The sequence below is a fragment of the Candidatus Cloacimonas sp. genome (assembly GCA_035403355.1).
Lineage (GTDB): Bacteria > Cloacimonadota > Cloacimonadia > Cloacimonadales > Cloacimonadaceae > Cloacimonas.
In genome coordinates, this window is the sequence record DAONFA010000002.1 from 1 (window position 1) to 171,932 (window position 171,932).

General features: G+C 38.9%; 142 protein-coding genes, 1 tRNA gene, 1 rRNA gene and 1 pseudogene. 100 read left to right on the forward strand and 45 right to left on the reverse strand.

The window, feature by feature from the left end; all coding sequences use genetic code 11:
• Window positions 1-23: 23 nt before the first annotated feature.
• The gene (locus tag PLE33_00595; protein HPS59745.1) at window positions 24-2,168 is read right to left on the reverse strand and encodes a C25 family cysteine peptidase; all 2,145 of its coding nucleotides are present in this window, start codon (window positions 2,166-2,168) and stop codon (window positions 24-26) included.
• A gap of 610 nt (window positions 2,169-2,778) precedes the next feature.
• Here PLE33_00595 and PLE33_00600 point away from each other — a divergent pair.
• The 4 genes from PLE33_00600 (at window position 2,779) to PLE33_00615 (ending at window position 5,978) form a co-directional block, all read left to right on the forward strand.
• A complete protein-coding gene (locus PLE33_00600; protein ID HPS59746.1) occupies window positions 2,779-3,783 on the forward strand; it encodes a radical SAM/SPASM domain-containing protein in 1,005 nt (334 codons plus the stop codon).
• 76 nt (window positions 3,784-3,859) lie between these two features.
• Window positions 3,860-4,927, forward strand: coding sequence for a flavodoxin-dependent (E)-4-hydroxy-3-methylbut-2-enyl-diphosphate synthase (gene ispG / locus PLE33_00605; GenBank protein HPS59747.1), 1,068 nt, complete (start codon window positions 3,860-3,862; stop codon window positions 4,925-4,927).
• Window positions 4,924-5,463 carry a chromate transporter gene (locus PLE33_00610; protein HPS59748.1) on the forward strand — a complete coding sequence of 180 codons (540 nt, stop codon included), beginning with the start codon at window positions 4,924-4,926 and terminating at the stop codon, window positions 5,461-5,463. Before ispG ends, PLE33_00610 begins: the two co-directional genes overlap by 4 nt.
• Window positions 5,460-5,978, forward strand: a complete 519-nt coding sequence (locus PLE33_00615) for a chromate transporter (protein ID HPS59749.1) — start codon at window positions 5,460-5,462, stop codon at window positions 5,976-5,978. Before PLE33_00610 ends, PLE33_00615 begins: the two co-directional genes overlap by 4 nt.
• Window positions 5,979-6,089: 111 nt before the next feature.
• Here PLE33_00615 and PLE33_00620 read toward each other — a convergent pair whose 3' ends face one another.
• Window positions 6,090-8,543 (reverse strand): glycogen/starch/alpha-glucan phosphorylase, encoded by a 2,454-nt coding sequence (locus PLE33_00620; GenBank protein HPS59750.1) that lies wholly within the window; start codon window positions 8,541-8,543, stop codon window positions 6,090-6,092.
• A gap of 534 nt (window positions 8,544-9,077) precedes the next feature.
• On the opposite strand from PLE33_00620, the gene PLE33_00625 reads away from it, so the two are divergent.
• The 18 genes from PLE33_00625 (at window position 9,078) to PLE33_00710 (ending at window position 24,170) form a co-directional block, all read left to right on the forward strand.
• Window positions 9,078-9,446 carry a four helix bundle protein gene (locus PLE33_00625; protein HPS59751.1) on the forward strand — a complete coding sequence of 123 codons (369 nt, stop codon included), beginning with the start codon at window positions 9,078-9,080 and terminating at the stop codon, window positions 9,444-9,446.
• Window positions 9,447-9,536: 90 nt separating this feature from the next.
• Window positions 9,537-10,886, forward strand: coding sequence for a ribosome biogenesis GTPase Der (gene der / locus PLE33_00630; protein ID HPS59752.1), 1,350 nt, complete (start codon window positions 9,537-9,539; stop codon window positions 10,884-10,886).
• Window positions 10,873-11,505 (forward strand): glycerol-3-phosphate 1-O-acyltransferase PlsY, encoded by a 633-nt coding sequence (plsY, locus tag PLE33_00635; protein HPS59753.1) that lies wholly within the window; start codon window positions 10,873-10,875, stop codon window positions 11,503-11,505. The genes der and plsY overlap by 14 nt, the downstream gene beginning before the upstream one ends.
• A 9-nt stretch (window positions 11,506-11,514) precedes the next feature.
• Window positions 11,515-12,897: an amidophosphoribosyltransferase gene (gene purF / locus PLE33_00640; protein HPS59754.1), complete on the forward strand. Its 1,383-nt coding sequence runs from the start codon at window positions 11,515-11,517 to the stop codon at window positions 12,895-12,897.
• Between the two features lie 158 nt (window positions 12,898-13,055).
• Entirely contained in the window at window positions 13,056-14,048 is a 993-nt protein-coding gene (rfaE1, locus tag PLE33_00645; protein ID HPS59755.1) for a D-glycero-beta-D-manno-heptose-7-phosphate kinase, read from the forward strand.
• Window positions 14,035-14,514 (forward strand): D-glycero-beta-D-manno-heptose 1-phosphate adenylyltransferase, encoded by a 480-nt coding sequence (rfaE2, locus tag PLE33_00650; protein HPS59756.1) that lies wholly within the window; start codon window positions 14,035-14,037, stop codon window positions 14,512-14,514. Before rfaE1 ends, rfaE2 begins: the two co-directional genes overlap by 14 nt.
• On the forward strand, window positions 14,515-14,925 hold the full coding sequence (locus tag PLE33_00655) for a SoxR reducing system RseC family protein (protein HPS59757.1): 411 nt from the start codon (window positions 14,515-14,517) through the stop codon (window positions 14,923-14,925).
• Window positions 14,922-15,305, forward strand: a complete 384-nt coding sequence (gene folB / locus PLE33_00660) for a dihydroneopterin aldolase (protein HPS59758.1) — start codon at window positions 14,922-14,924, stop codon at window positions 15,303-15,305. The genes PLE33_00655 and folB overlap by 4 nt, the downstream gene beginning before the upstream one ends.
• Window positions 15,302-15,805, forward strand: coding sequence for a 2-amino-4-hydroxy-6-hydroxymethyldihydropteridine diphosphokinase (gene folK, locus PLE33_00665; protein ID HPS59759.1), 504 nt, complete (start codon window positions 15,302-15,304; stop codon window positions 15,803-15,805). Before folB ends, folK begins: the two co-directional genes overlap by 4 nt.
• Window positions 15,798-16,826, forward strand: a complete 1,029-nt coding sequence (locus PLE33_00670) for an NTP transferase domain-containing protein (protein HPS59760.1) — start codon at window positions 15,798-15,800, stop codon at window positions 16,824-16,826. The genes folK and PLE33_00670 overlap by 8 nt, the downstream gene beginning before the upstream one ends.
• Window positions 16,819-17,355, forward strand: a complete 537-nt coding sequence (locus tag PLE33_00675) for an HIT domain-containing protein (GenBank protein HPS59761.1) — start codon at window positions 16,819-16,821, stop codon at window positions 17,353-17,355. The genes PLE33_00670 and PLE33_00675 overlap by 8 nt, the downstream gene beginning before the upstream one ends.
• Complete coding sequence (locus tag PLE33_00680; protein HPS59762.1) at window positions 17,352-17,801, forward strand: LytR C-terminal domain-containing protein; 450 nt, start codon at window positions 17,352-17,354, stop codon at window positions 17,799-17,801. The genes PLE33_00675 and PLE33_00680 overlap by 4 nt, the downstream gene beginning before the upstream one ends.
• A 12-nt stretch (window positions 17,802-17,813) precedes the next feature.
• The gene (gene rsfS / locus PLE33_00685; GenBank protein ID HPS59763.1) at window positions 17,814-18,167 is read left to right on the forward strand and encodes a ribosome silencing factor; all 354 of its coding nucleotides are present in this window, start codon (window positions 17,814-17,816) and stop codon (window positions 18,165-18,167) included.
• A complete protein-coding gene (gene argS / locus PLE33_00690) occupies window positions 18,164-19,813 on the forward strand; it encodes an arginine--tRNA ligase (protein ID HPS59764.1) in 1,650 nt (549 codons plus the stop codon). Before rsfS ends, argS begins: the two co-directional genes overlap by 4 nt.
• Before the next feature lie 18 nt (window positions 19,814-19,831).
• On the forward strand, window positions 19,832-20,272 hold the full coding sequence (gene rimI, locus PLE33_00695) for a ribosomal protein S18-alanine N-acetyltransferase (protein HPS59765.1): 441 nt from the start codon (window positions 19,832-19,834) through the stop codon (window positions 20,270-20,272).
• The gene (nadB, locus tag PLE33_00700; GenBank protein ID HPS59766.1) at window positions 20,269-21,870 is read left to right on the forward strand and encodes an L-aspartate oxidase; all 1,602 of its coding nucleotides are present in this window, start codon (window positions 20,269-20,271) and stop codon (window positions 21,868-21,870) included. The genes rimI and nadB overlap by 4 nt, the downstream gene beginning before the upstream one ends.
• Window positions 21,839-22,567: a dTMP kinase gene (gene tmk / locus PLE33_00705; GenBank protein HPS59767.1), complete on the forward strand. Its 729-nt coding sequence runs from the start codon at window positions 21,839-21,841 to the stop codon at window positions 22,565-22,567. The genes nadB and tmk overlap by 32 nt, the downstream gene beginning before the upstream one ends.
• Window position 22,568: 1 nt before the next feature.
• A complete protein-coding gene (locus PLE33_00710) occupies window positions 22,569-24,170 on the forward strand; it encodes a S41 family peptidase (protein HPS59768.1) in 1,602 nt (533 codons plus the stop codon).
• A gap of 938 nt (window positions 24,171-25,108) precedes the next feature.
• Here the strand turns inward: PLE33_00710 and PLE33_00715 are convergent.
• Window positions 25,109-25,414 carry an HU family DNA-binding protein gene (locus tag PLE33_00715; GenBank protein HPS59769.1) on the reverse strand — a complete coding sequence of 102 codons (306 nt, stop codon included), beginning with the start codon at window positions 25,412-25,414 and terminating at the stop codon, window positions 25,109-25,111.
• A 568-nt stretch (window positions 25,415-25,982) separates the two neighbouring features.
• Here PLE33_00715 and PLE33_00720 point away from each other — a divergent pair.
• From PLE33_00720 to PLE33_00745, 6 genes are all read left to right on the forward strand, one after another.
• Entirely contained in the window at window positions 25,983-26,618 is a 636-nt protein-coding gene (locus tag PLE33_00720) for a hypothetical protein (protein ID HPS59770.1), read from the forward strand.
• Window positions 26,619-26,886: 268 nt separating this feature from the next.
• Window positions 26,887-28,029 (forward strand): iron-containing alcohol dehydrogenase, encoded by a 1,143-nt coding sequence (locus tag PLE33_00725; protein HPS59771.1) that lies wholly within the window; start codon window positions 26,887-26,889, stop codon window positions 28,027-28,029.
• A 347-nt stretch (window positions 28,030-28,376) separates the two neighbouring features.
• Window positions 28,377-31,538: a preprotein translocase subunit SecA gene (gene secA / locus PLE33_00730; GenBank protein HPS59772.1), complete on the forward strand. Its 3,162-nt coding sequence runs from the start codon at window positions 28,377-28,379 to the stop codon at window positions 31,536-31,538.
• A 240-nt stretch (window positions 31,539-31,778) separates the two neighbouring features.
• On the forward strand, window positions 31,779-33,998 hold the full coding sequence (gene topA, locus PLE33_00735; GenBank protein ID HPS59773.1) for a type I DNA topoisomerase: 2,220 nt from the start codon (window positions 31,779-31,781) through the stop codon (window positions 33,996-33,998).
• A gap of 3 nt (window positions 33,999-34,001) precedes the next feature.
• Window positions 34,002-35,273 (forward strand): ABC transporter permease, encoded by a 1,272-nt coding sequence (locus PLE33_00740; protein ID HPS59774.1) that lies wholly within the window; start codon window positions 34,002-34,004, stop codon window positions 35,271-35,273.
• Between the two features lie 427 nt (window positions 35,274-35,700).
• Window positions 35,701-36,282, forward strand: coding sequence for an isoprenylcysteine carboxylmethyltransferase family protein (locus PLE33_00745; protein HPS59775.1), 582 nt, complete (start codon window positions 35,701-35,703; stop codon window positions 36,280-36,282).
• A 274-nt stretch (window positions 36,283-36,556) separates the two neighbouring features.
• Here PLE33_00745 and PLE33_00750 read toward each other — a convergent pair whose 3' ends face one another.
• On the reverse strand, window positions 36,557-36,811 hold the full coding sequence (locus PLE33_00750) for a hypothetical protein (protein ID HPS59776.1): 255 nt from the start codon (window positions 36,809-36,811) through the stop codon (window positions 36,557-36,559).
• A 188-nt stretch (window positions 36,812-36,999) separates the two neighbouring features.
• On the opposite strand from PLE33_00750, the gene PLE33_00755 reads away from it, so the two are divergent.
• The 8 genes from PLE33_00755 (at window position 37,000) to PLE33_00790 (ending at window position 47,456) form a co-directional block, all read left to right on the forward strand.
• Complete coding sequence (locus PLE33_00755) at window positions 37,000-37,554, forward strand: SiaB family protein kinase (GenBank protein ID HPS59777.1); 555 nt, start codon at window positions 37,000-37,002, stop codon at window positions 37,552-37,554.
• Window positions 37,555-37,558: 4 nt separating this feature from the next.
• Window positions 37,559-37,942 (forward strand): DUF1987 domain-containing protein, encoded by a 384-nt coding sequence (locus tag PLE33_00760; GenBank protein ID HPS59778.1) that lies wholly within the window; start codon window positions 37,559-37,561, stop codon window positions 37,940-37,942.
• A gap of 5 nt (window positions 37,943-37,947) precedes the next feature.
• Window positions 37,948-38,916 carry an adenylate/guanylate cyclase domain-containing protein gene (locus tag PLE33_00765; protein ID HPS59779.1) on the forward strand — a complete coding sequence of 323 codons (969 nt, stop codon included), beginning with the start codon at window positions 37,948-37,950 and terminating at the stop codon, window positions 38,914-38,916.
• Between the two features lie 176 nt (window positions 38,917-39,092).
• Complete coding sequence (locus PLE33_00770; GenBank protein HPS59780.1) at window positions 39,093-42,986, forward strand: SpoIIE family protein phosphatase; 3,894 nt, start codon at window positions 39,093-39,095, stop codon at window positions 42,984-42,986.
• 39 nt (window positions 42,987-43,025) lie between these two features.
• Complete coding sequence (locus tag PLE33_00775; protein HPS59781.1) at window positions 43,026-46,187, forward strand: ATP-binding cassette domain-containing protein; 3,162 nt, start codon at window positions 43,026-43,028, stop codon at window positions 46,185-46,187.
• Window positions 46,188-46,341: 154 nt separating this feature from the next.
• Entirely contained in the window at window positions 46,342-46,767 is a 426-nt protein-coding gene (locus PLE33_00780; GenBank protein HPS59782.1) for a cyclic nucleotide-binding domain-containing protein, read from the forward strand.
• Window positions 46,760-47,182, forward strand: coding sequence for a cyclic nucleotide-binding domain-containing protein (locus tag PLE33_00785; GenBank protein ID HPS59783.1), 423 nt, complete (start codon window positions 46,760-46,762; stop codon window positions 47,180-47,182). Before PLE33_00780 ends, PLE33_00785 begins: the two co-directional genes overlap by 8 nt.
• Window positions 47,175-47,456, forward strand: a complete 282-nt coding sequence (locus PLE33_00790; protein HPS59784.1) for a hypothetical protein — start codon at window positions 47,175-47,177, stop codon at window positions 47,454-47,456. Before PLE33_00785 ends, PLE33_00790 begins: the two co-directional genes overlap by 8 nt.
• Window positions 47,457-47,747: 291 nt before the next feature.
• Here the strand turns inward: PLE33_00790 and PLE33_00795 are convergent, their stop codons facing one another.
• The 7 genes from PLE33_00795 to PLE33_00825 are packed head-to-tail and all read right to left on the reverse strand — an operon-like array spanning window position 47,748 to window position 54,895.
• Window positions 47,748-48,644 (reverse strand): SagB/ThcOx family dehydrogenase, encoded by an 897-nt coding sequence (locus tag PLE33_00795; protein HPS59785.1) that lies wholly within the window; start codon window positions 48,642-48,644, stop codon window positions 47,748-47,750.
• Window positions 48,645-48,661: 17 nt separating this feature from the next.
• Window positions 48,662-49,717, reverse strand: a complete 1,056-nt coding sequence (locus tag PLE33_00800) for a sugar phosphate nucleotidyltransferase (GenBank protein ID HPS59786.1) — start codon at window positions 49,715-49,717, stop codon at window positions 48,662-48,664.
• Window positions 49,714-50,334, reverse strand: coding sequence for an outer membrane lipoprotein carrier protein LolA (locus PLE33_00805; protein HPS59787.1), 621 nt, complete (start codon window positions 50,332-50,334; stop codon window positions 49,714-49,716). The genes PLE33_00800 and PLE33_00805 overlap by 4 nt, the downstream gene beginning before the upstream one ends.
• On the reverse strand, window positions 50,321-52,570 hold the full coding sequence (locus tag PLE33_00810) for a DNA translocase FtsK (GenBank protein ID HPS59788.1): 2,250 nt from the start codon (window positions 52,568-52,570) through the stop codon (window positions 50,321-50,323). The genes PLE33_00805 and PLE33_00810 overlap by 14 nt, the downstream gene beginning before the upstream one ends.
• Window positions 52,571-52,591: 21 nt before the next feature.
• On the reverse strand, window positions 52,592-53,668 hold the full coding sequence (locus PLE33_00815; protein HPS59789.1) for a DUF933 domain-containing protein: 1,077 nt from the start codon (window positions 53,666-53,668) through the stop codon (window positions 52,592-52,594).
• Complete coding sequence (locus PLE33_00820; protein HPS59790.1) at window positions 53,665-54,456, reverse strand: pseudouridine synthase; 792 nt, start codon at window positions 54,454-54,456, stop codon at window positions 53,665-53,667. The genes PLE33_00815 and PLE33_00820 overlap by 4 nt, the downstream gene beginning before the upstream one ends.
• Window positions 54,395-54,895, reverse strand: a complete 501-nt coding sequence (locus PLE33_00825) for an LptE family protein (GenBank protein ID HPS59791.1) — start codon at window positions 54,893-54,895, stop codon at window positions 54,395-54,397. Before PLE33_00825 ends, PLE33_00820 begins: the two co-directional genes overlap by 62 nt.
• A gap of 94 nt (window positions 54,896-54,989) precedes the next feature.
• Here PLE33_00825 and PLE33_00830 point away from each other — a divergent pair, with 94 nt between their 5' ends.
• Both PLE33_00830 and purE read left to right on the forward strand, forming a co-directional pair.
• Complete coding sequence (locus PLE33_00830; GenBank protein HPS59792.1) at window positions 54,990-55,658, forward strand: PTS sugar transporter subunit IIA; 669 nt, start codon at window positions 54,990-54,992, stop codon at window positions 55,656-55,658.
• A 9-nt stretch (window positions 55,659-55,667) separates the two neighbouring features.
• Entirely contained in the window at window positions 55,668-56,120 is a 453-nt protein-coding gene (gene purE / locus PLE33_00835; GenBank protein HPS59793.1) for a 5-(carboxyamino)imidazole ribonucleotide mutase, read from the forward strand.
• Here purE and gpmA read toward each other — a convergent pair.
• Genes gpmA through PLE33_00850 form a run of 3 tightly spaced genes read right to left on the reverse strand, consistent with a single transcriptional unit; the run spans window position 56,117 to window position 57,758 of the window.
• On the reverse strand, window positions 56,117-56,866 hold the full coding sequence (gpmA, locus tag PLE33_00840) for a 2,3-diphosphoglycerate-dependent phosphoglycerate mutase (protein ID HPS59794.1): 750 nt from the start codon (window positions 56,864-56,866) through the stop codon (window positions 56,117-56,119). The two genes, purE and gpmA, sit on opposite strands and share 4 nt — an antisense overlap.
• 13 nt (window positions 56,867-56,879) lie before the next feature.
• Entirely contained in the window at window positions 56,880-57,383 is a 504-nt protein-coding gene (locus PLE33_00845; protein HPS59795.1) for a cob(I)yrinic acid a,c-diamide adenosyltransferase, read from the reverse strand.
• Window positions 57,384-57,386: 3 nt separating this feature from the next.
• Window positions 57,387-57,758, reverse strand: a complete 372-nt coding sequence (locus PLE33_00850) for a Rid family detoxifying hydrolase (protein HPS59796.1) — start codon at window positions 57,756-57,758, stop codon at window positions 57,387-57,389.
• Window positions 57,759-58,649: 891 nt separating this feature from the next.
• Between PLE33_00850 and PLE33_00855 the strand changes: the two genes are divergently transcribed.
• The 3 genes from PLE33_00855 to PLE33_00865 all read left to right on the forward strand — a co-directional run bounded on the left by PLE33_00855 (window position 58,650) and on the right by PLE33_00865 (window position 62,311).
• Entirely contained in the window at window positions 58,650-60,065 is a 1,416-nt protein-coding gene (locus PLE33_00855; protein ID HPS59797.1) for a TaqI-like C-terminal specificity domain-containing protein, read from the forward strand.
• Entirely contained in the window at window positions 60,058-60,837 is a 780-nt protein-coding gene (locus tag PLE33_00860; protein ID HPS59798.1) for a TaqI family restriction endonuclease, read from the forward strand. The genes PLE33_00855 and PLE33_00860 overlap by 8 nt, the downstream gene beginning before the upstream one ends.
• 193 nt (window positions 60,838-61,030) lie before the next feature.
• Window positions 61,031-62,311: an ATP phosphoribosyltransferase regulatory subunit gene (locus tag PLE33_00865; GenBank protein ID HPS59799.1), complete on the forward strand. Its 1,281-nt coding sequence runs from the start codon at window positions 61,031-61,033 to the stop codon at window positions 62,309-62,311.
• A 131-nt stretch (window positions 62,312-62,442) separates the two neighbouring features.
• On the opposite strand, the gene clpB is transcribed toward PLE33_00865, so the two are convergent.
• The 5 genes from clpB to PLE33_00890 form a co-directional block, all read right to left on the reverse strand.
• Window positions 62,443-65,019, reverse strand: coding sequence for an ATP-dependent chaperone ClpB (gene clpB / locus PLE33_00870; protein ID HPS59800.1), 2,577 nt, complete (start codon window positions 65,017-65,019; stop codon window positions 62,443-62,445).
• Window positions 65,020-65,177: 158 nt separating this feature from the next.
• The gene (locus tag PLE33_00875) at window positions 65,178-65,774 is read right to left on the reverse strand and encodes an RloB family protein (protein HPS59801.1); all 597 of its coding nucleotides are present in this window, start codon (window positions 65,772-65,774) and stop codon (window positions 65,178-65,180) included.
• Window positions 65,771-67,078: an ATP-binding protein gene (locus tag PLE33_00880; GenBank protein ID HPS59802.1), complete on the reverse strand. Its 1,308-nt coding sequence runs from the start codon at window positions 67,076-67,078 to the stop codon at window positions 65,771-65,773. Before PLE33_00880 ends, PLE33_00875 begins: the two co-directional genes overlap by 4 nt.
• Window positions 67,079-67,317: 239 nt before the next feature.
• Entirely contained in the window at window positions 67,318-68,271 is a 954-nt protein-coding gene (locus tag PLE33_00885; GenBank protein ID HPS59803.1) for a DMT family transporter, read from the reverse strand.
• Complete coding sequence (locus PLE33_00890) at window positions 68,271-68,870, reverse strand: molybdopterin-dependent oxidoreductase (GenBank protein ID HPS59804.1); 600 nt, start codon at window positions 68,868-68,870, stop codon at window positions 68,271-68,273. Before PLE33_00890 ends, PLE33_00885 begins: the two co-directional genes overlap by 1 nt.
• Window positions 68,871-69,568: 698 nt before the next feature.
• Between PLE33_00890 and PLE33_00895 the strand changes: the two genes are divergently transcribed.
• The 10 genes from PLE33_00895 (at window position 69,569) to PLE33_00940 (ending at window position 78,677) form a co-directional block, all read left to right on the forward strand.
• Window positions 69,569-70,054, forward strand: a complete 486-nt coding sequence (locus PLE33_00895; protein ID HPS59805.1) for a ferritin family protein — start codon at window positions 69,569-69,571, stop codon at window positions 70,052-70,054.
• A 136-nt stretch (window positions 70,055-70,190) separates the two neighbouring features.
• A complete protein-coding gene (locus PLE33_00900) occupies window positions 70,191-70,721 on the forward strand; it encodes a transglycosylase SLT domain-containing protein (GenBank protein ID HPS59806.1) in 531 nt (176 codons plus the stop codon).
• Between the two features lie 56 nt (window positions 70,722-70,777).
• Window positions 70,778-71,422: a hypothetical protein gene (locus tag PLE33_00905; protein ID HPS59807.1), complete on the forward strand. Its 645-nt coding sequence runs from the start codon at window positions 70,778-70,780 to the stop codon at window positions 71,420-71,422.
• A gap of 193 nt (window positions 71,423-71,615) precedes the next feature.
• Window positions 71,616-72,896: a folylpolyglutamate synthase/dihydrofolate synthase family protein gene (locus PLE33_00910; GenBank protein HPS59808.1), complete on the forward strand. Its 1,281-nt coding sequence runs from the start codon at window positions 71,616-71,618 to the stop codon at window positions 72,894-72,896.
• Window positions 72,889-73,818 carry a ribonuclease HIII gene (locus tag PLE33_00915; protein ID HPS59809.1) on the forward strand — a complete coding sequence of 310 codons (930 nt, stop codon included), beginning with the start codon at window positions 72,889-72,891 and terminating at the stop codon, window positions 73,816-73,818. Before PLE33_00910 ends, PLE33_00915 begins: the two co-directional genes overlap by 8 nt.
• Window positions 73,819-73,905: 87 nt before the next feature.
• The gene (locus PLE33_00920) at window positions 73,906-75,129 is read left to right on the forward strand and encodes an ATP-binding protein (GenBank protein ID HPS59810.1); all 1,224 of its coding nucleotides are present in this window, start codon (window positions 73,906-73,908) and stop codon (window positions 75,127-75,129) included.
• Window positions 75,119-75,769: a hypothetical protein gene (locus PLE33_00925; GenBank protein HPS59811.1), complete on the forward strand. Its 651-nt coding sequence runs from the start codon at window positions 75,119-75,121 to the stop codon at window positions 75,767-75,769. The genes PLE33_00920 and PLE33_00925 overlap by 11 nt, the downstream gene beginning before the upstream one ends.
• A gap of 142 nt (window positions 75,770-75,911) precedes the next feature.
• Complete coding sequence (gene add, locus PLE33_00930; protein ID HPS59812.1) at window positions 75,912-76,991, forward strand: adenosine deaminase; 1,080 nt, start codon at window positions 75,912-75,914, stop codon at window positions 76,989-76,991.
• 12 nt (window positions 76,992-77,003) lie between these two features.
• Window positions 77,004-77,612 (forward strand): SIS domain-containing protein, encoded by a 609-nt coding sequence (locus tag PLE33_00935; protein HPS59813.1) that lies wholly within the window; start codon window positions 77,004-77,006, stop codon window positions 77,610-77,612.
• Between the two features lie 12 nt (window positions 77,613-77,624).
• On the forward strand, window positions 77,625-78,677 hold the full coding sequence (locus tag PLE33_00940) for an endonuclease (GenBank protein ID HPS59814.1): 1,053 nt from the start codon (window positions 77,625-77,627) through the stop codon (window positions 78,675-78,677).
• 97 nt (window positions 78,678-78,774) lie between these two features.
• Here PLE33_00940 and PLE33_00945 read toward each other — a convergent pair whose 3' ends face one another.
• Both PLE33_00945 and PLE33_00950 read right to left on the reverse strand, forming a co-directional pair.
• On the reverse strand, window positions 78,775-79,422 hold the full coding sequence (locus PLE33_00945) for a helix-hairpin-helix domain-containing protein (GenBank protein ID HPS59815.1): 648 nt from the start codon (window positions 79,420-79,422) through the stop codon (window positions 78,775-78,777).
• Window position 79,423: 1 nt separating this feature from the next.
• Complete coding sequence (locus PLE33_00950) at window positions 79,424-80,458, reverse strand: hypothetical protein (protein ID HPS59816.1); 1,035 nt, start codon at window positions 80,456-80,458, stop codon at window positions 79,424-79,426.
• A gap of 181 nt (window positions 80,459-80,639) precedes the next feature.
• On the opposite strand from PLE33_00950, the gene recG reads away from it, so the two are divergent.
• From recG to PLE33_00970, 4 genes are all read left to right on the forward strand, one after another.
• Complete coding sequence (gene recG / locus PLE33_00955) at window positions 80,640-82,751, forward strand: ATP-dependent DNA helicase RecG (protein ID HPS59817.1); 2,112 nt, start codon at window positions 80,640-80,642, stop codon at window positions 82,749-82,751.
• A 569-nt stretch (window positions 82,752-83,320) separates the two neighbouring features.
• Window positions 83,321-84,253, forward strand: coding sequence for a thioredoxin-disulfide reductase (gene trxB / locus PLE33_00960; GenBank protein ID HPS59818.1), 933 nt, complete (start codon window positions 83,321-83,323; stop codon window positions 84,251-84,253).
• A gap of 10 nt (window positions 84,254-84,263) precedes the next feature.
• On the forward strand, window positions 84,264-86,864 hold the full coding sequence (gene alaS / locus PLE33_00965; protein HPS59819.1) for an alanine--tRNA ligase: 2,601 nt from the start codon (window positions 84,264-84,266) through the stop codon (window positions 86,862-86,864).
• Window positions 86,865-87,860: a glycosyltransferase family 9 protein gene (locus PLE33_00970; protein HPS59820.1), complete on the forward strand. Its 996-nt coding sequence runs from the start codon at window positions 86,865-86,867 to the stop codon at window positions 87,858-87,860.
• A gap of 77 nt (window positions 87,861-87,937) precedes the next feature.
• Here the strand turns inward: PLE33_00970 and PLE33_00975 are convergent, their stop codons facing one another.
• From PLE33_00975 to PLE33_01035, 13 genes and pseudogenes are all read right to left on the reverse strand, one after another.
• Window positions 87,938-89,911, reverse strand: a complete 1,974-nt coding sequence (locus PLE33_00975) for a choice-of-anchor J domain-containing protein (GenBank protein HPS59821.1) — start codon at window positions 89,909-89,911, stop codon at window positions 87,938-87,940.
• A gap of 88 nt (window positions 89,912-89,999) precedes the next feature.
• Window positions 90,000-90,248 carry an iron-sulfur cluster assembly protein gene (locus tag PLE33_00980; protein ID HPS59822.1) on the reverse strand — a complete coding sequence of 83 codons (249 nt, stop codon included), beginning with the start codon at window positions 90,246-90,248 and terminating at the stop codon, window positions 90,000-90,002.
• A gap of 12 nt (window positions 90,249-90,260) precedes the next feature.
• Window positions 90,261-90,623, reverse strand: a pseudogene (locus PLE33_00985) (iron-sulfur cluster assembly scaffold protein).
• Between the two features lies 1 nt (window position 90,624).
• Window positions 90,625-91,818 carry a cysteine desulfurase family protein gene (locus PLE33_00990; GenBank protein HPS59823.1) on the reverse strand — a complete coding sequence of 398 codons (1,194 nt, stop codon included), beginning with the start codon at window positions 91,816-91,818 and terminating at the stop codon, window positions 90,625-90,627.
• Complete coding sequence (locus PLE33_00995; protein ID HPS59824.1) at window positions 91,815-92,228, reverse strand: Rrf2 family transcriptional regulator; 414 nt, start codon at window positions 92,226-92,228, stop codon at window positions 91,815-91,817. Before PLE33_00995 ends, PLE33_00990 begins: the two co-directional genes overlap by 4 nt.
• A 145-nt stretch (window positions 92,229-92,373) precedes the next feature.
• On the reverse strand, window positions 92,374-92,898 hold the full coding sequence (locus tag PLE33_01000) for a hypothetical protein (GenBank protein ID HPS59825.1): 525 nt from the start codon (window positions 92,896-92,898) through the stop codon (window positions 92,374-92,376).
• Between the two features lie 953 nt (window positions 92,899-93,851).
• Window positions 93,852-95,294, reverse strand: coding sequence for a hypothetical protein (locus tag PLE33_01005; GenBank protein ID HPS59826.1), 1,443 nt, complete (start codon window positions 95,292-95,294; stop codon window positions 93,852-93,854).
• A gap of 12 nt (window positions 95,295-95,306) precedes the next feature.
• Window positions 95,307-95,852, reverse strand: a complete 546-nt coding sequence (locus PLE33_01010) for a biopolymer transporter ExbD (protein ID HPS59827.1) — start codon at window positions 95,850-95,852, stop codon at window positions 95,307-95,309.
• Between the two features lie 11 nt (window positions 95,853-95,863).
• Window positions 95,864-96,394, reverse strand: coding sequence for a biopolymer transporter ExbD (locus tag PLE33_01015; GenBank protein HPS59828.1), 531 nt, complete (start codon window positions 96,392-96,394; stop codon window positions 95,864-95,866).
• Between the two features lie 3 nt (window positions 96,395-96,397).
• Complete coding sequence (locus PLE33_01020; GenBank protein HPS59829.1) at window positions 96,398-97,165, reverse strand: MotA/TolQ/ExbB proton channel family protein; 768 nt, start codon at window positions 97,163-97,165, stop codon at window positions 96,398-96,400.
• Window positions 97,162-97,470 (reverse strand): hypothetical protein, encoded by a 309-nt coding sequence (locus PLE33_01025; protein HPS59830.1) that lies wholly within the window; start codon window positions 97,468-97,470, stop codon window positions 97,162-97,164. Before PLE33_01025 ends, PLE33_01020 begins: the two co-directional genes overlap by 4 nt.
• Window positions 97,467-103,325: a hypothetical protein gene (locus PLE33_01030; protein HPS59831.1), complete on the reverse strand. Its 5,859-nt coding sequence runs from the start codon at window positions 103,323-103,325 to the stop codon at window positions 97,467-97,469. Before PLE33_01030 ends, PLE33_01025 begins: the two co-directional genes overlap by 4 nt.
• 147 nt (window positions 103,326-103,472) lie before the next feature.
• Complete coding sequence (locus PLE33_01035) at window positions 103,473-104,714, reverse strand: hypothetical protein (GenBank protein ID HPS59832.1); 1,242 nt, start codon at window positions 104,712-104,714, stop codon at window positions 103,473-103,475.
• A gap of 85 nt (window positions 104,715-104,799) precedes the next feature.
• Here PLE33_01035 and PLE33_01040 point away from each other — a divergent pair, with 85 nt between their 5' ends.
• On the forward strand, window positions 104,800-105,186 hold the full coding sequence (locus PLE33_01040) for a YraN family protein (GenBank protein ID HPS59833.1): 387 nt from the start codon (window positions 104,800-104,802) through the stop codon (window positions 105,184-105,186).
• Here PLE33_01040 and PLE33_01045 read toward each other — a convergent pair.
• The 3 genes from PLE33_01045 to dnaE are packed head-to-tail and all read right to left on the reverse strand — an operon-like array spanning window position 105,183 to window position 111,040.
• A complete protein-coding gene (locus tag PLE33_01045; protein ID HPS59834.1) occupies window positions 105,183-106,520 on the reverse strand; it encodes a GWxTD domain-containing protein in 1,338 nt (445 codons plus the stop codon). The genes PLE33_01040 and PLE33_01045 overlap by 4 nt on opposite strands.
• A complete protein-coding gene (locus tag PLE33_01050) occupies window positions 106,507-107,613 on the reverse strand; it encodes a GWxTD domain-containing protein (protein ID HPS59835.1) in 1,107 nt (368 codons plus the stop codon). The genes PLE33_01045 and PLE33_01050 overlap by 14 nt, the downstream gene beginning before the upstream one ends.
• Complete coding sequence (gene dnaE / locus PLE33_01055; protein HPS59836.1) at window positions 107,597-111,040, reverse strand: DNA polymerase III subunit alpha; 3,444 nt, start codon at window positions 111,038-111,040, stop codon at window positions 107,597-107,599. The genes PLE33_01050 and dnaE overlap by 17 nt, the downstream gene beginning before the upstream one ends.
• A 603-nt stretch (window positions 111,041-111,643) precedes the next feature.
• On the opposite strand from dnaE, the gene PLE33_01060 reads away from it, so the two are divergent.
• Genes PLE33_01060 through PLE33_01090 form a run of 7 tightly spaced genes read left to right on the forward strand, consistent with a single transcriptional unit; the run spans window position 111,644 to window position 121,055 of the window.
• The gene (locus tag PLE33_01060; protein ID HPS59837.1) at window positions 111,644-111,892 is read left to right on the forward strand and encodes a PqqD family protein; all 249 of its coding nucleotides are present in this window, start codon (window positions 111,644-111,646) and stop codon (window positions 111,890-111,892) included.
• Window positions 111,893-111,897: 5 nt separating this feature from the next.
• Complete coding sequence (locus tag PLE33_01065) at window positions 111,898-112,983, forward strand: ATP-grasp domain-containing protein (protein ID HPS59838.1); 1,086 nt, start codon at window positions 111,898-111,900, stop codon at window positions 112,981-112,983.
• Complete coding sequence (locus PLE33_01070) at window positions 112,980-114,329, forward strand: alanine racemase (GenBank protein ID HPS59839.1); 1,350 nt, start codon at window positions 112,980-112,982, stop codon at window positions 114,327-114,329. Before PLE33_01065 ends, PLE33_01070 begins: the two co-directional genes overlap by 4 nt.
• Window positions 114,326-116,512 (forward strand): urea transporter, encoded by a 2,187-nt coding sequence (locus tag PLE33_01075; GenBank protein ID HPS59840.1) that lies wholly within the window; start codon window positions 114,326-114,328, stop codon window positions 116,510-116,512. The genes PLE33_01070 and PLE33_01075 overlap by 4 nt, the downstream gene beginning before the upstream one ends.
• A 19-nt stretch (window positions 116,513-116,531) precedes the next feature.
• On the forward strand, window positions 116,532-117,134 hold the full coding sequence (locus tag PLE33_01080) for a hypothetical protein (protein ID HPS59841.1): 603 nt from the start codon (window positions 116,532-116,534) through the stop codon (window positions 117,132-117,134).
• A gap of 4 nt (window positions 117,135-117,138) precedes the next feature.
• Entirely contained in the window at window positions 117,139-118,341 is a 1,203-nt protein-coding gene (locus PLE33_01085; protein ID HPS59842.1) for a tetratricopeptide repeat protein, read from the forward strand.
• Window positions 118,341-121,055, forward strand: coding sequence for a hypothetical protein (locus PLE33_01090; protein ID HPS59843.1), 2,715 nt, complete (start codon window positions 118,341-118,343; stop codon window positions 121,053-121,055). The genes PLE33_01085 and PLE33_01090 overlap by 1 nt, the downstream gene beginning before the upstream one ends.
• A gap of 618 nt (window positions 121,056-121,673) precedes the next feature.
• On the opposite strand, the gene PLE33_01095 is transcribed toward PLE33_01090, so the two are convergent.
• On the reverse strand, window positions 121,674-122,021 hold the full coding sequence (locus PLE33_01095) for a DUF1292 domain-containing protein (protein ID HPS59844.1): 348 nt from the start codon (window positions 122,019-122,021) through the stop codon (window positions 121,674-121,676).
• Between the two features lie 799 nt (window positions 122,022-122,820).
• Here PLE33_01095 and buk point away from each other — a divergent pair.
• The 3 genes from buk (at window position 122,821) to PLE33_01110 (ending at window position 126,486) form a co-directional block, all read left to right on the forward strand.
• Window positions 122,821-123,900: a butyrate kinase gene (buk, locus tag PLE33_01100; GenBank protein ID HPS59845.1), complete on the forward strand. Its 1,080-nt coding sequence runs from the start codon at window positions 122,821-122,823 to the stop codon at window positions 123,898-123,900.
• Entirely contained in the window at window positions 123,897-125,573 is a 1,677-nt protein-coding gene (locus tag PLE33_01105) for a clostripain-related cysteine peptidase (GenBank protein ID HPS59846.1), read from the forward strand. Before buk ends, PLE33_01105 begins: the two co-directional genes overlap by 4 nt.
• A gap of 175 nt (window positions 125,574-125,748) precedes the next feature.
• Window positions 125,749-126,486, forward strand: a complete 738-nt coding sequence (locus tag PLE33_01110) for an RNA methyltransferase (GenBank protein HPS59847.1) — start codon at window positions 125,749-125,751, stop codon at window positions 126,484-126,486.
• Window positions 126,487-126,517: 31 nt separating this feature from the next.
• Here PLE33_01110 and PLE33_01115 read toward each other — a convergent pair whose 3' ends face one another.
• The gene (locus PLE33_01115; protein HPS59848.1) at window positions 126,518-127,021 is read right to left on the reverse strand and encodes a hypothetical protein; all 504 of its coding nucleotides are present in this window, start codon (window positions 127,019-127,021) and stop codon (window positions 126,518-126,520) included.
• Complete coding sequence (locus tag PLE33_01120; protein ID HPS59849.1) at window positions 127,014-128,426, reverse strand: DNA methyltransferase; 1,413 nt, start codon at window positions 128,424-128,426, stop codon at window positions 127,014-127,016. The genes PLE33_01115 and PLE33_01120 overlap by 8 nt, the downstream gene beginning before the upstream one ends.
• Window positions 128,427-128,908: 482 nt before the next feature.
• On the opposite strand from PLE33_01120, the gene PLE33_01125 reads away from it, so the two are divergent.
• The 20 genes from PLE33_01125 to PLE33_01220 all read left to right on the forward strand — a co-directional run bounded on the left by PLE33_01125 (window position 128,909) and on the right by PLE33_01220 (window position 145,568).
• Complete coding sequence (locus PLE33_01125; protein HPS59850.1) at window positions 128,909-129,190, forward strand: TRL domain-containing protein; 282 nt, start codon at window positions 128,909-128,911, stop codon at window positions 129,188-129,190.
• Window positions 129,191-129,750: 560 nt separating this feature from the next.
• Window positions 129,751-130,314 carry a thymidine kinase gene (locus PLE33_01130; GenBank protein ID HPS59851.1) on the forward strand — a complete coding sequence of 188 codons (564 nt, stop codon included), beginning with the start codon at window positions 129,751-129,753 and terminating at the stop codon, window positions 130,312-130,314.
• Window positions 130,311-130,583, forward strand: coding sequence for a YggT family protein (locus PLE33_01135; GenBank protein HPS59852.1), 273 nt, complete (start codon window positions 130,311-130,313; stop codon window positions 130,581-130,583). Before PLE33_01130 ends, PLE33_01135 begins: the two co-directional genes overlap by 4 nt.
• Window positions 130,584-130,596: 13 nt before the next feature.
• Window positions 130,597-131,178, forward strand: a complete 582-nt coding sequence (locus PLE33_01140; GenBank protein ID HPS59853.1) for a DivIVA domain-containing protein — start codon at window positions 130,597-130,599, stop codon at window positions 131,176-131,178.
• Between the two features lie 3 nt (window positions 131,179-131,181).
• Entirely contained in the window at window positions 131,182-132,012 is an 831-nt protein-coding gene (locus PLE33_01145) for a purine-nucleoside phosphorylase (protein HPS59854.1), read from the forward strand.
• 61 nt (window positions 132,013-132,073) lie between these two features.
• Window positions 132,074-132,475, forward strand: a complete 402-nt coding sequence (locus tag PLE33_01150; protein HPS59855.1) for a TraR/DksA C4-type zinc finger protein — start codon at window positions 132,074-132,076, stop codon at window positions 132,473-132,475.
• Window positions 132,472-133,038 (forward strand): signal peptidase II, encoded by a 567-nt coding sequence (lspA, locus tag PLE33_01155; protein HPS59856.1) that lies wholly within the window; start codon window positions 132,472-132,474, stop codon window positions 133,036-133,038. Before PLE33_01150 ends, lspA begins: the two co-directional genes overlap by 4 nt.
• Window positions 133,039-134,472, forward strand: coding sequence for a FlgD immunoglobulin-like domain containing protein (locus PLE33_01160; GenBank protein HPS59857.1), 1,434 nt, complete (start codon window positions 133,039-133,041; stop codon window positions 134,470-134,472). It begins immediately after the preceding gene.
• A gap of 8 nt (window positions 134,473-134,480) precedes the next feature.
• On the forward strand, window positions 134,481-135,326 hold the full coding sequence (locus tag PLE33_01165; protein ID HPS59858.1) for a hypothetical protein: 846 nt from the start codon (window positions 134,481-134,483) through the stop codon (window positions 135,324-135,326).
• 8 nt (window positions 135,327-135,334) lie between these two features.
• Window positions 135,335-135,607 (forward strand): hypothetical protein, encoded by a 273-nt coding sequence (locus PLE33_01170; GenBank protein ID HPS59859.1) that lies wholly within the window; start codon window positions 135,335-135,337, stop codon window positions 135,605-135,607.
• Between the two features lie 665 nt (window positions 135,608-136,272).
• Window positions 136,273-136,349 (forward strand) — tRNA-Arg (locus PLE33_01175).
• Between the two features lie 45 nt (window positions 136,350-136,394).
• Window positions 136,395-138,311, forward strand: coding sequence for an ABC transporter ATP-binding protein (locus PLE33_01180; protein HPS59860.1), 1,917 nt, complete (start codon window positions 136,395-136,397; stop codon window positions 138,309-138,311).
• A gap of 31 nt (window positions 138,312-138,342) precedes the next feature.
• Window positions 138,343-139,287 (forward strand): hypothetical protein, encoded by a 945-nt coding sequence (locus PLE33_01185; GenBank protein ID HPS59861.1) that lies wholly within the window; start codon window positions 138,343-138,345, stop codon window positions 139,285-139,287.
• A complete protein-coding gene (locus PLE33_01190) occupies window positions 139,284-140,120 on the forward strand; it encodes a glycosyltransferase (GenBank protein ID HPS59862.1) in 837 nt (278 codons plus the stop codon). The genes PLE33_01185 and PLE33_01190 overlap by 4 nt, the downstream gene beginning before the upstream one ends.
• Window positions 140,117-141,268 (forward strand): glycosyltransferase family 4 protein, encoded by a 1,152-nt coding sequence (locus tag PLE33_01195; GenBank protein HPS59863.1) that lies wholly within the window; start codon window positions 140,117-140,119, stop codon window positions 141,266-141,268. The genes PLE33_01190 and PLE33_01195 overlap by 4 nt, the downstream gene beginning before the upstream one ends.
• Window positions 141,268-142,014 carry a glycosyltransferase family 2 protein gene (locus PLE33_01200; GenBank protein HPS59864.1) on the forward strand — a complete coding sequence of 249 codons (747 nt, stop codon included), beginning with the start codon at window positions 141,268-141,270 and terminating at the stop codon, window positions 142,012-142,014. Before PLE33_01195 ends, PLE33_01200 begins: the two co-directional genes overlap by 1 nt.
• Entirely contained in the window at window positions 142,011-143,093 is a 1,083-nt protein-coding gene (locus PLE33_01205) for a glycosyltransferase (protein ID HPS59865.1), read from the forward strand. The genes PLE33_01200 and PLE33_01205 overlap by 4 nt, the downstream gene beginning before the upstream one ends.
• Entirely contained in the window at window positions 143,090-144,109 is a 1,020-nt protein-coding gene (gene waaF, locus PLE33_01210) for a lipopolysaccharide heptosyltransferase II (GenBank protein HPS59866.1), read from the forward strand. Before PLE33_01205 ends, waaF begins: the two co-directional genes overlap by 4 nt.
• 9 nt (window positions 144,110-144,118) lie before the next feature.
• Window positions 144,119-144,862, forward strand: coding sequence for a TatD family hydrolase (locus PLE33_01215; GenBank protein ID HPS59867.1), 744 nt, complete (start codon window positions 144,119-144,121; stop codon window positions 144,860-144,862).
• Window positions 144,834-145,568, forward strand: a complete 735-nt coding sequence (locus PLE33_01220; GenBank protein ID HPS59868.1) for a tRNA threonylcarbamoyladenosine dehydratase — start codon at window positions 144,834-144,836, stop codon at window positions 145,566-145,568. Before PLE33_01215 ends, PLE33_01220 begins: the two co-directional genes overlap by 29 nt.
• A gap of 129 nt (window positions 145,569-145,697) precedes the next feature.
• On the opposite strand, the gene PLE33_01225 is transcribed toward PLE33_01220, so the two are convergent.
• The 3 genes from PLE33_01225 to PLE33_01235 form a co-directional block, all read right to left on the reverse strand.
• A complete protein-coding gene (locus PLE33_01225) occupies window positions 145,698-146,399 on the reverse strand; it encodes a sugar phosphate nucleotidyltransferase (GenBank protein HPS59869.1) in 702 nt (233 codons plus the stop codon).
• A gap of 3 nt (window positions 146,400-146,402) precedes the next feature.
• Window positions 146,403-147,509, reverse strand: coding sequence for a CDP-glycerol glycerophosphotransferase family protein (locus PLE33_01230; GenBank protein ID HPS59870.1), 1,107 nt, complete (start codon window positions 147,507-147,509; stop codon window positions 146,403-146,405).
• Window positions 147,510-147,570: 61 nt separating this feature from the next.
• A complete protein-coding gene (locus tag PLE33_01235; protein ID HPS59871.1) occupies window positions 147,571-148,890 on the reverse strand; it encodes an inositol-3-phosphate synthase in 1,320 nt (439 codons plus the stop codon).
• A 482-nt stretch (window positions 148,891-149,372) separates the two neighbouring features.
• Here PLE33_01235 and hutI point away from each other — a divergent pair, with 482 nt between their 5' ends.
• The 8 genes from hutI (at window position 149,373) to PLE33_01275 (ending at window position 159,962) form a co-directional block, all read left to right on the forward strand.
• Window positions 149,373-150,626 carry an imidazolonepropionase gene (gene hutI, locus PLE33_01240; protein HPS59872.1) on the forward strand — a complete coding sequence of 418 codons (1,254 nt, stop codon included), beginning with the start codon at window positions 149,373-149,375 and terminating at the stop codon, window positions 150,624-150,626.
• Window positions 150,627-152,675, forward strand: a complete 2,049-nt coding sequence (locus PLE33_01245; GenBank protein HPS59873.1) for a bifunctional serine/threonine-protein kinase/formylglycine-generating enzyme family protein — start codon at window positions 150,627-150,629, stop codon at window positions 152,673-152,675.
• 305 nt (window positions 152,676-152,980) lie between these two features.
• Complete coding sequence (gene prfB, locus PLE33_01250; GenBank protein HPS59874.1) at window positions 152,981-154,045, forward strand: peptide chain release factor 2; 1,065 nt, start codon at window positions 152,981-152,983, stop codon at window positions 154,043-154,045.
• Entirely contained in the window at window positions 154,038-154,778 is a 741-nt protein-coding gene (locus tag PLE33_01255) for an isoprenyl transferase (protein HPS59875.1), read from the forward strand. The genes prfB and PLE33_01255 overlap by 8 nt, the downstream gene beginning before the upstream one ends.
• A complete protein-coding gene (locus PLE33_01260; protein ID HPS59876.1) occupies window positions 154,738-155,571 on the forward strand; it encodes a phosphatidate cytidylyltransferase in 834 nt (277 codons plus the stop codon). The genes PLE33_01255 and PLE33_01260 overlap by 41 nt, the downstream gene beginning before the upstream one ends.
• 5 nt (window positions 155,572-155,576) lie before the next feature.
• The gene (locus tag PLE33_01265; protein HPS59877.1) at window positions 155,577-157,316 is read left to right on the forward strand and encodes a chitobiase/beta-hexosaminidase C-terminal domain-containing protein; all 1,740 of its coding nucleotides are present in this window, start codon (window positions 155,577-155,579) and stop codon (window positions 157,314-157,316) included.
• A 197-nt stretch (window positions 157,317-157,513) separates the two neighbouring features.
• A complete protein-coding gene (locus PLE33_01270) occupies window positions 157,514-158,686 on the forward strand; it encodes a glycosyltransferase family 4 protein (GenBank protein HPS59878.1) in 1,173 nt (390 codons plus the stop codon).
• Complete coding sequence (locus PLE33_01275) at window positions 158,673-159,962, forward strand: hypothetical protein (GenBank protein HPS59879.1); 1,290 nt, start codon at window positions 158,673-158,675, stop codon at window positions 159,960-159,962. Before PLE33_01270 ends, PLE33_01275 begins: the two co-directional genes overlap by 14 nt.
• Here the strand turns inward: PLE33_01275 and PLE33_01280 are convergent.
• Both PLE33_01280 and PLE33_01285 read right to left on the reverse strand, forming a co-directional pair.
• Window positions 159,944-160,990, reverse strand: coding sequence for a glycosyltransferase family 9 protein (locus PLE33_01280; GenBank protein ID HPS59880.1), 1,047 nt, complete (start codon window positions 160,988-160,990; stop codon window positions 159,944-159,946). The two genes, PLE33_01275 and PLE33_01280, sit on opposite strands and share 19 nt — an antisense overlap.
• 9 nt (window positions 160,991-160,999) lie before the next feature.
• Window positions 161,000-162,343 carry a polysaccharide biosynthesis C-terminal domain-containing protein gene (locus tag PLE33_01285; protein HPS59881.1) on the reverse strand — a complete coding sequence of 448 codons (1,344 nt, stop codon included), beginning with the start codon at window positions 162,341-162,343 and terminating at the stop codon, window positions 161,000-161,002.
• Between the two features lie 379 nt (window positions 162,344-162,722).
• Here PLE33_01285 and PLE33_01290 point away from each other — a divergent pair, with 379 nt between their 5' ends.
• From PLE33_01290 to PLE33_01315, 6 genes are all read left to right on the forward strand, one after another.
• Window positions 162,723-163,871, forward strand: coding sequence for a glycosyltransferase family 2 protein (locus tag PLE33_01290; GenBank protein HPS59882.1), 1,149 nt, complete (start codon window positions 162,723-162,725; stop codon window positions 163,869-163,871).
• Between the two features lie 10 nt (window positions 163,872-163,881).
• The gene (locus PLE33_01295; GenBank protein ID HPS59883.1) at window positions 163,882-164,874 is read left to right on the forward strand and encodes an NAD(P)-dependent oxidoreductase; all 993 of its coding nucleotides are present in this window, start codon (window positions 163,882-163,884) and stop codon (window positions 164,872-164,874) included.
• Window positions 164,875-164,896: 22 nt separating this feature from the next.
• Window positions 164,897-165,925 carry a Gfo/Idh/MocA family oxidoreductase gene (locus PLE33_01300; protein HPS59884.1) on the forward strand — a complete coding sequence of 343 codons (1,029 nt, stop codon included), beginning with the start codon at window positions 164,897-164,899 and terminating at the stop codon, window positions 165,923-165,925.
• 680 nt (window positions 165,926-166,605) lie between these two features.
• Entirely contained in the window at window positions 166,606-167,328 is a 723-nt protein-coding gene (locus PLE33_01305) for a peroxiredoxin (protein HPS59885.1), read from the forward strand.
• A gap of 208 nt (window positions 167,329-167,536) precedes the next feature.
• Entirely contained in the window at window positions 167,537-170,617 is a 3,081-nt protein-coding gene (locus tag PLE33_01310; protein ID HPS59886.1) for a FlgD immunoglobulin-like domain containing protein, read from the forward strand.
• Between the two features lie 311 nt (window positions 170,618-170,928).
• Window positions 170,929-171,932: ribosomal RNA gene (locus PLE33_01315) — 16S ribosomal RNA — on the forward strand; the annotation flags it as partial.

The window sequence follows — 171,932 nt, forward strand, 5'->3', positions numbered from 1 at the left end:
ACTATGCGACAAGATGTTATGACTTATCCACATCGTTTTTTTGTGGGAATGCCTTTGATATAGGGTGTGTCACCGGCAGTTACAGTAATATTTTCTATTCTGGTAATCTTGTTTTGAGCAGTTATCACCAATGTAGCTGTTCCTGCAGTTGTAATAGGATTTATAGTTAAAGTTAAAGTTCCACTGGCAGGAACTAAATCTGAGCCATACAGAACTCCATCTTTGGAAAGAGCAACTCTGGAATAGGGTGTGGCAGTTACATTTATAGAGGTAGTACCAATTAAAATTGAAGCAGGAAAAGTAGCTGTATTGGTTGTGGGCACGCCAAAATAAGGCATTAAAGAAGGATCACCCATTATGGAATAAATTTCCCAATAATAATTGATGAGAGAACTACTTGCCTGAACTACAGCACTATTACCCATCATCACTGCTTCGCCAACTGTTGTAGCCCAATTAGTAAATGCCTCACTATGAGTATGAAACATAGCATCGTAAGCACCCAAAGTGGAAGCATTATAGGCAGGAGCTGAGCCATTAGCAGTGCCTTTAGAGCCAACTGCCCACCAGTAGTCCTCATCCCAATAAGTAGAATTTGTTCCGCCAATATAAGTAACTGCACCTTTGTTAGTTGCTCTAAGAAATGCCTCTCCAAAACAAACGCTTGTATCAAAAGCATTGGTTAAACAGCAGTTACCTACTACTACGGAATATTTATTAGTGTTGGCAAGACCGTTTATATCGCTTATATTAAATGCAGGATCTGCCCACGAGGTTTCACTTCCATGAGCTGTATAATTTATATAACCCCTTCCTTCCGAGGCATTTGCTATAACCTGAGCATCACTGGAAGCTGAGGCAGGATAAAGATAGGTATTGGAAGTAATATTATGAGCGGTATTAAAATATTGAGTGGTGCCATAATTTATAGCTCCATTCCCGTGCGTTGGTCCGTAAGTTGCATCAGCACCGGCAATTAAAACAGTTTTACCTAAATAGGTTAAGTCCGGCATATTGGTCTTTTCAAAGGTTATGGTTTTATTAATTACATTAGTTAGTTCTGTAGCATTGGCAACGGAAAAACGACCATAATAGAGCTCCGGCAGATAATCAGTTCCGTTTAAACGCACATAATTCAGGTCTGTAATATGACTACTATCTGTGCTGCCAGTATTGGCAATAATATTATCTCCGCTGGTTGAAGTATCACCCACAATTAATAAATAGGTAGGTGCAGGATCGCTTGCTGTAGCATTATTCCACAATGTCTGCATATAATTTTTAATAGCAGTTGTAGTATTAGCTACGGTTCCACCTGTTCCCACGGTAGTAACAATCACTTTATAGCCCTGTATAGTTTTCCAGTTAACAAAGGTCTGCATTTCATCAGTGTAATTGGGAGGGCAAAGAATCACCATTTTTGTGGGATAGCGATTTACATTCAGGCGTTCATTTTTATACCAGTTCAGCAAAATCTTGCTGTATAAAGAATCAAATTCATAAGCAGCAGTGCGGGCTAATAAATCCTGAGTAGCAGAAAAATCGGCATTTACGAATTTAACCTGCACATTCAATTCCGTGTTTATTTTCAGTTCTCCGCTTACAGGATTGTAACGCATTGGGGCATAATCAATGCGGAATAATCTAACCCCGCGCAGAAAACCAATTTCTTCCACGGAGAAAAGTTCTCCGCTATAAAATTCGTTTTTACTGTAAATATCCGTTTGAAATTCAAAGGGAATTAAAGCCGGGTCTTGCGATTTGGAAACAGAGGGCTGAGCAGGATAAATACGATTGGTAATATTTGTTTCAGCACTCTGCAAAGTTATTTCATTGTTGCGACCAAAGGAAAATTCTACTTTTGCCCCTATAGGAACAGCAATTAAAGAACTGTAAACCGGTAACTGAGGTTCACCAATCCTTTGAGAATATCCAAAACCTTCCATCCTAATGCAGGTAAATTTGCCGGAAGGAGTAGCAACCTCTTCCAGATAATATTCCTGATTCCGAAATTGCATTTCAAAGCCCGTTTCACTATTGTTCAACAACAGGGCTTTGTTGCCACTATCACTGAAAATTACTTTCTGATTTGCGTTGGCAAAACAGAAGGGAGTTGCTGCTAACAATACCATAAGTATTATAAGCTTAAACGCAAACTTTTCTGACATACTTTCTCCTTTTGCGAAAGGTAAGGTGAGCATTCTTCTTCAGATTTATAACTTCCTAAATACCTTCCCTGCCTGATACTATGCAATTATAGATACAGAGCAAGCGATAGAGATTTCAGAGGTTTTAACTATGTTTTTGAACATTCTCCTTACATACTATATTTTTGCGATGATTATATATATTTTGCAATATATATTCCCATAGAGAAAATATCTTCATTGGCAATGATATTAACGGATAATTGGAAAAGGAAAACTTCTCTGTTTTTTTGCCTTACTTTGGAATTTATCAATGGCTTTACTAAATAGCGTGCAATGTGCGAGACCTTTACCTGTTTTTATGCTGCTTAAAAGCTTCTTTAACGACTCCTTAACGAAGTTAAAGCATCGTTAAAGAATCGTTAAAGAGTCATTAAAGAAATGACCAGGCAACAAACAGTTATTGCTCTTTAAATACTATCCGCCATAAAAAGTTACTATGACTGTTTTAATTAGCAGCTCTAATTTTTGCTATCTACCTCTGTAAAATTGAAGTGTTCAATGTAATTAGCTTATGCTTTGTTTTCTCTTTTTTCTTGACTTTTTAGCCCTTTTAAGTAAAAGGAAAATTATGAATACAGATTACTTATCCCTGGCTAAGGCATTTTTGCCAAAACAGCGTTTATGGCAGACCTGTGGAATCGGCTGTAATTACTTTTTGTCCCTTGCGTTACGGAAACCGATGGTGCATTTTTATCCACCTGCCTTGATGCTGGAGCCGACAAATATTTGCAATTTACACTGTCCCTTATGCTTAACCGGAAATGGAAAATTGCTTCGTCCCAAGGGAATGATGTCTTTATCTCTTTTTAAGAAAATCTGCAGGGAAGTTCAAGATAAAATTGGGATGCTGATTTTATGGAATCAAGGCGAACCCTTTTTGAATCCTGATTTTTATGCAATGCTGGAATTTGCTGCCAGGAAAAAATTCTATACTATGACCTCCACTAATGCCAGTTTGGAGCTGGATAATGAACGCATTGTAAAAAGCGGTCTGCAAAAGATTATTGTTTCAATGGATGGAATTACGGCAGATACCTACAATAAATACCGGGTAAACGGCAATTTTGAACTCGTGCTGAAAAATATGCAGGACATAGTTCGCCGGAAAGAAAAATTACCTGGCAGCAAGCCCTATCTCGTTTGGCAGTTTATAGTTATGAAACATAACGAAAACGAAATTGAAGAAGTTCAAAAAATAGCAAAGGAACTTAAAGTTGATAAACTGGAATTCAAAACTGCCCAAATATATAGTTCCGAAGACCTTGCTTTTCTGCCTGCGGGACATAAATACAATCGTTATCTTCAACAGGGTGATAATTTTATTCTGAAAACAAAGTTGAAAAACCGCTGCAGACGGTTATGGACACAGCCAGTTATAAATTGGGACGGTGAAATGAATATCTGCTGTTACGATAAAAACGGCAGCATTAAAATTGGTAACATTCAAGAACACAGCTTTGCGGAACTTTGGAGAGGAGAAAAAATGCAGAAAATGCGTAAGGCAGTTTTAAATAATCGTTCTGCATTTGAAATTTGCCGCAATTGCGGAGAAGGAATTGTGCAAAAAATTTAAGCGGAGAACTGTGAAGGTGAACGGTGAAAAATAGAAATTCCATTGACGATTTATCCCCGAAAAAGATTATAGCAATATGCAGGAAATAAAGCGTAAACAAACAAGGCGTATTCAATTAGGAAATGTTCCTATCGGTGGAGGTGCACCTGTAAGCATCCAATCAATGCTTTCAGTTAAAACATCCGATTTGGAAAAAGCCATCAAACAAATTCAGGAACTGGAATCCGTCGGTTGTGATATAATTCGTTGTGCCATTATGGATTTTGACGATGCCAAGGCAATAAAGGAACTGAAAGAAATTGCTAAAGCTCCTCTGGTGGCAGATATTCATTTTGATTACCGTTTGGCTCTTGCGGCGATAGAAAATGGAGTTGACGGTCTGCGTATCAATCCCGGCAACATAGGCAAAATTGAAGGTGTAAAAGCATTAGTTGCTTCCGCGGAAGAAAGAAATATTCCTATTCGCATTGGAGTAAATAGTGGTTCCCTGCCTAAGGATTTACTACAAAAATATGGAGTTAGTGCAAAATCAATGGTAGAATCAGCTTTACGGCATATAAGGATATTGGAAGAGCTGAATTACTATGAAATTAAGATCTCGGTTAAGGCATCCTCAATTCCTTTAACCTTGGAAAGTTACCGTCTTTTAAGCAATACCTGTAATTATCCCTTACATCTTGGAGTTACTGAAGCCGGGACTGTTTTTCGGGGTTCCATAAAAAGTTCTATTGCCTTGGGAATCCTTTTGGAAGAAGGGATTGGCGATACAATTAGAGTTTCTTTAACCGATAATCCCGTTCAGGAAGTGAAAGTTGCCAAAGAAATATTAACTGCTTTGGGCTTACGCAAAGGGCTAAATCTCATTTCCTGCCCCACTTGTGGAAGAACAAGAATAGACCTGATTAAATTGGCTACGGAAGTGGAAAAAGCACTGGAGCCCTATAGTGATTATCCTTTAACAATTGCTGTTATGGGTTGTGCGGTAAACGGACCCGGAGAAGCTAAAGAAGCAGATTTTGGCATTGCTGGAGGCATCAAAGAAGGTTTGCTATTTGCAGGCGGCAATGTGTTGAAAAAAGTGCCGGAAGAATTTTTGGTTACAGAACTTGTGGCTATAGTTAAGGATTATATCACTAAGCATTGAAGACACTGCTGAAACTATTTCTAACTTTCTTCAAAATAGGCGCTTTTACTATTGGCGGTGCTTATGCAATGATACCTTTAATAAAAAGAGAGGTCTGCCAGAAAAATAACTGGCTGAGCGAAGACGAATTTTTAGATGGACTTGCTGCTTCGCAAAGCTGTCCGGGACCTATAGCTATCAACCTCAGTATTTATATCGGTTTCCATCTGGCAAAAGGTAAAGGTATGGCAACTGCTGTTTTAGCCACAATTCTGCCTTCATTTATCACCATCCTTATAATAGCTATGCTGTTTCAGCAGTTTGCCGAAGTTACTTTAGTCCAAAAGGCATTTCATTCTTTGCGTTCTGCCGTTGTAGCTTTAATTGCGGTTCCGTTAATTCAGATGAGCAAACAAAGCGGATTAGCTCTATCCAATTTTTGGTTTCCGCTTTGTGTTGCCCTTTTAGTTGGTGTTGGGAAAATAAGCCCGGTTTATCTGATTTTGCTGACTATTGCCTTTGCTGTGTATCAGGGCTTAAGAAAGCGGAAAGAATGATTTACCTGGCTCTTTTTTACACTTTTTTCAAAATTGGGCTTTTCAGTTTTGGTGGCGGATATGCCATTTTGGCAATGATCAATCAGGAAGTAGTGTTAAAAAATGCCTGGCTTACCCATTCCCAGTTTATGGATATTGTGGCTATTTCACAAATGACACCAGGTCCTATAGCAATTAACGCAGCTACTTTCATCGGTTATCAAAAAGGGGGTTTTTTAGGTTCAGTCCTTTCCACTTTAGGGGTAATATTCCCTTCCTTAATTATTATGACCCTGATTACATTAACCTATATCAAGCTTAAAAATCAACCCTGGTTCAAGAATATTTTCAGGAAGCTGCGGCTGTTATCTTTAGGGCTAATCGCTGCAGCTTTTATAATGATAGCTGGCGATGCCTTTCGTGACCTATTTTCCGTTTTAGTTTTTATTGCATCTTTTATAGCGAGCTGGAAATTTAAGCTCAATCCTTTCTATCTGCTAATTGGGGCAGCGGTTATAGGAATAGCGTTTGGCTAAAAAGAAGAAAAAGCAGCTGCTTATTTACCCTAATATTCCGCAAATCCTTTTCCCCCCTACCTATAACCAAATAGCAAGTGAGCGGAATCGGCGGGTTAATCTTTTTCTGTCTCAAACACCCCAAATGTCTTTTGCATATCCCTTTATGGTTTCGTCGGAAGAGAATTTTCCCATATTGGCAATGTTAGCTAAGGACATTCTATTCCATTTTTGTTTATCTTTATAGACCGTTACGGCTTCAGCATTAACCCTGATAAAATCAGGTAAATCAGCTATCAGGCAATATTTATCTCCTTGAAACAGCAGTAAATCAGTTAGCGGAGAGAACAATCCTGGATTTAGAGGGCTCAGTTCGTCGGAGGCAATAAAATCTATGATGCGCTTAATATCTTCATTTTGGTGCATCATTTCATAAGGATGGTAACCGCTTTCCTGCAAATTTTTCACTTCTGCAGCCGTCATTCCGAAGAGGAAGAAATTTTCCTCTCCAACGGCATCCCGAATTTCTATATTGGCACCATCCAAAGTTCCGATAGTAAGAGCTCCATTGAGGGCAAATTTCATATTTCCTGTTCCGGAAGCTTCTGTTCCGGCAAGGGATATTTGGCGGGAAATTTCTGCCGGGGGCATAATTCTTTCTGCCAAAGTTACGCGATAATTGGGTAAAAATATAACACTTAAGTAGCGGGAGAGTTCTTTATCCTTTTCAATGTAATCTCCAATAGCACAAATAAAACGGATGATTAATTTGGCAATAAAATAACCGGGAGCTGCTTTTCCGGCAAAGAAGAAACTTTGATGAAAGGGAGTGTGTCCGTCCCGGATTTGATTTATCAGATGGATAATCCCCAAGGCATTCAAGAGCTGGCGTTTATATTCATGAATGCGTTTTGCCTGAAAATCAAAGATGGAGTCCGGATTAAGCTTGCGTTTATGCAGGTCTTCATAATACTTGCAGAATTCCAGTTTATTTTGCCTTTTAATTTCTCCCAGGTCTTCCAGGAATGTGCTGTCGTTCTTATACTTATTCAGTTTTGTAAGTTCTTGCAAGTCCTTTTTCCAGGAAGAACCGATTGCCTGAGTTAGCAAATTGCTTAAACGCGGATTGCAAAGCAGCAACCATCTGCGAGGTGTTATGCCATTGGTTTGATTATTGAATTTTTCCTGCCAAAGAGCATAAAAATCCTTAAAGACCAAGTGTTTCAAAATTCCGGTATGCAATTCGGAAACACCGTTTATGCTATGTGAGCCAACTATAGCCAAATTTGCCATACGGATGCTTTTTACAGGTTCTTCTTCAATTAAGGAAACCCGCCGAATAAAATCATCATCGTATAAACCCGTAATCCTTATAGAGGAAAGAAAACGCTCATTGATTTCATAGATAATTTGTAAATGCCGGGGTAATAGCTTTTCAAAAAGAAGCACCTGCCATTTTTCCAGCGCTTCAGGCAAAATCGTATGATTTGTAAAAGCTATACATTTAGTTGTTATTTCCCAGGCAGTTTCCCAAGGCAAGTTTTTTTCATCCACTAAAATTCTCATCAATTCCGCAACGGCAATAGCGGGATGAGTATCGTTCAGCTGAACGGCAGCTTTTTCAGGAAGTTTGCGTAAATCATTTTCTTTTTTCAGAAACCGGCGAATAATATCTTGCAGAGTAGCGCTTACAAAAAAATACTCCTGGCGCAAACGCAATTCCTTTCCCTGCATTTTGTTATCATTAGGATAGAGGACTTTGGAAATCATTTCACCATGATTTTTTTCCGCTACTGCCTGCATATAATCACCTTCGTTAAAATATGCCAAGTTAAATTCCCGGCTGCTTTTAGCACTCCATAAGCGTAAAGTATTCACATAGTTGTTTTGAAACCCGGGTACCAAATAATCATAAGCCATAGCCATCACGGTTTCGTCCGGTATCCAATCCATTTTTTTGTTATTATCCGCAGTTATTTCCTCTTTTACTATGCCTCCAAAAGAAACAGGAAAAAGACGAGAGGGATGGGCAATTTCCCAAACAGAACCATATCGCAACCAGTTATCAGGTGTTTCAATTTGTTCTCCGTTAAGGATATGCTGAAAGAATATGCCATATTCATAGCGAATCCCATAACCGTAAGCCGGAATTTTCAAAGTTGCCATAGAATCCAAAAAACAGGCAGCAAGACGACCTAAGCCGCCATTTCCCAAACCGGCATCCCATTCCAATTCGCTTAGCAGAGAGAGGTCAAAACCCATATCGGTAAGGGCTTTAATACTTTGTTGCTGAATATCAAGATTGAGAATGGCATTGCCTAAAGAACGACCGATTAAATATTCCAAGGATAAATAATAGACCCTTTTCCGCTGCAAAGCATATTCCCGGGGTTGAGTTATCAACCAGCGGTCTAACAGAATATCCTTTACTGCGGAAGCAAAACTTACATAACAATCATAAGGTGAAGCCGAATATCCATCTTTACCCAAATCATATTTGAGATGTTCAATAAAACGATGGACAATTTCTTCGGCAGTTCCCTCAATGCTAAGATGAGAAAGCTTTTCGCCAAATGCCTTATTCATAATTTTTTTCCTCCTCTTGCGCCACAGCGTATAAAATAAATTAAGCAATTTAATGGTCTTGGCAAATAGAACTATGAAGTTGCAAAAAAAATATATCGTTCCCAAAGAAATCCCGTAATTTTTTTCATAACCCTCCGATATGACTCTCGTATCGTTCCCGTGTCGCGATATGGGAACGATACGGGAATCTCTTCCGGCGCAAATCGCAAAGAGTAAGGATTAGTTAATCAACTATTTTTGAAAGGAAATTGGGTAATTTTTCCAGATGTTGTTTTATCGTTTTGCGGGTTGCTATTCTAAACTATTTTAATAGAGGGTGATTGATAGTTCGGTTGTAGGCGTGCTTACTTTTTATTTAAATTCCCAATTATCGGTTTATAGACCAGCATAAATGCAATTGTAAGTGCAAAATGACTTGTGGGTAATGGTTACCTTGACGGCAGATGAAGGTTGACAAAATGAGGCAATTTAGAATTTGGTATTATTATTCAATATTATGGAAATAATAGAGTTAATAAGCAAAGGAGAAAAGAAATGAGTGCCTGTAAAGACCAGAAAATAGGTCAAGACAAAATGGAGTTAGCGGCAAATATATATAAATTATGCAATGAACTTCCTGCAGAAGAAAGATTTGGCTTAGTTCAGGAAATGACTCAAACGGCTTTAGCAATAGCCGCTAATTATGCTAATGACATAGAACTGTCCGATAGTAAAGATGATACTGATTATTCAGATATTGTTGCCGGTAAATTGGCAAGGTTAGAAACCCAGATAGAATTAGCCAAAAGATTAGGTTATCTTGATGAAGATAAAACAAATAATGTCTTTAAGCAGATAGATTTAGTTCGGTCTCAGCTTACCGAGCTCAATAAAGATGGTAAAACTGATGAAGCAACAACCTAACTTTCAGCTTTCTATCAGAAATGCTGCAAAAATTTTGCCCTCCAGAAGTTTTGCCCTAATGAACTTCAGCACTCAAAAAAATAATAAACAATGAGAAAATACATAGTTTCTATTGTGGGTCGTCCTAATGTAGGAAAATCCACTCTTTTTAATCGTTTATGTAGAAAGCGTTCTGCCATAGTTGATTTTGAAGCCGGCATTACCAGAGACCGTAAGTATGAAGATGTGGAGTGGAACGGCAAAATATTTAAGCTGGTAGATACCGGGGGCATCGTTTTTAACAGTGTTGAAACTATAGATAATATGGTTCGGCATCAAGTAATGTTAGCCATTGAGGAAAGCGATTTAATTATATTTATGGTGGATGCTCAAACCGGCACAACGGATATTGACAAAGAAATTGCCAAAATTCTCTATCCACATAAAGATAAGGTGATGCTTGTAGCCAATAAAGCTGATAACGAAAAATACGAATGGGAGGTCTATGATTTCCTGCAGCTTGGTTTTGGTGATGCTTTTCCTGTTTCTGCTTCTCAGGGTCGTAATACAGGCGATTTTTTAGATATTGTAACTGAACGCATTTCCGGAACCCAATCTACTTTACAGGCAGAAGAAAAATCCTCTGCAACCAGTATTGCGGTTGTAGGAAAACCCAATGTTGGCAAAAGTTCTATCGTAAACCTGCTTTTGGGAAATCCGAAATTGATTGTAACTGAAATTCCAGGCACAACCAGAGATGCTATAGACAGCCCTTTTCGCTATCATAATAAAGATTATATGCTAATTGACACGGCAGGGCTAAGAAAAAAGACCAGAATTAACTACGGCGTGGAATATTTTTCCACTTTAAGAACAATTGAGGCAATTGACCGTGCGGACATAGTTATTTTAGTGCTTACCGCAGAGGAAGAACTTAGCGTGCAGGATATTAAAATTGCCAGCTATGCCAAACGCAGAATGAAAGAAATTATGGTGGTTTATAATAAATGGGATTTGGTAGAAAAAGAAACCAATACCATCAATAAGTATCTGAAGGAATTGTATTTCCAGATGCCCTTTCTGCAATTTGCTCCTGTGCTTTTTATTTCTGCTAAAACAACTCAGCGCATTCATCGGATAATGGAAACAGTGGCTAAAATTGAGGAAGAAAGCGAAAAGCGGATTTCTACTTCGGAACTGAATCGTTTTATGGAAACAGTTATTATGCATAGACCTCCAACTCATCCCAGCGGCAGACACATAAAAATATTCTATATTACACAGGCAGCGGTGAAACCACCAACTTTTATTTTCTTTTGCAATACGCCTGCATTGATAACGGAAAATTATCGCCGTTATCTTCATAATCAGTTAAGAGAAATGTTCAAATTTGAAGGAGTTAGCATCAAACTAATCTTCAAGGGACGCAAAAAAGAAGAGGATAAACTTGAGCTTCAGTAATATTCTACCTTGGCTTATGCTGTTACTTGCCTATTTTTGGGGAAGCATTCCCTTCGGGTTGTTAGCTGGTAAAATATTTTACCATAAAGATATCCGTAAAGAAGGCAGTGGCAATATCGGCGCTACAAATGCTTTAAGAGCTTTTGGCACGGTTACGGGATTTTTTGTTTTGCTCTTGGATATGGTAAAGGGTTATCTTCCTGTTATATTAGCAATTTCACTTTTAGGAAAGGGTAGCCCCTTTATTGCGTTAACGGCGCTTTTTGTTATTTTAGGGCATATTTTTCCTGTATATTTAGGTTTTAAAGGTGGAAAAGGGGTAGCAACCGCTGCCGGCGCTTTTTTGGCTTTAATGCCTGTCAGTTTACTTTTTGCTTTGCTTGCTTTTATCATTGTGGCAGCAGTTTTCCGTTATGTATCTGTAGCTTCCATTTGCGCAGCTTTTGTATTGGAAGGGCATTGTTTTTATCGGTTACTGAAAATTGGAAAACCAGATTATGCCACTTTGATTTTAGTAACGATAGTGGTTCTAATGATTATCACCAAACATAAAAGCAATCTGGAGCGCTTAGTTAATAAAACCGAACCCAAGCTGAAATTTACAAAAAAAGGAAATTAGAACAAGAAAATGTGTGGAATAATTGGCGTTTTCGGAAACGATAACGCTGCCCGAATTGCTGCCCTCGGTCTTTTTGCAGAACAGCACAGAGGGCAGGAAAGTTGCGGAATGGCAGTTAGCGATGGCTTGTTAATTCGTTTGCACAAAAGGATGGGCTTAGTAAAAGAGGTTTTTCACGATGAACAGCTTAATGCCTTGCCCGGAAAAATAGCCATCGGGCATGTGCGTTATCCTACAAAAGGCAGTGCCACGGAATTTAACACCCAACCTCATTTAGTGGAAACTCTTTCCGGACCTTGTTATGCTCTTGCCTCCAATGGTGATATTGTTAATTATGAGCAGGTGCGGCAGATGCTGGAAAAGGAAAAGGTCTATTTTAAAAGTGACAACGATGGTGAACTGCTGGTTAAATATATTGCCTATCGTATCTTACACCATAAAGACAAGATTGGTGATGCAATCAGGAATTTGATGAAGGATATTAAAGGTGCTTATTCCAGTGTTCTGTGCACCCCCACGGAACTTTATATGTTTCGCGATCCCTATAGCATTAGACCTATGATTTGGGGTAAAACTCCTGAAGGAACTGTGATAGTTGCCTCCGAAAGCTGTGCTTTGGATACTTTGGGAGTGCAGGATAGACAAGAAGTGCCTCCTGCAGGAATTATCAGGATTAGCGATAGCACAATTGAGGTCTTGGATAACGACCCCAATCTCTATCGGGAAGGAAAGAGAGAAAAACACTGCATCTTTGAACAAATATATTTTTCTCGTCCCGATAGTTTTCACTTCGGGGAAAATGTTTATGCCGTGCGGGAAAAGATTGGTGCAGCTTTGGCTATGCAAGATGAAGGGCTAAATCCTGATTTGGTAGTTCCTGTTCCCGATTCATCCAATTTTATCGGTCTGGGTTATGCCAATCAAAGCGGAATTCCCCTTTCTTTGGGTTTAATTCGTAATCACTATATCGGCAGAACTTTTATCAAGCCGGAACAGACAGTCCGCGATGAAAGCGTCCGCCAGAAATTTAATGTCCTGCCCAATTTCTTTACCGGTAAAAGGATTGTTTTAATTGATGACAGCATTGTGCGGGGAACTACTATCCGCAAAATTGTGAAACTGATTAAAGATGCCGGTGCAAAGGAAATTCACTTAAGAATAGGCAGTCCGCAAATAAAACACAGTTGCTATTATGGTATTGATACCCCCAATGCGCAAGAATTAGTTGCCAACCGTAGAACTTTAAATGAAATTCGGGAAATTACCGGAGTAGATTCCTTAAAGCACTTATCGTTAAGTGATCTGCAAACCTGTGTGCACTGTGCTGAAAATTATTGTTATGCGTGTTTTGACGGAAATTATCCTGTTGGAGTTTATAATGCACCAAATTAAACCCGGAAGGTTGACCTCCCGGTCAACCACTAATAGCAGACGCCTGACTATTTCTTTGGATAGGAGTTTATAATGCACCAAATTAAACCCGGAAGGTTGACCTCCCGGTCAACCACTAATAGCAGACGCCTGACTATTTCTTTGGATAGGAGTTCATAATGCACCAAATTAAACCCGAAAAACTGAATAAAATCCTGGAAAGCTTTCCCAGCCGTCGGATAATTGTTATCGGCGATATTATGCTGGATGAATATCTCTGGGGAAAAGTGCAACGCATCTCTCCGGAAGCCCCTGTTCCCATTGTAGAAATAAACAATACTGATTACCGTTTGGGAGGTGCAGCTAATGCAGCTGTAAATCTCAATGCTCTTGGCGCAGAGGTTAATTTAGTGGGGGTTTGCGGAAAAGACAGTCAAGCCAGGATTATTTTGCAGCAATTGAAGAGAAGAAAAATGTCCACCGCAGGAATTTTCCTTGTTCCTTCCCGCCCCACTACTTTAAAAACCAGAATCGGTTCTGTGAGCCAACAGATTGTGCGTTTGGATAGAGAAGAGACCTCTATGTTAGATAGCGGTATGCAAAAAGAAATTCTTGCCTATCTGGCTGAAGTTATTCCGCTATGCGATGCCCTGATAATTGAGGACTATGATAAAGGGCTGCTTAGCCATAGTTTGATAAAAGAGGTTTTACATCTGGCAGGAAAATATAACAAAATGGTAGCGGTTGACCCTAAATATTTGAATTTTAGTGCTTATTGCAATGTGGAAATCTTTAAACCAAACTATCGTGAACTGGAAATGTATCTGGGCAGGGGGCTTGCCGATAACACAGAATTTGAAAGAGTTACAGCTGATTTGAGGCAAAAAATGAATATTCAACAATTTGTGGTGACCAAAGGGAGTGAAGGAATGTATCTTTTTTCGGGGAAAAAGCCCGTGCAGCATTTACCCAGCTTCGCGCGTGAGGTCTATGATGTTTCCGGAGCTGGAGATACAGTTATCAGTGCTTTAACTTTGGCTTATCTATATAACCGGGATATTGAAACTGCTGCCTTAATAGCCAATCATTCTGCTGCTGTGGCTGTAGCCAAGAAAGGAACTGCCAGTGTAACGATTGAAGAGATTCGGGATAGTTTTAATGCTCCAAAATAAGATTATACCTTTTGCGGAAATAGCTCAATTAAGCCAAACCCTTCATCAGCAGGGAAAAAAGATTGTGTTTACCAATGGCTGTTTTGATATTTTGCACTGCGGGCATATTCTCTATCTGGAAAAAGCGAAAGAATTGGGAGAGGTATTGATTTTAGGATTGAATAGCGATATTTCCGTAAAACGCCTGAAAGGAAATAACCGTCCTATCGTTCCGGAAAGGGATAGAGCCCTTGTTGCAGCTGCTTTGGAAAGTGTGGATTATGTTTGTATTTTTGAACAGGATACGCCTTGGGAACTTATTGAACTTATTCAACCCGATGTTTTAGTAAAAGGCGGGGATTGGCAAGTTGACAAAATTGTGGGTGCGGACATTGTACAAAAAAAAGGTGGTAAAGTTCTTTCCCTGAATTACGAACAGGGCTTTAGCACTACCAATATTATTGAACGAATTAAACAGGATTGTTAAATGAATGAAGAAATCATTGAAGATAGCGGCATAGTAAAAAAGGTAGAAGGTAAAAGCGTTACAGTAGAGATTGAACGCGGCAAAGGATGCAACAGTTGTAAAATGCAGGGGTTTTGTTTTAATAAAAGCGAGCCGTCAGAATTTGAAATAGTTACCGATATTCCTTTGAAAGTTAATGACAAAGTGCAGTTGGATATTTCCCCTGTAGGCAGAGCTTTGGTTTCCCTGCTGGTTTTTGGGATGCCCCTGTTGTTTCTCTTTGCGGGTTACTTAATTGCCTCGCAGTGGTTTACGGAACTACTCTCCAGTTTAATTGGATTTGCGGGTATGGCTCTTTCCTTCTATATAGTCCGAATTATAGATAAAAGATACGGTAAGAAGTTAAAAATCACCATTGCGAGGAAACTTTGAAAATAAAACTGAATGAAATGGTCTTTTACGGTTATCATGGTGTGCACGCTGAAGAACGGGCATTAGGGCAACGCTTTATTGTTAGCGTTACCCTTTATACCAATTCCACCGTAGATAAATTTATCCGCCGTTTGGAAGATACGATTGATTACACAAGAGTATATGCGGAAATAAAAGAAATAATGGAAAGCCGGCAATTTTACCTGCTGGAAAATTGTGCTAATACAATTGCGGATAAGTTGCTGGAAGATTTCCCGCTGCTGGAAAAATTAACCATCTGCATTCAAAAGCCCTCCGTGCCAATTCAAGGAAGTTTGAGATCGGTGGAAGTAATTTTAAATAGAGCCAGAAATAAGCAAGAGGATATTGAGAACAAATGATCTATTATCTTTGCCTCGGCTCCAATTTAGATGATCCAGACAGTCAACTGGAAGAAGCTCTCCAGCGTTTGGAAAGCGAACCCCAAATAAGAATTCTGCGTAGTTCCAAACGCCTTGCCACTGCACCTTATGGATTGCTGAATCAACCCGATTTTCTTAATCAGGTATTGGAAGTAGAAAGCAGTTATCAGCCCCAGGAAATGATGGAAAAATTGTTAGATATAGAAAAAGCGATGGGACGCATCAGAAAAGAAAAATGGGGACCGCGTAAAATAGATATTGATATTCTTATGGCAGACGATTTGGTTTTGGATAGTAGAATAACTCCTTTAGCAAAGAACGCTCCGGAGGTTATTATTCCCCATCCCGATTTACATAACCGGGAATTCGCTTTGCGCTTGCTGAATGAACTAATTCCCGATACCGAACATCCGCTAATGCATAAAACCATTTATGAGTTATATTATACTATAGTAGCTCAGGAGGAAAATAATGAATAATCTGGCAGCGATTATTCTTGCTGCAGGAAAAGGCACCAGGATGAAATCCGAGAGAGCCAAGGTAACTTTACCCCTTGCCGATAAGCCAATGATTCAAAGGGTTGTGGATACCGCTTTGGCTGCCAAGTGCCAAAAGATATATATAGTAGTTGGCTATATGAAAAATAATGTAATTGCAGCAGTTGAAGATAACGCTAAAATTGACTTTGTAGAACAAAAAGAACAGCTGGGAACAGGACATGCCGTAATGATTTCCGAACCTCTAATCACCGATCCTAATCAGGATGTTTTAATTTTATGCGGAGATGTGCCTTTGCTTTCAGCTAAAACCCTTACCCGGCTTTATGAAGAGCATAAAAGGTCGTCAGCTGCCTGCACGGTTCTAACTGCCTTTTTGGATGATGCAGGAAAGTATGGCAGAATTTTACGGGATGCCACAGGCAAAATTTGCGGCATTAAAGAATATAAAGATGCCAGCGAAGAACAAAGAAAAATCAAGGAATGGAATACCGGTATCTATTGTTTTATGGCTGGCGAATTGTTTAGCGCCTTGAAAAAGACCTCCAATCATAATCAGCAAAGCGAATATTATTTAACGGATACGATTGGCATTCTCTATCAACAGGGTAAAACTATCTCCAATGTTGTTTTGGATGACTTGATGGAGGTTTCGGGAGTAAATTCACAGGAAGAACTTGCTGCTCTGGAAGATATTTATATAGACCGCATTCGTCAAAAATGGCTTAATAGCGGTGTAATAATACACAATCCTCATAGCGTTTATATTGGAGAGGAAGTTATCATTGAACCGGATGTGGAAATTCACCAGAATACAGTTATCAAAGGCAAAAGCACTCTGGAAAAGTGTTGCGTGATTGGTCCCTGCAGCTTTCTGGAAAATAGCACTGTATCTACTGAGGCAATTTTGCAGGGACATAATATCCTGGTGAATGCAATTATCCCGGAACATCATATTCTCCATTTCGGTTCGCAAATAATTGAAGAAACGCAATATGAATAACAATAACGGTAACAAAGAGCAACCGCATTATCTTTATTCACCTTGGCGCTTAGATTATATTTTAGGGGAAAAACCCGGGGACTGTATTCTCTGCCGCTATCAAAATTCCGTTTACGATGAGGAAAATTTGATTTTGCACCGGGCAAAAAACAGTTATATTATGCTTAACCGCTATCCTTATAATAACGGTCATTTGATGATTATTCCCTATCGGCACTGTGCCGCTTTGGCAGATCTGGATACTGAAACCTGGCAGGAAATGACTGCTCTGCTTAGAGATGCGGAAGTAATCCTGAAAAAAGTGTATAACTGTGACGGTATCAATATCGGCATCAATCTTGGCTGTGCAGCCGGAGCCGGAATTGCTGAACATTTGCATATTCACATAGTTCCGCGGTGGAAGGGGGATAGCAACTTTATGAGTGTAATTGGAGGGGAAAGAGTAATTCCGGAGCCCTTTGAAGTTACCTTTCAGAAATTAGCGCCGGAATTTGCCAACCTCATAAAAAATCAAGAGGATATCGGTTGAATTTGACAAACAACCAGCCCGAAAATAATTTGACCCCCAAAAGGAAAATATGGTTACCCATTATTCTGGTTCTTATTGTTATAATTGCGGTTGTGCTGTTTTTTACGAGCAGGAAAAAGAGCCCGGTAAACAAAATTGCCTATACCGAAGAACAGCTTCCCGCTATCAAAGTAGTGGTTACTAATGGATGCGGATATGAACATCTGGCAGCTGATTTTGCCTTGGCTCTGAAGGATAAGAATATTGAAGTGGTCAGTTTAGGGGAAACCTCCAAACCGATTTATGATAAAACAATAATAGTTGTCCGGAAGGGCGATAATGAAGATTTGGAACGGTTAAAGAAAATGACTGGCATTCAAAGATGGACAAGCGCTTATAATGAATATTTTAATGCCGATTTTGAAATTATCGTCGGCAGGGACTATGAACAGTTCATTACTCACTAAAGGGAGGAAATTTTGGCTGAAAGCATCAGCTTGGAAACCGTTATCAATTGGTTGAAAGAAAAGAAAGCGGAGAATATCCGTATTTATAATGTGCAGGATAAATGTTCCTATACAGATGTAATAGTTGTTTGTGAAGGCAGCGCCGATGTGCATAATAAAGCCATTGCCAATCACATCGTAGAGATGGCAAAAGAGAATAAACTGACCCTTTTAAGCAAAGAAGGTATGGACTATGGGCAATGGGTGTTGCTTGATATTGGAGAACTGATTGTGCATATCTTTTTACCCGAAACAAGAGATTATTATAATATAGACGAGCTTTTAACCAAATTGGTAAATAAACCGTTGCAAGAGAGTGAAAAATGATAAAAGAGCTTCTGCATCAGAATATTGTTGAGGTCTTAGATATTCTGAAACTTAGCCATGCCAAGGAATTCAGTGTTGAAATTCCCAATAATACGGAATTTGGCGATTATTCTTCCAATGCTGCTTTGGTTTTAAGTAAAGAAAACAAGCTGAAACCTGAAGCAATGGCAGAAAAGATTGTTAAAGAACTAAAGAAAAATAAGGCATATAAAAAACTGGAAATTGCCGGTCCCGGCTTTATCAATTTCTATCTTGCCCCGGCTTTATATCAGCAGGTCTTTTGGGAAATTTATAAAGACGAAGAATACGGAACAAGCGATTTCGGCAATAAGGAAAAAGTGCTGTTGGAATTTGTCAGCGCCAATCCTACGGGTCCCTTAAATATTGTCAGTGCCCGAGCAGCTGCTTTTGGAGATACCATATATAGAATAATGAAATATGTAGGTTATGCTCCGGCAAGGGAATTTTATATAAACGATGCGGGTAATCAAGTAGATATTCTGGCAGAATCGTTGGAATTGCGTTTAAGGGAAATCCACGGAGAGAAGATTGGCGAATTCCCCTATGAAGCATATCACGGAGAGTATGTGAAGCATTTGGCTCACCGTTTGAACGCTTTGGAAGGAACCAGGGTTTTTATGCTGCCGGAAAAAGACCGCCTGGAGCACTTGAAAGAATTTGCCTTATCCGAGCTTTTGGAAATGCAAAGAAATTCGCTGGAGAAATTTGGTGTTGTTTTTGAAGGTTGGGTTTCCGAAAAGACCCTGCGTTCAGAAGGAGTGGTGGAAGAAGTTCTGTCCTATTTAACGGAAGCGGATTGTACTTATGAAAAAGATGATGCCATTTGGTTTTCCAGCACAAAATTTGGGGACGACAAAGATAGAGTGCTGATGAAATCGGATGGTTCCATCACCTATTTTGTTCCCGATGTTGCCTATCATTTAACTAAAATTCAGCGTGGTTTCACTAAATTGATAGATATTTTCGGACCCGATCACCATGGCTATGTACCAAGGATTAGAGCTGCCTTTAGGGCTTTGAATTATGATGAATCCATCCTGGAATTCATATTTCTGCAGCAGGTTAATATCTTTGAGAGTGGGGAAAGAGTGAAAATGAGCAAGCGTGCGGGTAAAATTGTAACTATGGACGATCTTATCAGTGTTGTTGGAAAAGATGCAGCCCGTTATTTTTTCATAGCGCGCAAGGCAAATGCACATCTGAATTTTGATTTGGAGCTTGCCTTGAAGAAAAATAACGAAAACCCTGTTTACTATTGCCAATATGCTTATGCCCGGATTTGCAGTATAATGAAAAAAGCTCGTAGCGAGAAGGTCTATCCCAAGCATTTCAAAAAAGAAATGGTAAAAAAACTCGTGAAACCGGAAGAACTGGCGCTAATTCAAAAAATGGCGGACTTGCCTGAATTGCTTATTTTAATAGCCATTCATCGGGAACCGCATCGCTTAACTACTTACATAGAAGAGCTTGCGTCTTTGCTTCATCATTATTACGAAAAGTATCAGATCGTAAATGCCCGCAATCTTTCTCTTTCGCAAGCGCGTTTGATGCTGCTTTTTACCGTTAAAAAAGTTATGGAAATCAGCTTTGAGTTAATGGGCATTAGTGCACCCGAAAAAATGTAGCGTTAATTGAGTAAATAAATGGATGATTCCTTTCGTATAGGTATAGCCGTTCCGAGTGATATTGATGCCTTTCAGGAAATAGAAAAGCAGGTTTTTTCCAATCCCTGGCCCCGGGAAGCTTTTTCCGGGATGCTTTTTTCCTGGTTTTTTACTTTGCTAAGGGAAGATGAAGTGATTGGTTATATTATTTATAGCGGTGGGGCAGATGAAATGGTAATTGTGAATTTTGCTGTCCGACCCGATTTTCAGGGAAAGGGCTTAGGGGAATATTTGCTAACGGAAACAATGCGAATGATGTATGATAGGGGAATTCGCTATTTTTATCTGGATGTGCGGATGTCCAATTTCAAAGCACATTCTTTATACAAGAAGGTAGGATTTGAGGATATCGGCATCCGTAAGAATTATTATAATAAACCCGACGAAGATGCCATAGTTATGGGAATGAAAATAAAATGACTTGCGAATATGACTATTTAGTTATCGGCAGTGGTATTGCCGGTTTAATTTATGCCCTGCAGGTTTCCAAATATGGAAAAGTGGCAGTGATAACCAAAAGTTCTCTTACCGATTGTAATACAGACCATGCTCAAGGGGGAATCGCTGCCGCTATAGACCCCAAGGATTCTTTTGCGGCTCATATTGAAGATACTTATCAGGCAGGAGCGGAATTAGGGAAAAAACAGGTAATCTCGGAAATTATCTCTTCAGCACCTCAACTGATTCAGTATTTGATAGATTTAGGAACGGATTTCACTTTGCGTGATCCTGCTTACGACATCTGCCTGGAGAATCTCTCTCTTACTATGGAGGGAGGTCACACACGCCGTAGGATTGCCTACGCTGCTGATTCTACAGGGCATCAAATTATGGAGGCATTAATTGCTCAATGCCGTAAAAATCCTAATATTGATATTTTTGAATATCATATCGCTATAGACCTGATAACTCAGCATCATGTAGTTCAAGATGAAGGTTTTGTACCCGGAATTTCCTGCTGGGGTGCCTATGTGTTAGAAACCAAAGAAAATAAAGTGGATATTTTTAAAGCCCGTAAAACGATGCTTGCAACCGGTGGAGCTGCCCAAATTTATTCTCCCAATACCAATCCCAAAGTTACCACCGGCGATGGAATGGCTATGGCTCGTTTAGCAGGAGGGCGTTTAGCTAATATGGAATTCGTGCAATTTCATCCTACCGCTTTTTGGAATCCCGATGGCGAGACCTTTTTAATAAGCGAATCTCTAAGAGGAGAAGGAGCTGTTTTGCGTCTTTCAGATGGCAGCACCTTTATGGAAAATTACCATCCGCAAGGTAATTTGGCTCCCCGGGATATCGTTTCCCGAGCCATAGACAGTGAATTGAAGAAGCGGGGAGAGAAATTTTGTTACCTGGATGCCACAAGAGTTCCTTCCGAGCAATTGCTGAAACATTTTCCCTCCATCAACAGTATGTTGAAAGCCCAGGGAATTGATTTTACGGTTGATCCTATTCCGGTAGCTCCAGCAGCGCATTATTTTTGTGGAGGGGTGCTTTCTACCATTGAGGGCATCACGGATATCCGCAATTTATTTGTGGCAGGGGAAGTTGCCTGCAGTGGATTGCATGGAGCTAACCGTTTGGCATCCAATTCGTTACTGGAAGCATTGGTGATGGCATATAAAGCAGGAAATCATCCTTCCAATTGGGAAGAAGTTAAATTTCCACGTATCCCGGAATGGAAAGTGATTGAGGAATTCAATGAAAACGAATGGGTAGTGATTAGTCACAACCGGGAAATTATGGGAACTATTATGCAAGGTTATGTAGGTATCAGAAGAAGCAGGCGTTTGCTGAATTATGCTCTTTCCCGATTGGAAAACATCTATAACGAAATTAACAACTTTTACCAGCATAATGCAGTCCGCAAGGAAGTAGTGGAAACACGCAATATGGCAATTATAGCCATTGCTGTAGTAAGAAGTGCTCTAATGCGTAAGGAAAGCAGAGGAGCGCATTTTTTGGTAGATAACCCCTATCACGATGATGAACACTATAAACATGACACCATTATTTAGTTTGAATGTTGCACAAGGTAAGAATTCTTCCGGTGAAAGCTCTCACCGTGAAAATCTCACTCCTAATGCCTCATCAGACAAGGGACTTTTTATAACCTTTGAAGGCATTGAGGGCAGCGGAAAGACCACCCAGATTATGATGCTGGTGGATTTTCTAAAAGCCAAAGGTTTGCCTTATGTAACAACGCGCGAACCCGGGGGCACTAAAATTGCGGAAGCTATTCGCGAATTACTGCTCAATCCGGAATTTAAGGAAATGAAACCGGAAACGGAATTACTGCTATATTGTGCCAGCAGAGCTCAACATACGGCAGAACTTATTCTTCCCGCCCTGGCTGAAGGGAAAATAGTGATTAGTGACCGTTATTTTGATTCCACTTATGCCTATCAGGGAGCTGCCAGAGAGCTAAACGAAGAACTGATCAATGTGCTTACCGAATTTTCAACTTATGGCAGGACTCCCGACCTTACTTTTCTTATAGACCTTCCTGTAGAAATTGGCATTGCCAGAATTAAAAATCGCAGTTTAGACCGCCTGGAACAGGAAGCCCTCGGTTTTCACGAAAAAGTGCGCAAGCAATTTTTATCTATTGCCAATAAATACCCTTCCAGATATATTGTTCTTAATGGAGAAAGCCAACCGGAAATTATTCACCGTCAGATTCTCTCCACTCTGCAACCTTTTATAGGAGAATAAAATGATTAAACCCAAGCAGAAACTTGCTCTAATCTCAATTATCAGCATTTGGGTGTTAAGTGCCTTGCTTCTTGTTGTGGCAACGGATGCTTACGCTCAAACCCGTCCGCAAAGTACCAATTTATATTCCCAGGTGCAACTTTTCAGTGAGGTCTTATATAAGCTGAAACAATATTATGTAACCGACTTGGATGACGAAGAACTTATTAAAGCTGCCATTGACGGTATGCTTGGTTCTACAGACCCTCACACAACCTATTTTACTCCCGAGAAATTTAAGGAATTTACAACTACCACTAAAGGTTCCTTCGGAGGTTTGGGAATTCAAATAGATAAAATCGGCGAATATATTACCGTCGTTTCTCCAATTGAAGGAACTCCTGCCTATAGAATGGGGATTACTGCCGGGGATAGAATTATCAAAGTTGACGGTGTCTCGGTAGTTGGTTTTTCTACGGATGAGGCAATTAAAAGAATGCGGGGGGATGTAGGAACTAAAGTTAAAATAACTATCAGCCGTCCCGGTTTACCTGAACCCATAGATTTTGAAATTACCCGCGAGACCATAAAAATAAAGAGTGTGCCCTATAGTTTCAAACTGGATAATGGCGTTGGCTACATTCGTATCACTCAATTTAATGAAAATACTGTAACCGAGTTGAGGGCTGCTTTGGATAACCTGGAAAACCAAAATGTAAAGGGTTTGATTATAGACCTGCGTTGGAATCCCGGAGGACTTTTAGACCAGGCAGTAGATACCGTTAATGAATTTATCGGAAAAGACCGTTTGGTAGTGGAAACCAAAGGTAGAACGGAAAACAAGCAACTTTATACCAGATATAATGTTAAAGAGCGAAACTATCCTATTGTCGTTCTTGTTAATGAAGCATCGGCATCCGCCTCAGAAATTTTTGCCGGCAGCTTGCAGGATTGGGATAAGGGCTTAGTGATGGGCAAAAATACTTTCGGGAAAGGAAGTGTGCAACAGCTTATTCCTCTTTCCAACGGCAACGGAATTAAAATTACTACTGCCTATTATTACATCAAAAGCGGACGCTGCATACATAAAATGAGTAATGATAACTTGCTTAAAGGCAAAGAAGTGAGCGAAGAAGACCTGAAAAAAGAAACCGAAAACAACCTCCAACAGGTCTATTATACTGCCAAAAATCGTAAGGTTTACGGAGGGGGAGGAATTCAACCCGATATTACAGTGGAGAGCGATTTCCTGACCCTTTTCGGAGTTGAATTACGCCGTAAGAATGTCTTCTTCAATTTCGCCGTGGACTATTTGGTGCAACACAATCACCAGTTTGATGCCCATACCCAAATTGACAGTAAAATTATGAACGATTTTCTGGCTTATGTATCTAAAAACGACATTAAATATACCCAGGCAGATGTGGATAGCGCCAATAGCTTTATCCGGAATTCTATCAAAAGTGAACTTGTTCGTAAAGTGCAAGGTGACGAAGAAGCATATAAAATAACCATTTCTCAGGATAAACAGTTGATGGAAGCAATTTCTCTGTTTGACCGTTTTAAAACCTTGGAACAGATGTTTGCCTATGCCGCTTCCTTGAATGAAAAAAAAGGAAAATAGGATTTAGCAGGTTAGCTCCTTAGGGCAACATCGGAAAGTTGACCTCCTGGTCAACCTCTTCGTTTGCATGAACGAACGAGGATGGCGTTAGCTCCTCGGGAAATTACCGAGGCAAACAGCTTGTTTTGACTTACAATTTTGCCAATGCCATCGCTGAAACCACAACCCGCAAATTGGCAAACACTGGCAACTGCGCTATTATTGGTTTCCTCATTGCAAAATTGTGAGTTAAAACAAGAATTCTGTACACTGGCAACTGCGCTTTACCAACCCCTCTATTTTTGTGCTCACCGAAAGAAGATATTTTTTTTCATTTGCAGGGTTGAGTTGGAATTGTTCAGCAATGGTGGCTTCGGAGTTGAATTATTGTTTTAACTCTAAACCGAGCTTTAGCTTTGACAGTATTGGCCAAAAGATAAATTTCCTGTAAACTCTGCATCTTGTTGCAACTACAGAAGAATCGGTTTAAAGTCAAAACAATATCCCTAAGCAATCCCGAAATTTTCTCCATAAACCTCCGATATGACTCCCGTATCGTTCTCGTATCGCGATATGGGAACGATACGGGAATCTCATCTGCCACATAACGCAAAAAAGCAGGAACTGATAAACAAGTATTTTGGGGATGGAAAACGAACAATGTTTTTGTTTTGACTCACAATTTTTCAGATTTCAAACCAGCTAAAAAGTGGTTGTAAGTGAAGAAAATTGTGGGTTGTGGTTTCATTGAAGGCAGGTGAAAATTGTAAGTTAAAACAAAAATTTAAGAAAAAAAATGCCGTTTCTCCCCAAAAGAAACGGCAAAATTTATGAAATAGACAGCGCTCGGCTATTCTATTTGCGTTTATGACGGTTCTTGCGAAGGCGTTTCTTCCTTTTGTGGGTTGCGATTTTATGGCGTTTTCTCTTTTTCCCGCATGGCATAATTGCAGCTCTTATTACTTTGTCTTAACGCTAATTACAGCGTTTTTAAATTCGCGGGAAAATTTGAAGGTAGGAACGGTTCTGGCAGGAACAGGAACTTTTTGGTCTGTTTTGGGGTTACGACCTACGCGTGGTTTACGGGTTTTTAGTTTAAAGGTTCCAAAACCACGAATTTCAATATGATTTCCCTTAGCCATACTATCTTTAATGGCATAAAAAAGGGCATCAACAACAACAGCGACATCTTTACGGATAATTCCGGTGTTTTCCGAAATGATTTTTACTAAATCGGCTTTTGTCATTTTTTTTCTCCTTGAAATTAGTTTTTCACTATTTTGCTGTAATTCAGCAATAAGGTATTCATAGATAAAACCTTAGGATTTATGTCAAGGGAAAAATCTTGCGGGGCTGCCCGGTGCTTTCAGAAATCCTTTTACAATAATGCATACAGGTTAATTTGCGGAAATAAATTTGCAGGCAGGCAGTCCTTTTGAAACAGCAATTTCATTTTAAGAAAAGCTTATGCCCTATAAAAACGGACTAAACTTTATTCCGAAAAAACAAGGAAAATCCTGGGGCAAAGAAAACCAATATTTCTTTTTCCTGCCTCACAGGAATGGCGCGGGACTATCATCTGAGAAAGGAAATAATTTCTCTTCCGCCAGGGTGTAAATAGAATTAATAATAGAAATGCATTTTGCGGATGATAAGGGATAAGACCTTAGAAAATATCATCTTGACATAGAATTAGTAGTGCTAATATCAGGACAAATAAAGGGGATTTATTAGTATTGCTAAATTTATGCTTGACATATTTAGTGCTGCTTATATATGTGCTTTTGGAAATTGTAATCCCAGTAATTTCTAATATCGCAAAAGAGGTGAAAAATGCAGTCCGTAGTTCCGAATCATATTCCTGAGGTCTATACCTTCCGTTGTGAACACAATAGAGTTTTTCTCAGCCATCAGGGCAGAGAACATACTCTTTTCTTCAGTAAGGGTTTGAAGTATATTTTTGCTTTGCTGGAAAATCCGGAGCTTAATTTTTCTTACAACAGCATAGAATTGGCAGGAGGGAGTTCGCAAAGTGCCTACAATCAATTTAAAACATTGGAAGAGGTGCAAATCCAGCAGTTAAAAGTGCAGGAAAATTTCCTTCCAATTCCGAAGACAGATATGCAAACTATTAAAGAAGTGAAAGAGGAATTGCTATCCCTGATTGAAGAATTGGCGGAACTGGAGGAAAATTGTGATTATGCGCGTGCTGATGAAATTAGAGACCGTAAGGACAAACTTAGTTCTTATCTGTATGAGGTTTATCATAAGGATAATCATATCCGGAATTTTAATGATGAAGCCAAGAAGACCAAAAGAAGAATAGTTCGGGCTATCAATCGTGCTTTGGAAGAAATTGCCTCTGTGGAGCCGGAACTGGCAACGGATTTAGGAAAATCAATTAAATTCGGGACTATGATTTGCTGTCATTGGGAAAAGGAAATTGAGATAAACGGTAACTGGCAGTAGAGTAATTGCCTAAGGACTTCTGAGGTTACAAAGATGATTTTGCAGTGTTGCGGAAACACTCTATTTTATTCAGATTTTAGCTGTTGCAGGAATAGCCGGGGGATTTTCCTTAAAAAAAAAGATGCTTTCTTGATGGTTCAGTATTTTTCTTTTTTACACCTCCCCTTTTGCTTCTTCACCTTTTCATTTGTTTTATCCTTCGTTTGCGTTATATTTATTTATAGCGTCTGTGATGGTAGCACAAGAATATGAAGTAAAGGAGATAGAGATGGAATCCTTCAGCTTTTATAATCCTACGCGGATTGACTTTGGTGTAGGTTCAATCAGGAAATTGGGTATGGATATGCAGAAAGCAGGAATTAAGAAATGCTTAATGATTGCCGGGGGTGGCTCTATTAAGAAAAACGGGATATATACCCAGGTTTGTGAAACCTTGGAAAAAGCGGAAATTTGTAAAGTTGAGGGTTGGGGAATTCAGGCAAATCCCACTTTGGAAAAAGTGATGGAACTGTGTGAACTTGCCCGAAAGGAACAAGTGGAAGCAGTTTTGGCTGTTGGCGGTGGAAGTGTTATAGATACAGCAAAAACAGTTGCTGCCGGAATTTATTTAAAAGATATCTGGAGTGCTTTTGAGGGCAGAGAGAAAATCCATAAAGCCCTTCCTGTATATACTGTTCTCACGCTTTCTGCTACGGGTAGTGAAATGAATGGCAATGCAGTTATTACAAATACTGAAACAATGCAGAAATGGGGTATTTATTCTCCGCTGATTTATCCTCGTTTAAGTATTATAGACCCGTCCGTGCAATCCAGTTTACCTTTCAAACAAACAGCCAATGGAGCAATGGATGCTATGGCTCATATTTTGGAGTTTTATTTTGCCGATGACCGCGCTATTGCTACTTTGGCTATTGATGATGCTTTACTGAAAACTATTGTGGAAATGACTGACCGCCTGCAAAATAATTCCGGTGATTTACTGGCAAGAGGAAATTTGGCTTGGTGCGCTACAATGGCTTTAAACGGAATTTCCGGAATTGGATTAAAAGGAGGCGACTGGGCTTGCCATGATATAGAACATAGTTTTTCTGCCTTGCATCCCGAAATAGCTCATGGTGAGGGCTTGGGGGTTATTTTTCCTGCCTGGATTGAATATATGAGCGAAAAAGACCCTACCCGCTTTCTGCGTTGGGCGAAAAATGTTTGGAATGAGGAAAATGTTTCCCGGGCTTTGCATAGATTTAGAGATAAACTGGAAAGCTGGGGTATGGCAAAATCCTTGCGGGATTTGGGTATTAAAGAAAATGAACTGCCCAAGATTGTTAATATGATTATGACTACACCCCGCATTGGAATGGTTAGCAGATTTACGGCAGTGGAAGTGGAATCTTTGCTGATGCTGGCGTTTTGACAGGTGAAAGGTGAACGGTGAACGGTGAACAGTGAAAAGTGAAGGGTGAACGGTGAACAGTGAAAAGTGATACCAAGGAATTAAATAGAGAGTTAAACTAAAATCATAAAATCTAATCTGCGAAATCTGCGTAATCTGCGAGAGATAAATCTGCGCAATCTGCGGGAAATGAATCTGCGGGAAATCTAATCTGTGAAATCTGTGTAATCTGTGAGAGGTTAATCTTAAAAATGCTTTTTTATTTGACACAATCCCCCCACTGAATTTAAAAGGTAAAAAAAGGAAAAAACGATATCAACTTACGGCTTAGAGAATAAGCTGTCGGTTTACCCCAAGAAGGTAACGAAATGTTAGAGAAAATACTGAAGAAAATATTTGGCGATAAGAATAGTCAAGACCTGAAGCGCTACGAGCCCATGGTAAGCGAAATAAATGAAATATATTCCGGTTTGGAACAGTATGAAGATGAACAACTTATTGCCCGGGTGCAGGAAATTAAACAGGAAATTGCAGATAAGCTTAAACCGCTGAATAATGAACTCTCCGAACTGCAAAAAAACTATCGGGAAACCAGAGAAGATAGCGAACGCAACCGGTTGGATAACATCATAGACAGTAAAAAGAAAGAACTGAAACAGCTCACTAAAAGCACTACGGATGATTATCTTCCAGAGGTTTTTGCCATCGTTAAAGACACCTGCAGACGCATATCAGGTAAGGAATTTGAAGTGCGCGGTCATTTAGTAGAATGGAATATGGTGCCTTTTGATGTGCAATTGATTGGCGGGATGGCTTTGCACGATGGCAAAATTGCTGAAATGGCAACTGGAGAAGGCAAAACCCTCGTTGCTACAATGCCCTTGTTTTTAAATGCTTTAGTGGGACGCGGAGCACATCTGGTTACGGTTAATGATTATCTGGCAAGTCGGGATGCCGAATGGATGAGCCCGATTTTTAATTTTCACGGATTAACCGTTGGCTGCATTACCACCGGAATGGATTTTGAGGCACGCAAAGAAGCATATAATTGTGACATAACTTACGGAATGAATAGTGAATTCGGGTTTGATTATTTACGGGATAATATGGCAACTTCTCCCCAGCAGCTTGTTCAGCGTGATTTCTATTTTGCTATTGTGGATGAAGTGGATAGCATTTTAATTGATGAAGCAAGAACACCTCTTATAATTAGTGGTCCCATAGCTCAGGATACAAATTTCTATCGGGAATTGCGTCCGGCAATAGCTCAGCTCGTTCAACTACAGAATTCTTTGGTGCAAAGATATTTAAGCGAAATCAGAGAAGACCTGGATGAAAATAATTCCCGTCCCAATAATGACCGTTTAGCTCGCAACCTGCTTTTAGTGAAAAGAGCTGCTCCCCGGAATAAGGCATTCATCAAATTGATGCAGGAAGGTGAACTGAAAAAAATAGTCAATGACATTGAAGGTATCTACCTGCGAGATAAAAAGCTGCCCGAACTGGACGAAAATCTTTTCTTTGTAGTAGAAGAACGCCATAATAGCGTTGACCTCTGTGAAAAAGGACGCGAAGTTCTCTCCAAAAAAGATAAAGACCTCTTCATCGTGCAATCTCTGGATGAAATGTTAGCGGAAATAGATAACAATCCGGAGCTCTCGGAACAGGAAAAGCAAAAAGAAAAATCGTTGCAGACCAACCGCTTTATGGATAAAAGCGAAAAGCTGCATAATATCAATCAGTTACTCCGTGCCTTTACCCTCTTTGAAAATGACCAGGAATATGTGGTAATAGATAACAAAGTGGTGATTGTGGATGAATTTACCGGACGCCAAATGCCGGGACGCCGTTTTTCAGATGGCTTGCATCAGGCACTGGAAGCAAAAGAAAATGTGGAAATTGAAGCCGGCACGCAAACTTTTGCCACGATTACTTTACAGAACTATTTCAGGATGTATGATAAACTTGCCGGGATGACCGGAACCGCAGTTACGGAAGAAGCTGAATTTATGGAAATATACAGTTTACCGGTTATGGTGATTCCTACAAATGTTTCCGTTACCCGCATTGACCACGATGATCTGATATACTTAGGTAAAAATGATAAATATCAGGCAATCATCAATGAGATTATTTACTGGCACGAAAGACAAAAACCCGTTCTGGTGGGAACAGTTAGTGTAGAAGTGTCGGAAGTTCTTTCCCGTTTACTAAAGCGGAAAGGAATAGCTCATAATGTTCTAAATGCCCGTCAACATCAACGCGAAGCAGAAATAATTACCGAAGCCGGACAACCCGGAGCTGTAACTATAGCTACCAATATGGCAGGTCGGGGAACCGATATTAAGCTTGGTAAAGGCGTTGTGGAAGGTTCTTACGAAAGCTATTTGAATTTGCCTAAAACATTAACCGAAGAATATCCTTACGGCTTACCTTTGGATGGACTTCATGTAATTGGCAGTGAAAGACATGAAAGCAGAAGAATTGATAGACAGCTGCGCGGAAGAGCAGGCCGTCAGGGTGACCCTGGAACTTCCCGTTTTTATCTTTCTCTGGAAGATGATTTAATGCGCCTTTTCGGTTCGGATAGAATAGCTCCGATGATGGTTAAAATGGGCTTAAAAGCGGGAGATGTAATTCGCCATCCCTGGATGACCAAAGCCGTGGAAAAAGCACAAAAGAGAGTGGAAGAGCATAACTTTGAAATCCGCAGAGAACTGTTGAAATATGACGAAGTGATGAATCAGCAACGCGAAGTGATTTATGCCTATCGTCGCAGTGTGCTGAAGGGCTATGACCTGAAGAACGAAATTCTGGAAATGATTGCTGAAACTATATCCAATCTTGTGGATGAAGTTATTACTCCTCACAGCTATCCTGAGGACTGGAATTTGGAACATATCTGCGAATGGTTTCAGCGGAGCTTGAATTTGGGATTACACCTTGAGGATATTGCCAGTGACCATCTGAACAGAGACCTTCTGCTGAACACTTTGCTGGAATATGCTCTTTCTGCTTATGAGAATAAAGAAAAACAGCTTGGGACGGAACAGCTGCGAGATATTGAACGGCGCGTTCTTCTGGAAGTTGTTGATGATGAATGGCGAGACCATTTACACGAGATGGACCTGCTGAAGGATGGTGTATATTTACGAGCTTATGCCAATAAAGACCCCTTAATTGAGTATAAAAAAGAGAGCTTTGAACTTTTTCAGGGTTTAATAGCCCGCATTCAAGAAAATGTTACCCGTAAGGTATTTACTACTTATGTTCTTTCCCAGGAACAAATAAACGACCTGCTGAAAAATGCCAATCTGTCTCATCAGGATATAAACGCTTTTCTACATTCACAGCAGGAACAACAGATGGTGCAAAATATGAGCGCACCTCCTAAATATAATAATCCTGGGGGAGAAGTGGAAAAAGTGAGACCCGTAAAAGTAGCTCCCAAAGTAGGAAGAAATGATCCCTGCCCTTGTGGAAGCGGGAAAAAGTATAAAAAATGCTGCGGAATAAATGAAGAAATATAGAGGGCAGAGGGCAGAGGGCAGAGGGCTGAGGGCAGAGAGCTGAGGGCTGAGGGCAGAGAGCTGAGAGCTGAGAGCTGAGGGCATCCGGAAGGTTGACATCCTTGTCAACCAATATAAAAGATAGAGCTTAAGTAAAAGTTGGAGATAAAGAAATAGCGCAGTTGAAAGTGGAACGATGAGGATATTGTTCTTCCTGTAGTTTCGCTTGCCTGCTAACCTGTTAACCGAAAAAGGAAAGATATGAGTAAAGGACTAATAATAGTAGAATCCCCTGCCAAGGCAGGAACGATAACTAAATTTCTGAAGAACCAATTCAATGTGAAGGCATCAATGGGGCACATTCGTGATTTGCCTAAACACGAAATGGGTGTGAATGTTCAGCAGGGTTTCAAACCCGTTTATGTAATAGATAAAAAGAAAAGCAAAGTGATTTCAGAACTTAAAGAGGCGGCTTTATCTGCCGATAGCATTTATCTGGCAAGTGATAATGATCGGGAAGGAGAAGCCATTGCCTGGCACCTTTCCGAAGCCCTGAAAAAGGAACTGAATAATAAACCCGTTTATCGGATTGTGTTTAACGAAATCACTTCTAAGGCTATAAACGAGGCAATGAAAAACCCCGGACAAATTGATATGGCAAAAGTGGAAGCTCAACAGGCAAGAAGAATTTTAGACCGCCTGGTGGGTTATGAAGTAAGCCCCTTGCTTTGGAAAGTGATTACTAAAGAGCTTTCCGCAGGCAGAGTGCAATCCGTTGCTTTGCGTTTGATTTGTGAACGCGAAGCAGAAATTAAAGCATTTATCCCTAAAGAATACTGGAAAATTGAAGCGGACTTCTGGAAGGGTAATTTGCCTCCCTTCAAAGCGGTATTGGAAAAAATTGAAGGTAAAAAAATAGAAATCCCGGATGAAAAAAACGCCATAGAAATTGTAGAAAATATCCAGAATGCAGAGGCAAAATTAAGTGAAATAAAACGCAGCAATCGTAATGTGGAACCCCTTCCTCCTTTTATAACCAGTACTTTGCAACAGGAAGCAAGTAAGCTGCTTGGTTTTCAGGCACACAGAACAATGAGCATTGCCCAGGTTCTTTATGAAGGAATAGATTTAGGCGGAGAAAGCACAGGTCTGATTACTTATATGCGAACCGATTCTACCCGCATGGCAGAAGAAGCAATTGCCAAAGCCCAAGACCTGATCAAAGAGCGTTTCGGAGAACCAGCTTTGAACCCCAAAGTGCGTGTTTTCAAAAATAAACAGAGTGCTCAGGATGCGCATGAGGCAATTCGTCCTACCGATCCTTTCCGAACACCGGAAAGCGTAGCTCAATATTTAACCAAAGAACAGCTAAAACTATACACTCTTATCTGGCAGCGATTTATTGCTACCCAAATGATAGGTGTTAAATTACTTTCTACGAGTGTAAAAATTAATGCCGGGAAAGCGGAATTTGTGTCTTCGGGGGCGCAAATTGTGGAAGAAGGTTTCCTGAAAGCATATCCTTACATCAATATTCCTTTGGGCGAGAAGATTCATCCCGATTATGCCAAAGAGGATGTTCTGGAACATAGTGCTCTGGAAAAATCACAGCATTTTACTACTCCACCGGCAAGATTTACTGAGGCATCTTTAATTAAAGAACTGGAAGCAAAAGGAATTGGGCGTCCATCTACTTATGCTGCTATAATTGAAACCCTGAGAAAGCGTAAATATGTTTCTATGGAGAAAAGGGCATTTTTGCCTACGCAATTGGGAAATGATGTAAATCGCTTTTTGGTGGATAAGTTTGATTGTCTTTTCAATGTTAAGTTCACAGCTGAAATGGAAACTAAACTGGACGAAGTAGAATACAACAAAATTTCCTGGAAGGAAGTAGTGCAGGAATATTACGATCAGCTTATTACCTTAATCGGTCAAGTGGATGTAAAAAAAGAGAAAAATAACTTTGTGCAGGATACCGGAATTGTTTGTGATGTTTGCCAACAGGGAACAATGTTAATCAGACATAGCAAGGGGGGAGATTTTCTTTCCTGCAGCCGTTTTCCTCAATGCAAAAATACCAAGAGTTTTACTCGTGATGAAGATGGTAACATTCAAATAGTAATTCCTGCAACCTTAGCTGAGACCTGTCCTCAATGTGGAGCTCAATTAATTCTTAGAAACGGTAAATTTGGAGAATTTATTGCCTGTTCCAATTATCCCAAATGCAAGTATTCCCGTCCCAAAACCTTAGGAGTAAAATGTCCCGAATGTGGCATAGGGGAATTGACAGAGCACAAATCCAAAAAAGGGCGTCCATTTTATTCCTGTAATCGCTATCCGGACTGTAAATTTATTATGAACGATAAGCCCCTTCCGATAACCTGTCCCCAATGCGGAAATCCTTATATTGTTGAAAAATACACAAAAGAGAAAGGGAAAATTAAAATCTGCCCCAAATGTAAAACCGAAATGGAATAGGTAATGAACATTAAAGATGGTGTCAAAAGCGCATTTCAAAGCATTTTCAGCCATAAACTGAGGTCTTTGTTAACTCTTACAGGAATTGTTATTGGTGTGCTTGCCGTGGTAACAATGTTTTCCAGTGTGTATGCTATTAAAACTCTAATCAAAAATAATATGGAAGGTATGGGCTGGGATAATTCCATAGTTATTTTCCCGAGCGTAGGCAATATTGATTTGGAAACAGGAAAAAACCGCAGCAATATTAGACGCCCGAAACAGAGTGTTCCCTTTTTGAATTACGAAGATTATCTGGCTCTGAAAGAAAACCTGAAGTATAAATGTATTTACGGAACAATCTCTAAACAGAGCTTATACCGGGTTGGCAATAAAGTAAATAGTATCATTCTGCGCGCTACGGAGGTGGAGTTCTTCCAAAATAATACTTATCCTATTGGCAAGGGACGCTATTTCAATGCTTACGAAGAGGAAAATAATATCCCGGTTGCTGTTTTGGGTTATTATTTTGCGGAAGAATACTTTAAGGATAAAGACCCGATTGGTCAAGTTCTGGCTTTGGGTTCGCATCGTTTTACTGTTGTAGGGGTTTTGGCTTCCGATATTTTGAATACCGGTAATGGAATGAATTTTAACCCCTGGGAAAGAGAAAAGGACTTAAAAGCTGTTTATGTTCCCTTAAAATATGGGGCTACTTATTTAGAACGGAATAGAATTATCCACCAGATTTACTTGCAATCATATTCCACCGATGACTATGCCAAGTTAAAAAACGATGCCAGGCAAATACTGCTTTCCAGGCATAATATGTATCCCAATTTTCAATTTATGGATATTGGCGATATGATCCTGAAAATCACTGCGGAAATTAATAAAGTTATGGATAAATGGAATGTAACCCTTATTGCCATTGCTTCCATTTCGTTAATTGTAGGTGGAATAGGACTTTTCAGCACATTGCTGATCAGCATTCAGGAAAGAATGACCGAAATTGGCATCCGTAAAAGCATTGGAGCAACGGAACAGGACATTTTTTTCTATTTTATTTTTGAAGCACTGGCTCTGGCTTTTATAGGAGCTGTTTTAGGTGTAATTCTTGCCTGGCTATTGATTGTTTTGATCGCTAAAGCTATACATTTTCCCCTGTATCTTCCTGTTCAGGGAGTTGCTGTAGGAATCGGTTTTTCGCTTTTAATTGGTTTTCTTTCCGGAATTTATCCCGCATGGAAGGCAACCGGAATTGATCCTATTCAGGCAATTTACTATCGCCAATAAGAAATCGGAAGAACGGCATCCTTGTTGTTCCTTTGCAAAAAAGGAGAAACCGGAAGAACGGCATTTTTGTTGTTCCACTTACAACCCGGCTATTTCTTTAAAGTAAATTATTCGGTAACGAATGAAAGTATATGGTGTGGTTGACCAGGAGGTCAACCTTCCGAATTGGTTGACCAGGAGGTCAACCCTCCGGAACCGGAAGAACGACATCCTTGTCGTTCCACTTACAACCCGGCTATTTCTTTAAAGTAAATTATTCGGTAACGAAATAGATAATAATGTGTGGTTGACCAGGAGGTCAACCCTCCGAATTGGTTGACCGGGAGGTCAACCTTCCGAATTGGTTGACCGGGAGGTCAACCCTCCGGAACCGGAAGAACGGCATTTTTGTCGTTCCCCCACAAAAAGAAAAAAGGAGAAAGCCCCAATGAAAAAACCCGATAAATTAACCGAGTTCCTGGCAAAAAAACGCCTGCTCATCACTCGTATCCTGTGTCTTGCTGTGGCAGTGGAATTTATCATCAATTACCAAGAGCGTATTCAGCATCTTTTATCCAATCCTGCAGGTATCATTATCAGCATTATTTTAATTGCATTAGGTTCTTTTATCAGGTCCTGGTCTGCCGGAATTATTCAAAAGAGCAATCGTCTGGTGCAGGAAGGACCCTATTCCATAAATCGTAATCCGTTATACACCGGCAGCTCGCTTATGTTAATTGGGGCTGTTTTATATCTTAATGATATTTGGGCTTGGATAGTAGCAGTCCTGTTAATTCTTGTTATTTTCCCTTTTACCATCAGCAGAGAGGAAAACTCCCTGCGGAATAAATTTCCTGAACAGTGGATTGACTACGCTAAAACGACAGGAAGATACTTCCCTAAAAAGATTTCCTGGCAAAAGCTGAAATACAAATGGTCTTTTCAGTTATGGATAAAAAACAGGGAATATCAAACCTTTTCCCTTTCTGTCCTGCTCATAGTTATTATTATCATAGTATGGGTAGTTTAAAATGTTCAGAGTCCGTAATGGGACATAGCAAAACGATAGCAGTATAAATTCCTCGTCAATTGCCAACTCCGTTTTTTCTGACTTGGGCGGTAAAAATAGCAGAAACGAGCCAAAACAGGAATAGGTAATAAAGCATTTTCTTGGTAAGCCATATTTTCCCTTAGTTCGTAAACTTATAATCATAACCATACATTATTAACATACCATAACTACTTGTTGCCTGGTCATTTCTTTAACGACTCTTTAACGACCCTTTAACACTGCCTTAACTTCGTTAAGGAATCGTTAAAGAAGTGTTAATGCAGCATAAAAGATTCAACTTGGCAGGAACTAATGCGCAACATAAAAACAGGTAAAGGTCTCGCCAATGGCAAGCCAGCTTATTACTACATAGAATAAATATCTTATATTGCCCTCTATAAATTATGAACAGCACAAGCGGGAAAAAGGTTAACGCATATTCTTTCTTCGCCATTTCCTTTTCTCTATTAGCATTATTTCCTTTTACTGGATGGCAGTGATATTGCATAGATAGCTCCGGACTTTTTTTTATGCAAAAATCCACGATAAGACAGGAAAATATTTATGCCTTATCAATGAGAAAACTATATAATGGGAAGATAGGGTTGAAGATAAAACTTGACAGATTATTACTCCTTTATTTTTGCTTAAACAAAATAAAATATACTGGATAAAGGGGTTCAAATGAGCTCAAAAATGAATGTATATACTATTTACTCACTGATGCAGGACAACCAAATTCAATTTTCTTACAAGGGTCCGATAACGCAGGAAGTTCTAATTACTTTGGGTGATACTATTAAAGAAAAACTGAATAATGAGGATTGTGACACTAAAGTAGTCCGCAGGATTTTTTCCGTTTTAGTAGAGACCGCGCATAATATTCTTAAATACTCTTCCGAAAAGGTTTATCTTGATGAAACCAACAAGGCAACGGGAATTGGGCTAATCGGGATAGGAAAAACGGAACCCAATATGTTTATTGTTTTTTCCGGCAATATTGTCGGTTCCGTTGAAGCCAAAGCAATTGAAGATCGTTTGCTCTACATCAACAATCTTTCCCGCGAGGAATTGAATAAAAGCTATCAACAACAACTGAAACAAGGAACTATTACTGCAGATGGAAGTGCCGGATTGGGACTTTATGAAGTAGCAAGGCAAAGCGGTCGCCCGATAGAATACAGTTTTTCTCCCTTAGAAGATGGCAATGTATTTTTTGAGCTAAAGATTTATGTTAAGGTAGAGGATTAGAAAAATGGAAAACTATATTATTACTCCCACCAAATATACTCCCTTGATTGAGCTTTCGTTTAAGGACAACTTTTTACGCATAACAGGTGATTCTTATCCCGAAAATGCGATGGATGTGTATCAACCTTTAATTTTACAGCTGGAAAAGTATTTTACCGCTCCGGAGCAAAAACTGCAAATTGAACTGAATTTGGATTTTATCAGCACCTCCAGCAAAAAAATGCTAACCGATATCATAACCCTTTTGCAGAATTATTCTAACGCGGGGCATAACATAAATATTACCTGGTATTACACCGACGGCGATATTGAACAAAAGGAACAATGGGAAATGTTTTTGGAGGATGTTACATTTCCTTATAACATAATTCCCCTGCCGGAAGATTAAGAAAAATGACTGTAGGCGATAAAGGTCTCTTCTGGAAAGAAGAAATATTGCTTTCCGAAGCAAAAGATATATTGGCATCTCTTGGAGAAGAGGACAAAGTAAATAAACAAAAATATGCTGAACTTGCGTCCGCTTACGAAATTCTGCTGAAACAAACCTCCAAACTTACCCGCTTAAGCGATGCCGATGAAAAACGCCTGAACAATTTGCTTTCCCGTCTTTCGCGTTATGTTTCCCCTCCGCTGTATAAAAAAATAACCAGCGGTAAAGAAAGAGTGGAACTGAATAAAACCCGTAGAGTTAAACTTACCATTTTCTTTTCCGATATTGTTGACTTTTCTTCTCATAGCGCTAATATGGAAGGTGAGGCACTTTCCGCTATTTTAAATTCCTATTTGGAAGAAATGACAAACATCATTAATGCCTATAAGGGAACTCTGGATAAATATATCGGTGACGGGATTTTAGTTTTCTTTGGCGACCCGGATTTTACCAATGATTTTGAGCATGCCTTCCGCTGCGTAAATATGGCTCTGGAAATGCGACATAAAATGAGCGAATTGCAGGATAGATGGTTCAAACTTGGCTATTCCTATCCTCTGCATATTAGAATGGGTATTGCTACCGGTTATGTTACCGTTGGCAATTTTGGCAGCAGTGAAAGAATGGATTATACTATAATTGGCAGTCCGGTGAACCTTGCTTCCCGTTTACAAACACTGGCTTTGGCAGATCAAATTCTGATTTCTCATGATACCTGGGGCATAATTAAAGACCATTTTCTCTGCTCTGAAGCCCGCAAAGTAAAACTCAAGGGCTTTTCTAAAACACAGCTTGCCTACGAGGTCTATGGTCCCCGGGAAGAGAAACAGGATAACATTGTGGTGATTGAAGATAAAGAAAAGGACTTATTGATAAAATACGATAAAACAAAAATCAGCCCGGAAGAGGTGGCGAAATTAATTAAAACTTGAGAACGGTGAACGGTGAACGGTGAAAGGTGAAAGGTGAAGGGTGAAAGGTGAACGGTGAATGGTGAAGGGTGAAAGGTGAAAAGAATGGAGAATTGAGAATGGAGAATTGAAAATTAAAAATCTGTGTTATCTGTGTAATCTGTGAGAGCTAAATTTTTCCGGAAAAAGGAGGATAGATGGCAAAACGAATTAGAATTACGGCAGTTATTTTTACTTTGCTGTTGCTGACTGTTCTGCAATCAGCACAAAATTCCTCTACCGATATTTTATCTCAATATCAAAAGATTCAATACGATACCCAAAAAAACAGATTATTCCGTTACGAAGATGGTGCTCCCAAGGATAATTATTACAATAGTATTGTTGATAACTACGGTTATTTATGGCTGGAAGTGTATCCTCCAAATATCTTTAAGTTTAACGGAATTTCCTTTCAGAATATAGCTAAAGACCTTCCTCAAGTAGAAAGAGATTCTCTGCTTGATTATTCCTTGATTAGGGATAATAATAAGAACATATTTTTTGGTGGCAGGCATTACATCTATAAATGGAATGGCTATAAGATAATTAAATACGCTTTTCCCAAGGATGATAGAATCAGAGAATGCAAAAAGATAAAAAACAAAATTCTGGCAGTGGGCGATAAGGGCTATGCTGTGCTGAAAGATAACTCCTGGAAATATATCAGAATACCAATAAAACATTATGTTCAGGAGGGACTTTATGCGTATGGTTATTTTAAAGATCGTGGGTTATTAAATTGGCAGGAGCAAGAGTTTATCTTAGATAAAAATGACTGTTTATACCAGCTTCATTATGAAAGCGTAACTAATACTGATTATGAAACGGTATTTTTAGATAATGGAGAGGATTTTGTAGTTACTCGTTATTCTGATAAAGGTCTTAAGAATATCCCTTGTATTACAAAAGAAGAATTGAATAAGCAATTCACAGCACAAAAGAAGAAATTTGTTCCTTCTTTTCAAATTACGGACAATGATGAGATTTATGTTCTCTGCGACAGGACTGAATATATATACAAACTGAACCCCGATAATTCATTATTTCAAAAAGTTAATTTGGCTAAAGGCGTATTACTTGATTCTAATAGTTGCTATGGGACTCACCGTAATTTTCTTACTTCTTGCAGAAATGATACTCTGTTTTTCAGTGAAATTGATAGCGGCATTAACTACAACAAAGAAGAATATTATTATCCTGACTATAATCCTGATCAGGATTGCTTTATACTTTATAAGAATGATTATAGTTTTATTCAAGCTGTTGATAAAAAAAGAGTAAACTACCAGGCATTAGTATTGACAGCAATTCCCGGTATTGATTGCTTAATTCCTGTTACAATGCCTGAAGCATCAACAAAGGGAGAATATGTTTATTGGAGGAAGTTTACTAATATACTTATTAAAAATAATAATGTGCTGTATAGCGTAGCTGATAAAAAAATACCTGGAGTGCACAGAATATACATTACAAATGTAGATTCCAATATTTCTCAATGTATCTCCGTAGCTGATAAAGCAACTTATCTTACGCTAATTGATTATAACCCGGTAAGTAAATGTATTATGTTTGCAGGACAGGAAGGCATCAGAGAGGTCTGTATCTCTAAGCAAAGTGATTTGTTATATGAATACCAATATCAAGATTACTGGCTTACAAGTGTCAATTACTCAAGGGGATTACTTCATAATTTAGGAAACTATGATTATAAAGTGAAGGAATACAATACCTTATTGTTATTGCATAACGACAAGGGCATCAACAAGCTATATGAATATAAAGGAAAATATTACCCAACTTTAAAACTTATGAATAGTCAGAAAGCAGTATCTTTATATATGCTGGATGAAAATAATTCCATTTTGCACATTGTTGAATTTGATTTATCCGGCGGGAAGGTGAAAAAAGAAGATAAATACAAAAACATACTTTCTTATTCCACTTTGGATGATTATCTTTTACTGATAGATGATAAACATTGCTTTACTCTAAAGAACTCCGAAGGAACAAGAAAAGGAAATTTGGAACAGATAATAAACCCCTGGGCAGATATATTGAAGGCATATAATATTAAGTATGAGCAGTTATATTCCTCCTTCTTTCCCCAAGTAATAGATGAAAATACAATATTTGTTTCTTCCAGTGTAAATCAAATTGTTAAGAATGAACAAGGTGAGAGCGAATTATCCGCAGGTATGCCTTTCTATTCCAGAAAAACATTACCAGCAGCAAAAACTGCATTGGTTGGTAGTCCACCCGAAAAATTGAATACTGTTCCGTTAATTTATGACTGTAAGCAAAATAAGATAGAGGAAAAACCTACCTGGATAACTCCCTTATTTTGTAGGACATTGGAAGGAACGAAAGTCCATATTATTCATTTCCAGAAGACACAAAAAGGGACTTATTTAAGAATAAGCAACTATGCGAATAAGGATGTTGTTATATCCAATACGGATTTTATTTATCAACTTACTAATAATGAATTACCTGGATACGATATTTTTACAGATAAAGCTAACTACTATCCTAGGATTGGTAATAAGCTATACTACCTTTACCAGGAGAAATGGAATACTGTTAATCTGGATGATTTTTCCCAATACACAGAACTGGAAGGTGTTACGGAAATAAATAATGATTTATGGCTTGTTTTCAGTAATTCATTAGTGCGTCATTCTATGGCTTCTAAAGAAGATTTCATTTTCAGGCAAAGTGATGGTCTGCCTGAAAATATATTGTCAATGTATGAATTGGGAGGTGATTATTTCATTGTAACCTGCAGTGGAATTTATAAGTTCATCACGGAAGAGGAAGGAGCTACGCTAATAGTTCCGGCGGTGAATGTAAACGGCAAGTTATATCCTTCCGGAGTAGCCAATAAATTTAATCATAAGCAGAACAATATTATCATTCCGGTGGATATTCTAAACACAATGTATCCTGAAAAGATGAAACTTACTTATCGTCTGCTGGGCTATGAAAAGAATTGGAAACAGCGTGATTATCTTCCTCAGATTGAATATCCAATGCTACCTCCGGGGCATTATGAATTCCAGATTTATGGCACTTCTCCCATTGGTAAAAAGGCAAAACCCATCAGTGTGTTTTTCAGTATTTCGCCTCCTTTTTATGCTACCTGGTGGGCGTATCTGATATATATTATTGCTCTTCTTTTCTCTATTCGGGGAATTTATAAACTGCGTACCAGGCAATTGAAACTGCGTAATTTAGCCCTGGAAAAGACAGTTGCAGAACGCACTCAGGAAGTAATTGAAAAACAAAAGCACATTCAGGAGTCAATTAACTATGCCTTCTTTATTCAAAAGTCAACTTTGCCTCAGGATTCAGATATGGCAGATGCTTTTGCTTCCCATTTTGTACTCTGGCAACCCAAAGCAACTGTGGGAGGTGATTTTTACTGGCTGCATAAAAACGAAAAAGGGGAGGTCTTTTTTGCTGTTATTGATTGCACGGGGCATGGAGTTCCGGGTGCTTTGCTGTCTATGACTGTTTCCTCTCTTCTCAATCATTTAATTAAAGATATTGGAATGGATAAGCCCTCTGCCATTTTACAAACAATGCATCAGGAATTTGGTGCTGCCTTGCATCAGGAAAATCCTGAAGCACAACAGGATGGAGTGGAAATTTCTTTGCTGAAAATAACTAAGGAGCTGATAACTTTTTGCGGTGCGGGACTCAATTTAGTATATTATGATAAACAGAGCCAAACCTTGAATCAGGTTCGGGGAGATAGATATGGCTTAGGTGGTTTGAAAAGACATCGGGAACTGGAATTGACGGAACATAATTTGCCTTATTCAGCAAACCTGCTTCTCTATCTTTATACCGATGGAATAATAGACCAACCGGTTCCCGATTCAGAAAAAATAAAGCGTTTGGGCAATGCTCTCTGGCTGAAACTGATTTCCGAGCTTGTTTCTTTGCCCTTAGCTGAACAGAAGACCCTTTTAGCAGAAAAAATAAAAGCGATGCTGGATTTTTATGAACAGCGGGATGATATTACGATTGTTGGATTACAGCTATAGACGAAGGATGCCATTCCTCCAGTTACACCATTGTGAGCAATGATGTTTAACCAAAAGAAACAACGAAAGGATGAGCTGCAGGATAAACTTCTTTCTGCAGTTGTTTCTGTTTATCTGTATATGGCACGCACGGCTAAACTGAAAGGGGCAGAGATAAATTTTGTTGACCGCATTCTGCAAAGTATGTTTGGCGGTGAAATTCCTCTTTATAAAATTGAGCAGGCAAGGCAGAAGGCACTTTCCTTAAGGGAAGCAGCCAATTTTTTGAATAGGACTTTAAATGCTGCCGATCGCACCAAAATTATTCTGAACCTGATATCCCTTGCCTATTATGAACGCAGTAAAATAAATATTTTAGGCAGTGTGGAAATTGTTGTTTTAGTAGATCTTCTTCGCTTGGAAGTGAATCTGCTGGATGCCATTTATGACCTTTTTGAAGGTAAAACCGATTTTATAAACTTATCGCTTTCTTATAAAGATATGGAAACGGGCTTGCTGAGAAATTCTATGTTATGGTCAGCGGAAGGAGGTGATTTTAAGTTCCGGGGTCTGCATAATAATGCCAAACTCCTCTTTATTATGATTGAATCCCTGGTTTTAGTAAATCCCTGTTCTCAAGGCGAGGAATCAATCTGTTCTATAGTGGAAGGAACTGTTTTGCGGACTTTGGAGCAAGGGCATTTTCATCGTTTGCAGGAAGATAGCATTATTATTTTACAGGGTGCAAAAGGGGAAATTCGGCTGCAGACAAAAGACCTGTGGACTATTTATAACCTGAGTTTTTCAGCCCGGGAGCTGCATTATCCTGAATTTCATCAATGTAAACTGAAGTATAAAAACCGCCGGTTTGGGCTGGAAAGCAAAGCTAAATTCAAGCTGCATCAAACAGAGGAACTTGCCTTGGACGATCCGGTTTTGGATAGTTCACAAACATTGTTGCAGATATTAGTTCAAGAAGAAAGCGAAAAAGAAGACCTGTTCAAAGAGCGGGATTATTATCTGTGCAGTAATCGTCAGGGCTTTTATCTTAGTTCCAATAGTTCCGCTTCAGCAATATTACACTTCTCTCAGCAAGAAGAAGAGCTTTGGGTAGAAAAAATAGATACCGGGGAGGTTTTCCTAAACGGGAATGCATTTACCGGTAAGCAACATTATACCATCAATCAGGATATTATTTCTATTGCGGAAACCAATTACCTTATCAATCGCAATCGGGAGCTGATTGAAATTCCCTTGCAGATTGAAAACTTCAATGTTGCTGAAATCTCGCACCAATTTAAGGATGGCACAACAGGGCTTGCCAGTATTTCTTTTCATTTAAAACAAGGAACAATGATGGCAGTTATGGGTTCCAGTGGCAGTGGCAAAACAACTTTACTGCAAGTTCTATTGGGAGATATAAAAGCTACGCATAGTGAAATAACAGTGGACGGATTGGATTTTAACTCCAATTATCCTTTTTTCAGAAAGTATATTGGCTATGTGCCACAGGACGATTTACTTTTCCCCAATTTAACGGTTTATGAAAATCTGCTCTTTCGTGTCCATTTGGCTTTACCCTACCTGAAAAACAAGGAGGAAATAAAGAGCCGAATACATAATTTACTGCAGACCGTTGGGCTTTATGAACAGAGAAATATGTTGGTTGGAGATACGCTTAATAAAAAGCTCAGCGGGGGGCAAAGAAGGCGGTTAAATATTGCTTTGGAGCTTGTTTTGAACCCGATGATTATTATTCTGGATGAACCCACCAGCGGACTTTCCTCCAAGGATTCAGAAAACATAGCGGAATTTCTGAACGAGCTGAAACAACAAAACAAAATTATTATCTGCACAATTCATCAGCCCAACGCTACTGTCTTTAACTATTTTGACAGCGTTTTGCTTTTGGATAAGGGTGGCAGACAGGTCTATTTCGGTTCCGGCAAAGATGTCTTCAACTATTTTGAGGAAGAACTTGCCCAAAGCAGTAAACAAAAAGAAGCGCTATCTCTAAAAAGAAAACTATTGATGCCCGATTACTGCTATGACATCATTGAGCTGACTGATTCCGCCGGCAATAGAAAATTCCCTCCGGAATACTGGCAGAGGAAATATCGTAATTACCGTTTTCAAAAAGCGATGGATACCAATTTTGAACTTTTGGGCTCTAATCCGGAAAGAGAAATAGCGGCTGCTCCCAAAGCAAAACAACCCTATCGTTTTGCCAATCTGTTTTTTTTAACAGCCCGCAATTTTCTGAATAAAAGCAGAAGCAAATTGAATGTAATGCTCACTTTACTGGCAGCTCCGCTTTTGGCTTTTATTACCGCTTTTATGTTGCGTAGTGTTCCGGTTGGCGAAGTTTACAGTTTTGGTCAAAATCAAAATTCCTGGCTTTTTGGTTTTATTTCGGTTCTTATTTTCATCTTCATCGGCTTGGCTAATAGCATTGATGACCTGCTAAGTGAAAAACGCAGTATTATGCGAGAATTGAAACTAAATGTTTCTGCGTTTCAGCAACTTTTTGCCAAGGGATTGGTGTTATTTATAATGACTTTAATCCAGGTTTTGCTTTATTACTGCATTTCTGCCTGGGTTTTGGGTTTGCGGGGTTTTTTAGTTCCCCATTGTCTTTTTTTATTACTGAGTGGAATTATCGGTTACAGCATTGGCTTGATGTTTTCCAGCATCATCAAAGACCGCAGTGCTGTAATCAATATCCTGCCGTTGGTGATAATACCTCAGATATTATTCAGCGGGGCTGTTATCCAATTTGCTGATATGAATTCTGCGTTGCGGATTAACAAAAAGAGCGAAATTCCCGAATTTTGTCATTTTATACCTTCGCGTTGGCTTTATGAGGGCTGGATGATTTCTTCCGCTACCTTAAATACTATTCAGCGGGAGAATCGTAAATTCTATTCTCTTTCTCATAATGCTGCAGTAAATTATCAGACCTATATGCAAGCAGTAGAGTCCCATAATTCTTTTCTGGAAAAACACCCGGCAAGTAAATACAGTAACGACCTTATTAAAGAGGCAATATCTATTGCCGATGGACAGTATCTGAATGAGCAACGCAATATTTTTCTCTCACCGGAAATGAAGTTTTGGGGAAAGGAGGTCTCTACTTTGTTTCCGGATATAATTATTTCGGTTTTAATGGCTTGTGTTTTTGGCTTTATCACCTGGCTGCGGTTGCGTTATTATTTCCAGTGAGGAATTATGAACATCTATATTCGTTCTCAGGATTCTAACTTTCGGAAGGTAGAAGTCCTCTTCTACCACGGATTATTACTATGAACATCTATATTCGTTCTCAGGATTCTAACTTTCGGAAGGTAGAAGTCCTCTTCTACCACGGATTATTACTATGAACATCTATATTCGTTCTCAGGATTCAGACCTTTTCAAGTATCTTTCCGATGCTCAATATGCCCAAATTTTCTCCCAAACAGAATCCATAGAACTAAAGCCCGCGGAAGTTATATTGGAAAAAGGTTCCCTGCCTGATAGCTTTATTATTTTGCAGGAAGGGGAATTGGAACTTACAGGCAAGCAATATTTGGGTTCCCTTTTCCCCGGTGAATACTATGGAGAGATTTTCTACCTGGAGTCCTTTCCCAGCCCTTTAGAAATTAAAGCAGTTAAACCCTGCAGAGTATTGAAATTGAAGTTCTCTGCCTTAAATGAATTTATTGCCGGTGACCCCGATTTGGCTGCCAGAATTCAGGCAGCTGTAAATGACTCCTTATGTCTGAAAATAATTCAGTTAACTCACGGAAGTCTAGATGGTTAAGTATAATGACCACCCGCTCTATTGTTTCTTAAGCCCGGAAGAGAAAAAACTGTTGAAAACAATAGTTAAATCCCAAAGCTTTATGGCTCACGAAACAATAATCAACCTCGGAGAACGCAATCGGGATATAATTTGCCTGGAAGAAGGCAGCGTTTCTATCCAGGTTGAAGATTTTGAAGGCAATGTGCGTGAAGTTACACGCATCCATTCAGGAAACCTTGTGGGCGAAATGAATTTTATTATTCCTACACGCAGAACTGCCAATGTTGTTACCTTAACTTATGTAGAGGCAGATATTATCCCCTTTGCCAAACTTTGCGCTCTGTTAAAAGAATACCCTCTTTTAGCGGAAAAGATATTTTCGGCTCTTTCGCTGCAGCTGAAAGACAAATATCTGGGGATGATAAATGCCTGAAATTATTTCTCTCTCTAATAATTCTGAATATAAAGGCAAGATATACATACATTTTATTGCTGACAAGTTTTCAAATAAGATACCTGATTTTATACAAAAGAGGGGAGAGCTTTGGTGGTTTCTACAATATAACTGTGTATTAGAGATAGAAAAAAATATTATATATCAATGCCAAAGAGAACCTGAAATTTTCTCAATAACCCTCCGATATGAATCCCGTATCGTTCTCGTATCGCGATATGGGAACGATACGGGATTCTCATCTGCCGCATAGCCCCAAAAAGAAGGAACTGCTATACGGCTGATTTTGGGGAGGGAAAAAAGAACAAATTTTCCGAGGGGCTTTCTTGGTACCGGCGCTCGCTGTAGCGCCGAATAAAAAAAGGCGGAATGTGTACCGGCGCTCGCTGTAGCGCCGACTCGGCGGAACGGCGTCCGCCGGTACTAAAAACGGCTACCCTTCTTTATTTCAATAGCGATAATGGCGTAAGCCAAATCGGTTAATGCAAACTCCCTGTTCTAAAAGAGGAAATAATTTCTTTCTTATCTCAGGCAGCGATGGGATTTAGGGTTTTCTCCCTACACTGGCAATATAAATTACAAATTCTTCAATGCCGTCCAAACCCAATGCTTCATTCATTACTTCATCCAAAAAAGCGCCAATCATACAGGCACCGGCATCAATGGCTTCCGCTGCAAGATGGATATTTTGTCCTATATGTCCTGCATCCAGATAGAGATAGCGATAGCCGCGTTGGCCATATCTCCACACAGTTCTATAGGGAACTGCGGAAAAAATAAAATTCACTGCTGCTTGAGGTATCATTTCCTGGAACATACAGCCCTCGTGAATTTTAGCGGCAATTTCGGGAGAATCGTTATATAAAATCAGGCAGTGTTTTACAGGATGATAATAGTATAAACCGGGTTTGATGCCTTCCACTTTACGGATGTCTAAAAAGGTCTCCAAAGGATGGCGTGAACCGGCAGAAGGAACATTGCGAAAAGTAAGTTCCATCTTTTCCGTAGAGCGAAAATCTCTTGCCCAGGAAGAAGCCCAAAGCAAAAAAGAGAGTTCTTCCTGTTTTAGAGGTGCATCGCTGTATTTACGCAAGCTTCTTCTCTGTTCAATGGCTTTGGCTAATGGCATTTCCGGCATTTTTAGGGTTCCTGTTGCCGGCAAAGCAATAATTTCTCCGCTGCGAGCTTTAATTGCATCCGGACGAGGAACTCCTAAGGTCTGGTCGCTTTCGCGTTCATAGATATAGCGGGTTAAGCGAACAAATTCCAAACCGATGTTCTCCGCTTCAGGTTTCATTGTATCAATTTCTTTCAGAACATCCTGCAGATTTTGTTCAAAAAAAGCAAAGTCCTCTTCGCTGATTTCGGCTTGTTTGATAATTTCTTCGCGGGAATAGCCCCGGGTTTTATAATACAAATAGCCAAAGGTCTTCATATCCATTTTTGTTTTTCCTTTTTTTACAGCAGGTCTTGCCGGTTTTGTTGTTGCAGAAAGTTCACGATATTTTTCACATCTTCCGCCATATCCTTATTACAAAGGAGGATAGCGTCGTCAGTTTCAATCAGGCAAAGGTCGTGCACTCCAATTAAAGCTGTGAATTTATTGGTAGCCATATAGTTATTAGTAGCGGATAAGGCCTTACCGCAGCAGGAAAAATAATTTCCTTCCTTATCTTTCTCTGTTAAATCAGCAACCGCTTTCCAGCTGCCAACATCGCTCCAATCAAAAGTTACGGGAATAACTCCCCGGTTATCTGCCTTTTCCATAATACCGATATCAATTGGAAGGTGTGGCATTTTAGCATAGAGGGAGGCAATATCTGTATCCAAACCTTCATTTTGCCATTTGTTACCAATTTCGCTAACGATATTGGACGCTTCCGGTAACCAGACCTCAAATGCTTGAGAAATAGTTTGTAGAGTCCAGCAAAACATTCCGCTGTTCCAATAGTAATTCTTTTGTGCCAGGAACAGTTCTGCGGTCTGTTGATCGGGCTTTTCCTTAAACTGCAATACTTCTCTTACGCCAGGGGCAATCTCTTTTCCAGCTTCAATATAGCCATATCCCGTAGTAGGATACAAAGGAACAATGCCAAAAGTGATAAGATACCCCTTTTGTGCCTCAATTTCTGCGGGCTTTAATATATCCAGAAACTTTTCCCCTTCACGAATTATGTGGTCGGCAGGCAAAATGAATAATGCCTCCTGAGGATGATACAAGCGTTTCAAATATTCCACGCTAAGCGCTATGCAGGGTGCAGTGTTCATCCCAAATGGTTCAATAATGATATTCTGGATGGGAAGTTCCGGTAGCTGTTGTTTAATCAGTTCTATCTGATTTGCTGCGGTTACAATATAAATATCGGCAAAAGAAAAACGGGGTAAAAGGCGTTTAACTGTCATCTGTAAAAGCGAAAGGTCACCCAAAACGCGTAAGAACTGTTTCGGGAAATTTTTGCGGCTAAGAGGCCAAAAACGGGTTCCTGCTCCCCCTGCCATAATTAGGGCGATCATTGTTCTACAACCTGCACATCTTTAGGGTATGTGTATTGCCAAATGGAGGCAGGAATTTTGGCATTGGTTTTGATATTGGAAAAATTGTAGGTGACCTTATCATTATTACGATTTGACCAGGTTAACGATTGCACGATTCCTGTTGCTGAATTTACTGAGGCACTGATAGAGACGATAATCGGGTCGTCAAAAGGTTTCAGAGAAACATTCACCAGGTCTCCTTTGCCTTGCTGAATACTGACGGTGGACTTTTTCCAATACAGTTGCAGAATTTCCACAGGGTTCATTTTGCCGAATTCAGGACGCATTTTGCTACGAAAGACAGTGTTACTTTGTGAATCATAGAGATCAACAATCCCCCCGGAAACAATTAAGCGCTGAAAATAGGGCTTATTGTAACGAATAACCATCCTGCCTTTGGTAAAATAGATATTTCCGTTGTAGGTGATGCTTTTTTCAAGGGAAGCAAAATAGTTATCCTGCTTAATTACTGCCTGAAAACTGCTTAAACTTCCGTAGGTCTTGGCTATTTTTTGATACAGCGCTTCACTGCTGATGCCCAAAAGCAGGTTACAGCACAGTAAAAGGATAAGGGTAATTATTTTAGCGTTCTTCATCTATCACTCCTATGCGGATTAAATCTTCCCGGGTTGCTAAAACATCGCGGGATTTACTACCTAAATGAGGTCCGATAATGCGGGCTCTTTCTAAAAGGTCAATTAATCGTCCCGCTCTGGCATAGCCAATTTTAAAATGCCGTTGCAACATAGAAACGGAAGCAGTTCCGGTGGTAACAATTACTTTTGCTGCTTCGGGAAATAAATCATCATCGTAATCAAAGAAACCGGGGCTTTCATTTTCTTCCATAGTTAGCGAAAAATCCTGTGTGGGCTTGGGCTGAGTAGCCAAAAAGTTACAAACCCTGGCAATTTCCACATCGGAAACAAAGGCACCGTGAATGCGTTCCGGCAATGCTTTTCCCGGAGGTAAAAACAGCATATCTCCATTGCCTAAAAGTCGTTCCGCTCCAATCATATCTAAAATAACGCGGGAATCCACTCGGGAAGAAACCTGGAAGGCAATTCGGGCAGGGAAATTTGCTTTAATAATACCGGTGATAACTTTAATGGAAGGACGCTGAGTAGCTAAAATAAGATGCATACCCACCGCTCTTGCCATTTGTGCTAAACGCGTGATCGGCAATTCAATATCTTTCCCGCTGGTCATAATTAAATCGGCAAATTCATCCACGATAATAACGATAAAAGGCAAGGGCTCCAGGCCTTCTTCTTCACTGCATTTTTCGTTGTAACCAATAATATCCCGCACTTTGGCTTCCTGCAAAATTTCGTAACGCCTTTCCATTTCGCGCACTGCCCAAATAAAGGTTTCCAAGGCAGTATCGGCATCGGTTACAACTTGTCCAATCAAATGAGGAAGTTCATTGTAACCCGCCAGCTCAACCCTCTTGGGATCAATTAAAATTAGACGCAGGTCATCAGGTTTGGTGCGCATAATCAAACTCATAATAATGGTATTGATACAAACGCTTTTTCCGCTTCCCGTGGCACCGGCAATTAAAAGATGGGGCATTTTTGCCAAATCAGCTACAATTGGTTTACCGGCAATATCTTTGCCCAAACCGAATGCTAATTTGGATGTTGTCTGCCGCATTTGTTCCGAAAGCAGGAGGTCTTTCAAATAAATCATATCTCTTGCCAGATTGGGAATTTCAATTCCGATTAACCCTCGTCCCGGAATAGGTGCCTGCACTCTGATTGATTTTGCTTTAATAGCTAGTGCCAAATCATCTGCCAGAGAAGTAAAACGGCTTACTTTGATGCCTTTGGCAGGTTCCAGTTCATATTGAGTAATAATGGGACCGATATTCACATTTTTTACTTCAGCTTCAATTCCAAATTCTGCCAGTTTGCTCTTTAAAATTTGGCTGGTAGAGATAATTTGATTTTCAATTTCTTTGCGTTCGCGTTCGGAAAGTTTAATTGGGCTTTCCAAAAATTCATCTATGACTGGAAGCTGATATTCTCTATCCGTATCCTCTTCCTTAGAAGACGGCTTGGGTTTCTTCTCTTTAGGAAGCTTTACAACCTCTTCAAATAAGGGCTCCGGAACAGGAACGGAACGATTGTGATTTTGGATTACCGGAATTGTTTCCTCTGCTTCTTGGGGAGCAGGATTTATATTATTGGCAGTGATGGTAGGTTTGGCTGCTTTGGGCTTTTTCTCTTTCTGCTGCTGCCAGTTTTCTACAGCAGACAAAATCCATCTCTTTAACCGTTCATATTCAATCAGCATAACAGCTGTTAAAACTACAGCGCCGATTAAAATAATCTTAGCGCCTGCTCCTGAAAAAACAGCTGCTAAAATCCGGTAAACAAATAAGGGCACAATACTATGAAAATATTCCTGCTGCCCCGAAACTAACAACACTTGCAGCAAGAACATAATTATCATCAGCGCATAGCCCTTTTTCCTGTATTTATCGGCTTCAGGAGCTAAAAAATAGAGTAACGACATCACCGCTATAATATTTAAACCAATCAGGGAAAACCAGAACCCGAAAAGATAGATAAAAACATAACCGCAAACAATGCCGAAAATGCCAATTGGATTATCAGTTGTGGAATTACCTTCCTTGAACCAGGAAAATATGTTGCCCCCGGCAGCTAAAGTATCCATATCATTCTTGATGGAATTATAACCCATATTAAGAGCTATAATAATTAAAATGGACAGCAAACATACTATTCCGCTGATAATCCTTTTGGTTAGCGGGCTTACCTTTTTTTGCCTTCTGGTGTTGTTTCCTTTGCGTTGCTGCTTATTTGCCAAGATGATACGCTCCCTGATTTTCTATACATTAAAGCGGATGGAAAGAATATCTCCATCCTTAACAATATAATCCTTTCCTTCCAAACGGAAAAGCCCTTTCTCTTTAAGTGCCTTTTCACTGCCGTAAGTAATAATGTCTGCATACTGAAAACACTCAGCCCGGATAAAACCCCGCGCCAGGTCACTGTGAATTTTTCCTGCTGCAGTTACAGCATTGGCACCTTTTTCAATTGTCCAGGCACGAACTTCATCAGGACCGACAGTGAAAAAACTAAGATAACCCATCAGCTGATAAGTCCAGTGTGCCAAACGGTCACAAATAGATTCGCTAATACCTATATCAGCCATAAACATTAGTGCTTCTTCGTTGTCCAGTTTGCTGAGCTCTTCTTCAAACTTCCCGGCTATTATCTGTGCCTGATAACCCTTGTTAGTAAAGGACTTCAGGGTTTCATCCCAGGTGTTTAAATTATCCTCGTTGCAGTTCAGCAAAATCAACATTGGCTTGGCAGAGAAAAATTGAAAGCCCCGCACTGCTTTTTCCTCTTCAGAATTTAAAGTAATAGCTGTTAAGGGCTGGTTATTTTGCAGGCAATCCACAATTTTGTGCAAGGCCTTTTCTTCAATTTGCACAGCCGGGGTTTTAACTCCTCTTTTATAACCCAGCTCAATTTTCTCTAATCGCTTTTCTGCCATAATCATATCGTAAAGCAACATTTCTTCCTGAAAGCGCTGAAATTGTTCTAAAGGGGTTCCCAAGGGGAAAAGACCTTCCAATTCCTCATCACTGAAACAGCGTAATACCAGGATAAACGCTTCGGCATTTTTTATATCCGCAAGCATAGCTGTTTCCGAGGTTTCGCTGTCTTTATAAAAAATACCGGGATAATCGTGAAACTCAATAGTAGCATAGATAGTTTTCTTGGGCTGATAGAGCTCGGCAAGCTTGTCAATGCGTTCATCGGCAACTTGGACAACGCCGATATTGGCTTCCCGGGCAGGGGTAGCATATTTATCAGTGCTCTGTTCGCTTCGGGTTAAGGCATTGAAGATTGTTGTCTTACCTGTTTTAGGCAGACCGATTATTGCCGCTTTCATCTATTTTTATCCTTTTTCAAGTATAATAGCGCTTTTACTTCCGCTGGTTCTAATAGACGCCATTTACCAACAGGAAGGTCTTTCAGTTTTATGGGACCGAACTGAAGGCGTTTTAAATAAGTAACCTTTGCCCCAATTGCTTCTATCATTTGGCGGATTTGTCTTTTCCTGCCTTCGGTGATTACTACTTTTAAGCTCATACTGTCAGGACTTTGCGCTTTTACATAAATTCCGGCAGGAAGTGTTTTTCCCCCTTCAATTTCTACTCCGTTACGAAGCAGATTTAGTTCCGCATTGTTTAGCCGACGGTTGATATCTACTTTATAAACCTTATCCACTTTATTTTCAGGACGCGTTAATAAATTTATCATAGCTGTGTCATTAGTAAAAAGCAAAAGCCCTTCACTATCTTTATCCAGTCGGCCAGCATAAGCCAGCTGTTTTCCTTTGGGTGGTAAAAGTGAATAAACCGTTTTTCTACCCAGTTCATCACTTTGGGAAACAATATAACCGCGGGGTTTATTAAGAATTAGGTAATATTTTTCTTTTTGCGGGTGGATCGGTTTTCCGTCCAAAGTTACTTTATCTTCCGCAGGATTTACACGCTGGCTGAGGTCTTTCACCAAAATGCCGTTAACTTTAATTCTGCCGGAAGTGATGAATTCTTCTACTTTTCTTCTGCTGCCTTGTCCGCAATCAGCAATATAACGATTCAGACGAAGGGTTTTACCATCCCTCAATACTGTTTTGGAGGATGGTTTTATAGAGTTTGGAGATGAGTTCTTCAACTGCTTCCTCTTTTGTTTTAAATTTGGCAGTGCCGCCTTCGGCAACGGCATATAATTCTGTCACCGTCAAACCGCTGTTTTGGTAAAGCACTGAATTATTTATCAAATCGGTAAAAGTAACCGAGACCACCATTTTAACCTGATAGTCCTGAACTTGGTTCGCTGCATCGTAGCTGTAAACAGTTTCCGAAAAACTGATTATTGTGCCTTCCAGGGTGCAATCGGGGTCTTCTGTTACCAGTTTTAAACGACCGTCTTCTCTAATTTCCCGGTTCAAATAGGTAAGCAGTTTATCCCCCAAACCATATTCACTGGTTCTATTTTCAAAAGCCAGAATTCTAATTTTACGCAAATGCGGGTAGGCATTTGAATAAACAGAATAATAACAGCTGCTTAAGATACATAACAGCAGCAAGGAATAAATAATTTTCTTGACCATTATTCCATCTCCCAAAAATGCTTATATAATTGTCAAGCTAAACCTTGAAAAAATAGAAAAAAACGAAAATAAAACCGTAATAAAGGAGGTTTTTATGGCTAAGAAATTTATCTCTAAAGCCGAAGCTGCCAAGAAGTTAAAGGTTTCTGAACGAGTCATTCAGGAAATGATCGCCACGAATGTTTTTGAAAGTAAACTCATAGGCAAAAATGTTAAAATAGACGAGGATTCCTTAAATGAATGGCTGGAAAATCTTAACGAAACAGAAGAAAAAATGCTTGCTCTGAAAAGAGTTATCTGCCATTTTGAAGAATATCTGCGTCCGGAGAATATTTTTCTGGATTTCAGTGCAGAAAACAAATACGATGCCATCCGTATTTTAAGTGAAAAGGCAAAAGACCTGAAACTTGTGCGTGATGCACGCTGGCTTTATGAAGTTGTAGTAGCTCGTGAAGAATTAGTTTCTACCGCTATCGGCAATGGAGTTGCCCTTTTGCATCCCCGTCATTTGCATCCTTCCAAAATTAAAACACCCAGCATCTTATTCGGCCGTTCATCTGAACCGGTAGATTTTGATGCACCGGATAATCAACCTGTGAATATTTTCTTTATGCTTCTTTTGCATAACGATAAACAGCACCTTTTTTCGCTTTCATATATTTCCCGCTTAATGATGAATAAAGATATTTTGCAACGGCTGACGGAAGCTAAAGATGCTAATGAAATTCACCAGTTGTTAACTATTATTCCCGAGCAAGCTTAAAAAAAACAGATGCCTCCAAAAATCCGTATAATTATCGGTAGCAAAAGTGATCTGGATAAAATTGCTCCTGCCAGGGAAATACTGGACCGGTTTGATGTCTCTTATGACCTGCATATTTCTTCAGCTCACCGTAATCCTGAAAATACAATTGCCCTTGCTCAAAATGCAAAAGCGGAAGGAATAGAAATTATCATTGCCGGAGCAGGTATGGCTGCTCATTTACCGGGCATCATTGCAGCTCATACAACTCTACCGGTTATAGGAATTCCTTTTATTTCCGGTGCCTTGAACGGTTTGGATTCTCTATTTTCCATCGTGCAAATGCCTTCTGGAGTGCCAGTTGCGTGTATGGCAATTAACGGAGCCAAAAATGCAGCCCTGTTTGCAATCCAGATATTAGCGTTGAAAGATAAAGAGCTGGAGAAGAAGTTTTCGGATTATAAAGCCGGGTTGAAAGCTTAGGATTTTGCCTTGCCTTGATTGGCAACTGCCTTTTGGGCAGCTTCCAATTCTGCTTTATCTGCCAGATAATAATTTTTAACCGGTTGTAAATTATCATCAAATTCATAAATAAGGGGAATGCCAGTAGGAATATTCAGACCAACAATATCCGCATCGCTGATATTACTCAAGCTTTTCACTATGGCTCGCAAACTATTGCCATGAGCAGAAATTATCATTTTTCTGCCGGCAGCTAAACGAGGTATGATGATTTCATTCCAAAAGGGCATTGTTCTTTTAACGGTATCTTTCAAGGATTCACATAGCGGAAGTTGATCTTCCCTCAAATTAGCGTATCGGCGATCGTTTCCAGGATAACGAGGATCGCTTTTTTCCAGGGGTGGGGGAGGTGTGTCGTAACTTCTACGCCAAAGTAAAACTTGTTCCTCTCCATATTTAACAGCTGTTTCGGCTTTGTTTAAACCTTGCAACGCTCCATAGTGTCTTTCATTCAGCCGCCAGTCATTATATACAGGAAGATACATCAAATCCATTTCATCCAGAACAATCCACAAAGTTCTGATTGCTCTTTTTAATACGGAAGTCCAGGTTTCATCAAAAACAAAGCCCTCTTCCTTTAGTCGTTTTCCGGCAAGATGCGCTTCTTCAATACCTTTTTCGGAAAGGTCAACATCTGTCCAGCCGGTAAACAGATTTTCTTTATTCCAAGTGCTTTCGCCATGACGAAGTAAAACTATTTTATACATAACTAACTCCTTTTTAAGATTGGTTGTCCTCTGTTCTTGCCAAAACAAATAAGAAATCGGATAAGCGGTTTACATAACTAAGCAGTTCGGGAGCAATATTTTCTTGCCTGGATAGCGAAATAATTCTGCGTTCTGCTCTTCTGGCAACGGTTCTACAGATATCAAGTTTTGCCGAAACAGTATTTCCTCCGGGAATAACAAAACCTTTGAGATGCAGGTTTTTTTCCAGAGAATAAACAAGCTCCGTAATATTATCAACATCCTTATTTGTAATTGGCTGGGGATAAGTCCCTTTTTTTGTAGCCAATTGCCCCATACAGCGAAAAAGGGTCTTTTGTATCTCCAGCAGGTTTTCTTTTTGCCTCGGGTCGGAAAGATAATTTTTGCATTCTCCAATCCAGGAATTTAATTCATCCAGGGTTCCGTATGCCTGAACGCGCGGGTCATCTTTAAATACCTTTTCTCCGGAGAATAGAGATGTTTTTCCGCTATCTCCGCTTTTTGTTACAATGCTCATTTCCTATCTCATCGCAATTACGGAAATCTCAATTTTACCGTTTTTCGGCAGACGGGAAATTTGAACCACTTCTCTGGCAGGGTAGGGAGCACTTAAATAACGGGTATAAATATCGTTCAGAAGTTCAAAGTCATCCAGGTCTTTTATGAAAACACTTACCTTCACGATATTGGACATCCCCATTCCTGCAGCATCCAAAATGGCTTTAATATTATTGAAAACCAAATTTGCCTGCTCCTCAAAACTTTCCGGGATAATAGAAGTGCCAGGATCAATTCCTAACTGGCCGCTTATGAACAGTATATTGTTCATCAGAATGGCTTGCGAATAGGGTCCTATCGCAGCCGGGGCACGATGCGTCATAACTGATTGCATTTTATGCTCCTTACATTTTTTGTCTAAGTTATAATTTCAATGCTATCTGTCAAGTCCGATAATCCCGAAACTCAGGTTTTCCTGTTTTTATAACAGGTAGTCCAAGTTGCCGGGATTTTATTCCTCTTTAAAACTCTTTAGGGCAATATATTGAGTGCGATGGTAGCGTAAACCCATCGTAAATTATACGATGCAAGCGGCGGAAGTTTTGACTTACAATTTTCACCTGCCTTTAGTGTAACCACATCCCACACTTTTCGTTCACTTTCAACCGCTCTTTAGCTGGTCTGAAAGCTGAAAAATTGGGAGTTAAAACAAAAAGTATGCACCCTTCTAAACGAATTTTTGTTTTAACTCTAAACCGAGCTTCAGCTTTGACAGTATCGGACAAAGGATAAATTTCCTGTTGCTTTTGCAGATAGTTTCAACTAAAAAAAGAATCGGTTTAGAGTCAAAACAAACAGCATACACCCTTCCAAACGAATTTTTGTTTTAACTCTAAACCGAGCTTCAGCTTTGACAGTATCGGACAAAGGATAAATTTCCTGTTGCTTCTGCAGATAGTTTCAACCACAAAAAGAATCGGTTTAGAGTCAAAACAAACAGCATGCACCTTTCCAACCGAACAATCAATTACCCTATTTCCTTTCAAAATTAGTTGATTAACTTGTCCTTCTTGTTTGCGCTATACTGCTAATGAGAATCCCGTATCTTTCCCATATCGCGATACGGGAACGATACGAGAGTCATATTGGAGTGTTATTGGTATTAAACCAGAAATCCATTGACATTATATTTACATCTGTTTTTAATGAATTTGGCAGTGATCATAAAATTGACGACTGTTTTAAGAAAATAGGCAAGGTTTAGAACTAAAAGAGAATTAAAAAGATGAAAGAAATAAGTGAAGAGCAAAGATCAGATGAATTGTTAGCTAAACAAGAAAAGACGCTAATGGACTATAATCTTCATCAATCTATAGTAAATAACGATCTTCGGGATATCAAGCGAGATTCCGGAATGTTCTTTACTCCGGAATGGATTGTGGATTTTATGGTTAACCTGATTGATGATACCAATTATGTTGAAAAGGAAGACATTAAGATTTTGGAACCTGCCTGTGGTTTAGCCCAGTTTTTATTAGGAGTAAAGAGAAATAAACCTTCACTATTCAATCAGGCAGAACTCTTTGGAGTAGAAATCAATCAGGATATCATCAATTATGTATCTAATTTGAACATTGTAAAGGCAATTGATTTGTATCGAGCTGATTATCTTTTATGGCAAACCCGGTCATATTTTGATTTAATTATTGGTAATCCGCCGTATGGTATTCCCAGTTTATCTGAACACTACACGATAAAAACACATCCTGCAACCAAGGAGAAATATAAAAAACTTTTTGCAACCTGGTTTGGGAAGTATAATGTTTATGGGGCTTTTATAGAAAAATCAATCAAATTGCTTAAAGATAACGGCCAATTGATATTTATTGTTCCCCCAACTTTTATGATTCTGGATGAATTTAAAAAACTCCGGGTGTTTTTATCGCAAAACGGGAGAACGGAAATAATCTATTTGGGGGCTGATATATTTAAACCGGAAGCTGATGTTTCCTCGGTAGTATTAAATTTTATTAAGTCCGATAAATACATCTCCCGATTGGAATTGAAAGAATTTCAGGATAATAGAATAAGGACGCTAAAAAGTAATTTTCACTGGAAAGGTGAAGTTGTTAAGTTTGATACGGATTATACTCAGAAATTGGAAAGCTTATGTCCCTATAGGTTAGGAGATATTTACAATATTAGAATTTCTCCCCGAACTCCTGAAATAAAAAGAAGTAACATAATAGTGAAAGAAACAGTGCCCGGTGAAAATGAATATCTTCCTTTATTAAACGGAAAAAATCTGAAATGTAATAGAATAAATTATAACAATCTTACTGGTTATTGGGTAAAAAAGCAAGATGTAACCAAAATCAGAATGTCTTTTGGCTACCCTCATATCGTAATGGGATTGGGCTTTAGAGAAAATGGCAAAGTTGCCGCTGCTTTAGATGAAAAATGTTATCCCTGGATGGGCGATGTTTATCATCTTATAAGAGAAGAAAACTTATTTAACTGCCATTTTGATTTGGAACCAGAAGATGTTGTTGCCTACTTAAATTCTGATTATGTAAAAAAGTATGTAAAAGACACCTACCGGGAAATTACTTATCATCTTAGTATTACTCAGCTAAAGAATTTGCCTCTTCCGAATGCAGAAGCTTGGCAACTTATTAAAAAGGAGAACCTTTGTGAGTGACAGAACAATTGAAGATTTCAGAAAATATCGGGATTTTCTGGAAACTATTCCCTTGGATAAATATCGCGAAGAATTAAAAGATATTAAATGGGTTGAACAGGATTTGCCTAAGGAGATACTACCTCTGGCATCAATATTCAAATACTACTGGGAAGACAGACAATTTCTGGATTTTGAAGAATGGTTTGATACTTTTTGGATGGAAATTAATACTAATTCTCCAAGTAAAGAAGTACTTAACCAATTTAAAAAATATTACTTTGATAAGGATAATAACGGCTGGTTCAAAAAAGGTTTTAGAGCCAGAATGTATAGAACTTGGGTATCTGTGCTTACCCAAATGGATTTCTGTTATTTATTTCAGGTTCTTTCTGCCAGAAAAGGTAAAACTTTGTTGCTGGAATGCAATGCTGCTTTAGATGCCAGAGGGGTTGACGCTAAAGTTGGAAATATTGGCTTTCAAGTTGCTAAAATTAGTAATAGAAAAGAAGCGCGTAGCGCCAGTAAAAAGAAAACACTGGTTACTATCCCTTATGCAGTATTTAATATTGAAGAATTTGAAAGAAAGATTAAAAGCCCAAGGGTAAAAGATAAAAAGGGTTACCAAAATTCACTTAAAGCATTTCAAAAATATTTTATCCGTCTCAAAAATGGCTTTGTTGTTTTCGGAGAAGCATACCTGCTACCTATAATAGATAACATAGAAGACATCACAAAAGTAAAAGAGACGGTAGATAAAATATCTTTGGAACTATCGGGTGAAGAGGCGTAAACCTTATTTTCAATATCTCCTTTGCTTGATTTAGTGCAAACTTATTAAGAACGACACAAATTCTAAAAATCCTATCATCCTTGTTTCAAAATCTATCACCGAAAACTCCAAATTTGAGGTGATTCTAAAATCTTATTGCCAAATTTGTTCTATCTTGTAATTTGGTTTATAAAGAACTGTTCAGGAGAACAAAATGGTTCAGGAACCTCAAAGTTTTCACGAGTTTATGCCCGACAAGGTTTGGAAATGGAAAAAACTGGAAGAGAAGCTGGATAATGTCTTATCTTTGCATGATTTTCAGGAGATTCGGCTTTCAGTTTTACAGGACAGCAAGGTTTTACAAGATGGCATAACTGCTTTAATTCAAGGTCAGGAAGCCGATAGTGCAATGAAAGGAGTTCTTTCTCTTTCGCTTCCCGATGATCAATTAAGTTTATTAAGTTTGCGTCCGGAAGGCACAATCAGTGTGTTACATCATACTGCGCGGATTACGAATCCGGATGAAATTCATCGTTTTTATTATTCGGGTCCTATGTTTCGCAAGGTAAACAATCAGCAGCAGATGGAATTTTATCAATTGGGGGTGGAGCTTTTAGGCAGTGATAGTATTCTCTCGGAAAACGAAGTAATTTCTTTAGGAATGAAACTTTGTAAAACCCTCGGTTTGAATGAAGTTCGCCTTGATCTAAATTCTTATGGTTGTTCCACCTGTAGGGAACCTTTTTTTACTGATTTGCATAAATATCTGCAAGAGCATCAAAGTGAATATTGCAGTTCTTGTTATCGTGAACTTTCCGCCAATCCTTTCAGTCAGGTTCATTGTTCAAAGCCCGGTTGCAAAAAAACCTTGCAGGACGGACCTCACATTTATGATTACCTCTGCAAATCCTGTAAAGCAGATTTTAACAAAGTAAAAAGCATTCAGGCAAATCTGGGTAACCAATACAAGGTTAATCCACTTCTTAATAAGAACTTTGCTTACTATAACAAAACCGTTTTTGATTTTATAGCGACTCACAATAGCAAGGAAATTATTATTGGAGGCGGAGGACGCTACGATAATCTTTCTGCTCTTATCACAGGGAAAAAAATCCCCGCTGTTGGATTTTACCTGAATCTGGATAGCATTTTTGAACTTATGGACAGCCGGAAATTATTTGAGGAAAACGATCCTGAATTCAGTGTTTATATCTGTGCGGAAAGTCCCAATCTGGAAATGATGACCCTGCAAATTGTTCAGGAGCTTCATTCCCAACAAATTAAGACCATTATTTCTCCCGAATGCAGACCTGTAAATAAGGAAATCAATATTGCCAAAAACAAGGATTGCCCCATAATGCTAATTCTGCGGGATGATAATATCCGCGAAGGAAAAATTCTTTTACGCAACCTGGTGAAAGAAGAACAAAATTATATCTCTTTAAAAGATACTTTGCCTTCCATAATGCTGGCAAAAAAGGCAATGCAAAGCTAAAACTTTAAGCTAATTATCTTTTCCGCAACCGGTTTATCATAAAGGATAGATGTTTATAAACAAGAGGGCTGGCATACATTTCTATAAGGACTGTAAGCCAGCCCTGTAAAACAAGTATTTTGAATTGCAGGTTATTGCGTTACAATTAAGCCCTGAGAGGAATTCCAGTCCAGCATAATCTTCTTTCCGGCAGTGAATTTGCCAGCCAAAATGTATCTTGCCATAGTATCCTCAATTTCTTTTTGGATCAGGCGTTTAAGCGGTCTGGCACCATAAGCGGGATCATAACCTTCTTCTGCCAAATGCTCAATCAGGTTATCCGAAAACTCCAGCTGGAGATTGCGATTTTCCAAACGCGAAGCTAAAAGAGCCAATTGCAATTTAACTATTCTTGCTATGTGCTCTTTATTCAAACGGTGGAAAAGAATGATATCATCCACCCGGTTTAGGAATTCGGGACGGAAATATTGTTGCAGGATATTCATCAGCTTGGGTTTCAGCTGTTCCAGCTGGCTGCTTGACGCTTCATAAATTTCCTGCGAACCGATATTACTGGTCATAATGATTACACAGTGTTTAAAATCCACCGTTCTACCCTTTCCATCCGTAAGGCGTCCGTCATCCAAAATTTGCAGTAACACATTGAAAACATCCGGATGTGCCTTTTCAATTTCATCCAAAAGCAGCACGGAATAAGGTCTGCGACGCACAGCTTCCGTTAAATAACCACCTTCTTCATAACCCACATAGCCGGGAGGAGCTCCAATTAAACGAGCCACACTGTGTTTTTCCATAAATTCGCTCATATCTAAACGAATCAATGCTTTCTCGGTATCAAAAAGATAACTTGCCAGCGTTTTTGCCAGTTCCGTTTTACCAACTCCCGTGGGACCCAAAAAGATGAAAGAACCAATGGGTCTGTTTTCATCGCTTAAGCCGCTACGACTGCGGCGGATAGCATTTGCCAATGCTTTGATACCTTCTTCCTGTCCTACAACTCTTTGGGCAAGAACATCTTCCAGTTCCAAAAGTTTTTGCATTTCGCTTTCCGCAAGTTTAGAAACAGGTATGCCTGTCCATTTGGAAACAACTTCCGCTACCAGTTCTTCATCCACAATTTCTTTCAGCAATCTGTCTTTTTTAGTTAGGGTTTCTTCCTGCAGCAAATTCTGCAGTTCTTTTTCCTTGGCAGCAATTGTTCCATAACGCAGCTTAGCTGTTTTTTCGTAATTTCCTTCGCGTTCTGCTTTATCGGCTTCACCTTTAAGAGTATCAATTTCGGTTTTCAAAGCCCGAATATGCTCCAGCACCTGTTTTTCTTTTTCCCAACGCAGGCGTAATGCTTTGTTCTCTTCGTTGAGTTGGGCAATTTCTTCTTTAATTTTTTCCAGGCGTTCCTGCGAAAGAGGGTCTTTTTCCTTTGCCAAAGAGAGGCGTTCAATTTCCAGCTGTCTCAGCCGTCTTTCCGATTCATCAAGTTCCACAGGCAAAGAATCAATCTCCATTCTCAGTAATGCACATGCCTCATCAATCAAGTCAATTGCCTTATCAGGCAGAAACCTATCGGCAATATACCGCTCTGAAAGCTGAGCTGCAGCCACCAAGGCATTATCGCTAATTTGCACACCATGGTGAACTTCATATTTATCCCGGATACCTCTTAAAATGGAAATTGTATCTTCCACCGAGGGTTCTGTAACTAATACAGGTTGGAAACGCCTTTCCAAAGCAGCATCTTTTTCTATGTATTTTCTATATTCGGTTAAGGTTGTAGCTCCGATGCAGTGTAAATTTCCCCTTGCCAAAGCGGGTTTTAACATATTGGATGCATCCACGGAACCCTCTGCAGCGCCGGCTCCTACAACTGTATGCAATTCATCAATGAAGAGAATGATGCGTCCTTCTGATTTTTCCACTTCCGAAAGCACGGCTTTTAAGCGTTCTTCAAATTCGCCTCGGAATTTTGCCCCGGCAATAATTGCTGCCATATCCAATTCCAGGAGTTCTTTGTCCATCAGGTTTTCGGGCACATCTCTGGCTACAATTCTGCGCGCTAAACCCTCTACGATAGCGGTTTTCCCAACTCCCGGCTCACCGATTAAAACCGGATTATTTTTCCTTCTGCGGGTTAAAATTTGGATGCAACGCCTGATTTCTTCATCGCGACCAATAACAGGGTCCAGCTTTTCCATCCTGGCTAAGCGCGTTAAGTTCCGAGCATACTTTTCCAATGCCTGATATTTGGCTTCGGGATTTTGATCGGTAACGCGTTGATTGCCACGCAGTTCTTTCAGTGCCAGAAGCAGTTTATCCGCTTGCAAACCTGCATTTTTTAAGATGTTCGCTGCTTCTTTGCCTTTAGCCAGAATTGCCAAAAGCAAATGCTCCGTGGAAATATAATCATCTTGAAACTGGTCTGCTTCCTTTTCCGCTTGATGTAAAATATCCAGAACTTCCTGAGATAGATACTGTTGCGAACTTCCACTAATCTTAGGCAGTTTGTTCAGGGCATTTTCTACTTCGCTTTTCACTTTGGGAATGGAGACCTCCAGTTTTTCCAAGGCAGGTAAGATAAGCCCTTCTTCCTGAGCTAACATTGCCTGTAATAAATGCAGGTCTTTAATTTCCTGATGACCGTAACTGGAAGCTAAATCCTGCATATCAGCAAGCAATTCTTGTGATTTTATCGTAAATCTTTGTGTATTCATATATACCTCCAACTGAAAGAAAATATAATCAGGAAAACCAATAAGGCAAGTAAAATAATTAGCAGTCCCTTCTCTTGTCTGCTAATTTTTTCTAACAGCATATAGTTGAAGGAAGTTAGCTAATTATATCAGAACTGGAATGGAAAATAAACAGGCAATCAGATATATTCCTGGAGGATGTTAATTAACAAATACACTCTGGAACCAATCTGTTGTAATAATCTCTCTTGCGGTTTAATATCTAAAATAGCAGCAGTATTTACTGCGGAATCAGTTCTGGGAAAGTAATCCTTATCATTCTTGCCGGTGATATGATAACTATGGATTTGGGTATTTATATCTGCCTTTGTTTTAAGCAAATCAGCGTTTTTTAAGATTGTTTCAGCATCCTGAAAGTGCATCAGCAACCATATTTCAAAACAAGGATTGGACAAGGCAACCAAATATCTTCTTTGATGAGCATCAGCAACTGCTTCTTTTAAGTTTTTACCCCATCTATCAGTATCTATAACCATACAATAAATATCGTTTTTAGTAGTAAAGGAGTTAATTTTACTCTTATAATAATCCATCGCCTCCATAACAGATTTTGGACTGGAAGCTGATGTTTCTCTATCTATTACTTTTACTTGTGCCTGCGATATTTTAAAGAACTGAATAAATTCCCGGAAATATTTTTGTTCAGTTACGCTACCTTCAGTAAAAATGAAAATCTTACGAGGAACTCTTTTCTTGGATTTACGGGCATAACTCATTCTTCATCCTCATCAGCGATAATAGGGATAGCTCCATATAGTCCTGCTAAATATGCTTTTTGCAATGCCTTATCATTTCTGACCTGTTCAAATTCCTGGAGTGAATACAAGGTGGATTCCATTTGATAATTCTTTCTTATGAACCAAATTAAATCCCTGCGTAATAAATTAACATCCAATAGAGTTGCATCATGGGTAGTTACTATAAACTGACCCTGATGTTGCTTATTGGCTGCAAAAAGAGCTTTGATAAATGCTCTGGATACTAAAGGATGTAAACTGCGGTCAAGTTCATCTACAAGCACAATAGCATCTTCCTGTAATAATTGTAAAACGGGAATTAAGTCAAAAATACGGTTTGTTCCATCGGATTCTTCATTAATTTTAAATTCTACTTTCGTTTCCGTTGCTGGTATTTTATGAGATATAAGGATTCTATAAGCTTCTTGAATACCATTTTTAAAGTTCATTGAATAGCGTTCACCAGTTTTCAAAGTTATGTTTCCGGGTAAATCCATTCGCAAACTTTCTCTTATGGCATTCGGCAATTTATTTAAAACTTCATCTGCTTCAATTTTCTCTATACTAATATCATCAATTCCCAAATCACATAACTTCATTAATTTCCGATACTCTTGCAAGAGGAATTCGTTATTTATCAAAACATTGAAGGATTGCAATTTTGAATGGGGGTAAATTATCACAATTTTCTTAAACCACTCAAACACATTGCGAAATTGTTCTATATTTCTATTTATTGTCTCAGTAAGAAATAATTTGTTCTCCGGTGTTCCTTTAAGCACAAAATTGAAATATTCATCTTGTTGCAGACCTTTGTAATTATTCCCATAGCTGATTTTGTTCTTTTGCAGCTTATCATAAGTTCGTTCATAGATTTTATGTTCTCCGGTAGAATTTATCTTCCACAGCCATTCGCGGGAAATAACTCCTTCCTTAATTTCAAAACCGTAGCGATATATTTTTCGCTCAATTAGCATCTCAAATTCAAAGTAAACCGGTTTTTGAGGACAATCAGGGCAAAGCTTAAAATATATGGTTCGGTTTTTAAGCGGATTTGGCTCTCCTAAAACAATGGCTTTAGCAAAATGAATTACCTTTATCAGATTGGATTTACCTGCAGCATTGGGACCAAAGATGAATGCTGCTTTCAAAATATTGGGAATATATCTGCTGCCTGAAATCCAAAGCTGTTCTTTTAAATTATGGTCTTTGGATGCTGAGAACTCTAAGGTTGTCTTGTCATTAAAAGATAGGCAATTAGCCACAGTAAATTTGATTAGCACCGTAAACTCCTTTTATCCGTTATTAGAGATAAATTCTCAAAAAGTGCATAATATCTAATGTTTATTTCTCGTCAAGATTTATTTGTTTTGCTTACGAAATTTATTTTGCCGAAACTAAAAACAATGCCATCGTGAAGGGGCTGGCTAATGCCAGGTTATTAAAAGAGTTCTCTGGCTGATAAATAGATGCGTCTGAATTATAGCTCCGGCTTAAGTATCTGTCAAAATAGCGGGACTAATTATCCTGAGTTTCCTTGTTTTTTGTCTCCGGTTTCAGCAGTCGTAAAAGAAGATACCAATCTTTTTTGGTTCAGGAATTTGTGCAAATCGGGATATTGGGAAACAAAGAGCCCCGAAACAGCTAAACCAATACCTATCCAACCTGCCAAAGTGAGAGTATCGCCCAAAATAAAATAAGCCAGAACAACCGTAAAAACGGGTATAAGATTGGTAAAAATATTGGATTTTGCCACTCCTAAATCCCGAATAACTCCGGTAAAAAGAATAAAAGCGCCCACGGAAGCAAAAACAGACATTGCGGCAATAGTTGCCAGCCCTTCTAAAGAATGCTGAACACTGAAAAAGTGTTTTCCTTCCACCGCAAGAAACAGAGGTAAAAAATAGAGCATTCCAAAAAAATTCTGCCAGGTAACGATAGTTAAAGGACTGTAACGCAGAGTAAGATTGCGCACTGTTATGCCATAAAAAACACCGGCAAAAACAGCTATCATCAATAATAGGATACCTTTGAGGGTTGCGGAGAGGTCATTATTATAAATACTCATCACAGCTACCCCGGAAGTGGATAAAATTAGCCCTAAAACAACCAAAAAAGGCAATTTTTCTTTCAGAATCAGCCATGCCCCTATAGCAGAAAAGATGGGAATGGTGGAAATTACCAAACTACCCAAAGTGGAAGAGACAATTCTCATTCCATTTGCCTCGCCGATAAAATACATAAAGGGCTCGCAAAATGCCACCAGTTGCAATTGAAAAATATCTTTCCGGCGGAGTTTCTCTCTTTTCTTCGTTAGCAGCATAACCAGAAAAAGCAAAATAGACGCCAGCAGTAAACGCAGAAAAGTAACCTCATAGGGCAAATAGGTGCGGTAGGCAATTTTAAACCAAATAAAGGTAGCAGACCAAAAGAGCATTGCCAGAAAAGCTTTCAGGTAAGTGAACCACAGTTTCATCAGTTAAACTTTAACACTTCCCCGGCAGGAATATGTTTAATTTTCCCGCCGTCGTTAAGGTCTCGGCAATTGCCTGCCTCAATTTCTCCGCTATCAGTATAACCTCTTTTTTCCCAGAAACCGGGGACATAATAATCCATAAGCTCAATTTTTACAACACTTTTTGCGGATTTATAGCCCCACAGATAAGGGATGAAAGCCCGAACAGGACCTCCATAATCCTCGGTGAGGAATTCGCCATCAAAACTGTATGCCAGCAGGGACTTTTCCTTTCTGGCAATGGCTATGGGAATAGAAGTATCGTAAATTTCGTTGATACTCCAAAAACGAACATAAGAACAGCTCTCAGAGACCTGGACAACTTGTAGAATTTCGGCAAGTGGAATTCCCTTCCAAAGCCCTTCAACAGACCATCTGGTAACGCTTGTCAAATGAGCAGTTACCTCTTTTTGGGGCAATGCCAGCAAATCCTGCCAGGAAAAAATGTGCGGATTAGCACAACTTCCGGTTACTGTAATTTGCCAATTTTCTCTTGGTAATGAGCCCGGATGACCTTCAGCCCAAAATATCGGGGTTTTCAATTCTGCGAGTTTATGCATTTCCCTTCTCCTGTAAATAAAGATATGGCTTCGTTTTTTTACTATTATGCTGCCGTTGAAAAAAAACGGGAGGGCAAATTCCCTCTGCGTTATCTAAACTAAAGTTTCTAACTGTAAGCACAACTTCGGTTTATGCAAAATCAAAAGTCGCTAACCCATAAACGAAATATGCCTGCTGTTATTTTCAACTATAATATCAGAATAAAATAACACTTAATTGCTATCAGCTGTCTGTCAATGTTTTTTTTAGCCGGATTGCGTAACATACTATACCTGAATATAATGCCAAATAGCATTAGGTAAGTTTCACAGAGAGTAATACTACTCTTATCCTTTGCAAGGTTATCAAAGAAATGCTTCAGGGTAATGCCTGTAAAAGCGGAAATATTTTGCACAACACAGTAACACCAACTTTCCTCAATATTATCTCACTCCCGTTAAAACACATAAGTTCTTCTTTCTGAGCCCTTTGTTTAATGAGGCATTAACACTTCTTTAACAATTCCTTAGCAGGGTTAAAGAGTCGTTAAAGATAAGTTTAAGAATCATCAAAGAAACAAGAAAGGAAGCTTTTCCGGAAGCAAATAGAATTACATCATAAGCTGTTATTCAGCGGGAAGAATTAGTCCTGCATTTTTTGCTTGACTTATCTTTATAAGATCATAACTTGGAAATAATAAATATTGCGGGAGGAAAAAATGGTTACATATTCTATAAACAAGGTTATTGAAATGGCTGTTCAAATTGAAAGATGCGGTTACACTTTCTATAATGAAGCAGCTAAAAGAAAAGACCTTGATGAAAAAGCGAAGGACTTTCTAAGTTATTTACGGGATGAAGAATTGAAGCATGAAAAAACCTTTATGGGTTTGAGAGATGAAGTGGATATCCAGGTTTTACAGCTTTCCGTTGATTGGGAACTTATTGCCGAATATCTGAGAACAATTGTAGAAAGCAGAATTTTTAACAGCGAGTCCTCGGCTATTGAACTTGCAGCCAATGCTAAAGATATCAAAGAAATTGTGGATAATGCGATTACTTTTGAAAAGGACACCTTGCTCTATTTTCATACCCTATCCGATACTATTGACGAACCCAAAACCCATACTGCTTTGCGCAAAATAATCAATGAAGAAGTAAGCCATATTTTAAAACTAAACGAGATGAAGCAAAAACTGGTGTAACAAACAGTTATTCAGAAGCAGTTTAATTTTGGGAAATCCCGAAACAGCGAAAAGAAACTGATAGAACTTGAGGAGCCGTAAAAAAGGATAAAAAATAAGCGCTTCCGATAAAATAACGGGATAAAAACAAGCGATAATGACCAAACATAAACATAGAAAAGGTACAAAACACCATACCGGAAGGATGATCAGCATCCTTCTGATCTTATTGATTTTGCTCATTTTGATTTATAATCCCATTTCTCTGCGGTTAGCAACTATTGGGGTGGCTGTTTATTATGGCATCAATCCGGTTGTTTTTTATCGCTTAATAAAAACGGAAAGTTCTTTTCGTAGTTTTGCTATCTCTGATGCTCAAGCGATAGGTCTTGGACAGATCAGGGAATCCACCGCCTTTTATATTCACAAAGACCATAAAAGGGGTTATTTGTTTTTACCGTTATACAATTTGAAATTGGCAGCCAAGTATTTAATTTACCTCAAAGATAAATACAAAGGCAACTGGAGTTTAACTCTGGCTGCATATAATTGGGGCGAAAGTAATGTAAATCGTCGTATTTATGGCATTCAAATTGATAAGGATAAGGATTATCGTTCTTGCTTTCAGGACATTCCGGAAACCCGTTCTTATATAAGTAAAATCCTTTATCCTAAAAATAAAGCTTGACGAGAATAGCCACTGCCAAAAACAATAATTCAAAGAATTCATTTCAGGAGTGATTTATGCCGCATAATCAACATGGAATCTCGGTATATACTGTTCTCAGTATCATCCTTTTTATTGCTCTGGTCTTCATTCTGGCAGTACCGAATTTCTTTAATCTGGATAAGGAAAAGAACCTTGAGGACTGTGTTAATAATATGAAGCAAATTTGGGTGGCAACTACCGATTATATGCGCGATACAAATACCGATTTTAACGGTGATCTTTCTTTGCTGATAAAGACACCTAAAAAAGATGACAATAAGCATACTTATTTGCCTGCCAATTTGTATTGCCCCGAAACCAGCCACCAGAAAAAAGAATATATGGTTTATGGCAAGTATGTAGCGGAACAAATCGGTACCGAAACAAAACATAACTATGGAGTGATTATCTTTTGCCCGAATTTAACTCAATTTCCGAAACATATTATTCCCAAAGCTTTCTATGAAAATATGGAACCTACTCAGCTGCAAAACTATATGATTGAGGATATTGATTATATAGATACCGAAACGGGATCAAACGGCGCTAAAAAAGTTGAGCTGCTGAATAAATATGTGGAAATTTGGAAAACCGATCCTCAGGCATTTGCCAAACGCAAAGATAATAATACTGCTCTTAAAGCTATCCTTTTCCCGGAAAAATTTGCTGTCAGCGAATAGCAGTAAGCTTCCGAATTCTGCTTCGGAATGAAATCCAACCTGTTATTCCTGCGCAAGCTGGAATCTATATTGGATATTGCACTATGCCAATTATCCGGATAACTGATGCTACTGAATTGTAAACGGTATTACTACCCCAATATGCAGCTTAACTTGTTTAAGAGCAACTAATTGCTAAAAAAAGAAGAACCCGATGCTATACAATGACTTTCTGGAACATATCTTCAAACGCTATTCTGGAAATGTGAAGCTGGAACTGAACCGGATGCAAGGTTTACTTAATGATATGGGTAATCCGGAAAAGAAGTTAAACGGTTTTCATATTGCCGGAACTAACGGAAAGGGTAGTGTTTGTGCCACTTTGGAAGCTCTCTGTAGGGATAGCGGCTTAAAAACAGCGCTGAACACTTCTCCTCATTTGATAAATTATAACGAACGCTTTCGGATTAACGGCAAAGAACCTTCCCTGCAAACGCTTCTAAATTTATATCAGCGTTATGAGACCCTCTTTGATAAATGGGAAGCATCCTTCTTTGAGATTACTACTGCTCTTGCCTTTGCAATGTTTAGTGAACAAAATATTGATGTATCTATCATAGAAGTTGGTTTAGGTGGTCGTTTGGATGCTACCAACCTTTTTTTTCCCGATGTTGCTGTAATTACTAATATCGGACTGGACCACACTAAAACATTAGGGGGAACTTTGGAATTGATTGCCGGAGAAAAAGCAGGCATTATAAAAGAAGGTATTCCTTTGGTTTTGGGAGCAATGGAAGATTCCCCCCGGGCAATAATTGAAGCTGTAGCAATGGCGAAACAAGTTCCTGTCTTTCGTTATCAGCGTGATTGGCAGACCTCTATAAATAATGATAGCATTGACGGCATCAACCTGGATTATCAATTCGGAAATTATACTTTGCCTAATCTGGAAGTAAATCTGATTGGAGAACATCAGGCAATAAATGTTGGAACGGCTCTAACCGCTTTTATTCTGTATGCCCAAAAGAAAAAACTACCTCTTGACGAGGTAGCTATTCGCCAAGCCCTGAAAAATATTTCCTGGCAAGGCAGAATGCAAGTTCTTTCTCGCAAACCAATTATCATCCTTGACGGAGCTCATAATGTGCATGGTGTGAAGGCATTGATGCAGACCCTGGAAAAACTTTTTCCTAACCGCAAGGTGAAATTTATGCTTTCCATCTTAAGAGATAAGGATTATCCTGCAATGCTCTCTCTTATCTGTTCCCGGGCAGAAATGGTCTATGTAGCTCAAAATCAATCAGAAAGAGCTGCTACGGTAGATGAACAGGTCTCAGTAATAGCAAAATATGAGATACCCTGTAAAACAGCTCCTTCCGTTGCTGAAGCTTATGCTTTGGCTGTTCAAGAATGCAGTCCGGACGATGTTTTAATTGTTTGCGGGTCTCTTTATACAGTAGGAGAAGTTCTTTCCACTCAAAAGGATAATGCATAAAGAACTGGAAAAATACCTGTCCCATCTTCTGCCGGAATTACAGAAAACGGGAATTACTATTGAAGAACAGATAGAACTGCAATATGGCATCCAGTTGAAGGTCTCCCGACATAATTATAAAAGCATTCTGAATATCTATTATTCACATAAAAAAGGGATTACCCCTGTCCCGATGGGACCAAATAACTCCTTAAAAAAACTCTTATGGGATTTGTGCAAATTTCAGGAAGAACTTGATTTGAAACTACCTCCAATGCATACCTGGAATGCCTGGATAGGAAGTGACGAATGCGGCAAAGGCGATTATTTCGGTCCTTTGGTCGTTTGCGCTTTTGCCTTTGAACGAAAACAGGAAGAGGAATTTAAACACATCGGAGTGACGGATAGCAAAAAACTTAACAATGAGGAAATAATCAGAATTGCCAAATACCTCTATAAGAATTACGCTAACTGCATTCATTGCATTGTAATTAAACCGGAAAAATATAACGAACTGATAGCCAAATTCAAAGCTCAAAAGAAAAACCTGAACGATTTGCTTGCCTGGCTGCATTCTACTGCCATCATCGCTTTGCAAAAAAAACATCCGGAAAGCGAAGGAGTGCTGGTTGACCAATTCAGTATAAACCAAAAAACAAGATTTACTTTGCTGGAAAAGCAATTTCCCCTTCCCTGCATTGAAAGAACCGGAGCTGAAATTGATCCTGCTGTTGCTGCTGCTTCCATAATTGCCCGCTATCAATTTCTGGAGGCATTTGCTGCAATGCGTGAATTCTATCAGCTGAATTTTCCCCAAGGTGCCAATAGCAGTGTTATAAATTATGCTCAGGATTTTATTAAAAAATACGGAGAAAAACGCTTGGGCGAGGTTGCCAAACTGCATTTCAAAACTACCAGCCAGATAGAAAACTTGCCTGAATGATATAGTTCACGGCTTTTACCTTGACACTATCAGAGAGTATAACATCTTTGCAAAAAGCAAAATAAATTAACTGCCTTGGAGGTAGAGATGCTTAAACAAGTAACAATAAAGGGCTTTAAAGGCATTACTGATCTCACCTTAAACCTTGATAAGATAAATGTTTTAATTGGTATCAACTCTTCCGGAAAAACTACTATTCTGCAAGCATTGGATTTACTGGCAAATTGCGTTTCCCGAGATGTAACGGAATATTTAAAGGATAAAAATTGGAAGGTCTCTGATATTAAATCCCAAATATCCAAAAGTTCATTGCTTTCCTATAGAACAATTTTTGAGTTTGAAGAAAACGGGAAACCCTTTCTTCTTATCTGGCAGATAGAATTTAAGCTCATTTCTGCTACCAGTGTTAATCTAATTAAGGAAAGCATTTTAAAGGTAAATGGCAAATGGAAGAAAGCATATTCTAACATAGATAAACAGCAAGAGCTTTATCAAAGGGCAATGCTATTATACGTTTATAGAGACGGGATTGTGCTTTATAAAGCATTTCATGATCAGAAAGCAAAAAAACAAGAATCAGAATTTTATTTGTCCTTGGGATCTTCGGGGCTAAAAATTATTGATTTCTCTGATAATGAAGAAATTCGCCTGCTGAAAGAATTCCTTGAACATACAACGAATTTTGAAACTCTGGCAGCTGAAAATATGCGTAGATCAAGTAGAGGAACTACAGAGGATATCGGTATCGGGGGAAAACAACTGGCTGCTTTTATAAAACAGATGAATCCTCAGCAAAAAGACGATTACACTAAAGCAGTGCATTCAATTTTAAATAGTATGGATTCAATTGATGCTTATACAAAAGGGACTCCAGGTTGGGTAGAGTTATTTATAAACGAAAAATTCGGCTCTAATGATATTAAAGTGCGACCCTATCATATAAGTGATGGCACTTTGCGTATCCTGGCTTTCGTTGCTCTTCTGAATACAAAATACGATTCGGGTTTGCTGATGCTGGATGAAATTGAGAACGGACTAAACCCTTATATCACTACAAAAATAGTAGAACTTCTTTATAAATTTACTTCTCAAACCAGACATCAATTATTGCTTAGCACTCATAGTTCTTTAATGCTGGATGATTTTAAGCCGGAAGATATTATCTATGTTTACCGTGACAATGATGGCAGGATTAAAACAAAGAAAGTTTTTAACACAAAAAAAATCAAGACCTTTCTGGATTATATGAGCCCGGGGGAAATCTGGATTAATCTTACTGAAAAGGAATTATTAAAACCGAATGACAATTAAAGTTATCGTCTGTGGTGAAGGTTCTACTGATGTAGGGAAAAGAGATTATGAAACTTCTCAGTGGATAGATGGTCCCGCCATTGCCTATATAAAAAATGCTTCTACAAAAAAGCTGCAGATTGATGGCATAGAAAAACATAAATTGCCCAAGATTCAGAAAGTAAAATCGTTGAAAGGTCATTCCGTAAAAGCAGAAAAACTTTGCTTATACGCTATTTTACATCATTATATGGTTGCAATATGCTATGTTGATTGTGATAAAAACCCTTTTGAGAAAATTTATAAAGATATCACTGAAGGTTTCTCCTGCTATCAGGATATAGTAATCGGTATTCCAATGATTCCCAAAGCAATGATAGAATCTTGGCTGGTGGCAGATGAAAATGCCTTTTTAAAAGTTTTTGGGAAAAAACCTCCTAAACCCTATCGTCATATAGAACCGGAATCGCTTTGGGGGAAAAAAGAAGACCCTAACAGTAACTATCCAAAGAATGTCTTAAAAAGAATAGTAAGCCAGTTTAATGACAAACCTGATGATTGGCGTTACGCTCTTGCCCGGAACTCAAGTTCTAAAACCTTATTGCTAAAATGCCCTGTTAGTTATGGCAGATTTCTTTGTGATATGAAGAAGATTAAATAGCTGTTAGAGAGTGGAAATAATATTGCTATTTTAAGCTATAAATCCCTTTGCCTAATTTGTTTTGCCTGTATAACATAAAAACTATTTGACATTTGGCTTTTATTAAATATTATGTCTGTTAAAGAAGAAAGAGGATGAAAAAATGAAAATCAAGATGACCAAAGAATTCATTAAAAAACTACCCAAGACGGATTTGCATGTGCATTTGGATGGCAGCGTCCGCATTGAGACCATAATTGATTTGGCAAAAAAGTATAATATCAAGCTGCCGACAATGGAACCTGCTGAATTACGCAAACTTTTGGTTTGCGGAGAACAAACAATAAGCTTGGATGATTATTTACGCGCTTTTCCCATCGTAAACCTCGTTTTACAAAATGAGGAAGGACTACGACGCGCTGCTTATGAACTGGCAGAAGATGCCGCAGCAGAAAATGTGCGTTATATGGAGGTGCGTTATTCTCCTATTTTGCATACCGATCAGGGACTAAAACTTACAGAAATCTCTCAGGCAGTTATTGATGGCTTACAACAGGGAGAAAGAGATTTTGGTATTAAGACAGGTGTTATTATTTGCGGTATTAGAAATATGGATCCCAATACTTCTTTGAAGCTGGCTGAATTGGCAGTTGCCTTCAAAAACAAAGGAGTTATTGGTTTTGACCTCGCTGGAGGTGAATATAAACATCCCGCCAAAGACCATAAAGAGGCATTTGATTTGGCTTTGCACAATAACCTGAATATTACTATCCATGCAGGTGAAGCTTATGGTCCGGAAAGCATCCATCAGGCATTACACTATTGCGGAACCCATAGAATTGGTCATGGAACACGGTTGGTGGAAGATGGAGACCTGTTAAATTATGTTAATGACCACAGGATTCCTTTAGAGATTTGTTTAACCAGCAATCTGCATACAAAAGCTGTTTCCGATATCCGCAGTCATCCTATTGATTTTTATATAGATTATGGCTTGCGGGTTACGCTTAATACCGATAACAGAACCATCAGCAATACTACCGTAACCGATGAATATATGCTGGCGATAAATGAACTCGGTTTAGATTACGCTACCGTGAAATATATCATTTTAAACGGTTTCAAAAGTGCCTTTCTGCCCTATAAAGAAAGAGTGCGGTTAATAAATCAGACCCTGAAAGAAATTGATGAGATTGAGGAACAGGAATTGAAAACCAAAGTTAAAATGAAGGAAAACCTGTAAGGAGCATTTATTTTGCAAAACATAATCAGGAATACCTTACAAGAGGCGGAACGCACAATTTCCCAAGTGCTTACTAACACAATTATGCTGCAACAAATTGAGGCGATGGCAAAACAAATGGCTGCTGTCTTGTTGCAAAGGGGTAAACTGATTGCCTTTGGAAATGGCGGTTCAATGTGTGATGCCATTCATTTTGCGGAAGAGCTTTCAGGGCGTTTCAATAAAGACCGTGAAGCACTTCCGGCTATTGCTTTAAGCGATCCCGGTTATTTAAGTTGCGTAGCCAATGATTATGGCTGGGATAATGTTTTTGCCAGAGGTGTGGAGGCATTTGCCTTAAAAGGGGATTTGGTTTTGGGCATTTCCACCAGCGGCAATTCCAGCAATATTATCAACGCTTTGGAAACAGCTAAAAGGAAGGAATGTTTCACAGCATCTTTATTAGGAAAAGAAGGCGGCAAACTGAAAGGAAGCTGTGATTACGAAATTATCGTGCCCTCTGATAATACAGCTCGCATTCAGGAAATTCATGGAATTATCATCCATCTGCTGATTGAATTGATAGAATATGAGCTGTTTACAAATCCTAAAGAAAATCCCCAATCCAAATTATGCTGCTAAAATAAGGAAAAAATGTTTAAGAATAAACTAAAACCCTTTCTGCTAATACTGCTATTCACTGTTGCTTTTTGCCTGAATGCAGATTATTACGACGGCGTTATCAATTTAACCGGTGATGCTCTTTTCAATGGTTTACGGACTTTAATTTCCAATAATACCAATACCAGTTATGATGCCTCTAAGGTTGTTCTCTATCAAACCCTGGATAACTTTGATGGCTATGTAACCTGTGTTTATACGGGACAGGAATATAATGTGGGATTTAACTATACGGGAAGTACCAATCCCAATACGGAACATACTTATGCCCAAAGCTGGTTCAATGGAACTAATACAGATAAAAAGAAATCAGACCTCCATCATCTGTTTATAACTAATTCCGTGGTAAACAGTTCTCGGGGTAATTATCCTTTTGATGTTGTTGCCAATCATAATACTGCCACTGTTTATTACACTTACACACCCTGGCAAAGTTACCGGGGTAATAATGCTCAAAACAGAATGGTTTTTGAGCCCGCAGATGAATTTAAGGGTAATATTGCCAGGGCGTTACTTTATTTTTATACTCGCTACAGCGGAGAAAGTTTAGTTCAGCAAAATGTGGATATGTTACCTACATTGCTTATTTGGCATAGCTTTGATCCTCCGGATGCTGCAGAAATTACTCGTAACACGGGTGTTTATAATTACCAAAATAACCGCAATCCTTATATTGACCATCCGGAATTTGTAGCTAAAATATGGGGCGGAAATGATGTAGAGGATGTTGTTTTACCTGCTGTTCCCGAGTTTACAATCAATGCTGTTTATCCCAATCCTTTTATTTCTGAACTGAACATTGGCATCACTACTTTAAAGTCAGCTCTATTAACAACTTCTATCTATAACCTCAAGGGGCAATTGGTTTATAGTGAAAGCAGCGTATTATCTGCAGGAGAAAACAAGGTCTTTTGGCAAGGACAAGATAATAAGGGACATAATATTCCTGCCGGAGTTTATTTGATAAAAGTGCAAAGTGGAGATAAACAAGCGGTTACCAAGGTCTGGAAAGTGGCAGGTGATTAAAAAGGTTGAGAGGGTTGAGAAAGTTGAGAGGGTTTAGAAGGTTGAGAAGGTTGAGAGAGTTGAAGTCCTCATCAACCACATTGTTCAGCTGTAATCATTACTGCACAGTTAAGCGGTCTTTGTTTTTCTCCAGAGTTTTGGGTCCAATTCCCTTCACTTTCACTAAATCTTCAATAGTTGCAAAACTGCCGTTTTCCTTTCGCCAATCAATAATTGCCTGAGCTTTCACTTCTCCAATTCCGGAAAGGGTGCATAGTTCTTCCAGGTTAGCTGTATTGAGATTAATTATAGCAGTGTTATTTGCTTTGGCGGGAGTTGCAGATTTAGTTTTAGAAGCGGAAGCAGGGGTTGGATTAAGCTTGAAATTTATAGTATCGCCAAAGGCAAGTAAATCGGGCAGAATATTGGCGTAGGTCTTTGCCCCGATGCCTTTAATATTCATAATTTGGTTTACTGAGGTGAAGGGATTTGCTTCTCTATAGGCAATAATATCTTTGGCTCTTTTTTCTCCAATTCCGGATAAACAAAGCAGTTCTTCCAAAGTAGCAATCCGAATATCCAGTTGCAAGGGCTTATCTTCTTGAACTACCAGCTTTAGCGAATCTAAATCAGCAGGAGTTGCCTGAAGTGGATTCCAGCCAAAAAAATCCAGACAACAGCCGCAAAGAATAGTTATACTTATGAATAGCAAGATTTTTTGTTCATCGGGAGTGAGAAAATTACGCAGCGGATTTTTCAATTTCATATCAGTATTGAGGAGAAGGAAGCTGAGATTGGGTTTCCGCTTTTTGCTTCAGTTCCTGCCAATGGGGTTGCTGGCAAAGGTTATCTTCCCATTTAGCAAGATATTGGCTTAAGTGTTCACTATCTATCACTTTCCTGTTAAAAGCGGAAAGGAGTTCATTGCTAAGCTCATACCAGTTTTCCTGACGAGCTAACAGACCCGCGTAAACATCAAAATAGGATGCAGAATTCAGCACTATGGGATTTTGGGTAAAAAATTGTTCTATGCCTTGCCAATTCTCCGTCTCCTGCAAAATTTCCACATAGCCCTCAGCAAAAGCAAAAATACTATCAGCAGAAGCCATTTGACCGCTTTTAATTAGTTCAGACAAAAGGGGAGGCATATAAGAACTATACAGGGTTGCATTTTTCTCCTGCACCAGAAAATACTTTATGCGCATCCAGTTAGCCATCAATAAGTTGCGGTCTTTTGTCAGTTTCAGTTCCTTTTCTGCCCTTGGATAATCTTGGGTTAACCGATAGCGGTGAAACTGAAAAATATGAAAATAGTCATCATCAGGAAACTGTTTATAGCCCTCATCAAAGATTTTTAGGGCAAGTTCCTGACCGCTTAAAGGACTTGGAGTTTCCAGTTCCGCATTCAGCAACCAAGCCATAAAATCCACAATATAAAGTCGGTAGCCCCAGTAAAAATCAGGATAATTTCGGCAAAGTTCTTCGGCACCTTTCATTTGGAGTGTTTCATCTTCTTCCAATCGTAAAGCAAGATATTGATAGACCGGGGAATTAGGATTATTTTTTGCAGCATCAACGAAATATTGTTTGCAGGCATCCGGCTCTACGCTTTCCCAAATACTTTGCAGTTCTCTAAGTTCTTCTACATCGTTAGTAGTTGGAATATAGGCAATAATTTTCTGCCTGGCGATATTCCAATCTCCGGTATTTAGCAATTCCTCTTTAAATTGGGCAAAGTTTTGTCCCTCAGCTATCAAAAAAATTAGCAGGAACAAAACAACCACCAATAAGCGTTTTAGCATCTTTTTCCTATTTCTTCAGGTCTTTTTTAACATTATTACTTTGTTGTCTGCATTGTAAATTCTGTCAAGCAAAAGAAGCAAAATTTAGTGATTTAGCATAGTTACAGGATAGCTACTATAAGGTTTTTGGCGTCAGTTAGGAAAAGTTTCTGCAATTGACAATTTTGCGTTCTTTGCCAAGATGGCTTTTAATATGGCGGAAAGCAAAAAAACAACGAATTTAAACAGCGAAGTTAAATACCTGCAAGGGGTTGGAGAACATCGTGCAAAGCTTTTAAATAAGCTGGGGATTAAAACCATTTTAGATTTAATGGAGCATTTTCCCAAGGATTATATCAGTCGCAAGTTAAGTGCTACTTTATCGGATTTACATCCCGGGGATATATTAGCGTTCACGGCAATGATTTCCTGGGTGGATGTTCATTTATCAACCAAGGGGAAAAGCATTTTGAGTGTAGGGGTTAGTGATGGCAAGGTAGGGATTATTTGTTCCTGGTTTTCCTATCCGGCAATTTACACCAAGCTATTTACACCGGGACGCTTAATTTGGCTGAATGGAACGGTTACAGAATTTAACAATCAGCTGGAAATGTTACATCCGGAATTTGAATTGATTGATGATCCGGAGGATACGAAGGACGATTTTTGGAAGAAGCGTGAGGTTTTACCGATATATTCATTAACGGAAGGCATCAAGCAAAAGCTTATGCGGCAGCTGATTTACAATGCTTTTTCTCTGTATTCCAGCTTGATAGAAGAGAACTTACCGGATTACCTGATTGCCAAACATCATTTTGAGAACAGGAATTCCTCGTTGCAAAAGATGCATTTCAGTCAAAAACCTGAAGAAACAGGAATCGTGAGAAGGCGTTTTGCCTACGAGGAATTTTTTTACACGCAGCTTTTATGGGCAAGGCACAAGACCTTCCACACCACCCAAACCAAAGGAATTATGTTCATCAATAAGAAGCAGTTAACTACCGGGGTCTATAAAAAACTGCCGTTTACGCTTACTAAAGCTCAGAAGAAAGTGCTGTGGGAAATTTTTGCTGATATGTGTTCCGAAAAGCAGATGAGTCGTTTGTTGCAGGGAGATGTGGGTAGCGGAAAAACGGTTGTAGCGTTGTTTGCAATGCTCTTAACGGTAGAAAACGGTTATCAGGCAGCAATGATGGCTCCTACAGAAATTTTGGCAGAGCAGCATTATGAAACAATCACTAACCTGCTAAAGGGTTTTGAGGTTCGGGTTTGTCTTTTGAAGGGAGGTGTGTATAAAGGAAAAGAAGAAATTAAAGAAGCAATTGCCAGCGGTGCGGCAAATATTGTAATCGGAACTCATGCCCTGTTACAAAAAGATATCAGCTTTAAGCGATTAGGTTTTGCCTGCGTTGACGAACAGCATCGTTTCGGAGTTGAACAACGAGCCAGGTTAGCAAAACTGGCTTTGCATCCTGATTTATTGTATCTTTCCGCAACACCTATTCCCCGCAGTTTGGCGATGACCGTTTATGGAGATTTGGAAGTGAGCATTCTGGATGAGCTTCCTCCCACGCGTAAACCTGTGCTAACGGTTATCCGTCCTTCCAGCAAAATTGATCTTGTTTATAGTGAAGTGGAGGAACAGCTTGCCTTGGGACGGCAGGTTTATATCGTTTGTCCTTTAATTGAAAAATCGGAAAAAGTAGCTCTTCTGGATGCTACCAAGCTCTATGAATATATTTCCCGAAAGGTCTTTCCGGAATATCCCGCCTGTCTTTTGCATGGAAGAATGCCGATGAAAGAAAAAGATGCCATTATGCAAAGGTTCAAAGCCGGGGAAATAAAAATTTTGGTTTCTACCACCGTTATTGAAGTAGGTGTGGATGTTCCCAATGCCAGTGTGATGATTGTAGAGCATTCAGAGCGTTTTGGTTTGGCACAATTACATCAGCTCCGGGGCAGAGTAGGTAGAGGAAGTGCCCAAGCTTACTGCTATCTAATTGAACATCATCCAATTAGCAAAGTTGCCTGGCAGCGGTTAACCACTATGACTAAAACTACGGATGGCTTTATTATTGCCGAAAAAGACCTGGAACTGCGCGGTCCCGGTGAAATTTTCGGCTATGAACAATCCGGAATGCCTGTATTTCGCTTTGCTAATTTAGTCCGAGACCAGGATATATTAAAATTAGCCAGGCAGGATGCCTTTGAAATTGTGCGTGCTGATCCGGATTTTAACCTGCCCGAAAATGCCCTGCTGAAAAAAATATACTTCTCCCAATTAACTGATAAAGAAAAGCTTATCCTCTATTAGTAAATGCCTTGGCGTGGCTGCAACTTAAAGTAAAGCTTGGCTACTGCGGAAATAATTTTTACCCTATCTACCAATTATATTAGCAGTGAGGAATCGTGCCAGCTTTAAAATGATGAATGCAGCATCCGGAACATATATTGCACTTTAAATAGAATAAAATTTTTATATTTCAGGGAAGAATTATTAATTATAAGAAAGTGATATCAGTGTAATCTGAAAGAGAAAATGTTCCAGGGTGTCACGAGTAGAATACGCTGCGAAAACTATTTTAGGGAACAAAATTGTAAAGCTGTAAATGATTCATAGTTAAAAAGCAGAGTTTCAGCGAACTCCATAGATACTAAAACCTTGTCTGCTGAAGAATAGATTCCCGTATCGTTCCCATATCGCGATACGAGAACGATACGGGAATCATATCGGAAACATACTGGCACCAAGAGTGGATGATACATAAATAAATTATTTGGGAGATACGAAAATTAGGTGCAGTAAATCAATTTTCCTTGACGAAAGAGCCCGTCTTAGTGTTTTAGCTACTATTATTCAAAACAGCTAAAGGAAAGAACATAATGTATGATGTAATAATCATTGGAGCCGGACCTGCCGGTTTAAGTGCTGCTATTTACAGTGCGCGTAGCGGCTTAAAGACCGCGGTGTTTGAAAGAGGGCTTATTGGCGGTCAGATAAATGTTACGGAAATAGTGGAAAATTATCCTGGTCTTGCCGAAGCCATAACCGGATATGAACTGACGGATAGAATGCACCGTCAGGCAGAGCATTTTGGAGCGGAATTTAAGGATGAAGAAGTAACAGCTCTGGGAATGGAAGGGCTATGCAAAATCATTGAGACCACGGAAAATAAATATCGTACCAAGGCAGTGATTTTTTGCACGGGAGCTTATCCAAGGCGACTTAATGTTCCCGGGGAAGAAAAGTTCACCGGTCACGGTGTTTCCTATTGTGCTACCTGCGATGGTGCCCTATATAGAGATAAAATTGTAGCCGTTATTGGTGGCGGTGATTCGGCTATTGAAGAAGGGATTTTTTTAACTCATTTTGCCCAAAAAGTAATCGTTATTCACCGTCGTGACGAGCTTAGAGCCCAAAAAATAATTCAGGAAAGAGCTTTTCAAAATCCTAAAATGGAATTCGTCTGGAACAGTGTAGTTCAAGAAATTCGCGGGGAAAATAGAGTTCAGGAATTGGAGGTTTACAACAGGAAAACCAATTCCCTAAGCGTAATTCCTGTTGATGGCGTTTTTATCTATGTGGGAATTTTACCTAATAATAAGTTGCTGGAATCTCGTATTGAATTGGATAGCGCCGGTTTTGTAATAACCGATGATTTTATGCATACCAATTTACCGGGAATTTATGCCGCGGGGGACATCCGGAAAAAAGTTTTACGCCAAGTGGTAACCGCTACTTCCGATGGAGCAATAGCCGGTTGGAGCGCCGAAAAATGGATTACGGAAAACTACTCTTCCCTGAAACCGGAATAAAGGATTTAATGTGTTAAGCAGTAAAGAAATACGCCAGCAGTTCATTGATTTTTTTATCAGCAAAGGGCATACTTTTGTTCCTTCTTCATCTGTGATTCCGGAAAATGATAATACCCTGCTTTTTGCCAATGCGGGAATGAATCAATTCAAAAGTATCTTCCTGGGACAGAAGGAGATAACACATAAAAGAGTGGTTAATAGCCAAAAATGTATTCGTGCCGGGGGTAAACATAATGACCTGGAAGAAGTTGGCAAAGACGGCTATCATCACACCTTTTTTGAAATGCTCGGTAACTGGAGTTTCGGTGACTACTATAAAAAAGAGGCAATTACCTGGGCTTGGGAACTGCTGACTGAGGTCTGGAAAATTCCGAAAGATAAGCTCTATGCCACTGTCTATAAAACCGATAGCGAAGCTTTTGAGCTCTGGCAAAAGGAAACGGATATTGATGCCACGCATATTAGCTACTTTGATGATAAAGATAACTTTTGGGAAATGGGAGAAACAGGACCCTGCGGTCCCTGTTCGGAAATTCATATTGATAGAGGTATCTCGCATTGCACGATGCAAAATGTGCCGGGGCATATTTGTGAAATCAATGGTATTTGCTCACGGTATATAGAATTGTGGAATTTGGTTTTTATTCAATATAACCGCCAAGCAGATAAGACACTTTCTCCGCTAAAAAACAAATTTGTAGATACCGGAGCTGGTTTTGAGCGATTAACCCAGGTTTTACAGGATAAAAACAGTAACTATGAAACCGACCTCTTTATGCCGCTTATAAATAAAATTGAGGAACTATCCGGAGTTGCCTACACTCAGGAAACGGGAATGCCGCACAGAGTTATTGCCGACCACCTTCGCTGTCTCTGTTTTGCTTTGGCAGACGGCGGTTTTCCTTCCAACGAGGGAAGGGGTTATGTTCTCCGCAGAATTTTAAGAAGAGCTGCCAGGTATGGTCGTTTGCTCGGTTTTGCAGAGCCCTTCCTGCATTTGCTGGTGCCGCTGGTAATTGAGCAAATGGGGCATCATTTCAGTGAACTGAACGGTAAAGAGGATTATCTTAAAATGGTGATTAAAGCGGAAGAAGAACGCTTTAATAAGACCTTGGATACCGGTTTGGAAAAATTTACGGAAATAACGCAAAAGCTGCAAGGAGAGGTTATTTCCGGTGCCGATGCCTTCACTTTATATGATACTTATGGCTTTCCGTTGGATCTCACCGCTATTTTAGCTGCCGAAAAGGGCTTGAAGATTGACTATGCGGGCTTTGAAAAGGAAATGCAAAACCAAAAAGAACGCGCTCGCAAAGCCAGTAAATTTACCCTCTCCGTTAATAATGAGGAGTGGATTGAACTTTCTCCTGTAACTGCTACTGCCTTTGTCGGTTACACGGAAACTGCTGTGCAGTCATATATCCAACGCTATGCCGTTCAGGAAAAGGGTTTAATTCTGATCCAACTTGCCCAAACACCTTTCTATGCAGAATCCGGTGGACAGGTATCAGACACAGGAAAAATATATAATGCTGCCTTTGAAGTGGAAATAACCGATGTGCGTAAAATGGATGATTATTATCTTCACTATGGAAACCTGACAAGAGGAATGCTGAATAATGCCCCCGTTACCGCTGAAATTGACATTGCCAGGCGCAAAAGTATAGCCCGCAATCATACAGCTACCCACCTTTTGCATAAAGCACTGAGAGAAGTTTTAGGCGAGCATACTGTGCAAAAGGGCTCTTTAGTGCACCCGGATTATCTGCGTTTTGATTTTGCCCATTTCAGGAGCTTAACTTTGGAAGAACTAAGAAAGGTGGAAGATATTGTTAATCAAATAGTTTTGGATAACAGGAAAGTTAGCACCACCGTTAAAAATATTGAGGATGCTAAAAAAGAAGGTGCGATGGCTCTCTTCGGCGAAAAATACAGTGAACGGGTGAGGGTTGTAAGCGTTCAGGATTTTTCGCAAGAACTTTGTGGCGGAACTCATATTTCTGCAACCGGGGAAATCGGTTTATTCAAAATTATTTCCGAAAGCTCTTCTGCTGCAGGAATTAGACGCATTGAAGCAATTACCGGTATTTCTGCCCTAAAATGGGTTCAGGATTTGCAGGATAAACTTAGCCGAATTGCCACGCTGCTGAATTCTCCCTTGAAAAACCTGGAAACCAAATTGGAAGCAACCCTGGAACAAATCGCCGAGCTGGAAAAAGAAATTAAAACCGCACAAGCGAAAGAAAACGAAAAAATTGTTCAGGAACTGCTGAATAATGCAACTAAACAGGAAAATTATTCACTGATTAAAACCCAAACGAATTTTACCAATCCCGCAGAACTGAAACAAATTGCGGAACAATTAAAAGCCCGAATGCAGGGCACAATTGCTGTGCTGTTTAATCTATATATGGATAAACTGAATATTCTTTGCGTTGTAAGCACTGATCTTATTCCTAAATATAACGCAGGAAAGATTGTAGCTAAACTGGCTATGGAATTAGATGGAAAAGGCGGTGGTAAACCTGATATTGCTATGGCTGGCGGAAAAGACATTACTAAACTGGCTTCCGTGCTGGAAAATGTGACTGATTTCATTAGTTCCATCTAAATGAATATTCTTATCCTGCGTCTCTCTTCATTGGGCGATATTATTCTCACTCAGCCAATCTGTGCTATTTTGCAAAAAGTATATCCCGAGTGCCATCTTGATTTTCTCTGCAAAGAGGAATTTAAAGAACTGCCGGAAATGTTTGCTCCTCCAGTTAATGTTCTGGTCTATCAAAAGACCTTAAAGTTTCATCTGTGGCTGAGCAAAAGAAAATATGATCTTGTTCTTGATTTACATAGTAAATTCTCCACTTTTCTGTTAATGCTTTTTTTACGAGCTTCCCAAAAAGTGCGTTACAATAAACAACGCCGGGAAAGAAAGCGGATTGTGAAAGGAGATAAAAAGATAAGAATTGAAAGCACGGTTGCTCTCTATGCTTCTGCGTTAACGAAACTGGGAATAAATGAACCGTGGTCTTATCCTCGTTTGCAGGTAAATGAAATATGTAGCAAGGAATTACCAAATTCCCCGGCTGCCAAACAAAAGAATACTTATACCGATGCAGTAAAAATTGCTATCTTCCCGGGTGCCAATCATTTTACCAAACGCTATCCGGCAGCTAACTGGATACAACTGATAAACTCCAATCCGCAATATAATTTCCTTCTTTTCGGCTCTCCAGCAGATGCGGAAATATGTGCCTCTATTGCCCAAAAGTGTTTACCAAACTGCAGGAATAAATGCTCTACATTGTCTCTGCGGGAACTTGTGGCGGAACTTAATTGCTGCGATATTATTATTAGTGGCGATACCGGACCTATGCATTTGGGGGCGTCTTTGCATAAACCCCAAATTGCCATTTTCGGAGGAACCCATCCCCGCTTAGGTTTTAAACCGCTGAACAAGAAAGCCATTATTCTTTGCGCTGAACTATCCTGCCAACCTTGCTCTTTGCATGGCAGAGAAAAATGCCCTTTGCAGCATTTTAATTGTATGAATGCTATTAGTCCTGCTTTGCTTGATTCTGCACTTAAAAAAGCCCTGAAGAGCTTGTAATTTCCCTAAACAGTTATATTATTACAAATTATCCGTTTTCCTGCTTGAGAGAGAACCCTTATATTCAAGAAAGGGCTTTATTTTACAATAACCTGCTTCAGGGTAACAACTTTTCCCGCCTGAACCAGCCGCAGAAAATAAATGCCGTTGGCTAACTTGCTTGGCAGCTGTGAGCTTTGCCAATTGCGGATATCCTTTTCCCGATGCAGACATTGCCCTTTCAGGTTATAGAGCTCTAAAGTAAAGAGAGTGCCAGCTTTGCTTTCTACAGTAAAAAAATCCCTGGAAGGATTGGGATAGCAATAAAAACCCGGCTGAGGGAGATGCAAATCGGTATTGGCAACATAGCCATTATGACTATATACTTCAATATTATCTAAAAACAAAGCCATCGCATCCACGGAAAGACAACGCCAGGCAAGATACACATTTTGATTATTCCAGGCAGATAAAGAGTATTGATAAACCGTCCATTCCACAGGCACGGAAAGATAAGCATCCGTCTGAACAGGAACAAAAGACCCTGGTTCGTCGTTGGTATTGGAAATAAGGACACTCAGGCGTTCCAGTCCAAAATTGGCATAAGCAGACCTGGCAGCAAATTGCAAAGTGGATTCTGTTCCCAAATAGATAACAGGTGAAATTAGCCAATCATTATTCGGGGGTGGAATAGAACAGATTGAAGCCAGCATTTTATTTCCTGCATAAGCAGGATGCTCTGTTAAAGGAGGAATCGTATTTGCGGGCTCAAAACATATCCAGGCAGAAGCATTGCCCTCATTGGGATAAGTTACATTTTGCCAATCTGAAGTGGCTGCCAAATCCAAATCCAAATTTTGCCAGCGGGCTATTGTTCCGGAAAAAGAAGGGCAATTTTCAAAGCCCTGAAACAATATCCTTTCCGCTCCTCCTGCCGGAACAGTAATAGTAATTACATTGGAAGGAGTGCTTTCCGAGCCGGAAATATTTACTGCGGTTACATAGTAATAATAACTTACTCCTGCTTGCACATTATTATCGTAATAAAAGGTCTCCAAGGTAGATGTATAGAAGCTGGCATTGCGGTAAATCTTGTAATAGCTTTGATTATTCGTTATAGGAGCGCTCCAGGATAATTGGGCAGCAGAACCATTATAAAAACCGCTTAAATTCTGAGGGGGAGAGATGTATTCCGCTATGGTAGTAAAGTTCCAAAGTAAAGAAGAATAAACACAGTCATTGATGTAACCGTTTACTTTCCAGTAATAGGTCTTATTGAATTGAAAAGGAGTTTCCGGTTGCCAATATGTTAGCGGTGTTTGGCTAACAACCTGCTGTAAAGAATCCGGATGCGTTCCCAAAAAGAGAGAAAAACTGCTGCAGATACTTGTCCAGGATAAAGTTGTATCCACAGAAATATTGCTGTCCCCATTAGCTGGATTGGGCGTAATAGGTGTGTAATATTGTGCCTCTATAGTCAATTGCAGGTTACTGCGAAAGTTTTTCAAAGTCCAGCCGCTTTCCGGAGGCAATAATGGATCGGGATTTATCTGCGAACTTTGATATTGAATAGCATAATTCAGGGGGCAGGAACTACAGCTAAAATCATCGGAACTACTGCCATAGCCGATGCTGTTTTCATCCACGGCTAACAGCAAAGCATCAATGCCATTATAAAGAAAGGGGGTTTCCAATTGAATAACCAACCATCCGTTACCCGGCAAGCCATTAAGAAAATCCGTTTCCTGCAGATTATTATTATAAACAACCTGCATATTGTTAAGCGGAAGCCAATTCGTTATAGCAGCAACCGGAGAATGCCCCATCCATATTTTCCAGGTTTTATTGGCATTAAAAAATACATTGCTGCTTACATTGTATTGAAAACTAACAGCAGTAATCATTCCTGCACAACCTATTTCTTCAGGCAGATACAATTGCTGCGAATAGCTGAAATGTGCTATCGGCTCTATAGGTAATCCTTTATTCAACTGATTTTCGTTACCGATAGTTATGACCGTTGCGTGCAAACAAACACAAAATAAAAACGCTAATATTACCAGTTTACGCATTTGCAATCCTTTCTAATAGTCCTCAGCACTTTTTATGAGTGACATCTTTATTTTACTACTGCTTTCCACATTACCCTGTAATCAGTTTCTAAGGTAAGTTTATCGTTATTTTCTTCACTTCCGGGTATTTCAATAAGTGTTCCCGAATCTCTTCCGCTATATTTTCTCTCCACTGATCAAACTTCATTATATTCAGATCAATCGTCACTTCGCCATCTTGAAAGCCAATATACTTCACCATTTTAAGAGCGATAATATCTTCTCCCACTTGCGGATAGATGATTTTTTTCAGCTCTTCTTCAATAGTTGCCTTCCCGAAATCAGGAACTTTTTTCAAACCGTGTTCAATTTCATAATTGGAAATAGCCGATTGTAATGTATCGGCAGCTAAAACGCTACAATGCACTTTCACGGGGGGAAGTCCATCCAAAGCATCCATTGCATCCTTCCAGGTAATATTCTTTGCTTCTTCCAGGGTTTTTCCTTTTGCCATATCGGTAATTATTGAAGCGGTGGCAATATTGGAAGCGCAGCCATAAGACAGGAAGCTGATATCCTCAATGGTCTTTGTTTCATCATTAACTTTCAGATACACGGTTACCTGATCTCCGCAGGCAGGACTTCCTTCCGTGGCTTCAGCATCCGGGTTATCCATTTTGCCTACATTATGCGGATGCATAAAGTGGTCTAAAACCTTTTGTGAATATTGCATTTTATTTCTCCTTAGTCATTGCTAAATAAAGGGGACTGCGATTTCGCAGCTCTTGTGTTATTTCTACCAAAGCCCGGACGGTTTCGTCCAATTCAGCTTTGGTTGTATAGCGGGAAACAGTAAATTTCATTGAACCGTGGGATTGGATATGTGTTTTTCCCATTGCCATTAAAATATAATTTGCTTTTAGTCCTTCCGAAGCACAAGCACTTCCTGTGGCAACGGTAATTCCTTTCTGATCCAGCATCATAGTAATTGCCTCGCCTTCAATGAAATCAATTGAAACATTGATATTGTGGGGAGCTCTTTTTTCACCTCGGGGTCCGTTTAATTCTACAAAAGGGATTTCCTTCTCCAGTTTTTCTAAAAGGTAATTGGATAGCTCTCTCAAATAAGCGGCATTCCCTTCAAAATCATTGAAAACAAGCTCTGCTGCCTTGGCAAAACCAGCTATTAAAGCAATGCTTAAACCTCCGGTTTGCAAATTATCAACTCTTTTAACCCCATGAATTAACTGCGCCAGTTTTGTTCCCGTTTTTTGATAGAGTGCCCCAATCCCTTGAGGTCCGTGTATTTTATGAGCACTGATAGACATCGTGTCTATGCCCAATTCCTTTACATTCAAAGGAACTTTTCCGTAGCCCTGTCCTGCATCCAAATGGAAATAAATCTTATGATCGGCACTATCTAAAATAGCTTTAATTTCGGAAAGCGGTTGAATTATGCCTACAGTATGATTCACAAATGTGGTCATAAACAGAATAGTATCTTTACGGATAGCGTTTTTCAGCTCCTCCAAAGAGATAAAACCTTCGCTATCCGAGCTTAAATAAGTTACTTCAAAACCGTTTTTTTCCAAATAGGCAGCATTAGTTAATAAATCAGGATAATCCACAACGGAAACGATTATATGTCTGCCCTGTTGTTTATAGGCATTAGCTAAACCCTTAATAGCTATATTATTAGCTAAAGTGCCTCCGGAAGTGAAGTGAATTTCATTAGGTTTGGCACCGAGGGTATCAGCAATTAGCTGTTGCGAACGGGAAATCATATCATTAGTGCTTTCCCCGGTGCTGATAAAAGTTCCCGGAAACCAGAATTTTTCCTGAAAATAAGGTTGCATTGCCGCTAAAACTTCCGGAGCAGGACAAGTAGTTACACAATTATCAAGGTATATTCTTCCCGGTTGCATCATTTTTCTCCTTTCCAGGCATTATAAATCTCTGCCAGAGTATATTGAGTTAGTATTACATCTATCTTAATTCCCAAGGCACGGAAAAAACTGCTCAAAGGACAGTGTCCCTCAGGGCAAAACCGCTTGGCATTAATATTACAGTTCGGGTTTAAAGAATCGTCATCTACTGCCTTCAGAATATCCGCTAAAGTAATCTCTGTCGGCTTTCTGCTTAAGAAATAACCACCCTTTGCGCCGGAACTGCTTACAATAAGATTCGCCGCTTTCAAATCAGCCAGCAAATGTTCTATGTATTTTTTCGGAAGGGCTTGCCGCTGGCAAATTTTTTTAGCGCTAACAGCTTCCCTGGAACTATCCGCTATTTCCAATAAAGCTCTAAGTGCATATTCCGTGCGCGTATTAACTGCCATTACGAACTCCTGGTAATTATTCTCTCTAATACATACTAATTTGCTATGGATTAAAAGCAAACACTTTTTTTGCTCTCCGGCAAAAAAGCGCAAACCCATCTGAGATAAGAAGAACTCCCGGAACTCCCGAAACAAGAAAAGAAATTTACCTGTTGAGTTTGTAATAACATTTAGGAGGCGTTTTCTGTTGAGTTCCGTTACCACTTAAATAAACCTCATTCTCAAAGACCTGTTCAATCATATAATCCTGCAGGGAATCAAAAAAATCCAATCCCAATGCCTGAATAAAACTAACTATGATACCTGATAAACCAGATTTATAAACTACCAGACGAACTTTCATCCATTTATTCCAGGGTATCTGAGTTCCGGTTTGTGCAGTATTATCACCCGAACCGATATAACTATCTGCAAAATAGATAAAACTGGAACTGTCCTTATCCCGAATATCCAATCCTACATTAGCTCCAGGACCATTAATAACCCAAATTGCCGAACCCTGAATAGTGCCAGGAATAAAGAACAATTCGGTATTTCCAAGCAAATCAGGGTTAGGACTTAAGTGAGCTACCTGATCCTGATTATCATCGTGGATGGTAACCTTGGTAGGTTCATCCGAACAGGACAGCAGTAATAGTAATAAGACCAGCAGAGGTAGAATTCGTTTCATTTTTCCTCCTTGGAGAAAAGCGATATTTTTACATTTCTTATTTTCTGAAAACTGTCAATGTTTATTTCGCAGATAGATGAACTTATCAGATAGCGAGATGGTGAGATAGCGCATTTTCCTTTTCGGATTGGAAGCACTATCAACAAAGCAATAACAGCTAAATTCCTGCTTGTGGAGAAATAACAAGGGACTTTGCTTAACTACTTATTGCCTGGTCACTTCTTTAACGATTCTTTAACGATCCTTTAACGATACTTTAACTTTGTTAAGGAGTCGTTAAAGAAGGTCTAAAGAAGCATAAAAGATTCAACTTGGCAGGAAATAAAATACATTTCAGCTTGAAAAGACATAAAAAGTGGGGATGGCAATAAAAAATGGTACAAATTGGCAAGCGAAAAGTGATACACTGGGAAAAGATGGAAAACAAACTCTTCGCCTTTTGCTCTATGCTTGAAAGCCCTTTAGGGTGACATCGCAATGTTGACCATCTGGTCAACCTCTTCTTATGCTTGAACGACGAGGACGTCGTTCTTCCGAATAAAAAAAGCCCCTTAGGGTAAGATCGGATGGTTGACCTCCTGGTCAACCCCTTCTTATGCTTGAACGACGAGGACGTCGTTCTTCCGAATAAAAAAAGCCCCTAAAGGCGACACAAAAATAGCGATGGTGGCGTAAGCCCCTCGTAAAATGCGGAAAAATATCTCTTCGCCCTCAGCCCTTTGCCCAAAAGCCCCTTAGGAGCTTTTAGGTATCTCAACCCTTAAAACTTGCTCAACCTGCTAAACCGTATTTTCCTTTTATATTTTCTCAATTTGAATGTATATAAGGTCAGACGGAACATTTATCATTATTAGGTTGACTTTACAGAATAGAAGTAATGCGGCAGGAGACAAAAATGCACAAAACCCTGCCGCAAAGCAGGGTTTTGAGATTTATTGGTTACAAAGATATGTTTATAACGAACCTAACCTATGTTTGAAAGTATAATCCAATTCTTCTGTTATAGGAAAACTAAAGGATTCACACAATTGCTCCAATTCGGTTAAAAAGCCATTAGGGAAACTACCGTTAGGGGTAATTATTGCATCTTGCACTTTTCCGGAAGAGTTAATCAATAAACGAATGGTAACGCTACCGCTGCAACGCTGAATAGCATTCCATTTACTATAAAGAGCTTGTATCTGCCCTTTCTTGGAATTAACGATATCTCTAACCGTGGTAACCATTGTTTTACTTGAAGCAGGAGCTTGTGCTATGGTTTCTTCAGTAACCTTAGTTACATTTTTTGATTTGTAACTACTAATTAACTGAGATGTTTGAGCAGTTTGTCCAAAGGCAACACCGCTGGGCTCTAATTTACTTAGATCGCCTCTCGCACTAGCAATAGCAACTCCTTGAGGTCTAATATCAGAACCGGCTTTGCCTGGAGCTTTTGTTGCAACGGAACCAAGTTCGGCAGCTGAAGTTCTGGGAGCATTGGGATTAAAGCTTGTGCCGTAACCTCCTCCGATTCCTGATCCTGCACCTCCACCTCCGGGTCCTGTTCCACCACCACCTCCTCCACCTGCACGAGATGTTGTAAAACCTTCAGCAATAGTAACCGCATAAATTGGTCTTGCAAGTGAGGTAGCGCTGGGATTAAAGGAACCTATACCACTGCCAAAAATAGCACCCGCTGACTTTGCAGTTCCTGTTCCTCCCGCTACTCCTCCGGCGACACCTTGTGTTTCTTTTCCGGTGGCTGTTTCTTGAGGGAGTTCTGCAACTTCGCCTGCTTCTTCAAAAGTGCTGGGTTTAGCTAATGCTTCTGCCTGTATTCGTTCTGCATTCTGAACGGTCTTAATTTTCTGTTCCAGAGTAGTGTCATAAGTAATTTGTTTTTTTAGAAACAGGTCAAAGATGATAACAAAGACAGCGGTCAGCAAAATAAACAGCAGAATCAAATTACGGTTGAATCTTTCAATAGCCGTAGGTTGAGGACGGCGAGCAAATTGAGCTGCCAGTTGTTGTTGTTCCGGAGTAAGAACTGCTATATATGGCTCTTTGAACTCGTAGGAAATTTCCCAGTCAGGTGCAATGGAAAGAGTTCCAGTCATATCAGGAGCAAGTAAAAGTTTATTTTCCTGCAGGATATAATTACTCTGCAGAAAGGAGTTATCTACCGGTTTTCCCCCTTTAGAACAACTGATTTTTGCTCCCGGAGGCAATTGCAGGTAAAGCTGATCCCCTTTTTTAGTTAAGAACAAGTGCTTATCCGGGAATGACTCATCCAGAATTTGCCAGAAGAGATATTTACTGGAACCGATAAAGAACTTGCTCTTAAAATCTTTGCCATACCGAACCCGATCAAGCACTTTGCCTTTATAATGTAAGGTTAAATTTAGTAATTTGGACATTATCCCTCCTTATTAATGAGTGGAACTGACATTATATTTTTTAAGCCAATCATTATCCTGAAGCGTAGCAAAATAAACATACGAGTAGCCAGCTGCCGTAGCAGCACGGACAATTTCAGTTATATAATTACAGGGGATAGAATAATCGGCTTGCACCAGAAGACAGGTCTCTGCTTTTTGGTGGGTAACAATATCATCCGCTTCCATTTTCAGATATGTAAAAAGAGCTTCGCGCTTTTTGGGGTCAGTAACCAAATCTGCCGGTGAACCGTATTGTAATGCTTCTGTTCCTACAAGAACACGATCTGGAAAGATTTTGATTGGAGTTGTACCTGCCTTTTCCAAAAGCTTATCATTGGTCATCGTTGTAGGATAAGTTAAATCCGGTTCGGCACTAATTTTTACAGCTTCCGTAGAGATATTTTTCACCAGGAAGACCAAGATAATAGTTAATTCATCCAGCAAAGAAGTAATGGATAATCCTCTTGCATCTTCAAACTTTCTGCGAACCTTACGCTGGCTCTTATCAGAAGATTTTATTTTATCTACTATTTGCATAAGTGCCTCCCTTAATAATACTGAACTTTTGGTGCAGTATAATGAACCTGAGTAAAGCCATTATTCTTGCAGATATCAATTGTTTTCATCAGGTCTCCGTAGAGAACATCAGGATAAGCAAGGACAGTGATATCACTAAGAGTTCCTCTGCGGTTTCTAATTTCCTTCAGAGAGGTGTCCAGGGATACATAATCATAATATTCATTAATAGCAGGGATATTCTTGGGTTTTTCACCCGGCTCGCGGATTTCCATACCTAATGAAGTATTATTCTTTTGAGCATATTCTACCCCGAAGATATGGACTTCAACTTTTTCGGTTGCAGGTCCGCCTTTACCTCCGCCACCTCCTTGACCAGAACTAATACCGCTATCCCCTTGCGAGAAATTCAGCGCCAAAAGTGCGATCTGTGAAATAGCCACCATCATCAATAACATCGGAATGATGGTTAAAAACAGATTCATAATCGGCACCAGGTTTGGTTCCTGGGGCACGGTTTGCGACTTTTGTTGGCGCATTGCGGATGGTCTGTATTGTCCCATAATTTAATCCTTGATGGCGTTGTTTATGGTATTGATCAATTTAACACTGAACTCGTCTATATTGCTTATAATACTGTTTGCTCTGGATAGCAGCCAGCCCTTAATTATGGTTAACGGGATAGCAGCCAGCAAACCCAGAGCGGTTGTTCCGATTGCTTTTTTAATACCATCCGTAAGAGCAACTTGCTGTGCGGCACCTGTTAAACCTGCCAATCCGGCAAACGCTTCCAACAAACCCCAAATTGTTCCTAAAAGTCCAAGATAGGTAGCTACCTGAGCTAAAGTATCAAACCAGAATAAGCCGCTATCCAGTTTATACACTGTTTGGAGAACTGCCTCTTCCAGAGAGTTTTGAACTGAAGCTCTAAGATCGGCTCCTGACTGTCCGCTTTTCCTGGCATCTTTAAAAACCATTAACGCGCTCCAGAAAATAAAGCCCATAGTAGTTCCCTTATAACTTTCAGCTATTTTTGTTGCTTCTTCCAGTTGGTCATTTTTAATGTAATTGCGTAATTTCAAATAGAAACCGCCGGCATCTATTTTCTCTTTACGATAAAGCTGATTCCAGCGAACAATTGCATATACAACACCAATAACAAAAACAAGAAGGATAGCATAAGCCCATTGCCCGCTATCAATAAAAACTTGGGTGATACTATAACCCTGCGATTTTGGTGCAGCAGGAGCTGCGGTTTCTGCTGCGGTTTGAGCAAATAGACCAACACACATAATCAGTGAGATGATCACCAGGACGATATTTTTTACTTTCATTTTGACTCCTTCAGCCATTTATTTAATAGTTTGTCACTCTGTTCACGGATATCTTGAATCGTAAAAGAGAATTTGTATTCTCCTGCTTTCTGATAAGTATCGGTTTTATCTTGAAAGACACCAGTGGGAGGAATTAAAGCTTTTATTTCAATTTCCCATTCTTCCTGTTCCACATATTTAACGGCATTTTCAAAACCTTTAACAGGTTGCTGAGGTTGAGTTTGGGTTCTTGCTGGAGCTGCCTGAGCATAAATAATACCTGTAAAAATTAGCAGCGCGATGGTAATGATAATCAATTTCTTCATCTAATATCTCCTTTTCCAGCTTTAATAATTTTTACCGTTGCAATAAAGCCACGGTAGTTGGAATTATTAGTTACTACAAAGCGAAGGGTATTTTTACCCGTAGTAACCATTGTAGGATTTATTGTAACTGCAACGGCTGTTACCTCAAAAGGTTCAGTTACAATATCAGGGCTGACATCAGTTGTTAATTCCTGACCGTTTAGATAGATAGAAGCAAAATCAGGGGCTACGAAACTGATCTGTCCCTCCCGGAATTCAGTATCCAGGTAAAAATCTGTCTCCAAGATAACACTGCTTAAAGGTGTTGTTTCGGGAGCCCAAATCGGTTTAGCATAATTTCCTTCCAGCCCTGCAATTTTATCCAAAGCCATACCAAAATTGCTGGTTATTGTTGCAGGCATAGTTGTTTCGGTTCCGGTTTCAGGATTAACGGTTACAATTCTCCAGGTAGGATCAGTGTAAAGCATCACTGTTTCCGGAGGAATGGAGGCAGCTATTTTCTGGCGGTCAGTAAAGACCTGCAAAGTCAGATATAAGTTTTGCTGTCCGGAACTGCTATTCGGAACGGTCAATTCTATTAGGTTTTGTCCTTCAGCCCATGCAGTTGAAGGCAGTAAATAAGCGTAACGGGTAGTAGTTCCAGGTTGATTAACATCCAAGGTATCAGTAGGGACTACACCTGGCTCTAAATCCGTGCCATTCAACCGTATTTTCACATCATAAGGATAAACAAGGTGCAGCAAAGCAAATTCAGGCAGGAGTTTGGCATTAATTGTGCGGTTCAAATTCAGTTCTTTACCTGCTGGAAGTTGCATACAGCCCAAACGAATACCTTTGGGCGAAGTGATGCTGCTAACCGGTAATCTACTTTCATTCTGATCTATCTTTTGCGTCCAGTCAGAAGAGAGAATGTATTCATCAATTTTATAATCCGGCACTAAATTCCATTCCTGCAGTTTGGCAAAGCTCTGTTGCGTATAATAATCGGTGTAACCAGCCATCTGATAAAAGTTATAGATGTTCAAATGAGTAGTATATTCCAAGTTAAGCAGATCATTACTTTGTTCATTACTGATCCAGGCAATAAAAGCATCTAAACCATCCGCATACTGTTGACGAACAGCTTCTGCTTCAAAAGCGGTGCGGACATAAACCCCAATTTGAGTATTTATAACAGTAACTCCCTTATCATAGATGCGGGCAATTAAATTCAAAGCATGTAAACGGCGGTAGTTTTCTAAATCTATCTTTTCTTTATCCGCATTGGCAAGAAGTTTATTCACTTTAGCTACTTCAGCTTTAACAGATGCCTTAAAATTGGGAATGCGACGATAGGAACCTCCAATCAAGTGATTATTCCAAGTAGTGCTTTGATTAACCTTTAGTAAAGTTCCAGGTGAAGCAGTGAGCAAGGTTCCATGCTCTATAGCATTAAGCTGGTTATCATAGTTTTTCAGGAAAGTAATTCGCTTCTGCAGGTTATTATATTCTTCTTCCACGGCAGCAAAATAGGCATAATTTACGGAAGATTTGAATTCCTCAGTTTCAAAATTCAAGCCATCTTTTTTATATGCTGTTTCCACGCGCTTATATTCATCGCGGTATTTAAAGGCATCAGGATAATTTTTATTTTTATAGGCATTATCAAATTTATCCATCAGTTTTTTCAGTTTAGCATTGGCAATCCACTGATAGTATGCGCTTTTGGTTCTATCTTTTTGGTGAATTTCTTTTGCTAATTGTTCATACTTCAGTGTATCTCCCTTATCCAAATAATAGTCCGCCATTAGCTGCATATAAGGTATTACATTAGTATGTTTAGGATAAGTTGCTATAACTAAGTTATAGGTTTCAATTTCTTTATCCCGGTTGCGGGCATCGCGGTAATTATCTGCCGCTTTGGTTAAAAGATAATCCGGAGTAATCTCACCGGTATTAATATTTTTATTTTTAACTTCTTCATAGAGGGCAAGATATGCTTCTGCAGCAGCATTCTTCTGCGTAACATTTTTTTCCATTTCTTCAATTCTTGCTAAACGCAGTTTAAATGCCTGATTGCTGCTTGGGTATTTAGAAATGAAGCTATCCAGAATAGTATTGGCATATTCCGGATTATTCATTGCAGTATCAGCATTGGCAATTTCATAAGCCCGATAATAATAATAGTAGATATTATCTATATCTGTGCCTGAACCGGCAAGTTCCAGCAGAATATCTATTGCTTTTTGATATTCCTTTGCCTTGAGATATGCTTCCTGGGCTCCCATTTTATAACCTGTAATGCGTTTGGTTTCTGCAGGTTTCATTTCTGTAGCCAGACGCAAACGTTCACTGGCAGCTAAAGAATAGTTACCGGCTCTTTCAGCTGCTTCGTAACTGTTTTGAATCTGGTAGAGGATATTACTGGTAATTGTTTCCCGCTCTGCAGGGGTGGAGGCATAAGTGAGTGCTGAACGGTAGTATGCTTCTGCCTGGGCATAATTTTTTTCGCTATCTGCTATTAAAGCCAGTTTTCCGTAAACGGTAAATTTAGTTCCGTTTGGAATTAAGGATTCATTCTCCAATGCAGATAAATAGAGCGCTTTTGCCTCAGGCATTTTACCGCGATCATATTGAATATCTGCCAAACTAAGCAAAATATCCACTGCCTGCTTTTCCCGTTCAGGATTTTTATAGGCATCGCTGCGCAGAACACCAATAAACCGTTGTGAATTTGATTGAAACATAGCAAAAAGCTCATCGGCATTAGCAGGTAAACCAGGTTCAGGTTGATAGCCATCTCCATATAGGTCTTTCATCAGATTATATACATTATAAGAATAAGTGTAAATAAGCCCTTCATTCAGGAAGTAGTCCTCATCCTGAGGATATTTTGCATTAAACTCCTGCAGGTTTTTAATTGCACTTAAATAGTATTTGGGCAGATTGGAACTCTCAGCCAATTTGTTGACAAGCAGTAAGTTAGTTTTATCCGTTTGAGCTTTCCAGGTAGCGTAATTCGCTCCCTGCAATTCCGGGAAATCGGCATATTGTTCTATATGCTGGTTGTAAGCAAGGAGCTTGCTCTCGTTTACAGGATTGTCCAGAAATTCGTTATACAGGAAATTAGCTCTTTTCTCAAAAGCATTATTAATCACTGCCAGCTGAGGGGCAATTTTGGTATTATTTTTGTTTGCCGCATACCAGGCAGAGTTTTTACCATAGTTAGTAATAATATTCTGGTATAGTTCTTGAGAAATCTGTTCAAAGTTTTTTCCCTCTCGCAGTTCATATTTAGCTCCGGCATACAGTTTCAAAATAGAATCTACCAAAGCAGGATTTTCAATTGCCAGAGGGTTCATATTTATTTTCAGCCAGATAAAATCAACGGCTTGCAAAGTGGATGCCAAGTCCAGTTTATTGATAGTAGCTTTATCAACGATGCGGTTTATTACTTCGGGATTTTTGTAGGTGTTTACGAGATTTTGAATTTCCTGCACACCTTTGGCATAGGAATTGAAATCCGTTCCATCCAAAGCAATTAAGCAGAAGGCAATATTATCAACGGCGTCATCACGATAATCTTTAGCTACTACGGGATCGCTAATCTGTCCGCTATCCACAGCATTCAACAAAGTGAGAAAATCGTTCATAGCCAGTTTAAGGTCTTGTTCCTGATAAGAATTTAAGCGTAACCAGCCACGCTGATAGATAGCATCATATTTATATTTGCTGTCCGGTTTGTTGATTATTGTATCAAAATAATTGGTAGCAATAGCATAATAACGCTGCGGTTGATCAGCATCGGTAGCAATAAAATAGTATAAGATACCTAAGCGGTATAGGGATTCTTCATAATAAGGAGAGGTAGTATAATTATCTACGATTTTTTGATAGGAGCTGATTGCCTCTGCAAAATCTGATTCTTTATATCTGCTGGCATCGTCAAGAGTAAGCGCTGCTTTGTGTATTTCATAAAAACGACTCTTATTTGTGTCAATTCTTTGATAACTAAGCTGACTGCTGATGAAACCTATATTATACAGTGTAGCAGCCATATTCACATTGCCGGGGTCAAGCTGAACAACTTTGCGATAACTTTCCAAAGCAATATTTGGTGTATCCATATAAACAGCATATTGAAGCTCTGCCAGATTGTAATAAAGATCAGCATTACTGATAAGATAGGTTCCGTTGGGCTGAGCAACTGCTTGGAAATTAGGATTGTTGTTTATAAAATTCTGTATCCGGGTAATTAAATCTTTCTTTTCAGTTAAAATATTCGCCTGCTGTTGCATCAATTGCTGCTCGGTTAAAGTTCCTTTTTGTGCTTCTGCTAATCGTGCTTGTTCTTTGATATGCAGATTGCGATAGTCCAGCTGCAATTTAACGAATTCTACATTGGCAACCAAGTCCTGGGCGTTTTTACGAATGGGTTCATTACGATTGCTGCGATCAGCAGTTAGGGCTATTTGATTAGCGATGTGGTTCTTAATTTTGTTGCGCTGCTCATCCGTAAAAATATTCTTCGTCTCTTCCTGCATAAATTTATCAATCTCTGCCAGTTGAATATCAATATCCTTTTTATCTTGGTTGAGAGAGTAATACTCTTCCAAAAGAGCATTAAAGATTTTTTCTTCTACTTCGTTAGTATGTTTACGCGTTTGCAGCAAGTCATTTTTGCGGATTTGCAAACTGGTGCGTTTTTCCGAATACTCAGCTCTGGTTCTTTTCAACTGGTCTTGAATTGAAGCTAATTGAGGATCGGCAATATCTTTATCCAGTTCGTCAATAAGATTATTATAGAGCATAATGTTTTTCTCAATATCATAGAGGCGTTTCAATTCCATATCACTGTAGTTGTGACCCTGAATACTGGGATCATTATTCATAAACCGTTCATATTGCTTTTCCAGAATTCCATCCATTATCTCAAGCTGTTTTTGATAACTGGTAGAGATTTGTTTCACTTGCTGTAACAGCAAATTACCCCTCACAATTGTTTCCTCAGAATGTAATTTCTGATCAACATAATCCAGAATAACTATCTTTAGTGAATCCAGCAAAACCATTTCTTCGGAATGCATATTAATAATGGAATCAAGATAAAAAATTCCTTTCAATGAGATTAGCTGGTTATAATTATGTGTTAAATCTGCTTTGATGTTATCTATTTCAGAAGCCAACTTCGTATATTCACCAAAACTGGGGTTAGCATAATAGGGCTGTAAATTCAAGTTTTGCACTCTTGCCAGGATTGCCATTTTTTCAGGTAGCAGCTGATTCATTATAATATCCCGGTTTTGAATGTAGCTGTTTAAGGTATTGAGCACACTTTCATATTCACCGTCATCGGCAGCCATATCAGCCCAAATGTATAGATAAGTAGGATAGTAAGTATCAATATTGTAATTCTCAAATATAATAGCGCTTAAAAAATCCTTAGCTGCCTGGCGATTACCTGTCTCCAAAAAATTCACTACTTGCTGATATAGTGCCAAGTTTAGCATTTTCCGCGCATCGCTGTTCAGCTGAGTATTAAGCAAAGAAGTAAAATAGCCAATTGCTTTTGTATTTTCACCCATCCGTGCATAGAAATGACCCAGTAAATATATAAAATCATTTTGATCCATCCCGGAAAAAACTGCTTTGTATTTTACTAACGCCTGTTCAGCAAGGGTTGGATCTTCATTCAATAATTCCGGCAGGGCATCAATTAAAAACATCTTAGCTAATTCTCTTATAGTTTGTTTTTCCTGGGTTATTTGTAGCTGAAGCTCTTCTTTGGTACTTTGATCGGCATCCTGAGCATAAGCTACTGCCAGGAAAGACACTGCAATAATAATTAGGAATATAATCTTAACAGTATGTTTCATAATCCCGCTCTCTTAAATTCTCTTATTTTTCCGATGATGATAAGGTTCAAGATTCTTTTACCCGTAAAAGCTATCTTGAACCTTCCTCATCTTTATTTTGGGAAACATAATTCCTCAATCCATACACGCTTTAGTGTATAGATTAAATTATTGCTTTTGTTGCTTCAGTTCTTCTATCCATTTACGCAACTCTTCCATCGCCTGCTGAGCTTTTTGCCTTTCTTCTTTCAGCATTTGAAGCTCTTTCAGCAAATCCTGAACTTCAGGAGAAAGCTGTTCATAACCTGCAGTTCCAGGTGTAACTAAGCCAGGGGTTTGTAATTGGGTACCAGGACCAACAACAACTTCTGAACCAGCAGGAGGAGTAACTGTTCCTCCAGCAGGAGGTGTAACCGTTCCTCCAGCAGGAGGTTTGGTTGCTGTCCCTGTAGGTGGAACAACTACAATTTCTCCGGAAGGACTAACAGTAGTACTTGTTGGAGGTACTACAATACCTGTCTGAATAGGAGTTTCGCCAACTTCAACCACTTCTCCGCCAACAGCTGGTTTCTTTCCATAACTGGCATAAAGACCAAGATCGGGACGGCGTTTGGCTTCTGCATATTTATCAAATAAATAAGAGACCCCTAAGGCAAGACGGATATTTTTTGTATAATTGCTTTCACTTCCTTTGAACCAATCCTCAAAAGCATTAATCCCTGCTTTAAACCCAAAGTTTCTATAGGAATATTTAACACCCACATTAAAATCTTGCCCGTCAAATTCACCTTGCAAAGCTAAATCAGGAATAGGAGAAACTTCAGCGGAAGCAAAAAAACCATTAAATATACGAGATCTGCCTACTTGGCCTACAAAACGCTGCGTTCCTATTCCAGCATTAAACATCCAGGGAATTCTCAAAAAGACAGCTTGTTTGGAGGCAACGGCATAGGGAGAATATGCTTCATAAGCAGCAGCATCAGGGTGATCGCTAAAGTGATCACCAATCTCTATATCCTGAACTCTCTTTGTTACCGGAGAAAAAATGTTATCCATACCGACTGAAACCTGCGGAATATTCCGTGTCTCTTCAATGATTTTTACTTTGGCATTCATAAAATAAACTAAATGATCTGCGGGAGTATAGTCACCCATAAATAAACCGAGTTCTACCCGATCAAGAACTCCCACACCTATCATTGTGTATGGGAAAATATGACCGACAGAGCCGCTTGGGTAGCTTAAAGAAGGTGTATTCCGATAGTAGCCAACAAGCATAAATTCTGCAGCTTTGTTTGGCAGGACATAGGCATCAGGGGTCCTTAACATTCCCAGAGTTTGAAAGGGTGCTGCTTGGGCTATTCCCAAAACAGTGACCAGTGCGATAATGGTCAGCAAAATTTTTTTCATGTTTTCCTCCACCTTTCGGTGTTCATTTCTTATCAAGGTTCATTGTTCTCATTGACATAAATTCCGTCAAGTTTTTTTTTGCCTCATGCAAAAATATTCTCGTCCTGAATTTTCTCGTATAGGTGAAGACCTCGCTGCCCGCTTTCTTATAAGTAACGGCTATACTGTTATTTGCCGTAACTTCCGCAAACGCTATGGTGAGATAGACATCATTGTGGAAAAAGGTCAACACCTCGTTTTTTGTGAAGTTAAAACCCGAACTTCTCACTCTCTAAACTGGGCTCTGGCTTCTATCAATTATACCAAACAGAAAAAAATATCCAGAGCGGCACAATTATATATTAACGAAAATCCTCAATTTGCCAAACACATTTTTCGTTTTGATGTTCTTATCGTATTTTATTACGAATCAACGGATACTTTCAAAGTGCAACACTACGAGGATGCCTTTGAACCGATTTTAGAATACTAATTATCCAACTGGGAAGAATCAAAATCCGAACCAACATAGCGCATCCAGTCCGGGTTGGAGGATTCCAGATCATCATTTTCCACATAGATTAAACGGAAATTGCCATTCATTTGGATATCAATAAACATATACACGGGTTTATTACCTGAAGAATATTTCCATATCTGGTAGTCCTTTCTTACGAAGTTTGTCTCATCGGAACTGGTGTTGCGTTGAATATCATCAGCAGGACCGTTTCTGATATAGATTCTTCCCATATCGGAAGTCCAGCCCTGTTTTAAGTGACTGAAATTACGATTAGCGTAATCTATGCGTTCCTGCACGAGGTTCATAATGCTTTGAACACTGCGGTTTGTGGAATAAGCCATATCTTTCCAGAACTGGGTGCAATACCTTCTTTTTTTATCCTGGGGTAAGTTTTTCCAGTCGGCAGGTAGTTTATTACCCCAAAATATCCGCATCAGGTTATATTCTTCATCCGGATTGGCAAACAGGAAAAACTCTTCTTCACTTTCTTCAATAACGGCAAAATCAAAATTACTTTCTGCAGTGCCTTCCGAGCATTGCAAAACAATAGCTCCGTTATACAAACCGGGTTTCAGGTCTTGGAGGGGAATTTTCAGATTGATTGCTTCACTTCCGGTTGCAGGTAAAAAATCAATATATTCATCCATCACAATTAGAGAATCCTTTTCCAGAGAAAGGTTTAGCAGGCAGCTTTCGGCTGTAGAACTAAGGATATAACTTTCCAGATAAAGATAGATAAAATCATTTATGTTTTTGTTGAAAAGAACTGATGGCTGTGAATGGTAAAGCATATTCCCGCGTTTAAATTTTATCATATATTGGGAAGTATCAGGGCGGACTTCACTATTCAGTTCCACATCGCTAAGCAAGCTATTTCGGGGCAGGGCGATAATCTTAAATTCGGAAGAGAATTGTTTTTGATTATTTATATCCAGGGCACTAAACTGTAAAGTATAGAAAGGTTTATCCATAACGAAACTTAGTCGGTTTAGATAGGATTTTTGTTTACTGCCGGTATCTGCTTTGTTTTTCACTCCAATAATATCGTTTATTTCGTGGTGAGCAAGAACACTATCTCCATCAACTATTTTTACAGCTACTTGCAATTCCGCAAAGTATCCGTTATTTTTTGCAATAAAAGCCAAATTATGATAGGGCACTTGATAATCAACAAGGAGGATAGTGTTTTTATTTTTATCCAGAAATCGGTTATAGTCAAGATACATATTCAGCTTTTCAGAGCCATATAATAGACAGAAAGAACATAGAGCCAAACCTGCGAGCAAGGAAATTTTAATATTCTTCATCTTTATTCCTCAAGGTATATTTTCCAAAGCCGGTTATATCCGCAAAAATGAATTCCCGATTTTGGCTATAGTAATACCAGATAATATAGGGGTATTTATCTAAAGCATAAACTTCCGAGTAGATATCATCCGGTTCTCCATATTTAATATAAATTCTACCCTGGTCTGTAGTCCATCCTGCAATTTTTTTATGCACGGTAAATCGTTCGTCTGCGGTTAGCACTCTTTGATAGAATTTTTCACGCAGTTCGTTGCGTATTGTTCCCGGGCTGGGGTCATTAGTTTTCCAGAATGCTTCAATTGCTTCTGCTTGTTTTTCTTTGGGTAGGCGTCTTAAGACCTGCCAATCATTCTGGTTGGCAATATAGCGAATTTGAGAAATTTGGTCTTGCAGAGAATAGCGCAAGGAATAGGCATACCAGGGTGAAAACAAAAACGGTTCCATTTGGTAGTGGATATTTTTCTCAAAGAAAGTTAGTTTCATTTGATTTTGGGAATCGGTTTTCAGGTAAGGCAGGAGGTCAAGAATAATAGGGCTTTCAGGATTAGTTACAGTCAGCAATTGGTTATCTATCTGAACTTGTAAACTATCCAGGGCTATGGAATAGCTTTGATACAGCTTTATTTCTTCAATATCCAAGGCGGTAAGGGTTTCGGGAATAAACTCAATTCCTTCTTTTTTGGCTATAATCCAGCTTAAACCAATTTCTGTGCCGGAAGGGTCAACAATAAATTGCCGCTTATAATTTCGGTTATCGCCCATTTCCTTATTCTTGATCTGTAAATTTACAGAATAAGAGCCCGCAGGAAGTTCCTGCTGAAAGCGGACAGGGATTCCACAATCATTTAACCATTCCCTTTTAAGAATTACCTGGTTTTTTCCCAGGGTAGCCACCTGCTTTTTTTTCGCGTTATTTATTTGTAAGGATACCTGATAGAGCGCTTTTTCACTGCCTTTTTTAAAATTGATTGTGCTGTAAGGAAAAACAACCCATATCTCAACCTGGTTGGCGTAGTATTCATAAAAGATTTCCTGAGCGGAAAGAAAGCTGAAGGTAAACAGCAGAATGCAACAGCTAATAAGTTTTCCCATTGATAGCAATCCTTATTTGAACTTCCATCTTTTCTTTGTCCATCCAGTTTAGCAAGGTCTCATCAGGAAAGAAGAATTTGCGGGATTCCAATTGATAGCCGCTTAGTTCGTCGTTTTGAATTCGGGTTATGAGTTTAAACTTTCCCTGATTAGGGATTAGTTTTTTGTTCAATTCGGCAAGATGATTTTTTTGTAAATGCTCGCTACGCAAATTCAGTTTAATTTCTCCGCTCAAATCAGAAGCCAAATCAGCGAAATCAATTAAAGCATTCGGCAGCACTCTTAAAATGCCGTCTTCGTTACCGTTAAAAGTAGATTTAGTGCCTATGATGAAAAAGAGCTTTCCCGTAACGATTTTCTTCATATATAGGTTGAAGTCCTTATTAAACAGAGGCACTTCAAATTTTCCTGCCAGGTCTTCAAATTCTATGAAAGCAATAGGATTTCCTTTACTGTCCTTCTTTTTGGAAATACCGGTCACAATTCCGGCAAGCAGCAATTCACCATTATTTTTACTTTTGCCGGTGCTGGAATCGGCATTAGTAAAGTGTTTTATCAAAGAGCGGTATTCATATAAGGGATGGCCGCTTAAATAGAATCCTAAAACATCTTTTTCTTTTTCCAGCTGATGAAGATAAGACCAGGGTTCAACTGTAGGTAGAGGAGGATAGTAATTTTGTTCCTCGTTGGCATCGTCCATCAAATCAAAAATAGTGCTCTGTCCTCTTTTTTTATCCTTCTGATCATTACTGCTGAATTGTAATGCCTGTTCAATTACAGCCCATTTTTGTGCCCGGTTTCCTTCCAGTTCATCCATTGCCCCGGAAGCAATTAAGCTTTCCAGAATGGTTTTATTCACGCTGCTGCTATCTAAACGACTGCAGAAGTTGAAAATGCTTTTATAATTTCCTCCTTGTTTTCTGTCTTCAATAATATCTCGCATTGCAGCATCGCCCAAATTTTTTATAGCTCGTAAACCGAAAAGAACTTCTTTTCCGTGAACACTGAATTCACTATCGCTACGGTTTATATTGGGGGGGATGATCTTTATTCCCATTTTTTTACAGACCTCAATTTTAGCAGGTATTCTTGCCGGATCATCTTCCAAAGAAAGTAAAGCAGCCATAAATTCCACCGGATAATATGCTTTTAAATATGCCGTTTGATAGGCAACTAAAGCATAGCAGGTAGCATGGGATTTATTAAAAGCGTATTCCGCAAAGCGTAGCCAATCCTGCCAAATCTTGTCTATTACTGCATCAGGAACCTTTTTAGCTTTAGCGCCCTGTTTGAATTTTTCCTGATATTGTTGCATATATTCGGAGTCCTTTTTACCCATTGCTTTTCTTAAACTATCTGCTTCGCCGCCTGTAAAATCACCCATTTCGCGAGCAATTTGCATCACCTGTTCCTGATAGATAGTTACTCCGTAGGTTTCTTTCAAGGCATTTTCCATCAGGGGATGATCATACACAACTTTTTCGCGTCCGTGTTTGCGGCTGATAAATGTTTCTATAAATTGGATAGGACCCGGTCTATAGAGAGCTACCATAGCAATCAAGTCCTCAATTTTGTTGGGCTTTAGTGCTATAAGGTATTTACGCATTCCGTCTGATTCAAACTGAAAAACGCCGTCGGTTTCACCCTTTCCTAATAAATTAAAGACCTTTTTATCTTCCAGAGAGATGTGATTTATATCCAAATCAATATTTTGCGCCTGTCTCACCAAATCTATGGTTTTTTGGATCAGAGTCAGATTTTTTAAACCCAATATGTCCATTTTCAGTAGCTTCAAATCATTCAGCCATTTTCCTTCATATTGCACCAGAATAACCTTTTCTTCACCTTTTTGGCTGCTACAGGCAAGAGGAACATAGTTTGTTAAATCTCCGGGGGCAATTACCACTCCTGCAGCATGGACTCCTGTTTGGCGAACTAATCCTTCCAGCACTTTAGAATATTTGAAAATTTTGGTGTAAACTTCGTTACTGTTAATTAACGCAGCAAATTCCGGTATTTGATTATATGCTTCCTCCAAAGTTTTATTATTTCCCGGAATGGTTTTAGTAATGGCATTTGCTTCGGTAGCTGGAACACTTAGCACTCTGGCAACATCTTTAATTACGCTTTTTGCCTGCAAAGTGGAGAAAGTTATTATTTGAGTAACATTTTCCCTTCCGTAGCGTTGAACTATATAATCTATCACTTTACTTCTGTTTTGAGCGCAGAAATCTATATCTATATCCGGCATATTAATTCTATCGGGATTTAGAAATCTTTCAAAAACCAGTCCGTATTTTAATGGATCAATTTGCGTGATATCAAGTAAATAAGCAACAATACTTCCGGCACCTGAACCACGACCGGGTCCTACGGGGACATTTTGTTTTCGGGCATTATCAACGATATCTTTCACGATGAGAAAATAGCCATTAAAGCCCATTCTGTCAATCACTTCCAGCTCATATTCAATGCGCCGGTTAATGGTATCATTCACCTCAGAGTATTTGCTTTTGGCATTTTCATAGCAGAGATACTTTAAATATTCACCCATAGATTTAAATTCGGGAGGCGTTTCAATATTAGGCAGCAGAAATTTGTCATAGTGCAGTTCCAGATCAATCATATCCGCAATTTTTAATGTATTTGTATATGCCTCGGGAACTTCAGGAAAGATTTCCCGCATTTCTTCCGGGCTTTTAAAATAAAGCTGATTAGTCCCATAACGCATCCGATCGGGATCGTTCAACAGCTTTCCGGTTTGAATACATAATAGAATATCGTGAGCTTCATAATCATTTTGATGGAGGTAATGGCAATCATTGGTAAGGACCATTGGAATTTCCAGTTCTTTTGCCAATTTAATCAAATGGGGCATAACCTTTTTTTCCGGTTCCAAGTTGTGATTTTGCAATTCAATATAAAATCTGTCCTGAAACAGTTCTTTATACCATAAGGCAACTTCTTTTGCCTGCTTTAGCCGATCATTATATATTAGAGCAGGAATTTCTCCTTTCACACAGGCGGATAGACAAATTAGCCCTTCGTTGTATTGTTGCAGCAGGTCTTTGGAAATCCGGGGTTTATAATAAAAACCCTTAATATAAGATATGGAAGAGAGTTTCATCAAGTTTTTATAGCCCTGCTCATTTTGTGCCAGCAGAATCAAGTGATAACGGCTTTCATTCTTGCTACTTTCACTTTCCAATTCGCCGTTAATAATATATGCTTCTATTCCTATGATAGGTTTGATACCTGCACTTTGTGCCGTTTTATAAAAATCAATGGCTCCAAAAAGGTTACCATGATCCGTTATGGCAACAGCAGGCATATTATATTCCTTTGCCAAATTGATCATTCTATCAACTCTGCAAGCACCATCCAACATACTATATTGCGTATGGTTATGTAAATGAACGAAGGACATCTCTTACTCCTTGTTTTTATCTAAACTATTAAAATTGGAAGGCAGTTTTCTGTCAAAGAGTTTTATAAGCTGTTTTTTTTCTCGCAGGCAAAGCAAATTCTGTATCTACTGAAATCTGATAAGCATCAATTCCGAGGGTTGTATATGAAAGAACAATTCCGACCATAGTTTTTCCTTAATATTTTTACACTAAACCACTAAAATAATGCAATGTTACAGAGTCAAGGGAAAAGGTTTTCTCAAACAGATTTAGCTTTATTGCAGATTTAATTGGTATGAGTCAAAAGGAAATACGAAGACCTTGGTGATCTTGCAAATTTAGAAGTGATCGCTGCCTGTAAATCTCTTTTTAACAATCCTAAAACATATTTGGGCTTTAAAAGTAATACTTACTATTAAAATAAAAACCGATTATTTTCTTAATCCGATAAGCTATAATCGGTTATAAAGTAATAGTTATTAAGTAGTTAGCTATTCTCAGTTTAATAGTTCCAAGATCTCTTGTTTTATTATTTTCAAGGCAAATGGCATAATAATTGCAAAGTAGTGAAGATAATTGGGATACATATTATTATATCCTGCAAACTAAATGCTGAGGGAAAAATGAATACAGAACAACTTATGACCCTTGCTGTAAATAAAAATGGCTTTGTTTTTGATCCTGAAAATGGGATAAGCTATACTGTAAACGAAACAGGTCTTTTTATCTTGCAGAAATTACAATCGGGTGTTACAAAAGAAGAGATTATCAACTGTTTAACCGAAGAATATGAAGTTACCCCGAAGAATGCTGAAAGTGATTTAGATCATTTTATGGCAATGCTTAAAGCTTTGAATTTGATTGAGGAATAAGAGCAATGTTGCAATTAGATGATCTACAGATTAGTATTGCTGTTTCTGGGTTAAAAACAGGCGATAATCCCCAACCTGGAATTCCGGTAATTCGTTCTCTTAGAGCTGCTGGTTTTAAAGGTAAAATAATTGGTTTTGTTTATGATGCTATGGAATCCGGAATTTATTTGGAAGATATAGCAGACGAGATTTATCAAATGCCTTATCCTTCCACTGGTGCGGAATCATTTTTAACTCGCTTGGGTTATATCAATTCCAGAAGTAAAATTGATGTTATTATCCCTACTTTGGATTCAGAAATTCCGCTTTATATTCGTTTACAAAAAGAGCTCCAAGAACTTGGCATACATACTTTTATCTGCACAGAGAAGCAATTTAACCTGCGCGATAAAAGCAAACTGTTTCATTATTTTACATCCGAAGATATTACTGTTCCTAAAACAGTCCTATTGAATAGTGTCGCAGAAATCAATAAAGCTATCCAAGAAATAGAGTTTCCAGTTTTTATTAAAGGTTATCTCTACGAAGCATATAAAGCCAATAATAATATAGAAGCTCAAAAGTATTTTCTGGAGCTCCAGGCAAAATGGGGCTTACCGGTTATTCTGCAAGAGCTTATTGAAGGTGATGAATTTAATGTAGTTATTTTAGGAGATGGTAAAGGAAACTGTTTGGGAATGGTTCCACAACGAAAACTGGTTATAACAGATAAGGGAAAAGGTTTTGGAGGCGTAGTAGTAAACAATCCTGCTCTGGAAAAATTTGCGCAGAAAGTAATAAAAACACTTTCTTGGCGAGGACCCTGCGAACTGGAAATTATTAAAGATAAAGAGGGAGTTTTTCATTTACTGGAAATTAATCCTCGTTTTCCGGCCTGGGTTCGTTTAGCGGAAGGATGTGGCCAAAATCAACCTGCAGCGACTGTCTTACTGGCTTTAGGTAATCAAATTGAAGAATTGCCTCCTTTTAAACCGGGAGTTCTTTTTATCCGTCATTCAGAAGATATTATCAGTAATATCAACCTTCTGGGTGAAATTTCTGTTAATGGTGAACTGATCAGAAAGCAAAAAAAGCAAGAGGAAATAAAATGAAAAAACATTATACTGCTCCATACATTGAACGCAATAGCGCTGGAAATCTTAATAAATATGCTCATACCACGGTTGTTAGACATCAGGATAATATTGATGGTATTCCCATTAAGAACTTAGTAGAAAAATTTGGAACTCCGCTATTTGTCTTTTCTGAGAAACATATTAGACATTCCTACAGGCGATTACTGGAAACAATTAGTATTCATTATCCCAAAGCAGAAATTGTTTGGAGTTATAAAACTAATTATCTTGCAGCTATTTGTAATATTTTTCATCAAGAAGGTGCAGCAGCAGAAGTAGTTAGTCGGATGGAATATGAAAAAGCAAGGAGTAATGGTATCCCTGGGAATAGAATATATTTTAATGGACCTTCCAAGCGTAAGCAGGACTTGCAATTAGCTATACAAGAAGGTGCCTATATACATATTGACCACTTAGAGGAACTGTATCTAATAGAAAATATTGCTGATGAACTTGCTATCAAGCCCAAAGTTGCTATTCGCGTAAATATGGATACAGGGATCAGTCCAATGTGGACGCGTTTTGGTTTTAATTATGAAAATGGTGAAGCTTATAGAACCGTCCAGCGTCTGGTTTCGGGAGGCAAAATAAACTTAGTGGGTTTGCATACTCATATTGGCACTTTTATTTTAGACCCAAACGCTTATTATTGGGCTGCCACCAAACTCTTGAATTTTGCTCAAACGATTAAGGATAATTTTGGTATCGTATTAGAGTATATAGATATGGGTGGTGGTTTTGCTTCTTCAAATACTTTAATTGATCAATACACTCCTGGAGAACTGGCTTCACCCTCTTTGGAACAGTATGCTGAAGCAATAGGAGCAGCTTTTAATGCATCGTATTATGTTAAAGAACACAATCCCCGTTTAATCTTAGAAACTGGAAGAGTGTTAATTGACGAATCTGGTTATCTTATTGCCAGTGTGCTGGGCAAAAAGAATCTTCCCACTGGTGAGCGTGCTGTAATTTTAGATGCAGGAGTGAATATAAACATTACTGCCTGGTGGTATAAACAACGCGTATTACCTACCAAACCTTTTCCGGGAACATATCAAAACACCGTATTTTATGGTCCTCTGTGTATGAATATTGATGTCCTTCGCAGTGCTATGCCTTTTCCTGATCTTTATTATGGCGATACAGTTATTATTTCTCCTGTTGGTGCTTATAATGTAACTCAATGGATGCAATTTATAGAATATCGTCCTAATGTCTGTTTAATAAACGAAACCGGTGAAGTAGATGTTATTCGTTTCCGTGAAGATCTTTCGGACATAACTTCCCGAGAATTTATTCCAGATCATTTACGGAAGATATGAACTGGACACGATTTTTCAGGTCTGTGGGGTCAGTGATTTTAGCTATTCCAGATAGCTATGCCACGGTTTTGTTTTCGGATTCGGTATGTTTAGGTTTAATTTTACTGACTATTACATTATTATCTCCTGTTGTTGGATTATCGGGTTTATTCTCTTTAATTGTAGCAATTTTGGCAGTACGCATTTTAGGATTTGAGCACTGGGAATCAAAGAGTGGAATAACTGCTTTCAATTCCCTTTTAACAGGTATGATGGTTGGGTATTATTATCCAATGCAGATTATCAGCAGTGCCCCTATAAATTATCTTTGTTTTTTGTTGTTAGTTTCTTTGCTCACTCTTTTACTATATCTGTTTAGCAGTTATCTTTTCCATCAATTATTCCGTTTACCTTCTATGAGTTTATCTTTTTCCATAGTAGCTATCTTGCTATGGTATTACTTTGCACGCATAGGATATTTATCCAATTATCCCTTTGATAAAATACTGCTGTTTAGTCCAGCACCTAAGTTACCTGAATTTTGGCGTTTATTCTTTATTTCTTTGGGTTCTATATTTTTCACTCCTGAAGTTTCTGCAGGCATTTTAGTTTCATTAGCTTTACTAATTATTACGCGTATTGGATTTGGTTTGGCACTTTTAGGGTGGACGCTAAATTTCATATTAATGCGTTTGATGGGAGTGCAACCAGGTAGTGGAGTTTTTTATTCAGGTTTTAATGCTATTTTAATTATGTATGCAGTTGCGGGAATATATCTTTTACCAAGTAAAAGCTCTATTTTAATTGGGTTATTGGCAACAGGTATCGGTTTTTTATTTACTGTGCTGTTCAATGTTGTATATTATCATTATAATGCTTTTACGGGTTTATATACTCCTTTGTTAGTTCCGGTTTTTGCTTTTCCATTCAATATAGTTGTTTTGCTGGTAATTTTCAGTTTACGCTTACGGCTGAAAGTAAGTAAACCTATAATGAATGATTATGGTGTTTTCAATCCCGAATTGTCTTTGCAGACCTATCAGGAACGCTATAAAAGGTTCAGTCATTTAGGTATCCCCCAATTTGCCATACCGTTGAATGGTCTGTGGACGATCACACAAGGTAATAATGGTATTTATACTCATAAATTGGATTGGGCTTATGCTTGGGATTTTGAGATGTTGAATAGTGAAAAAAGAAGCTACGATAAAGAAGATAATAATCTGAATGACTATTTTTCGTATGGGAAACCTGTTTTAGCTTCAGCAGCAGGTTATGTAGTTAAAATTTCTGATGGTATTCTTGATAATCCTATTGGCCAGATTAATACTAAAGAAAATTGGGGCAATTATGTCTGCCTTTCTCATAGCTACGGACTCTACTCTTTTTATGCTCATCTTAAACAGAGTAGCATCAGAATTAAAGTTGGGGATTATGTTCAAAAAGGTGATTGTATAGCTCAATTAGGTAATTCAGGACGCTCTTCAGTTCCCCATTTGCATTTTCAAGTTCAATTGGGAATTGAACCTGGCAGCCCTACCCGTCTTTCACATCTTATTAACTACAAACTCGTTAAGGAAGATAAGACCTATGAATTTATCGGTAGTGGCATACCCAAAGAGGGAGATACAATTTCTGCCTTAGTGTCAGAACCACATTTACAGAGCATTTTGGCTTTACAACAGCATAGCGAGCAGCAATTACAAATAAAGTGTGGTAAAAAACAAAGCACTGAATTTTGGAAAGTAAATCTTGATCTTTTAGGCAATTTTACCATAAAATCTACAAAACATACCGAACTGGGCTTTAGCGTTTATGATGGAATATACAATTCTCTTTCTTTAAAAGGGAATCGTAAAAGTGCTCTTGCTGCTTTTGCGGTGATAATTTCTCGTTTGCCTTACATAGAACAACAAGAAATCTATTTAACTGATGAACCGGCTCTTTCGGTTATTATTAGTCCTGCGTTACGGCATATAGTCCTTTTTTTCAGTCCCTTATTTCCTCTTTTTTCAGCTTGTATATATAGTAAAGTAAAGACCAATTCCAAGGTTATTGAAATTGAGAGTGATATCACTTACCGCATTTTAGGCATCCGATACCGAAACAGAACAGGAAAAGTAATCTTAGAAAAATATAAGGGATTAACAGCTTTAGAGCTGATAAAGAAAAATAAGACCTTATTGAAAGCCGAAACATTTTAATTTTATAAGGAGTTATATTATGAAACAATGTATTCTGTCCTGTCTCCTCCTCTTGGTGGCAGGATTTCTTCTGGGTCAGGGTAAAGCATCTATAACCGATTCTTACAATGCCGAGACCGCCAGAAATTACGCTCGTGCTCTTCAAATTATGGAAGACCTGAATACTACCGACCCCAATGACAGCTTTTACAATTTACGCATTGCCTGGTTGCAATATCTACTTGGTCGCTATAATGATTCACTGAAAAATTATCAGAAATCTTATAATATCTTTCCTTCTCTGGATGCCCAAACTGGTATTCTGAACTGTCAATTAGCTTTGGGATTATGGAACGATGCTCATATCCAAGCAGAACAAATTTTAAAAAAATATCCGCAAAATATGTTAGTGCTTGGCAAAGCTGCTTATGCCACCTATATGCTTCAGGACTATCAAGCCACTGCTAATTATTATCAACGCATTATTGATATTTTTCCCTGGGATATGGAATCCAGGGGCTATCTGGTTAATAATCTATACCTTGCTAAGGATATAGAAAATGCGCGTAAACATTATCAGATATTGAAAAAGTATGCACCCGATTCTGCAATGGCAAAGGAATATTCTAATATTTTTAAATAGCGGAATGCGTTATCTTTGGCTGATTCTTCTCCTCATCCCTGGTCTGCTATTTTCAGATGATATTATCCCTTTGCAGTTTAATCTTATTACTACGGCTTATAATAATATGCTTACCGGAAACTATGAAATAGCCGAAAAACAATATCAACAAGCAGCCATTTTATATCCACAAGAAAGTAGTGCTTGGGAAGGTTTACTTTGGGCTATTAATGCACAAGGCAAATTTCGCAAAACCCTAAAGACATTTTCTGAAGCCAAAATTAAACTGCCAGAGCCAGAGAAACTTTATAATTATTATGCCTATGCTCTTTCTATGCAAAACCGTTTTCCCGAAGCCAGGTTTTATTATAAACAGGCATTGGAAAATATGCCTGCTAACCCATTGGCAAATGAAGTTTCGTGTGAAGGTTTAGCTTATGCTTATCTTGCTTTGGATAACTTTCCTGAAGCACAGACATATTTTTCACGGGCAGCTTTCATTAGCCACAGACCTTTACCTGCTTTTAAACCTTCTTTTAATAGCACTGTTTATTATAAAGTTCCGGGGAAAAACAAAACTGCCTATGGTTTAATGCAATCTGCACAATATAAATCTGCTAAGTTAAAGCTTGACTATGAATATTTACAATTGGATAATGCCTATTTCCGAGACCTCTTTAGAGCAGATTTTACTTACCAATTTACTCCTTTGGAAGCAGGAATAAATGGTAGCTATCTTTCCGGAAAAGATGAACGCGTCTATCCTGCCTGGCAATTAGGAGCAGAATTATGTCCAAAATTGTATCCAGGAAAAATTGCTCTGAACCCGGAGCTTTTTGTTTCTCTCAGTCATTACCCGCGTTTTAATGTCCAGCAGATTAGTTTCCAACCCCAAGTTTACTGGCGTGATTTTACTTTTGCCTATGCTTTGCACAGCGTGTTTATGGATAATGAACCATCTTCCACAGATAGTGTTCATTTTGCTCAACAGTTTTCTCTCACCAAATTTTTGCCCCGCAATTTTAAGCTGGGTTTATATTGTGGTTTTGGAAATGATACTTGGATGATAGATAATTCCGGAGTGATTATTGATACCTTCAATCAAAACGGTTCCTATTATGGTATTTCCTTAGGCAAGGAACTTTTCCAGCATTTCTATTTATATGGCTATCATCAAAAGTGGGATAGCGAAAACATTATCTATTTTTCGCTTGCAGGTATTTATTAATGCGTCGTATCCTTTTTGGCTTGTGGTTAATTGTTTTGCTTTCTTCCTGTAACCTACGGGAAAATTTACTTTTACCTCCCGAAATTTCTGCAGCGGATTATCAAACGGGAAACACTATCAAGATCTTTTCCGATTATCTAATTAAAGCCGAAAATGACGATTCCTATTTGTTGCTGCATAAAGAGTCTATAGCTGAAGAATTGATTCACTTGGGTGACGAAATTGTTTTTCGCAAAGTGGAAACATTTTCTCTGCGTGATTCCTTAGGTTTTCAAAATAATTCTGAAGAACAAAGTAATACCTATCAATTTAGTGTTTTACGCTCCGGAACTATAATTAACCTCATTGCTTCTATCAATATGGCAGAAATATACACTGAAGTAAAACCAAGTTCAGACCCTTTTTATCTAATTAGTTTCAATTATTATCTGCAAGCCAGTTCCATTAATCCTACCTATTATAGTAAAAAAAGAGCTCATTTTCCTGTGTCTGCTACCGGAGAATATGCTCTATTTTCTATTCCTGAAGAAGAAAACCCTACCGTGCAACATAACGGTAGAGATAATTTCTATGCTGTTTTAATTAATAAAACTAAAGCTCAGGTAGCTGTTAATTTTCCTGCTGCATACACATCAATGGCTGGAAATATAACTATTAGTTTGAAGGATAACTTACCTGAATACTATAAATTAACTGCCTACTATCCCAATGCTGCTATTTCTTATCCTGTTGTAGATTTACACACGGAAAATCAATTAGCCAACGGTCTTGCTTTCTTAAGGATACTAAATGCAGGTAAAGGTTTTTTTGGCAGACAGTGGATATATCTATCCGAAAATTCTGTTTATAGCTGGTCTGAAAACGATCCTGCTTCAGGAAATTCAAATTGGTGGATAGATTCCAATGGTTTATACAGTTTCTTAAAAGGCAGTGGTAAATATTTTCTGCTTACTCCTCTGGAAAATCAAAATGAAGTAACTGTCCCCTTGGATGGAAGCGTAAATAGCGTTTTTTTACAACAAATCTGGTTTGATTTACATTCAATTTCTTTACCGGAAACCCAAATGAAAGTAAATATCGCTCCTGATATTTCTTCAATAGTAACCGATTACTTCCAAAATAATCCCTATTCTTTCAGTTCAACTGTGCAGGCATTTGTTATCAATTTTTATAAGGGTTCTGAACTTATAACCGCCCTTCCCGAAAATAACTGGATAGAATTTGGCTTTTTCACTAATTTACCTGAAAATTCCCGTAATTTCTTATTTAGCGTTTACCGAGATAAGCTTCAAGATATAATCACCTATAAAAGCTCAGGACCAAGCTATGATGCCAATCATTATAGCCAAGTTAATTCTTATATTTATTCTGGCATAACATCTTCTGCAACATATCTTTATGGCTTTTTACAAACAGCTCCAAAGCAGCTAAAAGTTCCTTATTACAAAAAAAAGCAATACTTGCAAACTGAAAACACCATAATTAGTTGGTGGGATACGCGTAAAATTGACTACGATTATCTTATTCTAAATAGCAAACCTACTATTCCTAATCATCCTTGGCTGAAAGGAGAACCGTTTTATATTAGTTCTGCGAATGCATTGGCTGATTTTTGTTTCTATGTAAATAATGAGAGGCAAAGCTCTTTGCCTGCGGGTTTTTATCTTGCAATGCCCGTTTTAAGTCCACAGGAAAACTATCTTCTATTGTCCACTTTTCCCTATCCGCGCTTAAAAAATTATATCCAGGGAACAGCAAATTGCTCTATCCAAAATGGCTGGTTGAATATCTATCCCGAATTTCCAGGGATAATTATAAATTGCAACATAAACTATACCAATCCGTTACAACTGAGAACTTATTCCACGATGAACTTTTTCTGGAATGATCTCATTTTTTATACTTATGGCAATGCCCCTCAAGCAGCAAACACAATCTTTAGCATATATAAAACTAATGCACTGGCAGATCCTTATAGCATTCTTGCTAACCAATATAACCTCAGTTATACTTCTGCTGATTACACAATTAATTCAGATTCCGAAGATAATTTTTCTCTATTCCAGCCAGTGTTATTTTTCCCGCGCATCACTAAAGGACAGAATCTGCTTTTATACGAAAAACGAGAACCCTATTATCGGTTGTATCCTTATACAGAAAGCGAGACCCTTGATCCTTGGCATTTTTATATAGATAATGGCTTTAATGGCATCGCGTTAGCTAATAGCGGTTCTTATGCTTCATTTGTAGATAACAATCCTCATAATAGCGTAAACTTATCTGTTGATAACTCTACCCAAGATAAAGTTGTTTCTCTCTATCAAGCGCAGTTTGTGCTACCTAAATTTTTTATTAATAAGGGTGTACCTGTTGGTTCAGTTCTCAATATGAGCAAATTGAATAATGTTTCTGGAGTTTCTAACCTCTTGTCTGCTTACCAGGTTAATATTTCAAATTCTACTGGAGTGACAATTAATCCTGATTTTTATAATATTATCGGAGCTACCCAAGAGCCGTATTTATATCTCCCTATTTCTGATGTTACTCTCATAAATTCGGCACATCTTTTTTACCGCAATCAACTGGGAAATGAATCAGAACTAAACAGAGTGGATAGTTTCAGCGAAAATTATGCAAATGAATATATAGTAGTAGGTAACTGCTTTATCTGTACTGTTCCCAATCCGGGGATATTTTATATCACCAGTTTTTGAGGATAGTAATGCTTCTCTCAAATTACGCAGATATAATTTTTGAAACAAGGATTTAAGGATTAGATTTTAGGAACAAGGATTTAAGGATTATAGGATTAAGAGGATTTCTAATTTAAGTTCCAGCGGGACGACAGATATTAACGACGGATTTTAACATGATGAAGAAATACCTGAGAGTTGATGTCTTCATCAACCCACAACAAACATACTATCAAGCTATCATAAAATATAACGGAATTTGCATAATTTGGGTGAGGGTTTATAGTATCTACTAAGGGGGCACTTTGGGCACCAATAGCACGGGGAAAAATAAAGATCGGGAATTGCTACAATGCAGATTAAATCATTTCTTAAAACAAATTTCTTGGGCTTTCCTCCGCAGGTAGAAATCACCATAACAAATATATTTTGCCTCTTGCATAGTCAGAACACATTATTTTCAAATACTGAACGAAGAGTGGAGGAAGAAGAAATTATCCGTAATTAGCTAAGAAAACAGCAGCAAAAAAAAGGAATAGCATACTAAAGCTATCCCTTAGGCATTTTAAAAAAAGTTCTCTGCTTTTTCTGACGGCAACAATAAAATTCCGGCAGGAAAGTAGAGAATATACCCTTTACTTATAATTCGGGATGGTCACTCATCGCCATTTCTTCCATTTCCTGGGCAAATTGGGCTTCAAACATATTGGCTATTTTGGTGAATTCTTCTTCATCTTCAATTTCGGTTAAAAGAATTTCCTCGTCATTATTCGTAAGTTGCAATATTTCATATAGGTTATCGCCTTCTTCTACTAAAGCAAGATAAAGTTTACCTTCATTTTCCACTTTACCGAGGAGGACGAAATTTTTTTTGGTTCCATCCTGGGTTTCCAGGGTTATAACATTATCATCGCATTCGCATTCGCATTCATCATCACAAATATGCTCTTCTTCGGGAATAGGGGTATTGATTTCTTTTTCGGACATTTGAAACTCCTTGTTTATAATGTAGTCACAGTTTTTGCGGGCTGAATTCTGGCAAGGTAAATCTTTGTTTTCACGGGTAGTAAAGGCAAAAAGTATCCCCCTTGAAGTTGCCTTCTGTGAAAGCAGCAGACCTGAAATGTCTATGCAATATCATTACCAGGTAGAATCTTTTATGCTTCTTTAAACCTTCCTTAACGATTTCTTAACGAAGTTAAAGCAAGCACCCATCCAACTCAACTATCAATCACCCTTTATTCATACGGTATAAACCAACAACACCAGAAAGCGAAAAAAAATACTCTCTGGTGACTTTATTCTTTTTCTGCTACCAAATATTTGTTAATCAGTTCCTGTTTTTTTGCGATATGCGGCGGATGAAATTCCCGTATCGTTCCCATATCGCGATACGAGAACGATACGGGAGTCATATCGGAGGATTATGGAGAAAATTTCGGGCTCCGAGGTTATGGAACAGTGGACAATGCAACCAAAAAATTTGGGAAAAAACATACAAGTGAAGGAGAAAAAATAGGCAAAACTTTTCTTATAGCGTTGGGTTACTATTGCATTATTTGGATTTAATATATTCCCACGAACTACGGAACTTTCGGGTAAAGTTTCTATTGCTCTCTCAATTTCTTCTTTAAAAAGGAATTTCTTGTTTCTTACACTTCCAGCAGCTATGTTTTGCCCATAAGTGAAATGAATTATAAGGTAAAGTAGCAAGAAATTTGATTGACGGTTTTAAGCCCTGTATTTTTTGAGAAAAATAAAATAATTTTAACATCCTGGAGGAAAAATGACATATCGTGTGCTCGCTGTTAATCCCGGTTCAACATCAACTAAAATTGCTGTTTATGACGACAGCACTTCCGTTTTTGAAAAAACCTTGCGGCACGATCCCGAAGAATTAAATCAATTCGGTGATCTTTTCAATCAGACCGATTTTCGGAAGGCATTAGTAATGGAAGCGATGGAAGAAAATAATGTCCATCCTCAAACCTTGAATGCTATTGTTGGTAGAGGCGGATTAGTTCGTGCCGTAAGTGGCGGAACCTGGAAAGTAAATGCAGCAATGTTACGAGATTTGAAGGACATAACAATTTGGGGAAGAAGCCATGCTTCAAATTTAGGTGCCTTCATTGCCAAAGCTATTGCCGAGCCGCTTGGCATACCCTATTTTATAGTTGATCCTGTAGCAACTGACGAATTGGAAGATATAGCTCGCTTGGCAGGTATTCCGGAAATTGAACATAAAAGTTTGTTTCATGCTTTGAATATTCGTTATATTTGCCGGCTACTGGCGGAAAAATTATCTATTCCTTTAAACAGGGCTAATTTTATCGGAGTGCACTTGGGAGGTGGAATTTCCGTTGCTGCAATAAAAAACGGCAGAGTAGTAGATGTAAATAACGCTCTTTTAGGGACAGGACCTTTTTCTCCTCAAAGAGCCGGCTCACTTCCCATTGGTGATTTAATTGATATGTGCTATTCAGGAAAATATACGAAAAAAGAACTTACAACCTATCTTTCCAAAGGTGCAGGACTTATGGCTTATTTAGGAACCGATAGCGGAATTGAAGTTGGCAAAAGAGTGGAGGCAGGTGACCCTAAAGCAAAACTTGTTTTAGATGCTATGTGCTACAGAATTTCGCGTGAAATAGGTTCCTGTGCTGCAGTGCTTGCCGGAAAAGTAGAAGGCATATATCTTAGTGGCGGTTTAGTATATAATGATTATATTGTGAATTTCATTACAGAACATACTAAGTTTATTGCTCCGATCTACCTGTATCCCGGAGAAAAAGAAATGGAAGCACTCTGCCAAGGAGGGATAAGAATTTTAAACGGAACTGAAGAAGCCAAGGAATATCCCTATTGAAATATTTCCTGATTACCCTTCTGCTTACAATCGGCATTTATCTTAATGCGGAAAATTGGACTGTCCTTGTTTATATGGCTGCTGATAATAATTTGGCGGAAATGGGCAAATTAGATATTAATACAATGGAAAGCGTTGCCCAACCTGCGAATTTGAACTTAATTGTTCAAGCTGATTTTCCTGAAGGAGCGAAACGCTATAAAATTCAGCAGGATAATTCGGAACAGATAACTTCACCGATTTTAGCCAATTTGGGTAATATTAACAGTGGCGATCCCAATACTTTGAACAGTTTCATAAAATGGGGTTACAACCGCTATCCTACTCAGCGCAAAATGCTTATTATCTGGTCTCATGGAGATAGTTGGTTTAAAGCCAACACGGGCAAATGGATTTGTCCTGATGATAATGCTCAAGACCTGATAAGCGTTGCCGGGGGAGAACTGGTTTTAGCTTTTACCGGTATTCCTCGTTTGGATATTTTGCTTTTTGATGCTTGCAGTATGCAAAGCATTGAAGTAATTAGTGAGGTCTATTCTTATGCCGATTATGTTATCGGCTCGGAAGATTCCGTTCCCCAAAACGGTTTTCCTTATGAGGACATAATCCCTCTTTTTGGAGGTGACTTTACTCAGCTTTTAGCCGAGATTCCGGAACTATATGTTTCTTCCTATCTGCCGGGAGAAGGGATTAACGAAGGATGGAACTATTGGGCTGTTACCTGCTCTGTAATTAAAACGGAATTAGTGCCTCAATTTGTCCAACAAATTAAAAACTTTGCCGTTAATCAAAGAAATATGGCTCCCAAATATTTTCCGGTGCGCAATTCCTGCTATTCTATGAATACAGGACTTGCAGATATTGATATCAGAGATTTTTTGGAAAAGGCAAAAACGGTTTACGATAGCGGTGCTCAAAATTTACTCTCCCTGTGGAATTCAATGGTTATTAGCAGTGCTTTTACCAATCCTGAAGAAATTGGCAATATTGGCACCGCTGCAATTTGGTTTCCCGATAGCAGATTCAATTTTGAAAACGGCTGGAAACAATATCTGAAGCTGGAATTTGCTCACTCCCGTTGGCTCGGTTTTGTAAATGCAGCTCTGGGAGACGATACTTTTCCTCCCGAAAAACCAAAACTACTGTCCCAAAACCTTATTTATAAGACCTTGCAAATTTTCCTGCAGGCAAACCCCGATCCCGATTCCCTATACTATGAAATAACTATAGACGAAGGACAGCATTATCAATATTTACACACCTCTCCAGAAGATGCTGTAATTTTAATTATGCTGCAAATAGACCAGCCCGGAACTTATCAAATAAAAGCTATTGATCAAAGCGGAAACAAAAGCGAACCCTTAATCGGAAATTATGATTATCAGGAACCGCAAATGTCCGTTATGATTAACCCCAATCCTGTTTCCCCTAATTCTGCGGCTGTCTTAAGATGGTGGGCAAATGAAGGTCTGCAAGGGAACATTCAATTGGAAATTTATAACTTGAAAGGACAGAAAGTGCTAAGTAAATGTTTGGGAAAAGTGCTTGCCGGAGAAGGAAATTTCTTGCTTAACTCCGAACCGAAATTTGGCTCTCTGCCTGCCGGAGTGTATTTTTTAAGGTTGCATTTGGGTGATATGAAATTTACCCGTAAATTTACTATCTTATACTAAAATTATGCGCTTGAGAATATTGTGGATAACCTGTGGATAAGTTTTGTGGAAAACCTTCTACAAAATATAACCTCCATAATTTGCAGATAGATATAAAAAGGGACTTATCCACCACCCTTGTGGATAACTTCCTATCTGCTTAAAAAATATGAGAACTTGAGATTAAGGATAATTGATGATAAAAAAAATTGCCTACCCTCAGCTGAGTAATGAACGCCTGCGCTATCTTGCCAAACTGAAACAAAAGAAATATCGCTTGCAGGAAGAACTGGTAATCGTTGAAGGTAAAAGAACATTGGCACAGCTTTTTACTTGGGGAATTAAACCCCGGGAATTATACCTCGTTGAAGGTGAGCCAACTGTCTCCACAGAAATTATTTATACAGTTTCGGAGCAGGGAATGAAACGACTTTGTGATTCTGAACAGCCGCAAAAAATAGCAGGCCTTTTCTCCCTGCCCAAACCCCGGAAAACAGCTTTTCAGAAGGCATTTTATCTGGATGATATTAGCGATCCCGGAAATTTGGGAACAATTTTCAGAATTGCCGCTGCTTTTAATATTGATTGTTTAATCCTATCTCCTGATAGCTGTGAAGTAAGCTCTCCTAAAGTGATTCGTACCTCTTTGGGAGCTGTTTATCAAGTTCCATTTATCTTTTGTAAGGCGGAAAATCTGCAGAAGCTGAAAGCATCTGTCTTTGCTTTAGATATGCAAGGGAAAATTCCTTTGGCTAATTTCACTCCTCCTGCAGAACCATTCATTGTTGCTTTGGGCAATGAAACTAAGGGTCTGTCTGAGGAAGTTTTGCAGATAGCCAAAAAAATAATCTCTATTCCTATGCCGGGGAAAATGGAATCCCTGAATGTATCTGCCTCTGCTGCCGTTTTAGCTTACATCCTTAGTCAGAACTAATTTGATGTAACTACTGAATAGAAATTATAATCTATTTGTTTTTCAGTAATCCTTTTTTAGTAACAAACTCTAAAACATAATCACTATCCTGGCATTTTTCCAGGATGTCATAATTATTTTTCAGAAAGGGTATTTTTTTAAGGGAAATACTTTTCTGATCTAAAATCTCTATGAGGACAGTAGGAACGAAATACAAATCAAAAGTATTATTATTCAGAGCTTTTACACCAATGACCACATCAGCCGTTTTAGAGGATTGGATATAAGTTTTTGCCGATGATTTATACTCTCTATCTACACCACCTCTACTACCGCCGGTAAATGATATTTGCTTAGAAGAAGTTTTAACTTGAGCTCTTATTATCTTTTCTTTACCATCATCAGGAAGAACAATAATAATATCATAAGGTGATAGAGGCAAATCAACCAACGATACATTCTGGAATTTCTTCATTAGTAAACCGACGACGATATGCTCATTTGCAAAGCCCTCAACCGCTGCCTGTTTTCCTTTTTCTTCTTTTATCTCAGGCATTTTCTCGTTTCCTCAAAACAATTATGTAGTCCCGATTGATTCTTTCTTCCCTCGGGACTTTGATAAAATGCTTTATTATTTCTGAAATAAACCATATTTCAATATCAAAACCTACTTGTTCAGCAAGTAGGCAAATATATTTCCATGTCTCAAATAAATATCCTCTGATTCTATTATTACCAACAGCAATAACATATCTCTTTCCTGGTTTTAGCAAACGAAATACTTCGCTCAGATTATCTTTCATATCTACTAAGTATTTATAAGCAATAAAGCTGCGTTTTTTATCCAGTTTATAGATATCCATAAGGATTTGATCTATTTGATTTATGCCAGTGAGGTGCATTTCAGAATAATCTGAAACAGTTACTGTTTCCGTTCCTATATGTTTTCTTTTTAAGGGGGTTAAAGAACCTTTTTCCAAATCCAGCCAGTATAATTCCAATTGATGCGTTCGGGGATAATCCACTGCATTTACATAAGGAGGTGAAGTGATTGCCAAGTCAATAGAATTATTACTTAATTGAATTGACCTTGCTTCCGAATCAGGAAGGATAATACATTGGGAACAGGAAGAACTGATGTTATAAAATTCTTCCATTTTGTAGGAGTTAATTAGCAAGGTCTCAATAAATTTGGAAATTGCCAAGGAAGGATAGATATTCTTTTGTAGTTTTTTTCTTACTACTGTTCTGGTGCAACCGTCGTCTGCATTAGAAACAGTCCTGATGATAGAAGAAAAACAGATAAGGTAAAAATCTAATAAATCCTTATCAAAGGTTAAATCGTAGATTGTCTGCTTTATGTATGCTAATTCATAGATAATATAATCCTCAAACCATGTATCTCTATAGGGGAAAACAGGTATTTCATCTTTCTTGACGAAATTTGGAGAGTAATTTTCCAGCATATTTAAGATGTTTTTATTCGTCTGATATATTATTCGGGGATGGATAGGTGTGGTCTTTACCTTGATCAATAATCGGCAGAAATCTTCAACATCTACAGCATAAGTGTTTCTACCCTGTAATATTGCTTCCAGATTAGTTGTCCCACTTCCAGCAAAAGGATCAAGAACTGTTTCTCCTGCTATTGAATACTTTTGAATTAACCAACGAGGTAATTCCGGAAAGAACTTAGCAGGATATTTGTGGATACCATGCAGATACTTGGATTGATCAGAACTGATGAAAAGAAAACTGTCACTTGTATTTACAGGTAAAGAAACAGGTATATTGCCAGCTACTTTTATAATGCATTCTCCAAATTCATTTTGAATTGGTTCTATAGAAGATGTTTCAATAGCGGTTAGCTGAGAATAGTTATGTTTATTGCTATAATACTTTATTTTTTTTTGGACATTTTCTTTTAAGCTATCAAGGTCTATCGCTTTATATGCTACCATTCTTAACTCCTAAATACATTTCTAATTTATCAAAGAAATCTGTCAAGAAAAACGAATTCTTTTTTATTTGGATGTATTACTGCCAAGTTTCCATTGGCTATACACAACCAAGGATTAAATTTACTACCTTGATGTAGCTTAAAAATGTATGATTAAGAAGGAATCTGGAACCTTTATCGGTGATAATATCGGTGAAAAAAAATAATTTGCCCTTGACAAATTTATAATTATATTTCCAAGTGTAATTGTGTTATAAAAGGAGTGTGATTATGGAAAATTTCCTTGCTGAAAGGATACTATGTTTACCCGAAGGATATTCTTCAGAGCTGTTCTGCAAAATAAAAATACCATTGAAGAGAAGCGTCATCTATTACTATGAAACCTGGCTTGGTGTTTCAAAAATGGCGCAAGGTTCACATTTCTATCAACTACATTATAAATATAAGACCCGGACAGGTGTCTTAATATAAGGAGAAACAAAAATGAAACAACTTCCAAAACTTCTCGCAGTAGTGCTGTTACTGGCAATCATCAGTTCCTGCACAATGAATTTACCTGTTTGCGCTACTTCAAACCCAACAGGGGAAAAGCAAGGTGTTTATACCCAAGTAAGTATTTTGGGTTTTCTTCCTGTTGCGAATAAAAATGGGGCTATAGCCAAAGCAGCGGAAAATGGTGGTATAACCAATATTTCTACCGTGGATTATAACGCTACCTGGCTTCTCTTTCTGACAAAGTATGACACCATTGTAACAGGAAATTGATACTGTAGTGTTGTTTCCAGAGAACAGGTCTCTTTTATTTTGTTTCTGTTTTCAGTTAGGATGATAATTTCAGGAAAGGGAACAGAACATTGAGCTGTAGGAAATGAATTAGGAACGGTAACTTTGTAGTTGCCTGAAGGATGTTTAAAAGTAAGAAAAGCTTAGCGATATTCAAATAAGACAACGGGACTTTGATATATAAGCTACGCCGGCAAAAAGATATTTTTTGTTGGAAGAGGGGTTTACGCGTATTTTCTTAATAGTTTCAGAGATAGGGAAACTATAGAAGAGCAGGAAATCCGTCTTTTACTGCCTGGGTAAGATTATTCCTTATATAAAGTAAAGCGTTTTATAATTCCTGAGCAGGCAAGTATTCAGGTAAGTTCAGGAAATATAATTACATATTTATCGGGGTCTCTAAATAAATTATCCTCTTTCTATAATAGTTTTCCTCAGCTATGATGGAAGTTACGAAAGGGATGAGGTAAATGAAGAATTGACAAAAAAAGGGAGATGCAGGATTTGGTAATAGAAATATTTTTCCCCAGGGAGGATAACTAATGCTGAATATTGTAAATCAAAAAACGGGCTGGATAGAAGTTATTTGTGGAAGTATGTTCAGTGGTAAAACAGAAGAATTGATTCGGAGAATTAGGCGTGCGGAATATGCCAAACAAAAGGTTTTAGTTTTTAAACCGGTGATAGATAATCGTTACGATGCTAATAATATTGTATCTCATTCCCAAATGCAGGCACCTTCCATTCCTATTACTACTCCCGGAGAAATATACAGTTATCTGGATGGGGAAGTGAAAATTATTGCTATAGACGAAGCGCAGTTTTTTGATTCCTCCATAGTGGGTATCAGTAATGATTTGGCAGACCAGGGTTACCGAGTTATCATAGCGGGTTTGGATCAGGATTATAAAGGTGAGCCCTTTGGCAGTATGCCTCAGCTGATGGCGATTGCGGAATATGTTACCAAGAATTTGGCGATTTGTATGGTCTGCGGTAATCCTGCCAATAGAACTCAACGCACGGTGCATAAAGATGAACAAATTTTAGTCGGCTCTACGGAAGCTTATGAAGCAAGATGCAGAAATTGCCATGAGGTTTTAGATTGATATATCCTACCAGTTTCACGGGTTCCATATTATTCTTTGCTGTGCGGCTAATTCAGATTTACAATATTCTGATTATTGCAAGGGTCTTGGCTTCCTGGGTAATTCGGAATCCTTATAACAGGTTATATCATTTTTTACTAACTATCACTGAACCGGTGTTAGGTCCTTTGCGTCGTATTTTACCCCCAATGATGGGGTTGGATTTTTCCCCGATTATAGCTTTTTTTCTACTTGATTTATTATCTCGTCTTTTAATTTCGTTAATATAAGGTGGAGGAATTAATGGCACTTTTCCCTTTGGACATAAAACATCAGGAGTTTTCAACTGTAATGTTCGGTTACAGCAAAAAAGAAGTGCGTGCTTTTTTAGACCAGGTTGCTTCCGAGGTTGAGGCATTTCAGAAACAGCTGGAAAAGGAAATAGCCCGTCAGGAACAAAAACAGACCGAAGTGAAACAAGAAGCAATGCAAGCCGGAAATGCAGTAGAAGAATTAAAAAGGCGGGAAGAACTTATCAGCCGCACTCTTGTTTTTGCTGAAAAAACGAAGGCAGATATAATTGCCAACGCTCGCAAAGAAGCTGAAAACATTATTAAAGAGGCAGACCTGAAAGCAAAAAGAGCTATCCAGGAAGCGAAGCAATACTTAAGTGTTTTGGAACACCAATATTTGCAGCTTAAGGAACAAAAACGCCAGTTCCTGATCCAGTTTAAGGTGGAACTGCAAAGTTTTCAGGATAGGATTAATAAAGACCCGCTTTTAAGCAAAGACAGCGAATTAAGGTTGGATAGCGAATTCCATCAGATAAAAGAAGAAATCATTCCTCCCGCGGATAATACAGAAACCCGAAATACAAAGGGCTAACAGATGAATAGTTATATAGAAACAGCTGTCTGGTTGAAAAGCAAACTTCCCCGCAAGCCACAAATTGCAATTATTCTGGGAACGGGATTAAACAATATGGCAGAATCATTTCCGTTGCTGTATTCTATACCCTATAACCAGATTCCGGGTTTTGTTAAAAGCACTGCTCCCACTCATAAAGGAAACTTGCTATTATGTGAAGTTGGGGGAATTCCGGTTCTTTTTTTGCAGGGGCGTTTTCATTATTATGAGGGTTATGCAATGGCGGAAGTTGTTTTTCCGGTAAGGGTTTTAGCGTCTTTGGGAATAAAAGTTTTACTGGTTACCAATGCTTCCGGTAGTTTACGAAAGGACTATTCGCCGGGAACAATTGTGCAGCTGCAGGATCATATTAACTTTATGGGCACTAATCCCTTAATAGGTATAAATGATGATATCGGGGAAAGGTTTCCTTCGTTAAATCAACCCTACGATCCTGAATTATGTTCAATGGCAGATAAAGTGGCTTTAGAACTGGAAATTGAAACAGCTAAAGGGGTCTATATAGCGGTAACGGGACCTTCTATGGAAACGAAAGCTGAATGTTCTACTTTTGCTTTATGGGGAGCGGATATTGTAGGGATGTCCACAGTGCCGGAAGTTATTACTGCCATTCATTGCGGGTTAAGAGTTCTTGCCTATTCAATAGTTACGAACTACAGTAATCTTTTTCATAATTTAGCTCATAGTCAGGAAGAGATTCAAGCGGTAGCATCCGTAGCCGGGGAAAAACTACAAAAGATAATAGCAGAACTGATTCCACGCCTGGCAAGGACTTTTTCATTGACACCATAATTGGTATTATAATGTTTGAATAAGTTTATTTTTTAAAAGCGTAACTCCGAAGGAGAACAAAATGGCAACAAAGAAGTTAGCGCCTGAAAAACTGAAATATTACGAGGAAGTAATCAGGTCTGAATTACGGGAAAGCATTGCTTATATTGAAAGTATCAACAAAGAGCAAAGCTTGGGTGCCCGGGAAAGCAGTGGCGATTTATCCAGCTATGCATATCATCAAGCAGATCAGGGTTCGGATACAAACCTTATGGAACAAACGGTTATGATGTTGGAAGGCGAACGAGAAAAAATCCGTCATCTCAATGAAGCATTACGAAGAATTGAAGATGGAACTTACGGTATTTGTGAATTTTGCGGTGAATTTATTCAGGAATCCCGTTTGGAAGTTATTCCTTATGCTACTTGTTGTGTTGCCTGCAAAGAAAAAAATGAAGATAAAAAAAGGCGGCAACGACGGTGAAATCATCTGGCACTAAATTCAGGACGGCTCCGGCATATTTTATTATGCTGCTGGTTTTAGTTTTAGACCAGTTAACCAAAACCTTGGTGCGGGTGAATATGGAAATGCAGGAATGCATTCCTCTTTGGCAAAATTTATTCGGTGATACTTTTATTTTAATTAGAGTGCAAAATACCGGTGCTGCTTTTTCTTTTGGTATTGGCAGCGATTTGGTTAATCGGATATTTTTCATTGGAGTTACATTGCTGGTAGTAGCCATCATTATCTTTTTATTATATTATGCGCAGCACAAGATTCAGGTTTTCGCTTATGGTTTGATCTTAGGTGGAGCGTTTGGCAATTTGATAGATCGGGTTATATTTGGGCCTGTAACGGATTTCTTTTCTATGGATTTTCCCGATTTTATAATGGAAAGGTTTCCCGTGTTTAACATAGCTGACAGTTCAATTTTTATCGGAGTGGTTTTGCTGATCATTGATATGATTTTTATTAAAGATAAGCAAAATACGGCTCTTGATACAGAAAAAAATATAGAAATCAGTGAGACAAATAAGGAGCTATAAATGAAGAATTATCTTCTCACTTTTTTGGCAATTTTCCTGGTAGCAGGAATATCTGCACAGACAGTTCTAACCTGTCACGACATTCAATATACTACCGATCTAACAGGTAATTCACCTTACTATTCTCAAACAGTAACTGTTCAGGGTATAGTTACTTACATCATTCCCAATTCTGCTTTTTATATTGCAGACCCGGCAGGAGGTGAATGGAGCGGACTTTATGTTTTTCATAGAAACACCAGCAATGCTGTCAGCATAGGAGATCTGGTAAAGCTTACCGGAACGGTTGATGAATATTATAACTTAACCGAATTTACCAATGTAAGCGCTTACGAAATTATTTCCCAGGGAAATGCTTTGCCGCCTTTTTTGGAAATACCTACTTCCGCTATGCCTTCCGGAACGAATCATCCGGAAAATGAAAAGTATGAAGGTGTGCTGGTCAGATTTCAGGATGTAACAATTAAATCCGTTCCGGATGGTTATGGTCAGTTTCTGATAACTGATAGCAGTAATGTTTGGGCAATGGTAGATAATGGATTATATGCTATTCCGGCAAGTTCTATAGTAGTAGGTGAGCATTGGTATATTATTCAAGGAATTGTAGATTTTCATAGCAGTGCTGGTTTTAAAGTAAATCCCCGTAATGCCAATGATATGATTAAGCAGGATACCATAGAGAATTCCATAATAAAAATCGTTAAAACCGATCCTACAACTGATCCAGCTCTGAATACCGATATCTCTATGAGTTTACTTAGCACCAAAATTAAATCCGAATGGGGAGTGATGAGTTATTCTGTTACTTTCAAAGTTAATCCCGCGGTGCTTATTTTTTCGGGATTGGATATTGATAGCACTTTAACTCATGAAATGCCTGATTTTCATATCAGTGCCGGTGGAGATACTATTAGTTGGACTTATGTTTCTCAGGATGGAATAATATCTCCAACCAATGATGCCCTGTTAATTAAAATTCTGGTGAGACCTTTAGCTTATGGAGAACACACCATTGACATTATCTCTTTCAAATATAATGATACGGAAGTTAATAACCTGATTGACGGTTCGGTTATCAGCAAGATTCAGAAAAAAATTGCCTACCTGAATATTGGCAAACAGGGAGATAAGAAAAATATCTTTAATCCGGAGAGGGGAGAGGAAATTATAATCAGCTACGGAACCAAAACCGGCTATCTTTCCAAGGCAGTAGTAAGAATTTATGATGCACAAGGTCGGTTAGTTTACACTCCTGTGCATAAAAATATAACTTCTGCCACGGGAATTGAAGAATATAAATGGAATGGACGGGACTCTAATATGAAATTATTGCCTCCTGGTTTATATTACTGTCATCTGGAGGTTACCGATCGCAGTAACAGCGATAAAGATAATACCGTTCAACCCATTGTTATTAAAAGCGCTTTGAAGTGAGGTTTATAATGAAAAAGTTACTGTTTATCTGTCTGATACTAATCCCATCCGCATTACTTTTAGCTGTGTTTGATGATTATCAACCATCTGCCATAGCCAGAGGTATGGGGGGTGCTTATACTTCCGTAGCCAAAGATGTAAATGCAATATTTTACAATCCTGCCGGGCTTACCAATACTTCTTTCAGTGCCAAACTTGGTTTTTCGCAGCTTTACAATCAGGATTTCAGTGAATTGAAAACTGTGGCTGTGGGCTACAATTTACCTAAAAATTTGGGGACTATAGCATTGGGAACAAGAGTGATGGATGTAGATTTTGAAGATGTTAATCTGATGAGTGAGCAGGTTTATAGCTTAGCGCACGGTTTCTATTTATTGCAGGATATTCATTCCCAAATTTCTTTCGGTTATACCGGCAATTTTTATCGCTTAAGTATGGATGGCGAAGATGACGATACTGCTTTGGGTATTGATTTGGGTGCCTTGGCAGTTTTACACAACAGAACTAATCTTGCTTTTGCCGTTACCAATATCAATAAAGCCAAAATGGGGGATGAAAATCAAATAGACCTGCCCAGTAAAATGGCTTTGGGAATCTCCTATATTCCGTATGATAAAGTAACTACTTCCATAGAAGTGAAAAAGGACTTTGCCAAAGAAACTGAATTTATGGGGGGAGTGGAAGCACATTTATTGGAACCCTTGGCGATTCGTTTCGGCGTTCATCAAAATCCTGCTACCTATAGTGCCGGCTTAAGTATCTATATCCAGGATTTGGAAATGGATTATTCCTTTACCTATCATAGTGTTCTACCGGCAACACACTATTTTTCTTTGGGTTATAATTTCAATTGAGGGTTAGTATGAAAGCAAAAAAGTTTATTCCAACCGTTATTCCTATCGTCTTTGAATTGCTCCATGTCTTTAAGCGAAATTCCAAACACGACCAGGATATCAGAAAAAAAGATCGGACTGCAGAAAAAATTGGTTCCCTGGAGCATTTAATGGTTCGTCTGGAAAAGAAAGTGCAGCAAAACAGGGATTATTACCAAAAGAGCATCAAGGGAGTAAGAATCTGGCTGGCAATCAATTCCGCATTACTTATAGCTATTCTGGTAAAACTATTTATCGGATGAAGGAAAATCATTAGGACAGCAGGGCAAAACTTGCAGATTGAAAATAACTGAGAGGGTTATCAGGATTAAGATAACTTAGTTTTAAGAGAAGAGTAACTAATTGACCCGCTTTTACTAGGAAACCAGATATAATATAGTTCTCCTATAGATAATGCATAAATATTTTCCTGCCTTAGGGTAGATTCCAGCCATAAAAGTAGTTCGAAGCTGTCTAAACTATGGAACTACCTCCAAAAAAAGGATACAATGTTAGCTGAGAAAAGGAATTGGTGAAAAATGACTTTTCTTTATCTGTTATTTCTCTGTTGTCCGTTCTAATTTAAGTGTCCAAAATTAAAAATTTATTCTATTTTGCAATAACTTAGCTTGGAATTTGCGAAACTTTTACCCCTTTCTGTAGCGAGCATTATTCCCTGCCAAGTTGAATCTTTTAGGCAGCATTAGCATTTCTTTAACGACTCCTTAACGAAGTTAAAGCATCGTTAAAGCATCGTTTAAGAGTCGTTTAAAAGCTGACCAGGCAACAAGTAGTTACCTAAAGCCCGTAAAGTAATTTTATCCAGCAAGATAATATCAGGAGCAATGCTTCTTTTTGTAATTTCATTCAGCAATGCTGCAAGAAATGATTGACAGAATAGGGCATAAAAATATTTGGTGTTTTATGTGCGCCCTTAGCTCAATTGGATAGAGCATCTGACTACGGATCAGAAGGTTGGGGGTTCGACTCCCTTAGGGCGTGCCATTTTTTTCTTGCCAGCACTTGCTGGCTTTTTTTTGTGGAATAATTATGGCTATGAGACGGAGAATAAAGAACAGATGGAATAATATTATCCTGATTTTCAGGATGATGTTGCGTTACTGGCATTATATGCTTGCCGGTTTTATATGTATGTTGCTTTTTGCTCTATTTAACGGGGTAAGCGTAACTTTAGTAATTCCCCTGTTTGATTATGTATTTAAGCCGAATAAAGTAAATCTGTTATACACTGATTTCAGCAGTTTCCTGGTGGCTTTAGGGGAGATGCTGAAACAGCATATTAGCTCTTCCGGTGGTTTTTTCCCGGCAATTCAAAATTACGGTGCCTTATGGGAAGATGCCAAAGTGCTGATGTTGCAAACGGATTCGCTATCTATACTATATTTATTGTGTATAGCTATTTTTGCAGTTATTCTCTTGAAAAATGTCTTTTTCCTTGTCCATAAGATCTTATTCAATTCTTTACGGGGCAGAACTATTCGCGATATACGCAATTATATGTTTTCCCGCTATTTAAATCAGTCCCTATCATTTTTTAATCATCATCGTGTTGGCGATGCTATCGTTCGGATGGTTGGTGATGTAGAAATCGTTAGTGAACAGCTAATCAATTCCTTTGTGAATGTAATTCGGGAAGTGATAACGGTGATTGTTTTTGCCCGCATTGCATATTTATTAAATCCTGTTTTACTATTATACAGCATTGTTATTTTGCCGGTGTTTTCGTTAGCGATAGGTCTTTTAGGCAAAAAAATAAAGAAATATTCCAAACGCATTCAGGAACAGCTCTCCAATCTTTTTTCCAATGTGGAGGAAGTGCTTAACAGTATGAAAATTGTGCAGGCATTTCGGCGCGAGAAATATGAACGAAAGAATTTTGAAACTATTAATCAGAAACATTATCGGATGTGGTTTAAGGCACAATATTACGGAACACTGAATACTCCTATATCGGAATTGAATACTGCAATTACCGGAATAATAGTAATCGTCATTGGTGGTAATATGATCCTTACTCCGGGCAGCGGTTTTTCCTTAGGTGATTTTACCGCTTTCCTTTTTGCTTTGTTCTCTATGCTGCATCCGCTAAAAGTGATTACTCAGGTCTATACTGATATCCGTAAAGCTCTGGTTTCACTGGATAGAATTGGTTTGGTTATGAACCAGGAATCCCGCATTCAAGATAAACCCGATGCTATAGCTAAAGAAACATTTGATAGCGAAATAACCTTTGAAAATGTAACTTTCGGCTATAGAGAAAATAAACCGGTGCTCAAGAATTTTAATTTAACTATACCTAAAAGAAGTAAAGTTGCCTTTGTCGGCTCCAGCGGAAGTGGAAAAACAACAATCGCTAATTTGATGATTCGCCTGTATGATGTTTCTGCCGGTGCTATAAAAATTGACGGGATAGATATTAGAGATATTAAATTGGATAACTTACGCAAATTCTTCGGTATCGTAACTCAAGAATCCATTCTCTTCTCCAAATCCATCAAAGAAAATATTGCCTACGGCAGCCAGGAAGAAATTAGCGATGAACAAATCATCCAAGCTGCCCAAATTGCCAATGCGGATGAATTTATCAATGAACTACCCAATAAGTATAACGAAGTCCTTGGCAGTAAAGGTTCGGATTTATCAGGAGGACAAAAACAACGACTTTGCATTGCACGAGCTATTGCCGGAGACCCTCCAATTTTAATTTTTGACGAGGCAACTTCTGCTCTGGATACGGAATCGGAACAAAAAGTGCAGCAGGCAATTGATAAGGCAACCCAAAACAGAACTGTTATCTTGATCGCTCATCGGCTTTCTACAATTTTAAAAGCAGATAAGATAGTAGTTTTGGAAAAAGGGAAAATTGTGGGTATGGGAACACACCAGGAATTGATTCAAAACTGTCCCCGCTATCAACATCTTTATAATCTGCAGCAGGGTAAATAAGTTAACAGTGCATAGCAGAGAGGAAAAAACAATGAAAATTAGCGGCTTTTCCTTTGTGCGCAACGGGATAAAATTATACTATCCGGTAATTGAGTCCATATTAAGCATTTTGCCAATTTGCGATGAATTTATAATCGCAATAGGGAAAGGTGATTCTGACGATGAAACAAGGGAACGCATTTTGGCATTAAATGAACCAAAGATTAAAATTATTGATACAGAATGGGACCCCAAATTGTGCCAAAGGGGAGTTATTAATGCCTGGCAAACTGATATTGCTAAAAATGAATGCCAAGGCGACTGGCTTTTTTATCTGCAGGCAGATGAAGTTGTGCATGAAAAATATTTACCCGTAATTAAGAAACGCTGTGAAGAACTGCTAAACGATAAAGATGTAGAAGGTTTGCTCTTTGCCTATAAGCATTTCTGGGGTGATTATTATCACTATCAAAACGGGCATGGCTGGTATCCTTTTGAAATCAGAATTATCAGAAATGACCCTCATATCCATTCTTATCAGAGTGCTCAATCCTTTCGCTATTTTGAATATTATGATAATCCGCGTCAGGAAAAAGGAACCAGAAAATTGAAAGTTGCCAAAGTAGATGCGGAGATTTATCATTACGGTTGGGTGCGTCCTCCCCATTTAATGCAAAATAAACGCCGAGCTTTAGATTCTGTGCATTGGGGGAAAGAAAAGGCAGATGCCTATTATAACAAAGCTCCACAATATTTTGATTATGGACCTTTGACCCGATTAGCTGTTTTCAAAGGTTCTCATCCGCAAGTTATGCAGAATAAAGTTTCGTGTTTTAACTGGCAGGATAAATTGCAACTGACAGGCAAACCCAATCCTTATCGGGAACCGCATAAACATGAGACCTTTAAAGCCCGCTTTTTAACTTTTATAGAAAAACACTTTAATGGTGGCAAACAAATCGGGACTTTTAAAAATTATATCTTATTGAAACGATGAGCATAAGCTTAATCATTCCTGTGTTTAATAATCTGAATTTATTGGAAAAATGCCTGTTTTCCGTTTACCGACAAAGTGTTCTACCAGATGAAATAATCCTTTCCGATGACGGCTCCGAAGAAGATATCGTTAGCTTTTTTAACGCTCAAAAAAAGAAAACCGCAATTCCGCTTATTTTAGTGAGACAGGAACATCTCCAATTTCGGGCTGCCAGAGTAAGAAACAACGGTGTTTCTGTTAGCAAAGGAGATGTTTTGGTTTTCCTGGATCAGGATATTGTAGTTCTGCCAGATTATTTAAAATGGATAAAGGCAAAACTCACTCCGGGAAGATTTCTAAGCGGTTATCCTGTGCGTTTGAATAAAGAACAAAGCGATAAATTAACTTTGGAAATTATAGAACAGAATAACTGGGAGGCAATTTTAACTGCCGAACAAAAGAGAAAAATACAAAAACAGTATAAAAAGGACTTTCTATCCTATATACTATTTCGTTATCTACATCTTGGTGGGCACGGGGCAAAATTGCGAGGAGGTGTATCTGCTATCTTTAAAAGTGATTTTGAATTAGTTAACGGATATGATGAAAACTATATTGATTGGGGAAATGAAGATGATGATTTGGGCAGACGCTTACAAGCATTAGGCAGAACCGGTTTTAATTTTGTATCTAAGCAAAACCCTCTTCACTTATATCATACACTTTATCACGATAAGGGTGAGAGGAAAAATGCCAATTATAGTGAACACTGCAAAAACAAAATTTCACATAGAAATTATAGATGCCAAAAGGGTCTTAATTCTGAACGCAATGATTTGGAGATATTAAAATGAATAACTTAGAGCGAGTATTAGGTTATCCTTTTTATTACACAGGGGTTTTAGCCGATAAGATTTTGCATTGGAATAATCCCGGTTCTCTTTTTTTCTTCTTTCCTCATTTTCATACTGGAGGTGCAGAACAGGTTCATCTTGACATTTTGCGTATTTTTGCAGACCAAAAACCTTTTATTATAATTACTATGAATTCTCGTAATAAAGCCCATTATCAGGCAATGCAAGATACCGGAAGATTGATTGAAATATATAAATACTTAAATAACGCAAACCGCTTTATAGTTAAGAATTTCTTCTATGGTTTTCTGGCTTCAATGATAAACAGGCATCCAAAAGCAGTAGTGCTTTCTGCTAACAGCACTATTTTCTATGAACTATGCTATTATTTGAAAGAGAGTTATATTATTGATATTCTGCATGGACTTTTTGGAATAAATAACGAACACTGGATTCAAGCAACTCCCAAAATCAATAAAAGAATAGTTGTCTCTCAAGCAGTTTACAATGCAGTTAAAAACATCTATATAAACAATGGCTTTGCAGATAAATATGTTGAGCGTTTGAAAGTAATTCACAATGCTGTCCCTTTGTGTAATTTTAACATTACTAAGGATTGGAATGCTCCTCTGAAAATTGTCTTTATTGCACGCAATTCAAAAGAGAAGCGATTCCATTTATATCAACAAATTGCTGTAAAAGTTATTTACGAGCTTCCGGGGACAAAATTTTATTGTATAGGAAATTACGCTAAAACCGAACCGGTAGTGAATTTGGGCGAGATTTGTGACAGGCAAAAGTTATATCAAACCATAAAGAGCTTTCATATTCTAATTCTATGTTCCAGTTCCGAGGGTTTTGGTTTGGTAATTTCTGAAGGGATGACTTGTGGCCTGGTTCCGCTGGCTACTGATGTAGGAGGAGTGAGAGAGACATTTCAAGATGGCATTAGCGGTTTTTTAATTAAAGCTGAAAATGAAGAAGACATAATAGAGGAGTTTATTACTGATATAAAGAAACTTGATGCTAACAGAGAATTGTTAAAACTAATGAGTAATTCAGCCAGGGATTATGTGCAAGAGCACATAAACTATGAGCGTTTTGCAGTTGAATACACCAAAGTGATAGAAGAGGGAAAAAATCGGTAATGGAGCATCTTTCTGCGGTTTTAATTGTAAAAAACGAGGAACAGAATATTGCCCGTTGCTTAAAATCTATTTCCCGGGTGGAGGAAATAGTTGTGTTGGATACCGGTTCCACCGATGAAACAGTGAATATTTGTAAGAATTTTGGTGCTAAGGTTTATTATTTGGATAAATGGGAGGGCTTTGGAAAAGCCAAACAGCAAGCAGTTGTTCTTGCTACTTTTGATTGGATTTTATCTATTGATGCTGATGAAGAACTTTGCCCTGAACTCCAAAAAGAGCTGCAGGAACTTAAAAAAAGGGAGTTTGATAACTCTGCCTGGCGCTTAAAAAGAAGATCATATTATTTAGGCAAGCCCATCCATTATTGCGGTTGGCAAAATGATGCTCCCTTACGGATATTTAACCGCAAACTGGGTAAGTTTAGCGAAAAGCTTGTTCACGAAGGAGTTCAGACCTCTCAGAAAGTTAAAACCTGCAAACATTATCTATATCATTATACCAGTCCAACAGTGGCAGTGCATTTTGCTAAAATGCGTTTGTATGGAGAATTAAGTGCCCAACAGCTTTATGCTCAAGGCAAAAGAGCTAACGAATTGATAGCATTTGTTAGAGGCAGCTATAAGTTTATCAAAATGTATCTCTTCCAGCTTGGCTTTCTGGATGGTGCTAAGGGCTTCTTGCTGTGTAAAAATTCCGCTTGGGGTGTTTGGAACCGCTATCATCTTTTGGGGAAAATGAAAAAATGAAGGTTCTTCATATTGATGCGGAAAAATATTGGAGAGGTGGTCAACAGCAGGCAGTTTACCTTTATGAAGGTATGCTGAAAAGAGGTTATGAATGTGGTTTTGTCTGCTGTCCCGGTTCTCAGTTACAGCGGTATTTTGAAACCAACCGGCTAAATTATCATTGTCTTACCTTTAGAAGCGAATCAGATATTATTTCAGCTTTCCAGTTAGCCCTTCTTTGCCGTCGTTATTCTTATAATATTTTACAGCTGCATAGCAGTCATTCTCTCAGTTGGGGTCTTTTAGCAAAATTATTTTACCCGAGCTTAAAACTCGTAGCAACCAGAAGAGTTGATTTTCCGATAGGGAAAAATCCCTTGTCCGCTTTTAAATACAAAACCAAAGCAGTAAATAAAATAGTTGCCGTTTCTGATAATATTCGCAGGGTTCTAATTACTTGCGGTGTTGCTGCAGAAAAGATTACAGTTATTCATAGCGGTATAGATTTGGCTAAGTTTGACAGAGCTCAAGTTCCGGAAAACTTTTATAAAACCTGGAATATCCCTGAAGAGAGTATTATAGTAGGAACCGTAGCTGCTTTTGCAGGTCACAAGGACTACCCCAATTTTCTGAAAGCTGCCTCTCTGGCAGTGCAAGAAAAGCAGGAGCTGTTTTTTATGGCAGTAGGAGGGGGAAATTTACTTCCGGAAATGCAAAAAATGGCTGAGGAATTAGGTTTGCAGGGTCACATTGCCTTCACCGGTTTTCAAAAAGGAATAGGGCAGTTTTTGCAAGCGTTTGATATCTTTGTTTTGGCTTCCTGTCTGGAAGGGCTTGGAACTTCTGTTTTAGAAGCAATGAGTGTTGGACTTCCCGTAATCGGGACAAGAGCAGGAGGCATCATAGAAATGATTAATTCAGGAGAAAACGGTTTACTTGTTCCTGCGCAAAATCCTTGGGAGCTATCTAAAGCTATTTTAACTTTGGCACAAAACCCTTTGCTGAGAGAAGAATATGGGAATAATGCCTTGAACAGTGTGCAGAAATTCAGCAAAGAACAGATGATTGATAAATACCTGGAACTATATACTTCATTATGAAAGAACCACAAAACATATTGATTGTGCAGACAGCTTTTATAGGAGATGTGATATTAATTACACCTTTAATAAGAGCTACGGCGGAATTGTATCCACAGGCAAAAATAGATGTGATGGTTGTTTCTGAGGCAGCCATTCTTTTAAAAAACAATCATTTTGTGCAGGAAGTAATTGTAGATGAAAAGCGTAAAAATGTTTTGCTCTCTACCTTGCAACTAATCAAGCAAATTAAAAGTAAGCATTATGACCTGGTTATTTCTCCTCATAGTTCTTTTCGCACGCATTTAATATTATATTTAAGTAAAATTCCGGAACGCATCGGTTTTAACCGGGGCTCTGCTAAATGGATGTTGACAAAAAGAATAGAGCATCCCGTAGGACCTCATAAAATAGTTAAAAACTTAGGTCTATTAAAGCCCTTAACTGATAGGGAATTTGATTTGCAAACAGAGCTTTTCCCATCGGATAAAGATAAACAGAAAGCAGAGGAATTGCTAAAAGCATTGTCCGGAAAGACATTAATTGCTATTGCTCCTGGCTCTATCTGGCAAACCAAATGCTGGCAACTGAAGTCCTATATAGCACTCTGCCGTAAACTTTTAGATAGTGGCTATGGAATTATCTTAATTGGCGGGGAAAGCGATAAATTTCTATGTGAGGAAATTGAAAATTCCATCCCCAAAGATAATGCTAAGCTAATTAATCTTGCAGGAGTTACTAATTTACTGGAAAGTGCGGCTGTGATAAAAAAGTGCTCTTTAATGATTTGTAATGATAGTGGTGCGATGCATATTGCCAATGCAATGCAGACCAGGGTTTTTGCCTTTTTCGGTCCCACGGTTCAGCGTTTTGGCTATTATCCTTACAGGCAGGGCGACAGGGTTTTTGAAGTTGACCTTGATTGTAGGCCTTGTGGCAGTCACGGCAGTAAAAAATGCCCGCAAAAACATCATAACTGTATGCAAAAGATAGAGGTAGAGCCGGTTTTTGCAGCAGTAACAGCTATTTTGAAATAGGAGGTTACAATGGCTTTTATAGATGCGCATTGTCATTTGGCGAATTTAGCGGAATTTATGCCTGTGTTGCCTTTAATGGAAGAAGCGGAAAAACAGGGAATTCACTTTTGGCTTTCTTCTGTGCTGGCTAAAGCAGAAATTGCCTGGCATCAAACAAACCCCGATAAACGCATTGCTTACAGTGCCGGAATTCATCCTAACTATGATGAATGCGATTTGGAGCTGATGGATATTGAAGAACTTTGTGCCAGGAAAAAGATTTGGGCAATCGGAGAAATTGGACTGGATAGAAATAATCCTGATTTTGCAGGGCAACTAAAGACATTTATTACTCAGCTGGAACTTGCCAAACAATACAATCTGCCGGTTGTTTTACATCTTGTAGGGCATACCAGCGAAGCATATAACATCCTGAAACAATATAAGCTACAATATCTTGTGCACGGTTATGCAGGTTCCTTAGAGGGTTTTAAAGACCTTTTACGCTTGAATTCACTTTTTACAATTTCCGAGCGGTTATTAAAAAAGGATAAGAGAGAACTTTTAACCGCTATGATAGATAGTAACCGCTTTTTATTTGAAACAGATATAACGCGTGAATATGTAAAGCCAAGAGAAGTTAATCCTCTTTTACGCTTAATTTCTCTTATCTCTTCTGTAGCTGAATTTACAGAAATTCACCCAGACACATTAAAAAAACAACAACAGATAAACTTTAACGGCTATGAACGAAACATATTTCTCCCGAACTGAACTTTTAGTTGGGCAGCAAGGTATGCAAAAATTAGCTCAGACCTCTGTGGCAGTTATTGGTTTGGGAGGAGTTGGTTCTTATTCTGCAGAAGCTTTAGCCCGTTCCGGAATCGGGAAATTGATACTGATTGACTTTGATGTAATTGAACCTACAAATATCAACAGGCAGATTTTAGCTTTGCAATCCAACATTGGCAAGCCCAAAGTAGAATTAATGCAACAGCGGATTCTGGATATCAATCCTAAGGCAGAAGTGATTATCTATCAGGAAGTTCTGGATGAAAATAAGCAGGATAGCTTACTTGCGGGAGCAGAATATTGTGTGGATGCTATTGATAGTTTGAGTGCCAAGATTAGCTTATTGGAATTCTTGCTTAAAAATGAACGCAAATTTATCAGTGTAATGGGAGCAGGAAATCGGTTAGATCCTTCGCAAATTCATATTTCTACTATTGATAAAAGCTACAACTGTCCCTTAGCCAGAAAAGTAAGAAAGCTGCTAAGCAAAAAAGGTATAAAAGGAAGTTTCCCTTGTGTTTATTCTTCTGAATTACCACTGAAAATAGCTGAAGATAATGAAGTTACCGAAGCAGAAGATTTATTACAGGTAAAACAGAGAAAGGTTATTGGTTCTATCAGTTATCTACCTTCAATAATGGGATTGATGGCTGCGTCTTATGTAATAAGGGATATCCTAAAAGATTGAAGTAGTTCTTCCTGATAAAAAAAGAAGAAAAACATCTTATAGTTCCTTAGTAACCAAGCTTTTTCGTTACCGTTTAATTTTAGGCAACGAATTAAATTACAGGAGGTGGAACGATGAGGACATCGTTCTTCAGGGAACAAAGTGTTGAGCAAATTGATATGCTTCAGGGGTATCAATATCTATCCACTGATTTGCTTTATCTAAAGTAATTGCTTTTATGCGCTTTAAGGTTATCAGTTCCGAAATCGCATTGCTGATAGAGTCCTTCCCTTTAGCCATTGCTTTTTCCACTGCTGTAAAGAAATCCGGTTCCAAACGAAATATTCCACAATCCAAGGCATTATAAGTAGTCAGTTCTTTGCCGATAGCAATTATGTAATCATTTTCTGTCTGCACTTTTGTAGCGTCATCCAGATCAAAGTTTTCCGTTATAAAAGGGTCCACTAAAAGCAGGTTAAGGCGTTCCGGAAATTCGGCTATCTTTTTTAGGGCTTCTACTTTTACCAGGTGGTCAGACATAGAAAGGAGAAAGGGCTCATCCTTTATATAATCCTTTACTTTATAAACCGAAAGGGCATTTCCTTTGTCCCACTCAAGGTTTTCTACAAAAGTTACCGGTAAGGCGGGGGGATTTTTCTGCAGGTATTCAATTATATAGTTCTTCTTATACCCGATAACCATTATCAGTTCTGTAATGCCTGCATCTTTCAGGTGTTCAATAATAGTGGATAGGATAGTTCCGTTTTGATAGGGAAGCAGGGTTTTAGGAACTTGTTTTGTAGTTTGCCAGAGGCGACTGCCAATTCCAGCTGCAATTATTACTGCTTGCAAGATTTACGCTCCATTTTCGTGACCCCCTTCAGAGTAAAGCTCTTCCATTTTTTCAACAAAGCGGATACTGGCTTTTCCGTCCAAACCGTAGAAATACTTTTGGCGGTATTCATCTGCCTTAGCAATCATATCCAAAGTAGGATTAAGGGCTGTAGCGATTGCTTCAGGAAGTTGTTTCCCGTTTTGGATATGGGGAAAAGCACCTTTTAAAAATTCCCGGTTATCAATTTCCAGCAGGGGTTGACCGTCTGAATGATTCAGTTTATCGCAAGCAAGGTCATAAACAATACCGAATTTATTCAAGGCAATAAAATCAAAAACCGTGCTGGATGCCTCACTGATAACAGTATCGGCGGCAGCATAATAGGGAACGATATTAAATTCCGTAAAAGGCAAAAGCACTGAATGAGGATATTTTTTCACGCGTCTTTCAAATATCCGGTGTTGTTTATGCGGGGCATATTTTCCCATCCAGCTGTAGGGATGAAGTTTAATAATCAGATTATAGTTCCTGGTTTGTTCAAAGATGTCATCTTTAATTTCATACATACAGGTTGGTTTATAAGTTGGAGCAAAAAGCACTGTTTTTTTAGCGGGATCAAGATTCCAGCGTTGTAACACCTCTTCCCGCTTAAATTTACCCTGAAAATAGTAGTCCAGTTTAGGCAAGCCGATTAAATGGACTTCGCTTTTTCCCAAATAGGGGCATTTTAACAGGGATTCAACTCTATGCTGTCCTTCCACAAAAATCTGGTATTTAACTCCGGGAGAACGAGCTAAGTTACGATAGAGTATATTTTTAATGCCTGTTCCGTGATTCAGAAAAATCAGCAGTGTTTTACCATAATCCTTTGCATTGCGAAGAGTATCCCCGGAAATAACAATATCAAATCCAGTTGTCTCTTGTGTAAAGCGATAGCCGAGTTTTTTCCAGTCCTCAGTTATTTTGTTCCGATAGGGAAATTCAAACCACAAATATTTGATTTTTTCCATATCCAGCGAAAACCAAACATCGTATTTGGGGTTATTCAGAAGCAGCTCTATAATAGGATCAAAGGCGGACTTATGATAGGCATAGCCAATTCTGAAAAGGAGTTTTATCTTCTTCATTGCCATTTAGAACAGTTTTAATAATTAAAATAAGTATGGAGACAAGCTCCATACCCATATTTTACATTTCGTTATAATACTCCAAACCCAGATGCGTAATCAGGTCTTCTTTCATCATATAGCGCAAAGTATTTTTCAGTTTCATCTGTTGAATGAAAAGGTCGTTTTCGGGATAAAGCCCGGGAGCAGTCATAGGGGATTTCCAAAAGAAAGAAAGCCATTCCTGAACTCCAAACATATCACAACGCTGTGCCAAATCCATAAAGAGAATTAAATCCAGCAAAACAGGAGCAGCCAGAATGCTATCTCTACACAGGAAATTGATTTTAATTTGCATCGGATAACCGAGCCAGCCAAAAATATCTATATTATCCCAGCTTTCTTTATTATCGCCACGCGGAGGATAATAATTGATACGGACTTTATGATAGAGGTCTTTATAGAGCTGAGGATATTTTTCCGGTTCCAGAATTGTTTCCAGCACCGAAAGCTTGCTAACTTCTTTGGTCTTAAAACTTTCGGGGTCATCAAGAACTTCTCCGTCTCTATTACCTAAAATATTGGTAGAAAACCAACCGTGAATACCAATCATTCTGGCTTTTAGCCCGGGAGCGATGATTGTTTTCATCAATGTTTGACCGGTTTTAAAATCCTTACCGCCAACGGGAACTTTTTTCTCTTCCGCCAGTTTTCTAAAAGCCGGAATTTCCAGATTAAAATTCGGAGCACCATTGATAAAAGGAATTCCCATCTGCAAAGCGGCATAAGCATAAATCATTGAAGGAGCGATTGCCGGATGATTATCCCGCAAACCCTGTTCAAAACTTTCCAAAGTATTATGCACCGGGTTGGCTTCCAAATAGACCTCAGTGGAGGCAGCCCAAGCCATCACTAACCGACTGCAATTTTTTTCTTCTTTAAAGCGTTTGATATCTTCCATCAGTTGCTGAGCCAAATCCATTTTATTATCGCCGGTTTTAACATAAGTGCCGTGTAATTTTTTCACATAGTTATTATTGAAAACCGCCTTTTGGGGCTTCAGAGAACGCAATTCCGGCTCAATTTTATCCAGCAGTTCTTTTTCCAAAACTCCGGCTTTTAATGCTGCTTCATAAGCATCATTAGGGAAAATATCCCAAGCCATAAATTCCAAATCCTGTAAATTAGCGAGAGGCACAAAGTCCTTTATTAACGGGGTTCTATTTTCAGTTCTTTTTCCTAAGCGGATAGTGGACATCTGTGTAACCGAACCAAAGGGTTCCGCAATGCCTTTTTTAATTGCTTGAACGCCAGCTACAAAAGTTGTACTTACAGCGCCTAAACCTACTAATATAACGCCAAGTTTGCCTTCTGCCTGTTTGATTTCATTACCTCTAAGCATTTTTTCTCCTCTTTAGTTGCTTATTTTTATCCAGTAAATATATAAATGCGTAGGTGTCAAGCACAAATGTTTTCACCGCTGCCCTCCTATTTTTAGAATTTTTGTTTTAGCTCTAAACCGAGCTTCAGCTTTGGCAGTTGAAGGCAAAGATGAGATTTTCTGTTGCCTATTCATCTCGTTGCATCCACAGAAAGGTCGGGAAAGAGTTAAAACAAAAATCAAAGAGTTCCCGGAATTTTTCCCATAACCCTCCGATATGACTCTCGTATCGTTCCCGTATCGCGATATGGGAACGATACGGGAATCTCATCTGCCGCATAAGGCAAAAAAGCAGGAACTGAAAAACAAATATTACGGAAGAAATACATTATAAGTTAACCAAATTTGGAGGAACTCTGAAGGTGTGCTAAAAAAGCTTGACGAAATATTTTATATATGCTTAAAGGTTTTTTTTATTAACATAACTGCTAAAAGAGGGAAAAATGAACGCCGATGTGATTATCATTAATATCAGCCAGTTAGTTACTCTTGCCCATAATAATGCCCCCCGCCGGGGAAAAGAAATGGAAGAAAACTCTATTGTTACCAATGCCGGAATAGCCATAAAAGGTGGTAATATAATAGAAATTAACGATACCAGGGCAATTGAAAGAAAATATCCTGCTCCCGAACTTATTGATGCTCAGGGGAAAATTGCCACTCCGGGGTTTGTTGATTGTCACACTCATCCCGTTTTTGTGCATACCCGCGAAGATGAATTTGCTATGCGGCTACAGGGGAAAAGTTATGTGGAAATTGCCTTAGCTGGAGGAGGTATTTTAAATACTATCCAAACAACAAGAAATGCTGATGAGGATTTGCTTTTGGAACTGGCAAAAAAACGCATCCTGAAAATGATTCCCTTAGGAACCACAACTCTGGAAGCAAAAACCGGTTACGGACTTAATACCGAAAGCGAATTGAAACAATTGCGGGTGATAAAACGCCTGCAAAAAGAACTGCCGATTGAGATTGTTCCTACTTTTTTGGGGGCGCATGAATTTCCTGAGGAATATAGAAATAACCATTCCGGTTATGTAGAACTGCTTTGTAAAGAAATGATTCCGGCAGTTGCGGAACAAGGAATAGCGGAATTTTGCGATGTTTTTACGGAAGCGCATACTTTTAATCTTGAGGAATCCCGCCAAATACTTTCCTGCGCTGCAGAACACGGACTTAAACTAAAAATGCATTGTGATGAGATTGAGCCCATTGGTGGCGCAGAACTGGCTGCAGAAATGAAATGTATTTCTGCTGACCATTTGGGTTCTACTGATGAAAGAGGAATTGAAGCCCTTAAAATGGCAGGAGTAATCCCTGTTTTATTGCCGGCAACTTTATTTTCCTTACAGAGCAAAAAATATGCCAATGCCCGACTGATGATGGATTTGGGGCTTCCTATAGCTCTTGCTACGGACTATAATCCCGGCAGCTGTAACTGTGACAGTATGCAGTTTACAATGTCCCTTGCCTGTTTAAAAATGGGTTTAACTCCTGCAGCAGCTTTATGTGCAGCCACTTTAAACGCTGCTTATGCATTAAATAGAGGCAATCAAATCGGCTCTTTGGAGGCAGGAAAAAAGGCAGACCTTATTTTATGGGATATTCCAGGGATAAATTTTATTCCCTATCATTTGGGTTCTTCCTATGTGGACCTGGTGCTAAAATGCGGAAAGACAATTTATAAGGCAAATTAAATGCCGGAGACATCTCTAAACAGTTATCAGGTAATTAGAACCGTGCACAGTTCTTTAAGGTTTTCTATCTATCTGGCAAAACAGATGGAAACCGGAACTACTGTGCTAATTAAAACACCTGATCCACAACGAGTTAACGATGAACTATTGAAACAGGATTTAGTTAACGAAGCCAATGCCCATCTAAAACTTAGCCAGCCACGAATTAGAAAGGTCTTTGAAATTAGAGAAGAAAAGGAAACTGCTTACCTGATTGGAGAATACATAGAAGGAATGTCTCTTGCCTCTTATCTGAAAATAAACTTTAATTTGCTTACTCTGAAACAAATCCTTTCCTGGCTGCAAGAACTTTTAGAAGCACTTATTTATGCTCATAAACAGGGCTGCGTTCACCTGAATTTGAATCCTTATAACATCATTGTGGATGATAATGACCACCTGAACATAATTGGTTTCGGGAAAAACCAAAATGCCTGTAAAACCGCGATGGAAAAAGATGGCAGTTACCATCCGCTTTTATATGTTGCTCCGGAACTTTATCAATCGGGAGTTGCACTTCCTCAAGCCGACCTATTTTCTTTTGCTGTAATTGCTTATCAAATGCTTTGCGGAGTTGTGCCCTGGCGGATAGACCTGCAACTAAGCCCGGAAAAACAAAAACAGCAATCCCTCTGCCGGGCTGTAATTATGCCGGAAATAATGCATAAAGAAGTTCCGGACTGGCTTTTTGCCGCTTTATTGCAATGTTTGAAACTTGATCCCCATCTGCGGTTTTCCAATGCGGAAGAGCTTTTGCAGGTTTTTAATAAACAGGAAAACTGGCTGCCGGAAGAGGTTGAGAAGGTTGAAAAGGTTGAGGAATTTGAGAAGGTTGAGGAGGTTGAAAAAGTTGAGGAGGTTGAGGAAGTTGAGAAGGTTGAGGAAACTTCAAATAATGGATTGCTGAATTCAGATGCGGATAAAACAAAGGAAACAAACACAATAGATACCCCCGCTACTTCTTACGAAAGTGAAATTGCCCTCCCCCAAGATTTGCCTGTTGCCGATTTGGCAAATAAGCAAAGCTTACCTCAAAAAGTTGATGCTCCCGGTCTCTATGGCAAATCAGAAACTACCATCTCCAAAACCGTTCCTCCTCCAATCCCGCCTGCAATAATAAAGGAAACGACAAAACTGAAAAAGGTCTTTAAGGTTCTCATCTGGCTATCCGTAATAATTTTACTTTTTGTGATTGTAAAATATATCGCTTTTGGCAACCGACCCAAATTTACTTCCGTGGCTGATAGCACTCAAGTGGAAATTTCGGAAGAACCGCAAAACAAAAATTTGCCGATAGCAATGGTTTTGGTTCCTGCCGATACTTTAGTGATGGGGGATATTTCTCCCGAAGCAGAAGATGATGAATTTCCTCTTTTAACTATTGGCATTTCTGCTTTTTATATCAGTAAAATGGAAATCAGTCAGGCAGAATGGATGATGGTTTTTCCCAAAAATCCGGCTCATAGCAAAGACCCTGAATTACCTGTGGAAAATGTTAATTTTTACGATGTTATTGACTTTTGCAATCAGAAAAGTGTTCTGGACGGCTTTGAACCCTGCTACGATTATTATGATGATAAAGTGGTCTGTAATTTTTCTGCCAATGGCTATCGTTTACCTACAGAAGCAGAATGGGAATTTGCTGCCAAAAGTGGAAAAAGAGATAACTTCTTTGTTTATAGCGGTTCTGATCTGGCTACGGAAGTTGGCTGGTTTAGTGAAAATAGTGATGCTCAAAGCCATCCCTCCGGACAAAAACAACCAAATCAACTGGGAATTTATGATCTGAGCGGAAACATCTTTGAATGGGTGTGGAATTGGTATGCGCCGTACAATTCACGCAAATATGACCCTTTTACTGGACCGGATAAAGGAACCGATAAAGTTATTAGAGGCGGTTCATGGTATCATAATGCTTCCGAAATGAGAGTTACGAACCGTAATTTTGCCAAGCCCTATACAAAAAATGCCTATCTGGGTTTTCGGGTGGTGAGAACGAAAAGTATGTGAGTTCAAAGTTCAAAGTTCAAAGTTCAAAGTTCGGAGTTCAAAGTTCGGAGTGCAAAGTTCAAAGTTCAAAGTTCAAAGTTCAAAGTTCAAAGTTCAAAGTTCAAAGTGCAAAGTTCGGAGTTCAAAGTTCGGAGTTCAAAGTTTGTTAGGGTATTCTGGATACAAAAGGATAACTTCCATTTCTTCATTTCTGCTTGACACCAAACGGCTTATCTTGGTTTAGGTTACATTTACTAAACAGGAGAAAAAAAAAGTGGAATACACCGATTATAAAAAGACAGCCCTGGATATGATAAACCAAATTTCTGAAATTCGGAGGTTACTTTGATCCGGAACCTAAAAAGCAGGTTATAGCCGAACTGGAACAAAAAATGAATGCTCCCGATTTTTGGTCGGATCAAACAAATGCTAAAAAAGTTAGTAAACAGCTTTCCCAACTGAGAGATGAACTGGAGCATATAAAAAATCTGGATGCTATGAAGGGAGAACTGGAAGCATATATAACCTTACTGGATGAGGATTTCAGTGCTGAGTTACTGGAAGAAGCAGTTGCCGAACTTCCCTGGTTGCAAAACTTTATTGCCAAAGCCGAAATTGAATGCTATCTGAACGATAAATACGATCACAACGATGCTCTGCTGACAATTCATTCCGGTGCCGGAGGAACGGAATCTCAGGATTGGGCTGAAATGCTGTTACGAATGTATGCTCACTGGGCTGAGAAAAATAATTACAGTTTCAATATCATTGATTCTCTGCCGGGTGAAGAAGCAGGACTTAAAAGTGTAAGTGTTGAAGTTAAAGGAGATTATGCCTACGGGATGTTAAAAAGTGAGATTGGTGTTCACCGCCTGGTGAGAATAAGCCCTTTTAACGCTCAAGGGAAAAGACAGACCTCCTTTGCCTCGGTTTTTGTGTATCCGGAATTTGATGAAGAACCGGAAATAGAGATTGACCCTAAAGACCTGAAAATAGATACTTTCCGCTCCAGTGGAGCCGGCGGACAACATGTGAATACCACCGATTCTGCCGTGCGGATTACTCATCTACCTACAAATATCGTAGTTTCCTGCCAAAATGAACGCAGCCAAATTCAAAATCGCGAAAAAGCGATGTCCATCCTCAAAAGCCGTTTATATCAATACTATGAAGAACAACGAGATAAAGAAAAACAATCCGTTGAGAATAGTAAAACGGAAATCGGCTGGGGTAATCAAATTCGCAGCTATGTTTTTCAGCCCTACCAAATGATTAAAGATCATAGAACTAACTACGAAACAGGGAATATAGATAAAGTGATGGATGGCGATTTGAATGATTTTATCTATGCCTGGCTGAAATATAACGCACAACAGAGGATAAATGGCTAAGCAGGATTATCAGGAATTGCTGAAAGAACTGGATAGAAACAAATTACCTAACCACATCGGTTTGATTATGGATGGTAACGGACGCTGGGCAAAAAAACGAAACAGACCTCATCTTTATGGCCATAGAGCCGGGGTGAAAGCTTTGCGACAAGTTGTAGAACTGGGTGTGGAACTGAAACTGCAATACTTGACTTTCTATGCTTTTTCTACGGAAAATTGGAACCGACCAGCAAAAGAAGTGCAAGGTCTGCTGAAATTACTCAAAGAGCAACTGAAAAAGGAAATTCCGGAATTGATGAAGCAGAATATCTACGCTCAATTTATTGGAACGGATGTTGGGTTGGAAGAAAATTACCGCAAAGAGATAAATTCCCTTGTGGCACAGACCCATAATAATACCGGGATGATCGTTAATTTTGCTTTTAACTATGGAGGTCGCCTGGAAATTATTGAGGGCTTTAAAAAGTTTATGACTTTGCACCCTGATGAATGGAAAAAACTAACTCCTGAGGAATTTGGAAATTATCTTTGGACTGCAGGTCAGCCCGATCCCGATTTGATAATTAGAACCAGCGGAGAAAAACGCCTTTCCAATTTCCTGATCTGGCAGGCAGCTTATTCCGAACTCTATATTACCGATACATTGTGGCCTGATTTTAATAAAGTGGAAATGATTAAAGCGCTTTTAGATTATGCCTCACGCGAACGCAGGTTTGGAGGCAGAAATGAATGAATTGCTAAAAAGAGTGCTGGTAGCCGTTATCTTAATTCCGGTTGTTCTTATTGTTCTGTATTACAGAGGGTTGCCTTTGGTTATATCCTTATTGCTGGTAGTTTTTTTGGGGTGCCTGGAATATATTCGGATGATGCATAAAGCCGGAGTTAACATCAATTATTTTTGGGTTATTCTCAATTCCCTTTTCTATTTGGCTCTAATTTATACTGAAGGGAAGGATTTACCGTTACTGTGGCTGGTTTTGCTGTTAGCTGTTGGGGAAACACTATTTACCTGGAATGAAGATAAATCTGTTCCCCGTTTGTTTGCTACCCTTTTTGGCTTTGTTTATACAGCGTTTTTTCCTGCTTTGATTGTGCGGGTGGGTCTATACTATGAGGAATATAATTTTTTACTTGCCTTAATTCTGCTAATTTGGTTTGTGGATTCCACTGCATATTTTGTTGGAATGAAAATGGGAAAACATAGAAATATAACGGCTGTCAGTCCTCGCAAGTCACTGGAAGGTTTTATTGCAGGAATTCTTGCGCCGTGGCTGATTTTGATTATATTATATGTTTGCAAGGTTGAAATCCTGCCTTATTCCTATTTGGCTGTTTTAGCTGTAGCGGCTGGAATTTTCGGTCAATTAGGGGACTTGGTGGAATCAATGTTTAAGCGATATTGTAAAGTGAAGAACAGTTCTAATCTGCTTCCGGGTCACGGAGGTATTTTAGACCGCTGTGACAGTATCCTGTTTGCAGGTTCTTTTTTATACTGTGCTTTGGAAATTTTAATTAAAGTGAGGTAACAACGATGAAAAAAGCACTAATTCTAATCGTTATGTTGGCTGCTACGGCAGCTATCTTTGCTCAGGTCTATGCTGTTGATCTCTTCTTTTCAGAATATGTGGAAGGAACGAGCAACAATAAGGCATTGGAGATTTTTAACGGAACGGGTGATCCAGTGGATTTATCCAATTATACCATTAAACTTGCTTCCAATGGAGGAACCTGGAGCACTACCAACACTCTTACTATGAGTGGCGTTCTGGATGATGGTGAGGTTTATGTGATAGCCAATTCAGGAGCCGAAGCATCTATTCTATCAATTGCCAATGTTACATCTACGGTTACTTATTATAACGGTAATGATGTAGTTGGCTTATTTAACGGAACTACCCTTATTGATATTATCGGTGTTTATCAACAAGACCCTGGAACAAGCAATTGGCCTGTTGCCGGAACTGCTTCTGCTACTGCAGAACATACTTTAATTCGGAAACCAACCGTTATTCAGGGAAATACTGATTTTATTGCCGGTGCCGGAACTAATGCCGATGATTCTGAATGGACTGTTCATCCTCAGAATTATTTTGCGGACTTAGGTCAGCATACTTTTGATCCGGGTGCTCCGCAACAAGCTGCCACGCCTACTTTTAATCCTCCTGCCGGGGTTTACGGCAATCCTATCAGTGTAACAATATCTTCTACAACGCCCGGAGCTACAATTCGTTACACAACCGATGGCAGTGAACCGGGTGAAACATCAACCCTATATTCTGCTCCCGTTGCTGTTGCCACTACCACTACTTTGAAAGCAAAAGCTTTTGCCTCGGGATTCAGCCCTTCTTACACTGCTACAGCCAGTTATATTTTCCCGGTGCAACTTGCCAATATTGCTGCTTTGCGTGCTGCGGCAGCTGATGGAACTACTATCTATCAACTTGCCAACGAAGTGATTCTTACAATGCAACAAAGCTGGCGTCACCAGAAATTTGTGCAAGATGCTACAGCAGCTATTTTGATTGATGACTATAACAGCATAATTACCACTCCTTATAATATTGGAGATGGAATTACTGGAATTACGGGAACTCTAAATCGTTATACAACAGGAATGCTGCAATTCTGGCCTGTAACAAATCCCGGTCCTGCTACTTCTACCGGAAATGTAATTATTCCCCAATTAGCTACTATAGCGGAAATTACTAACAATGCGGAAACCTATCAATCCCGTTTAATGCGTCTGGATAATGTTCACTATGCCAGCCCCAGCGGAGATTATGCAGCTCAAACCAGTTATGATTTAGTGGATGCTACGGGTACGATTGTGATGCGAACTCAATTCTCCGATGCGAATTATATTGGAACTCCCATGCATCAGGGTAATTTCAATGTGTATGTGATTGTAACTCAATATAACACAGCTACACAAGTTACTCCCAGAATGCTGAGTGATTTCAATCCTGTTGCCAATGATGATGAAGTGCATACTCCTTTTGCTATTCAGCTTATAGGCAACTATCCCAATCCCTTCAATCCCGAAACAACTATTCGCTTCAGAATGGAGAAAGCTGCTCCTGCGGAAGTTACTATTTATAGCGAAAAAGGACAAGTTGTTAAAACATTTAATTCTATTGCCACTGCCGGTATAAATAGTATTGTTTGGGATGGAAAAGATAGCAATGGTAATTCCGTTAGCAGCGGAGTTTATCTGTTCCGTCTAAAATCTGGAAGTTACAGCAGCACCAAAAAGATGGTTTTGATGAAATAACCGGAGGACTCTGTTCCTCTGCAAGAAAGTGTAGTCGGAGAACTCTGTTCCTCCGCAAGAAAAAAAAGGAGTTTCAGCGAGCTCCGACTACACTATAATGAGCTTTGATTAAATACTAAGACAGCATACTGACAACCTATTTTACGAAGGATAATAAAACCAGGATGCCGGTATGCTGTTTTACTATTAAGTGAACGATGCAAACACTAAAAAGAAAACTGTTGCTGATTACGGATTTATATCCCAATAAATTCAATCCGGTAAACGGTGTATTTGTTCAGCAGCAGGCAATTGAACTATCCAGGTTTTATCAGGTTCAGGTTGTCGCTGCCTGTGATAAAAATCCTTATATAATTTATCAACAGCAGCAGGATGGCTTTCCTGTAAAAATAATCTGCTATCCCTATTGGAGGAGATTTTTTTTAACTTCGCTGATTACTTACAGATTATTGGCTCTACCGGCAATAGAACGATGCTATAAAAGATTTCAGCCCGATTTAATTCACATTCACGATTATCGTCATATTCCGGAATTATTTTGGCTGAAGCCCTGGCTGAATAAGCTTCCTGTTCCCAAATATCTTACTTTGCATAATATCCGCACGCATCCACAGCGGTTGAAAAATAACCCGCGTTCAGGTTTTTACAGTTGGGCACTGAAAAGAACTTTAACAAACTGGAACCATATTTTTCCGGTAAATAATAGAATAGCCCATTGGGTAGAGCAATATAACCCTGCCTCTAAAATAACTGTTACCGGAAATGGGGTTTCAGAGCTGCAAAAGGTTGAGCCGCAACAAATAGAACCATATCGCACAATTCTGCGGGAGGGTTGTTTTCATCTTATCAGCATCGGAAATCTATTCACCGAGAAGGGTTTTTCCTATCTCATTGAAGCAGTGTCCATACTGAAAAAAGAAGGATTTTGCCTGCAGCTTGTTATCGCAGGGGATGGAGATAGAAGAAAGGAACTGGAGAATCAGGTGAAAACGAATAATTTGAATGCAGAAGTGATGTTCCTTGGCAGAATTGAGAATAATCTTTTAAGAAATATCCTGCCCTTATTTGATTTATTCGTTCTGGCAAGTTACAGTGAGACCTTTGGCATTGTTTTTCTGGAAGCGATGTTTGCCGGGTTGCCGGTTATCGGAATACAGAATGAAGGTATTTTCGGTTTAGCAGAGGATGGCAAACAAGCTCTATTTGCTGAGCCCCAGAACAGTGAAGACCTTGCCCTGAAAATTAAATTGCTGCTTACGAACCAGATTTTAAGGCAGGAAATTGCCCAAGCAGGGCAAAAGCTGGTGCAAGAGAAATATATGCTTAGCGAGCTGATTCAAAGAGTGATAAAAGTGTATGAACAAAAATAAGCTACTGATGATTATCAATGAATTTCCACCTACGGGTCAAAGCGGTGTGCAGAGACCTCTAAAATTCGTTAAATATGCTGTAAGAGCCGGATGGGAGGTGCATATTATTGCTCCTGAAAAACCGGTGAGAAAGGTGGTAGATTATTCGTTGCTGCAGGAAATCCCTAAAGAGGCACATATTTACCGAGTTGGCGGTTTGGGTATTAAGACCCCGGATGAAAGCAAAATGGTGAATGCCCGCTTTAAAGAAACGGCTCCTCCTTCAAAGATAGAAAGAGCATTTTGGGGTTTAGCAAAGCTGATAAACGATGTGCTTTTTCCTTACGATAAACAAATCGGCTGGATGCCTTTTGCTTATTTTGTTGCGTGTAAGGTTATTAAACAGCAGCAGATTAGAAATGTTTACATAACTGCTTTTCCCTATTCTGCATTTTTGGTAGGAATTGCCCTGAAAAAGAAGTTTGGTCAGAAGATTTTCTGGGTAGCGGATTATAGGGATTCCTGGCAATTCGGACCCCTGAAAGAGAAACTGGTTTTACCTTTCCGCTTAAATAAAATCAGAAAAACAGATGATAAGATTCTCGCAACCTGTGATGCAGCTGTTTTTGTTACCCCGGAAACCCGATTGCAATATATAAACAAGCATAGCTGGCTGCAAGAAAAGTCCTTTTATATATCCAACGGTTATGATGAAGATGATTTTAAGGGTATTGTGCCGAAAAAGTTTGATAAGCCGACACTTGTTTTAATGGGCAAGTTAACCAAGGTTTATGGTTCTCCGTTAAATTTACTGAAGGCACTGGAGGATTGCTTACCGCATAATTATCAGGTAATTCATATAGGCAACATAGATAAAGCTATTTTACAAAGCATTGCTGCCTCCGGTTATACGAGCTATAAATATCTTGGCTATCAAAAACATAGTGAGGCAATTGCTTATTCTCTGGGTGCGGATGTCAATCTGATTATTCTATCGGACAGCCCCAGCGCTAAATATTGGTATCCGGGTAAGCTCTTTGAACTTTTACGGTGTGGCAAACCTATTCTGGCTTTAGGACCCCGGGAAAGCAATCTGGAGAAAATATTAAACGAGACCAAACGCGGTAAGTATGCCTATATTAATGATAAAGAACAAATAAAAACCCAAATTATGAACATTATGCAAAAACCCGCTCAGTTTGATAACTCTCCTGAAACGATTAAACAATATTCGCGGGAAGAACTCTGCAGGCAGCTATTAGCAATTTATGAACAATGTCAATCCAGCAGTTCCTGAACGCGTTTAAATACCATATCCGGAGTGAGCTTAATAAGACAATTTAGCGCGCACTTTGGTTTCTTTTTCTTATCTCTGCAGGGAGCGCAGGGAACAGGATAACGAATTACATAGCTGTTTGGAGAAAAGGGAGCCGTTTGCAATTCGTTGGCAGGACCGAAAATAGTTAAACCCTTTATTCCAAAGCAGGAAGCAATATGTCCCAAACCGGAATCGGTATTGATAAAGAAATGCAGGCGGGAAATTACAGTTGCCACATTTTCCAGAAGAGCATTTTGTAAAAGCAGGGCATTGGTTTTTGCCTGAATAGCTTTTCCTACTTCCAGTTCATCGGGTCCTGCAATAATCAAAACAGGATAAGGATAGCTCTCTTGCAGTTTTTCAATTAGAGCAATAAAATATTCTCTGCTCCATCTTTTATATTTATTTTTAGCCATAGAGCCGGGATGGATGCCGATAATCTTTTTTCCTGTCAGATTGTTTTCAGCCAGGAAGTTATCTGCCCACTTCCCGTTTTCCTCAGTTAAATGAAAATAGGGGAAGAAATTAAGCTCGTTTCTGCGGGAAAGTGCCTCTTCCCAGGAAGGTAATTTCAGGAAGGTCTGCCATAAAGCATAATTATTTTGCGTCCGGGAACGATTTACCTGATATTGAGCGTAAGCCGATAAACCAGGAAAGCGAATTTTGCGGTATTCACCAACCCTTATATCTGCCTTCAGGAGAAACATAAACAGCCATTGTTTCCAAGGTGTAACTCCTGCAGAAAATAGCACTGCTTGATATTTTTCCTTGCGAAGTTGGAAAAGAGCAGGTAGCAGTAAATTTGCTTTCCAACCTGTAAAATGAATTTTGCTGATAAACGGAGCATTAGTTACAGGAATGGCAGCGAACTTGGGGAAACAAAGAATTTCCAGTTCCAGCGCAGGAAACATTGTCTTTACTAAACGCAGAACAGGAGTTAGCATAATCATATCGCCAATGCCCCAAGTGTGAATCAGTAAAACTTTACCTTCTGTAATTTCTTTCAAGGTAACCTCTTAAGCCGTTTTATGAGTTAATTTTCTCAAAACACCTTTTCCTTCGGATATTATCTCCTCTCCCAAATCCGTTATATCTTTCCAGGTAGGCAATAAATAATGTAACATTCTACCCTTGCTATCCTTTTGTTCAAAATAAATAATCAGGACTAACCAAAGAAAATAGGAGAAACTTGTGCTGAGAGCGGCTCCGTTAATTCCCATAACCGGAATCAACCACAAGTTTAAGCCGATATTTACTAATAAAGCAACCGCGGGAAGGATGATACTGATTACAGGAAAGCCCTTGCTATTCAGATAATTATTGAATAGCGAACCAAAGCTTAAACCGTAAACGGCAGGCATTAACCAAATATATACATAATATACAGGCACGAACTGTGCTCCAAACATTATCCGCATTATAAATTTGCCCAAAAAGCCAAAGCCCAAATTTGCCAGAGTGATAAAGAAGAAGAACAAAAGCAAGGTCTTTTTCAACAGCAACCATTTGCTGACATCATCTTCAGTATCTGCAAGCTTTACAAATAACAGACCTCCCACCAGGTTGGAAGCAATCTGAATAAAATCTACAATATGGGCAGCCATTGAGTAGATTCCCACTTGCGTGAAACATAAAAAATGCTTGATGATTACGATATCAGCCCTAATCAGCAACATAATAAACAGCGAAGAAAGAAAAACCCGAAATCCATAGCTGTAAAACATCTTAATCAGTTTCAAATTGAAGCTCTTAAAATGGAGAAGCCAATGATTGCTGAAAACAAGATATAATATACTGCAGCCAAAACCCGTTACGGTAAAAATCATCACGGCATTAATTCTATCTACTTTTAACAAGGCAAAATAGCCAATCAGCAAGAGAACAAGAAAGATGGCAGAACTTAAAAAATGCGCCAGGGAATTCTGTAAAATTCTATCCATTCCCATAGATATTGCCTGTAGTTGCATAAATGCTTTATTAAAAGAAATAAACATAATTAGCAGAATTATTTTGGCTGGAGTGAGAGGATACCCGATCAGCTTATTCCAAAAATCTAAAAAAATCACCCCTAACGAGATGAAAATCAGCAGTTCCGCAATCAGGGTAATAATTGTCCAGCCAAACATCGTGGGCAATTTTTCCGGATATTTACGCACCAAATAGGGATAGCTTCTAAAAATTCCCAAATCCAAAATCATCCAGACAAAACTACCTATAGTAATCAGATAGCTGTATTCACCCTTTAAAGTTACACCCAAATATCTGGCACTTATCCAGCTGATTAAAAAGGAGATAACCAGGATAATTATCCTGAAACTGCCACTGGTAATGATATTTTTTTTCAGGTTTATCTGGGACATTTTTCTCTATTGCCGCAATGTATAATTTTGTGTCCATTGTAATTCATAATGCCAAAAAGCTTATGTTGCCCTTTTTGTCAAATGGAAAACCTTTGCTATTAGGACACAGAGAATACTTAGTGAACTGAGAGATATGGATTTACAGGTAAGAAACAGTTACAGGAGAAATACCTTTGCCTCTATCACCAAATTTTGGCAGCGAGAACTTGTCACGCGTGTTTATTATACTTATTTTATTACTTGGAACACCCGGTTTGCCGAGAAAAAACAGCAAACAGCGGACTTAATTTGCTTGACAGTTAAGGGGCATTTTTTATCAGGAACTTTCAAGATAAACGCAATGCCCGTTTCAAAGAAAGCTTAAGATAAAGGACGGTAAATGGCGATAGCAAAAATAGTATTCTGGGTTTCGTGGCTGCTTTTGGCATACCATCTTGTAGGTTACGGATTAAGCTTATATCTTATCACTTCTTTGTTCAAAAAAAAGAAGCCGGTAACTAAAGCACCGGAAGTATATCCTTCAATTACAGTTATTTGTCCTGCCTACAACGAAGAAAAGGTTATTGAGGCAAAAATTCAATCCTTTCTGAACCTGAATTATCCCCCGGAAAAAATAAAAATGATTGTAATATCAGATGATTCCACCGATAGAACTAATGAAATAGTCCAAAAATACACCAATCAAAACATTTCCTTAATCATTCAAAAACCGAGAGCAGGTAAACAAAATGCCCATAACCTGGTTTTACCTTTGCTGGATACCGATTTTGTTTTATCCACCGATGCCAACAGTATTTTTACTCCCGATTGTGTAAAACTTTTAGTTACTAAAATGCTTTCCGATAACAGGATAGGTCTCGTTTCCGGCGAAGTGATAATGGTTAAAAGAGGCGAGCGGGAATCAGGAGAATCAGTTTATTGGAAATATGAAGCATTTCTGAAATTGATGGATTCCCGATTGAAAACCTTAATTGGAGCTAATGGTCCTATCTATTTAATTAGAAGAGAACTCTTTGGAAAAATTCCGTTAAACAGTCCGGATGATTTTGAACGCGTCTTAATTGCCCTAAAGCAAGGTTACATCGCTGCCTATGAGCCACAAGCCATCATTTATGAAGAAGTTACCGAAAGAGCAACGGAAGAAATAGCCCGCAAAGTAAGAATTATTACCCGTGAATGGTATGTTTTGCAACGCAATATAAAGTTATTAAACCCCTTTCGCTATCCTGCCGTAAGTTTTATTTTGTTTTTTCACAAAGTATTACGCTGGTTGTTTTTTGTTTTTGTATTGACAGGATTTATCAGTAATGCTTTTTTGTTGCAGTATTGCTTTTACCGGGTTGTTTTTATTTTCCAGGTAATTTTCTATCTGCTGGGAACAGTAGGACTTATAAGTCAGGAGAAAGGTCACCATATTCCTTTAACGGGAATTCCGGGATATTTTGTAGCGATGGTCTATTCTTCGGCTATAGCGTTTGTGAACTTCCTGCAAAAAAAGAAGATAAATTTATGGCAACCGGTTCGCTGAAGGAGAAAAAATGAATATTCTAATCACCGGCAGCAATGGCTTTGTCGGTTCCAACTTAATGCGGGAATTGGAAAAAGACGGGCATACCGTTTGCGGTATAGATATCAGTGAACATTGCGAAGGGGAAAAGCATCCGGAAACACAACTCGGCGATATTAGAAATTTGCAAGACCTGAACAGAATTTCTTCTGTCTTCGGGCAAAAGCATAACAGCCAATTGGAGCTGATAATTCATTGTGCAGCAGCTAAGAATGATTTTGGCATTTCCCGCCGGGAATATTACAGCCACAATAAATACGGCACCCAAACATTACTGAATTTTGCCACCGGGAAAGGGATTAAGAAATTGATTTACTTCAGTTCTGTTGGCGTTTTTGGCTATCCGGAAGGGAAAGCAAACGAGGACTCACCTTATAATCCTGATAGCGATTACGGGGCATCAAAACTGGCAGGAGAGCTGCTTTGCATCAAATGGCAACAGCAAAATCCGGAACGCGAACTTGTGGTTTTGCGTCCGGCAGCCATTTTCGGTCCCAATAATTATACCAATACCTATAAACTTATAGACACTTTACATAGAAGACCTTTTTTAACCGTCGGCGAAGGCAAGCATATTAAAACAATTGTCTCTATCTCTACAGTGATTGATATGACCCGTTTTGCAATGCAAAAATCAGCTGCCGGCTACCAGCATTATAACTGTATTGATGAGCCATATTTAACCCTCAAAGAATTGATGGAACTAATTTGTTCGCATCCCGGGTTTACCATGCCCCGCATAAAAATTCCTCTGCAGGCAGCAATTGGAATCGGTATGCTCTTTGATATCCCGGCTAAACTATTTTCCATAGACCTACCGGTTAATAGTAACAGGATGCGTAAATTGGGAACGGCAACTTATTTTACTGCCGAAAAAGCTAAAAGAGACGGCTTTGTGCAAAAAATTTCTCTGCAAGATAGCATCGCCGCAATGTGCGATTGGTATCTTTCAATAAATAAATAAATAAATTAACAGGAGTTCTTGGATGAAAACAGTTAAAATCGGTTTAATTGGCTGCGGTCGTATTTCCAAAAATCACTTAGATGCCGTAACTCAAATTCCCGAAGCGGAGTTTGTTGCCGCAAGCGATATTAGGGAAGAAAAAATGCAGGTAGTAGCAGAAAATTACGGCATTAAAAATCTCTACACCAACTATCGGGAAATGTTGGAAAAGGAAAATTTAAACCTCGTTTCAATTTGCACTCCCAGTGGCTTGCATCCTCAAATGGGAATTGAAGTAGCTAATCATAAAATCAATGTGTTAACCGAGAAACCGATGGCTACCAATATTGAGGCAGCCGATGATTTAATTAAAGCTTGCGACCAAAACAATGTGAAACTTTTCGTGGTAAAACAAAATCGCCTCAATTCAACTATGCAGCTACTTAAAAGAGCAATTGATAAAGGACGCTTTGGCAGAATTTATTTAGCCGAATCCAATGTCTTCTGGCAAAGACCTCAGGCATATTACGATGCCGAAAAATGGCGTGGAACCTGGGAATTTGACGGCGGTGCCTTTATGAATCAGGCAAGTCATTATGTGGATGCACTTTATTGGTTATTAGGGAATGTGGATAGTGTTATGGCTTACACAGCAACTATGGCTCGCCGCATTGAAGCGGAAGATACGGGTTGTGCTATCTTGCATTTCCGCAATGGGTTAATAGCAACTATCAATGTTACAATGCTAACCTATCCCAAAAATTTTGAGGGCTCCATTACGATCATCGGAGAAAAAGGAACCGTTAAAATCGGAGGCGTTGCCGTAAATAAAATAGAAAAATGGGAATTTGAGGATTACGATGACGATGATCGTATTGCTCAGGATGCCAATTATCAGCCGCCAAATGTGTATGGCTTTGGACATAATCCTTACTATCGCAATGTGATAGATGTCCTCTTAGGCAAAGATGTGCCCTCCACCGACGGCAGAGATGGCAGAAAATCCGTAGAAATCATTCAGGCAATATACCGTTCCGCCAAAACCGGAAAACGCGTCTCTCTGCCTTTGTAAAGTGGATATTCACTCTTATAGGGCAGGGTAATTTTTTATCCCAGGCAAGTTTATTTCCTGAAAAGCCAAATTCCGATTTGGCAGACGCTATTGGTATTTTTACTTTAAATCCAGATAATGCAGTAGTAACCCAATTCTACAAGAAATGTTTGGACTTACAATTTTCACTTGCCTTCAATGAAACCCCACTCTCACATTTTTTTTTCACTTATAGCCGCTCTGTAACTGGTCTCCAAACCGAAAAATAGTTAGTTCAAACAAAAAGCATACTCTCTGGTTACTTTATTCTTTTTCTGCTACCAAATATTTGTTACTTAGTTCCTGCTTTTTTGCGATATGCGGGGGATGAGATTCCCGTATCGTTCCCATATCGCGATACGAGAACGATACGGGATTTATATCGGAGGGTTATGGAGAAAATTTCGGGCTCCGAGGTTATGTAATAGTGGACAATGCAACCAAAAATTTTAAAAAAAACAAACAAGTAAAGGAGAAAAATAGGCGACACTTTTCTTTTAGAGTTGGGTTACTACTGCATTATTTGGGTTAAATCCAAAACCGCACTAAACTGTAAATGATAAATGGATAAAAGCAATAACCCGGCTTGCAAGATTAAATTTGTTTTTAATTCTGTTTGTATTATAATATTTAGTAAATCAAATACCCTAAAGGAGAGAGAAATGGATACAAGAGAAGGTATGCCTTTGTTGGGGGAGCGTTTCCCCGAAATGACCGTCGTTACTACTAAAGGTAAAATGATCCTTCCCCAGGATATGGAGGGGAAGTGGTTCGTCTTTTTCAGTCACCCGGCTGATTTTACCCCCGTCTGCACTACGGAATTTGTCGCGTTTCAAAAGCTGTATCCTAAGTTCAAAGCTCTGAATACTGAACTAATCGGCTTGAGCGTAGATCAGGTTTTTGCCCATATTAAATGGGAAGAATGGATTAAAGAACATCTTGGCGTAACAATCCAGTTTCCAATTATTGCCGATACCGGTGCTGTAGCCCGGCGCTTGGGTCTTATTCATCCCGGAAAAGGCACAAACACGGTCCGGGCAGTATTTATAGTTGATGCCAAAGGTATCATCAGAATAATTCTATATTATCCTCAAGAACTGGGACGCAATATGGAAGAAATTCTGCGTGCCGTAGAAGCTATGCAATTTTCTGATGCCAACGGTTGCTCTATGCCTGCTAACTGGCCTAAAAATGAATTGATTGGAGACAAAGTGATTATTCCAGCTGCCGCTACTGTTGACGATGCTAATGCTCGCATTGCTAAAATTAAAAAAGGAGAAATTGAGGGCTATGACTGGTGGTTTTCCTATCGGGATGCTAAACCGAAACAGGAGAAAAAATCTGCTGTTCAGCCCAAGGTCTCTCCTCGCACAAAAAAGAAATAACACCCTAAAGAGGCAGTTATTTAGCTGCCTCTTTTTTTTTACAAAAAAAATGGTTGATTGGTATTGCCGTTCTCAACCCCCTAAATCCTTTCAACCCTCTCTACCCTTCTGGTTTTCTTTTACCTCTTTGGAATATATATTGCTTAATTAATTACAATGTCAGCATTGATAAAAATATTGGATAGTATTTAAATATAAGGAGGTAACGATGAAAAGGCCTCTCCTGTTTTTACTGCTTATTCTTGCTTTTATGGCTTTGAATGCCAATGAACCGGTTCCTGTTTACAATTCGCAATTCCTGGTTTTTAATCAAAAAGGATTAACTTTGCCCAACGGGGAGATGGTTTTTTTCACCAGTGCTACCAATGAAAATGATATTGATATTGTGATGACCAGGGTAACTGTTACCGGTGAAGATGTTATATCCCAATCGTTTAACATAGCTAATACTGCCGGTGAAGAATATCTGGTGGATTTGATTTTAAGTTCGGACGGCTGTATAATTTATACCTATAATCTCCTGTTACCAGATACTGAAAGCTATGACTATGATTTATATATTCAAAAGGTCTCGCTAACCGGTCAACCCTTATGGGGCGAAACAGGAATTAATGTAACCCGGGCGTATAGTGATTATAAATTAACAGCCAATATGTCCGGAGGAGCATATCTTTTGCGAAATTGCTATTTAACTGGTAAAAATACACTTTTTGGCTGGAATTTTGACGCTCAAGGGAATAATCTCTGGCAAACGGAAACAATTTATCAAATGCCATCCTCCTATACTTTGCAACTATCCGATGCCCTTTGCGATCAGGCAGGAAATATTATTGTTAATATGTTTGAGAGCGTTTCTTCCGATAGTTATCAGTATAGCCACTTAGTTAAATTTTCCCCTCAGGGAAATGTTGTCGGCAACGATCCTTTGGTTTCGCAAAATCAATTTGCAGGTGCTTATAAACTGTATGGCGATCCAACCGGTAATTATGTTTTATGGAAATCCGCTCTTTCCAGTTTATCTTTGCAAAAGATGGATGCCTCGGGCAATCTGCTATTGCCGGAAACTGTCTCTTATTCGCTTAGTGAAAATGCGATTTCTCCTCATCTGGGATTTTGTTCTGATGGCAGTTTATATTATTGTGAAATGAGAAATTATCCTTTATTTCCTCTGATTTATAAATTAAATCCAAATTTACAGCCAGGTTGGACTGCTCCGGTGGAAATTCCTTTTTACTGGAATTATTATCTCAATACTTATGGAATTGCCACTGATAATTCTCTCTATCTATCTTATATTGATTATTTGAGTTATGTTGATAATGTAGATAATTGTGCTACAATGCTTACCTGCATCAATTCTGCTGATGGCAGTTTTGCTTTTCCGGTTACTTGTGTTTCCAATCAAATCTTTTATAAGGAAGCAGATAAAATTTTAATTTCTGCCGATAAAGCACTGGTATTATGGTATGATTTTACGGATGGGGATTTTGGAGTTAAAGGTCAACTGGTTAATCCTGCCGGAACAGTTTTGCTGGAACCGGAAGGAAGAACTTTCCAATATAAACACTCCGGAAGCGTGTTAAACTACAAGGTTGTGGATTTGCCCCTGGGTTCTTGCTATGTTTACGAGCTCAATAATCTATACACCAGAAAGAAACTCTACTGCCAAATTTGTGATGATAACCTCTCTCCCTTACTTGGAGAAGAGGGAATTGAACTAAATCCCGATTCCAACGATGCAGAATGGTTAAAAGCCATTATTAAAACACCCGAAAATCAGGTGGGAATTCTCTATCTTAGCCAAAACGCTCAGGATGTATTCAGTTTATATTATCAGGCGATAGATAACAACGGTTTATGCTTATTGCCCGGAAAAGGTATCCTGCTTAAAGAAACGGTTACGGATCAAGCTTATAATTATATGATGACCTGTGCCGATGGAGATATCCTTATTGCCTGGGAAGAAACTTATTCCCTGCTCTATAATAAAATAATTAGAGGACAGCGCTTACATAATAATGTTCCCCAATGGGATGCAGAAGGAAAAATTCTTAAGCAAAGCACTCCTTATGAATGCGGATTAGTTTATCTGGGTACAAACTACCTCGTTTATGAGGACTATAGTTATTATTATTCCTATTCCTGGGGAATTAGGAAATTGGATGCCAGTGGAGATCCTGATCCATCCTGGCAACTCACTGATTATATAACCAGCGGCACCCATTCTGATCTTATGCAATCTTGCTCACTGGCAGGTGATGAAATGACTGTCTTCTATATTAAAGAATTCATTTCGGGTTGGTATTCCAGGTATGATTTATATGCTCAGAAATATAATAGCCAGGGATTACCGTTATGGGGAAATTTGGGATTTCGCATATCTTCTACCCAAGGTTCACATCCCAATGTAGCAGGTGTTTACTATGGAGATAAAATATTATTTGCTCTAAGTGATTTCAATAATGCTGAACTATATTTCTCTATAACCTATAACCTTATAAATAATAACGGAACTATGAACTGGCAAAATATTGAACCCTTTTCTACTGAAGAGTTGTATGATGCTTATAATTTTAAGCTGGAAACTTATAACAACGATATAAACTCCATCCTTTGGCTGTCCGATCGCAGTGACAATGATTTTAAAATTAATCACTACTATATCCTCTCCGATGGCTCCTTATACTATAATACACCGGTAACACTTGATCAAACAGCTAAAAGAATTTCTAATTTACAGTCAGTGAATAAAGGAAGTTTCTCTCTGGCAACTTATTGCCGGAATAGATACTATATGGAATTGAAAAATTATCCTGAAGCGAAAACAAACTTTACCAGCGGAAAAACGGCGTCCTCGCCGTTTACTGGCAAACCGTTTGGTTACAGTAGTGAAGCGGAAAAAAACCTGTCCTCCGCTTACATCCCCAAAGGAATTAACATAAACTTAACTTCCCTCTTTACCTGTAAAATTCCTTCTGAACCGGTTGTAACAATTGACCCTCTGCTTACCCCTGAAACCCTATCCTGCTGTAACTACCCGAATCCCTTCAATCCGGAAACTACAATCTGCTTTGAACTATCTTCCGCAAACAATGTCTCTCTCCAAATCTATAACCTTAAAGGACAACTAATTCGTACCCTTCTTAACGATTACTTGCCTGCTGGAAAACAATCTCTTGTTTGGAAAGGAACCGATAACGAAAATAATCCCGTTGCAAGCGGGGTCTATCTGTATAAAATTAAAGCAGGTAAATACTCTCAAACAGGTAAAATGATGCTGATGAAATAAACAAGCCCTCTTTTTCGTAAACCGGCGCTTATTTACTAAAATACTTGGTTTCCACTTAGTAGAATAATGCTCTTATCCAGCTAAATTAAAAAATAATTTGCATATCTAAGGAGTTGGATTATAATATAATTATGAGAGGTTGAAGAGGCGCGAAGAGGAAAAAGATAAAAAAAGGGATTGACAAGAAAACAGCATTTAGAAATATGACGCAACCTGCCTTGCCGAGGCAGGGGGAAAAAGTTCTTTTAGTAAGAATATAGAGTGCGCAAGGGAGAGAGAAGCTCTTGTCAGTTTTTTGAAGTCATTTAGTAATGATGGAGAGTTCGATCCTGGCTCAGGACGAACGCTGGCGGCGTGGATTAGGCATGCAAGTCGAACGGTATGGACCTTTCGGGGTTCAGAGAGTGGCGAACGGGTGAGTAACACGTAGGTTATCTACCCTCAAAACGGGGACAACCCAGGGAAACTTGGGCTAATACCGGATGTGTGCAGAGCTTGTTTTTGCTGTTTGAGATAATCACGGAAGTGGTTATTGAGGGCAAGTGAGAGCGGGTTTTGCATAAAAGGTGGCGTAAGCTGCCGTTTGAGGATGAGCCTGCGTCCTATTAGTTAGTTGGTGAGGTAATGGCTTACCAAGGCGATGATAGGTAGGCGGCCTTAACGGGTGGTCGCCCACACTGGGATTGAGATACGGCCCAGACTCCTACGGGAGGCAGCAGTCGAGAATAGTCTACAATGGACGAAAGTCTGATAGTGCGACGCCGCGTGAACGAAGAAGCCCTTCGGGGTGTAAAGTTCTTTTATATGTGAGCAATGCCAGATAGGTGAATAGTCTGTTTGGAGCGATATTAGCATATGAATAAGCAACGGCTAACTCCGTGCCAGCAGCCGCGGTAACACGGGGGTTGCAAGCGTTGTCCGGAATTACTAGGCGTAAAGGGCAGGTAGGCGGATCTATAAGTTTAATGTTTAAGGCAACGGCTCACCCGTTGTACGGCATTAGATACTGTAGATCTGGAATACGGTTGGGGAAGACAGAATTCCTGGTGTAGCGGTGGAATGCGCAGAGATCAGGAGGAATACCGAAGGCGAAGGCAGTCTTCTAAGCCGTTATTGACGCTAAACTGCGAAGGTGTGGGTATCAAACAGGATTAGATACCCTGGTAGTCCACACAGTAAACGATAATCACTAGGTGTTGGGTTCGTAGAGAATTCGGTGCCGTAGCTAACGCGATAAGTGATTCGCCTGGGGAGTACGATCGCAAGGTTGAAACTCAAAGGAATTGACGGGGGCCCGCACAAGCGGTGGAGCATG

What these genes read in the sequence shown, in the direction of transcription:
- PLE33_00595 (HPS59745.1), bottom strand. Translation starts at nt 2,168, where the DNA reads ATGTCAGAAAAGTTTGCGTTTAAGCTTATAATACTTATGGTATTGTTA.
- PLE33_00600 (HPS59746.1), top strand. Translation starts at nt 2,779, where the DNA reads ATGAATACAGATTACTTATCCCTGGCTAAGGCATTTTTGCCAAAACAG.
- ispG (HPS59747.1), top strand. Translation starts at nt 3,860, where the DNA reads ATGCAGGAAATAAAGCGTAAACAAACAAGGCGTATTCAATTAGGAAAT.
- PLE33_00615 (HPS59749.1), top strand. Translation starts at nt 5,460, where the DNA reads ATGATTTACCTGGCTCTTTTTTACACTTTTTTCAAAATTGGGCTTTTC.
- PLE33_00620 (HPS59750.1), bottom strand. Translation starts at nt 8,543, where the DNA reads ATGAATAAGGCATTTGGCGAAAAGCTTTCTCATCTTAGCATTGAGGGA.
- PLE33_00625 (HPS59751.1), top strand. Translation starts at nt 9,078, where the DNA reads ATGAGTGCCTGTAAAGACCAGAAAATAGGTCAAGACAAAATGGAGTTA.
- der (HPS59752.1), top strand. Translation starts at nt 9,537, where the DNA reads ATGAGAAAATACATAGTTTCTATTGTGGGTCGTCCTAATGTAGGAAAA.
- purF (HPS59754.1), top strand. Translation starts at nt 11,515, where the DNA reads ATGTGTGGAATAATTGGCGTTTTCGGAAACGATAACGCTGCCCGAATT.
- rfaE1 (HPS59755.1), top strand. Translation starts at nt 13,056, where the DNA reads ATGCACCAAATTAAACCCGAAAAACTGAATAAAATCCTGGAAAGCTTT.
- rfaE2 (HPS59756.1), top strand. Translation starts at nt 14,035, where the DNA reads ATGCTCCAAAATAAGATTATACCTTTTGCGGAAATAGCTCAATTAAGC.
- PLE33_00655 (HPS59757.1), top strand. Translation starts at nt 14,515, where the DNA reads ATGAATGAAGAAATCATTGAAGATAGCGGCATAGTAAAAAAGGTAGAA.
- folK (HPS59759.1), top strand. Translation starts at nt 15,302, where the DNA reads ATGATCTATTATCTTTGCCTCGGCTCCAATTTAGATGATCCAGACAGT.
- PLE33_00670 (HPS59760.1), top strand. Translation starts at nt 15,798, where the DNA reads ATGAATAATCTGGCAGCGATTATTCTTGCTGCAGGAAAAGGCACCAGG.
- PLE33_00675 (HPS59761.1), top strand. Translation starts at nt 16,819, where the DNA reads ATGAATAACAATAACGGTAACAAAGAGCAACCGCATTATCTTTATTCA.
- argS (HPS59764.1), top strand. Translation starts at nt 18,164, where the DNA reads ATGATAAAAGAGCTTCTGCATCAGAATATTGTTGAGGTCTTAGATATT.
- rimI (HPS59765.1), top strand. Translation starts at nt 19,832, where the DNA reads ATGGATGATTCCTTTCGTATAGGTATAGCCGTTCCGAGTGATATTGAT.
- nadB (HPS59766.1), top strand. Translation starts at nt 20,269, where the DNA reads ATGACTTGCGAATATGACTATTTAGTTATCGGCAGTGGTATTGCCGGT.
- tmk (HPS59767.1), top strand. Translation starts at nt 21,839, where the DNA reads ATGAACACTATAAACATGACACCATTATTTAGTTTGAATGTTGCACAA.
- PLE33_00710 (HPS59768.1), top strand. Translation starts at nt 22,569, where the DNA reads ATGATTAAACCCAAGCAGAAACTTGCTCTAATCTCAATTATCAGCATT.
- PLE33_00720 (HPS59770.1), top strand. Translation starts at nt 25,983, where the DNA reads ATGCAGTCCGTAGTTCCGAATCATATTCCTGAGGTCTATACCTTCCGT.
- PLE33_00725 (HPS59771.1), top strand. Translation starts at nt 26,887, where the DNA reads ATGGAATCCTTCAGCTTTTATAATCCTACGCGGATTGACTTTGGTGTA.
- secA (HPS59772.1), top strand. Translation starts at nt 28,377, where the DNA reads ATGTTAGAGAAAATACTGAAGAAAATATTTGGCGATAAGAATAGTCAA.
- topA (HPS59773.1), top strand. Translation starts at nt 31,779, where the DNA reads ATGAGTAAAGGACTAATAATAGTAGAATCCCCTGCCAAGGCAGGAACG.
- PLE33_00740 (HPS59774.1), top strand. Translation starts at nt 34,002, where the DNA reads ATGAACATTAAAGATGGTGTCAAAAGCGCATTTCAAAGCATTTTCAGC.
- PLE33_00745 (HPS59775.1), top strand. Translation starts at nt 35,701, where the DNA reads ATGAAAAAACCCGATAAATTAACCGAGTTCCTGGCAAAAAAACGCCTG.
- PLE33_00750 (HPS59776.1), bottom strand. Translation starts at nt 36,811, where the DNA reads ATGCAATATCACTGCCATCCAGTAAAAGGAAATAATGCTAATAGAGAA.
- PLE33_00755 (HPS59777.1), top strand. Translation starts at nt 37,000, where the DNA reads ATGAATGTATATACTATTTACTCACTGATGCAGGACAACCAAATTCAA.
- PLE33_00760 (HPS59778.1), top strand. Translation starts at nt 37,559, where the DNA reads ATGGAAAACTATATTATTACTCCCACCAAATATACTCCCTTGATTGAG.
- PLE33_00765 (HPS59779.1), top strand. Translation starts at nt 37,948, where the DNA reads ATGACTGTAGGCGATAAAGGTCTCTTCTGGAAAGAAGAAATATTGCTT.
- PLE33_00770 (HPS59780.1), top strand. Translation starts at nt 39,093, where the DNA reads ATGGCAAAACGAATTAGAATTACGGCAGTTATTTTTACTTTGCTGTTG.
- PLE33_00775 (HPS59781.1), top strand. Translation starts at nt 43,026, where the DNA reads ATGATGTTTAACCAAAAGAAACAACGAAAGGATGAGCTGCAGGATAAA.
- PLE33_00780 (HPS59782.1), top strand. Translation starts at nt 46,342, where the DNA reads ATGAACATCTATATTCGTTCTCAGGATTCAGACCTTTTCAAGTATCTT.
- PLE33_00785 (HPS59783.1), top strand. Translation starts at nt 46,760, where the DNA reads ATGGTTAAGTATAATGACCACCCGCTCTATTGTTTCTTAAGCCCGGAA.
- PLE33_00790 (HPS59784.1), top strand. Translation starts at nt 47,175, where the DNA reads ATGCCTGAAATTATTTCTCTCTCTAATAATTCTGAATATAAAGGCAAG.
- PLE33_00795 (HPS59785.1), bottom strand. Translation starts at nt 48,644, where the DNA reads ATGGATATGAAGACCTTTGGCTATTTGTATTATAAAACCCGGGGCTAT.
- PLE33_00800 (HPS59786.1), bottom strand. Translation starts at nt 49,717, where the DNA reads ATGATCGCCCTAATTATGGCAGGGGGAGCAGGAACCCGTTTTTGGCCT.
- PLE33_00805 (HPS59787.1), bottom strand. Translation starts at nt 50,334, where the DNA reads ATGAAGAACGCTAAAATAATTACCCTTATCCTTTTACTGTGCTGTAAC.
- PLE33_00815 (HPS59789.1), bottom strand. Translation starts at nt 53,668, where the DNA reads ATGAAAGCGGCAATAATCGGTCTGCCTAAAACAGGTAAGACAACAATC.
- PLE33_00825 (HPS59791.1), bottom strand. Translation starts at nt 54,895, where the DNA reads ATGGTCAAGAAAATTATTTATTCCTTGCTGCTGTTATGTATCTTAAGC.
- PLE33_00830 (HPS59792.1), top strand. Translation starts at nt 54,990, where the DNA reads ATGGCTAAGAAATTTATCTCTAAAGCCGAAGCTGCCAAGAAGTTAAAG.
- purE (HPS59793.1), top strand. Translation starts at nt 55,668, where the DNA reads ATGCCTCCAAAAATCCGTATAATTATCGGTAGCAAAAGTGATCTGGAT.
- gpmA (HPS59794.1), bottom strand. Translation starts at nt 56,866, where the DNA reads ATGTATAAAATAGTTTTACTTCGTCATGGCGAAAGCACTTGGAATAAA.
- PLE33_00845 (HPS59795.1), bottom strand. Translation starts at nt 57,383, where the DNA reads ATGAGCATTGTAACAAAAAGCGGAGATAGCGGAAAAACATCTCTATTC.
- PLE33_00850 (HPS59796.1), bottom strand. Translation starts at nt 57,758, where the DNA reads ATGCAATCAGTTATGACGCATCGTGCCCCGGCTGCGATAGGACCCTAT.
- PLE33_00855 (HPS59797.1), top strand. Translation starts at nt 58,650, where the DNA reads ATGAAAGAAATAAGTGAAGAGCAAAGATCAGATGAATTGTTAGCTAAA.
- PLE33_00865 (HPS59799.1), top strand. Translation starts at nt 61,031, where the DNA reads ATGGTTCAGGAACCTCAAAGTTTTCACGAGTTTATGCCCGACAAGGTT.
- clpB (HPS59800.1), bottom strand. Translation starts at nt 65,019, where the DNA reads ATGAATACACAAAGATTTACGATAAAATCACAAGAATTGCTTGCTGAT.
- PLE33_00875 (HPS59801.1), bottom strand. Translation starts at nt 65,774, where the DNA reads ATGAGTTATGCCCGTAAATCCAAGAAAAGAGTTCCTCGTAAGATTTTC.
- PLE33_00885 (HPS59803.1), bottom strand. Translation starts at nt 68,271, where the DNA reads ATGAAACTGTGGTTCACTTACCTGAAAGCTTTTCTGGCAATGCTCTTT.
- PLE33_00890 (HPS59804.1), bottom strand. Translation starts at nt 68,870, where the DNA reads ATGCATAAACTCGCAGAATTGAAAACCCCGATATTTTGGGCTGAAGGT.
- PLE33_00895 (HPS59805.1), top strand. Translation starts at nt 69,569, where the DNA reads ATGGTTACATATTCTATAAACAAGGTTATTGAAATGGCTGTTCAAATT.
- PLE33_00900 (HPS59806.1), top strand. Translation starts at nt 70,191, where the DNA reads ATGACCAAACATAAACATAGAAAAGGTACAAAACACCATACCGGAAGG.
- PLE33_00905 (HPS59807.1), top strand. Translation starts at nt 70,778, where the DNA reads ATGCCGCATAATCAACATGGAATCTCGGTATATACTGTTCTCAGTATC.
- PLE33_00910 (HPS59808.1), top strand. Translation starts at nt 71,616, where the DNA reads ATGCTATACAATGACTTTCTGGAACATATCTTCAAACGCTATTCTGGA.
- PLE33_00915 (HPS59809.1), top strand. Translation starts at nt 72,889, where the DNA reads ATGCATAAAGAACTGGAAAAATACCTGTCCCATCTTCTGCCGGAATTA.
- PLE33_00920 (HPS59810.1), top strand. Translation starts at nt 73,906, where the DNA reads ATGCTTAAACAAGTAACAATAAAGGGCTTTAAAGGCATTACTGATCTC.
- PLE33_00925 (HPS59811.1), top strand. Translation starts at nt 75,119, where the DNA reads ATGACAATTAAAGTTATCGTCTGTGGTGAAGGTTCTACTGATGTAGGG.
- add (HPS59812.1), top strand. Translation starts at nt 75,912, where the DNA reads ATGAAAATCAAGATGACCAAAGAATTCATTAAAAAACTACCCAAGACG.
- PLE33_00940 (HPS59814.1), top strand. Translation starts at nt 77,625, where the DNA reads ATGTTTAAGAATAAACTAAAACCCTTTCTGCTAATACTGCTATTCACT.
- PLE33_00945 (HPS59815.1), bottom strand. Translation starts at nt 79,422, where the DNA reads ATGAAATTGAAAAATCCGCTGCGTAATTTTCTCACTCCCGATGAACAA.
- PLE33_00950 (HPS59816.1), bottom strand. Translation starts at nt 80,458, where the DNA reads ATGCTAAAACGCTTATTGGTGGTTGTTTTGTTCCTGCTAATTTTTTTG.
- recG (HPS59817.1), top strand. Translation starts at nt 80,640, where the DNA reads ATGGCTTTTAATATGGCGGAAAGCAAAAAAACAACGAATTTAAACAGC.
- trxB (HPS59818.1), top strand. Translation starts at nt 83,321, where the DNA reads ATGTATGATGTAATAATCATTGGAGCCGGACCTGCCGGTTTAAGTGCT.
- PLE33_00970 (HPS59820.1), top strand. Translation starts at nt 86,865, where the DNA reads ATGAATATTCTTATCCTGCGTCTCTCTTCATTGGGCGATATTATTCTC.
- PLE33_00975 (HPS59821.1), bottom strand. Translation starts at nt 89,911, where the DNA reads ATGCGTAAACTGGTAATATTAGCGTTTTTATTTTGTGTTTGTTTGCAC.
- PLE33_00990 (HPS59823.1), bottom strand. Translation starts at nt 91,818, where the DNA reads ATGATGCAACCGGGAAGAATATACCTTGATAATTGTGTAACTACTTGT.
- PLE33_00995 (HPS59824.1), bottom strand. Translation starts at nt 92,228, where the DNA reads ATGGCAGTTAATACGCGCACGGAATATGCACTTAGAGCTTTATTGGAA.
- PLE33_01000 (HPS59825.1), bottom strand. Translation starts at nt 92,898, where the DNA reads ATGAAACGAATTCTACCTCTGCTGGTCTTATTACTATTACTGCTGTCC.
- PLE33_01005 (HPS59826.1), bottom strand. Translation starts at nt 95,294, where the DNA reads ATGTCCAAATTACTAAATTTAACCTTACATTATAAAGGCAAAGTGCTT.
- PLE33_01010 (HPS59827.1), bottom strand. Translation starts at nt 95,852, where the DNA reads ATGCAAATAGTAGATAAAATAAAATCTTCTGATAAGAGCCAGCGTAAG.
- PLE33_01015 (HPS59828.1), bottom strand. Translation starts at nt 96,394, where the DNA reads ATGGGACAATACAGACCATCCGCAATGCGCCAACAAAAGTCGCAAACC.
- PLE33_01020 (HPS59829.1), bottom strand. Translation starts at nt 97,165, where the DNA reads ATGAAAGTAAAAAATATCGTCCTGGTGATCATCTCACTGATTATGTGT.
- PLE33_01025 (HPS59830.1), bottom strand. Translation starts at nt 97,470, where the DNA reads ATGAAGAAATTGATTATCATTACCATCGCGCTGCTAATTTTTACAGGT.
- PLE33_01030 (HPS59831.1), bottom strand. Translation starts at nt 103,325, where the DNA reads ATGAAACATACTGTTAAGATTATATTCCTAATTATTATTGCAGTGTCT.
- PLE33_01035 (HPS59832.1), bottom strand. Translation starts at nt 104,714, where the DNA reads ATGAAAAAAATTTTGCTGACCATTATCGCACTGGTCACTGTTTTGGGA.
- PLE33_01040 (HPS59833.1), top strand. Translation starts at nt 104,800, where the DNA reads ATGCAAAAATATTCTCGTCCTGAATTTTCTCGTATAGGTGAAGACCTC.
- PLE33_01045 (HPS59834.1), bottom strand. Translation starts at nt 106,520, where the DNA reads ATGAAGAATATTAAAATTTCCTTGCTCGCAGGTTTGGCTCTATGTTCT.
- PLE33_01050 (HPS59835.1), bottom strand. Translation starts at nt 107,613, where the DNA reads ATGGGAAAACTTATTAGCTGTTGCATTCTGCTGTTTACCTTCAGCTTT.
- dnaE (HPS59836.1), bottom strand. Translation starts at nt 111,040, where the DNA reads ATGTCCTTCGTTCATTTACATAACCATACGCAATATAGTATGTTGGAT.
- PLE33_01060 (HPS59837.1), top strand. Translation starts at nt 111,644, where the DNA reads ATGAATACAGAACAACTTATGACCCTTGCTGTAAATAAAAATGGCTTT.
- PLE33_01065 (HPS59838.1), top strand. Translation starts at nt 111,898, where the DNA reads ATGTTGCAATTAGATGATCTACAGATTAGTATTGCTGTTTCTGGGTTA.
- PLE33_01070 (HPS59839.1), top strand. Translation starts at nt 112,980, where the DNA reads ATGAAAAAACATTATACTGCTCCATACATTGAACGCAATAGCGCTGGA.
- PLE33_01075 (HPS59840.1), top strand. Translation starts at nt 114,326, where the DNA reads ATGAACTGGACACGATTTTTCAGGTCTGTGGGGTCAGTGATTTTAGCT.
- PLE33_01080 (HPS59841.1), top strand. Translation starts at nt 116,532, where the DNA reads ATGAAACAATGTATTCTGTCCTGTCTCCTCCTCTTGGTGGCAGGATTT.
- PLE33_01085 (HPS59842.1), top strand. Translation starts at nt 117,139, where the DNA reads ATGCGTTATCTTTGGCTGATTCTTCTCCTCATCCCTGGTCTGCTATTT.
- PLE33_01090 (HPS59843.1), top strand. Translation starts at nt 118,341, where the DNA reads ATGCGTCGTATCCTTTTTGGCTTGTGGTTAATTGTTTTGCTTTCTTCC.
- PLE33_01095 (HPS59844.1), bottom strand. Translation starts at nt 122,021, where the DNA reads ATGTCCGAAAAAGAAATCAATACCCCTATTCCCGAAGAAGAGCATATT.
- buk (HPS59845.1), top strand. Translation starts at nt 122,821, where the DNA reads ATGACATATCGTGTGCTCGCTGTTAATCCCGGTTCAACATCAACTAAA.
- PLE33_01110 (HPS59847.1), top strand. Translation starts at nt 125,749, where the DNA reads ATGATAAAAAAAATTGCCTACCCTCAGCTGAGTAATGAACGCCTGCGC.
- PLE33_01115 (HPS59848.1), bottom strand. Translation starts at nt 127,021, where the DNA reads ATGCCTGAGATAAAAGAAGAAAAAGGAAAACAGGCAGCGGTTGAGGGC.
- PLE33_01120 (HPS59849.1), bottom strand. Translation starts at nt 128,426, where the DNA reads ATGGTAGCATATAAAGCGATAGACCTTGATAGCTTAAAAGAAAATGTC.
- PLE33_01125 (HPS59850.1), top strand. Translation starts at nt 128,909, where the DNA reads ATGAAACAACTTCCAAAACTTCTCGCAGTAGTGCTGTTACTGGCAATC.
- PLE33_01130 (HPS59851.1), top strand. Translation starts at nt 129,751, where the DNA reads ATGCTGAATATTGTAAATCAAAAAACGGGCTGGATAGAAGTTATTTGT.
- PLE33_01140 (HPS59853.1), top strand. Translation starts at nt 130,597, where the DNA reads ATGGCACTTTTCCCTTTGGACATAAAACATCAGGAGTTTTCAACTGTA.
- PLE33_01145 (HPS59854.1), top strand. Translation starts at nt 131,182, where the DNA reads ATGAATAGTTATATAGAAACAGCTGTCTGGTTGAAAAGCAAACTTCCC.
- PLE33_01150 (HPS59855.1), top strand. Translation starts at nt 132,074, where the DNA reads ATGGCAACAAAGAAGTTAGCGCCTGAAAAACTGAAATATTACGAGGAA.
- PLE33_01160 (HPS59857.1), top strand. Translation starts at nt 133,039, where the DNA reads ATGAAGAATTATCTTCTCACTTTTTTGGCAATTTTCCTGGTAGCAGGA.
- PLE33_01165 (HPS59858.1), top strand. Translation starts at nt 134,481, where the DNA reads ATGAAAAAGTTACTGTTTATCTGTCTGATACTAATCCCATCCGCATTA.
- PLE33_01170 (HPS59859.1), top strand. Translation starts at nt 135,335, where the DNA reads ATGAAAGCAAAAAAGTTTATTCCAACCGTTATTCCTATCGTCTTTGAA.
- PLE33_01180 (HPS59860.1), top strand. Translation starts at nt 136,395, where the DNA reads ATGGCTATGAGACGGAGAATAAAGAACAGATGGAATAATATTATCCTG.
- PLE33_01185 (HPS59861.1), top strand. Translation starts at nt 138,343, where the DNA reads ATGAAAATTAGCGGCTTTTCCTTTGTGCGCAACGGGATAAAATTATAC.
- PLE33_01190 (HPS59862.1), top strand. Translation starts at nt 139,284, where the DNA reads ATGAGCATAAGCTTAATCATTCCTGTGTTTAATAATCTGAATTTATTG.
- PLE33_01195 (HPS59863.1), top strand. Translation starts at nt 140,117, where the DNA reads ATGAATAACTTAGAGCGAGTATTAGGTTATCCTTTTTATTACACAGGG.
- PLE33_01200 (HPS59864.1), top strand. Translation starts at nt 141,268, where the DNA reads ATGGAGCATCTTTCTGCGGTTTTAATTGTAAAAAACGAGGAACAGAAT.
- PLE33_01205 (HPS59865.1), top strand. Translation starts at nt 142,011, where the DNA reads ATGAAGGTTCTTCATATTGATGCGGAAAAATATTGGAGAGGTGGTCAA.
- waaF (HPS59866.1), top strand. Translation starts at nt 143,090, where the DNA reads ATGAAAGAACCACAAAACATATTGATTGTGCAGACAGCTTTTATAGGA.
- PLE33_01215 (HPS59867.1), top strand. Translation starts at nt 144,119, where the DNA reads ATGGCTTTTATAGATGCGCATTGTCATTTGGCGAATTTAGCGGAATTT.
- PLE33_01220 (HPS59868.1), top strand. Translation starts at nt 144,834, where the DNA reads ATGAACGAAACATATTTCTCCCGAACTGAACTTTTAGTTGGGCAGCAA.
- PLE33_01230 (HPS59870.1), bottom strand. Translation starts at nt 147,509, where the DNA reads ATGAAGAAGATAAAACTCCTTTTCAGAATTGGCTATGCCTATCATAAG.
- PLE33_01235 (HPS59871.1), bottom strand. Translation starts at nt 148,890, where the DNA reads ATGCTTAGAGGTAATGAAATCAAACAGGCAGAAGGCAAACTTGGCGTT.
- hutI (HPS59872.1), top strand. Translation starts at nt 149,373, where the DNA reads ATGAACGCCGATGTGATTATCATTAATATCAGCCAGTTAGTTACTCTT.
- PLE33_01245 (HPS59873.1), top strand. Translation starts at nt 150,627, where the DNA reads ATGCCGGAGACATCTCTAAACAGTTATCAGGTAATTAGAACCGTGCAC.
- PLE33_01255 (HPS59875.1), top strand. Translation starts at nt 154,038, where the DNA reads ATGGCTAAGCAGGATTATCAGGAATTGCTGAAAGAACTGGATAGAAAC.
- PLE33_01260 (HPS59876.1), top strand. Translation starts at nt 154,738, where the DNA reads ATGCCTCACGCGAACGCAGGTTTGGAGGCAGAAATGAATGAATTGCTA.
- PLE33_01265 (HPS59877.1), top strand. Translation starts at nt 155,577, where the DNA reads ATGAAAAAAGCACTAATTCTAATCGTTATGTTGGCTGCTACGGCAGCT.
- PLE33_01270 (HPS59878.1), top strand. Translation starts at nt 157,514, where the DNA reads ATGCAAACACTAAAAAGAAAACTGTTGCTGATTACGGATTTATATCCC.
- PLE33_01275 (HPS59879.1), top strand. Translation starts at nt 158,673, where the DNA reads ATGAACAAAAATAAGCTACTGATGATTATCAATGAATTTCCACCTACG.
- PLE33_01285 (HPS59881.1), bottom strand. Translation starts at nt 162,343, where the DNA reads ATGTCCCAGATAAACCTGAAAAAAAATATCATTACCAGTGGCAGTTTC.
- PLE33_01290 (HPS59882.1), top strand. Translation starts at nt 162,723, where the DNA reads ATGGCGATAGCAAAAATAGTATTCTGGGTTTCGTGGCTGCTTTTGGCA.
- PLE33_01295 (HPS59883.1), top strand. Translation starts at nt 163,882, where the DNA reads ATGAATATTCTAATCACCGGCAGCAATGGCTTTGTCGGTTCCAACTTA.
- PLE33_01300 (HPS59884.1), top strand. Translation starts at nt 164,897, where the DNA reads ATGAAAACAGTTAAAATCGGTTTAATTGGCTGCGGTCGTATTTCCAAA.
- PLE33_01305 (HPS59885.1), top strand. Translation starts at nt 166,606, where the DNA reads ATGGATACAAGAGAAGGTATGCCTTTGTTGGGGGAGCGTTTCCCCGAA.
- PLE33_01310 (HPS59886.1), top strand. Translation starts at nt 167,537, where the DNA reads ATGAAAAGGCCTCTCCTGTTTTTACTGCTTATTCTTGCTTTTATGGCT.